Source organism: Tolumonas osonensis, from assembly GCF_014202415.1.
GTDB lineage: Bacteria > Pseudomonadota > Gammaproteobacteria > Enterobacterales > Aeromonadaceae > Tolumonas > Tolumonas osonensis.
In genome coordinates this window covers 57,672-267,938 of record NZ_JACHGR010000006.1, presented here as the reverse complement: position 1 = coordinate 267,938, position 210,267 = coordinate 57,672, and the positions used below count along the sequence as shown (strand labels likewise).

General features: G+C 49.5%; 187 protein-coding genes, 2 tRNA genes, 2 pseudogenes and 1 riboswitch (1 of these 192 cut by a window edge). Of the genes and pseudogenes, 69 read left to right on the top strand and 122 right to left on the bottom strand.

The window, feature by feature from the left end:
- Positions 1–136 precede the first annotated feature (136 nt).
- The 3 genes and pseudogenes from HNR75_RS10320 to HNR75_RS15620 all read right to left on the bottom strand — a co-directional run.
- Positions 137–1,054: pseudogene (locus tag HNR75_RS10320) on the bottom strand (aldo/keto reductase); the annotation flags it as partial.
- A gap of 47 nt (positions 1,055–1,101) precedes the next feature.
- Positions 1,102–1,524, bottom strand: a complete 423-nt coding sequence (locus tag HNR75_RS10315) for a carboxymuconolactone decarboxylase family protein (protein ID WP_281364941.1) — start codon at positions 1,522–1,524, stop codon at positions 1,102–1,104.
- Positions 1,525–1,539: 15 nt separating this feature from the next.
- Positions 1,540–1,695, bottom strand: a pseudogene (locus tag HNR75_RS15620) (carboxymuconolactone decarboxylase family protein); the annotation flags it as partial.
- Positions 1,696–1,932: 237 nt separating this feature from the next.
- On the opposite strand from HNR75_RS15620, the gene HNR75_RS10310 reads away from it, so the two are divergent.
- The 8 genes from HNR75_RS10310 (at position 1,933) to HNR75_RS10275 (ending at position 7,371) form a co-directional block, all read left to right on the top strand.
- On the top strand, positions 1,933–2,541 hold the full coding sequence (locus HNR75_RS10310; protein ID WP_166479944.1) for a LysE family translocator: 609 nt from the start codon (positions 1,933–1,935) through the stop codon (positions 2,539–2,541).
- Between the two features lie 40 nt (positions 2,542–2,581).
- Positions 2,582–3,403, top strand: a complete 822-nt coding sequence (locus tag HNR75_RS10305; RefSeq protein WP_188026882.1) for an AraC family transcriptional regulator — start codon at positions 2,582–2,584, stop codon at positions 3,401–3,403.
- 34 nt (positions 3,404–3,437) lie between these two features.
- Positions 3,438–3,839 carry an NUDIX hydrolase gene (locus HNR75_RS10300; protein WP_188026881.1) on the top strand — a complete coding sequence of 134 codons (402 nt, stop codon included), beginning with the start codon at positions 3,438–3,440 and terminating at the stop codon, positions 3,837–3,839.
- Between the two features lie 65 nt (positions 3,840–3,904).
- Positions 3,905–4,585: a pyrimidine 5'-nucleotidase gene (gene yjjG / locus HNR75_RS10295; protein ID WP_188026880.1), complete on the top strand. Its 681-nt coding sequence runs from the start codon at positions 3,905–3,907 to the stop codon at positions 4,583–4,585.
- Positions 4,586–4,728: 143 nt separating this feature from the next.
- Positions 4,729–5,235 (top strand): PAAR domain-containing protein, encoded by a 507-nt coding sequence (locus HNR75_RS10290; RefSeq protein WP_188026879.1) that lies wholly within the window; start codon positions 4,729–4,731, stop codon positions 5,233–5,235.
- Positions 5,232–6,086, top strand: coding sequence for a DUF6402 family protein (locus HNR75_RS10285; protein ID WP_188026878.1), 855 nt, complete (start codon positions 5,232–5,234; stop codon positions 6,084–6,086). Before HNR75_RS10290 ends, HNR75_RS10285 begins: the two co-directional genes overlap by 4 nt.
- The gene (locus tag HNR75_RS10280) at positions 6,083–6,430 is read left to right on the top strand and encodes a hypothetical protein (protein ID WP_188026877.1); all 348 of its coding nucleotides are present in this window, start codon (positions 6,083–6,085) and stop codon (positions 6,428–6,430) included. Before HNR75_RS10285 ends, HNR75_RS10280 begins: the two co-directional genes overlap by 4 nt.
- Before the next feature lie 134 nt (positions 6,431–6,564).
- Entirely contained in the window at positions 6,565–7,371 is an 807-nt protein-coding gene (locus HNR75_RS10275) for a Cof-type HAD-IIB family hydrolase (protein ID WP_223157859.1), read from the top strand.
- Positions 7,372–7,487: 116 nt separating this feature from the next.
- On the opposite strand, the gene HNR75_RS10270 is transcribed toward HNR75_RS10275, so the two are convergent.
- Together HNR75_RS10270 and HNR75_RS10265 are read right to left on the bottom strand one after the other, a co-directional pair.
- Positions 7,488–7,811 carry a cupredoxin domain-containing protein gene (locus HNR75_RS10270; protein ID WP_188026876.1) on the bottom strand — a complete coding sequence of 108 codons (324 nt, stop codon included), beginning with the start codon at positions 7,809–7,811 and terminating at the stop codon, positions 7,488–7,490.
- Between the two features lie 357 nt (positions 7,812–8,168).
- The gene (locus HNR75_RS10265) at positions 8,169–8,477 is read right to left on the bottom strand and encodes a copper-binding protein (protein ID WP_166479943.1); all 309 of its coding nucleotides are present in this window, start codon (positions 8,475–8,477) and stop codon (positions 8,169–8,171) included.
- Between the two features lie 230 nt (positions 8,478–8,707).
- On the opposite strand from HNR75_RS10265, the gene HNR75_RS10260 reads away from it, so the two are divergent.
- Both HNR75_RS10260 and HNR75_RS10255 read left to right on the top strand, forming a co-directional pair.
- Complete coding sequence (locus tag HNR75_RS10260) at positions 8,708–9,076, top strand: hypothetical protein (RefSeq protein WP_188026875.1); 369 nt, start codon at positions 8,708–8,710, stop codon at positions 9,074–9,076.
- A 151-nt stretch (positions 9,077–9,227) separates the two neighbouring features.
- A complete protein-coding gene (locus tag HNR75_RS10255; protein ID WP_188026874.1) occupies positions 9,228–11,348 on the top strand; it encodes an alpha-galactosidase in 2,121 nt (706 codons plus the stop codon).
- 38 nt (positions 11,349–11,386) lie between these two features.
- Here the strand turns inward: HNR75_RS10255 and HNR75_RS10250 are convergent, their stop codons facing one another.
- The 6 genes from HNR75_RS10250 to HNR75_RS10225 all read right to left on the bottom strand — a co-directional run bounded on the left by HNR75_RS10250 (position 11,387) and on the right by HNR75_RS10225 (position 19,341).
- Complete coding sequence (locus HNR75_RS10250; RefSeq protein ID WP_188026873.1) at positions 11,387–12,502, bottom strand: ABC transporter ATP-binding protein; 1,116 nt, start codon at positions 12,500–12,502, stop codon at positions 11,387–11,389.
- A 57-nt stretch (positions 12,503–12,559) separates the two neighbouring features.
- Positions 12,560–14,800, bottom strand: coding sequence for a glycoside hydrolase family 2 protein (locus HNR75_RS10245; RefSeq protein ID WP_223157858.1), 2,241 nt, complete (start codon positions 14,798–14,800; stop codon positions 12,560–12,562).
- Positions 14,797–15,624 (bottom strand): carbohydrate ABC transporter permease, encoded by an 828-nt coding sequence (locus HNR75_RS10240; protein WP_166479922.1) that lies wholly within the window; start codon positions 15,622–15,624, stop codon positions 14,797–14,799. Before HNR75_RS10240 ends, HNR75_RS10245 begins: the two co-directional genes overlap by 4 nt.
- Complete coding sequence (locus HNR75_RS10235) at positions 15,624–16,514, bottom strand: carbohydrate ABC transporter permease (protein WP_188026872.1); 891 nt, start codon at positions 16,512–16,514, stop codon at positions 15,624–15,626. Before HNR75_RS10235 ends, HNR75_RS10240 begins: the two co-directional genes overlap by 1 nt.
- Before the next feature lie 81 nt (positions 16,515–16,595).
- Positions 16,596–17,867, bottom strand: coding sequence for an ABC transporter substrate-binding protein (locus tag HNR75_RS10230; protein WP_188026871.1), 1,272 nt, complete (start codon positions 17,865–17,867; stop codon positions 16,596–16,598).
- 469 nt (positions 17,868–18,336) lie between these two features.
- Positions 18,337–19,341, bottom strand: coding sequence for a substrate-binding domain-containing protein (locus tag HNR75_RS10225; protein WP_166479919.1), 1,005 nt, complete (start codon positions 19,339–19,341; stop codon positions 18,337–18,339).
- A gap of 359 nt (positions 19,342–19,700) precedes the next feature.
- Between HNR75_RS10225 and HNR75_RS10220 the strand changes: the two genes are divergently transcribed.
- From HNR75_RS10220 to HNR75_RS10205, 4 genes are all read left to right on the top strand, one after another.
- Positions 19,701–19,913, top strand: coding sequence for an RNA-binding S4 domain-containing protein (locus HNR75_RS10220; protein ID WP_188026870.1), 213 nt, complete (start codon positions 19,701–19,703; stop codon positions 19,911–19,913).
- 71 nt (positions 19,914–19,984) lie between these two features.
- Complete coding sequence (locus HNR75_RS10215; RefSeq protein ID WP_188026869.1) at positions 19,985–20,821, top strand: AraC family transcriptional regulator; 837 nt, start codon at positions 19,985–19,987, stop codon at positions 20,819–20,821.
- A gap of 66 nt (positions 20,822–20,887) precedes the next feature.
- Positions 20,888–21,844, top strand: coding sequence for a DMT family transporter (locus tag HNR75_RS10210; protein WP_188026868.1), 957 nt, complete (start codon positions 20,888–20,890; stop codon positions 21,842–21,844).
- A gap of 123 nt (positions 21,845–21,967) precedes the next feature.
- Positions 21,968–22,594, top strand: coding sequence for a LysE family translocator (locus HNR75_RS10205; protein WP_188026867.1), 627 nt, complete (start codon positions 21,968–21,970; stop codon positions 22,592–22,594).
- Positions 22,595–22,627: 33 nt separating this feature from the next.
- Here the strand turns inward: HNR75_RS10205 and HNR75_RS10200 are convergent, their stop codons facing one another.
- Entirely contained in the window at positions 22,628–23,047 is a 420-nt protein-coding gene (locus HNR75_RS10200; RefSeq protein WP_188026866.1) for a GFA family protein, read from the bottom strand.
- Between the two features lie 37 nt (positions 23,048–23,084).
- On the bottom strand, positions 23,085–24,509 hold the full coding sequence (locus tag HNR75_RS10195; RefSeq protein WP_166479941.1) for an aminotransferase-like domain-containing protein: 1,425 nt from the start codon (positions 24,507–24,509) through the stop codon (positions 23,085–23,087).
- A gap of 181 nt (positions 24,510–24,690) precedes the next feature.
- Between HNR75_RS10195 and HNR75_RS10190 the strand changes: the two genes are divergently transcribed.
- Positions 24,691–25,566 carry a PhzF family phenazine biosynthesis protein gene (locus tag HNR75_RS10190; protein WP_188026865.1) on the top strand — a complete coding sequence of 292 codons (876 nt, stop codon included), beginning with the start codon at positions 24,691–24,693 and terminating at the stop codon, positions 25,564–25,566.
- A 103-nt stretch (positions 25,567–25,669) separates the two neighbouring features.
- On the opposite strand, the gene panB is transcribed toward HNR75_RS10190, so the two are convergent.
- Both panB and HNR75_RS10180 read right to left on the bottom strand, forming a co-directional pair.
- Positions 25,670–26,515, bottom strand: a complete 846-nt coding sequence (panB, locus tag HNR75_RS10185; RefSeq protein ID WP_188026864.1) for a 3-methyl-2-oxobutanoate hydroxymethyltransferase — start codon at positions 26,513–26,515, stop codon at positions 25,670–25,672.
- A 24-nt stretch (positions 26,516–26,539) separates the two neighbouring features.
- Positions 26,540–27,157 (bottom strand): LysE family translocator, encoded by a 618-nt coding sequence (locus HNR75_RS10180; protein WP_188026863.1) that lies wholly within the window; start codon positions 27,155–27,157, stop codon positions 26,540–26,542.
- 137 nt (positions 27,158–27,294) lie between these two features.
- Here HNR75_RS10180 and HNR75_RS10175 point away from each other — a divergent pair, with 137 nt between their 5' ends.
- From HNR75_RS10175 to HNR75_RS10150, 6 genes are all read left to right on the top strand, one after another.
- A complete protein-coding gene (locus HNR75_RS10175) occupies positions 27,295–27,747 on the top strand; it encodes an Lrp/AsnC family transcriptional regulator (protein WP_188026862.1) in 453 nt (150 codons plus the stop codon).
- Positions 27,748–27,927: 180 nt separating this feature from the next.
- Positions 27,928–28,965 (top strand): ABC transporter substrate-binding protein, encoded by a 1,038-nt coding sequence (locus HNR75_RS10170; protein ID WP_188026861.1) that lies wholly within the window; start codon positions 27,928–27,930, stop codon positions 28,963–28,965.
- A 149-nt stretch (positions 28,966–29,114) separates the two neighbouring features.
- Complete coding sequence (locus HNR75_RS10165) at positions 29,115–29,915, top strand: LuxR C-terminal-related transcriptional regulator (protein ID WP_188026860.1); 801 nt, start codon at positions 29,115–29,117, stop codon at positions 29,913–29,915.
- Positions 29,916–30,004: 89 nt separating this feature from the next.
- On the top strand, positions 30,005–31,261 hold the full coding sequence (locus tag HNR75_RS10160) for a Zn-dependent hydrolase (protein ID WP_223157857.1): 1,257 nt from the start codon (positions 30,005–30,007) through the stop codon (positions 31,259–31,261).
- Positions 31,258–32,160 carry a dimethylarginine dimethylaminohydrolase family protein gene (locus HNR75_RS10155; protein WP_188026859.1) on the top strand — a complete coding sequence of 301 codons (903 nt, stop codon included), beginning with the start codon at positions 31,258–31,260 and terminating at the stop codon, positions 32,158–32,160. The genes HNR75_RS10160 and HNR75_RS10155 overlap by 4 nt, the downstream gene beginning before the upstream one ends.
- A gap of 155 nt (positions 32,161–32,315) precedes the next feature.
- On the top strand, positions 32,316–32,816 hold the full coding sequence (locus tag HNR75_RS10150; protein WP_188026858.1) for a GNAT family N-acetyltransferase: 501 nt from the start codon (positions 32,316–32,318) through the stop codon (positions 32,814–32,816).
- 49 nt (positions 32,817–32,865) lie between these two features.
- Here HNR75_RS10150 and HNR75_RS10145 read toward each other — a convergent pair whose 3' ends face one another.
- From HNR75_RS10145 to arfA, 7 genes are all read right to left on the bottom strand, one after another.
- The gene (locus HNR75_RS10145; protein WP_188026857.1) at positions 32,866–33,825 is read right to left on the bottom strand and encodes a glycoside hydrolase family 43 protein; all 960 of its coding nucleotides are present in this window, start codon (positions 33,823–33,825) and stop codon (positions 32,866–32,868) included.
- Between the two features lie 127 nt (positions 33,826–33,952).
- Complete coding sequence (locus HNR75_RS10140; RefSeq protein WP_188026856.1) at positions 33,953–34,951, bottom strand: substrate-binding domain-containing protein; 999 nt, start codon at positions 34,949–34,951, stop codon at positions 33,953–33,955.
- 74 nt (positions 34,952–35,025) lie between these two features.
- Positions 35,026–36,339 (bottom strand): extracellular solute-binding protein, encoded by a 1,314-nt coding sequence (locus tag HNR75_RS10135; RefSeq protein WP_188026855.1) that lies wholly within the window; start codon positions 36,337–36,339, stop codon positions 35,026–35,028.
- A gap of 97 nt (positions 36,340–36,436) precedes the next feature.
- The gene (locus tag HNR75_RS10130) at positions 36,437–37,342 is read right to left on the bottom strand and encodes a carbohydrate ABC transporter permease (protein ID WP_188026854.1); all 906 of its coding nucleotides are present in this window, start codon (positions 37,340–37,342) and stop codon (positions 36,437–36,439) included.
- Complete coding sequence (locus HNR75_RS10125) at positions 37,342–38,223, bottom strand: carbohydrate ABC transporter permease (RefSeq protein WP_246358865.1); 882 nt, start codon at positions 38,221–38,223, stop codon at positions 37,342–37,344. Before HNR75_RS10125 ends, HNR75_RS10130 begins: the two co-directional genes overlap by 1 nt.
- Entirely contained in the window at positions 38,220–39,317 is a 1,098-nt protein-coding gene (locus HNR75_RS10120) for an ABC transporter ATP-binding protein (RefSeq protein WP_188026853.1), read from the bottom strand. The genes HNR75_RS10125 and HNR75_RS10120 overlap by 4 nt, the downstream gene beginning before the upstream one ends.
- Before the next feature lie 5 nt (positions 39,318–39,322).
- Positions 39,323–40,834, bottom strand: a complete 1,512-nt coding sequence (gene arfA / locus HNR75_RS15615; protein WP_188026852.1) for an arabinosylfuranosidase ArfA — start codon at positions 40,832–40,834, stop codon at positions 39,323–39,325.
- A 410-nt stretch (positions 40,835–41,244) separates the two neighbouring features.
- On the opposite strand from arfA, the gene trxC reads away from it, so the two are divergent.
- Positions 41,245–41,700, top strand: coding sequence for a thioredoxin TrxC (trxC, locus tag HNR75_RS10110; protein WP_188026851.1), 456 nt, complete (start codon positions 41,245–41,247; stop codon positions 41,698–41,700).
- Positions 41,701–41,754: 54 nt separating this feature from the next.
- Here the strand turns inward: trxC and HNR75_RS10105 are convergent, their stop codons facing one another.
- The 3 genes from HNR75_RS10105 to HNR75_RS10095 form a co-directional block, all read right to left on the bottom strand.
- A complete protein-coding gene (locus HNR75_RS10105; protein WP_188026850.1) occupies positions 41,755–44,271 on the bottom strand; it encodes a beta-glucosidase in 2,517 nt (838 codons plus the stop codon).
- Between the two features lie 305 nt (positions 44,272–44,576).
- On the bottom strand, positions 44,577–45,578 hold the full coding sequence (locus HNR75_RS10100; RefSeq protein WP_188026849.1) for a helix-turn-helix domain-containing protein: 1,002 nt from the start codon (positions 45,576–45,578) through the stop codon (positions 44,577–44,579).
- On the bottom strand, positions 45,575–46,816 hold the full coding sequence (locus HNR75_RS10095) for a Bcr/CflA family multidrug efflux MFS transporter (protein ID WP_188026848.1): 1,242 nt from the start codon (positions 46,814–46,816) through the stop codon (positions 45,575–45,577). The genes HNR75_RS10100 and HNR75_RS10095 overlap by 4 nt, the downstream gene beginning before the upstream one ends.
- Positions 46,817–47,151: 335 nt before the next feature.
- Between HNR75_RS10095 and HNR75_RS10090 the strand changes: the two genes are divergently transcribed.
- Positions 47,152–48,243, top strand: coding sequence for an MBL fold metallo-hydrolase (locus HNR75_RS10090; protein WP_246358863.1), 1,092 nt, complete (start codon positions 47,152–47,154; stop codon positions 48,241–48,243).
- A gap of 43 nt (positions 48,244–48,286) precedes the next feature.
- Here the strand turns inward: HNR75_RS10090 and HNR75_RS10085 are convergent, their stop codons facing one another.
- Both HNR75_RS10085 and HNR75_RS10080 read right to left on the bottom strand, forming a co-directional pair.
- The gene (locus tag HNR75_RS10085) at positions 48,287–49,180 is read right to left on the bottom strand and encodes a LysR substrate-binding domain-containing protein (RefSeq protein ID WP_188026846.1); all 894 of its coding nucleotides are present in this window, start codon (positions 49,178–49,180) and stop codon (positions 48,287–48,289) included.
- A gap of 50 nt (positions 49,181–49,230) precedes the next feature.
- Entirely contained in the window at positions 49,231–50,145 is a 915-nt protein-coding gene (locus tag HNR75_RS10080) for a LysR family transcriptional regulator (protein WP_188026845.1), read from the bottom strand.
- A 130-nt stretch (positions 50,146–50,275) separates the two neighbouring features.
- Here HNR75_RS10080 and HNR75_RS10075 point away from each other — a divergent pair, with 130 nt between their 5' ends.
- Positions 50,276–51,112: an SDR family oxidoreductase gene (locus tag HNR75_RS10075; RefSeq protein WP_188026844.1), complete on the top strand. Its 837-nt coding sequence runs from the start codon at positions 50,276–50,278 to the stop codon at positions 51,110–51,112.
- A gap of 141 nt (positions 51,113–51,253) precedes the next feature.
- Here the strand turns inward: HNR75_RS10075 and HNR75_RS15610 are convergent, their stop codons facing one another.
- Positions 51,254–51,418: a PfkB family carbohydrate kinase gene (locus tag HNR75_RS15610; RefSeq protein WP_281364940.1), complete on the bottom strand. Its 165-nt coding sequence runs from the start codon at positions 51,416–51,418 to the stop codon at positions 51,254–51,256.
- Between the two features lie 47 nt (positions 51,419–51,465).
- Here HNR75_RS15610 and HNR75_RS10065 point away from each other — a divergent pair, with 47 nt between their 5' ends.
- The gene (locus HNR75_RS10065; protein WP_188026843.1) at positions 51,466–51,657 is read left to right on the top strand and encodes a hypothetical protein; all 192 of its coding nucleotides are present in this window, start codon (positions 51,466–51,468) and stop codon (positions 51,655–51,657) included.
- A gap of 19 nt (positions 51,658–51,676) precedes the next feature.
- On the opposite strand, the gene HNR75_RS10060 is transcribed toward HNR75_RS10065, so the two are convergent.
- From HNR75_RS10060 to HNR75_RS09990, 15 genes are all read right to left on the bottom strand, one after another.
- The gene (locus tag HNR75_RS10060) at positions 51,677–52,294 is read right to left on the bottom strand and encodes a tetratricopeptide repeat protein (RefSeq protein WP_188026842.1); all 618 of its coding nucleotides are present in this window, start codon (positions 52,292–52,294) and stop codon (positions 51,677–51,679) included.
- Positions 52,294–53,100, bottom strand: a complete 807-nt coding sequence (locus HNR75_RS10055; RefSeq protein ID WP_188026841.1) for an SDR family oxidoreductase — start codon at positions 53,098–53,100, stop codon at positions 52,294–52,296. The genes HNR75_RS10060 and HNR75_RS10055 overlap by 1 nt, the downstream gene beginning before the upstream one ends.
- Positions 53,097–53,753, bottom strand: a complete 657-nt coding sequence (locus HNR75_RS10050) for an iron-containing redox enzyme family protein (RefSeq protein WP_188026840.1) — start codon at positions 53,751–53,753, stop codon at positions 53,097–53,099. The genes HNR75_RS10055 and HNR75_RS10050 overlap by 4 nt, the downstream gene beginning before the upstream one ends.
- The gene (locus HNR75_RS10045; protein ID WP_188026839.1) at positions 53,750–55,189 is read right to left on the bottom strand and encodes an AMP-binding protein; all 1,440 of its coding nucleotides are present in this window, start codon (positions 55,187–55,189) and stop codon (positions 53,750–53,752) included. Before HNR75_RS10045 ends, HNR75_RS10050 begins: the two co-directional genes overlap by 4 nt.
- The gene (locus HNR75_RS10040) at positions 55,186–55,827 is read right to left on the bottom strand and encodes a thermostable hemolysin (protein WP_246358861.1); all 642 of its coding nucleotides are present in this window, start codon (positions 55,825–55,827) and stop codon (positions 55,186–55,188) included. The genes HNR75_RS10045 and HNR75_RS10040 overlap by 4 nt, the downstream gene beginning before the upstream one ends.
- A gap of 176 nt (positions 55,828–56,003) precedes the next feature.
- The gene (locus HNR75_RS10035; protein ID WP_188026837.1) at positions 56,004–57,359 is read right to left on the bottom strand and encodes a diguanylate cyclase domain-containing protein; all 1,356 of its coding nucleotides are present in this window, start codon (positions 57,357–57,359) and stop codon (positions 56,004–56,006) included.
- A 113-nt stretch (positions 57,360–57,472) separates the two neighbouring features.
- A complete protein-coding gene (gene xylB, locus HNR75_RS10030; protein WP_188026836.1) occupies positions 57,473–58,969 on the bottom strand; it encodes a xylulokinase in 1,497 nt (498 codons plus the stop codon).
- A gap of 37 nt (positions 58,970–59,006) precedes the next feature.
- Positions 59,007–59,789, bottom strand: a complete 783-nt coding sequence (locus tag HNR75_RS10025) for a DeoR/GlpR family DNA-binding transcription regulator (protein WP_188026835.1) — start codon at positions 59,787–59,789, stop codon at positions 59,007–59,009.
- A gap of 160 nt (positions 59,790–59,949) precedes the next feature.
- A complete protein-coding gene (gene gatY / locus HNR75_RS10020) occupies positions 59,950–60,807 on the bottom strand; it encodes a tagatose-bisphosphate aldolase subunit GatY (RefSeq protein ID WP_188026834.1) in 858 nt (285 codons plus the stop codon).
- Between the two features lies 1 nt (position 60,808).
- Positions 60,809–61,861 carry an alcohol dehydrogenase catalytic domain-containing protein gene (locus HNR75_RS10015; RefSeq protein ID WP_223157856.1) on the bottom strand — a complete coding sequence of 351 codons (1,053 nt, stop codon included), beginning with the start codon at positions 61,859–61,861 and terminating at the stop codon, positions 60,809–60,811.
- 48 nt (positions 61,862–61,909) lie between these two features.
- A complete protein-coding gene (locus tag HNR75_RS10010; RefSeq protein WP_188026833.1) occupies positions 61,910–63,274 on the bottom strand; it encodes a galactitol-specific PTS transporter subunit IIC in 1,365 nt (454 codons plus the stop codon).
- Between the two features lie 5 nt (positions 63,275–63,279).
- Positions 63,280–63,561 carry a PTS galactitol transporter subunit IIB gene (gene gatB / locus HNR75_RS10005; protein ID WP_188026832.1) on the bottom strand — a complete coding sequence of 94 codons (282 nt, stop codon included), beginning with the start codon at positions 63,559–63,561 and terminating at the stop codon, positions 63,280–63,282.
- Complete coding sequence (gatA, locus tag HNR75_RS10000; RefSeq protein WP_188026831.1) at positions 63,551–64,027, bottom strand: PTS galactitol transporter subunit IIA; 477 nt, start codon at positions 64,025–64,027, stop codon at positions 63,551–63,553. Before gatA ends, gatB begins: the two co-directional genes overlap by 11 nt.
- Positions 64,028–64,029: 2 nt before the next feature.
- Positions 64,030–65,295 carry a tagatose-bisphosphate aldolase subunit GatZ gene (gene gatZ, locus HNR75_RS09995; RefSeq protein WP_188026830.1) on the bottom strand — a complete coding sequence of 422 codons (1,266 nt, stop codon included), beginning with the start codon at positions 65,293–65,295 and terminating at the stop codon, positions 64,030–64,032.
- Positions 65,296–65,491: 196 nt separating this feature from the next.
- On the bottom strand, positions 65,492–66,430 hold the full coding sequence (locus tag HNR75_RS09990) for a LysR family transcriptional regulator (RefSeq protein WP_188026829.1): 939 nt from the start codon (positions 66,428–66,430) through the stop codon (positions 65,492–65,494).
- A 14-nt stretch (positions 66,431–66,444) separates the two neighbouring features.
- Between HNR75_RS09990 and HNR75_RS09985 the strand changes: the two genes are divergently transcribed.
- The 3 genes from HNR75_RS09985 to HNR75_RS09975 all read left to right on the top strand — a co-directional run bounded on the left by HNR75_RS09985 (position 66,445) and on the right by HNR75_RS09975 (position 69,368).
- A complete protein-coding gene (locus tag HNR75_RS09985) occupies positions 66,445–67,398 on the top strand; it encodes an SDR family NAD(P)-dependent oxidoreductase (protein ID WP_223157855.1) in 954 nt (317 codons plus the stop codon).
- A 31-nt stretch (positions 67,399–67,429) separates the two neighbouring features.
- Positions 67,430–68,257 carry an aldo/keto reductase gene (locus tag HNR75_RS09980; protein WP_188026828.1) on the top strand — a complete coding sequence of 276 codons (828 nt, stop codon included), beginning with the start codon at positions 67,430–67,432 and terminating at the stop codon, positions 68,255–68,257.
- Between the two features lie 79 nt (positions 68,258–68,336).
- Positions 68,337–69,368, top strand: a complete 1,032-nt coding sequence (locus HNR75_RS09975; protein WP_188026827.1) for a sterol desaturase family protein — start codon at positions 68,337–68,339, stop codon at positions 69,366–69,368.
- A 7-nt stretch (positions 69,369–69,375) separates the two neighbouring features.
- Here HNR75_RS09975 and HNR75_RS09970 read toward each other — a convergent pair whose 3' ends face one another.
- Positions 69,376–70,317 carry a DMT family transporter gene (locus tag HNR75_RS09970; protein ID WP_188026826.1) on the bottom strand — a complete coding sequence of 314 codons (942 nt, stop codon included), beginning with the start codon at positions 70,315–70,317 and terminating at the stop codon, positions 69,376–69,378.
- Positions 70,318–70,385: 68 nt separating this feature from the next.
- Positions 70,386–71,855, bottom strand: coding sequence for a multicopper oxidase family protein (locus HNR75_RS09965; RefSeq protein WP_188026825.1), 1,470 nt, complete (start codon positions 71,853–71,855; stop codon positions 70,386–70,388).
- A 207-nt stretch (positions 71,856–72,062) separates the two neighbouring features.
- On the opposite strand from HNR75_RS09965, the gene HNR75_RS09960 reads away from it, so the two are divergent.
- The 4 genes from HNR75_RS09960 (at position 72,063) to HNR75_RS09945 (ending at position 79,973) form a co-directional block, all read left to right on the top strand.
- Entirely contained in the window at positions 72,063–73,697 is a 1,635-nt protein-coding gene (locus HNR75_RS09960) for an NAD(P)-binding protein (RefSeq protein ID WP_188026824.1), read from the top strand.
- Entirely contained in the window at positions 73,694–77,284 is a 3,591-nt protein-coding gene (gene nifJ / locus HNR75_RS09955) for a pyruvate:ferredoxin (flavodoxin) oxidoreductase (RefSeq protein ID WP_188026823.1), read from the top strand. Before HNR75_RS09960 ends, nifJ begins: the two co-directional genes overlap by 4 nt.
- 107 nt (positions 77,285–77,391) lie before the next feature.
- Positions 77,392–78,297 carry a DUF2934 domain-containing protein gene (locus HNR75_RS15475; protein ID WP_223157854.1) on the top strand — a complete coding sequence of 302 codons (906 nt, stop codon included), beginning with the start codon at positions 77,392–77,394 and terminating at the stop codon, positions 78,295–78,297.
- Entirely contained in the window at positions 78,297–79,973 is a 1,677-nt protein-coding gene (locus HNR75_RS09945) for an ABC1 kinase family protein (protein WP_223157853.1), read from the top strand. The genes HNR75_RS15475 and HNR75_RS09945 overlap by 1 nt, the downstream gene beginning before the upstream one ends.
- 60 nt (positions 79,974–80,033) lie before the next feature.
- Here HNR75_RS09945 and mgrA read toward each other — a convergent pair whose 3' ends face one another.
- Positions 80,034–81,077 carry an L-glyceraldehyde 3-phosphate reductase gene (gene mgrA / locus HNR75_RS09940; RefSeq protein WP_188026822.1) on the bottom strand — a complete coding sequence of 348 codons (1,044 nt, stop codon included), beginning with the start codon at positions 81,075–81,077 and terminating at the stop codon, positions 80,034–80,036.
- 330 nt (positions 81,078–81,407) lie between these two features.
- Here mgrA and fabF point away from each other — a divergent pair, with 330 nt between their 5' ends.
- The 9 genes from fabF (at position 81,408) to HNR75_RS09895 (ending at position 91,932) form a co-directional block, all read left to right on the top strand.
- Entirely contained in the window at positions 81,408–82,685 is a 1,278-nt protein-coding gene (fabF, locus tag HNR75_RS09935) for a beta-ketoacyl-ACP synthase II (protein WP_188026821.1), read from the top strand.
- A gap of 168 nt (positions 82,686–82,853) precedes the next feature.
- Entirely contained in the window at positions 82,854–84,047 is a 1,194-nt protein-coding gene (locus HNR75_RS09930; protein ID WP_188026820.1) for a class I SAM-dependent methyltransferase, read from the top strand.
- An 84-nt stretch (positions 84,048–84,131) separates the two neighbouring features.
- Positions 84,132–85,163 (top strand): nicotinate-nucleotide--dimethylbenzimidazole phosphoribosyltransferase, encoded by a 1,032-nt coding sequence (gene cobT, locus HNR75_RS09925; protein ID WP_188026819.1) that lies wholly within the window; start codon positions 84,132–84,134, stop codon positions 85,161–85,163.
- A 362-nt stretch (positions 85,164–85,525) separates the two neighbouring features.
- Positions 85,526–87,157 (top strand): sodium/sugar symporter, encoded by a 1,632-nt coding sequence (locus tag HNR75_RS09920; RefSeq protein ID WP_188026818.1) that lies wholly within the window; start codon positions 85,526–85,528, stop codon positions 87,155–87,157.
- A gap of 67 nt (positions 87,158–87,224) precedes the next feature.
- Positions 87,225–89,087: a putative nucleotidyltransferase substrate binding domain-containing protein gene (locus HNR75_RS09915; protein ID WP_188026817.1), complete on the top strand. Its 1,863-nt coding sequence runs from the start codon at positions 87,225–87,227 to the stop codon at positions 89,085–89,087.
- 98 nt (positions 89,088–89,185) lie between these two features.
- Entirely contained in the window at positions 89,186–89,833 is a 648-nt protein-coding gene (locus HNR75_RS09910; protein WP_188026816.1) for a 3'-5' exonuclease, read from the top strand.
- Positions 89,834–89,980: 147 nt separating this feature from the next.
- Entirely contained in the window at positions 89,981–90,610 is a 630-nt protein-coding gene (cobC, locus tag HNR75_RS09905) for an alpha-ribazole phosphatase (RefSeq protein ID WP_188026815.1), read from the top strand.
- Between the two features lie 12 nt (positions 90,611–90,622).
- Positions 90,623–91,228: a cob(I)yrinic acid a,c-diamide adenosyltransferase gene (gene cobO / locus HNR75_RS09900; RefSeq protein ID WP_188026814.1), complete on the top strand. Its 606-nt coding sequence runs from the start codon at positions 90,623–90,625 to the stop codon at positions 91,226–91,228.
- A gap of 59 nt (positions 91,229–91,287) precedes the next feature.
- The gene (locus tag HNR75_RS09895; protein WP_281364939.1) at positions 91,288–91,932 is read left to right on the top strand and encodes an MBL fold metallo-hydrolase; all 645 of its coding nucleotides are present in this window, start codon (positions 91,288–91,290) and stop codon (positions 91,930–91,932) included.
- Positions 91,933–91,975: 43 nt separating this feature from the next.
- On the opposite strand, the gene HNR75_RS09890 is transcribed toward HNR75_RS09895, so the two are convergent.
- Positions 91,976–92,896, bottom strand: coding sequence for a LysR family transcriptional regulator (locus HNR75_RS09890; protein WP_188026813.1), 921 nt, complete (start codon positions 92,894–92,896; stop codon positions 91,976–91,978).
- Positions 92,897–93,082: 186 nt separating this feature from the next.
- Here HNR75_RS09890 and HNR75_RS09885 point away from each other — a divergent pair, with 186 nt between their 5' ends.
- A complete protein-coding gene (locus tag HNR75_RS09885; protein WP_188026812.1) occupies positions 93,083–94,444 on the top strand; it encodes a family 4 glycosyl hydrolase in 1,362 nt (453 codons plus the stop codon).
- Between the two features lie 70 nt (positions 94,445–94,514).
- Here the strand turns inward: HNR75_RS09885 and HNR75_RS09880 are convergent, their stop codons facing one another.
- The 12 genes from HNR75_RS09880 to ubiT all read right to left on the bottom strand — a co-directional run bounded on the left by HNR75_RS09880 (position 94,515) and on the right by ubiT (position 104,231).
- Complete coding sequence (locus HNR75_RS09880; RefSeq protein ID WP_188026811.1) at positions 94,515–95,342, bottom strand: MlaA family lipoprotein; 828 nt, start codon at positions 95,340–95,342, stop codon at positions 94,515–94,517.
- 162 nt (positions 95,343–95,504) lie between these two features.
- The gene (ndk, locus tag HNR75_RS09875) at positions 95,505–95,936 is read right to left on the bottom strand and encodes a nucleoside-diphosphate kinase (RefSeq protein WP_188026893.1); all 432 of its coding nucleotides are present in this window, start codon (positions 95,934–95,936) and stop codon (positions 95,505–95,507) included.
- Positions 95,937–96,138: 202 nt separating this feature from the next.
- The gene (pepB, locus tag HNR75_RS09870) at positions 96,139–97,434 is read right to left on the bottom strand and encodes an aminopeptidase PepB (RefSeq protein WP_188026810.1); all 1,296 of its coding nucleotides are present in this window, start codon (positions 97,432–97,434) and stop codon (positions 96,139–96,141) included.
- Between the two features lie 87 nt (positions 97,435–97,521).
- Complete coding sequence (gene fdx, locus HNR75_RS09865; RefSeq protein WP_188026809.1) at positions 97,522–97,860, bottom strand: ISC system 2Fe-2S type ferredoxin; 339 nt, start codon at positions 97,858–97,860, stop codon at positions 97,522–97,524.
- Positions 97,860–99,710 carry a Fe-S protein assembly chaperone HscA gene (gene hscA / locus HNR75_RS09860; RefSeq protein ID WP_188026808.1) on the bottom strand — a complete coding sequence of 617 codons (1,851 nt, stop codon included), beginning with the start codon at positions 99,708–99,710 and terminating at the stop codon, positions 97,860–97,862. Before hscA ends, fdx begins: the two co-directional genes overlap by 1 nt.
- Before the next feature lie 48 nt (positions 99,711–99,758).
- Positions 99,759–100,274 carry a co-chaperone HscB gene (hscB, locus tag HNR75_RS09855; RefSeq protein WP_188026807.1) on the bottom strand — a complete coding sequence of 172 codons (516 nt, stop codon included), beginning with the start codon at positions 100,272–100,274 and terminating at the stop codon, positions 99,759–99,761.
- Positions 100,275–100,381: 107 nt separating this feature from the next.
- Positions 100,382–100,705, bottom strand: coding sequence for an iron-sulfur cluster assembly protein IscA (gene iscA, locus HNR75_RS09850; protein ID WP_188026806.1), 324 nt, complete (start codon positions 100,703–100,705; stop codon positions 100,382–100,384).
- 20 nt (positions 100,706–100,725) lie between these two features.
- Positions 100,726–101,112 carry a Fe-S cluster assembly scaffold IscU gene (gene iscU, locus HNR75_RS09845; protein ID WP_188026805.1) on the bottom strand — a complete coding sequence of 129 codons (387 nt, stop codon included), beginning with the start codon at positions 101,110–101,112 and terminating at the stop codon, positions 100,726–100,728.
- A gap of 18 nt (positions 101,113–101,130) precedes the next feature.
- Positions 101,131–102,345 (bottom strand): IscS subfamily cysteine desulfurase, encoded by a 1,215-nt coding sequence (locus HNR75_RS09840; protein ID WP_188026804.1) that lies wholly within the window; start codon positions 102,343–102,345, stop codon positions 101,131–101,133.
- A 3-nt stretch (positions 102,346–102,348) separates the two neighbouring features.
- Positions 102,349–102,855 carry a Fe-S cluster assembly transcriptional regulator IscR gene (iscR, locus tag HNR75_RS09835; RefSeq protein ID WP_223157851.1) on the bottom strand — a complete coding sequence of 169 codons (507 nt, stop codon included), beginning with the start codon at positions 102,853–102,855 and terminating at the stop codon, positions 102,349–102,351.
- An 82-nt stretch (positions 102,856–102,937) separates the two neighbouring features.
- On the bottom strand, positions 102,938–103,666 hold the full coding sequence (gene trmJ, locus HNR75_RS09830; protein WP_188026802.1) for a tRNA (cytosine(32)/uridine(32)-2'-O)-methyltransferase TrmJ: 729 nt from the start codon (positions 103,664–103,666) through the stop codon (positions 102,938–102,940).
- Positions 103,667–103,709: 43 nt separating this feature from the next.
- Complete coding sequence (gene ubiT, locus HNR75_RS09825; RefSeq protein WP_425506782.1) at positions 103,710–104,231, bottom strand: ubiquinone anaerobic biosynthesis accessory factor UbiT; 522 nt, start codon at positions 104,229–104,231, stop codon at positions 103,710–103,712.
- Between the two features lie 180 nt (positions 104,232–104,411).
- Between ubiT and ubiU the strand changes: the two genes are divergently transcribed.
- Positions 104,412–105,407, top strand: a complete 996-nt coding sequence (gene ubiU / locus HNR75_RS09820) for a ubiquinone anaerobic biosynthesis protein UbiU (protein ID WP_188026800.1) — start codon at positions 104,412–104,414, stop codon at positions 105,405–105,407.
- Positions 105,408–105,416: 9 nt separating this feature from the next.
- The gene (locus tag HNR75_RS09815; RefSeq protein ID WP_188026799.1) at positions 105,417–106,286 is read left to right on the top strand and encodes a U32 family peptidase; all 870 of its coding nucleotides are present in this window, start codon (positions 105,417–105,419) and stop codon (positions 106,284–106,286) included.
- 94 nt (positions 106,287–106,380) lie between these two features.
- Here HNR75_RS09815 and nlpI read toward each other — a convergent pair whose 3' ends face one another.
- The 7 genes from nlpI to queA all read right to left on the bottom strand — a co-directional run bounded on the left by nlpI (position 106,381) and on the right by queA (position 113,504).
- Entirely contained in the window at positions 106,381–107,304 is a 924-nt protein-coding gene (nlpI, locus tag HNR75_RS09810) for a lipoprotein NlpI (RefSeq protein WP_188026798.1), read from the bottom strand.
- An 88-nt stretch (positions 107,305–107,392) separates the two neighbouring features.
- Positions 107,393–107,767 (bottom strand): rhodanese-like domain-containing protein, encoded by a 375-nt coding sequence (locus HNR75_RS09805; protein WP_188026797.1) that lies wholly within the window; start codon positions 107,765–107,767, stop codon positions 107,393–107,395.
- Between the two features lie 54 nt (positions 107,768–107,821).
- Positions 107,822–108,766 carry a protein translocase subunit SecF gene (secF, locus tag HNR75_RS09800; RefSeq protein WP_188026796.1) on the bottom strand — a complete coding sequence of 315 codons (945 nt, stop codon included), beginning with the start codon at positions 108,764–108,766 and terminating at the stop codon, positions 107,822–107,824.
- A 10-nt stretch (positions 108,767–108,776) separates the two neighbouring features.
- Positions 108,777–110,630 carry a protein translocase subunit SecD gene (gene secD / locus HNR75_RS09795; protein ID WP_188026795.1) on the bottom strand — a complete coding sequence of 618 codons (1,854 nt, stop codon included), beginning with the start codon at positions 110,628–110,630 and terminating at the stop codon, positions 108,777–108,779.
- Positions 110,631–110,659: 29 nt separating this feature from the next.
- Positions 110,660–110,998, bottom strand: a complete 339-nt coding sequence (yajC, locus tag HNR75_RS09790) for a preprotein translocase subunit YajC (protein ID WP_188026794.1) — start codon at positions 110,996–110,998, stop codon at positions 110,660–110,662.
- A 32-nt stretch (positions 110,999–111,030) separates the two neighbouring features.
- The gene (tgt, locus tag HNR75_RS09785) at positions 111,031–112,152 is read right to left on the bottom strand and encodes a tRNA guanosine(34) transglycosylase Tgt (RefSeq protein ID WP_188026793.1); all 1,122 of its coding nucleotides are present in this window, start codon (positions 112,150–112,152) and stop codon (positions 111,031–111,033) included.
- 308 nt (positions 112,153–112,460) lie between these two features.
- Positions 112,461–113,504: a tRNA preQ1(34) S-adenosylmethionine ribosyltransferase-isomerase QueA gene (gene queA / locus HNR75_RS09780; RefSeq protein ID WP_188026792.1), complete on the bottom strand. Its 1,044-nt coding sequence runs from the start codon at positions 113,502–113,504 to the stop codon at positions 112,461–112,463.
- 135 nt (positions 113,505–113,639) lie between these two features.
- Here queA and HNR75_RS09775 point away from each other — a divergent pair, with 135 nt between their 5' ends.
- Positions 113,640–114,521: a S1 family peptidase gene (locus HNR75_RS09775; protein WP_188026791.1), complete on the top strand. Its 882-nt coding sequence runs from the start codon at positions 113,640–113,642 to the stop codon at positions 114,519–114,521.
- 36 nt (positions 114,522–114,557) lie between these two features.
- Positions 114,558–115,217, top strand: coding sequence for a ribose-5-phosphate isomerase RpiA (gene rpiA / locus HNR75_RS09770; protein ID WP_188026790.1), 660 nt, complete (start codon positions 114,558–114,560; stop codon positions 115,215–115,217).
- 87 nt (positions 115,218–115,304) lie between these two features.
- Here rpiA and HNR75_RS09765 read toward each other — a convergent pair whose 3' ends face one another.
- The 19 genes from HNR75_RS09765 to HNR75_RS09675 all read right to left on the bottom strand — a co-directional run bounded on the left by HNR75_RS09765 (position 115,305) and on the right by HNR75_RS09675 (position 137,679).
- Positions 115,305–116,333, bottom strand: coding sequence for a glycosyltransferase family 4 protein (locus tag HNR75_RS09765; protein WP_188026789.1), 1,029 nt, complete (start codon positions 116,331–116,333; stop codon positions 115,305–115,307).
- A 275-nt stretch (positions 116,334–116,608) separates the two neighbouring features.
- Entirely contained in the window at positions 116,609–117,169 is a 561-nt protein-coding gene (locus HNR75_RS09760) for a hypothetical protein (protein WP_188026788.1), read from the bottom strand.
- A 135-nt stretch (positions 117,170–117,304) separates the two neighbouring features.
- Complete coding sequence (rfbB, locus tag HNR75_RS09755) at positions 117,305–118,369, bottom strand: dTDP-glucose 4,6-dehydratase (protein WP_188026787.1); 1,065 nt, start codon at positions 118,367–118,369, stop codon at positions 117,305–117,307.
- Positions 118,370–118,383: 14 nt separating this feature from the next.
- The gene (rfbC, locus tag HNR75_RS09750) at positions 118,384–118,932 is read right to left on the bottom strand and encodes a dTDP-4-dehydrorhamnose 3,5-epimerase (RefSeq protein ID WP_188026786.1); all 549 of its coding nucleotides are present in this window, start codon (positions 118,930–118,932) and stop codon (positions 118,384–118,386) included.
- Between the two features lie 8 nt (positions 118,933–118,940).
- Positions 118,941–119,822: a glucose-1-phosphate thymidylyltransferase RfbA gene (gene rfbA, locus HNR75_RS09745; RefSeq protein WP_188026785.1), complete on the bottom strand. Its 882-nt coding sequence runs from the start codon at positions 119,820–119,822 to the stop codon at positions 118,941–118,943.
- Positions 119,823–119,845: 23 nt separating this feature from the next.
- Complete coding sequence (gene rfbD / locus HNR75_RS09740) at positions 119,846–120,742, bottom strand: dTDP-4-dehydrorhamnose reductase (RefSeq protein ID WP_343043272.1); 897 nt, start codon at positions 120,740–120,742, stop codon at positions 119,846–119,848.
- Between the two features lie 11 nt (positions 120,743–120,753).
- Entirely contained in the window at positions 120,754–122,082 is a 1,329-nt protein-coding gene (locus HNR75_RS09735) for a PglL family O-oligosaccharyltransferase (protein WP_188026783.1), read from the bottom strand.
- 435 nt (positions 122,083–122,517) lie between these two features.
- The gene (locus HNR75_RS09730; protein ID WP_188026782.1) at positions 122,518–123,906 is read right to left on the bottom strand and encodes an undecaprenyl-phosphate glucose phosphotransferase; all 1,389 of its coding nucleotides are present in this window, start codon (positions 123,904–123,906) and stop codon (positions 122,518–122,520) included.
- A gap of 76 nt (positions 123,907–123,982) precedes the next feature.
- Entirely contained in the window at positions 123,983–125,089 is a 1,107-nt protein-coding gene (locus HNR75_RS09725) for a DUF1972 domain-containing protein (RefSeq protein WP_188026781.1), read from the bottom strand.
- A gap of 10 nt (positions 125,090–125,099) precedes the next feature.
- Positions 125,100–126,173: a glycosyltransferase family 4 protein gene (locus HNR75_RS09720; RefSeq protein WP_223157850.1), complete on the bottom strand. Its 1,074-nt coding sequence runs from the start codon at positions 126,171–126,173 to the stop codon at positions 125,100–125,102.
- Positions 126,166–127,416 (bottom strand): O-antigen ligase family protein, encoded by a 1,251-nt coding sequence (locus tag HNR75_RS09715; protein WP_188026780.1) that lies wholly within the window; start codon positions 127,414–127,416, stop codon positions 126,166–126,168. Before HNR75_RS09715 ends, HNR75_RS09720 begins: the two co-directional genes overlap by 8 nt.
- Entirely contained in the window at positions 127,413–128,636 is a 1,224-nt protein-coding gene (locus HNR75_RS09710) for an oligosaccharide flippase family protein (RefSeq protein ID WP_188026779.1), read from the bottom strand. The genes HNR75_RS09715 and HNR75_RS09710 overlap by 4 nt, the downstream gene beginning before the upstream one ends.
- A 2-nt stretch (positions 128,637–128,638) precedes the next feature.
- A complete protein-coding gene (locus HNR75_RS09705) occupies positions 128,639–129,637 on the bottom strand; it encodes a Stealth CR1 domain-containing protein (RefSeq protein ID WP_188026778.1) in 999 nt (332 codons plus the stop codon).
- 59 nt (positions 129,638–129,696) lie between these two features.
- Positions 129,697–130,827 carry an LPS O-antigen chain length determinant protein WzzB gene (locus tag HNR75_RS09700; protein WP_188026777.1) on the bottom strand — a complete coding sequence of 377 codons (1,131 nt, stop codon included), beginning with the start codon at positions 130,825–130,827 and terminating at the stop codon, positions 129,697–129,699.
- Between the two features lie 174 nt (positions 130,828–131,001).
- Entirely contained in the window at positions 131,002–132,015 is a 1,014-nt protein-coding gene (gene galE, locus HNR75_RS09695; RefSeq protein ID WP_188026776.1) for a UDP-glucose 4-epimerase GalE, read from the bottom strand.
- A 204-nt stretch (positions 132,016–132,219) separates the two neighbouring features.
- Positions 132,220–132,912, bottom strand: a complete 693-nt coding sequence (gene phoU, locus HNR75_RS09690) for a phosphate signaling complex protein PhoU (protein WP_188026775.1) — start codon at positions 132,910–132,912, stop codon at positions 132,220–132,222.
- A gap of 18 nt (positions 132,913–132,930) precedes the next feature.
- Positions 132,931–133,749 (bottom strand): phosphate ABC transporter ATP-binding protein PstB, encoded by an 819-nt coding sequence (pstB, locus tag HNR75_RS09685; RefSeq protein ID WP_188026774.1) that lies wholly within the window; start codon positions 133,747–133,749, stop codon positions 132,931–132,933.
- A 22-nt stretch (positions 133,750–133,771) separates the two neighbouring features.
- Positions 133,772–135,418 carry a phosphate ABC transporter permease PstA gene (gene pstA, locus HNR75_RS09680; protein WP_188026773.1) on the bottom strand — a complete coding sequence of 549 codons (1,647 nt, stop codon included), beginning with the start codon at positions 135,416–135,418 and terminating at the stop codon, positions 133,772–133,774.
- A gap of 23 nt (positions 135,419–135,441) precedes the next feature.
- Positions 135,442–137,679, bottom strand: coding sequence for an ABC transporter permease subunit (locus HNR75_RS09675; protein ID WP_188026772.1), 2,238 nt, complete (start codon positions 137,677–137,679; stop codon positions 135,442–135,444).
- 240 nt (positions 137,680–137,919) lie between these two features.
- Between HNR75_RS09675 and ppk1 the strand changes: the two genes are divergently transcribed.
- Both ppk1 and ppx read left to right on the top strand, forming a co-directional pair.
- Positions 137,920–139,992, top strand: coding sequence for a polyphosphate kinase 1 (ppk1, locus tag HNR75_RS09670; protein ID WP_188026771.1), 2,073 nt, complete (start codon positions 137,920–137,922; stop codon positions 139,990–139,992).
- Complete coding sequence (gene ppx, locus HNR75_RS09665; RefSeq protein ID WP_188026770.1) at positions 139,982–141,472, top strand: exopolyphosphatase; 1,491 nt, start codon at positions 139,982–139,984, stop codon at positions 141,470–141,472. Before ppk1 ends, ppx begins: the two co-directional genes overlap by 11 nt.
- 15 nt (positions 141,473–141,487) lie before the next feature.
- On the opposite strand, the gene tadA is transcribed toward ppx, so the two are convergent.
- The 7 genes from tadA to HNR75_RS09630 form a co-directional block, all read right to left on the bottom strand.
- Entirely contained in the window at positions 141,488–141,982 is a 495-nt protein-coding gene (tadA, locus tag HNR75_RS09660) for a tRNA adenosine(34) deaminase TadA (RefSeq protein WP_188026769.1), read from the bottom strand.
- 125 nt (positions 141,983–142,107) lie between these two features.
- Positions 142,108–143,082 (bottom strand): PstS family phosphate ABC transporter substrate-binding protein, encoded by a 975-nt coding sequence (locus tag HNR75_RS09655; RefSeq protein ID WP_188026768.1) that lies wholly within the window; start codon positions 143,080–143,082, stop codon positions 142,108–142,110.
- A gap of 132 nt (positions 143,083–143,214) precedes the next feature.
- On the bottom strand, positions 143,215–144,513 hold the full coding sequence (gene phoR / locus HNR75_RS09650; protein WP_188026767.1) for a phosphate regulon sensor histidine kinase PhoR: 1,299 nt from the start codon (positions 144,511–144,513) through the stop codon (positions 143,215–143,217).
- A gap of 8 nt (positions 144,514–144,521) precedes the next feature.
- The gene (gene phoB, locus HNR75_RS09645) at positions 144,522–145,211 is read right to left on the bottom strand and encodes a phosphate regulon transcriptional regulator PhoB (RefSeq protein WP_188026766.1); all 690 of its coding nucleotides are present in this window, start codon (positions 145,209–145,211) and stop codon (positions 144,522–144,524) included.
- An 83-nt stretch (positions 145,212–145,294) separates the two neighbouring features.
- A complete protein-coding gene (locus HNR75_RS09640) occupies positions 145,295–149,056 on the bottom strand; it encodes an AAA family ATPase (RefSeq protein WP_188026765.1) in 3,762 nt (1,253 codons plus the stop codon).
- On the bottom strand, positions 149,053–150,291 hold the full coding sequence (locus HNR75_RS09635) for an exonuclease SbcCD subunit D C-terminal domain-containing protein (RefSeq protein ID WP_188026891.1): 1,239 nt from the start codon (positions 150,289–150,291) through the stop codon (positions 149,053–149,055). Before HNR75_RS09635 ends, HNR75_RS09640 begins: the two co-directional genes overlap by 4 nt.
- Before the next feature lie 60 nt (positions 150,292–150,351).
- Complete coding sequence (locus tag HNR75_RS09630) at positions 150,352–150,783, bottom strand: GNAT family N-acetyltransferase (protein ID WP_188026764.1); 432 nt, start codon at positions 150,781–150,783, stop codon at positions 150,352–150,354.
- A 163-nt stretch (positions 150,784–150,946) separates the two neighbouring features.
- On the opposite strand from HNR75_RS09630, the gene rdgC reads away from it, so the two are divergent.
- The 5 genes from rdgC to suhB all read left to right on the top strand — a co-directional run bounded on the left by rdgC (position 150,947) and on the right by suhB (position 154,857).
- Positions 150,947–151,855, top strand: a complete 909-nt coding sequence (gene rdgC / locus HNR75_RS09625; protein ID WP_188026763.1) for a recombination-associated protein RdgC — start codon at positions 150,947–150,949, stop codon at positions 151,853–151,855.
- A 175-nt stretch (positions 151,856–152,030) separates the two neighbouring features.
- Positions 152,031–153,395 carry a prephenate-dependent tRNA uridine(34) hydroxylase TrhP gene (gene trhP, locus HNR75_RS09620; protein WP_188026762.1) on the top strand — a complete coding sequence of 455 codons (1,365 nt, stop codon included), beginning with the start codon at positions 152,031–152,033 and terminating at the stop codon, positions 153,393–153,395.
- Positions 153,396–153,397: 2 nt separating this feature from the next.
- Positions 153,398–153,652 (top strand): YfhL family 4Fe-4S dicluster ferredoxin, encoded by a 255-nt coding sequence (locus HNR75_RS09615; protein WP_015879141.1) that lies wholly within the window; start codon positions 153,398–153,400, stop codon positions 153,650–153,652.
- Entirely contained in the window at positions 153,653–153,895 is a 243-nt protein-coding gene (locus HNR75_RS09610; protein ID WP_188026761.1) for a GrxA family glutaredoxin, read from the top strand. It begins immediately after the preceding gene.
- 158 nt (positions 153,896–154,053) lie between these two features.
- Complete coding sequence (suhB, locus tag HNR75_RS09605) at positions 154,054–154,857, top strand: inositol-1-monophosphatase (RefSeq protein WP_188026760.1); 804 nt, start codon at positions 154,054–154,056, stop codon at positions 154,855–154,857.
- A gap of 14 nt (positions 154,858–154,871) precedes the next feature.
- Here the strand turns inward: suhB and HNR75_RS09600 are convergent, their stop codons facing one another.
- Positions 154,872–156,074 (bottom strand): benzoate/H(+) symporter BenE family transporter, encoded by a 1,203-nt coding sequence (locus HNR75_RS09600; protein ID WP_281364938.1) that lies wholly within the window; start codon positions 156,072–156,074, stop codon positions 154,872–154,874.
- Positions 156,075–156,167: 93 nt separating this feature from the next.
- Here HNR75_RS09600 and HNR75_RS09595 point away from each other — a divergent pair, with 93 nt between their 5' ends.
- Positions 156,168–156,728: a helix-turn-helix domain-containing protein gene (locus tag HNR75_RS09595; RefSeq protein ID WP_188026759.1), complete on the top strand. Its 561-nt coding sequence runs from the start codon at positions 156,168–156,170 to the stop codon at positions 156,726–156,728.
- A gap of 129 nt (positions 156,729–156,857) precedes the next feature.
- Positions 156,858–159,176, top strand: a complete 2,319-nt coding sequence (locus tag HNR75_RS09590) for a sensor domain-containing diguanylate cyclase (RefSeq protein WP_188026758.1) — start codon at positions 156,858–156,860, stop codon at positions 159,174–159,176.
- A gap of 28 nt (positions 159,177–159,204) precedes the next feature.
- On the opposite strand, the gene HNR75_RS09585 is transcribed toward HNR75_RS09590, so the two are convergent.
- From HNR75_RS09585 to HNR75_RS09550, 8 genes are all read right to left on the bottom strand, one after another.
- Positions 159,205–160,023 carry a shikimate 5-dehydrogenase gene (locus HNR75_RS09585; protein ID WP_188026757.1) on the bottom strand — a complete coding sequence of 273 codons (819 nt, stop codon included), beginning with the start codon at positions 160,021–160,023 and terminating at the stop codon, positions 159,205–159,207.
- 78 nt (positions 160,024–160,101) lie between these two features.
- On the bottom strand, positions 160,102–161,472 hold the full coding sequence (locus HNR75_RS09580) for an MFS transporter (RefSeq protein ID WP_188026756.1): 1,371 nt from the start codon (positions 161,470–161,472) through the stop codon (positions 160,102–160,104).
- 37 nt (positions 161,473–161,509) lie between these two features.
- Positions 161,510–162,400 (bottom strand): heme o synthase, encoded by an 891-nt coding sequence (cyoE, locus tag HNR75_RS09575; protein ID WP_188026755.1) that lies wholly within the window; start codon positions 162,398–162,400, stop codon positions 161,510–161,512.
- A 12-nt stretch (positions 162,401–162,412) separates the two neighbouring features.
- On the bottom strand, positions 162,413–162,742 hold the full coding sequence (locus HNR75_RS09570) for a cytochrome o ubiquinol oxidase subunit IV (RefSeq protein WP_188026754.1): 330 nt from the start codon (positions 162,740–162,742) through the stop codon (positions 162,413–162,415).
- A complete protein-coding gene (locus HNR75_RS09565) occupies positions 162,742–163,356 on the bottom strand; it encodes a cytochrome o ubiquinol oxidase subunit III (protein WP_188026753.1) in 615 nt (204 codons plus the stop codon). The genes HNR75_RS09570 and HNR75_RS09565 overlap by 1 nt, the downstream gene beginning before the upstream one ends.
- Positions 163,346–165,337 (bottom strand): cytochrome o ubiquinol oxidase subunit I, encoded by a 1,992-nt coding sequence (cyoB, locus tag HNR75_RS09560; protein ID WP_188026752.1) that lies wholly within the window; start codon positions 165,335–165,337, stop codon positions 163,346–163,348. Before cyoB ends, HNR75_RS09565 begins: the two co-directional genes overlap by 11 nt.
- A gap of 3 nt (positions 165,338–165,340) precedes the next feature.
- On the bottom strand, positions 165,341–166,279 hold the full coding sequence (cyoA, locus tag HNR75_RS09555; protein ID WP_188026751.1) for a ubiquinol oxidase subunit II: 939 nt from the start codon (positions 166,277–166,279) through the stop codon (positions 165,341–165,343).
- Positions 166,280–166,474: 195 nt separating this feature from the next.
- Complete coding sequence (locus HNR75_RS09550) at positions 166,475–168,583, bottom strand: TonB-dependent siderophore receptor (protein WP_188026750.1); 2,109 nt, start codon at positions 168,581–168,583, stop codon at positions 166,475–166,477.
- 203 nt (positions 168,584–168,786) lie between these two features.
- Between HNR75_RS09550 and HNR75_RS09545 the strand changes: the two genes are divergently transcribed.
- A complete protein-coding gene (locus HNR75_RS09545) occupies positions 168,787–169,923 on the top strand; it encodes an HD domain-containing phosphohydrolase (protein WP_188026749.1) in 1,137 nt (378 codons plus the stop codon).
- Positions 169,924–169,945: 22 nt separating this feature from the next.
- Here the strand turns inward: HNR75_RS09545 and HNR75_RS09540 are convergent, their stop codons facing one another.
- Complete coding sequence (locus tag HNR75_RS09540; protein ID WP_188026748.1) at positions 169,946–171,262, bottom strand: hemolysin family protein; 1,317 nt, start codon at positions 171,260–171,262, stop codon at positions 169,946–169,948.
- A 192-nt stretch (positions 171,263–171,454) separates the two neighbouring features.
- Between HNR75_RS09540 and HNR75_RS09535 the strand changes: the two genes are divergently transcribed.
- Positions 171,455–171,530, top strand: a tRNA-Thr gene (locus HNR75_RS09535).
- Positions 171,531–171,540: 10 nt separating this feature from the next.
- Positions 171,541–171,616, top strand: a tRNA-Phe gene (locus HNR75_RS09530).
- A gap of 108 nt (positions 171,617–171,724) precedes the next feature.
- Here the strand turns inward: HNR75_RS09530 and HNR75_RS09525 are convergent.
- Positions 171,725–173,959 (bottom strand): glycoside hydrolase family 3 protein, encoded by a 2,235-nt coding sequence (locus HNR75_RS09525; protein WP_223157848.1) that lies wholly within the window; start codon positions 173,957–173,959, stop codon positions 171,725–171,727.
- Between the two features lie 335 nt (positions 173,960–174,294).
- A riboswitch (yybP-ykoY riboswitch) is annotated at positions 174,295–174,478 on the top strand.
- Positions 174,479–174,483: 5 nt separating this feature from the next.
- Here HNR75_RS09525 and HNR75_RS09520 point away from each other — a divergent pair.
- Positions 174,484–175,083 carry a TMEM165/GDT1 family protein gene (locus HNR75_RS09520; RefSeq protein WP_188026747.1) on the top strand — a complete coding sequence of 200 codons (600 nt, stop codon included), beginning with the start codon at positions 174,484–174,486 and terminating at the stop codon, positions 175,081–175,083.
- Here the strand turns inward: HNR75_RS09520 and HNR75_RS09515 are convergent, their stop codons facing one another.
- Positions 175,084–175,923 (bottom strand): CHAD domain-containing protein, encoded by an 840-nt coding sequence (locus HNR75_RS09515; protein WP_188026746.1) that lies wholly within the window; start codon positions 175,921–175,923, stop codon positions 175,084–175,086.
- A gap of 284 nt (positions 175,924–176,207) precedes the next feature.
- On the opposite strand from HNR75_RS09515, the gene HNR75_RS09510 reads away from it, so the two are divergent.
- Positions 176,208–178,109 (top strand): PTS fructose transporter subunit IIABC, encoded by a 1,902-nt coding sequence (locus HNR75_RS09510; RefSeq protein WP_188026745.1) that lies wholly within the window; start codon positions 176,208–176,210, stop codon positions 178,107–178,109.
- Between the two features lie 67 nt (positions 178,110–178,176).
- Here HNR75_RS09510 and amrS read toward each other — a convergent pair whose 3' ends face one another.
- A complete protein-coding gene (amrS, locus tag HNR75_RS09505) occupies positions 178,177–179,253 on the bottom strand; it encodes an AmmeMemoRadiSam system radical SAM enzyme (protein WP_188026744.1) in 1,077 nt (358 codons plus the stop codon).
- Between the two features lie 56 nt (positions 179,254–179,309).
- Here amrS and amrB point away from each other — a divergent pair, with 56 nt between their 5' ends.
- Positions 179,310–180,086, top strand: a complete 777-nt coding sequence (gene amrB / locus HNR75_RS09500; protein WP_188026743.1) for an AmmeMemoRadiSam system protein B — start codon at positions 179,310–179,312, stop codon at positions 180,084–180,086.
- The gene (gene amrA / locus HNR75_RS09495) at positions 180,064–180,651 is read left to right on the top strand and encodes an AmmeMemoRadiSam system protein A (RefSeq protein WP_188026742.1); all 588 of its coding nucleotides are present in this window, start codon (positions 180,064–180,066) and stop codon (positions 180,649–180,651) included. Before amrB ends, amrA begins: the two co-directional genes overlap by 23 nt.
- A 50-nt stretch (positions 180,652–180,701) precedes the next feature.
- Here amrA and accA read toward each other — a convergent pair whose 3' ends face one another.
- From accA to rpsB, 17 genes are all read right to left on the bottom strand, one after another.
- Positions 180,702–181,658, bottom strand: a complete 957-nt coding sequence (gene accA, locus HNR75_RS09490) for an acetyl-CoA carboxylase carboxyl transferase subunit alpha (RefSeq protein ID WP_188026741.1) — start codon at positions 181,656–181,658, stop codon at positions 180,702–180,704.
- 17 nt (positions 181,659–181,675) lie between these two features.
- The gene (gene dnaE / locus HNR75_RS09485) at positions 181,676–185,158 is read right to left on the bottom strand and encodes a DNA polymerase III subunit alpha (protein WP_188026740.1); all 3,483 of its coding nucleotides are present in this window, start codon (positions 185,156–185,158) and stop codon (positions 181,676–181,678) included.
- Positions 185,159–185,171: 13 nt separating this feature from the next.
- On the bottom strand, positions 185,172–185,765 hold the full coding sequence (rnhB, locus tag HNR75_RS09480) for a ribonuclease HII (RefSeq protein ID WP_188026739.1): 594 nt from the start codon (positions 185,763–185,765) through the stop codon (positions 185,172–185,174).
- A complete protein-coding gene (gene lpxB, locus HNR75_RS09475; protein WP_188026738.1) occupies positions 185,762–186,943 on the bottom strand; it encodes a lipid-A-disaccharide synthase in 1,182 nt (393 codons plus the stop codon). The genes rnhB and lpxB overlap by 4 nt, the downstream gene beginning before the upstream one ends.
- Positions 186,918–187,709 carry an acyl-ACP--UDP-N-acetylglucosamine O-acyltransferase gene (lpxA, locus tag HNR75_RS09470; protein WP_188026737.1) on the bottom strand — a complete coding sequence of 264 codons (792 nt, stop codon included), beginning with the start codon at positions 187,707–187,709 and terminating at the stop codon, positions 186,918–186,920. Before lpxA ends, lpxB begins: the two co-directional genes overlap by 26 nt.
- Before the next feature lie 10 nt (positions 187,710–187,719).
- Entirely contained in the window at positions 187,720–188,175 is a 456-nt protein-coding gene (fabZ, locus tag HNR75_RS09465) for a 3-hydroxyacyl-ACP dehydratase FabZ (protein ID WP_188026736.1), read from the bottom strand.
- A gap of 12 nt (positions 188,176–188,187) precedes the next feature.
- The gene (gene lpxD / locus HNR75_RS09460; RefSeq protein WP_188026735.1) at positions 188,188–189,216 is read right to left on the bottom strand and encodes a UDP-3-O-(3-hydroxymyristoyl)glucosamine N-acyltransferase; all 1,029 of its coding nucleotides are present in this window, start codon (positions 189,214–189,216) and stop codon (positions 188,188–188,190) included.
- A 3-nt stretch (positions 189,217–189,219) separates the two neighbouring features.
- A complete protein-coding gene (locus HNR75_RS09455) occupies positions 189,220–189,723 on the bottom strand; it encodes an OmpH/Skp family outer membrane protein (protein ID WP_223157864.1) in 504 nt (167 codons plus the stop codon).
- A 34-nt stretch (positions 189,724–189,757) separates the two neighbouring features.
- Positions 189,758–192,181, bottom strand: coding sequence for an outer membrane protein assembly factor BamA (bamA, locus tag HNR75_RS09450; RefSeq protein ID WP_188026733.1), 2,424 nt, complete (start codon positions 192,179–192,181; stop codon positions 189,758–189,760).
- Between the two features lie 26 nt (positions 192,182–192,207).
- Complete coding sequence (gene rseP, locus HNR75_RS09445) at positions 192,208–193,557, bottom strand: sigma E protease regulator RseP (RefSeq protein ID WP_188026732.1); 1,350 nt, start codon at positions 193,555–193,557, stop codon at positions 192,208–192,210.
- Entirely contained in the window at positions 193,554–194,750 is a 1,197-nt protein-coding gene (gene ispC / locus HNR75_RS09440) for a 1-deoxy-D-xylulose-5-phosphate reductoisomerase (protein WP_188026731.1), read from the bottom strand. The genes rseP and ispC overlap by 4 nt, the downstream gene beginning before the upstream one ends.
- A 10-nt stretch (positions 194,751–194,760) precedes the next feature.
- Positions 194,761–195,606 (bottom strand): phosphatidate cytidylyltransferase, encoded by an 846-nt coding sequence (locus HNR75_RS09435; protein ID WP_188026730.1) that lies wholly within the window; start codon positions 195,604–195,606, stop codon positions 194,761–194,763.
- A 16-nt stretch (positions 195,607–195,622) separates the two neighbouring features.
- The gene (gene uppS / locus HNR75_RS09430; RefSeq protein WP_188026729.1) at positions 195,623–196,402 is read right to left on the bottom strand and encodes a polyprenyl diphosphate synthase; all 780 of its coding nucleotides are present in this window, start codon (positions 196,400–196,402) and stop codon (positions 195,623–195,625) included.
- Positions 196,403–196,472: 70 nt separating this feature from the next.
- Positions 196,473–197,030, bottom strand: coding sequence for a ribosome recycling factor (gene frr / locus HNR75_RS09425; protein ID WP_188026728.1), 558 nt, complete (start codon positions 197,028–197,030; stop codon positions 196,473–196,475).
- A 76-nt stretch (positions 197,031–197,106) separates the two neighbouring features.
- Positions 197,107–197,841: a UMP kinase gene (gene pyrH, locus HNR75_RS09420; protein ID WP_024870990.1), complete on the bottom strand. Its 735-nt coding sequence runs from the start codon at positions 197,839–197,841 to the stop codon at positions 197,107–197,109.
- A gap of 67 nt (positions 197,842–197,908) precedes the next feature.
- Positions 197,909–198,787, bottom strand: a complete 879-nt coding sequence (tsf, locus tag HNR75_RS09415) for a translation elongation factor Ts (protein ID WP_188026727.1) — start codon at positions 198,785–198,787, stop codon at positions 197,909–197,911.
- 99 nt (positions 198,788–198,886) lie between these two features.
- The gene (gene rpsB, locus HNR75_RS09410; protein ID WP_188026726.1) at positions 198,887–199,615 is read right to left on the bottom strand and encodes a 30S ribosomal protein S2; all 729 of its coding nucleotides are present in this window, start codon (positions 199,613–199,615) and stop codon (positions 198,887–198,889) included.
- A gap of 310 nt (positions 199,616–199,925) precedes the next feature.
- On the opposite strand from rpsB, the gene map reads away from it, so the two are divergent.
- From map to HNR75_RS09375, 7 genes are all read left to right on the top strand, one after another.
- Complete coding sequence (gene map / locus HNR75_RS09405) at positions 199,926–200,717, top strand: type I methionyl aminopeptidase (RefSeq protein ID WP_188026725.1); 792 nt, start codon at positions 199,926–199,928, stop codon at positions 200,715–200,717.
- Between the two features lie 50 nt (positions 200,718–200,767).
- Complete coding sequence (gene glnD, locus HNR75_RS09400; protein ID WP_188026724.1) at positions 200,768–203,404, top strand: bifunctional uridylyltransferase/uridylyl-removing protein GlnD; 2,637 nt, start codon at positions 200,768–200,770, stop codon at positions 203,402–203,404.
- Positions 203,405–203,435: 31 nt separating this feature from the next.
- Positions 203,436–204,263 (top strand): 2,3,4,5-tetrahydropyridine-2,6-dicarboxylate N-succinyltransferase, encoded by an 828-nt coding sequence (gene dapD / locus HNR75_RS09395; RefSeq protein WP_188026723.1) that lies wholly within the window; start codon positions 203,436–203,438, stop codon positions 204,261–204,263.
- A 180-nt stretch (positions 204,264–204,443) separates the two neighbouring features.
- Positions 204,444–205,463: a LacI family DNA-binding transcriptional regulator gene (locus tag HNR75_RS09390; RefSeq protein WP_188026722.1), complete on the top strand. Its 1,020-nt coding sequence runs from the start codon at positions 204,444–204,446 to the stop codon at positions 205,461–205,463.
- 179 nt (positions 205,464–205,642) lie between these two features.
- Positions 205,643–207,760 carry an alpha-galactosidase gene (locus HNR75_RS09385; protein WP_188026721.1) on the top strand — a complete coding sequence of 706 codons (2,118 nt, stop codon included), beginning with the start codon at positions 205,643–205,645 and terminating at the stop codon, positions 207,758–207,760.
- 114 nt (positions 207,761–207,874) lie between these two features.
- Entirely contained in the window at positions 207,875–209,926 is a 2,052-nt protein-coding gene (locus HNR75_RS09380) for an ABC transporter substrate-binding protein (RefSeq protein ID WP_188026720.1), read from the top strand.
- Between the two features lie 203 nt (positions 209,927–210,129).
- On the top strand, positions 210,130–210,267 hold the 5' end (the start) of the coding sequence (locus HNR75_RS09375; protein ID WP_188026719.1) for an ABC transporter permease. 861 nt of this gene lie beyond the right edge of the window; 138 of the gene's 999 nt are visible here — the first part of the coding sequence; the start codon lies at positions 210,130–210,132; its stop codon lies beyond the right edge, outside the window.

Here is a 210,267-nt window from a genome sequence, read left to right as displayed (position 1 = left end):
AGCATAGTTCCAATAATGGGCTGTCGCCGCTAGAGTATGAGCGTCAGTATTTTAAAGAGGCTAAAAGTCGTCTAGTGAAGTAGTGGCGATTCAATCCCGGTGTTGAGTTATGACCCGGCACAACCAGCGAATCGACGAAGGCTTCATCTTCTGCGGTCAGCCGATACGATAAAGCATCCATGTAACTATCCCATTGTGCCTCAGTTCGGGGGCCTGCAATCACCGATGTAATGAGCCGGTTATTCAGCACCCACGCCAATGCAAAAGCAATTGAATTCGACCCTTTTTCTTGTGCATAGTCAGCAATCTTTTCGGCAATAACGATGGACTCGTCTCTCAGTTCAGTCTGCAAAATACGAGCATCTCCACGCCCTGCCCGGCTATCTGTTGGCAATGGCTGACTGAGTGCATATTTTCCACTTAAAACGCCACGCGCTAGCGGACTGTAAGGGGCAATACCTAAACCATAATGAGCAGCCGCAGGTAATTGCTCTACTTCTGCGGTACGGCTCACCATATTATATAACGGCTCACTAACAACAGGACGTTCAATGCCAAGCTGATCGGCAACACGACATATCTCAGCAATACGCCAGCCTGTAAAATTCGATACCCCGTAGTAACGCACTTTACCCTGACCGATCAACTCACCTACAGCTCTCACACTCTCGTCCAGAGGCAGACCAGGGATAGCCCGGTGAAGATAGAGGATATCAATGTAGTCGGTTCCGAGACTTTTCAGACTCGTTTCAACTGTTTGACGGATCCATTTACGTGATTGCCCTTGTGAATTCGGATTTCGGCTACCGCCATAACCAAATTTGGTAGCGACCACCCATTCATCTCGTTGGGCCGCAATAGCACGTCCGACAATGATTTCTGACTGGCGACCGTTATAAACATCTGCTGTATCAATAAAATTGATCCTTTGATCATAGGCTTTATCAATGATCCGTTTGGAGGTGGTTTCATCTGTTGCACCACCAAACATCATCGCACCCAGACAAATTGGTGATACTTTCAATGAACTTTTACCAAGGTATTTATATTCCACGGATAGCTCCTATTTTTATTTGTAGCTGCGATATTGTCTTTATGTATTCAGCAGATTGTTTTCAAAATGGTTCGTATATTTTTGGCAGCGGATGCTTCATTTATCTCATTTAGCACTTCAGCGATTGAATTTATTTGTGAGACAACTAAACCTGTATTCATGCCAATCCGAATATGGCTTGTCAGCTGAGAAATAACACCAATACAGGCAAGCGTGGCAATAGTGATAATTTCGCGTTCCTGATAACTGAGAACACCGCGCAAGAAAATATCAGCAAAGAGGTGTTCCTTCAGAAATGCATCGATAGCCGGAGCAAAATCAAATAATGGACCTTTTACCGGCCCTCCGGTCAATTCCCGCTGCACCTCATCACCTAATTCAAAGCGGGATTTATCCACTGGAATAGGCTTTGGCGTTTGTCCGACATCATCATTGGTCCCCGATTTTTGTCTCTCAGTAATGACAACCATCAGCGCTGACAATCCATTCAGGCTACGAGGGAAGCCACAATACGCATAGAGCTGGATCATTAACTCCTTCAACTCGTTAATAGACACACCATCTTGCAAAGCGGTATTTAAATAAGATTGTAATTCTTCGATATGACCCATTGCTGTTGCTGCAGCCACCCTGACAAGATGTTGTTCTTTTTTTAAGTGTCATTGCCATTCCTTAACTATTAATATTTTTTTAATCTAACATGGGATGGATTTTCAATTAATGAATGTTAGTTATTGCACTTATGCAATTGATTAATAAATATGGCGTTCTAGTTTTTCCATATTCATGAAATTACCCAACACATCCGCACAAATCTTCCAGACTTCTGCCGTCAAAATTCACATCATGACCGCATCTCGTCAGATGGAGTTTTCAAGATGGAAAATCTGTTTTCATTTATCTGCTTTGCGTTTGTGGCTTCAATCACGCCGGGGCCAACCAATTTTCTGATTCTGAGTCAGAGTTCCCGGCTTGGTCTGGGGAAGACGTTTCCCATTGTAGTCAGTGCCAGTATCGGCGCTGCGGCGTTGGTCTGTCTGACAGGGATTGGTGTCGGGAAGGCGTTACTTGCTTACCCATTCGTAAAAGAAATGATGGGTTGGCTCGGTGTTTTATGGCTCACGAAATTGGCCTGGCAGATCGCATCACAGCCAGTGAAGGAAACGGATAATTCATCTTCTGATCTGCCGACACTCGGTGTTGTCGGCGGTTTTTTGATGCAGGCGGTGAACCCCAAGGCGTGGTTAATGGCGGTTGCCGTGATCAGTGTTTATGCCACATCAGATACGCATTATTTCTGGAATGTTTCGTATTTGTCCGCCGTTTTTCTGGTGATCGCGATTCCTTGTCTGACAGTCTGGGCATTGGCTGGCCGCTTGGCGGGATCATTGATCCGCAAGCCGATGCATGTGATCTGGCTGAACCGCGTCATGGGCTGGATCTTGCTGGTCTCTGCATGGTCTGCGACACTGAATCTGTCGGTGTAAAATGAGAGTGAGCGATGTTGAAATCAGGACGTAATGACTGATGGCGAATTGGGTCGATTTGGCCAAAGATGCCGAAAGCGGGATTGAAACGATACGCGCCCACTTTTCCGGGCATGCGTATGATCCCCATTGGCATCCGCAATATCTCATCGGGGTGACTGAACAGGGACATCAGCAGTTTCATTGCCGTCGGCGGCAGGTAAACAGCCATCAGGGTCATGTGTTCATGCTGGAACCCGAAGAACTGCATGATGGTCATGCGCCGGAGAGTGCCGGGTTCACGTATCAGATGCTCTATTTCGATCCGGCCTGGCTGCATACCCGTATGGCCGGGTTATATGAAAAAATGCCGGATGGGTTCGAATTTTCTGTCGCCTCCACTTTAACACAGGATCCCCAGCTGGCACTTCGGGTTTCACAGGCCTTCCAAGCTTATCATTTTCAGGAATTCCGGCTTATTAAAGAAACGAGTATCGATTTATTACTGAGCAGTCTGATCAAGACAAATTGGGTTCAGGTAGTCGGACAAACATCAGATCATCATCCGCTGATCGCAAGTAAAATCCGCGATATGCTGTATGAGCATGTGTGCGATGAAATCGGTCTGGACGAGCTTGCAGCTGAAGCAGGAATGGACCGTTTCAGAATGAACCGGATTTTTAAGTCGGCTTACCAAATCGCGCCTTATCAATATTTGCTGCAATTACGACTTTCAAAAGCCCGGATGATGATTGCGGCCGGTTCACCCCTTGCGGATGTTGCATCGACGTTTTGTTTTTCCGATCAGAGTCATTTAGGCCGCTGGTTTCGCCGTTGTTATGGCATGACACCCGCGACCTATCAGAAGATATGCAGTGGTTAATAAATTCGATAACCAATACAAAGGATGAATCACCATGACAACCTACATTGATAAACTTGCCCTGTTTACTATCTCGGATAAAAAACTATTAGTTGTTCGCTCCAGGGGCAAATCGCTGTTTTATCTGCCCGGCGGTAAACGCGAATTCAACGAGACTGACCATGAGGCGCTGATACGTGAAATATCAGAAGAGTTAACCATTGATTTGGTGCCATCCACGATAACCTATGCCACCACACTTGAAGCGCAGGCGGATGGGAAACCAGAAGGGACGTTAGTTAAACTGACATGCTATTTCGCGGATTATGATGGCGAACCAATGCCTGCTGCCGAGATTGAAGAATTACGTTACATAGACAGCCATGATATTGAAATTTGCTCAAAAGCAGCGCTCCTGTGCGTTGATTGGCTCAAAGAACATGGCTACATCAATTAGGGCTGGTTATATCCCTCGTGTAGAATGAGCGGCATAGTCACAAGGCATGATAGAGATATGCGCACATGAAATCCTATGAATGGATCTTGTTCGATGCAGATGAAACATTGTTTGAATTTGATGCCCTCCGCGGTTTAAAACTGATGTTTTCACGCTTTGGCGTCGACTTTTCCGATGCTGATTTTTCAGAATATCAGTCCGTGAATAAGCCGCTCTGGGTTCAATACCAGAATGGTGAAATATCTGCGGCGCAGCTCCAGCATCAACGTTTTGAATCCTGGGCGCAACGGCTTGATGAAACGCCAAAAACATTAAACAGTGCATTTCTGTCTGCGATGGCGGATATCTGTCAGCCACTGAATGGGGCCGCTGATTTGCTGAATACCCTACGGGGCAAAGTGAAGCTCGGTATTATCACTAATGGCTTTACCGAGCTGCAGCAAATCCGTCTGGAGCGCACCGGATTTCGGGAGCATTTTGATGTGCTGATCATTTCCGAACAGGTTGGTGTGGCTAAGCCCCATCCGGATATTTTTGAGCATGCCCTTTCCACGATGGGGAATCCGCCCCGTGAGCGTGTTCTCATGGTCGGCGATAATCCTGACTCGGATATTTTGGGTGGCCTCAATGCGGGCTTGCATACATGCTGGGTTAATACAGATAACAAGCCTGTGCCGGTAGGCATCACACCTCACTATCAGGTTTCATCATTACCGGAGCTTGAATCGCTTCTGACACAGTCTTGATTTATCCCCCGTAAGCGGTGCAGACACAAAACAGCTTGTTGTTCTGCACTGTTATCGCAATGAACCAACAAATCTGACAGCTTGAATGACAAACTAAACTGCATAAATTTCTGAACTCTTTTTCAAACATGTTCGGAGAATATATGCCTTTAGCCGCTAGAGTTGGTGATGCACATGCTTGTCCTCAGAAAGGACATTCTGTAAATAATATCGTTTCCGGCTCTGATAATGTATTTATTAACGGCCTGCCGGCTTCCCGTCTCGGTGATACTACTAGTTGTGGCGCTACAATTGTTGCGGGTAGCTCAACCGTTTTTATTAATGGCAAACCTGCTGCATTAATGGGATCAGCGACTTCACATGGCGGTGTGATCATCGGTGGCTCTGATAATGTCTTAATTGGCGACATCTATACTCCAGCATCAACCATATCTGATTCACTCGTTGAAAAAGCATTTAATCAACACTTTCAGCTTATCGATCAATCAGGTAATCCCGTGAAAGGATTCACTTATCTGCTCCAAACACCCGACGGAGAGATCACGGGAGAAACGTGTGAGCAGGGAAAAACCGATCTGTGTCATAGCCACACCATGCAAAGCATTACATTAGCTCACGCTTTTCAATCAGAGATCGGAGTTAAAAAATGACATTAGCAACAGCAACCACAACGCCTCGCAGCGATACAAATCCAATTCGGGTTATTGTTGATCCTCTTCATTTAGATGAAATACCCGACATCATGGACGCAATGAACTGGCATACTGCTGCAAAACTGATGCGTCACTGGTTTAACCAAGAGGAAGCTTATGTGATGACTGCAGATATCAGATCAGGAAAAGTGAGCTCTCTATCTTTACCGCCAAACCGATATAATGATGATATCGTTAAGATAGACTGGTTATTATCTCATCCAATGTGGCATGCCGCAGCAATCAATATTCATAATTCATGGGTATCACCTAAAGGTATAGACAGGCTTAAAATTTTATTAAAAAAAGAGGGATGGATCAGAGGAAAAACAACCCCAACAGTATTGGGCTCTATAATTCACTCCGCCAGAGAATGTGATACATATTCACAGGTAAACAAAGTTGATGTCGGAAATAAACTGAACCGTGTCGATGGCTTGTATGGTGCCATTGGTAATGGAACATTGAAAATAGCCGTTGTAGGTACAGCTTTTAATCGCCACGGACGTGATTTTTTCCGGGTTGAAAAAACAGGTTTATACCTTCGGGATAGTTATGATTTTGAGGGTGACAATGAACCGCTCGGCATCTGGAGTAAAAAACGGAATAAATGTTTAGGTAAATTAGATACCGTAGCTTATCTTTCATCTCCATTGTATTTCGCATTGCAAGGATATGTTCCTGTTTTCAATCGTGATTTCAGGTGCTGGCAAGAAGTACATAAGAACGACAAAAAGAAAGGTGGTGATTTTATCGTTTACTCGGATGTGCAATGGCGGAATGAATCAGGATGGGAAATCCCTCTATGAAACGTAAATACGTCTTGTACACCATGGTAGTGATAATTCTTTGCTTCTCATTTCTATTTTTTTCCCCTTTTCTGGCAAAAAAATATGGAAAACAACTTTTTTGGGATGAGAGTCCAGATAATAAATACCATATTGAAACACTGAAAGTTGCCAGCTTTTATCTGGGAGAGCTTAGAATGGACACACCAGGATTCGTTAGAGCATATGATAAAAATGGTAAACTATTTTATGAAAGTGAAATTGTTGACTTATATGATAATTGTCAGGTTTCTTGGCCAGCCCCCGAAGTTGGATTACCCAATATAATGGTAGGAATGGATGTATCAATACCTATTTCGCCTTAAAATCCTATAACAAACTTGGTGTGTGCCGTTTTTTCAAACTACCCCACACGTCAAAGTCAGGTAATTCTGATAGCATTACGAAAATCTCAGCCACATTAATCCCCTAGTCAGATTCTTGATGGAGTGCTCCATACGTGAAGAAGATTGCTTTTTTTGATATTGACGGAACGATGGTGAATGTTCCAAACGGTATGTTGCACCCATCTGATGAGACTCAACAGGTGATTAAAAAATTCCAGGAACAAGGGAATTATATCGTTGTTGCCACTGCCAGAACGCAGATCCCTGAGAGTGTTCGTAACATCAATTTTGATGGTTATATTTGCAGTGACGGCCACTATATCGAATTCCACGGTGAAACCTTGATCAATAATGTGTTCACTGATGACGAGATCGATATGCAATTGCAGGTCTATGAAGCACACAATGGCAGTTGTGCGTTAGGTGGCTATTCAGGCAATTGGGTGAGTTCGCATTCCGATCCTTATCTGAAGCAACATCACGCCATTTATAGTGGCAGCGATGACCTCTCTCATATTCCTCTGGTCTCACATTGCGCTGGCGAAATTAAGGCAAACTCGATTGCTGCCGTTTTTTCTTCTGCCGAAGATTTATTCGCAGCCAAAGCTAAATTACCTGAAAAATGGGCTATCAATGCCTATGGGGATGATGTTGATATTCGTATGGATGTGCATCTAGAGGGGTTCTCTAAAGGAACCGCTTGTGAATATTTATATAATCATCTAAATATTGATAAGCACAATACCTACGCATTTGGCGATGGGCACAATGATATCGAGATGTTGCAGCTGGTTGGTACCGGTATTGCGATGGGAAACGCGTCTGATGTTGTCAAAGCCAGTGCTGATGCGATTACTGATACCGTCGATAATAACGGGATAGCCAAAGCCTTTAAAAAATATCTGGCCATTGATTACTGATCAAAATTACCTGACGAAATTCAAATTCGATCACTTTGCTCACTGGACGGCACTGTGTGCCGCCAGTGATTTAAATCAGATGTCATCAAGCAAGCCTCAACTGTAAATCATCCAATCTAAGGAGAAACAATCACGGACCCGTTCATTGATGAATGATAACTGCAGTGATATTCAAACGTACCCGCCTTATCAAACTTGTGGCTGTAGGCCCCATTCGCTTTGACCCTACCGGAATCCCAGGTCCCATCATTGCCGGTGACCGTGTGTGCCGTGTTATCCGCGTTTATCCAATTGATGGTCGTACCTGTTTTGACTTTAATCACTTCGGGGCTAAAGGCGAAATTCGAAATTTGCACACTGGCATTTTCTTCACCAAAACTTTGACCTGTCATAGCTATGGCGGCCATGCCTATGACAAAAACAGAAATATAGCGATTCATTTAAACCTCCACCAACATATTGCTCATCGAAAAACAATGGCAATCGCTTAAGTATAGTTGTAAATGAATTACCCCCCCCCTGTGCAGATAATCCCGCATTGATATAGCAACATGAGAGAAACATGGCATCGCTATCCTTGAAGATGTTGGCTCACCAATTGCGCTTAAAAAGCCCCCATCGCTGGGGGAAAGTGGAGTTCAAAATCAGTGTTATTGAACGCTCGCCAAGCAAGGGATACCTGGCGAGACAAAATAGAAACACACACTCATTTTCAACTCTAAGGATGCAGGGATTTAGAAAAACAAAGGGGTTATGTCAGGACAACATAACCCCTTGCGCTGCGTGTCAGCAGTGAATTATTGTGATACAGGTGTTACGAAATGGGCGTTCGCATTGAATGTATTTGATGAGGTAAATTTCACATCAACAGTCTGACCGGCTTCGATACCGTTCAGTACATTACTGCCATTCGCCTTGTAAGTGAAAGTACGAGCTGGCCAGCCCAGTTCAGAGACGGCATCTTGCTTCACGGTGATCGTCTGGTCTGCCGCATTAACAGCAACAACAGAACCATGTGCCTGATAAGTGTTGACGGTAGCCTGGGCAGTGATAGCAGCCAGAGATAACGCAGCAACAGCGGCAAAACGTACGAATGTATTTTTCATGTTTTTTACTCCACAGATAGTCATTTGGTGAACCGGCATCAGGCCGTGTTCTTTTTTGTTTTTTGTGAAACGCATCACGTTTCGTTGGAGCAAGAATACGACTGTAATGCGTTCAGATAAACCTCGCATTCGTGAATTGACTGTATCAAAAAATGGAACAATCGCAGACAAGCTGTTTTGTTATCCGGACGAAACCTGATTGACCACATGTGAAAAAAAGGAGCCATGCTATGCATAAAACCGAGATTCAATGGCTAAACAATGTTGAAGAAAAAGACTACCCGGCAGCACTCTCCTATCTCGGGCTTATATACCCTCCGGAACAAGCCGCATCATTCGTCGACAGGTTAAAAACTGCCGATATCACCGAATTCAAAGCTAAGGATGTTTTCCGTGCTTCTGCGCTGTCATTGCTGGGTATTAGTAATCTGCATGTAGAAAAAGACCGTGAAAAAATTCGCACGGGCAAACTGTTGTCTCCTTTACTGCTTGTCCGTGATACGGCCAATGGCAAAGTCGTCATTGCTGATGGTTATCATAGAATGTGTGCGATATACGAGTTCGATGAAGATGCATGGCTTAAATGCAAGATTGTTTGAATGACGCACTACATTCTATATTTTCATGTAATCGATTACGCAACCTGAATGCGATCACAGTCATAGAAATTAATTCTCAATATACTGCTTACAAATACAACAAGACGTCCATCTCCTGTCGTAAAAAAGCCAGTAAAGGAGTTTATTTTCAATGAATTATGATGCAATAACGTTGCATGGGCAGAATTCGACGCTGATTCTGAAAACCGGGCCGGCCCCTGAGATTGTTTATTGGGGCGAACGAGTAAATGCTCAGCTTCATGTAAACGATATCTCACCAATCACACGTGCGGTTCCGCATGGCCGCCTCGATCTTGATGTACCGCTTACACTGAGCCCGGAGCATGGCCGTGGTATGTTCAGCAGTCCGGGATTAGAAGGTCATCGGAATGGTTATGACTGGTCTCCGGTATTCGCCTTCCATTCCCTTGAACAGAATGGCAATTCCCTGAAAATTATCACTGAAGACACTATCGCCGGCCTGAAGCTGGTCATTGATTTGATTCTGGATCCTGCCACCGATGTGCTTCAGATCCGGCATACGCTGACCAACATGAAGCCCGATCCCTATCAGGTGGATCGGTTCGCGGTAACTCTTCCCCTCCCCGAACGTGCCGATGAATTATTGGCCTTTCATGGTCGCTGGGTACGAGAATTCCAGCCTCACCAGATTAATCTTAAACACGGCAGCTATCAGCAGGAAAACCGCCGTGGGCGCACCTCGCATGAACATTTTCCGGCATTCATTCAGGGCTCGACAGGTTTTAATGAACAACAGGGCGAACTCTGGGGGTTCCACTTTGGCTGGAGCGGAAATCACCGCCTGCGTTCCGATGTCAAAACAGATGGCCGCCGTTTCATGCAGGCGGAAGCGCTCTATTTTGCCGGCGAAATTCAGCTGGCTGAAAACGAAAGTGTCAGCACGCCCTTGATCTACGCAACTTACAGCCAGCACGGTCTGAATGCGATGAGCCACGCCTTCCACCAGTTTGTCCGTCAGCAGATCCTGCATTTCCCGGTAAACAAACCCCGCCCGGTACATCTGAACACCTGGGAAGGGATCTATTTTCAGCACGATCCTGCTTACATCATGCAGATGGCGACACAGGCGGCCAGGCTGGGCGTTGAACGTTTTATTATTGATGACGGCTGGTTTAAAGGCCGCGATCATGACAGAGCAGCACTGGGTGACTGGTATCTGGACGAGAAAAAATATCCTGACGGGCTGGAACCGGTCGTGAATCATGTCCGCGCACTGGGGATGGAATTTGGTATCTGGGTCGAGCCGGAAATGATCAATCCTGATTCCGATCTGTTCCGTGCTCATCCAGACTGGCTGCTGGCCGTACCGGGTTATCACCAGCCCACCGGCCGCAATCAGTACGCGTTGGATCTGCAGAATCCGGCTGTTTTTGCCTATCTGCTGGAGCGACTGGATGACCTGCTGAGCCGGTATGATATCAGCTATCTCAAATGGGATATGAACCGGGAAATTGTTCAGCCCGGCCATGACAGTAAAGCGGCCATCACCGGACAAACGCAGGCGGTTTATCGCTTGTTTGATGAAATCAGGACACGTCATCCACTGGTTGAAATTGAATCCTGTGCTTCCGGCGGCGGACGCATCGATTTTGAGGTACTGAAACGGACTCACCGTTTCTGGACATCGGACAATAATGACGCTCTGGAACGCCAGCAAATACAACGTGGCATGAGTTACTTCTTCCCGCCAGAAGTGATGGGCTCACATATCGGCAGCGCTCACTGCCACAGTACTGCCCGCTCCCACAGCATTGCATTCCGCGGTCTGACAGCCTTATTCGGGCATATGGGTGTTGAGCTGGATCCGGTAAAAGAAAACGCTGAAGAGCAGGCCGGGTTTGCGCATTTTATTGCATTGCATAAACAACTGCGTCCACTATTACACAGCGGCAAGGTTGTCCGTATCGACCATCATGACCCCGCCATGATGATTAATGGCGTGATTGCGGCCGATCAGACCGAAGCGGTATTCCTGATCAGCCAGCTGACCATGCCGACTTATTCACTGTCAGGTTCATTACGTTTGCCCGGATTACAGGCTGACAAAAATTACTGTCTGACTGTGCTGGAAAAACCGGCCCGCTTTGATGGTGGCGTCATGAAAACTCAACCGCAGTGGCTGACGCAGGATGAAACCATTCTCTCGGGTGAATGGTTAGCCAAGATAGGTATTGCGCTGCCTGTGATGGATCCGGAAAGTGCGGTGTTACTGCAGTTTAAACTGGTTTAGATAAAGAAGATGGCCTGAATATTCAGGCCATCACGTGCTTAATGTTTACTCTCTGAAGGGATCTCACGCTGACCGATAGCGACACCATCCTGGTTGAACAGATGGCAATCGCTCAGATGAATGCCCAGCTTGATGTCTTCATAAAGCGCTACGGCTTTATCTCCCTGCACATGCACTTTAAACCCTTCTTTACCGCAGTAATTGCCAAACAGATAAGTCGAATTGCCTAAACGTTCCACCACTTCACTCTGGAACGTCAGCGAAAAATCGCCCTGCTCGACCTGCATATGAATATGTTCCGGACGAATACCTAAGCGTACCTTTTCCCCCACGGCAATGGCATCGGTAGTCACATGCAGCATGATGCATTGTCCATCCGGCAGACGAACTGACGCCTTGCCATTGGTGATCGCGTCGATAGTGGCATCAATAAAATTCATTTTTGGCGAACCGATAAAACCGGCGACAAATTCATTGGCTGGCGCATGATAAAGCTGCAATGGCGAGCCGACCTGTTCGACGTTCCCGCTGCGCAGCACCACTATCTTATCGGCCAAGGTCATGGCTTCCACCTGATCATGGGTAACATAAATCATGGTGTTGCCCAGTTCATGATGCAGTTTGGCGATCTGCAGGCGCATTTCCACGCGTAATTCGGCATCCAGATTCGATAACGGTTCATCAAACAGGAAGACTTTCGGATCGCGGACAATCGCCCGGCCAATCGCCACACGCTGGCGCTGGCCACCGGACATGTCTTTCGGTTTGCGATCCAGCAGTTGTTCCATCTTCAATGTTTTGGCGGCAATGTTAACGCGCTTGGCAATCTCTTCTTTGTCCACACCGTTCATTTTCAGACCAAAACCCATGTTCTCCGCGACTGTCATATGCGGATAGAGCGCGTATGACTGGAACACCATCGCCACACCCCGGTCAGCCGGATCAACATCATTCACTTTGCGGCCATCGATATAGAGTTCACCTTCCGAGATCTCTTCCAGCCCGGCGACCATGCGCAGCAAGGTTGATTTGCCACAGCCGGACGGCCCGACAAACACCACAAATTCCCCACTGTCGATTTGCAGATCCACCCCATGGATGGTCTGGTTTTTTTCATAACGTTTAACAACTTTACGCAGCGTAATATCAGCCATTGTTTTATCTCCACTGACTATCCGGTGCTGTTTCACCGGATAGCGAACTAATTCGATTCACTCACCGATGATGTTTAACTCAAGCGTCTGACTACCCAGCCGGGCGCTGGTAAATGTGGCTGTCACCAGCCCGCCATGATCGCCCGCTTCAAGCCAGAGTCCGACCGCGCCGCCTTTCAGCACCAGCTGATCCGGGCCGATAATTTTTGCCGGGCCGTCAACGGAAACCGAAATGATGTCATCCAGAAATGGCAGCAAATTGCCGCATTGATCCAGAGCTTCGATGGTGACGCGTGTAGCCGCTTTTTCGTTGGCCGGTAATTCACTGTAATCCGATTTAACCCGTAACGAAGTCGCCACCGGATTAGCAGGCATCTGCATCTCGCACACTACCTGGCCGTTGTGTAAGCCTCGCAGCGAGACGGTCTCCCATTTCATGCCCCATTCACCAAATTCCTGCGGTGAAATGACCTCGTCATCAATGATCACCGGCGCATGCGGCAGATGCGGAAATTGTTTCACCGCCGGTTTCAGCCGTTTCACCGGATAATCACCAACTTTGAATTCGATCTCATCGCAGTTGGTCAGGATGATCAGCGGCAGAATCAGGCACTCGCAGCGTTCACCCCGCGCCCAGAAGGTTACGGGTTGCATCACCGGCTCATCGCTGACTTCACACTGACTCTTATAGGCGTAAGCAGCAAATTTGGGGATGCGGAACATGTCACTGATGCCGTGATAACAGATGCGATCACCGCTGCCGAAATCTTTATGCGTGTTGTAATCAAACAGGCACCAGGCAATACAGCCGGAAATATGCGGATCGGCATAACAGGCATCCAGCACCCGTAAATGACGGATCACGTGTTCATGCTGGCGTTCTTCCGGATCAAACCGTTTGGTCGGGAACATATGTCCGTTATATTCCGTAACCATATACGGTACTTTATGATCAAGCCCGGTCACCTGTTGCTGATCACGGAGCGCAACTTCGCCGCCGTTCAGCACAAAGTCATTCATGGTGTAGACATCTTCCAGCAGCGAACTGCTGGTATGACAACGGACACCGCCGGTCTGACGGCTTGGATCCAGTGCATGGGCCAGCCGGTTGGTGCGTTCATAGAAATGATCATCGTCACGCGATTCATTGATCCTGACGCCCCACAGCACAATCGATGGATGGTTCCAGTCACGCTGGATCATGGCGCCGACATTCGCGATCGCCCCCTGTTTCCAGGCTTCATCACCAATGTGCTGCCAGCCGGGGATCTCTTCAAACACCAGCAGCCCGAGCTCATCACAGCGATCTAAAAATGCTGGTGACTGCGGATAATGCGAGGTTCTGACCAGATTGAATTTGAGTGTGTTTTTGATGAAATCCGCATCCGCCCTCTGGGCATGAGCCCCCATCGCATAACCCATATACGGATATGACTGATGACGATTGATGCCGCGGATCTTCAGACTGCGGCCGTTCAGCAGAAAGCCATCGGGCGTAAATTCTGCCTGACGAAAACCCACTCTCGTCGTGAACTGGTGACTGAAGTTATTTCCGCTGATACTGATCGCAAGATGATAAAGAACCGGCTCATCAATATCCCATAACCGGATACCGGTTAAGCCTGTCATCCGGAAAGCATCCTGCGCCCGGGAACCGGAAATGCCATGACGATGTTCCGCCACCAACTTGCCATCGGCTGTCGTTAAACGGGCAACCAGCTCACCGTCATCATTACCCGCGACGATCTGATCCAGATAAACACGCACAGCCAGTGTTTTCTCGTCAGTTAAAACATCTTCCGCGATGGCCTGTACGTTTTTAATGCGTAACGCATCGGTCGTTTTCAACCAGACATTGCGATAAATACCGGCATAAGTCAGGTAATCGATCTGACCGCCAAACGGGGAAATTTCAGGATTTTCGCTGCCATCGATCACCACGGTGATCTGGTTTTCGCCCTGTAACAGATGCGGCGTCAGCAATACTTCAAACGGCGTGTAGCCATCACGATGTCCGGTCAGCAGCTTGCCATTGAGGTACACTTTGGCATCCGCCATCGCGCCATCAAATTGTAACCAGACCTGTTTCTCTGCAAACTCAGACCGCCAAAGCAGCGTTTTCTGATAACTGAATTTGCGCTGATACGTGGTCTCATCGAAGTAGTTATAAGGCAGCTCGACCGCGGTATGCGGTAAATCAACCTGTTCAGCGACCGCCAGTTCAGCGCCGGTGAATAACGTAAATTCACCCGGAATGAAACGCCACTGCTTATCAAAACTCTCGCATAAATTCATCATTTCACTGACCCCACCATTCCCTGAACAAATTGCTTTTGCATTGCGAAAAACACGGCGATCGTTGGCAATGTCGCCGCAACCGTACCGATCATGACAACCCCGAAATCAGGGACATAAGCCGACGACAGTGACGACAATACCAGATTGATGGTTTTCATATCGGGGGTCTGCAACACGATCAGAGGCCAGAGGAAGTTATTCCAGTTCGCCATGAAGGTAATGATGAACGCCGCCGCATAGGTGGAACGCATCACCGGAAAGAACACATAGACAAAGATCTGCCACTCTTTCACGCCATCAACGCGGGCGGCATCGAGCAGTTCTTTCGGGAAGGCTTTGGTGCACTGGCGGAAGTAGAAAATGATGTAAACCGAGGCGACGGAAGGCAACACCACCGCCCAGTGCGTATCCAGCAGATTCGCTTTCGCCATCATGCTGAACAGCGGGATCATCAGTGCCGCGAATGGGATCATCATCGTCAGCAGCAACAGGTTATAAACCTTGTCGCGCAGTTTTGACTGATAAATCTCAAACCCATACCCCGCGAGTGAAGCGATGACTAGGGTCAGAAACGTCCCCAGCAATGAAACCTTCGTGGTGTTCCAGAAAATCTGCGGCAGATCGACCACCTGACTCAGCTTGGTGAAGTTATCAATCAGTGCAGTACCGAAAGACATCTTCCCCTGGTTGATATCTGCCGTGGTGTTGGTGCTACTGACCACCATCCAGAAAAACGGAAACAGAGAAACAAAGGCGATCACCACCAGAAACAGGTACATCACACCCTGATAGATTTTTTGTCTGGAGAAATTAGAGGTCGTCATTATTTTTTGTCCTGTACAAATTTAAACTGCACCAAGGCCAGCACCGCAGCAAAGAACACAATCACGTAAGAGACTGTGGCGGCATAACCGAAATTCGGCACAAATTTGAATGACAAGTTGTAGATATACATCGACAGCGTCAGCGTGGAGTTCGCCGGACCACCATTGGTGATGTTCATCGCTTCATCGAACAGCTGCAGCGTACCAATCGTCGACATGACGGACGTAAACAGGATCACCGGCTTGAGTAACGGTACCGTAATATGGAAGAACGTCTGAACCGGTGACACGCCTTCCAGCTTGGCCGCCTCATAGATCGACTTGTCGATGTTTTGCATTGCTGCCAGATAAAAGATCATGTTGTAACCAGTCCAGCGCCAGGTGATCGCCAGAATGATGGTCACTTTTGCCCAGAACGGATCGGTCAGCCAGGGAATCGGATTATCGATCACGCCAATCGTCATCAGCGCGGAATTCACGATGCCGTCATAACCAAACATGCTTTTAAACAGAATGGAATAAGCAACCAGCGACGTGACACAAGGCAGGAAAATGGCCATGCGGAAGAAACTGCGGAACCGGACATTCGGCGAGTTCAAACAGGAAGCCGTTGCCAGTGAAAGCAGGATCATCAGCGGAACCTGCACAATCAGAAAAATCAGCGTATTGGTTAACGCAGTAATAAACACCTGATCATGCATCAGACGAGTAATATTACCAAAGCCAACAAACTGAACGATGGTGCCCTTTCCGGAATGCATGGATAACCAAAGCGAATTCAGGATCGGATAAATCATGAACAGCGTTACCAGCGTGAGTGAGGCCAGGACAAAACCCCATCCGTTGATATCGTAAAAACGGTGAAAATTGCGACTACGAATCTGAGTCATGGGCATAACACCTGAATGAGACATAATAGGAACCTCAGCAGGAGAGCCGGCGAACCCGGTTTACCGGCTCTCTGTATTTTGCTATTGAATTTGTAAAGCTAACTGACTGTCGACCTGTTCCAGAACCTGTTCCAGTGGCATACCCTGATAGTAAGCCGGTAACTGCGAAGCTAACGCGGCATCCGCTTCATAGGTGTAATAGCCGTAATTCACTTTAGGTATTTTGCCCAGCCAGTTTGCAAAATCGCTGTAGATCGCCTGACCACCAAAGAAGGCATCTGGCTGCTGATAGGCCGCACCGGTACGTGCTGGCAGATAAGAACCTACCGCACCACGTTCTGTCAGGATTTGCTGATAAAACGCACTGTCTTTACCATAGACACTGTTGAGGAAATCAATCGCCTGTTCGGTGTTGTCAGACGTGGCGATCACATACCAGCTGGAACCGCCCAGGTTAGACTGGTTAGTACCGTCTTTAATGTTCAGACGCGGCGTCGGCGCAACCGCCCACTTACCCGCCTGATCAGCGGCCGATTTCACGGATGCCGTGATCCAGACACCGGTTGTGATGGTCGCTACATCACCGTGGTTAACGGCACCAACCCATTCAGACCAGCCCATGGTTGGCCGCACAATGCCCGCATCTGCCATGTCTTTATAGATACGTAACGCCTCTTTCAGCGCTTCGTTGTTCTTGATGTTCAGCGCGCCTTTTTCATCAAAATACCAGCTGCCGGCAGACTGCAGCATGACGCGCATCAGACTCAAATCGTTCGGGTCATTACCTAACATCGCTTTGCCAGTTTTGGCTTTCACGACTTTCCCGATTTCAATGAAACGATCCCAGGTAATGTTTTGCATGTCTTCGGATTTGAAGCCTGCCTGTGCCAGCAAATCCTTACGGTAATACATACCAGTAACGCCGGAATCAAACGGCATACCGTAGGTTTTACCATTCATGGTCATCAGGTCTACTTTGTAAGGTGCAAACTGGCTGTAATCCACTTTGCCGGTCATGTCAGCAAACGCGCCAGGATAAGAACTCAGGAATTTCGGTGCGTTGTAATCTTCCACCAGCACAATATCCGGCAGGGATTTCGTCATCCCGGAAGCCAGCATGGTGTGCATCTTCTGCTCGAGATCGGTTTTCGCAAAATCGGTCACTTTGATAGTCACGTCAGGATGCGTTTTCTGATAAGCCGCCTTGGCCTGTTCCATAATGGCAATATTGAAATTCGGATCCCATGCCCAGATCGTTAGTTCATTCTTTTTAGCCAGCGCCGACATACTACAGGTTGCCACAACGACACCCAGTGTCAGGTTACGAACGAGATTGTTTTTTTCAAAACTCATAGTGATGTTCTCCATGAACGCTTCTGAAGTGAAGCAAACTCAGCAGATACTCAAAGTCACTCAGCGACACCGCGCCAGCAAATATTTTCACAGGGATGATCGCCGAACCCGTTTACAAACTTCCATGTAAACGATTACGCAATCCTATATAAACAGGACGCCGAATAGATATGTGTCTTGCCTTTAAATGTGATAATCATCAAATTCAAACGCAAAAGATGTCAGCAAACGTGACATACATCAAAATCGGCAAGAAAGTAAAAACAGGAAGGTGCAAACAGCGCAAAAAACCAATAACTTTATGAAATTTAAGGATTTTAAAACAAAAACACTGAGGGCAAATATAAGATTACGCTAACAAAGGCGGAGAGTGATTATGAGTTCATGCTAACCATGCCATAGAGCCGCCGAAAAGCGCGCTCACATGGCATCGTTTCCATACAACCCTGTCACAAGGGTAAGATAAAAACTAGGATGATACGGCGGGTGCAACCGAATAACGACGCACCAGAGTCGGAGTAAACAGATTGGTGACATCCGGTGCTGGCTCACCATGCGCTAATGCGATTGCCAGTCTGGCTGCCTGTCTAGCCATCTCCACGACCGGATAGCGGATTGTGGTTAAGCGGGGTTGCAGATAATTGATCAGAACGTCGTCAAAACCGATGACCGATATCTGATTCGGTACTTTAATATCGTTATCTATCAACGTGGATAATGCGCCTACAGCTATCGGATCGTTATAACAGACAATGCCTGTCATCTTTCTTCCCTGATTCAATAACTCAATGACCGCCCGTTCCCCGCCCAGCTCATCCGGCGAACTTTGAATGATCAGTCGCTCATCAACCGGAATACCATTCTGGATTAACGCATCCGTGTAGCCTTGCTGCCGCTCAATCGCATCAGCAATCTGCTGCATGGAACCAATGTAAGCAATTGACCTATGTCCTTGTTGTATCAGGTGATTCGTTGCCAGCGCAGCACCAAACCGGTTGTCCAGATTTACGCAGCGGGACTCATAGCCCGGCACAGTACGGCTGATAATCACCATGCCTGGCACATGGTCCATAAAATGCGCCAGCTCTTCATCGGACAGCTTCATCGCATGCACCACAATGCCGGCACATTGGTGACGTAACAGTTGTTCGATGGCTTTACGTTCCCGTTTGGCATCATGATAACCATTACCGACCAGCAAAAAATTACCGGTATCGTAAGCAACCTGATCGACCGCTTTGACCATAATGCCGAAAAACGGTGATGACACATCCGCTACCACAATACCCAGCGTTTCATTGCCCTGATGTGAAAGTGCCCGTGCATTGGCATTCGGATGATATTTCAGTTCATCCATGGCTTTTTTCACCGCTTCCCGCGATTCGGGACTGGTTTGCGATGAGTTATTCAACACACGGGAAACAGTTGCCACCGATACGCCCGCCAGACGGGCTACATCCTTGATGGTCGCCATAAAAAATGTGTCTCCACTTATAATTCAACGTTTACTGTTTAATTCAATGCAGAAAGAGGTCTTCCGCTAATAGTGAGGCCATTGTCCTGTTTCATGACGACAAAGTCATAATTTTTACTGACTTTTCTAACACAAAACACAAATTCCGGATCAAAGCGCATCACGCCTCGCAGGCTGTTATCCCTTAAATTTACACGTATTCTGTGGATTAACCACGCATAATATGTAATCGATTACATAAGAGGGACAGGCAAAGCCTGTGAAACTCACCGGCAGAAGCTCCGGAATGTGGCGCTAATGTGGTATAAACTGCGTTCGCACTGACAGTGATTATTTTCTGCAAACAGGAAAACGCATTAATGAAAGAAATCGTGATTACCCGTGAGCCGGTTGAATTGTTCAAAATCCTGAAATTTGAAAACCTTGCCGCTAGTGGTGGCGAAGCAAAAGCCATGATCGAAGATGGTCTGGTTTTGGTGAACGGACTGGTGGAAACCCAAAAACGCAAGAAAATCGTCTCTGGCGATATTATTGAAGTCATGAGCACCGAATACAAAATCGTGGCAGCCTGATTTCATGTGACGCCCGGTAGTCGCTGACTCGACGCCTATCACCACGTCCTTATTTTGTGCAGGGATTCGTCATGCAGGGTGTACCAGAGACATTTGAATCGAAAAAAGATCAGGCACAGTTTCGTATTCTTGCTGACCACCCGGCCATTGAGCTTTACCGCGCACATATAGAACAGCACACTTTCGAGCCTCATACCCATGAAGCGTTTGGGATAGGTACCGTGATCCACGGGGCCGAACGTTTCCGCTACCGGGGCTCGGAATATGTCGCGTCAACCGGGAGTGTTGTTTTGATGAACCCGGATGAACTGCACACCGGCCATGCCGAAACGGAAAATGGCTGGCGCTATCAGATGATCTATATCGACCCGGCAACGCTGGAAAGCATGACGGGGATGCGCAGCTTGTGGTTTAAGGACGTTCTCCGGCATGATCCGGCCTGCGCCCGTACGCTTTCCTCGCTTCTGAGCCAAATCTGGCAATCCTCTGATTCATTGGCCTCGGAGTGCCTGTTAGCGTCGCTCGGTTCACTCATCCGCCAATACACTTGTGCCGGCCACACCGCGCAACCCGGGCCCAGACACCGGCTGGATTGCGTGAAAGACTATCTGCGTGAACATCTTGCGCAGCGCATTACGCTGCCGGAACTGGCTTCCCTGGTGAATTTGAGCCCGTACCATTTTTTACGGCAGTTTCAGATGCAATATCATGTCACCCCACAACAAATGCTGATGGCTTACCGTCTGTTCAAGGCCAAACAATTGCTGTCTCTCGGTGTGTCGTCTGCTACCGTTGCGGCAGAAACCGGCCTGACCGATCAATCCCATCTGATCCGGGCTTTTACGCGCCGGTATGGCACCACGCCTGCCAGATATCAGAAATCGGTTTGTCGCCAGACCGCAATCTGATACAAGAATTTTGGCCATGATTCCCCTATGCTACCCGGCATTTATGAATAGAAGCAGGTTGGATTAATGTTTACTGGCGTGTTGTTTGCTCTGGCGGCAGGAGCAATGTGGGGTCTGATTTTTATTGGTCCGGTACTCATTCCCGAATACCCTGCGGCTTTGCAGTCTGTTGGCCGTTATCTGGCGTTTGGCCTGATCTGTTTACCTCTGGCGTGGCAGGACAGAAGGCGGTTGTCTGCGCTGAATCGCGCTGACTGGCTTGAGGCACTGAAACTTGCCGCGATCGGAAATCTGCTTTATTACTTCTTTTTATCCAGCGCGATACAACAGATCGGCGTGCCGATCTCATCCATGATCATCGGGGTGTTACCCGTTGTGGTGACGATCTGTTCAAATATCAGCTATAGCCACCGGGATGGCAAATTTGCCTGGCGCGATCTGCTGCCTTCGCTGGCACTGGTCCTGGCAGGATTAGTCTGTGTCAATCTGGCCGAGCTTCAGGGAAAGACCCACGGCTATGACGTGCCGACGTATCTTTCCGGTATCGCGTTTGCGTTCATGGCGGTTGCGTGCTGGACATGGTATCCCATGCGCAATGCCAACTGGTTGCGCGTCAACACCACTAAAAGCCCTGTCACGTGGGCTACGGCACAAGGCATCGCCACCCTCCCCCTGGCAATCCTGGGTTATGGCTTAGTCTGGTATCAGTTACAACTGGTCCAGCCCTCGTTCGATATGCCCCTGGGGCCAAGACCCTGGGTATTCATCGCGCTGATGTCCACGATCGGATTATTGTGCTCATGGTTAGGAACATTGTGCTGGAACCAGGCCAGCCAGCGATTACCAACGGCGCTGGCCGGGCAATTGATCGTATTTGAAACACTGGCCGGGCTAACCTACGCCTTCTTGTTACGACAGGAATTCCCGTCACTCCTGACGATGATCGGCGTGATGATACTGATGCTGGGGGTGCTGAAATCATTCCGGATAAAACGGATCATGCCCCTGCAAAGTACGAGCTGACGACGAAAACTCTTATACCACTGACCACAGCGATGCGTTATTCTCTGCTTGTCCCCATGGCTAATTTCTGCAGTCAATGGGGAGTCCTGCTTTATATATCCCTGCGTGTTCATGAGGTAAATCATGCAAAGCTCAATGTCGTTATTAGCCATTACCGGCGCGTTAATGGCCGGTGCAATGAGTCCTGGTCCGAGCTTTTTATTCGTTGCGCGTAACTCGATTGCGTTGTCACGAAATCATGGCCTTGCGACCGCGCTCGGTATGGGATTGGGTTCGCTGATTTTTACTGTGCTGGCGCTGATGGGCTTGCAGGCCATCTTTATTGCAGTGCCTTTTGCGTTCTGGGCATTGAAAGTGCTGGGCGGGTTATATCTGATTTATCTGGCGGTGAAAACATTACGTTCCGCCCGTCTGCCGATGAGTCATGAACTCAATGCTGAAATCACCAGCATGTCTTTGCGTAAAACCGTCTCGTTTGGTTTGCTGACGCAGTTAAGTAACCCGAAAACAGCCATTGTGTTTGCGAGTGTTTATTCGGCCTTATTGCCGCAAACCATTCCGGCGGCCTTTTATTTTATTATCCCGGCCCTCGCCTTCTGCATTGATGCCGGCTGGTATGTGATTGTCGCTTTTGTTCTGTCGTCGGAAGCGCCAAGAAAAACCTATCTGAAATTCAAAACCTTCTTCGACACCACCGCGGGCTCCGTGATGGCGTTACTGGGTTTGAAACTGATCTTCAGCAACAAATAGCTCCCGCAAGGGCTGCCTTCGCAGCCCTTCCGTTCACTCATGTTCTGTTATTTTCAACGAGCTCCACAACATCAACCATCTCGCTACTTTTTCTTCTGCCGTCAGCTGTTTTGGCGAGGCGGATATCGCTGGTTGCAATGCTGCTTTATCGACCAGGCAGGTCGCATTGACCGCCCCGACACTGACCTTATCGGTGATATAGGCAACACCCAGTATCGTTGCGCATGTGGGGCAACTCAGAAACGTCGCCTGATTCGAGCCCTGTTTTAGACGCTGCAAGGGCAGCACACTCCTGATTTCGATCCTTCCGGCCGAATCGGACAAATATTCCACCTTCCGGCTTGTACAGAAATCACAGTCACAGGCTCGCGGTGTATAACAACTCAAATCCTGTGGCAGCGTAATAGAATATTCCGCATTGCCACAGGCACATTTCCCATAATAAGACTTCATGGTTATTCCTGATGAAAAGTTACGGTGAGTATTACATTCACAATGATTGGATCTGCTGAGTTGCAAGCGAGCCAAGTCTTGCAATCCCCTGCACGACCGCTGGCGTGAGATCAAAACAAACAGCCATACGCAGACAGTTTTGATATCGTTTGCCCCCGGAACAGAGAACGCCGGGCATGCAGATGATTTTTTCTTCCAACGCCTGATGAAACAACACCAGCGTATCGACCGACGCCGGCAGTTCCAGCCATAAAACAAACCCCGCCTGCGGTCGACTAACCAATGTTCCCTTGGGAAAATACCTCATAATCAAGGCTCTCATTCGATCAATTTGAGCCGCATAAAACTGACAAATCTTTCGGAGATGATGATCATATCCGCCATTCTCCAAGAACTTACCGAGTGATTCCGTCAATAAGACGGACTCCCCCACACTGGACGTAAATTTGAGTTGCATGGCGATATCCCGGAATCTTCCCGCTTCCAGCCAGCCGACCCGGTAGTCTGGCGCGATTGTTTTCGTATAGCTGGCACAAGCAAGCACCCAGCCATCGAAATCAAACGCCTTTATATTTGGAACCATTCCAGATGTATATTGAAGCTCGGCATACATCGCATCTTCGATGACCGGGACTGAGTGATATGCCGCCATTGCAGCCAGCCGCTTCCGATTTTCTACCGGCATCGTAAAACCTAGCGGATTATGTCCCGTCGGTATCGTGATCACGGCTGAAACCTTTTTCTGTTCAAGATACTGCTGCAGTGTGTCCAGACACAGGCCTGTATGAGTCGACGTTTCAATTTCCAGAATTTCACGCCCGAGATCCCGGATTGCCGGATACAAATTGTAAAAGGTGGGTGTTTCCACCGCGATGATGTCGCCAGGTTTGGTGACAGCCCGGATTGCCAGACTGAGCGCTTCCGTCGTACCGTGTGTCAGCAGAATATCTTCTGCTTTTAACGCCATTCCCAACCGGTATCCCCGCCGGGCAATTTGTTGGCGTAATCGCTCAGAACCGGGAGGTAAAACATAAGTTGTCATCAGTTGTGATTCTGAACGCAGAACTGCAGCCGTCAGTTTTCTGAGTTTATCGGCAGGATAATATTTTTCCCCGGAAGGACAGGCCAAAGCCAAATCAATACAATCGCCCTGTTGTTGATGTGACAAGATGATTGAAAGCAATCGGCTGACGCCACTGAGAGAGATTTTTTCACCTGCCACTGATGAAAACCCCGAATCACTCAGTACAGGCGCCTGTTCACAAACGAAATAGCCGGATTGAGGCCGGGCAATAATCAGCCCCCGATCTTCAAGTAACCGGTATGCACTTTTAACGGTATTGATACCAACATGAAAACGGGAAGCGCTCGCCCGTATGGAAGGAAATCGTGTCCCGGGTAACCATAAGCCACGGGCAATTTCATCTGCCATTGTGTCAGCAAGCTCAGCGTATCTGTACATCATTATTTAAATTTTATGAATTTTTCAGACACAGATAGCTTAGTGCATCAAGTGATATAAGTTAATCAGAAAACATCCACCGATGAACTGTGTCCTGTCAAAATCAGAAAACTGATTCTGTTACAACGTTTCCGCTATTTGTAATATCAGACGATTCAGCCTGTCGGAAAAGGAGACATTCATGGCCGTACCATTCAAACAAGTTGATGTTTTTACAACAACCCCATTTAAAGGTAATCCTGTTGCGGTGGTAATGGATGCACGCGGATTATCCACAGAACAAATGCAAGCCATCGCCAGATGGACCAATCTGTCAGAAACAACCTTTGTTCTGCCTGCCACCAATCCGGCGGCTGACTATCAGGTTCGTATTTTTACCCCAGGCAGCGAACTGCCTTTTGCCGGTCATCCAACAATCGGGACGGCATATGCGCTGATTGAAGCTGGAGTGATCGCCCCCAAGAATGGTTGTTTGACTCAGGAATGTGGAGCCGGACTGGTCGCCTTAACGGTTGAACCAACTGCTGATGGCAATCTCTCGATCTCCTTTGAGCTGCCGGAACCGGCTATTACGCCGCTGATCGAAGCACAAACGCAGGCTCTGGAATCCATCCTCGGTTGCGCTATAGATAAAGATTTCACACCGGCATTGGTCGATGTGGGAGCCCGCTGGATTGTGGCTCAGGTAAAAGACGCCCAGTCTGTACTTTCAACCATGCCAGATTATGAAGCCTTACGGGAACATGATAGAAACCTGGGGATCACCGGTGTTTGTATCTATGGCCGGTACACTCCGGATTCTGATGCGCACATTGAAGTGCGTTCATTTGCGCCGGCTTGTGGTGTCAACGAAGATCCTGTCTGTGGCAGTGGTAACGGCAGCGTTGCCGCGTTTATGCACCATCACTCAATTTGCGTCACAGAAGAGCCGCTTATCCGTTCTTCACAGGGGAAAATACTGGGTAGAAAGGGGGAATTAACGCTGAAGTTAGCCGGCGGAAAAATCTATGTGGGCGGTTGTGCCGTGACCTGTATCTCCGGCACACTCAATTATTAGTTGTCTAATGGCATCATCAACGGATGCAGCGCCATCTGGACAAGAAATTGGGGATATGCCGACTGCGTATATCCCCCCGTTATCGTAACCTGACGCTGTGTGACTAGAACGTATGTTCTGGCCCCGGAAAGATGCTAGTTTCTACTTCAGACGCATATTCCTTTGCCGCATTTAAAAGCAAAGTCCGCATATCGGCGTATTGTTTTACAAATCTAGGTAACTTGCCGCTGCGCAGTCCGGCCATGTCCTGCCAGACTAAAACCTGCGCATCGCATTGATTACCGGCACCAATACCCACGGTTGGAATGGAAACCGAACGGGTGATTTCAGCCGCAATCTCACCCGGAACCATTTCAATCAGAAGTGCAAATGCACCTGCTGCTTCAAACGCTTTTGCCGCCTCAATCAACGTCCGGGCATTATCGCCACGTCCCTGAACTCTGTAGCCGCCCAGCTGATGCTCAGCCTGTGGGGTAAAACCGATATGCGCCATTACAGGAATGCCTGACCGGGCCAGCATCTCTGCCTGAGGAACCATCCCGATGCCACCTTCAAGCTTCACCGCATGCGCACCACCTTCTTTCATAAAACGAACCGCAGTGTGAAAACATTGCTCCGGTGATGCCTGGTAAGAACCAAATGGTAAATCGGCAATAATCAATGGTCTACGTGTTGATGTTGATACAGCCCGAACCAGAGGAAGAAGCTCATCCACGGTAATAGGGAGCGATGAGTCATTACCAAGTACGTTATTTGAAGCAGAATCTCCGATTAAAAGTACGGGGATCCCCGCTTCCTCGAAAATAGCGGCCGTGTACATGTCATAAGCGGTCAGCATCGCCCATTTCTTTCCCGCCTCTTTCATCTGTTGGAGATGAGGGATTCTCACTCTGCTAACCGTTGACATAGATACCGGATTATTTCCATAAGGTGATAATTGTTCAGCCATTGCCGTTCCTTTGATAAACCACTTTCAGAAGATGAACTTTTCAGCCACCAGACCGGAGGCAATGAAGATCATCGCGACGCCCGAGATCTGGGACACAAGTTTACTGGCGCCGGGACGGGTTCGCAGAATTGCCTGTGAAAAGTATCCGACCAATAAATAAACACACGCGCAACTGATGATGTGGACCAAGCCCAGCGCCATGATCTGAACCGAGACGGGCCATACCCCTTTCGGATCGGTAAATTGGGGTAAAAGCGCCAGAAACAGCAGAAACACTTTGGGATTAAGTCCGCTCACACAGGCCCCTTTGAGAAACCAGTTTTTACCCGTTCTGCTTTCCTGTATTTCCTGAGCAGCTGGCGTCGCCGGATGCCGCAACATATCAATACCAACCCAAAAGAGATAAGCGGCACCGAGCAGGGTTAATCCGGTCAGAATGATTGGATTACTGGCCACAATCACACCCACGCCACCAGCCACAATCACAGTGGCCAGGAAATGGCCCAGCAATAAACCGGTGACCGCCGGAATAACGACGCGTCCCTGGATACCCGCCGCAATCGTATATGCCCAATCAATGCCGGGCGTGATGATAAAAAGGATTGAAACCATCCAAAATGCAGCAAACAGACTTGATTCCATATAGCCTACCGTCAAAAAACACTGATGAAGGAAATTCTTCCAACTACAAACCGATACGTGGAATAATATCGTTCACACAGCAGAATGTGCTTTCAAATAATTGCTGAAACAATCATCAGAATGGAAGATTTTCCTCAATGGACAAGATTGACCGCAAGATCCTTGCTGAGCTTCAAATGGATGGGCGCCTGTCTATCACCGATTTAGCCGAGCGGGTCGGTTTAAGCCTTTCGCCCTGCCATCGCAGGGTAAAAGCACTGGAAGAATCCGGCACCATTACCGGCTACAAAGCACGACTTGATCCCCGGCATCTTGGCTTTAATTTCTCGGCGATCGTTTTTGTCACTTTACGGGAAGGCGATCACAAGGCCGTCGAAGCCTTCGAAAATTCAGTCGTACAAATACCGGAAGTCATTCAGGCTCAGCGCCTTTTTGGTGATCCGGACTACTTTCTGTATGTGGTCACCCACGACCTGATTGCCTTTCAGAAACTCTACGACGAGCAGTTATCTTCATTACCGAGCGTGCTGCGCTTAACGTCGACATTGGTGATGAAAGATGTCGTGCAGGATAGGATTTTTCCGCTGTGAGGGAGAAATGATCTATGGACGTCACAATTCATAATCAATAAAAAAGATTTCCAATCAAATCCAGATACCACAATTGGGGTATATATAAATCCTGTCTGCTGATGTTATCTTCACATCGTGCTTCAATAAAAGACGATGAATCAACCAGTTAGAGAACACATCAAAGGCAAGGACACCAAGATGAATACTTCTTTGAAATTATTGACGTTAATGACGGGCTTCGCCTTATCTCATGCCGTGCTGGCGGATGATTTATCCGTTATCTCCTTTGGTGGCGCCAACAAGGACGCACAGACGAAAGCCTATTATGAACCATTTACCAAAGAAACCGGCATCAAGGTCATCGCTGGTGAATACAACGGCGAAATGGCAAAAATCAAAGCCATGGTTGAATCAAAGAGTGTTTCATGGGATGCCGTCGAAGTTGAACTGTCCGAAGTTCAGCGCGGATGTGATGAAGGCCTGTTTGAAAAAATCGACTACAAAGTCGTTGGTGCGAAAACCGATTTTCTGCCCGGTTCAGCTGTAAAATGTGGTGTCGGGATGTTTGTCTGGTCTACGGTTGTCGCCTATGACAGCAACAAACTAAAGACCGCTCCCACCTCTTGGGCTGACTTCTGGGACACCAAAAAATACCCGGGCAAACGCGGACTACGCAAAACAGCCAAATATGCACTGGAAGCCGCATTACAGGCTGATGGCGTCAAGCCGGCCGATGTTTACAAGGTGTTAGCTACTTCCGAAGGTGTTGAACGTGCGTTTAAGAAATTGGACGAGCTGAAACCGAATATCCAGTGGTGGGAAGCCGGTGCTCAGGCTCCACAATATCTGGTATCCGGCGATGTCATTATGACAACCGCTTATAATGGCCGGATAACCAATGCGATCAAGGAAGGCAATCCTTCGCTGAAAATGGCTTGGGACACCAACACTTACGAGCAGGATTACTGGGCTATACCGAAAGGTTCACCGAAAAAAGATCTGGCCCTGAAATTTATAGCAAGTGCAGTGCAGCCGGAAAAACAGGTGGAATACGCCAAGATCGTTCCCTATGGCCCTACCAACAAAAAAGCAGCAACCATGCTGACCCCGGAACTGGCAGCGCAATTGCCAACGTCTGTCGACAATATGAAAAACGCAGTAGCCATTGATGCCACCTTCTGGCTGGATCACGGTGAAGAACTGGAGCGTCGCTTTAACGCCTGGGCCGCGAAATAATCCCTTTTCGATATCATCCTTTGATGACCGGAATCACTGCTTTCGGTCATCTTTTTTCCTGTTCATCAATTTGTTATTGATTGCCGTATCGCGTTGCTATCCGCTATATACTATCTCTCCCGGAGTCATCAGTGGTTTCTTTATCGCAAATGAGCACGCGTAATTCATTAAATGATCATTCGTTAATCCATGGTGTGGCTGATGTCATTCTTGCTGTCGGGCAGGATAGTTTTATCGACAAGCTGACCTATTTGCTGCGCAGTGCCACCAGTTTTGATGACTATGTCATGCTGATGTATCACCCCAGCGCCGCCCCTGTTGTCTTAAGTTCTTCGTTTGCCAATACCGATCTCAGCGTCTGGGAGCGCTATATTCAGGGCGCCTATTTGCTCAGTCCCTTCTACGACTACTGCATGCAGGGAAAAAACGGATTCGTCACATTGAGCGAAATCGCACCGGAAGACTTCTATGACAGTGCCTATTACGATGATTATTTCCGGCCGTCACGACTGATCGATGAGGTCTGTTTTGTGGTACAAGGACAAGAGCAATACAGTTACCTGTTATCACTGGGCCGCACCCGGTCACTCTCCAGCTTTAATCAGCGGGTATTGGATAAATTAAAAGCGTTATCCCCGATTTTGCAGGCAACCATACAACTTGACGATCAGCGGCGGCATACCGAGCGTCATCCGCAGCAAACTTCACACGCAGCATTAAAACAACGGCTGCTGAATTATGGTAACGACAAACTCACTGCACGCGAACAGGACGTCATGCAACTGCTTATTCGCGGTTATTCCAGCAAAGAAGCTGCTCAAGTGCTTTCCATCTCTCCGGAAACAGAGCGGGTTCACCGCAAAAATATCTACGCCAAACTGAATGTGGAATCGCAGAAGGAATTACTGTCACAGTTATTTGAAGAAATTTTAAACGATATTCCTGCCTGATTTCTTGGTTTCTTATACCTCAACAGGGTGATACCCACCACTCACCCTGTTAGCTAGCATGACAGCATGATTCTTAAGATGAGTGCATCATGAATTTATCCCAACTTGCTATCAATCAGACCCGTTTGCTGGAACATCTTAATGCTATGGCGGATATCGGTATGACCCCGAAAGGAGGCTCTAATCGTCAGGCGCTGACCGATGAAGATAAACGAGGCCGGCAGTTGTTCCTGGACTGGAGTTCCCAGATTGGCGGGAAGGTTCGCCGGGATCAGATGGGAAACCTGTTTGTGCGCTGGCCGGGACAAGATAATACTTGTCCAGCGATTCTGATGAGTTCACATCTTGATACTCAGCCTACCGGCGGTCATTACGATGGTGTCTATGGTGTGTTAGCTGCGCTGGAAGTGATGACCACGCTGCGCGAAGCTGGCATCACAACACGACATCCACTGGAAATTGCTGTCTGGACCAATGAAGAAGGCGCTCGTTTTGCACCAGCCATGATGGGCTCCGGTGTATTCAGTGGTGCGCTTGATCAGGCCAGCATGCATCAATCTGCAGATAAATCCGGTATCACCGTCTACGATGCCCTGATGGAAACAGCACAATGGGGTGACATACCATGCCGCCCTTTTCCAATCGCTGCCGCACTGGAATTACACATTGAGCAAGGGCCGATCCTGGAGAATCAGTACCGCGACATCGGTATTGTCACCGGTGTGCAGGGAATGAACTGGTTTGACGTCACACTGACTGGTGAAACTACTCACGCCGGGCCAACGCCAATGACAATGCGACGCGATCCAGTGGCGGCTCTCGCGCCGTTACTCAGCAGTCTTTATGCGCTCGCCGCACGTCATGGCGAACAGTCTCGCTTAACCATCGGCGATATTAAAACCCTGCCTGGAGCCCGCAATACCGTACCGGCACAGGTGATTTTTTCTGTGGATTTGCGTCATCCCGAGCAGTCCGCACTGGAAACCATGACAGCAGAATTTCAATCAATTTGTGCAGAATGCCATGGTGCTGTTGCTGTGTCAGTCACCCCGGTCTGGCACTCTCCGGCGGTTCAGTTTAATCCGCAGTGTATTGATGCCATCACCCGCGCCAGCCAGCAACTGGGTTATACCGCCCAGCCAATTGTCTCCGGCGCCGGGCACGACTCGGTATATCTGTCGCGGGTTGCACCGGTCGGCATGATCTTCATTCCTTGTAAAGACGGCATTTCTCATAACGAACTGGAATATGCCTCACCAGAACAGCTAACCAAGGGCGCCAACGTATTGCTTCACGCTGTACTCCGGCTGGCAGCCCCTGACATCCATCAGAAGGAAGTTATATGAAAGGATTTTTACAATCCCGCTCACTTAATGGCGGTACTCCCGTGCTGAAAGAATGGGGCATCACCTCTGAGACGGGTACATTACGCGAAGTCTTGGTCGGCTCTATTGAGCATTTTTCATGGCGGGACGGCAATGCAACATCACGCCGCCACATGCGGGATGGTGTGCAGTTTGATGCTGCTATTGCCAAAGCACAATATCAGGAAATGCTGGATGTTTATCGTCAGGCCGATGTGAATGTGCACATTCTTCCACCGCAGGCTGACCAGCCCTACTCTATCTACGCGCGCGACTCATCGGTAATGACACCGTGGGGTCCGATTGTGTGCCAGATGTATAGCCCATGGCGACGTGCAGAATGGGTGTCTGTACTTAACTTTTATCGGGAAAAAGAGATCCCCATTTTTGACGTTGTCAGCGCCGGTACATTTGAAGGCGGTGATTTTATGCTGATTGAACCCGGCGCCGTGCTGTGCGGCTGTTCGGGAGAACGCACCAGTTTGGCCGGGGCGGAACAGGTAAAAGGCTGGTTTGAAAAAGAAGGCTGGGAATTCAAAATCGGACGATTTGATCCACATTTCCTGCATATGGACGTTCAGTGTGTCATGGTGGCAGATAAGCTGGCAGCGGTATGCCGGGAAGTGTTACCCGATGATGTGCTCATTTGGCTGAAACAGAAGAACATCGAGTTTATCGATGTGCCTTATAAAGATGCGATGGAACTTGGCTGCAATATTGTGTCATTAGGTAATGAACGTGTGCTGTTACCCGCAGAAAGCAAGAAACTGAAAGCGCAGTGTCTGGCGCATGGTCTGACGGTATTCGACCCGGATATCAGCATGATCACCAAAGGTGGTGGTGGCATACATTGCATGTGCCAGCCGTTACGTCGCGATTAGTATCTATTCCGACAGAGCAAGGACGACCCAAGCGTCGTCCTTTTGATTTATGTAACCCGGAAACAGTAATTGAATTAGAGGGTACTTATCCCATCCAGGAATACAAAATCAGCCATACTCATAAGATTACGTGTTCCCATTTACCGGGGGGCAACATGATCATACGAAAAGAAACACCGGCGGATTTTGATGCCATTTCTGAAGTCTCGATCGCGGCGTTCAAAGATCATCCGTTCAGTTTTCATACGGAACAATTCATCATCAACGCATTGCGGAACGCCGGGGCGCTGACCCTCTCGCTTGTGGCGGAACTGGATGGACGGGTTGTCGGTCATGCGGCCTTCTCGCCAGTCACGATGTCTGATGGCACGACAGGCTGGTATGGTCTGGGGCCGATTTCCGTATTACCTGACTATCAGCAGCAAGGCATTGGCAAAGCGCTGCTGAACGAAGGCTTATCTCAGTTGAAAGCACTGGGCGGACAAGGCTGTGCACTGGTTGGCGAGCCGGCCTATTACCAGCGTTTCGGTTTCAAAAATTATCCGGAACTGGTGCATGAAGGCATCCCGCAAGAATATTTCATGATCCTGCCCTTCAGTGAAAAAATTCCCCAAGGCTTCATTGCCTTTCATGAAGGGTTCAAGGCAACCAGTTAGCAGCCAGGCGGCACGCCTGTTATATCAGTGCCGCCGGTTGCATGCGCAATCACTCTATCGAGAACTCCGTTTGCGGCGATCCAAACACCGGAAACCCGTCCTTATTCCAGCTTAAAGTCTGAATACAGGTATGACGATTCGGATCCCATAATGGGTCGCCTTCGATTTCGGTATAATTCCGGGCGTGATAGACCAGTAAATCCTGTTTTCCGTCTTTCGTTTGGGTGAAACTATTATGCCCCGGCCCGAAAATACGTTTTTCCCATGATGTCTGAAATACCGGCTCCGAGTGCTTGTGCCAACTTGCCGGATTCAGCAGATCGGCATTCTGATCCGCGTATAACAGCCCCATACAATAGTTTTCATCGGTGGCACTGGCGGAATAACTGATAAAGATCCGGCCATGACGTTTAAGCACTGATGGACCTTCATTAACCCAAAAACCGCGGGTTTCCCAGTCAAATTCCGGTTTGCTCAACAAGACCGGTTCAGACAGTAGTTCTGTCGGGCTCTTCATCTGAGCAATATAAAGACTTGAATTACCCCGGATATCCGGATGTTTCTGTGCCCACACATAATAAAGCTTTTCGTCATGGGTGAAGGTGGTGGCATCCAGACAAAATGCGTCAATCCCTGAGTCGACCTGACCTAAAAAGCACCATTTCCCTTCCAGCGGGTTTTCACTTTCATTGCCAATTACATACATCCGATGCTGAAACGCAGCGTCCTTGATTTCCCGGTTTGGCGCGGCGGCAAAATAGATATACCAGTGGTGATTAATATAATGAATTTCCGGCGCCCAGATCAGATCACTGTACGGACCTTGCTCCGGTTTTTGCCATGCCGTAATAATCTCGTTCGTCGTGCTTAATTCCGCCAATTCCTTTGAGCGTCTTAATTCAATACGATCGTATTCCGGAACGGAGGCAGTGAAATAATAATAACCATCCGTATGCAGATAAATATGCGGATCAGCCCTTTGTTCAATAACCGGGTTCATAATTTTCATGTTGATAACTCCGTTGCCTGAAACAAAAATAAAAAACAGATGAAATTCAGCGCGCACCAATCCCTCGTCAGATAAAGACGCAAAAAATGGAACTAAAACCTGATTTAAAAGTGAGTTGATCTACCGTTTATGTCGATTCACGGATATATAACTCACCTTCAATCTTTATCAGCGGTAATGCCTCTTCCGGCGACACCTTGCAAATCAGCTCGACCGCTTTCCGGCCCATCTCGTCATAAGGCAGATCAATCGAGCTTAATCCCGGGGTCAGTTCACTGGCTAAAAGCTGGTTGTCATATCCCATCACCGCAATATCGTCCGGGATAGTCAGACCTTTTTTCGCGATAGCCTGATAACAACCCACCGCCATTAAGTCACTGGCGCAAAATATTGCCTCCGGTCTGGGGGTTAACTCCAGAAGACGGAGCGTTTCCAGATAACTTTGCTTGACCGACCAGTTGCCTTCGACAATCCAGTCCAGATTGGCCGGAATATCGGCATTCACCAGCGCCTGCTGATAGCCCTTTTGTCGCTGGATAGATGACTCAGACCAGCTCTCCCCGGTGATCATGGCGATATAGCGGTAATTCCGGGAAATCAGATGACTGGTCGCCCGGTAACCTCCCAAAAAATCGGCGGCGACAACCGCCGTAATCGTGCTGGGAACATCGCAAAAACAGTTCAGCATGACCGTCGGGATCGGCGGTGCATCGTCCAGAGGCGGTATCGACTTCGGTGTATTCGAAGCAAAGATCATCCCCTGATAGTCGTCTTCTTTTATCTCGGAAAAGATGGCCTGTCTTAGCTCTTCGTCCTCTTCGTAATCGAAGACCACCAGCAGGTAATCGAGCTCCCAGGCTCTGGTTTTAGCGGCAGAGACAGCGTTGATGAACGGGTCATGCATGTTCAGACTATTCACCACCAGCGCAATACGCGGATGCATATTGCTGTGGCGGATATTCTGTTTCAGTGCATAGCCCAGTTCCCTGGCTTTATTCAGCACTTTTATGCGTGTGGCTTCCGACACTTTAATGCTGTCAGAGCCATTCAGGATAGCGGACACCGTCGGCTGAGATACCCCAACTTCGGTGGCAATATCGCTCATTGTTACTTTCTTCTTACGCATATTCTGCCTATCACTCTACCGCTAAAATCCGATTCAGAACCCGAAACAAACCGGGTCAGACCATCCTTCGTTGACTACAAGTTGGCCAGCATTTCGTTGACCCGGGACTCGGCGTCCGCCAGCGCAGCATCGACTTCTTTGGCGCCGGTAATGGCGGCCGCCAGCTCTTCGCCAATGATGTCCTGAATGGCGAACTGCCGTTCAACCTGGCTTGGTAAACCAGTACCGATTTTGGTCACTTCCATCAGGTTGGTACGCTGCGGCAGTGCCTGAAACTCCGGTTTTTCCAGCACGGCTTTGACGCTTGGCAAATGGCCGGTACGCGACCACTGGAAGTCATTTTCAGCCATGAATTTATAGAAGGCCCCGATAGCGGCCAGTTCATCCGGGCTGTGTTCCTTGTTTGGCATGACCCAGGAGTGACCATCTACATAAGTGGCTGCTTTTGCCTTATACAACTGAGGGTAAGGCATTGCGGCATAGCTCTCATACAGTGCACTTTTCGCCTTATGCGATTCTGCATCGTAGGTACCGAGCAACCAGTTACCATTCAGCAATATACCGCCTTCCCCGTTGGAAAACGCTGACACAGTCGCCGGATAATCCATGTTTTTAGTGGTCAGACCTTCGTCATAGATTTGTTTGAACAAGCTTACAATATTTTTTGCTTCCGGCGTGCGGAGTTGTATGTGCGTCGGATCTTTAAATATTTCAGCGCCTTGCTGGAACAGATAAGTATAGAAAAGACGCGCGTAGGCGGCGGTTTCATTCGACAAAATCTGCACGAAATACGGTTTGCCGGTCGCCTGTTTGAACTGTCTTGCCTGTTTCAGCAATTCATCCGGCGTGGTGGGCAGGATCGGTTTCCCGGAAGCATCCATCAGCCCGGCTTGCTTCATTAACTTGGTATTGATGTGATACAGCATGGTCCAGGTATCAATCGGCAGACCATACATCTTGTCAGCGCGCACTACGCCGTTCTGCGCCGTTGACGTAAAGATCGATTTGTCGACTTGCGCCTTTGCCAGAATATCGTCGATTGGCAGGATCAACTCACGCGACTGGTAATCGGCAATTACGGAATTGTGCATTGTCACCAGATCAGGCGGCGTTCTTGATGCCATCTGCGCGGTCAGCTGATCGTAACCCGGCCATTCCACCGTGGAGACTTTGACTTCAATATCCGGATGCTCGGCACTGAATTTATTGATCAGCGTGGTCATGATGCCGCATTCGCCTTCCGCGGCACTGACGTCGGTGCTTTTGCCGTATTCGGCATCACAGGCGCCAAAGAAACGCTGCAGGTGTAACTGGGTTGCGGCAAATGCACTGGATGCATTCAGTAACGAAGCCAGGGTCATGCAAACAAAAACGCGTGAATGTTTCATTATTCATTCCTTTCCTGAACGAGATCATCTCTCATATTCGTTGTTGTGTTGTTCTGTTACTGCATTCTTTAGTTACGGCATTGATTCATCATGTCTGTCACTGTTTCACAGCACCTCCCGACACAGCGGTCACTATGTGTTTCTGGAAAAAGATGTAGACAAGAATGATCGGGATCGCCGAGAAAATGGCCTGCGAAGAGAGGAAGCCCAGCCCTTCACTCTGTGCGAAATTGGATTGTGATGACGCGATACCCACCGTCAGCGTGAACATCTCTTTCTGCGTCGCGGAAATCAGCGGCCAGAAATAGTCGTTCCAGGAAGTCAGAAACGTCAGGATGCCCAGCGTCGCCTGTGCCGGCAGCGTCAACGGGAGCAACACCTTCCAGAAGATTTTGAAACGGGAGGCATTGTCCAGTAAGGCGGCTTCATCAATCTCTTTCGGGATCGCTTTGAAAAACTGCGTCATCAGGAACACGCCAAATGGTGCCGATAAACCCGGTAAAATCAGCCCCAGATAGGTGTTATGCAGACCTAACTGACTGAACAGCTGATGACGGGCAATGATCACCGCCTGTTCCGGCACGGCCAGCCCCATCAGGATCACCACAAACAGCACCCGTTTGAACGGAAACTCCAGACGGGCAAACGCATAGCCAGTCAGAGAGGACAGAGCCAGCACGCCCAGCGTCATACAACCGGAGACAATCAGACTGTTCTTCAGCCAGCCGAATACCGCAGAACTCTCCATAATGTTCAGATAGTTCTTCAGCGTGTAAGGGAAACGGAACACCGTTTCCGTCCCCATCATCAGTTCCTGGTTCGATTTGAATGACAGCCCCAGCGTCCACAGGAACGGCGCCAGCATCACCAGCGACAGCAGCACGGTAAAGATCAGCACGGCTCTGCTGGTTTTGGTCACCCCCGGGTTATGGGTCACTAATTGTTTGTCGGTATCAGAAGCACGCATCTGAAGACCTGAATTCATAACTTTGGCTTGTGACATCAGGCATTCCTCTTTGAACGGCTGGAGACAAAAAACTGTGCCATCGCGGCCACCAGAATGACGGCGAACAGGATCTGAGACGCGGCAGCAGCAAGGCCGATATCCCAGCGGCGGAAACCAACGTCATAAATGAACATCACCATCGACCGTGACGAGTTGTTCGGGCCGCCGTTGGTCATGAGCAGTGCCTGTCCGAACAATTGAAACTGCATGACGATTTCAATAATGACGACCAGGACAATGGTGCGCATGATGGATGGGATCGTGATCCGGAAGAACACAGTCCAGCGGCTGGCGTTATCCAGCGCGGCTGCTTCGTAAATCTCTTTCGGGATCTGCTGTAACGCAGCGATAAACAGCATCATCGGCAGACCCAGACACCACCAGACCGTGGCGACCGCGACCGCAATCAGTGACCAGTTGGGGTCGGACAAGAAGGCGATCGGCTCCAGTCCCAATTTCGTAAAGATGTTCGCCATCAGCCCGTCATTCGGGATAAAGACGATGCGCCAGATCAGCGTGACCACCGTGACCGACAGGATGGTCGAGGAGAAAAAGATCCCACGCAGACTGGCGGCAACCCAGGTCTGTTTATTCAGCGCAATCGCCAGAAACAGACCCAGTACGACCAGAGCCGGCACCGTCAGCAGCACAAAATAGAGCGTATTCGTGACGGTCTGCAGAAAAATCTTGTCGCTGAGTAACCGCTGATAATTGGCCAGACCGACAAAACGGCCCGAACCAAACAGATCCACTTTTTCAAAGCTCAGGCTGATCCCCCATACCAGCGGGATCAGGATCATCGCGATAAACACCAGCAGATACGGCAGGATGAAGGCCAGATTCAGCCACTCACCCCTACGGACTTGATCTCTCATCATGCTTCTCCGTGGTAAGCGACACCGTTGGCGTCAAACAGATGAACCGCAACTTTGTTCATTTTCAGATGCACTGTTTCACCGGAACTGATCTGCGATTTGCCATCGGTATCGGCAATCAGCATCCGACCGTCAGCCAGGCGGACATACAGCAGCGTACGTTCCCCTAACCGTTCCACAAACGAAACGATGCCACTGACTTCGGCCTGCGATTCATCAACCAGATCAATATCTTCTGCCCGTACTCCCAGTTCAAAACAGGCATGCGGGTCCGGCAGTTTTGCGTAATCAATGCGGGTTGCGATCGGCTTCATGCCGTCGATATGCACCGTGGTGGCGCCACCGTCATTGCTTAGTGCCGTCACATTGACGAAGTTCATGGCAGGCGTACCAACAAAACCGGCCACAAACTTCGAGGCAGGTCGCTGGTAGATTTCGATCGGGGTACCGATCTGTTCAATCCGGGTGTTATTCAGCACCACGATACGATCCGCCAGCGTCATCGCTTCCACCTGATCGTGGGTAACGAAAATCATGGTGGCTTTGACGCGCTGATGCAGTTGCGCCAGCTCAATACGGGTGCGGCCACGCAGTGCGGCATCCAGGTTGGAAAGAGGTTCGTCAAACAGGAACGCCTTCGGCTCTCTGACAATGGCCCGCCCGATCGCGACACGCTGCCGCTGACCGCCGGAAAGCTCTGCGGGTTTACGCTTCAGCAGGTGCGTCATTTCCAGCATTTCGGCGGCGGATTTGATCCGGGTACGGATCACATCCGGGTCAGTGCCAATGTTTTTCAGCCCAAACGCCATGTTGTCTTCCACCGTCATATGCGGATATAACGCATAGTTCTGGAACACCATCGACACATTGCGCTTACCGGGCGGCAGTACATCAAGGCGGTTCTGATCCATCCAGATCTCGCCGTCACTGATGCTTTCCAGACCGGCGATCATGCGCAGCAACGTGGATTTGCCGCAGCCTGACGGGCCTAAAAAGACAATGAACTCGCTCGGTTCGATCGAGAAAGATATGTCATTCAAAATCGTCAGATCATTGTAACGCTTGGTTAAATTTCTAATTTCGATAGCCGATGACATAACGGTCATTCCTTTAACTGGATGAAATGATAGGAAAGAGGCGCAACTGAGATCTCAATCTGATGATTGTCGATAACCAGAGCCTCGCCTTTATCGGGTCGGATACGATCTGGAAACTGGCTGGAGTTGCAGCTTTGCAGATCGTGACCACTAAGAATCTGATGCGCACTGACGTGCAAATTCTGAAATTGCTGAAATTCGGTACGAAGAGCGATGTGTTCACTCTCGTGGCGGTTAACAATGAACAGGCTGAGTGTCTTCTCTTCCTCATTGTAAACCGCAGACATATCGATATAAGGCACGTTACTTGCCCATTCCACCGCATAGCCAGGGCTGTGAATGTCTAACTGCAGCGCGTTGCCGCGTGCATGCCGTGATGCCAGCATGAACGGATGAAAAATGGTCTGTCGCCAGGCCGCGCCGTTCTTTTCTGTCATGATCGGTGCAATGACGTTCACCAGCTGCGCCAGACAGGCAATTTTGACGATGTCGCTTTTACGGATAAAACTGTTGATCAGACAAGCGACCAGCAACGCATCTTCAAAGTTATAAATATCTTCCAGAATTGCGGGTGCATGCGGCCAGCCTTCCTGCCCTGACAATATTTTTTTGTCATGTTCCTCGGAGTGATACCAGACGTTCCACTCATCAAAACTGATATAGATCTGTTTGTCGGAATGCTTCTTCGCTTTCACATAATTGATGGTTGAAGCGACGGTATCGATGTAGCGTTCCATACGCAGCGATTGCGCCAGAAATTTGGCGGTATTGCGTTCGTGATTTTTGAAATACATATGCAGCGAGATGTAATCGACCGCGTCATAGGTGTGTTCCAGCACAGTCTTTTCCCACTCCGGGAATGTCGGCATATCGGGATTGGAAGAACCGCACACCACCAGTTCCAGATTCCGGTCAAACGCCCGCATGGCTTTCGCGGTTTCATAAGCAATCCGGCCATATTCATCTGCCGTTTTCTGACCGATCTGCCATGGGCCATCCATTTCATTGCCCAGACACCAGGTTTTGACACCCCAAGGTTGTTCACGGCCATTCTGACGACGGAGATCAGACCAGTACGATCCTTTCGGATGATTTACATATTCCAGAAAATTGCGGGCATCACTGAGCCCCCGTGATCCCAGATTCACCGCCAGCATCATGTCGCTGCCGACGGTTTCAGCCCAGCCAGCAAATTCATGAATACCGATCTGATTCGATTCACTGGAGTGCCACGCCAGATCCAGGCGGGTTGGTCGCTGTTCTTTCGGTCCGATACCGTCTTCCCAGTTATAGGCAGAAACAAAATTCCCGCCCGGATAACGGACGATCGGAACCTGCAACTCCTTCACCAGTTCAATCACATCACCCCGGAATCCGTCCTGATTGGCAGACGCATGTTCAGGCTCGTAAATACCAGAATATATCGCACGCCCCATGTGTTCGATAAACGAACCGAAGATTCGTTTATCAACTTCGGATATGACAGAGTTTTTGTTTACTGTAACCAAGACTTCCATGACCTGCTCCAATCGTAAACTTGCAGTCGGAATTGCCCGAAACCAGCAACTAATAATTATTAGTAATAATGTTAATTAACTTGTTTTCTCAGCAATCCTGTGTTTTCAGAAACAGGAGACAAATCACAATTACTGGTGAAAAAACACACGCTACGGAGGATATGCCGAATAAAAATGCGGGCAAAAGAAGCTGGGGGAAATTGTGCTCAGTCGAAAAATCCATATTTCCGGGAAAACCCAAAAAAGGGATTCAAAGGGAATTATGTGACGTACCAGATTACCGGAAAGGCCACAAAAAACAGGGATTAAACCAGCAAGGCGGAATGTTTTACGAACATTATGACTTTCACTTGAAACGTCATACGTTCGCACTTATATATTAATCATCGCTATCGCATCAGGAGGTTATGATGACCAACTCATCGCCGGTGCAACTCGTTTGCCCACATTGCGGGGTCATTAATCGTGTACCGTCAAACCGGCTGGGTGATCAGCCCGTCTGCGGCAAATGCCGGGAACCGCTGCTTACCGGAAAACCCATCAATGCCAATGACAAGAATTTCCAACGCTTCATCGAGAACACCGGTTTACCGGTAGTGGTTGATTTCTGGGCGCCCTGGTGCGGCCCCTGTCAGTCATTTGCCCCGGCGTTCAGTCAGGTCGCCGCTGAAATGGCAACGCAGGTCTGTTTTATCAAACTGGATACGCAGGAACATCAGCAGACCGCAGCCCGTTACCAGATCCGTTCCATTCCTACCCTGATGTTGTTTTATGAGGGACGGGAAATCACGCGCTTATCCGGTGCGTTACCAAAGAACCAGTTTCAGCAGTGGTTGCAGCAGCAACTGGCGGGGATCAGGACGTAAAGAATAAAAAAGGTGAACCCATGTTGTGGGTTCACCAAGGGCTAAAGAGTTATCTTATTCACTGACAGTAACAAAAGACTTATTCGCAAAGTTAGGTTGTAGCTGCAACGCACCCGGGGTTGTATTTTCTACCACGATCTCTTTATCAACCGAGAAAGTGATTGGTTCAACCGCAGACACATCCGACGATGAGGCTACGTAAACCTTATAAACGCCCGGTTCGACAATCCACTGATTATGGGCCTCATCAAAACTGGCCAGTGTTTCAGCTGAAATATTGAATGTCAGTTGCTGCGCAGAGCCAGATTCCAGCTTGTCAGTTTTAGCAAAGGCCTTCAGCTCAATCTCTGGTTTTTTCAGCTTCACTTCCGGCGCGTTGACATAAACCTGAGCAACCTCTTTCCCTGCTACCGCACCCGTATTCGTCACGTTGGTCGTGATGGTCACACTGCCAGTTTTACCCTGACTCAAGGTATTCGCTGATACAGCAGAGTTGCCAAAGCTAAATGTAGTGTAGGACAGACCGAAACCGAACGGATACGCGACTCCCTTATTAAAGGTATGGTAATAACGGTAACCGACATAAATGTCTTCGTTATAGTACTGGTTATAATCCGCCACTTTCGGTGTGATTGAGGTATCCACATTAGGATCAACAGGACCGGCGTTGTCATAGGTACTTTCCGTCACACCCGGGAAGGTCGCCGATGAAGGCACATCCTCATAGCTGGCAGGGAACGTCTGCGCCAGCTTACCGCTCGGGCTGACGACACCAGCGATAATATCGGCAATCGCATTACCCGCCTCCTGACCCAGCTGATAAGCCAGCAGAATACCGTCGACTTTGTCTTTCCATGCCGTAGTATCAATAACACCGCCGATATTCAGAATCACGACCACTTTCTTGCTTTGAGCATGGAATGCCGTTGATACATTATCGATTAACGCTGTTTCAGTCGCAGTTAACAGGTAGTCGCCTTCTGCTGCAGTGCGATCAGTGCCTTCGCCGGCATTACGTGAAATCGTAATCACCGCAACGTCACTGGATAAAGCAGCTGCATTGATTTGCTCAACCGAAACGTCAGGTTCCGGACAGCTAATAACTTCCGAAACACCAAACACATCGGTTGAGGCTGTTTTATTCGCGTTAAAGAATTCCTGATAGAACGAGCCTATTTCTGAATCAATGGCATATTTTTCTGCCAGACCATCATAAATGTTGCGGATATAGGGTGAATGTACATCACCACTCCCCGTACCGCCCTTGAAGGTATTAATCTGTCCAATACCGAACGAAGCCAGTTTCTGTGACGTTGCAACAGGCAATACTGAACCGTCATTTTTCAGCAAGACCATGCCTTCTTCCGCCGCCTGTTTGGCAATCTGAGCATGAGCATTCAAATCCGGGTTATTGGAATATGGGTAATTCTGTCCTGATGGCGCTTTGAGAACCTGCGTTAAGGTGCGCACGACATCCCGGTTGATGATGTCCTCACTCAACTGGTTATTCTTGTAAGCATCCTGCAAGACGGTCAGCCAGTCAGCACCCCGGAAGATACGATAGGCACCACCGGGCTGAATGACATCAGTACCCGCTTTTACCAGCGCCACCGGATCCCAGCCTGACCACCAATCGCTCATCGCAAAACCTTTGAAACCCCATTCATCGCGCAAGATATTCGTAATCAGATCTGTTCGTTCGCCTGCGTTGACGCCGTTAATCGAGTTATAGGAGGTCATTAATGCCCACGGATGCGATTTCTCCACGGCATATTCAAAACCACGCAGGTAAATTTCACGCAATGCACGTGGTGTGACAACCGCATTGACAGTTCTGCGGTTGGTTTCCGAGTTATTGGCAGCGAAATGTTTAATCGTTGCGCCAATACCCTCGCTCTGAGCACCTTCGACCACAGCAGCGGCGATGACACCCGAAATAAGCGGATCTTCGGAATAATATTCAAAGTTACGTCCGTTTAGCGGGTTCCGCTGAATATTCAGGCCAGGTGCGAGCCAGAAATCAACGCCATATTCTTTTGCTTCATTACCAGCCGCTTCACCCACCTCTTTCGCCAATTCCGCGTTCCAGGTTGATGCTAATAATGTTCCGGTCGGGAAAGCAGTCGCATAATAAGTACCGGATTCAGGTTCTAACCCTTCCTGACCCTCACGTGTCGGGTAAATACGAATCCCTGCCGGACCATCAACCAGCTTGGCCGCTGGAATATCAAGGCCGCTCGTTTCATTGTAAACACCGTTAATATATCCGGCAGCACCCGGAACTATCTTTTTAACATTGGCTATCTTGGAATAATCAGTGCCGAATGTTCTTGTACCATTGCTGGCAGGGGTGGTGGTATAGCCAGGGCCGATCAGCATATTAATCTTTTCGTCGGCCGTCATTTTGGCCACCATGCCTTCGGCCAGTGATTTGTAATAAGCATCGTCTTTCACTGTTGATTGAGATGCATCCTTTTTATCGTTTGAATCATTATTACAGCCAGCGACACCCCCTAATAGCGTCGAAATCACGATAGCCAATGTAGTCAGCTTTGTTTTTTGCATCGTCATCGTCAGTATTCCTTTATATTTTAATATTCAGATAATTGCATATCCGTATATAAAATGTTTTATAGCGATAGCCTGTTGAATAACCGGCCTGAAACAATTTCAAGGCCATATTAATTCATCATCAGGGGGCGATTCTTTTCATGGCGGAGCAGTTTTTATCATTTTGGAGCAACAATTAAAAACAAGATCAGGATCACAGTGCAGATACAGATCAAAATTTTCATTAATCGTTAATATAAAAAAGGCCATCCGGACTTATTCCGGATGACCAAGATATGGAAAATCATATACAGGGAAATAAAAAGCTATTTTCTGTTTCTGTATTTTACTGGTGACATATTCGCATGCAGACTGAAAAATCTGGAAAATATAGCCGGAGACGAGAAAAACATGGAGTCACTTATCTCCTGAATACTTTTATCGGTTTCAGCCAACAGCCTGCATGCCACGTTAAAGCGGACTCTTTTTAAAAGATCGGTAAAGCAGGTGTTTTCTTCTCGTAACCGCCGGTTAATCGTCCACCGGCTTTGTTTTAACGTATTACAGACATCATCAAAAATAGTCTTATCACCCTCTGCGGTATTCGAGTTAATAATAGATTCAATGAGTTCGGTGATAGTATGAGAAAATGATTTCGATTGTTTCAATTCTGAACAGACACTTTCGGCGGTGTCCTTTTGCAGCCGATGCAGCCTTTCATTAAAAAATACATTTCGCTCGTGCAAACTTTGACTGCCGATCAATAAAAAATTTGTACTCTGATTAAACAGACACTTTGATTGGAAGCAATCACTGACCACTTTTTCTGATGTGACAGGATTACCCACAAAACCAGCTTGAACAGACATGTCCGGCAGATATTCTCTTAATATATTGCGAAATAAAATAAAATTTCCTACAGCCGAGCCATTGCCAAGTTGTGGCGGCCCTTCATTTCGATATTCAATCATGATTTCATCATGATTGCTTTTCATTTCACAAATATCGCAATCGCCCATGATGGCACGATATTTTATGAAACTAGCAATCGCTTTATATGCAGAGGATTCATTCAGGCACAAACCAAACAAATCCGGAAAAAGCTGATAAAACCGGTCAATTGAAATCTGCCTGGAAAGAAAAGCATCATTATATTTTAATGTTTCCAGCATCAGGCTGTAATGCTGAACCTGCGGAATTCGGCCATTGGCTCTATTTAACTCGTAATTACTGATATTGCATTTGTGCAGCATGGCAGCGACATCAATGCCGCCATTTGCCAGCGCTTTAAATTTCCACTGAGTTAAAATATTGGCGACTGTTTTCATGCTGTTTTCCGGATAAAACGACGCAGCAGCGTGGCAGAAACCAGACTCCCCACCCCGGCTATGCCCACGAGCAATCCCATGGTCCAGGGTGTTCCGTCTGTTAACAGCCCCAGGATCGCGGCACTGATCACGCCGGAACCGTAATGCAGGGCTCCAATCAGGGATGAGGTTGTGCCCGCCTTGTGCGGCGCGGTATCCAGTGCACCCGCCACCGAATTGGCCACAATCAGCCCGTTCATCGACGTGAATACAAAGATCGGCACGGCCAGCCCGGCGACGCCACCCCAGCCAGACCAGGCATTGACCGCCAGCGCCACGCCGGCAACGGCGGAAAACCAGGTTCCGATATAGAACAGACGATCCACCCCTAATTTCATGACCAGGCGTGAATTGACCAGGTTCACGCCCATGATGCCAATAATATTGGCGCCAAACAGCAGCCCATAGGCTTGCGCATCCAGATGGTAGTAATCGATATAGGCAAACGGGCTGCCGGCGACAAAAGCATAGATCCCGACGTAAAAGAACGCACCGGATGCCACATAACCCAGCAGCACCGGGTTACGCAGTTGTATGAAATAATCCCTGAATGCGGCAGACAGCGGCTCTTGCGTCCGTTTCTCGCCGGTGAGCGTTTCCGGTACAGTGAATAAGGCAATAATGGAGATGCAACCGACCAACACCAGTGTCCAGAAAATGGCATGCCATGAAGAGACCGCCAGGATCTGCCCGCCCACCAGCGGCCCGATCAATGGCGCGATCCCCATAATCAGTACCAGCGTGGATAACATCTGCGCGGATTTTTCCCGGCCATACAAATCCCGGATCATGGCTCTGGCCAGCACCGGCCCGGCACAGGCTCCCAGCGCCTGCACAATACGCCAGCCAATCATCTGATAGATGGTTTCCGACATAGCACAACCGGCAGCCCCCAGCACAAACAGGATTAAGCCGGCAAAGATCGGCATCTTCCGCCCATAACGATCTCCCAACGGTCCCCACAGCAATTGTCCTGAACTAAATCCGATCAGAAACGCGGAAATCGTCAATTCGACACCACCGGAAAAGGCCTGCAGATCCTGGCTGATCACCGGCATCGCGGGTAAATAAAGATCGGTTGATACAGAAGAAAAGGACATCAGCAGACTTAACACGACCAGAACCCAGAGATCCTGCGTTGCCGGTGCTTCAGTCTTGATGACGCCGGAAGTTGTAAATTCAGCCTGAATTTCTGACATTGGATACCTCGCCGTTTTTCTCTTTTTAATTGTCACACGGCAAAACACCACAATTAATAGCGATAAATAGCATTAATCTTATGAGGATGATTCATATATCTATCCGCACTAACTTGAAGGACGGAGGGCATGAAGGGCGGAAGAGATGCAGGACGGGAAAGAAGCTAACGATGTCAGTTATGAATCTAATTCATAAGGGCTATCAGTATTAAAAGGATAATCATCCTTCCAATCCGGTGCTAAATTTACTCTTTTACAAGACGTTTTATCTCATCATGTCAGATCCCCGCATTCCAATCGCAATCAGTAAATCAGCTAACAGGACCCGGAACAAAATGTTCATCGTATTACTGACAACGCTGTTCATGCTTATTCCTGCGGCTTATCTTTATACAAGACAGCCCCAGTTCGGTCAGGTGCCTGATGAGGCAGAATTCCGGAACCGGAAACTGACCTCCCCGTTTGCCGATGGTGAATTCAGCAACCAGGTGTATACCCCGACTCTGACCGGGGAACAGAACCGTTTTGTCGCGCTGGCTCAGTTTCTGTTCGGTAAAGATGAAAACGCGATCCCGGCGATAGCGTTACCATCGAAGAAGACCGACCTGCATGCGCTGGATAAAGCGCAGAATGTCGTGGTCTGGATGGGACATTCCTCTTACTTCCTGCAAGTGAATGGAAAACGTTTTCTGGTTGATCCGGTTTTCAGTGATAACGCCTCCCCGGTTCCGGCCACCAACCGGACGTTCAAAGGCAGTAACATTTACACCACGGGTGATATCCCGGAGATTGATTATCTTCTGATTACGCACGATCACTGGGATCATCTCGATTATCCGACCGTCACCGGCCTCAAGTCGAAAATCAGACAGATCATTACGCCGCTGGGCGTGGGTAACTATTTTGAGCAGTGGGGGTTTAACAAAGCCATCATTCACGAGGGCGACTGGAACAGCGTTATCCAGCCGGAAAAAGATATCAGTATCCATATCCTGCCGACCCGGCATTTCTCCGGGCGTTTACTGGCAAAAAACAAAACGCTCTGGGGTTCTTTTGCGATTATTACTCCCGGTCATAATATTTATGTTGGTGGCGATAGTGGTTATGGCCCCCACTTCAAGGCGATTGGTGAACGGTTTGGCCATTTTGATCTGGCCATTCTGGAATGCGGACAATACAACGAAAACTGGCGCTTCATCCATATGATGCCCGAAGAGACGGCTCAGGCGGCGGAAGATCTGAATGCCCGCGCCATGCTGCCTTCACATAACAGTAAATTCAAACTGGCACATCACCCGTGGAATGACCCGCTCAACCGGGTCTCAAAAGCCAGTCAGGGGAAATCCTACCGTCTGCTGACGCCGATGATCGGCGAATTAGTGGAACAGGATAATCCGGCCCAGCGGTTTAGTCAGTGGTGGCAATAAGCCGCCACTCCACGGAAAATGCCGATGCCGTTGCGGCGCAACCTCACCGGTTGTACCGCAGCGCGTCTATCAGCAACGCAAACGCCTTCTTATGCTGTCTGCGACTCGGGTAATAAATATGAAACCCGTCAAAAACCGGACACCATGATTCCAACACCCGGACCAGCTCGCCCCGTTCAACATACTCCTGAACCAGATCATCTGGCAGATAGGCCAGACCCAAACCGGCCAGTGCCGCTCTGAGTGACTGCAAAGACGTATTAAAGGTTAACTGGCCTTCTACTTTGACATTGATTTCCCGGTCATCTTTTTTGAACTCCCAGGCATAGGCACCACGCGCCGCAGACGGTTTGATGTTGATACATTTATGCTGGCGTAAATCTTCCGGGATCTCGGGAACGGCCGCCTGCTTAAAATATTCCGGTGAAGCGACCACGGCCATTTTCATTTCCGGCGAAATTTTTACCGCAATCATATCCTTGGCGATTTGCTCGCCTAAACGAATACCGGCGTCATAGCGTTCGCTGACAATATCCGTAAAACTGTTTTCAATAATCACTTCGACATGAATATCCGGATATTGCGGCAGAAATTTTTCCAGCACAGGCCACAACACATAATGTGCGGCATATTCCGGAGAGGAAATTCTGATTTTTCCGGATGGCCCGTTTTGTTCGTCATTCAGTACGACTAATTCTTCTTCGATTTCTTCCAGGCGGGGCGCTAACGTCTGCACCAGTCGCTCTCCAGCTTCGGTCAGCGCAACACTACGCGTTGTCCGGTTCAGCAACCGCAAATTGAGCCGCTCTTCCAATGCCTTGATGGTGTGACTGAGTGCAGACTGGGAAATACCGAGTTTGGCCGCAGCCTTGGTGAAACTCCGCTCCTGCGCAACCACCAGGAACGATAACAGATCATTTATATTTTCTTTCAGCACCGCAGTCACCGGACATTAATTTTGAATAATATACGATTGTTTATCCGGTATTAACATAAGAAGCTGTCTCTATCCCAATGAGAATTCTCACCAAAACGAGCTACCAGAAAATCAATCATCGTGCGCACGGCTTGCGACATCTGTTTGCGTGATGCATAAACGGCATAGATACCCATATCCGCCATTTTATACTCCGGTAACACAGGAACTAATTTCCCCTGTTTAATCAAGCTACTGGCAGCAAAGGTAGGCAGCATCGTGATCCCGCATCCGGTTACTGCTGCCTGCTGCAATACTAACGCTTCATTCGCACTGAAATTACCTTGTACCGGCACGGAAACAGGTAGTCCGTCATGTTCAAATTGCCATAGACTCTGGCCGAAATACGCATAGGTTAAACAGTTGTGCTGGGTTAAATCTTGCGCGGAAGCGGGTGTGCCTCGTTTATGTAAGTAATCAGGCGAAGCGCATAAAACAGAACGACACATGCCAATTTTGCGGGCAATTAAATTGGGATCAAGATTGTTGGTAATACGAATCGCCAAATCGATTCGTTCTTCAATCAGATTAACGGTGCGATCCACCACTTGCAAATCAATGCTCGTCGCCGGATATTGCGCAAGATAAGCCACAACAGCATCCGTCATGTGAGGATGCGCAAATACCGCACTGGTGGTGATCCGTAATTGTCCCCGAGGCTCCCCTTCCCGCTCAGCAACTGTGGCTTCCATATTTTCAGCCAATTTCAGCATTTCGCGACAAAGCGGCAGCATCTGCGTACCCGCTGTTGTGAGAGTAAGTTTACGGGTAGTACGGTGCAATAACCGGGCTCCTGCCCATTCCTCCATGTACGCAACATAACGCGATGCCATCGCCCGCGACATATCCAGATGCTCTGCTGCGGCAGACACGCTGCCACGCTCTACGGTTTCAAGAAACACCTTAATGGCAGTGAACTTATCCATATATGCTTAATTTATGCAACAAACTGTCAACTATATACTTCTATTTGCTCATTTCAATATCCAATAGACTTCATCCCATCAGGTTAATTCTCAAAATAGTTAATCACTTATTAAATAAACGGAGTTCATCATGACAAATAAAATTCTGGTTCTGGGCGCAACCGGCAATATTGGCAAACCATTGATCGAAGCATTAGTAGCAAAAGGGGAAAAAGTAAAAGCCGCTTCCCGTACTGGCAAGGCCGTTGCTGGTGCCGAAAGTGTAGTCTTTGATTTCACCGACCTGTCGACGATTGATAAGGCATTTGAGGGGGTGAATCGTGTTTATGTCATGGTGCCAACCGGTTATATCGATGTGGTTTCTTTAGTCACCCCCGTGTTAGATGTCGCCATTAAAAAAGGCGTAAAAATTGTGCTGCAATCGGTACTGGGTGTCGATGCTGATGACAGTATTCCCTACCGCCAGCTGGAGTTAAAAGTTGAACGTTCTGGTGTACCGTTTGTGATCCTGCGTCCTAACTGGTTCTCTGACAATTTCCATACCTTCTGGCTGGCAGGAATCAAGCAAGGCGTTATCGCCGTGCCTGCTGCGCAAGGTCAATCCAGCTTTATTGATGTGCGTGATATTGCTGAATCTGCCGCTGCAGCATTAACAACCGCAAAGTTTGATGGCAATGCATTCAATCTGACCGGCCCGGAAGCATTGAGTTATGCGGATGCGGCTGAACAATTGTCCAGAGCCTCTGGCCACGCTATTCAATATCAGGCCATTGATGATGAAACTTTCGTGGGTATTCTGACGAGTGTTGGCGTACCAAAAGATTACGCCAGTTTCCTGGCGTCGATCTTCTATCCCGTCCGTGAAGGCTGGACTGCATTAACCACCGATGCGGTTGAAACATTGACGGGGCACGCACCACGCACTCTGCAAACGTATATTGAGGACCATATCGCGTTGTTCAAATAAGCTGGAATAACGGACCAAGAAGCCATCTCATTTGCAGATGGCTTTTTAATTGTCCCGTTCTTTTTTGGCCTGATACATTAATTAAAACTATCAAATATAATTTAATAAATGTTTTATTCAGATATTACTTAATAAACATTATTAATGTGACTTGCGGGATACGTGTATTGCCGCAGCCTTATTTGCCCTAGAAACAGATTCTTCGAGTGAGCATCCATTTATCATAGACGCACAAAACATACCCATGAAGCAGTCGCCTGCACCATGCGTACTCACGAGTTCAACTTTTTCTGCTTGAGATGCCATTCACGTATTTAATCTGGACTGCTAACGTTTGACGCCAGGCTAAATGAATGACTATCGCCAAAAGAGATTCAGACGAGGAGTTTTGGGGTTGTGTGGCGGTCGGACAAAGCAGGACAAGGCACGGCGATCCGGAAGCCGCCCGTGCTGTTGATGTCGGAGAAGTGAGTAAGCAGTGTCTGGTGAGCGAGTGGAGATTCAAAAAAGCCCTGAAATCAGGGCTTTTAGTTAAAGATTTATAATCTATCGTTTAACTGCTGATTACAATTCAGACAACCTGTCCTGAATTTCCTGTTTCCGGCCTTTATCCGCAAGCTCACGGCCGATACGTTCCGGGGCATTAAGGGCTTTTGTCAGGTAAATTTTTGCTTCTTTTTTACGGCCTTGTTCCAGCAAGAAATCGCCGTAAAAGAAATTAGGATCAATACCGTCAGGATTAATTGCCAGCGCCTGTTTTAATAACTGCTCGGCTTGTTTGTTGTCACCAAAACCGATCGGCCATCCCGGAACCTGATAATAAAGTGTACCGAGACTGGTATAAGCCGAACCATTTAACGATTTGGGATCCCGGGCCAAAGCCTGTTCAAGTTCACCTTTAGCTTCTTTCACCAAAGAGAGTGCGTCTAAGCCACCTTTAGCGCCAGCCCAGCTACTTTTTACGATGGCAGACCAGATCAGTAAATCGACACGTGATTTATTCTGCAGACTCTGCTGGCTTGCCTCTTTACTCAATGTTTCCAGACAACCTTCTTTTGCGTCTTTTTCTACCTGATACTGGCAAACACTCCACTGGTCCTGTATCCGAATCAGTGCATCAGCCGCATGGACTTGTGGTGCTGCAACACTCACTAATCCCATTAAAAATAAGTATTTTTTCATCAGTGAGTTCCTTTTTGAAAGCCAACACGGGCAAATTTAGCAATAACAGGCAATTGTTTGATAATGGCGTTATCAACCAGTTGCGGTATGAGCCCATTGATGCGGACAAACAAGCCTTCCGGCCAGCCCAGCCAACGACGTTTTATCTCTTTTTGCAAAGCCGTCACGACTTCACGGGCAACTGACTCGGCGGTGTCGCTTTTAGTGCCCAGTTCTTTGTTCATTTCATTAACGGCATCGGAATTGATCGAGGTTTGCGTCGCCCGGGGAGCAAAGTAGAGCACTTTAATTCCGCTACCGGCTAATTCTCTGTTCAGCGCCTCGCTAAAACCGCGGATAGCAAACTTGGTCGCACAGTAAACGCTGTAACCCGGATAACCAATACTGCCCAGACTTGAGCCTATATTCATGATCAGGGCCGGTTTGTTTAAATGCGGCAACATGGCTTTGGTCAGTAAAACCGGAGCCTGAACGTTCACATATAACTGGCGCTCAATCTGGGTTTCTGTCTGATCTTCCAGCCAGGCGAATTCATTTGTGCCCGCATTGTTAATCAGTACATCGATCCCTGCATTCAGCGCCGGATGTTGCAGCAACGCGGCCCGGTCCGCTGTCTGAGTAAGATCAGCGACGATGATTTGATGACGCTCCGGATAAGGTAATGATCCCTTCAGTTGTTCAAGCTGGCTTTCATTACGACCATGCAGCACCAGAAAAGCATTTTGCTCTGCCAACGCATGAGAGAGCGCTTTTCCGATGCCACCACTGGCGCCGGTTATCAATATTTTTGCATTTTCCAGTTTCATGCGAGATGCCCTGTTATTTCACGTAACATGTTGCCATAGAGCCGGTAGACGACTTTTGCGGAATGGATGATCGCTTGCTGATCTTCCGGTTTTTCCACTTTATTCATCAATGACTCAAAAAAGCGCAGATGTTCCTGATCAAGTGCACCATGAGAGCTGAGATAACTCATTGCATTGGACGGTAAGCTAAGACCCTTTTTCAGTTGTTCGGCGACGTTGAGTGCAATAGCGACGCTGGTCCCCTCCAGCACCTGCACCATGCCAAAAAATCCCATGGGATTTAAGCGGGTTATCTGGTCATAAAGAAATGCTACCATCAGTTCAATTGATAATCCCGGCTGACCTGTTCTGACAGATTCCGCATCGCTACCACATGCCCGGATATCGTTTAATATCCATTCCTGATGACCATATTCTTCAGCAATGTATTCTGCAATTGCGCCACGTACCCACTCATAATCCTGAGGTAACTTTCCTCCGGTTGCCATCAGTAACGGAACGGTATGACGCACGTGGTAATAGGCCTGTTTCAGGAAAGCAATGTACATTTCCTTGTTGATATCGCCGGTGCGGCAAGCTTCGATGATCGGTGCACTTAATAAATAATCGCGTTCACGCGCGGTGCTATCCTGAAGTTGCTGGTAAAAGGTCATATTGGATCTCCTGCGAAAATCTGAGCAATCTGTGTCTGATATATATCCAGAATCTTTTGCCGTTTCGGCCGGCCATTACTGGTTATTAAACCGGACGCAGCGGTCAGTTCGGCTTCGATATAATGATGAATCCGTGCATAGTCTGGTAAATGGGTATTGAGATGAGCTATATGCGCGGGCAGCTGTTTTTCCTGTCCGGGTGTTGTTTGTACGATGGCAATGTTGGCTGGTAAGGCATCTCCGAATACGACGATGCGAGTTATTGACGGGTAAATCTGCGCCTCTGCTTCTATCCATTCCGGCGAAAAATTGCGTCCAAAAGCCGTGATCTGCACATTTTTCCTGCGGCCGGTTATATGCAAAAAGCCCTGCTCGTCTATATGGCCTAAATCACCGGTGGCTATCTGCTCATGAGAGGATGAGTCGCCGAGATAGCCGAGCATAGGCGCACCATTAACCAAGACTTCACCATCGTCACTGATGACAGCATGACAATGACGAAGCGGTAATCCCACTGCGCCGGGGAGATCATGATCAGGCGAATTTAATGCCACTACAGATCCACATTCCGAAAGGCCATAACCTTCATAAACAGGTAAGCCCGACTGACGTGCTTTATGAATTAAATCCGCCGCGACTTTCCCGCCACCCACGGCAACAAAACGCAGGCTGGATGCCAGTGAACTGTCAGCACTGCACATAGCAACCAGCATTCTGAGTAATTCGGGTACCAGCACCAGACTATGCGGCTGCCATCTCTTTAGTGCCTGAGCGAAAACCGGCGGTGAAAACTGGCTGGAACCGGTCAGCCCTACCTCGGTCAGAGAAGGAATACAACTGCTGGCTCCGGTCAGTAAAGGCACATACAGTCCGGTTATATTCTCCAGCAACGTAGATAACGGTAGTAAAGTGAGATGCTGTCTGATATCAGCAGACCGGATGCGTTCTGTGATTGACTGACAGACATTCATCAGATGACTGAAACTCAGACAAACCCCTTTGGGGTGCCCGGTTGTCCCTGAGGTATAGGTGATTTTTGCTGTACCTTCAGGAATGGAAGGCACTGCTTCCGGCTGGCAGCGTTGCAATGGTAAAGAGGCCAATTGTGATGATACCCAGCCTGCTTTTGACGGACCAGCCAGCGCATCAGCTCCGCTCGTTTCCAATAGCCAGTTTTGTTGTTCCTCACTGAAAAACAAGGGAACAGGAATCACGACGATACCGGAGAACATACAGGCGAGATCAACTAATGCCCAGTCAATACCGTTATCTGTTTGCAGCGCCAGGCGGGATATTTTCAGCGCTTTCAGTTGATCAGATAATTGATGAATTTCATGCTCAAGCACGGCATAAGTGAGCGTCCGGTGGCTATCATATAATGCCGGACGATGTGGATCTTCGGCGGCAATCTGACTGATTTGCTCAAACAGGTTCATGCCGATGTCCTCACTGTTTCAGAAAACAAAGAAGGCACAGCACCAAACAAGGAAAATAACAGACTGTTTTCACACAGAGTCTGATAACCAGCGTTCACATCACCAATCATGACCAGTGGATGATTACGGTAATATTCCCCCCAGGCATTGGCATCCTCCCCCAGTCGTTCAGGTAAAGCCGGAGACAGTTCCACCGGATTAATATGCAGACGCTGAAAGATATTGCGGATCTTGTTCGTGCCGGTAAACGCCACATAGTCCAGATGACTCTTTCTGAGTAACAGGCACAGTGCTGCAAACATGATCCGCGAGGCACCCGCTTCAACCGCGGCAAAATTACCAATTTCGATTATTTGAGACCGATCCATATCGATGCCGTGCTGGTTCGCCACTACTTGCTCAATTGGCGCATCCAGGTAGTGCTCTAAATAAAGATTGTTCAGATGTGCCGGATTTAATCCGCAAGCGCTGACTAACTGACCGTCAGCCCGGTAAAGTCCAAGCAATACAGGCAAAAAATGAGGTATCGTCGCATTAAATTCGTGGAGATATTGGTCCTGTATAAATTGTTGCAAGTGTGAATATTGGTGACTGCTTTTAGCCAACGATAACTGGTAAGGCGCATTGACAGGCTTCATAACTGCTCCGGCTAACATCTAACGTCTGATTGAATGCTAGACCTGAACTATTAATTGAATCTTAAAAAGCTAATAAAGATATATTTAATATACATATTGATGATACTGGTCACGATTCCCTTTCAGAAATACCAACCAGAAATGAGCACCATTTCATGCAACATGACGGAACGCGGTTAGGGTTTTGACGTTAAGGACAATGCCATTTGTTCTTTTTTGGCCTGATACATTGCGCAATCAGCATAATGAATCAGTTCACTTTCGTTCTCGCCATGTTCCGGATAAATGGCACAGCCAATACTGGGAAGGATCTGCAATTGAGCCTTATCCAGCTCATACGGGTGAGATAATGCGGCTCTGATTTTGTTTTTGATGACGTCAACATCGCTCGCGTGCTTGATATGATTGGCCAGAATGACAAATTCATCGCCGCCGATGCGCCCGACCGTATCCGATTCACGTACACACAGAGTCAGGCGGCGTGATACCTCAGACAACAACTGATCCCCTGTTGCATGACCAAATGTGTCATTGACCTGCTTGAATTTATCCAGATCCAGATAGAACACCGCCAGCATTTTTTGTTCTCTGCGGGCGATGATTAACGCGTTTTGCAGGCGATCCAGAAAAAGTATCCGGTTTGGAAGATGTGTCAACTGATCGAATTGCGCCATATATTCCAACCGGGTGAGCATTCGCTTGCGTTCAATAGCAGCAGCTACCTGGATGGATACAAACTGGAGCAATTCCCGATCCTGTTCCGTAAAACGCATGTTGTTATCAGAGCTCATCACGAGCAACGCCCCCATCATTCCATTCGATGATTTGATAGGTGCGATCAGCCAGTTTGATGTCTTAGGTCCAGTATCAAAGACTAATGACGGTAAAATTGCAGCGATAGTTTCAGGTGTTAATAGCAAGGACCGCCCGGTATGAATAACCTGCTTTACGATAATCTCGAGCACCCGGGTTGATAGCGATAAATCGCTGTCTGGATGCGCGCAATAAGGAAAGCTTAACTCGTTTTTTTCTGCATCATAAAGGCCGACCATAAAATCAGTCGCCAGCAGCAGTTCGTCCACAACTTCGTGAATACGCTGAAATAAGGAATTCAGATTACCGGGTGAATTGGCAGCTTCTGAGATGGCATAAACGGCGGCCTGCATTGATTCGGCGCGTTTCCGTTCGGTGACATCACGGGCAACAGCCACCCTCACCTGTTCCGATTCAGACCAGCGGGCAGACCACATGATATGAACTATTTTGCCATCTTTCCGCACATAACGATTTTCAAAATGCGGCTTATGTTCACCATTAAGAATTTCAGTCACGGCATTCAGGGTTCTTTCCCGATCACCCGGATATACAAAATCAATCATGGGCTTGCCAATCATTTCATCCGGTTTATAGCCAAAAATCCTTTCACTGGCGGCACTGACAAACAGGAAATAGCCGTCACGATCAACGACACATACCGCATCCAGCAATAAGTCGGTGAAATTGTAGGGTGGGACATGAGGAGTTGCTTTCATAGCATGACATCGCACCTTATGCGTCACTGAAACTCGTGATTTCCTGCTGTCGCTAATTAAAGCAACCGGTGATGATTTAGCCAAGCATGTTTTTGTATTTTGGAGGATAAGCGTCATTTTGACAGTTCATGATTGCCAAAATGATTGTTCACCAAATACATATATTCCTGGAACAGTTGCCGGTAGACCTGTTGGTGGGCGGGCACGGAAACGGTATGGCGCTCAGGATTAAACCGGATCGAATCGTCGCATAAATCCTGTATTCCGTAATATTGGCCGGAACTGCATAAGTAACACCATTGCGCCTGTAATGCGGCCCCCAGTGCGGCAGCTTCGGTTTCTTGCGGTACCCTGATTTCCAGACCGGTGATATCGGCCATCATTTGTCGCCAGCAAGGACTGTTTGCCCCGCCGCCAACCAGGGTCGCCGACTGGAAACGCATTCCGTTTTTTCTGAATAGCCGGATGCCCGATACCAGATTGTAGGTAATGCCTTCCACCAGCGCTCGCAGGATATTTTCTCTGCTCATGTTCATCATGCTTAATCCATGAATGGAGGCTTTTGCATGCGGCTGATTGGGCAAACGAGCACCATTCAGATAAGGCAGAACACGGATCCCTGCTGAACCTATCGGTGCTGAACTGATGGCGCCTTCGAACGTTGCCAGATCGATCTGAAATAAAGCACGGAACTTTTCTGTCGCACTGGTAACGTTCATGGTACTGATCAGAGGGAGATAGCCATTGGTCGATGAACAGAACGCATTGATATCCGGGTATTTTTCGGTATCAATCTGATTGAAGGTATGACTGTAGGCAGTCCCGGAAGTCCCCAGGCTGATGGTTAACTTGTTTTCCGAGGTATTACCTGTTCCGATAGCGGCCATCATGTTATCACCCCCGCCGCTGGAGATGATGACCTGACGGTTAAAACCAAACAGATCCGCAATTTCCGGTCTGATGACGCCGTAGGGTTCGTGGGATTGAATCAACTCCGGCAGAACAAAGTCATGATGAAAGTTCAGCTGATAAAGAACCGACTGGCTCCATCTCCGGGTATGCGTATTGAAATAGCCCGTCCCGGAAGCATCCCCGGCTTCAGCCCGGTAGTTTCCGGTGAACCAGAAATTGATATATTCGTGCGGGAGCAATACTTTTCTGATGCGGGCAAACTCGTGGGGTTCTGTCTGTTTCAGCCAGAGTAGTTTGGCAATCGTGAAAGCGACCGGCACATGAATGCCGAGTTCCTTGTGCAAAGGATAAACCTGTTTCGATTCAAACTTCTCAAGGGCCTGTGTCCCTTCGGTGTCACACCATAACTTAACATCCCGGATAACCTGATCATGCGGGTCCAGGGCAACCAGGCCATGCTGCTGGCCGGATACGCCTATCGCTTTGACCACTTTGGGATTGATATTTGCCGCGGAGATGGCTTCCCTGACGGCCTTGATGAGCGCGTCAATCCACCAGTCCGCCTTTTGTTCCTGACAGCCGGGCCGATACATCAGAACCGGGTATTTTGCCGCCCCCGTTCCGATGATTTTTTTTGTATGGCTATTCCAGACAATGGCTTTTGTACTTTGCGTACCGCAATCAATACCAATAAACACAATGAATAACCAAAGAAACAGACCGTTAAACCAAATTTTAGACGAGAATGACGCTTAACCCTGCTTTTTGCAGCGCGACACGGGCGTTGTCATCAAGGCCATCATCTGTGATCAGGCAGTCGATCTGATCAATCCGCAGCACCTGATTAAAACCGCTGCGGCCATATTTGGTGGAGTCGACCACTGCGATCACTTTTTTCGCTGCTTTCGCCATCACGGCACTAATTGCGTAACCTTCATTGAAGGTGGTGATCCCGTTCACCGGATCAATGCCATCCGCGCCGACAAACAGGAAATCAGCGGTTACGCCAGTTAAAGCGGCCTCAGCAATAGCGCCGTGCAGCGAGCGGGTTTTATGACGCAGCGTGCCACCGCACAAAACCAGGGTGATATCCTTGTTGGCAGACAGGACATCTGCCGCCGGAAGACTATTGGTGATCACGGTGATATTGCCGGTTTTCACCAGTTCTTCGGCGATAAGCAGCGTGGTGCTACCGCTATCCAGAATGACGGACGCCCCCGGAAATACCAGTGAACTGGCCTGCTTCGCGATTCTTGATTTGGGTGTCTGCGCTAATGAATACCGATCTTCCAGCACTGTTTCTGTATCCGGTTTGCTTTCAGCCCGGAAGGTCAGCATCGACGTCAGATTGGCGCCACCGTGAAAACGAATCAGAAAGCCCTGCTCTTCCAGAATGCGGAGATCCGTCCGGATGGTGACTTCCGAGATCTGAAACTGTTCTGCCAGCTCGGTAACCTGTACGGTTCCTTTCTCATTCAGCTGTTCTAAAATTCGTTGTCTGCGTTCGTTAGCGTTCATAGCGACAATCACCTGTTATTTTCATTTTTCCAGTTTATTCGAAATCAAATGAAAGGCAAAAGTAAATATCCGGAAAATACGGGTTTGAGAGTTATCTCACTTTCTGAAAAAAAACACCGGTTTCCCGGTGTTAAAGCCCCCATGGGCGGACACACTTTTATCAGAGACTCTTGCCTGCGCTTCCACAAACGTTGATTTTACTCAGCACAATCTCCCGCATCGCCTGTTTGGCCACTGCCATGTAATCGCGCGGGTCATTCCCTTCCGGATGGACTTCAAAGTAATGTTTCAGCGCACCGGCAAAACCTATTTTCAGTTCGGTCGCCACGTTCACTTTGGCAATGCCCATGGAAATGCACTTTCTGATGTCTTCGTCAGGAATACCGGAAGCCCCATGCAGCACCAGCGGAATAGATACTTTCGCCGCAATTTTTTCCAGGATCGGATAGGCCAGTTTCGGTACCGATTTATACATACCATGCGCCGTACCAATGGCCACCGCCAGTGAATCAATCCCGGTGCGACTGACAAATTCGACCGCCGCATCCGGGTCGGTCAGACAGGCAGAAGCGGCATCAATGATCAGATCGTCTTCCTGACCACCGAGCATCCCCAGTTCCGCTTCCAGGCTAGCCCCCATCTCATGACATAACTGAGCAACCTTGAGCGTGTTGGCAACGTTCTCTTCAAACGGGAAGTGCGAACCGTCATACATGACAGAACGGATACCTGCATTGAGCTTGGCAGCAATATCCGGAATGTCCTGATGATGATCCAGATGAAGGATGGCCCGCATATTACGGCTGGCGCACGCCGACTCCATCATGCTCACCAGCTCACTGACCCCGGTATGCTTGTAGGTACCGGGAGTGCCGGCAATGATCACCGGTGACTGCATCTCTTTGGCGGTATCCAGAACCACCTGCAATGTTTCAAGGTTATGAATATTAAACGCCGGAACCGCAAACCCTTCTTTACGGGCACGTTCGAGTAAATATTTACTGTTCATTAAAGGCATTTTATTTCTCCTCAAAACTCAGCAGAATTTTTCCGTTCATCGGTTTGCCATTCAGCGAACTGACTTCTTCCGAATAAGAGTGAACGTTTCCGCAATGTTGAATAAGTGGTTCAATTTCAATCTGACCTTTGCCAAAGAATTCAGCCGCCAGATCCCATTCTTTGCCAGGATAAGGCGCGGAATAATTCATCCAGCTGCCTTTGATTTCCAATTCTTTGCGCAGGATCTGGCCAAATTCGCCATAAGTTAATGACAGGTCTTTATGCAGCGTGCCAATCAGTGAGATTTGCGCACGTGGGCCGGCAATTTTAATTGCCAGTTTTACCGTTTGCGGGACACCTGCAGTCTCCAGAATTAACTGACCAAAACGATATTCGTTCAAGACGTTAAAAATTTCTTCCGGGCTCATTTCACCAGAGTTGATAACAATATTGGCCCCTAACTCTTTTGCCAATTTCAAACGTTCATTATTTAAATCAATCGCAATGACATTTCTGGCACCCATTGCTTTTGCAGCTTGCAGCGCCAATAAACCGATTGTACCCACACCCAGAATAATAACATTTTTATCCTGGCAACCACCGCACAACAACATGCCATGCAGACTAACAGTAATTGGCTCGAAAAAGGCACCCTGCTTTAAATTAACATATTCAGGCAGTTTATATACGGTTGACTCAGGTATTGCGACATATTCTGCATTACCCCCCTGACGACGTGAACCAATAAATGTGTAGTTTTTGCAGAGTGAATAAAGACCTTGCTGACATTCAGGGCAGTCAAAACATGGCTTTAATGGTACACAGCAAACTTTATCCCCTGCTTTATATTTCGCAACATTACTGCCAACCGATTCAACAACCCCGCTGAATTCATGACCTAAAACAATCGGATAAAAATGAGCGCCTTCTTCAAAGACACGTGGAATATCTGAACCACATAATCCGGAATAATTTACTTTTACCAGAACATTATTTATTTCATCTAATGATGGTTTTTCAATATCGCCGACAGTTAATGTGCTGTCTTTATTGACTAATACAGCTTTCATCATAAATCTCCAACCAGAAGTACCGGAGGGATAACCCCCCCGGTTTATCAATTAGGCAGCAGAGCTAGCAGCCTGTAGTGCTTGTTCTTTTTCGTATTTTTTGGCACGCATGTAGGTCAGCAGAACGCCCAGTCCATAGATGGAACCAATCACAATCAGGCCCATCACGTTCTTGAAGGTCAGCAACTCAATCAGCAGATAGGTGATTGGTGAGCCGCCCTGGTCCATTGATGCAACTTGTCCACCGGCTTTCAGGGTTCCTGCATTCTGAGCCAGAATGGTGTGGAAACCGATGGTTTGGGTCGCAATCCACAGGGTGATAGACATAATGATCACGCCTGAAATGATGGTTCTGAAAAGGTTACCGTTATGCACCGCAACTGCCATCGCAACGAAGAAACCTACCGTCGCCAGGTCACCGAATGGCAGTACCTGGTTACCCGGCACTAAAATCGCAACCAGAATTGTCAGCGGGATGAACAGCAGGCTTGCTGATATAACCGAGTTGTGACCCAGTAATAACGCAGGATCCAGACCGATCAGGAAACCTTCACCACCGAATTTAGCCTGTAAGCGTTTACGGGCGTGTTTAGCGATTGGTGTTAAACCGTCCATGATTGGTTTGATTACGCGTGGCATCAGTAACATGACTGCCGCAGTTTTCACCGCTAATTGAGCCACTGCTTTCGGGTCATAACCAGCCAACAGACCAATCACGATACCCATCACGAAACCCACTGTCACAGGCTCACCGAACGGTCCGAATTTCTTCTGAATATCATCCGCACTGAAGTGGATTTTGTTCAGACCCGGAATTTTTTCGATGATGGTGTCCACCAGCACAGCAATCGGGCCAAGGTAGGCAGATGAGCCGTGCGGAATGGCAATGCCGTCCAGATCAAAGAAGTTTTTGGTATCTTTCGAGAACCAGTCACCCAGTTTGTAAACAAACGCCGCGTGAACAACCACCCCACCAATACCGATCCAGTAGTTACCAGTTGCAATGTGCAGCAAGGCTCCAGTAAACGTCATATGCCAGATGTTCCAGATATCAACGTTTACAACACGGGTCATGCGGGTAACCAGCATGAAAATGTTCACTGCGATCGCAATCGGGATAGAAATCAGTGCCGTCTGTGATGCCCAGGTCATTGGGGATGAACCAGGCCAGCCCACATCAACCACATTCAGGTTAATGTGGAAGGTTTCCGTCATCGCTTTCGCTGCCGGGCCGATGGAATCGAGCATCAGCCCGATGACCAACCCGATACCGACGAAACCGATCCCGATATGAAGACCTGATTTGAACGCATCCCCAACCTTCATGCCTAATAAGGTTGAGAAAATCATGATCACGATTGGCAACATAACCGTTGGACCGAGATCAAGAATATATTTCATAATTTCTGCAAACATGGCTATCACCCCAAAATAGTCAGGATTTTCTGTTTCAGCGCATCAATTCCAACACCAGATACGAATGGCATGCCATGTACCAATGGAATTTCACCAAAAGTGCGATCTACTTTTGCAGTCGTGCAAATTAAATCCACACCATCCAGATAAGTTTCAATTTCATTTACACGACATTGAACCACTTCCAATTCAATATTGTTTTCTTTACATAAGTCCTTTATTTCCTCTGCTGCCAGAGTTGATGTTGCAACAGCGCCACCACAAGCTACGATTACTTTACGCTTCATGGCAAACTCCTTCCTGATTGAATATTTTATTTTTAAAGGTGGAAACCAGAGTCTCTTCATCTTCCGCATTTAATAATGCATAGAAGAAGTCCGAATCCTGGATATTTGTAAACAGGTTTCTTAATAAAACCAGTTGGTCTTTTGGATCAGTCACAATTAATGCAATGATTAGTTGTGCATTTACTTTTCCTGTATCATCTGCCTGATCAAATGGCACCGGCGCATTTGGTCTAATCAGATAAATGGCAGGACTAATTGCATTATCCGCAGAGCAATGAGGAATAGCGATGCTATAACCTTCAAGTGCAATACCAGTTGGATAATCTTTTTCTCTATCCAGCAGTGCCTGAGGATAGGTATTCTTTACCACGCCGGCATTTAACATCGCGGCGCCGATATGTTTCAATGCATCGAAATGATCTTCAAAGAAGATATTATCGCGGACAAATAACTGCATATTCTTCATGATTAATATCCACCACAACCAAATGCGTAAGCACGTAATACATCCTGGATTTTATCGAGAATAATATTTTTTGCCGACAGTGTTAATTCTCCTTCAACCACTCGTTGATATTGCATCGGGAAATACTGACTCAGCATACCCAGCGGAATATCTTTTTCATTCAGGTTCACAATCAGTTTTTCTACCGCTTTATTAATACGCTCATGCGGCCAGTAATAGCGGATACGGTCAGACAAGCTGAAGTGAATATCGATCAGCGCCTTGGAATGAACCGGGTTGTAGTATTTTTTCCAGTAGCCAGGCTCATCCTGCATCACTGCGTCGATCACCTGCACAACTTGTGACTGCGCTTCGGCGGGGACCAGTTCTTTTTCAATCAATGACAGACCGAAAATGGCTTCACGCAGTGCGAAGGTCAGCGCCGGGCCCACTTTCAGAATCGCAAAGTGATCTTCAACCAGCTGTTTGAACGCGGCAGGCGTTTGATAGTCGGTTGAGTGCGCTTCATACACCAGTGGCGTACCTTCAATGAATTTTGAAAGTTGCTGCGCTTCTTCACGTTGGTAATGAATGATGTTGGAATGGTCAAATTCCACCCCCGGCTGAACCACAATCGCGATGATGCGGTCAATCGCGTCGGTCAGACCGTATTTTTTAAATGACTCATAATGGCTGGTGATGGTTCTTTCCGCATCCGGTACGGTTGTCACATGAACCGTGTTAATTGCATGCGCTTCACCACCCGGTACCGGCACTTCAGTACCGACTACATAAGAGATTTTCTCTTTTTGTTCTGCGGTCGCTGCATTTTCCGCGGCCTGACACAGAATAGCTGCGCGTTCGGCTACCACCAGCGGATCCAGCGGAACCGGGTCATCACCGCAGGACATAGAGGCATCCAGGTGAATTTTGGTGAAGCCCGCCTTCACGTATTCAGCCACCAGAATCTTTGATTTTTCCATGGCTTCCTGAGCAGGTTCACTCTGCCAGCAGTTCGGGCCTAAATGGTCGCCGCCCAGAATGATGCGTTCTTTCGGGAAGCCGACTTTCTCTGCGATCCCGTAGACAAAATCACGGAAATCGACTGGTTTCATGCCGGTGTAACCACCGAACTGATTCACCTGGTTGGATGTCGCTTCGATCAACACTTTGCGGTTGGTGTTCAGATCAAACGTCAGACCCGCTTCAATAACCAAGGGATGAGCAGAACAGATAGAACAAATCCCGACGTTACTGCCTGATTTGTGGGATTGGATTAGACTTTTCATTTTCACTCCATTCGAAACGTTTTGTCTTTTGGTTGCGAAAATAATTGACCATTCGATATCGAAAGCAAAATGAAAACATTTGAAAGTGTGATGGAGGGCGAAATTTTATCAGAAAATGTCTTTTTGCCCGTTCAAATCAATAAACGGGCCGTTAAAGCGGCTTTAGTGGCATGACCTAAGCTAACAGGCAAATCAATCAATTACCGGATTCTTTCGAGTTCGAAAGCTCATTCCGAATCACATCAATCAGTTCATGCAAGCCGGGCGGAATGCTCCGGTGCCCCGGATAATACAGATACATGGGCGGTTCGGTCGGTGCCCAGTCCGGTAACACCCGCCGTAGCTCTCCGATCTGAAGATACGGCATTGCCCGGGCTTCGAGACAATAACCGATCCCTACCCCGGCACGGGCAAAATCAAGCACCAGATTGGTGTCATTCACACAGACCTGGCCCGGAACATCAATGACCCGGTGATCACCGTCTTTTTCAAAATCCCAGCGATAAATGATCCCCTGCCCTGTCCGCATTTGTATACAGTTATGATGCATAAGATCTTCCGGAATCACAGGGGCGGTTCTCCGGTATAAATAGCCGGGTGAAGCAACCGCCACCCATTTCAGGGGAGAACTGATTTTGACAGCGACCAGATCAGCCGGAATGGTTCCCCCGAAACGGATGCCGGCATCAAAACCTGCGGCAACGATATCCACCATTTTGTCTTCTACCGCTACTTCGACGGACATGTCCGGATATTTTTTCAGATAAACCGGCAAGTACTTTGCCAGAACCAAATGAGCGCCATCATGGAGTACATTCAGACGCAGGCGTCCAGCCGGGCTTTCCCTGTGGCGATTGACCTCTGCCAACGCGTCGCCGATTTCTGAAAATCCAATCTCCAATCGCTTTGCCAGACTGCTGCCGGCTTCGGTGGGCGATACCGTCCGGCTGGTCCGGTTTAACAGCCTGACGCCAAGACGGGATTCAAGATTCCGGATGGAATGACTGAGTGCGGATGTTGTCACACCCAGTTCCTTTGCTGCCTGAGTGAAGTTGCACAGACGGTGAACGACGAGGAAAGAATTCAGATCCGCCAAATCCGCACGGGAGATTTTAGAAACAGGACGCTGCGCCATAAGCCCTCTGATTGTTGAATAAAACTAAACGAAACATGCTTATCCCCTCAATTATAAGCCCGCTATTTCTCGGTATCATTAGAATAATTCAACAATTGCAGACATCTTTAGGAAAATTTATGCACTCAGCCATCAGAAAAGATGCTGTCGCCGTGATCACCGGTGCCGCCGTCGGAATTGGCTATGCCCTTGCAGAGCGAATGGCACAGGAGAACATGAAACTGGTGCTCTCAGATAAAAATGCGTCTGCGTTAATGGATGCCATTCATCGGTTACGCTCCAAATTTCCGGAATTGACTATCCACCCTGTTGCAGGGGATGTCACATCAGAAACCGTGCTGGATCAACTGCATCAAGTGGCCGTGTCAACCGGTGAAATCGGTATTCTCATAAACAATGCGGCAATCCTTTCCAGAGCAGGTCCATGGGAAAATCTGGCGCAATGGCGCTCACTCATGGAAGTCAATTTCTGGGCTCTTTTGATGTTGCAAACGCGATTTATCAAAACGTTACAGCAACAACCAAGTCACAGTGCCATCGTGAATCTGGGTTCTAAAGAAGGGATCACGACACCACCCGGCAATGCAGCTTATGCTGTATCAAAAGCGGCGGTACGGGTGCTGACCGAACAACTGGCACATGAATTACGGGTAACAGTTGCTGACAAGATCACGGCTCATCTGTTGATTCCGGGGTATACCTTTACACCAATGAATTTTCCCGGAATCGCCTTTGACTCACTCAAACCCGCAGCCCCCTGGAGTGCAACCCAGGTTGCAGAGCGATTAGTCCAGGGAATTAATGCCGGTGACTTTTATATCTTTTGTGAAGACAACGAAGTCACCCGAGAATTAGATCAGCGCCGAATGCAATGGTCTGCTGACGATTTAATCCATAATCGTCCGGCTTTATCCCGCTGGCATCCGGATTGGAAACCAAAGTTTGCAGAATTCATCAAGGGTGCTTGATGAACCCACAATGACAAGCAAGGATAAAACAATGACTACCACCGCGCCTTTTATCTCGTTAAACGACGGAAACCAGATTCCTCAACTCGGATTGGGTGTCTGGCAAGCCAGTCCGGAACAAACAACAATGGCGGTACGCGAAGCGCTGCTGGCCGGTTACCGACATATTGATACTGCTGCGATCTACGGGAATGAAGCTGGCGTCGGTGCTGGTTTCCGGGAAAGCGCTCTGCCGCGAGAAGCGGTCTTCATTACCACCAAAGTATGGAATGATGCGCAGGGCAAGATGCTCACCCGTCAGGCATTGCAGCAGAGTCTGGAGCGACTCGGCCTGGATTATGTCGATTTACTGTTGATCCACTGGCCGGTGCCACACCGTGATCTGTTTGTTGAAACCTGGCAAACCATGGTCGAACTGCGTAAGGAAGGTCTGATCCGTTCAATTGGCGTTTCAAATTTCACCGAATCGAACCTTCAGTGCCTGATTGATGAAACGGGTGTGGTTCCTGTTTTAAACCAAATTGAACTCCACCCCTATCTGCAGCAATCGCACTTAAGACAAGTGCACTCAAAACTCGGCATGCTGACTGAATCCTGGAGTCCGTTGGCCCAGAATCAGGCAATCAGTGATCAAACCATTGCCCGGATTGCGGCAAAGCACGGTAAAACACCTGCTCAGGTTATCATCCGCTGGCATCTGGATAATGGCCTGATCGTGATTCCAAAGTCCGTCACGCCGGGCCGGATTAAAGAAAACGTCAATGTGTTCAATTTTGCGCTGGATGCCGAGGATATGACCACAATGTCAACGCTGAATCGCAATCAGCGACTGGGGCCTGATCCAGAGACATTTGGTTAACGGCTGGCATTGTACTGATAATTATTATCGTTTAAAATTCAGACATGCATGTGCCCACTGATGAAGTTACCGCCAAAGTATGTCGCCAGATTTGACCAATGCCCTCACCCACTATGTCTGGAATCCGGTCTGGAATACGTTTTGCGGACTTTTTGACTGGAACGGCCGTCTGGGTTTGCCGTTTCTTGTGGTGTCTTTGTCTGTGGCTTACTTTGTCTACCGCTGGCAACGGCAACGAGGTTACAGCCAGGCGGATCATTTCCCGGGCTTTCTGGGCGGCCGGAAAGTCTGGCTGCATCGCTCTGCACTGAACGATTACGTCTATTATTTTATCCGTCCCCTGCTGCATCTCTTGTTTATTGTACCGGTGATGGCGCTGCTGGATCCCCAGCTACTCAAAAGTGGCGATGTCACCCAGTTCCTTTCTCAGGTCTGGGGCGCGCGTCCCCGCCTCGGTGAAAATATGGCATTGATGCTGCTGTATGGCTTCGGCGCGTTTCTGGTCAGTGATTTTGCGCATTACTGGTTACACCGGGCGTTCCATTGCCGCTGGCTCTGGGAGTTCCACAAAGTCCATCACAGTGCGGTAGTGATGGTTCCGGCGACCGCGAGCCGTATTCATTTTTTTGAAAAGCTCAGTGAAATGGTGCTGAAAGGTGTTTGTCTGGCCCTGTTCGGCGGCACTTTTTTCTGGCTATGTGGTGGGAAAGTCAGTGCATACACGCTGTTTGGTGTCAGCTACCTGACCTTCATTTTTAATGCGCTTGCGGCCAATCTTCGTCATAGCCATATCTGGCTTTCCTTCGGTCCGAAGATCGAACATATCATTAACAGCCCGGCGCAGCACCAGATCCATCACAGCCGTGATCCGCGTCATTTCAACCGGAATTTCGGGACCAATCTGTCACTCTGGGACTGGATGTTCGGCACGTTATACGTGACCACGCCGCAGCCCGAGCATCTGGAGTTCGGTGTTGCGCCTCAGGATAACGAGCGTTACCTGAAGCTGCACAATCTGATCGTGCGTCCGTTCTGGGTCACTGCCCTCAAGCTCTGGCGCCTGGTGCGACCAGTAGGTACAACCACTCAGCCGCAGCAGCTAAAAGAATAACCGGGTATCAACGGCTGGCTGTTTTTCTGCCCCGGGCCCCGGCAAAAATGATCCCCAGGAAAATGGAGGCGGCACCGATGAAGTGATAATGACGCAGCACTTCACCCAGGAATGCGACCGACAGTATGGTGCCGAAAACTGGCATTAAGTGGATAAACAACCCGGCTCTGACAGGCCCGACCCGGGCTACCCCGATGTTATACAGCAGATAGGCAACCACCGACGGGAATATGCCCACATAGGCCAAGGCCAGAACGGCATTTGATGTCCACACAAAGCCCGCACTGCCAGACTGCTCCCACAGATAAAACGGAAACAGGGCGATCAGCGCCAGCACGATCTGCATACCCATCAAGCCGATCCGGTTTATTTCAGCCGGCAATCCCCGCAGCCACAAGGTGTATAACGCCCAGCACACCATGGCAGAAAAGACGATCAGATCACCCCGTGAGAATGTCAGCGACAGCAACCGTTGCCACTCCCCGTGCAGAATGATCGTCAGAACACCCGCAAAGGAAAAAATCAGACCGGCGAGCTGTATCCGGGCCAGCCGCTGGGCATAGAACATCACCCCAAAGAGCACAATGAGGATCGGAATAGTCGAGTTCAGCAAAATGCCGTTGGTCACGGTTGTAGTATGCAGTCCGGTATAAACCAGCGAGTTGAACGCCGCGACACCGGCCAGCGAGACGCCCAGTACCCGCCAGCGGTGCTGCCAGTATAAAGCCAGATCCCGCCACATTGGCTTCCAGGCAAACGGCAGGATACAGACCAGAGCAATGAGCCAGCGTCCGAAGGATAATATCATCGGCGCAATATCATTCCTCACTGCGCGTCCTACCACAAAATTACCGGCCCAGAATAACGGCGGTAATGTCAGTATCAGCAAGCCGGGCCAATCAATTTTTGCCAGGAATCGGGTCTTTTCCGTAGACGATGAGGTGTTCATATCAATCCTTTACTGCAACGGAAAATTATCTCAACCTGAATATCCTTGAAAATCAAGGATAGTTTTACTTATTTGACTTGCTGAATGGCCATCATCCCCAGCATTTCATGTTCCAGAATATGGCAGTGCAGCATCCTTAACCCCGGAAAATCCTGCCGGATTTTTATGCGGACCGTTTCCCCGCGCCGCACATTCACCGTGTCTTTCCACGCCCGGTACGGCGCCGGTGTCCGGACGCCATTTCGTTCTGTTTCCACGACCTGGAATTGTGTGCCATGGACATGGAACGGATGATCCATATCCGCGTTATTGATGATCTCCCACAGTTCCGTTTCGTGCAGACGACTGATGAAATCAATGCGGTGCATATCGAAGGATTTACCATTGATGAGAAACAGCATCATATGCCGGCCATTCGCCATGCTCATGGCTTCGCTAAAGACCATTTTCTTCATGGCTTTGGCTTCACCCAGATCATCGATTTTCCTTAATACCTCCGGTATCGCGATAGATGGACCTGCGAGCAAATTAACTGCAGCGATATCAATACGTTTTTCAGCCGCGACATGCCCCATTTTGCCCCGGTTATAGGGTTCTGCGAACAGACTGACCTTGCCTTCCTGCCCCGCGGCATCCACGATAATTTCAATGCGTTCCGCCGGGCTCAGCAACAGCGTTTGCAGGTCACGAACTGGCTTTTCCAGTAATCCGCCATCGGTGCCCACCAGCGTGAATTTACGTCCGCCAAGCGACAGATTGAGATACCGGGCGCTGGTCGCATTCCAGATCCGCCAGCGCTCTGTCCCTTTGACCTCGACCACCGGATGATACTGACCATTCACCAGCACAAACTGGCCTTCGCGGCCGTTCATCCAGTCGTTCATGTCATTTCCCGCAATCGCGCCATCCGGGGTTAACTTGAGATCCGAAATCATCAGATTGCGTTCAGGAATATCTTTCAGCGGATCATTTTTTGCCCGGACAATAAACGGCGCCGCCAATCCCCGGAAAACCTGCTCTGCGGTATATTCATGCGGATGCGGGTGATACCAATACGTGCCGGCACTGCCTTCCGGAAGCGTAAACCGGTATATCAGTTCTTTACCGGGCAAGACAGGATCCATAGGGTTACCATCCTGTTCCGGCGGGATAGGCAGACCATGCCAGTGAATGGTCGTCGGCTGCGGTAATTTATTAATGAGCCGGATCTCAACCGTATCGCCTTCCTGTACCTCAATCAGCGGGCCGGGAACACGCCCGTTATATGCCCAGACCGTGGTCTTTTTACCGGTGACAAATTCGGTTTCGGCAGGTGCCGCAGTTACATCCGCCTTAAAGAGATTGGGTTGCTGACTCTGGTTCGCTAATTTGGCTACTTCCTGTAAAGCCGCGCCATGAGGCAGCACCGGTGCCTTGATTTCCTCCGCACGCATCATTGGCATCATCATGCCGTGCATTGATTCTTGCGCAGAGAGAAACGAACTCCAGAAGGTTGAACCCGCTCCCAGGAGCAGGATCCCAAGATAACGAGATAACATACATTCACCTTATTTGTTTATCGGCGGCTGAATAAAGCATAGTTAAAGCTGCTCAAATAACCACCGATCCATTACTTGTGCTTTCATGCTAATACATGAGTAATCCCTTATATATGCAATGAAGATTAACGATCCATGAACTACAGTTTCTTAAGAAACTGATATTGCTGATCGGCCATCTTAAAAATTGCATCAACAGGGGCTTATATGAAAAAACACAGCCGGGACATGACGTTGCCACCTGATTTAAGCAGTAAAACAGGCACCGGACCTATCCGCCATATTCGTCCCATTTACCAGAATTCGCTGCCACCTTGTAACCAGGCCTGTCCGGCGGGTGAAAATATTCAGGCGTGGCTCGCCCTGGCACAAGCAGAGCGCTATGAAGAAGCCTGGCAGCACCTGATTGCCAACAACCCGATGCCAGCTGTTCATGGCCGGGTCTGCTATCACCCTTGCGAAACATCCTGTAACCGGACGCATGTTGACCAGTCTGTCAGTATTCATGCCGTTGAACGGTTTCTCGGGGATCAGGCACTGCTCCATGGCTGGAAACCGAAATTTGATGCGCCCCCGAGTGGTAAAAAGGTGCTGGTTATTGGTGCCGGACCTTCCGGATTATCGTGTGCATGGCAACTTCGTCGTCTCGGTCATGAGGTGGAAATTCATGAAGCAGGCCCGATGGCCGGTGGCATGATGCGCTTCGGCATACCCGCTTACCGGATGCCCCGGGATGTACTGGATCGGGAGATCCAACAAATACTGGATACCGGCATTACGTTGAAACTGAATCAGAAAGTGGACGATGTACTGAAGGTTAAAACAGAGAATGGCTTTGATGCCGTTTTTCTGGCTATCGGCGCGCATTTAGCCAAACGTATCGATATTCCGGCGCGCGAAGCCGGAAAAATTCTGGACGCCGTTAGTTACCTCTCCGCGGTTGAACGGGGCGAAGTGCCCAAGCTAGGCCGCCGTGTCGCCATCTATGGCGGCGGAAATACCGCGATGGATGCAGCCCGTACCGCCCGTCGTCTGGGCGCAGAAGAGACCGTGATTATCTATCGCCGGGATCGTGAGCATATGCCGGCGCATCAGTTCGAAGCCGATGAAGCCATAGAAGAAGGCGTGATCATTAACTGGCTGCGCACCATCCGGAATATCGATGGTACGACCTTAACCATTGAGGAAATGACGGTCGATGACAAAGGACAGCCTCAGCCGACAGGTAAGTATGAAACGCTGGAAGCGGATAGTGTGATCCTGGCACTTGGGCAGAACGTGGATCTTTCCGTCATCGAACGTATACCCGGTATCCAATTGCATGAAGATGGTGTGGTTACCGTTGACGAACACATGATGACCAGTGTCCCGGGCATTTTTGCCGGCGGGGATATGGTGCCATCCGAACGGACTGTCACTGTCGCAACAGGGCATGGCAAAAAGGCCGCACGGCATATCGATGGCTGGCTTAGGAACCAGCCTTACCAGAAACCAGCCGTACACCCCGTCATGCCCTATTCCAAACTGCATCTCTGGTATGACACCGATGCAGAAGCAAGCAGCCAGCCGGTGGTCACCCCTGAAGAACGCGAAGGATTCGATGAAATTATTGGTGGCTTGACGCCGGCGCAGGCCCGTTATGAAGCTGCACGCTGTTATTCCTGTGGCAACTGTTTCGAGTGCGACGGTTGCTACGGCGCCTGCCCGGAAGAAGCCATTATCAAACTGGGTAAAGGGGCGGGATACCGGATTGATTACGACAAATGTACCGGCTGCAGTGCTTGCTATAACCAGTGTCCCTGTCATGCCATGGAAATGATCAGCGAGGAGGTGCAGAAATGAACAAGCATCATGAAATACCCGTTTCTGACATGGTGATGATTGACGGCAATGAGGCGGCAGCCTGGGTGGCGTATAAAGTCAGTGAAATCTGTGCGATTTATCCGATCACCCCCTCCTCGACCATGGCGGAATTGGCGGACGAATGGTCAACACAACTGATACCTAATATCTGGGGAAATGTTCCCACAATCATCGAGATGCAACATGAAGGCGGCGCTGCTGGTGCTGTCCACGGCGCATTACAGGCCGGCGCGCTGAGTACCACCTTTACAGCGTCACAGGGTCTCATGCTGATGATCCCTAATATGTACAAAATTGCCGGTGAACTGACATCGACCGTCTTTCATGTGGCCGCGCGCTCACTCGCGGCGCAGGGACTTTCCATCTTTGGTGATCATCAGGATGTCATGGCGACCAGAGCGACAGGGTTTGCCCTGCTTTCATCCGCCACAGTCCAGCAGGCGCAGGATATGGCGATGATTGCGCACTCGGTCACACTGAGTACCCGGATCCCGTTCCTGCATTTTTTTGATGGTTTCCGTACGTCGCACGAAATAAACAAAATCGCCCGGCTGTCTGATGATCAGATAAAACAGATGATCTGTGATCAGCAGGTCAGAGAGCATCGGGCCCGGGCGCTGAATCCGGATCAACCGTTCATGAGAGGCACGGCACAGAATCCTGATACCTATTTCCAGAGCAGAGAAACCGTTAATGCGTTTTACGACCATGTCTCTGACATTGCTGAACAAACAATGAAACGTTTCGCTGAACTGACCGGACGGCAATATCACCTGGTTGAATATCATGGCGCGGAGGATGCGGAACACGTCATCGTCATCATGGGATCCGGCGCATCAACAGTAAAACAAACCGTTGACGTGCTGAATGCCAGTGGCAGCAAATTCGGTGTCGTGACGGTGCACTTATATCGCCCTTTCCCCGTCAAACACTTCATTAACGCCTTTCCGGAAACAACAAAATTTGTCACTGTGCTGGACAGAACCAAGGAACCCGGCTCAAACGGCGAACCGCTGTATCAGGATACGGTCGCCGCGTTCGTCTCCGCGGTGCAGCATAAACAATTCGGACAACTGCCAAAAATCAGCGGAGGCCGCTACGGGCTTTCGTCAAAAGAATTCACACCAGCGATGGTCAAAGCGGTTTTTGAAGAGCAGCAAAAAGTCACCGCCAATGACTTCTTTACGATAGGGATTACCGACGACGTCACACATCTGAGTTTACCCTGGAATGAATCGTGGCAGACAGAACCAGCAAATCAGGTACGCGCCCTGTTCTTTGGACTGGGAGCCGATGGTACGGTCGGAGCAAACAAAAACAGCATAAAGATTATCGGTGAATTGCCCGGATATTTTGCCCAAGGTTACTTTGTCTATGACTCGAAAAAATCAGGCTCAAGAACCGTTTCCCATTTGCGCTTTGGCCCGGAACCGATAGACGCGCCTTATCTCATCACATCCGCAAATTTCATCGGCTGCCATCAGTTCAATTTCGTCGAGTCGCTGGATTTATTACGTTATGCCGAACCCGGTGCCACGTTTCTTCTCAACAGTCCCTACCCTGCGGATGAAACCTGGGCTCGTCTGCCAAAGCATGTGCAAAAACAGATATGGCAGAAGCAAATAAAGTTCTATGTGATTAATGCCGCGGAGGTTGCACGCAGCACCGGCATGGGTACGCGCATTAATACCATCATGCAGACCTGTTTTTTTGCACTGTCTAATGTGATGCCAAAAGAACAGGCCATAAAACTGATTAAGAAAAGCATCGAAAAGACGTACCGCAAAAAAGGACGGTCCGTCATTGAGAAAAACTTTGAAGCGGTCGATGTCACCCTGGCACACCTGTATCAGATACCCATTTCTGAGCAATTCACCGGTATCGCTGCCGCGGCATGGAAAATACCCGATAACACGTCGTCCTTTGTCCACGAAGTCACCGCAGAGATGCTGCAGGAACGCGGTGACCGGATACCAGTTTCACTGTTACCGGCCGACGGCACTTATCCGACAGCAACCAGCCAGTGGGAAAAACGCAATATCGCGCTGGAAATTCCGGATTGGCGTGAAGATCTGTGCATTCAGTGCGGCAACTGCTCTTTCGTCTGCCCACACGCAGCCATCCGAGCCAAGTTTTATCATAAGGATTTGGTGGAAAATGCCCCGGAAGGTGCAAAATGGGCTCCTATCAGCGCCCGTGGATTCCCGGATACGCTGTATACCCTGCAGGTTTATCCGGAAGATTGCACCGGCTGTGGTCTCTGTGTTGAAGCCTGTCCGGTCCGGGCTGACGATGCCAACCACCGTGCCATTAACATGGCCGACAAACTGCCAATTCTGGAACGGGAAAAACGCGCCCTTGGCTGGTTCAATTCATTACCCTGGCCAAAACGCGCGGCCATTGATTTTTCAACCATACGCGGAGTGCAGTTTTTAGAACCGCTTTTCGAGTTTTCCGGTGCCTGCGCCGGTTGCGGCGAAACGCCCTATCTGAAAGCGCTCACACAGTTATTTGGTGACCGGATGATGGTAGCCAACGCCACAGGCTGCTCATCCATCTATGGCGGGAATCTGCCCACTACACCGTGGGCAAAAAACAGCGAAGGCAAAGGCCCGGCCTGGTCAAATTCACTGTTCGAAGATAACGCCGAGTTTGGTCTGGGTTTTCGTCTGACCGCCGATCATCACCGGACTCAGGCATCAACCGCACTGAGAACCATGACGCAGCAACTTGGCACTGAACTGATAGAACAGATCATCAACGCCCCGCAACAGGTCGAATCGCAGATCCAGCAGCAACGTGAACGTTTACTGCGGGTCCGTGAGCTATTAGCCAATGACCATTCGGAAGCCGTACTTAATCTGCAAAGTCTGCTCGATCATCTGATCAGACGTTCAGTCTGGATCATTGGCGGCGATGGCTGGGCCTATGATATTGGCTCCTCAGGCTTAGACCATGTGATCGCTTCCGGCAAAGACATCAATATCCTGGTGATGGATACCGAGGTCTATTCCAATACCGGCGGCCAGATGTCGAAATCGACGCCGCTGGGTGCCGTCGCCAAATTTGCGGCAGGCGGCAAAACCATGGCGAAAAAGGATATGGCATTACAGGCGATCGCCTACGGGAATGTGTATGTCGCCCGGATAGCCTTTGGCGCCAATCCGCAACAGGCTCTTCAGGCGATGCGGGAAGCGGAAGCCTATCCGGGGCCATCACTCATCATTGCGTACAGCCACTGCATTGCCCACGGTATCGATATGCGAACCGGCTTGATTCAGCAAAAACGTGCGATCGCTTCCGGCCATTGGCCATTAATCCGCTATAACCCCATATTGCGGGAACAGGGCCGGAACCCCTTCACGCTGGATAGCCTGCGGCCGACGATACCGCTCTATGAGTATCGCAAATATGAAAGCCGCTACCAGACACTGCTGCAACTGCATCCTGAGGAAGCACAACGGCTGATGGAGATCGCACAAAAAGTGGTGGATCAAAAATGGACGACGTATGAAGGCATGGCGCTCTATTCAGCGGAAGCCTTCCATCCGGATGCAAGGCGATAACCTGCAGACAATATTCGGCTGAAGTTTGATGTAGAGGTTTGCAACATCTAGACTTTTTATTAGACATTCATTGAGTTGCGACTGATAGATATTCAGGAGATGTGATCATGCGTAAACCTAAATCCAGTCCGGCAAAGCCGGTGAAGCGCAGCATACCAGAACCGATCGTCGAACCCGCACCGTCGGTGACAGAAGAAGAACGTTGCCGGATGATCGCCGAAGCAGCCTATTTCCGGGCCGAGAAACGCGGTTTTACCGATGGTAATACTGAAGAAGACTGGCTGGAGGCCGAGGCTGAAGTCGACCAGGCCCTGCAGCAACAGGAAACTGCACAGAAAATCGCAGCCACCGCGAAGGAGGTCGAACACCTGATTCAGTCCGTGCTGGAAAATGATACTGCCTCTATTTCCGACCGGGTCCGGGCCATCACACTGAATGCCTTCGCCGGCGCCAAGTTGGAGCCTGAAGCTCTCAAACAGATCATCAACACTGTGATAAAAGGCGCACAGCAAGGTGCTTCCGGCCGTGGTGAACATGAGGCCAAACTGCTGAAAGACGCCATGCAGGGGCTGGATGATGCCCTGGCTGCAGCGGCCGAAGCCACTCAGCTGGCACTGCAGGAAGCGGCAAACCGGAGCAGTGAATTTTCTCGGCAAGGCCTGAAGAAAACGATTGATGATCTCGCAACGCTCGAATCCCTGTTTATTGAAACCATCAGTACCGCCGCCCGGAACGCCACCGGCACCGCACAGGCCACGCTGCATGATCTGGTACAACACGCCCAAAACAGCGGTACCGCCGTCGGGCAGAAGGTCGAATCGGCGGTATCCCGGCTGGCGCATGTTCTTGTCGATACCTCCCGGGAGCAGATGTCGGCCGGCGCGCAAACACTGCGGAAAGAAGGCGCCCTGTTCGCCGGTATTGTGTCCGGGGTACTAAAAGGTGTCGCGGCTCAGTTGCAGGCAAAACCTGACAAGAAACCCGCTCCGCGTTCCTCTGGCAGAGGCAAGTAATGCTGTGGCAGGCGATCAGCGCAGTCCGCGATCTCGGACGGTTACATGATATCGCGTCCGTCCTGATCCGGTTCGGTTTCGGCGATCTGGTACGCCGGACCGGACTCGCCGGTGTGCTGGAGCGGGCCGGCCGGGCCCTGCACTGGCATGTGCCCGACGATCTTGCCCATCTGGAATCCCCTGCCCGTGTCCGGCAGGCCCTCGAAGAACTCGGCCCCACCTTCGTGAAACTGGGACAGATCCTGTCTACCCGTGTCGACCTGTTTCCGCCGGAATGGATCGCCGAGTTCAGCAAACTGCAGGATGCCGCGGTCGCCGTACCCTTCTCCGAGCTCCACGCTCAGCTGACCGAAGATCTGGGCGAACCGCCGGAGAATATTTTTCCCCGGCTGGAAACCGACGCACTGGCCGCCGCGTCACTGGCGCAGGTTCACCGGGCCTGGCTGACCGACGGCACACCGGTCATTCTCAAAATACGGCGCCCGGAGATCCGCCCGCTCGTGGAAGCCGATTTGCGCCTTATCAAGCGACTCGCCGAGATCGTGGAATCGGAAGTGCCCGATCTGCGCCGTTATCATCCCCGGGAGGTGGTACGCCAATTCACGCTGTCACTACGCCGCGAGCTGGATTTTTCTGCCGAGGGACGCAGCGCCGAGCGCATCGCCACCAGCTTTGAGGACCATCCTGAAATTGTCATTCCCCGGATCTATTGGGAGTGGACCTGCGAGCGGCTCAATGTCCAGGATTATATTGACGGTATTCCCGGCCGCGATCTAGCCGCACTCGATGCCGCCGGGCTGGATCGGGTTTTGCTGGCGCAACGCGGTACCGATGCCATCCTGAAAATGATTCTGGAAGACGGTTTTTACCATGCCGATCTGCATCAGGGAAACATCTACTACCTGACCGACAACCGGCTGGCCTTTATTGATTTCGGCATGGTGGGACGAATCTCCGAGGATCGCCGCTATCAGCTGGCCATCCTGCTGCACGCTCTGGTGAACCAGAATGCCGCCGTGGTGACCGATATTCTGCTCGACTGGAGCGAAAATACGGATGCCGATGCCGAAACACTGCAGGCAGAAATTGATGCGTTCGTCGATCAATATCACGGGGTACAACTGCGGAAGCTGGATCTGGGACGCATGCTCTCGGAACTGGTTACCATCATGCGTGATCACGCGCTTATGCTCCCGGCTGATCTGGCCATGTTGATCAAGGCCTTTATCACACTGGAGGGTGTCGGCCGGCAACTGAACCCTGCCTTTGACATGACCAGTGCGGCAGCCCCCATCCTTGATCAGATACTTGCCGCCCATTCCACTCCCGAAGCCTTGGCCAGACGGGGCTGGCGCGGACTCAGCGATGCCCTGGCCCTGATCGCCAGTCTGCCGAAAGATCTAAGCCGCCTGTTGCGTTCAGCCCGGCGGGGCAAATTGCAGATCCAGGTGGAAGTGCTCCCGCTCAAACAATTTGGTGAAAAAGTTGATCGGGCCATCAGCCGTCTTGCCCTCAGCATTATCACGGCAGCCCTGATTATCGGCTCGGCCATTGTCTCCGACATTGGAAGCGATCCAGACGGCGGAGTGTCCACCCTAGGGCTACTGGGCTTTATCGCAGCGGCCAGTGGCGGAATCTGGGTGCTGATTTCCATCTGGCGCAGCGGTAAGAATTAACTGCGGGCAGATAAAAACAAAAAAGCCGGAATAAACTTCCGGCTTCGTTTTTCCTGATAACTACTTCCGGGGTGGCCCCTGCCGCTCCGCCGATGCCGCCCAGAGATTGATGTTAGCATCCAGCGCATACAGGTCTATTTCGGCCAGCTCTGCTTCGGTGAAATCGCGGTTCGCCAAGGCACCGACGCAATCCTCCACCTGCTCCGGTCGGCTGGCGCCAATCAAAGCTGATGTTACCCGGCCACCGCGCAATACCCAGGCCAACGCCATCTGCGCCAGTGTCTGACCACGACGTTCGGCAATGTCATTGAGTTTGCGGATATGGCTCAGCGTTTCCGCGCTCAGGAAGCTTTCTCTCAGCGATTTGTGCTGCGTTGCACGGCTGCCTTCCGGAATACCGTTCAGGTATTTCCCGGTCAGCATCCCCTGCGCCAGCGGCGAAAACACGATCGAACCGACACCCAGCTCATCCAGAGTATCCAGCAGACCATCCTCCTCCACCCAGCGGTTCAGCATGGAATAACTGGGTTGATGAATCAGACACGGCGTTCCCAGATCTTTCAGAATGGCGACGGCTTCGCGGGTGCGCTGCGAGTTATAGGACGAGATCCCGACATACTGCGCTCTGCCGGAACGAACAATATGATCCAGCGCCATCATGGTTTCTTCCAGCGGCGTCAACGGATCAAACCGATGCGAATAGAAAATATCGACGTAATCCAGCCCCAGCCGTTTCAGACTCTGGTCACAGCTGGCAATCAGATACTTGCGGCTGCCCCACTGACCATAGGGCCCCGGCCACATGTCATAGCCGGCTTTGGAAGAGATGATCAGCTCATCCCGGTAAGCGGCAAAATCGGTTTTCAGAATCTTGCCAAAGGCAATTTCGGCAGACCCCGGTGGCGGACCGTAGTTATTCGCCAGATCGAAATGCGTGATCCCCAGATCAAATGCCTTACGACAAATCGCCCGCTTGGTGTGATCCGGCGTGTCTTCACCAAAGTTGTGCCACAGACCAAGTGAAATTGCCGGCAGTAACAGCCCCGAGAGGCCACAACGCTGATATGTCATTGAGTTATATCTGTTTTCTGAAGCTTGCCACATAAAAGGTCTTACTCCTTAATACAGCGAATGAAACATCACTGAACAAAAATTAGTCCATACTTATCTACTGACTGCTATTCCAGATGGCTGAGCTCACAGCCCTATCCACCGTCATACTGAAAATTTATCGCCATCCGCGATAGCAAATGCATCTGGTGTCATAAAGAGATACCACAATAATTTTGGTAAGCGGTTATTGCGATAACAAAAACGCAACAAGGTACGCAAATTAAACATGTTTCACACTAACTTGCATAATGAAAGTGATCAGCGTCAACGTGATAGTCATGAAGCTACCCCTGACGCGCATTACCATGAGGAATCATTATCATGACATTACGTCGCATTGTCGTCACTGGCATGGGCGCTGTAACTCCGCTGGGTTGCGGTACTGAAACAGTCTGGCAACGTTTGCTGGCCGGACAATCCGGTTTACGCCGGCTGGCCGAATCAGTCACTGCCGACCTGCCGGCTAAAGTGGGCGGTGTTGTTCCGTCTCAGGAAGAAGATGCGGAAGCCGGCTTTAATCCTGATGACGTGATCCCGGTAAAAGAACAGAAGAAGATGGATCGTTTCATCATGTTCGCTATTGCCGCCGCCAAAGAAGCATTAGCGCAAGCGGGCTGGGTCGCCAATACGCCGGAAGAACAGGAACGTACTGCGACCATCATCGCTTCCGGGATCGGCGGTTTTCCTGCCATCGTCGATGCGGTCCGTACGACCGATACCAAAGGCCCTCGCCGTTTGTCGCCGTTCACTATTCCTTCATTTCTGGTGAATATGGCTGCGGGCCATGTCTCGATTAATTTCGGTTTTAAAGGTCCGCTGGGCGCTCCGGTAACAGCTTGCGCCGCCGGTGTTCAGGCCATTGGCGATGTGGCCCGAATGATCCGCAATGGTGAAGCCGATATTGCTGTTTGTGGCGGAGCTGAAGCATGCATAGATCGGGTGAGCCTTGCCGGCTTTGCTGCCGCCCGTGCCTTGTCGTCGTCATTTAACGATACCCCGGAATCCGCGTCACGCCCGTTCGATGTCAATCGTGACGGCTTTGTCATGGGCGAAGGGGCCGGATTGCTGGTGATTGAATCGCTGGAACATGCTCTGGCACGTGGCGCAACCCCGATTGCAGAATTAGTCGGTTATGGCACCAGTGCCGATGCCTATCACCTGACGGCCGGACCGGAAAACGGTGACGGCGCACGTCGCGCCATGGCGGCCGCCATTCATCAGGCAGGTATTGCACCTTCCCAAATCCAGCATCTGAATGCGCATGCCACCTCAACCCCTGTTGGTGATAAGGGTGAACTGGCCGCTATCAAGGCCATTTTCGGTACGGATAACAAGATTGCCGTAACGTCAACCAAATCGGCAACCGGACATCTGCTGGGTGCTGCTGGCGGCATTGAAGCCATCTTCACGGTACTGGCACTCCGCGATCAGATTGCGCCTGCCACCCGCAATCTGGAACAAGCCGATCCGTTTGCCGAGGGTGTCGATATTGTCCACGGCGCCGCCCGTAAAATGCCGATTGAATATGCCATTTCTAACGGCTTTGGTTTCGGCGGAGTTAACGCCAGCGTGTTATTCAAACGCTGGACTGGCGCTTAATTTTCCTCCTGCCCGGCTGCTGTGTTCTTCGTGAGCACAGCAGCTCACTCGTCTTTCCCTTCAGTGCTGTGTGGGTTACTGCTTTAAGCCTTAATCCCGATGTGAGCATTGGAGTTTCAAAACAGGGACGGCTACAATATTAACCCTGTTTTTTTACCAGAGCCTCCTATGAGCACTACCGTTTTTCTGCAAAAAGATCGGGAAAAATCCCTGCTTCGACGTCATCCGTGGATTTTTTCCAAAGCTATCGACAAAGTAAAAGGCAAACCGCACGCCGGTGAGCCGGTAGAAATCGTCGATCATCGCGGTAAGTGGCTGGCACGCGGAGCCTGGTCTCCGGATTCTCAAATCCGGCTTCGTGTCTGGACATTCAAACAAGACGAACAGATTGATACCGACTTCTTCGTGCGTCGTCTGCAGCAGGCGCAACGCGGCCGTGACGCCCTGATCGCCCGCCAGCAACTTTCGGCCTATCGTCTGGTAGCGGCAGAATCCGATCTGCTGCCGGGTATCACCATCGATCGTTATAACGACTACCTGGTCTGTCAGCTGCTTTCCAGCGGCGCGGAATACCACCGTCATGAACTGATCAATGCGCTGCAACAGCTTTATCCAACCTGTTCTATTTACGAACGTTCTGACGTTGCAGTACGTAAAAAAGAGGGTCTGGCTGAACGTACCGGTCTGCTGTACGGCGAAGTACCGCCGGATGAAGTGGTCATTGAAGAAAACAACGGCATTAAAATCAGCGTGGACATCAAAGGCGGCCATAAAACCGGCTTCTACCTGGATCAACGCGATAACCGTGCCATTGCCGGCCGCTATGCCAAAGATCGCCGGGTGCTGAACTGCTTCTGCTATACCGGCGGTTTCGGTGTATATGCGCTGCATGGTGGTGCCAGTGAAGTCATCAACGTCGACGTGTCCGAACCGGCACTGGCGCTGGCTAAACACAACGCAACCCTGAATCAGCTGGATCTGAGCAAAGCCCATTTCGAGAAACAGGATGTGTTCAAGCTGCTGCGCGAATACCGCGAACGCGGCGAAAAATTCGACATGATCGTGCTGGATCCGCCGAAATTTGCCGAAAGCAAAGCCCAGCTGGACGGTGCCTGCCGCGGTTATAAAGATATCAACCTGCTGGCTTTTCAGTTGCTGAACCCGGAAGGCATTCTGCTGACCTTCTCCTGCTCCGGTCTGATGACATCTGAGCTGTTCCAGAAAATTGTCGCTGATGCCGCACTGGACGCAGGCCGTGAAGCGCAGATCCTGGAACGCATGACTCAGGCAGCCGATCACCCGATTGCCACCCCTTATCCGGAAGGTTACTACCTGAAAGGACTGGTTGTTCGCGCAATATAATAACGAACTGAACCAATGCAGTTATCACGCTGCATTGGTTTTATTTTTTACTGGTTTACACAAAAAATAAATAAAGGGAAAAAAATGAGCACGTCATGGAATATCAAACCGGTCTCACAAAAAGACAGTGACGCCATCCAGCACAAAATCAATATGAAAACCAAACCGCTGGGTGCCCTAGGTGCGTTGGAACAAACCGCCCACCAGCTGGCACTGATTCAACAGAAAAACCAGATCGTGATCCAGAACCCGACCATGCTGGTGTTCGCCGGTGATCATGGTGTGGCAGAAGAAAATGTCAGTCTGACCAGCAGCGATGTCACCCGTCAGATGGTACTTAATTTTCTGGCCGGTGGTGCCGCCATCAACTGTTTCTGCCGTGCCAATGACATGGCGCTGAAAGTGGTTGATGCCGGGATCAAGACACCGGTAGAAGACGAGCGGCTGATCCTGCAACGCGTTGGCGCCGGTACCCGCAATCTGGCCAAAGAACCGGCCATGACCGAAGAAGAAGTGCTGCAGTCGCTGCACTATGGCCGTCAACTGGCCAGCCAGCTCGTATCTGAAGGCTGTAACCTGCTGGCCTTCGGTGAAATGGGCATTGGCAACACGACACCGGCATCCTGCATTATGGCCGCGCTGCTGAATAAATCCGCCGCTGACTGTGTCGGCCGTGGCACTGGCATCAGTGACGCGCAGTTGGATCGCAAGATTAACATCTCCGCGACCGCGTTAAACCGCATCGGAAATAACAAAACCCCGCTGAATGTGCTCCGTGAAGTCGGTGGCTTCGAAATTGCCCAAATCACCGGCGCGATTCTGGGCGCCGCAGAGGCAGGGATCAGCGTTCTGATCGATGGTTTCATCATTACGGCGGCGGCCCTGCTGGCAACCAGAATTGCCCCTGCCAGCCGGGATTATATGCTGTTTGCCCACTGTTCCGGCGAACAGGGACACCAGACCATGCTGGAAGCACTGGACGCCGCTCCGCTGCTGCAACTTGGCCTGCGTCTGGGTGAAGGCACCGGTGCCGCGATAGCGTTACCCCTGATCCGTTCAGCCGCCGAGTTCTATAACAATATGGCCAGCTTCGAGAGTGCCGGTGTAACGCTCTGATGCAGAGCCGGAAACGGCGGAGACCACTCCGCCGGACCGTTCTCAGAACCTATCCCTTTCCAGTCACAAACTCCTGCCTTTACCTTCTTTTTCGGTGAAACATCGTTTTCACTTTAAGTGAAAACGATACCAAAATATCATCATTCCATGCCCGTGACGGGCATATACCATACTACACATTGTTTCATAACTCGTTTCACAAACAGAAAAATCTATAAACAACAATAATATACAATTTAAATGCAAGTACTGTCTTACACAGCTCTTCATCAGGGGGAGCAAATAATGTGACGAATGTTGCATTCGCAATTAGTGGAAACGTTTACAATCACAGCAGATTTAATCACATGGAAAATTAAAAGATGTCTACTACAGATGTTGGCTTAAGCTTCTTGGATATACTGGTCTTTGCCCTGTATGTGGCAATTATCATAGGTGTTGGTCTCTGGGTATCCCGGGATAAAAAAGGGGTACAGAAAAGCACGGAAGATTATTTTCTGGCAGGCAAGTCATTACCTTGGTGGGCGGTAGGCTCGTCACTGATTGCAGCCAATATTTCAGCTGAACAATTTATTGGTATGTCAGGCTCCGGCTACTCGATTGGTCTGGCGATTGCCTCTTACGAGTGGATGTCGGCAATTACGCTTATCATTGTCGGTAAATACTTCTTGCCGATCTTTATTGATAAAGGCATTTACACTATTCCGGAATTCGTCGAGAAACGATTCAACAAAAACCTGAAAACCATTCTGGCTGTTTTCTGGATTGGGCTCTATATCTTCGTTAACCTGACCTCCGTGCTTTATCTGGGTGGTCTAGCGCTACAGACCATTCTTGGCATTCCGCTCATCTATTCGGTTATCGGCCTGGCTGCTTTCGCTCTGGTTTATTCCATTTATGGCGGCTTGTCTGCCGTCGTCTGGACAGATGTTATTCAGGTGTTCTTCCTGGTTCTGGGCGGCTTACTGACCACCTTCATTGCTCTCAGCTACATTGGTGGTGCTGACGGTATGATGAGCGGTCTGACCAAAATGGTCGAAGCTGCACCGGAGCACTTTGAAATGATTCTGGATCAGAGCAATCCTCAATACATGAATCTGCCGGGTATTGCTGTTCTGATTGGTGGTCTATGGGTTGCCAACCTGTATTACTGGGGATTCAACCAATATATTATCCAACGTACATTGGCGGCGAAATCCGTTCAGGAAGCACAAAAAGGTATTGTTTTCGCAGCTTTCCTGAAACTGATTATTCCTTTCCTGGTCGTGGTACCCGGGATCGCAGCATACGTCATCACCACTGATCCACAACTGATGTCTGCCTTAGGCGAGATCGCACACAACAACATGCCAAGTGCAGCACAGGCAGACAAAGCTTATCCATGGCTGACACAGTTCCTGCCTGTTGGCTTCAAAGGCATCGTATTCGCCGCTCTCGCCGCCGCAATTGTTTCCTCTCTGGCCTCCATGTTGAACTCTACCGCAACCATCTTCACCATGGACATTTACAAGGTCTACATTGCTCCTGAGACCGGTGACCATAAACTGGTAAACGTGGGTCGTACTTCTGCTGTTGTTGCACTGGTCATTGCCTGTTTTGTTGCACCAATGCTGGGTGGTATCGGTCAGGCATTCCAGTACATTCAGGAATATACCGGTCTGGTTAGCCCGGGGATCCTCGCCGTCTTCCTGCTCGGTCTGTTCTGGAAAAAGACAACCAGTAAAGGCGCAATCACCGGTGTGGTTCTGTCCATTCCATTTGCCCTGTTCCTGAAGATCATGCCACTGTCTATGCCATTCCTGGATCAGATGCTCTATACCCTGCTCTTCACCATCGTAGTAATCGCATTTACCAGTCTGAGCACTTCCGTAAATGACGATGATCCAAAAGGTATTTCACTAGAATCATCCATGTTCGCTACCGATCGCAGTTTTAATATTGCCTCTTACGCCATCATGCTGATCCTTGCTGTCCTGTATACAGTATTCTGGTAATCAGACTGCATACCACGGCCCCGTCAATACATTTGGCGGGGTTTCCTTTTTTCCGGCGGAACCCGCAATGAACCAGACATTACTACCCAATATTGTGGAATTTATCGAAAAAATTGATCCCTTCGATAAATTCCCCGAGCCATTGCTGAATAATGTTGCAGCAGCAATAGAGATTATCTATCTGGCCAGAGGTGAGCACATGACACCGCCGGATGATAAAAATAATGGGTATCTTTATATTATCCGCACGGGCTCTATCGAGCAGCGAAAACCGAATGGGGTACTCCGCGCCAAACTGGGCCCGGAAGATATGTTTGGATTTACGTTACTTTCCGAACAGAAAGATCCAGCATCCGCCTACAGCGTTACCGCCATCGAAAACACACTGATTTACCGGATCTCTCATCCCGCACTGCTCTCGCTGCTGGCTGGGACCCCCTCCTTGCTATCTCATTTTGCAGCTAATGCACAAACCCGTATTCAGTCCGCACTGGAAGTCGTCTGGTCTGCAGATGAAAAAGGGCTGTTTTTTAAAAAAGTTGCAGAAATTGCCAGCAGCAATATTGTTGTTACCAAACCGGATACCAGTATTCAGCAAGTGGCGCGTGAAATGCGGGATATTGCCCGGACCTCCTGTGCCGCCATCGTGGATAACGGGAAACTGGTTGGTTTAATCACTGACAAGGACATGACGAAACGCGTTGTCGCTCAGGGTGTCGATATTACAAAACCCGTCTCCACTGTCATGACCCGACATCCACATACTATCCGGGCCGATGACTTAGTGCTGAAAGCAACCTCTGTCATGATGCAATACAATATCCGGAACCTGCCGGTTCTTGATGATAAGAACCAGGTTACAGGATTGCTTACGCCATCCGAGCTGGTTCAGCGTCACAGTGTGCAGGCTATATTCATTATCGACAAAATCAATCATTGCAAAACACTGGATGAGCTCGCCCAGCTGACAGCGGAACGACAGGCAATCTTTGAAGCGCTGGCAGAAGGCAAGGTAAAACCAGACATTATCGGCCAAGTTATGGCCATGATCATGGATACGTATAACCGTAAACTGATTGAAATGGCCGAAGCCTATTTAGGCAAAGCACCCTGTGAATATACCTGGATCGCTGCCGGCTCTCATGCCCGTAACGAAATTCACATGTTGTCCGATCAAGACAGCGCTATTGTTTTCTCTGATTCTGCCAGTGAGAAAGATCGTCTTTATTTCAATCATTTGGCCATTTATGTATGTAAAGGCCTGGCGCAGTGCGGCTATCCTTTATGCTCGGGCCGGTTCATGGCCGCTACCGGTAAATGGTGCCAACGTCTGGAAGTTTGGAAAACGTATTACCGTAAATGGGCAACAAACCCGGAATATGACATGCTGCTGAACCTCAGTGTTTTCCTTGATATTCGCCCGGTGGCTGGTAGTCATACCCTGTTTCTTGAGCTGAACAACTATCTGCACACCCAGATTAAAGACAATACAAAATTTATGGCCGCACTGGTCAGAAATGCGATTTCGTTCAAACCGCCACTCGGAATATTCAATAACCTGGTTCTCATCAAAGAGGGGGCGCATGAACATACCCTCAACATTAAGAAAGCAGCAATCAACCTGCTGGTTGACCTCGCCCGGATTTATTGTTTGTACGCCGACGGTACCGAAACTGGCACCGAAGAGCGCTTCCGTTATGCTTTCACTCACGGAGCTATCAACGAAGAGTCATTAAAAGATCTGCTTGGGACGTATCAGTTTGTTAATCAGATACGCTACACCCATCAGCTGCATGCGCTTCAGCAGGGAAAAGAACTTAACAACAATATTATCCCGGATGAATTCGGTAATTTTGAACGTAAACACCTCAAGGATGCATTTCGTATTATTGCGAATATTCAGGAGGTCACCCGGATGCGATTCTGCTGACGGCTATGTTTAGTCATCGCTTTCACCCGTTAACCCGGCTGGACAAAACCAGAAGAGAATATCTGATAAGGAAAGAATTACCCTCCTTCATCCGGTCATTGCTGGCTAATGCCTATCCGAAAATTGATCAGCAGCTTGATACGCTTGATGTGCTGTCGATTGATTTTGAAACAACGGGCATGGACGCATCACGAGACCATATTTTGAGCATGGGATACGTGACAATAACCAGCGGCGTTATTCAGTTGAACACAGCAACCCATCATTATCTGAACGGGAATACTAGTGTCAGCCCGGATACTGCGGTTATAAATCATATCGTACCGGAAATGCTGACTACCGGAATTTCACCGGAGGCCGCATTCAATGCTCTGTTCCATGCCATGCATAATAAGATACTGCTGGCGCACGGTAGTATTATGGAAAAGCGGTTTACAGAACAATACCTGCTGAAAACATTCGGTCTCAAGGGATTACCCCTATTATGGATCGACACCCTATCCCTGGAACAATACCGGACTAATAGCAGAAACCCGGTTCGGGACTATCGTTTATCCTCCATCAGGAAGCGCTATCAACTGCCCGATTATAACGCTCACAACGCATTAACCGACGCAATATCAACGGCCGAATTATATCTGGCACAGCTAAAAAGCATCTTCGGTAATGAACCGGCAACATTGGGACATTTATACAAGTGTTCACAGCAAACATCTGGAATATTTAACATCCGAAGCCCTTACTGACCATTCCCACCTTTTCAGACTCATAATTATCCTTTTTTCATACCCCTCTGATGGCACAAAGATCCTTTGAGGGTTAAAATCCAATTTATTACGCCTTGTTTTCAACATTATTATTGTTCAGCGACCATGGTCTCTGAAAGGACAACCATGAACTCCTCTTATCAGAGCGCGATTATTGATTTACTGCGTCACGGCGCGATTGCCGGTGATGCCGGTTTATATGGCCACACCGATGTTGCCCTGAGTGAATCCGGCTGGCGACAGATGCAACAGTCGGTGAATATTGATCTGCAATATCAGCAGGTGATCAGTTCACCGCTGCAACGTTGCCATCGTTTTGCCAAAGATTACAGCCGCCGGCATGCTCTGCAACTGAATACCGACCCGCAGTTGCGGGAAATGAATTTCGGCGACTGGGATGGCCATACGTTCGATCATCTCCAGACCCGCTGGCCGGAACTGGAGAAGTTCTGGCAAGCACCGGCGGAAGTCACACCGCCGGAAGGCGAATCGTTGCTGGCGTTTAAAAACCGGATCACACAGGTATGGCAATCGTTATTACAGCAGTGTCGCGGTACGCAGGCATTGGTGGTAACGCATGCCGGTGTTATCCGGATGATCCTTGCGCAGCTCCTGTGCGTAAACTGGCAATCCGCTGATTATTATCAGCACCTGCGGATTGATTATGGCTCGATAACACGGATACAGGTTCTGTATACCGAGGATGGCGTTTATCCTCAGATCCGTTTTATTGGCCGGCCATCCCCTGCTATCTGACCGGAGAATCAAATGGAAGAAAACAGTGAACGCCAGCAACGCTACCAGGCCCGTCAGCAACGGCTGAAAGAAAAAGTCGATGCCCGCATTGCAGCCGCACAGGATGAACGAGGCATTCTGATCATCATCACCGGTGACGGCAAAGGTAAAAGCACCTCCGGTTTCGGTACCGTGACCCGTGCTGTGGGTCATGGTCTGCATGCCGGCGTCGTGCAGTTCATCAAGGGCACCTGGGAATGTGGTGAACGGGTATTGTTACAAAAAGCCGGTGTCGAGTTTCATATCATGGCGACCGGCTTTACCTGGGAAACACAGAACAAGGAAAAAGATCAGCAGGCCGCGCAGCTGGTGTGGCAGGAAGCCAAACGGATGCTGGCCTCGGATCAATATGACGTCGTGCTGCTGGATGAGCTGACATATATGGTTGCCTATCACTATCTGGATGTAGATGAAGTGATTACCGCGCTGACGAACCGCCCGCTACACCAGCACGTCATCATTACCGGTCGTGGCTGTCACCGGGCGCTGCTGGAACTGGCGGATACCGTCAGCGAGATAAAAAATGTCAAACATGCCTTCAACAATGGCATAAAAGCCCAGAAAGGCATCGACTGGTAATAGTGGTATTCCGGCGTGTGCATGGTTACCATTTGGAAAAATGAATTACAGGACACATCATGTTGCAGTATCAGATCATTCCGGTAACCGCTTTTCAGCAAAATTGCACGCTGCTCTGGTGCGATGAAACCAATGAAGCCGCCCTTGTCGATCCAGGCGGTGATATCGAAAAACTGTTGCAGGCCGTTGAGAAAAAACAGCTGAAGCTGACCAAGCTGTTACTGACGCATGGCCATCTGGATCATGTTGGTGGTGCCGATAAACTTCGTCAGCGTACCGGCTGTCCGATCGTTGGCCCGCATCAGGCGGATGCTTTCTGGCTGAACGCGCTGCCAGCACAATCCGAGATGTTCGGTTTTGCGCATACCGATGTCTTCACGCCGGATCAGTGGTTAACCGAGAATGACACTGTCGCTGTCGGCAACCTGCAGTTGCAGATCCTGCACTGCCCCGGTCATACCCCGGGTCACGTGGTCTTTTATCACCCGGAAAGCCACCTGGCGATTGTCGGTGATGTGCTGTTTAACGGCTCTGTCGGCCGGACCGATTTCCCGCAGGGTAACCACACCGATCTGATCAGTGCCATTACCAAAAAACTGCTGCCGCTGGGCGATGACGTGAAATTCATCCCGGGTCATGGTCCTATGTCGACACTGGGTCACGAGCGCGTCAGCAACCCTTACCTCTGCCAGCCAATCTGGTAAAACACGACCATTGCCCTTCAATTTCGCCAGACATTGAAGGGCATTACACCAGATGCCGTTTCTCCTGCAGATTCTGCTGCATCAGTTGCAGCATATCGTTCAGTTGCGGATCCTGATGCCGCTCCCGCAACATATAGATCCCGATTGAATTGGTTTTCTGATTTTCGGTCAGCTGCAGGCTGACAATGTTGAACTGGCTGAAGTAACTCTCCATGCTGCCCGGAAAAAACAAGATCGCATTGGTTCCTTCCAGCGTTTCAATACAGGCTTCCATCGTATTACTGGAATAAACGATTTTTTCTGCCATATGCACCGAACTGCCGTGTTCCTTAAGGTATAACTCATCCATGACGTGATAATAACGGCTTTCATTCGGTGTCAGATGGATTGCCGGATAATCCTTCAAATCATCCGCGGTACATGACCGTAATGCCAGCGGATGTGCCGACCGGACGAATGCCTTGTTGGTTGCCTGATACAACGGAATAAACAGTACACCCGCATTGCGGTTGAGACCGTAAATCTCATTCCCTACAGAAAGATCCAGATCGCCACTCAAGAGCTGATCCATAAGCCGCAGATTATTTCCGATCTCGGTATGGATATTGGCCGAAGGATGTCGCTGCCGGTATGTTCTGACGCTGTCGCGGACAAACAGATGCCACTCCGCATGGCCTGAGCCTACTTTCAACTCACGCTCCAGACGCTCTTTCAAAAAGCCGATTTTGGTGAGCGTATTGTCATGCAGCCGCTGCATGATACGCGCCTCTTCCAGTACCACGTGCCCGAATTCAGTCAGCTCCACACCGCTGGAGGAACGGACGAGCAACGGTACACCGAGCGATTCTTCCAGCCGTTTAATATTGATGCTCAGCGTGGATTGATTCATGCATAGTTTATTTGCAGCATGCGTCACATTTTTGAGCGTTGCCACTTCGAGGAATTGCCGTAAAACCTTGTCCATGATCACAGCTCCCGGTTATGAAATTGATTTAATCAATGGCCAGGCTCAAAACTACCATTTCCTATATGTCTGCGCACTCTCTAATATCATTTTCAACCCGACCTTTTCACCCGGGACACAGGTATAAAAACCTTATCTAATCAAATTGTTACACAAGAACAGACAGATATTTCAGGAGAGAATTTCATGACAACCAAGATCGTCCTTATCGGTGCAGGCAGTGCTCAGTTCGGTTATGGCACACTCGGTGATATTTTCCAGAGTCAAACGCTGGCAGGCAGTGAAATCGTATTACATGACATCAACCCGAAATCACTGGCCTTAACCGAAGAGACCGCCCGGAAATTTATCGCAGAAAAAGATCTGCCTTTCACCATCAGTGCCACCACCAACCGGAAAGAAGCCCTGAAAGGCGCGAACTTCATCATGATCTCGATTGAAGTCGGCGATCGCTTTGCTCTGTGGGACATGGACTGGCAGATTCCGCTGCAATACGGCATCAGACAGGTTTATGGCGAAAACGGCGGCCCCGGTGGTCTGTTCCACTCCCTGCGCATCATTCCGCCAATTCTGGCGATCTGTGAAGATATCGCAGCTATTTGTCCGGATGCCTGGATTTTCAATTACTCCAACCCGATGAGCCGCATCTGCACTACCGTCCACCGCAAGTTCCCGGAACTGAACTTTGTCGGTATGTGCCATGAAATTGCATCGCTGGAACGCTATCTGCCTGAAATTCTGGATACCCCGTTCAGCAATCTGGCCTTACGTGCCGGCGGTCTGAACCATTTCAGTGTGCTGCTGAATGCCAATTACCGTGATTCCGGCAAAGACGCTTACGCCGATATCCGCGCCAAAGCGCCGGCCTATTTTGAGAAATTGCCCGGGTTTGCCGATATCCTGAATTACACCCGCAAGCACGGAAAACTGATTGAGACCGAAGGCGCCACCGAGCGGGATGCCATGGGTGGTATCGACAGCGCTTATCCGTGGGCTGACCGAACCCTGTTTAAAGAAATACTGGAGAAATTCAATTATCTGCCGATCACCGGTGACAGCCACTTCGGCGAATATATCCGCTGGGCTTATGACGTCAGTGACCATCGCGGTATCCTCGATTTTTATGCCTTCTACCGCGATTATCTGGGACATGTTGAACCAAAAATCGAGCTGAAACTCAAAGAGCGCGTTGTCCCTATCATGGAAGGCATTCTGACGAACGCCGGTTATGAAGAAGCCGCGGTCAACATTCCGAACAAAGGTTATATCAGACAATTACCGGAATTCATTTCCGTCGAGGTGCCGGCCATCATTGACAATAAAGGTGTGCACGGTATTCAGCTGGAAATGCCGGCTGGCATCGGCGGATTGCTGGCCAACCAGGTTGCGGTACATGATCTGACAGCAGAGGCTGTCCTGAATCAGTCAAAAGAGCTGGTCATCCAGGCGCTGCTGGTCGATTCGGTAAACGATAAATGCCGCTGCATTCCGGAAATGGTCGACCTGATGATTGCCCGTCAGTCACCTTATCTCGACTATCTGAAATAATCGGCGACATACACAGCACATATAAACAAGGGCGTAACCTGAGTTACGCCCTTGTTCGTTGCAATTAATTCTATTCGCTGTCGATTTCATCCAGGTATTTTTCAACTTCAGCATCGGTTTCAGCGTCGCTCTTGCTGCCCATTTTAGCGGCTTTTTTACCCTGCACTTTCGCTTCCTGATACTGCAGGTAAAAATCCCGGGTCGTGATATATGGATCAAGCGCATTGTCGATAATGGCTTCCTGGTCGATCACTTTGGAACGGGCATCCAGACCGGACAGCGCGAATTTCGCAATCGTGACCGGTGTCGTCATGTAGCTGTATGGCCAGTACAGATTATCCACAACCTGTCCGATCCCGCTGCGTAAAGTCATCGGGCCCGCAACCGGGATCATGAAATACGGCCCCTGTGTCATTTTCGCCCGGCCCAGCACGGTCGACATGCTCATCTCACGCCGTTCAATACCCATATCCGTGGCGATATCAAACAACCCCAGCAGGCCGACCGTCGAGTTCAGCGAGAAACGGGCCAGACTGGCACCGGAATGTCCGAACTCACCCAGCAACAGGTTATTTACCGTATTGTTAGGCTCATCCAGGTTAGCAACAAAATTGCTGACACCGGTACGAAACGGCGCCGGTACCCATTCCACGTAGCCGTGTACCACCGGTCTGAACACATTCTTGTCCAGAATGTCATAGTTGAGCCACCACATTGCCCGGTTGAATGTCGGGAACGAATCGGTCGATCCACCCGGCCCGGATGGGTAATCCGCCGAGATATGCGTAGCCAGAATATCGGTTTGTGCCGGCGCATCTTCTGCCGTCGCCGCGGCATACGTTACAGAAGAGAAAAATCCACACACGAGCACTGAGAGCAGTTTTCGGATTGGTATCATGATAATGATTCAGTAATGTCATTGAGGCAGACGTAAAACGGCTGCATTTTTTGATCGCCTGACGAAATAATCATTATATCAGGCGATCACAAGGGATGCGGAAGAATACGATCAATGATCTGATTGCAGATGTCAATATCAACTATCCGTACCTGCCAGCATTCAGCGGGTACGTGGGCAGATTTCATCTTCCGTGAAGAAAAATTCGATTTCCCGCGCAGCCGATTCGGCCGAATCAGAGCCATGCACCGCATTTTGTGTGACGGAGATGGCATGGTCTGCGCGAATGGTTCCCGCCTGTGCTTTTTCCGGATCAGTACTACCCAGTAATTCACGATGACGACGGATGGCATCCTGACCTTCCAGCACCTGAACCACAATCGGCCCTGATGTCATGAATTTCAGCAGGTTATCGTAGAATGGCTTGCCTTTATGCTCGGCATAGAAACCCGCAGCCTGTTCCTGAGACAAATGCAGCATTTTCGCAGCAATGATATGCAGGCCTGCACACTCAAAACGGTGGTAAATCTCGCCAATAATGTTCTTTGCCACTGCATCTGGCTTGATGATGGAGAAAGTGCGTTCAATCGTCATGCTATGTCCTTGTATCATCATAACTATTTTTCCTTATGTACTACGTTATGATGAAACAGGATGTGCTGCAATTGAAAAAATTGTGTTAATGATAAGTTGATCGAATTTTAGAATATTTGTATCAGCAGGCGTGGGGGTCAGAAGCAGACAGCGCCGTAATTCTCTCTGGTATAAGCCAAGAATGACGACGCTGAAAGAAGATTTAGCCGAGGGAACGTAACCAGCGGGCGATCGTTCTGACCCCATGGCCTTTACCGCCCGGCGCCCACAGATCGTTCGCATTTTTCTGGAACGAGGCCGACAAATCCATGTGTACCCAGCCTTTCACATCTTCGCGGACGAATTTTGAAAGGAATGCCGCAGCAGTCGTCGCGCCTGCCGTTCCTTCAGCCGAAGAAACATTACCGATATCCGCATAGGAAGAGGTCAGTTGCGCCGCGTGCCACGGCTCCAGCGGTAATGGCCACGCTTTCTCATTTTCTGCTTTGGCACAGGCAACAACAGCAGCTGACTGTTCATCCTGCAGACTGAACACAGCATGATAATCACGACCTAACGCCACTTTGGCTGCACCGGTCAGCGTCGCCGCATCCAGGATATACGGCGCACCGGTCGCGCTGGCGTCCAGCAAGCCATCAGCCAGCACCAGACGACCTTCGGCATCGGTGTTCAGCACTTCCACGCTGACACCATTACGATAGGTCAGAATATCCCCCAGTTTGAATGCATTACCACTGACCAGGTTTTCTGCACAGCAGAGCATCAGCTGGACACGCTGATTCAACCCCTGACGGATTGCCAGCGCCAGAGCCCCTGCCAGCATGGCGGCACCCCCCATATCCGATTTCATCGGCAGCATCATGTCTGATTCTTTCAGACTGTAGCCGCCCGAATCGAAGGTAATACCCTTCCCAACCAGACATGCCGTGATTGGCGCATCCAGATCGCCGGTCGGGTTGAAATCCAGCTTCAGGAATGCCGGCTCATTGGCACTGCCACGGCCCACATTATAGATGCCGGTATAACCCAGCTCTTTCAGCGCTTCGCCGGACAAAATATGATAATTCACCTGTTCAGGTGCCTGACTCGCGACAAATTTCGCGGCTTCAGTGGCCAGCGCGACCGGATACAGCTCTTCCGGCGAGGCATTGGTTATTTCACGGATCCAGCGGGTCGTTTCCAGCAGATCATCCAGTTGTTGCTGTTCTTCCGCACTCATGCTGCCAGGATCGAGTTGCTGACCGCCGCGCGGGTTATAGAACCCCTGGCAAAACGCGTAGCGACGTTCCAGATCCCATTCATCACCAATCAGAGACAGTTGTTTGATACCCTGACCATCCAGCCGGCGGGCGGCCCGCTGAATAAGACGTAACCAATCAGATGACGACCCTGTGAGATGAATAAATGCAGAACCCTGATTAAAACTCAGTAAGGCGTTCTCACCCCAGCAGGCATCAGCAGGCGCTTCAACCAGAATAACAGCCATGGATGTTGTCATGATTCTTTCCGATATCCTGAAAATAGAAATGGAGCAACAGGTTACCACTTCAGGTCCCACTGTTGCTCCATTTTCATGTAACAAAGATTAATGCTGCTCAGAAGCCAGATTGATCGTGTACTTCGGAATTTCCACCGTCAAATCTTCATCGTCCACATGCGCCTGACAGCTCAGCCGCGATTCCGGCTCCAGCCCCCAGGCCTTGTCCAGCATGTCATCTTCCAGTTCATCACTCGGCTCAAGCGAATCAAAACCTTCCCGGATAATGCAATGGCACGTCGTGCAGGCACAGGATTTTTCACAGGCGTGTTCGATATTAATGCCGTTCGCCAGCGCCACATCCAGAATGGTTTCCCCTTTTTTGGCCTCAACTACCATGCCTTCCGGACACAGTTTTTCATGGGGTAAAAATACGATTTTCGGCATCAGTTCACCTCGTCAATCTTATGTCCCTGCAAAGCAACACGGATCGATGCATCCATGCGTCTTGCAGCAAATTCACTCGTGGCTTCATCCAGTGCAGTAATGGCGGCCTTGATCGCGTCGGCATCGTCACCCTGCTGAACCATCACCAAATGTTGTATCGCCGCATCAATGGCAGCCCGCTCATCGGCAGACAACAGCGCATCACCATCTTTAGCCAAAGCCTGTCGCAGACTTTCCAGCACCCGATCCGCTTCAACCTTTTGTTCCACCAGCATACGGGCCTGAATGTCCTTTTCTGCGAACTCGACCGATTCACGCAACATTCTGAGCATATCGTCTTCATGCAGACCGTAAGACGGTTTCACCTCAATCGCCGCCTGAATACCGGTACTTTTTTCCATCGCACTAACGGACAACAACCCGTCGGCATCGACCTGGAAGGTGACGCGAATATGGGCTGCTCCCGCTGCCATCGGCGGAATACCACGCAGGACAAAGCGGGCCAGCGAACGGCAATCACTCACCAGTTCACGTTCACCCTGCAGCACATGGATCATCATGGCTGTCTGACCATCCTTAAAGGTGGTGAAATCCTGTGCGCGGGCCGCCGGAATGGTGGTATTGCGCGGAATGATCTTCTCGACCAGACCGCCCATGGTTTCCAGCCCCAGCGACAGCGGGATCACATCCAGCAGCAGCATTTCCGATTCAGGCTTGTTACCAACCAGAATATCCGCCTGAATGGCAGCACCGATAGCCACTACCTTGTCCGGATCGATGCTGGTTAACGGCGTACGGCCAAAGAAATCGCCAACCATCTGACGCACCAGCGGCACGCGGGTCGAGCCACCAACCATGACCACCTGCAGTACCTCGTCAGTCTCTACCCCGGCATCCTTGATGGCGCGACGGCATGACATCAGTGTACGTTTCACCAGCGGCGTGATCAGCGCTTCAAACTGAACGCGATCAATACTGCCGGACCATTGGGCAAACGAAACCGCCACCGTATCCTGAGCACTCAGTTGCTGTTTGACATCACAAGCCAGATCCAGCAACTGACGTTGCACCTGCGGGGTGAATGGCGCAACCAGACCCGCCTGTTCGGCGATCCAGTCGGCCAGCAGATGATCAAAGTCATCCCCGCCCAGCGCGGAATCCCCGCCAGTCGCCATGACTTCAAAGACACCCTGATGCAGACGCAGAATAGAAATATCGAACGTACCACCGCCCAGATCATAAACGGCGATCACGCCTTCCTGACCGGAATCGAGACCATAAGCCACCGCAGCAGCCGTCGGCTCATTCAGCAAACGCAGAACATGCATACCGGCCAGACGGGCGGCATCTTTGGTCGCCTGACGCTGCGCATCATTGAAATAGGCAGGAACGGTAATGACTACGCCATCCAGATCAGCGCCCAGCGCCTCTGTTGCGCGAAGCTGCAATGCCTTCAGGATCTCGGCAGAAACCTGAACCGGATTGACATCCCCCTGACAGGTGGTGATATGTACCAGGCCTTTGTCTTCACCGGTAAACTGATACGGCAGATTACTCTGCGCCACATCCGCAAAGGCCTTGCCCATGAAACGTTTTACAGACTGGATTGTATTCAGCGGATCTTCCGCTGCCGCATGCTTGGCCTCTGCGCCGACTTGCAGCCCCTCGGGAAGATAACGAACAACTGAAGGCAGAATATCTCTTCCCTGTTCATCTTTCAGTGTTTCAGCGACACCACTACGAACAACAGCAACCAGTGAGTTCGTTGTTCCCAGATCAATGCCTACCGCCCACTTTTGCTGATGCGGAGCGGCGCTCAGTCCGGGTTCCGCGATATGCAATAACGCCATAACGTATCTCTAGACCTCATCGGTATGCACAGAAACATACCTTATTCATTATAAATCAAAGAGCGACTCTTCCAGTTTATTCAGTTCATCCTTCATCTTCTGAACAAACTTCAGTTTACGTAATGTATCGGCCGCTTCCGTGTATTGTTCATCCGCCAGTTGCTGCTCCAGTGACTGAAAATAGCGCTGATAGTGCTGTTTCACTCTGCTCTGGAAGCGACTGATTGCCGTTTCATCCGGCTTTTTCTGTAAATCATCCAGCTCTTCCCGCCATTCCAGCTGTTCCATCAGAAACGCCGTGTCTTTTACGGTGTGCTGCTCGTGACGCAGATCGATACCTTGTAACAGCAGCAAATATTCCGCACAGGAGAGCGGGTTCTTCAGTGTGTTGTAGGCACTGTTGATCTCAACCGTTTTCTGCATGGACTCCAGCTTGATCGCGTCAGATTGCGCGGCCACGTTGTCCGGATGATATTGTTTCTGCAAATCACGGTAACGCACTGCCAGCGCTGCAGTATCAACGTTCAGCGAGACCGGAATCCGGAATAATTCAAAATAATTCACAAGCGGTTCCCTCTGGGGATATAAATGAAAAAGGCGCTTTAGTGCGCCTTTTATCATGTAACAGTGCAGTAAGCGAGTCGAATTCGCATTACGCTTCTGACGGATGATTAAACGGTGAAACTTTCACCGCACCCGCAGGCGTCTTTGACATTCGGGTTGTTGAACTTGAAGCCTTCGTTCAGACCTTCTTTGACAAAATCCAGCTCTGTACCGTCCAGATAGGCCAGACTTTTCGCGTCAATAATCACTTTAACGCCTTTGTCTTCGTAGACCTGATCTTCTTCATTCAGATCATCAACGAACTCGAGGACATAGGCCATACCGGAACAGCCGGAAGTTTTCACGCCCAGGCGCAAACCCACACCTTTACCACGATTCGTGAGAAAGCGTTTTACGCGTTCTGCCGCTGCATCCGATAATGTAATCGCCATATGTCCCTACCTTACTAACCTTAATTCAAACCTTTCTTGTGCTTGTAATCCGCAATGGCTGCCTTGATAGCGTCTTCAGCCAGAATAGAACAGTGGATTTTTACCGGTGGCAATGCCAGTTCTTCGGCAATATCCGTGTTCTTGATGGCGGCCGCTTCGTCCAGCGTCTTGCCTTTTACCCATTCGGTCACCAGCGAGCTGGATGCGATAGCTGAACCACAACCATACGTTTTAAATTTGGCATCTTCAATAACGCCATCTTCATTTACTTTTAACTGCAGTTTCATTACGTCACCGCAAGCTGGCGCACCCACCATGCCGGTCGCAACGTTTGGATCATCCTTGTCGAAGGAACCAACATTGCGCGGGTGTTCGTAATGATCAATAACCTTTTCACTGTAAGCCATACTATATTCCTCTAACTATCAGTGACTAACCCACTCGACCTTGCTGAGGTCAATCCCTTCTTTATACATGTCCCACAATGGTGACAGATCACGTAACTTGCCAATGGAGTTACGAATCAGACCAATTGCGTAATCAATCTCTTCTGCCGTGGTAAAGCGGCCGATACTGAAACGAATGGAACTGTGTGCCAGTTCATCGTTCAGACCCAGTGCGCGCAGCACATAGGAAGGCTCCAGGCTGGCAGAAGTACAGGCCGAACCGGAAGATACCGCCAGATCTTTCAGCGCCATCATCAGTGACTCGCCTTCCACATAAGCGAAGCTGATGTTCAGGTTACCCGCCACACGGTGTTCCATAGAACCGTTAACGAATACCTGTTCAATATCTTTCAGACCATCATACAGACGATCACGCAGCGCCTGAATGCGTACGGATTCATCCGCCATCTCTTCTTTGGCGATACGGAATGCTTCGCCCATACCCACGATCTGATGCGTTGCCAGGGTACCGGAACGCATACCGCGTTCGTGACCACCACCGTGCATCTGCGCTTCCAGACGAACACGTGGCTTGCGGCGAACATACAGTGCACCGATCCCTTTCGGACCATAAACCTTGTGTGCTGACAGTGACAGCAGGTCAATCTTCATCGCGTCAACATCGATCTCGACTTTACCGGCGCTCTGCGCAGCATCAACGTGGAACAGAATTTTACGGGCACGGCACAATTCACCGATCGCTGCCACGTCCTGAACCACACCGATTTCATTGTTGACGTGCATGATGCTGACCAGAATGGTATCCGGACGCATGGCCGCTTCAATCTGTTGCAGCGTCAGCAAACCGTCAGACTGCGGTTCAAGGTAAGTAACTTCATAACCTTCGGATTCCAGATGACGGCAGGTATCCAGCACTGCTTTGTGTTCGGTCTTGCAGGTAATGATGTGTTTACCCTGCTTTACATAGAAATGCGCAGCGCCTTTGATAGCCAGGTTATTGGATTCGGTCGCACCAGAGGTGAAAACGATTTCACGAGGATCGGCACCAATCAGATCGGCAACATGATTACGCGCTTCATCCACCGCCTCTTCGGCCTGCCAGCCGAAACGGTGTGAGCGGGACGCCGGATTACCAAAATTGCCATCCAGAGTTAAACATTGCATCATTTTTTCAGCAACACGGGGATCTGCGGGGCAAGTTGCTGAATAATCAAGGTAAATCGGGAGTTTCATCATTTACTCCATTAAACTTTCGATAATTGACTCTGCACTCATCATCGGTTTACGCGCTGAATGAGCAGAGCTCTGATGTTTGTTCTGTTGTTCGGCGACGCGTTTGATTTCTGCCTGACGCACTAATTCGCCCAGTGTAATTTCATTCAGGAAATCACTGATACGGGCACTCAAATCTCGCCATAATGAATGGGTCAGACACTGAACACCACCCTGACAACCACTTTCGCCGTGACAGCGGGTAGCATCTACCGATTCGTTCACGGCTGCAATGATTTTGCCGATGGCAATCTTATCGGCATCATCACCTAAACGATATCCGCCGCCAGGACCACGCACACTGGAGACCAGTCCCTGCTTGCGTAAACGGGCAAAAAGCTGTTCCAGATAAGAAAGAGAGATGCCCTGCCGTTCGGAAATATCAGCCAACGGTACCGGCCCGGATTCAGCATGTAAGGCAACATCCAGCATTGCTGTTACCGCATAGCGTCCTTTAGAAGTCAGTCTCATGGCTTGCATACCTGTCCGTTTATGATAGGCTCATGCTGTCATAACCTACTTTTTCAGTCAAGTATTATTCCTACCAAAACACTCAACTATTCCGTAACGTTTTCTGAACAGATGTTAATATACCGCGCAGGATATTTAACTCGTTATGATCAGGCCGCAGCCGCGTAAACATGCGCCGCAGACGCATCATCACATGTCCAGGATGATCGGAATGCAGAAATTGGGTCTGGCGCAGAGTTTCTTCCAGGTGCGTATAAAACAGCTCCATCGACGCCTGTGGTGGGTATTCTCCGTCGTCCGCGACAGGAACCGCCGACTCCTGCTGTGCCAGCCAGGACATACGGATTTCGTAGCAGAGCGTCTGCACCGCCATCGCCACATTCAGCGAGCTATATTCAGGATTCGCCGGAATATTGACGTGGTAGTGACATTGCTGCAGCTCTTCGTTGGTCAGCCCGGTACGTTCGCGGCCAAACACCAGCGCCACGGTTCCTTTCACCGCACCGTCGGCCAGCTTTTGGCCGGCCTGACGCGGGTCCAGCATAGGCCAGCTCAACGTTCTCGGGCGGGCACTGGTACCAATCACCAGCGAACAGTCCGATATCGCCTCCGCCAGCGTCGGTACAATGCGCAAGTTCGCCAAAATATCATTGGCGCCCGCTGCCAGTGCGGTCGATTTCTCATCGGGCGGCTGCACCGGATCCACCAGCACCAGCTGTGACAACCCCATGGTCTTCATCGCCCGGGCCGCGGAGCCGATATTACCGGTATGTGAAGTGTTAACCAGAATAATGCGAATATTTTCCAGCATCATGACTACCTGTTATGCCTTTTCTGCGCGCATGCTAACACAATCAGATGGTTGCAGCGCGCTCTAAGGTCATTTCAGGCGTTTGTATGCCTTTTTGTACAAACAGAGCCAGATCATTCAGTGCCAGACGGACGATTTTCGGCAACTCATCCAGATCCAGACTATCAATCAGGTTTTTCACTTCCAGGCCCAGTTCAGTATCCCCTTCAATCCGCAGACGACGCTGGAAAAAGAGACTATCCGGATCTTCTTTCCGGCCTGCGATCAGGATCAGATCATTTAAACCGGCCGCAAAACTCACATCAAACGAATCGCTCTGCTCTTGCACCAGTAACTGCCCCTGTTGCAGCGTGATAAAACAGCTCAGTTGCAGATCATCCACCGATACCTTCAGCAAGCGATCTTCCAGAAATTCAAAGTCGCCGTCTTCCAGCGCCTCTTTGAAAACACGCTGTAGGATAAAGACCATGGCGGCTTTCTTGGCAGCGAACGGGATCAACGACACTGGCAGACGCAGTAACTGCGGCGCCTGCAGCACCAGCTTGTGATGTAAATTTTTCAGCAACATAAACACTCCTCACGCGAATGTCAGGCATCTAATCACAGCAAACAGCTAAACATCCTGCCCCATATCAAACTTAGGCGAAATTGTCGTATCCGAGACCGGCGGAATATGGGGTCAGGTCAAAAAGTCATATTGTCTGAATGTTTACAATGAGGCGATTCTCATAATAAGAGTAAAGATATGGAGCTATTGTGTCCGGCAGGAAATCTACCTGCTCTCAAGACCGCCATTGATAATGGCGCAGATGCGGTTTATATCGGCTTTAAAGATGATACCAACGCCCGCCATTTTGCCGGGCTGAATTTCGATGATAAAAAACTGCAGCGTGCGGTGGAATATGTTCATCAGCACCAGCGGAAATTACATATCGCCATTAATACCTTTGCCCATCCCGGCAGTGCGCTCCGCTGGCAGAGTGCTGTCGATAAAGCGGTTGACCTGGGTGCTGACGCATTGATCATTGCCGATATTGCGGTGCTGGATTACACCCGACAACGCTACCCGCAGCAGGAAATCCACCTGTCTGTGCAGGCATCCGCCACCAACGGTGCCGCAGTCCGTTTTTATAAAGAAAACTTCAATATCCAGCGTGTGGTGCTGCCCCGCGTCCTCTCCATGCATCAGGTCAGACAGTTATCACGGGAAACCGATGTCCCGCTGGAAGTGTTTGCTTTCGGCAGCCTCTGCATCATGGCGGAAGGTCGTTGCTACCTCTCGTCCTATCTGACCGGTGAAAGTCCGAATACAGTGGGCGCCTGCTCTCCGGCCAAGTATGTGCGCTGGGAAGAAACCCCCAACGGGCTGGAATCACGTCTGAACGGCGTACTGATTGATCGCTATAAACAAGGCGAAAATGCCGGCTACCCAACCCTCTGTAAAGGCCGCTATGCCGTCGAAGGACACACTTACCATACGCTGGAAGAGCCAACCAGTCTGAACACCTTGTCACTCCTGCCTGAACTGTTTGAAACCGGCGTTACCTCGGTGAAAATCGAAGGCCGTCAACGCAGTCCGGCCTATGTGGAACAGGTGACCAAAGTCTGGCGGGCCGCGATTGATGCCTATAAAAAGAACCCGCAGCAGTATCAGGTTAACAGCGAGTGGGATAAACAGCTGGCAGCCGTATCCGAAGGTAGCCAGACTACACTCGGTGCCTATCACCGCCAGTGGCAATAAGGAGTCATCATGCATTTTTCTCTTGGCCCACTGCTTTATTACTGGCCAAAACAGGACGTTGAAACGTTCTACCGCCAAGCCATCCAGAGTACGGCAACCGATATCTATTTAGGTGAGACGGTCTGCAGCAAGCGCCGGGAAATGAAACTGGGCGACTGGATGACATTGGCGCAGGAGCTGCAGAATGCCGGAAAACGCGTCATTCTTTCCACGTTAGCGCTGATCCAGAGTCCGTCAGAGCTGAAAGAGATGCAGCGCTGGATCGATAACGGCAGCTGTATCGTTGAGGCAAATGATCTGGGCACAGTCCAACTCGCTTATGAACAGAAAGTGCCGTTTGTCTGTGGTCCGGCGATCAACTGTTACAACGCCGATGTCATTGCCCTGTTACTGAAGAAAGGCATGCAACGCTGGGTCATGCCCGTCGAGCTTTCCCGGGACTGGCTTGCCGAATTATTACAAGAATGCTCAGCTCGCGGCCTGCGCGACCAGTTTGAGGTTGAAGTGTTTGCCTACGGACATCTGCCGCTGGCCTATTCCGCCCGCTGCTTTACCGCCCGCGCACTGAACCGGGCCAAAGATGATTGCCAGCTGGCCTGTCTGCAATATCCGCAGGGACTGACCGCTGACAGTCAGGAAAGTGAAACGGTTTTTGTTCTGAATGGCATTCAGACCCAGTCCGGCCACTGCTACAACCTGATCAATCAGCTGACGGAAATGGCCGGTCTGGTGGATGTGATCCGGCTCAGTCCAGAAAAAGAGACACTGACATGGTTGGATAAATTCCAGACGCAACTGCAGACGCCATCCCATCATCCGTTACCCGCCAGAGAATGTAACGGCTACTGGCAGCAAGTGGCCGGCATGCAGCTTTGCTGATCGTCGCTATCTGCATCAAAAAGAAAGCCACAGAAACAAGAAAGGCATCCTCAGGATGCCTTTCTTCTATCTGATCTATCTGAACGTTGAACCGTTATTCTGCCTCAAAATCCAGCTCATCCGGATAACTGTTCGGCGCCTGATTGGCCAGTTGCAGTTCAAGCAACGCATACCGGTGTTCAATAAAATCAAACACATTATTTGCCAACGACAATTTAAAGTAGGCGTCAGCCGCATCCGTATTGCCCTGCAGCTGAGATAACTTGGCCAGATAGAAATAGGCCTCGCACAGCCGCTCAGCCAGCTGACGGTTGCTATTGGTACTGTCTGCGATCCGGCGAATAAACTCTGCCGCATCCTGCTTGCCGGTGTAGACCTTGACGATATTCCAGCCCCACTCGTCATTACGATGGTCGTCGTACTGCCGGACAAGTGTTTCCATCGCCTTATTACGATCGAGCTGAGCTGACGTCAGGAACAGCCATAAGGCACGGTACGGATCGTCCGGCTTGTGCTGCTGAAAAACCTCCATATCCTTCACGGCCAGTTCCGGACGATGCGCATAATACAACGCGATGCCTCTGTTCAGGTAGACGTAGTCATAACCGGGAGCCAGTTCCAGCGCAGAATCAAACGCGTCATAGGCATTATCGAAATCCTGCTGTTGTGTCAGATAGACGCCGATAAAATTATACGCTTCAGCAAAGTCCGGTTTTTCCCGTAAAGCACGGGAAAAATCAATCCGCGCCATGGTGCGCAAGCCGACTTTATCAAACATCATACCGCGCTCATAAAATAACGCGGCTCGCTGGTCACTGTTCAGATCATTTGTGGCCAGTAACTGTCCCAGACGGGCAAGTGCCAGCTCATTCTGATAAGTAACCTGCAATGGTGTAGCCAGAACAACAGAAGGTGGTTGCATATTTTTTGATAAGACATCGCTGTGGCTGCTGCATCCTGCCAGCGTACATGCAATGAGGACGCAACTCAGGCGTCCTAGCTGATTCCATAATTCCAACGACAACTCCAACCTGCCCGGCTTCGTATTTTAATGTTATGCCTGTAACGCTACTTTGTCATGCGATCTTATTGATAATTCCGGACTTTCAGAAGTCTTCCTCAACAGGATATCCGGCCTCTACCCAGCCGCGATAACCACCGTCCATGCTGATCACATCGCGATACCCCATCTGCTGTAGATTATCCGCAGCCAGAACAGAACGGAACCCACCGCCGCAATAAAGAACAAAAGGGGTATCCAGCTCCGGAAAGCGTGTTTCAATGTCCCGTTCCAGTATTCCCCGCCCCAGATACTGGGCTGCCGGAATATGGCCTTTTTCCCACTCGCTCTCTTCCCGTACATCCAGTAATACAAACGGACGGCTTTGTTCCATCCAGCGTTTTACCTGATGGACATCAACTTCGTTCACGCGCTGACGGACTTCATTAACCAGCGCCAGAAAACGTGGATTATGTTGCATATTCTTTCCTGCAAGAAAAAAGAGCGCTTAACGCGCTCTTTATAAATTAATGAATTATGGTTCGTAACGCTCTTCAGCGCCCTCTTTCTCCACCATCTTCGGCAGCAGATCTTCCCGGCTCATTTTCAGATACATTGCCCAGGCACTGGCAACATAAATGGAAGAATAAGTACCGAAACCGACACCAATCAGCAATGCGGTTGAGAAACCATGGATCATCGGGCCGCCTTTCCAGAACAGAGCAATGACCGTGATCAGAGTAGTACCGGAAGTAATCAGTGTACGGCTCAGCGTTTCTGTCATTGAAATATCAATGATGTTACGCATGGTATCATTGCGGATACGGCGAGCGTTTTCACGGACACGGTCAAATACCACGATGGTATCATTCAGCGAGTAGCCAACGACCGTCAGGACGGCAGCCAGCACGTTCAGATCAAACTCCATCTGTGTCCATGAGAACACCGCCAGCGTGATCAGCACGTCATGCCCCAGCGACATCACAGCACCAGTCGCCATACGCCACTCAAACCGTATTGCGATATAGATCAGAATACAGCCCAACGCCGCCATGATCGCCAGGAAGCCCTGATTCGCCAGTTCTTCACCCACAGAAGGCCCCACATACTCGATACGGCTCAGGTTAACCGCGCTGTCGAGCTCTGAGGCGCCCTTCTGCACACCATCAGAAATTTTCTGTTGTGTCAGTTCGCCTTTCGGGGCAATACGAATCACCACATCTTTGGTAGAACCGTAATACTGAACAACTGCGCCTTCAAGTCCCTGCTTGGTCAGTGCGCTACGAACGGCATCCAGATCTGCAGGTTTGCTGAATTTAAGTTCAGCAATCGTACCGCCGGTAAAATCCAGCCCCCAGTTAAACCCTTTGGTTGCAATCGTAAAAACGGACAACACAATCAGAATGCAGGAGAAAATGGTGGCTGGCATTGCCAGTTTCATAAAGGGAATCGTACGTCCCGGTTTTAACAGCTGAAACATGACCTTCCCCTTAAATCGACAGATCTTTGACTTTACGTCCACCCCAGATGAGGTTGACGATCGCCCGGCTGCCGGTGATTGCTGTAAACATTGAGCACAAAATACCGATCATCAGTACCAGTGCGAAACCACGTACCGGACCTGTGCCTACCGCGAACAGAATCAGCGCGGTAATCAGAGTCGTAATGTTCGAGTCAGCAATAGTGCCAAAGGCTCGTTCATAGCCAAGATGGATCGCCTGCTGCACACCGCGACCAGCCCGCAGCTCTTCACGGATACGCTCGTAAATCAGCACGTTGGCATCGACCGCCATACCCAGTGTCAGTACGATACCGGCAATTCCAGGCAGTGTCATGGTAGCGCCGGGAATCATCGACATCACGCCCACCAGCAAGACCACGTTAAACATCAGGGCAATGTTGGCAACCACACCAAACAACTTGTAATAGATTGCCATGAAGATAACCAGGATCAGCGTCCCCATGCCCAGCGCAGACAGACCACTGTCGATATTTGCCTGGCCCATGCTCGGACCGATGGTCCGTTCTTCCACGATCTGGATCGGCGCTGTCAGCGCACCGGAACGCAGTAACAGCGAGAGGTTATGCGCTTCCTGAGTGGTATCAATACCGGTGATACGGAAATCACTGCCCAGACGGGACTGGATAGTCGCAACGTTAATGACTTCTTCGTGTTTTTCAATACGGCGTTTGCCATCAGGCCCCGGTTCGCCAACCGGTTTGTACTCGATAAACACGGATGCCATTGCCTTGCCAATGCTGTCTTTGGTGGCTGCAGACATGCGGTTACCACCGACCCCATCCAGCTTGATGCTGACCTGTGGACGGCTGTATTCATCAACGCCGGATTGTGAACCAGTAATATGATCCCCGGTCAGAATAATACGTTTTTGCAATACCACCGGACGACCGTCACGATCGTAAAACAGTTCAGAGTTTGGCGGAACCTGACCGTTCATCGCAGCGGCAGCATCCGCATTTTCATCAACCAGACGGAATTCGAGAGTCGCTGTCGCGCCCAGAATTTCCTTGGCCCGCGCGGTATCCTGAATACCAGGCAGCTCAACAACAATACGTGCCGCACCCTGACGTTGAACCAGTGGCTCTGCCACACCCAGTTCGTTCACACGGTTACGAATAATGGTGATGTTCTGTTCCAGCGCATCTTCCGTTACGGCTTTCTGTTTGGCCTCAGACATGGACGCCTTAACCCAGAACTGACCTTTATCTTCATAATCAGTGAAAGTCAGATCAATATGGCGTTTACGCAAATGCGCCAGCCCTTTTTGCTGAGTATCGCTGTCACGGAAAGCAACAACAACATCACTACCGGCACGACGAACACCAGCATAACGAATGCTGTCTTCACGCAAAGAGGTACGGAAGTCCTGAACCAGTTGTTCCTGCGCCTTGCTGAGCGCTTCGTCCATATCCACTTCCATCAGGAAGTGCACACCACCGCGCAGGTCAAGACCCAGTTTCAATGGGCTTGCGCCAATGGATGTCAGCCATTCCGGTGTGGCGGGAGCCAGGTTCAGCGCCGTAATAAATTTGTCGCCCAGTGCTTGTGTAACCAGCTCTCTGGCTTGCAGCTGATCATCGGTATTATTGAAGCGGACCAGTATCTGGTTGTTTTCCAGTACTGCGCTTTTGATGGAAATTTTTGCGCTATCCAGCGATGTTTTTACCGCATCCAGAGTTTCGGCCTGTATATCATGGCCACGAATTGCTGAAACCTGTAATGCTGGATCTTCGCCATAGAGATTGGGTGCGGAATAAAGTGTACCGATGATGACCACGAAGGCCACCATCAGATACTTCCACAGAGGATACCGATTTAACACGGCTTAACTCCCAGGAAAGTGAATTATGATTACAGAGACTGAATAGTGCCTTTTGGCAGAACAGCGGTAATGTAATCTTTCTTGATTGTGATGCTGTTGTTATCGTTCAGTGTCAGCACAATGTAATCACTATCAGCGCTGATTTTTGCGATTTTACCAACCAGACCACCGGAGGTCAGAACTTCATCACCCTTACTCAGCGAGCTCATCAGGTTTTTCTGTTCTTTCGCACGTTTGGACTGAGGACGGAAAATAAAGAAATAGAAAAACAGCAGAAAAATACCGACGATAGCGATCTGCTCGATACCACCGGTCACAGAAGCAGCAGCATCACCTTCAGCCGCATAGGCTTTAGCCAAAAGACTCATATTATTTCCTCGTTATTAGTTCAAATCGTACATTAATCAAGCGATGGAACGGGTTTGCCCTGTCGCTGATAAAAGTCCGCTACAAAGTCATCTAATGTACCTGCATCGATGGCATCCCGCAAACCCTGCATGAGACGTTGATAGTAACGCAGGTTATGAATGGTATTCAGACGGGCACCCAACATCTCGTTACAGCGATCCAGATGATGCAGGTAAGATTTCGTGTAATTTTTGCAGGTATAACAATCACATTCCGCATCCAGTGAGGTAATGTCATCCTTATACTTTGCGTTGCGGATTTTGACGACACCGTCGGTAGTAAACAAGTGACCATTACGCGCATTGCGGGTTGGCATCACACAATCAAACATATCAATGCCGCGACGCACGCCTTCCACCAGGTCTTCCGGCTTGCCGACACCCATCAGGTAACGGGGTTTGTCTTCCGGGATCTGTGGGCAGACATGCTTCAGAATACGGTGCATGTCTTCTTTCGGCTCACCCACGGCCAGACCACCTACGGCATAACCGTCAAAACCGATTTCCAGCAGCCCTTTCAGTGACACATCACGCAGATCTTCATAGACGCTGCCCTGAATGATGCCGAACAATGCATTCTTGTTTTCCAGCTCATTGAAGCGCTGGCGGGAACGGGCGGCCCAACGCAGCGACATTTCCATGGATTTCTTCGCCACGTCATGTGTCGCCGGATACGGGGTGCATTCATCAAAGATCATGACGACGTCAGAACCCAGATCATGCTGGATCTCCATGGATTTTTCCGGGGAGAGGAAAATCTTCTCGCCGTTGATCGGGTTACGGAAGTGGACGCCTTCTTCTTTGATCTTGCGGATATCGCCCAGGCTGAATACCTGGAATCCGCCGGAATCGGTCAGGATCGGGCCGTGCCAGTTCATGAAATCGTGCAGATCACCATGTTTGCGCATGATGTCCTGCCCCGGGCGCAGCCACAGGTGGAAGGTGTTTCCCAGCAGGATTTGCGCGCCGGTGTCTTTTACTTCTTCCGGGGTCATGCCTTTGACTGTGCCGTAGGTACCCACGGGCATAAACGCCGGCGTTTCTACTACACCACGATCGAAGACCAGGCGACCACGACGGGCACGACCTTCTGTTTTTTTCAGTTCAAATTTCATGTTTTTCCTTTTTGTCAGAGAAACAGTCTGACTCTTCTTTTTTGTGAACATCAAAGTACAGGTTCACAAGATCTCTTCTGCTGATTCGTCGTAAATCCATCCATGGGGACTCTGCTGCGCCATCCTTGGCACGGAGGGTCATCCGAGGAGACCCTGTGAACCTGTCTGATTTCCTGTCGGGGGCAGGAGCTAAAGACTCCACTCCGCCGACGCGTCGTGAATCCATCCATGGAGACTCCACCGCGCCATCCTTGCCGCGGAGGGTCGGCAAAGCAGAGTCTTCAGCCCCTGCTGCCGATTAAAATTGTCTATTTCTGCCGGGTAATAAACATGGCATCGCCATAGCTGAAGAAGCGGTAACCGGATGTTACAGCTTCCTGATAGGCCTGCATGACATTTTCATATCCCGCGAAGGCGGATACCAGCATGATCAGCGTGGAGCCGGGTAAATGGAAGTTAGTGATCAGGGCATCCACCAACTGATACTGGTAGCCCGGATAGATAAAGATGCTGGTATCACCAAAGAACGGGGACAACGGTTTACCTGCTTTCAAGGAAGCCTGCGCGGCGGTTTCCAGAGAGCGGACCGAGGTTGTGCCTACCGCGACAACGCGTCCGCCCCGCTCGCGGGTGGCATTGATTTTGGCAATGACGTCGGCAGATACTTCCGCGTATTCGCTGTGCATCTGGTGATCTTCCAGTCGCTCCACCCGGACCGGTTGGAAGGTGCCGGCACCTACGTGCAATGTCACATACGCAAAATCGACACCTTTTTCACGCAGAGCAGCCAGTAATGGCTCGTCAAAATGCAGACCAGCGGTCGGTGCGGCAACCGCACCGGGACGTTCGTTATAGACCGTCTGATAACGCTCTTTATCCGAGTTTTCATCCGGCCGGTCGATATAAGGCGGCAGCGGCATGTGGCCGATCTGGTTCAGGATGTCCAGTACCGGCAGATCACCGGCAAAATGCAGTTCAAATAAAGCATCGTGGCGGGCTACCATTTCTGCGGAGTAGCCTTTATCCAGCAGGATCTGTGTACCTGGTTTCGGCGCCTTGGAGGCACGTACGTGCGCCAGAACGGAATGATCGTCCAGAATACGTTCCACCAGAATTTCCAGCTTACCGCCACTGGCTTTCTGGCCGAACATACGCGCCGGAATCACCCGGGTATTATTGAAGACCAGCAAATCACCGGGTTGCAACAAGTCCAGGATGTCACGAAACTGCCCCTGCTTGGTGTCACCCGTGTTACCATCCAGCATCAGCAGGCGGCTGGCACTGCGCTCCGGCATCGGATAACGGGCAATGAGTTCATCAGGCAGGTCAAACTGAAAATCGGATACAAGCATGGGAGAAATCTCTTGAAAAAACGCGGCTAGTCTATTGGTTAGAAATATGTGAATCAAGCGCTTCCGTGCTGTGGCGGAAAAAGCGTTTTCAGGCTAGCTTAACTAGTAAGCCCACCGCCCAATAAAGAATAAAAAATGAATATACGACAACGGTTTTTCTCTATTTGCCTCGCAGGCTTAAGTTTTATCGCGCCGGCACATGCCGAAACCATTACCCCCAAAATCGTCGGTGGTACAACCGTAACCACGGCTCCATCATGGATGGCAGCACTATGGGTTGATACTGACGGCGAGATAGGTTTTTGCAGCGGTACGCTGATTGATACCCAGTGGATCATGACGGCGGCACACTGCGTTGAGACTATTGGCACACCGGTTATCACTGCACAAATCGGTCAGGCTGACATAACCGAGCCGCTAAATCTGGCTGTTGTTGATAAAATCATTATTTCGCCAAATTATAATAGTTCGACCATGTATGGTGATATCGCCTTGTTGCATATCACTACACCGCAATATGTCACCACGGTGACATTGCCCTACAGTTACGCTTCATCCTCCGAGCTTTATGAAGGCATGCAGATGCGTGTTTACGGCTGGGGCGAAACCTCTGCCGGTGTCACCGCAGAATATGCGGAAGCTACCCCCTATTTGCAGACGGCAACGCTGACACTCCAAGAATATAATTCCTCGTTCCCGGATCATATTTTTGCCGGCGACTACGGCAAGGATACCTGCTTCGGCGACAGCGGCAGTCCCCTGCTCTTTGATGGCATTCAATACGGTATTACCAGCTTTGGCGTTGCTGACTCCTATGACGATTATACCTGCGGCACCGGCATCCCGGGGGGTTATACCGATGTCAGCCATTACAGCAACTGGATCGACGATACCATCGCCTGGGTGGACGGCACCGATGATAATCATCATTCTGGTGGTGGCGGCAGCGGCGCAGAGCTGGCGTTGATGGGATTGGCGCTATTACTGCTTCGGCTCGGCTTTCGTTTTCGGCTATAATACTCCGGCCTTGAACGACAAGAGAGAATAATCAGGATGACCCAGGACGAAATGAAGAAAGCAGTGGGACAAGCTGCTTTGGCTTATGTTCAGCCGAATACTATTATCGGTGTTGGTACCGGCTCGACCGTAAACTGTTTTATCGATGCACTGGCCAGTATCAAAGATCAAATCAAAGCGGCAGTATCCAGTTCCGAAGCTTCTACAGCTCGCCTGAAAGCGCTGGGTATTCCGGTGGTGGATCTGAATGATGTGACCGAATTTGACATTTATGTTGACGGTGCTGACGAGATCAATCCGCATATGGAAATGATCAAAGGCGGTGGTGCTGCGCTGACCCGTGAAAAAATCGTGGCAGCAGTTGCCAAACGGTTTATCTGTATCGCTGACGCGACCAAACAGGTCGACGTACTGGGTAAATTCCCGTTGCCGGTTGAAGTGATCCCGCTGGCACGTGAGTATGTGGCCCGTGAACTGAGAAAGCTCGGCGGTAACCCGGTCTACCGTGAAGGCGTTATCACCGATAACCATTGCCAGATCCTGGATGTGCATGATCTGCAGATCACGAATGCGAAAGCATTTGAGCTGGTTGTAAATCAGATCCCGGGTGTAGTGACCGTGGGTCTGTTTGCTAGCCGCGGTGCGGATGTCGCCCTGATTGGCTCACCGGAAGGTGTCGCGACCATTACTAAATAACTATCAGAACAATCACTACCGACACCGGCAGTGATTTTCAGATGAAAATAAAAAAGCGCTTTTTACAGCGCTTTTTTGTTTTTCCGTTTAAACCGGTTCGCCTGGGTCGTTATTGACCGATTCCCCGGCTTTCAGCTTCCAGCACATAATACACAGTGGTGTATAGGCCAGCAGGATCAGCGGGACACCCCAGCTTTCATTATTCATCGCTAGCCAAGCCAGCGGGAACAGCCACAGCCAGTTCACCAGCCAGAGTGTCAGCGTCACATAGAAGTGATTTTCCCAGCGACGCGCCAGGATCTGATACGCGTGCATGCGGTGGCTGCGATGCCAGTCGTTACCGTGCATGATCCGGACAACCAGTGACCAGCCGCTATCGACGATAAACCAGCCCATCATGATCAGCCAGCACCAGAGGTTGACCGAGGTATCGGTTGCCAGCAATAACCCCAGGGTCGCAATAAATACCCCAAGGAAACTGCTGCCGGCATCGCCCATGAAAATCTTGGCCGGCGGCCAGTTCCAGGCCAGGAACCCCAATAACGGTGCGCACATCAGAATGAGCGGCAGACTCCACTGCGATTCATCCGTGAACGCCAGCAATACCGACGAAGCGAAAATCATAATGAAAGCCTGACTACCGGCAAAACCGTCAACGCCATCCATAAAATTGAAGATATTGATGAACGCCATGATGCCAAACACAATCACGGGCAGCCAGAATCCGGAGAAATAGAGGTAACTCTCCCAGAACAGCACCACCAGATCGCGGTGATACCAAGTCAGAACGGCTATCGCCGACAGCACCTGCACGCCCAGCCGGACTTTGACCGACAGCGGGAACAAGTCATGCACCAGATTACCAATGACCAGCACCAGACCAGAGAAACAGAGTGCCCGGGTCGCGCCGAGGTCAATCAGCCGGTATTGGTACAGCATCAGAAATACCGCCAGCATGGCAAAAAACAGGGCATAACCGCCTCCCCTTGGTACAGGAAGCAACGGACCATGTTTGAAATGAGGCATTGCCAGCGCATGACGCCACAGGGCGATACGCCGGACTATCGCGGTAAGCAAGAAGCTTCCTACGAAGATGGAAAGGAAATGTGTCATCATAATCGGGTGACCACTACTGCGCACTACAACTATTATTTTATATGAGAGTTATACAAAAACTAACTCTGTTCTTGTCCGGTTATTATATACATTTCCCCGCAAACGGCTGCTTTAACTCACTTTCATTATTAAGATTTTTTAGTTCTGGCGACAAAGCCGACAAAACAGACATTTTTGTCATGCCAGAAATCAGATTTGTGACGTTAGACTATTAAAAAACCCCGTCATGTCTGACATGCCGGGGTTCCGGGTGATTCTCTCTGCAACTTTGTGCATCACAGTGCGCCGCGGGTTTCCCGTTTTGCGGCTGTCACGGCCTGTACCGCATCAGACCAGGTCACTTCACTATAACCGGATTTGAATTCTTTCAACGCCTCACCGACAGTCGCGATTTTTTCGCCGGCGGACTGCCCTTTGAAATCGCCTTTTTCCAGACCGAGCAGGTCACAGAGTTCTGTCCAGACCAGGCCGGCTGGCAGCGGAATAATATCGGCTGTCACCCCATTCATGGTCACTTTCATCTCTTTGGCCGCATTCACCACAAAGAACAGCGGCGTCACGCCTGTATCCACATCTGCGGCGTAGCCAGAGAAGAAATGTTCCAGCTCGGCCAGTTCGTGCACCAGACCACTCATCATCTGAATCTTGTCACTACCTGCGAGCATCACCGTCTGTTCTATCACCGCAACCGGCGGTTTACGACGGCCAGCCGCATCCGCTACCTCACCCTCCACTAACACCAACTCGCCACGATAACCGGCCAAACCTGCACCGGCTTCTTCGATAAAGTTCATGTTAAACAAACGTCCATTCTGCTCGTAAGTATTCAACAGCATAAGCAACAACCTCCAGGTCCATAAATAAAACTCCCGGAAGGTGTGCATCAAAAAGTGTGCCATAGTCGAAAAACAAAAAAGCCCCGGGAGAGCAAATCATCCCGAGGCTTTTCAAAAATCAGAATGTATTTCCGATTATTTCTTCAGCGGACGCCACCAGCTTTCATTGGCCAGATACCATTTGATGGTTTTGGCGATACCGGTCTGGAAGGTTTCCTGTGGCTGATAACCCAGTTCGCTCTGGATTTTCTCGGTACCCACAGCGTAACGGCGGTCGTGGCCGGCACGATCGGTGACATAGGTGATCAGTGATTTGGCCGATTCGCCTTTGGCGCAAGGTGATGCCGGATAACGGGCTGCCAGCGCGCTGTCGGTAGCGAATTCGCCATCAACCAGTTCGCAGATCAGGTGCACAATATCAATGTTCTGCCACTCGTTCACGCCACCGATATTGTAGGTTTCCCCCACCACACCTTTATTCAACACCAACTCGATGCCACGGCAGTGATCTTCCACAAACAGCCAGTCACGGATCTGTTTGCCATCGCCATAAATCGGCAACGCTTTGTTATCCAGAATATTGGTCAGGCACAGCGGGATCAGTTTTTCCGGGAAATGGTAATAACCGTAGTTGTTGGAGCAGTTACTGGTCGTCACCTGCAGACCATAAGTATGGTGATAGGCACGGACCAGATGATCGGAGGCTGCTTTAGACGCAGAATACGGCGAGTTCGGCGCATACGCGGTGGATTCGGTGAAAGCCGGATCGGTCAGCTCCAGTGTGCCGTACACTTCATCGGTCGATACATGATGGAAACGATGCGGCAACGGGTTCGCCGGATCAGCCAGCCACACCGCACGGGCTGCTTTCAGCAGACTGTGGGTGCCGATGATGTTGGTTTCGATAAACGCATCCGGGCCGGTAATAGAACGGTCTACATGAGATTCAGCGGCAAAATGCACCAGCGTGTCGATCTGCTCATCACGCAGCAGCATTTCAACCAGTTCAGAATTACAGATATTCCCTTTCACAAAACGGAAATTCGGGTTGTCCATCAGCGGACGCAGGGTTTCGATATTGCCGGCATAGGTCAGCGCATCCAGCACCACGACGCGATCGGCCGGGTGGGTTTTCAGCCAGTAGTGTACAAAGTTAGCGCCGATAAAACCGGCACCGCCGGTAACAAGTAATTTTTTCATGAAAAGTGTCTCAATCAGTCGAAATAAACCGCATCTTTGAATAACTTGCCTTCCGCATCTTTGGCAGAAAGAGAAGGTTGCTGACCATCAACCAGTGGCCACTGGATATTCAGATCCGGGTCATTCCAGCGAATAGAATGCTCCGCTGACGGGTTATAATAATCAGTGCATTTATAAACGAATTCAGCCGATTCAGTGGTGACATAGAAACCGTGCGCAAACCCTTCCGGCACCCAGAGCTGACGCTTGTTTTCAGCAGACAACAGCACGCCGACCCACTGACCAAAGGTTGGTGAGGAACGGCGAATATCCACCGCGACATCAAATACTTCACCGGCGACAACCCGCACCAGTTTGCCCTGCGTCTGTTCTGTCTGGTAATGCAAACCACGCAGAATGCCCTGACGGGACTTGGAGTGGTTATCCTGTACAAACCGGCGTTCACACACCAGTTCATTAAATTTCTGCTCCTGCCAGGTTTCCATAAAGAAACCACGCTCATCGCCGAATACGGCAGGTTCAATGATTTTGACGTCAGGAATAGCAGTATCAATAATTTTCATGGACAACCCTATTTCACCCAGTTTTCTTCATCGGCAATACGTTGCAGATAAGCACCATAACCACTTTTCACCAGCGGTTTCGCCAGTTCATGCAGCTGCTCGGCAGTAATGAAGCCCATGCGATAAGCGGTTTCTTCCGGACAGGCGACTTTCTGACCCTGACGTTTTTCCAGAACACGCATAAAGATAGAGGCATCCAGCAGCGAATCATGGGTACCGGTATCCAGCCAGGCACAACCACGGCCCATACGTTCTACGCGCAGCTGCTGACGCTGCAGATAAACATTGTTCACATCGGTGATTTCCAGCTCGCCACGCGCCGAAGGTTTCACATTTTTGGCGATTTCAACCACCTGATTGTCATAGAAATACAATCCGGTGACGGCATAGTTAGAACGCGGCTTAAGCGGCTTTTCTTCAATAGAAATGGCCTGCCCTTCGGCATTGAACTCCACCACGCCATAACGTTCCGGATCCTGCACGTAGTAACCGAAAACGGTCGCACCTTCCGTGCGAGCAGCCGCCTGTTGCAATGTCTCCGCCAGACCATGGCCATGGAAAATGTTGTCACCCAGCACCAGACAAACTGAATCATTACCGATAAATTGTTCACCAATGATAAATGCCTGCGCTAAGCCATCCGGACTTGGCTGAATAGCGTACTCAATATGAATACCCCACTGATGACCATCACCCAGCAGACGCTGGTAACTCTCCTGATCACGCGGCGTACTGATCAGTAAAATCTCTTTGATCCCGGCCAGCATCAGGGTGCTTAACGGGTAATAAATCATCGGCTTATCGTAAACAGGCAACAGTTGTTTATTGATCGCCATGGTTGCCGGGTGCAGACGGGTGCCACTGCCACCTGCCAGAATAATACCTTTCATTACTTATTCTATCCTTTTACTATTTATTGCGGCGCGTAAGCGGTTATATTTTCCAGTGCTTTGTGCCAGTCACTTGGTTGAATACCAAACTCAGTGAAAATTTTACGACAATCCAGACGCGAGTTCGCCGGACGTTTTGCCGGTGTCGGGTAATCAGCTGTGGTTAAGGCATTCAGTTGCGGCGATTTTACCAATAACTGCTGTTCCACTGCTTTATCAAAAATAGCCTGTGCAAACTGATGCCAGTTCACATGTGGCTCACCGGCAAAGTGATACACACCCCAGCTAACCGTTTGTGGTGCAGTCACGGCTTTTTCAGCTATCAGTAATAAAGCCGCAGCAATATCACCAGCATAGGTTGGACCGCCAAACTGATCAGCGACAATACCCAGCTGATCACGTTGTGATCCTAAACGCAGCATGGTTTTGACAAAATTATTGCCATGCTCACCAAATACCCAGGCAGTGCGTAAAATGATATGTTTAGGATTAGCCGCAATAACAGCTTCTTCGCCGGCTAATTTGCTGGCACCGTAAACACCTTGCGGTGCTATAGGATCAGCTTCGCTGTAGATACCGTTTTTATCACCGGCAAACACATAGTCCGTAGATATATGCAGTATCGCCGCATCGATTGAAGCAGCCGCTTCCGCCAGATATTTGGGGCCATCACGATTAATTGCATAAGAAACATCAATTTCTGTTTCTGCCTTATCGACAGCAGTATGGGCAGCCGCGTTAATGATGACATTCGGCTGAAACTCGTTGACCAGCGCTCTGACTGCCTGCGGAGCGGTGATATCCAGTTTATCTCTGTCTATCGCCAGCACATCCCAGCCATTTGCCTGAGCCTGCTGCGTCAGACAAAAACCGACCTGACCATAGGCACCGGTTATCATTATTTTTTTCAATTTAATCACCACAATATGTTTTATTTTGTACCAGATGCCGCTGATCCGGCAGAAAGTGACATTTTCTGCAAAAACTCAGCCCGGGGGAAAACCCGCTTGCCTTCATCCAGCCAGAACTGTGCCTGCTCTTTGTCATTTAACAACTGCAAGGCATAAACCAGCCGGCTGTAAACTACTGCCCGTGGCGTGTTATGCAGGAACGCTTTCGCCCACTCAACATAACTTTCCAATCCAGCTTTATCGTGCATGGCCGCAGAGAAGGTCAATTGCACACTACGCATCTGGAATTCATACATCATCATCCAAGGTAGCGGATTAATGATCTGCTCCAGCATCTGCGGATTTTTGTCTTTCGTACGGTCATATTGTGTCAGCACATAAGCTGTCTGCAGCCCTGTTAGCATAAAAGGCACCACAATCAGCGGAATGAGAATGGCAACTACACGGGCAAGAAACCAGTATGAACAGGCATACGCTTTCTGCAGACCACTTTCGGCATCGGCCAGCCAGAGAAAGACAATAAACAGGAAGAAATGCGCAACAGAGTGGTAAAACGGATACTCCACCATAGAATGGAACAGCAGCGGCAACACCAGTGCCAGCAACGAAAGGCGTTTAGCCCAACCAGCACATTTAAATAATGAACGGATATAGCCGGCAGCAAAAACCAGCAACCCGATCACTGCAACCAGTCCACCTTCCAGAAGCCAGAACATCACTTCATTATGCGGATGATCCAGCGCATTTCCTATAGGGTCATAATCAACAGGTGGTACACCTGGCGCACGATAAGCGTGTAAAAAATTATATTCAAATCCACCGTAGCCATACCCCAAAAACGGGGCATCTGAAAACATTTTTAACACTTGTTTCCAATATACGATGCGATAAAACGCGTTCATATAATAACTTTCTGTTTCTCCTCTTGCTGAATGAAAAAACATCAGAGCAAAAAATAAACCGAAAGCAACAAGCAGGAATGAATTCCAGAAAAAACGCTTATTGAACATCCAAAGAATAGGGAAAAAAACTAAAGCGACCAGAATACCGCCATATGCCCCAGCTCTAGACTGAACCTGAACCAATAAAAATGTAGCCGAAAACAGAACAAAGGCAATTAACAATTTTTTCCATTTAGAAGAATAGAACGAATTATCCCAGCGCTGTAAATAAAGAGATAACGCAATACCAACAGCTAAAAAACTGGAAAAAACAGTATCCTTCTGAAAAATACCATAAGGGCGATTCACTTTAATATTATAGCCAAACCAATTACCATCTTTCAGAATGAAGAATTGAACCAGTCCGTATACCGCTTCGATTGCTACGGCACCCAGTAACAGATACAACAGATTATGGCGCTGTTTTTCTGAAAACTGAAACTGCGACAGTGCAAAAAACAGTAGCAGACCAGCCGCAATAGCCAGAAAACGCGGCTGAGCAGACGCATTCCATTCTGCCTGTGGGTTCAGAAACGGCAGCAATAAAATCGCAAACCCGACCAGAAACCAGAGCTGGGTTCGCGAAAAAGTCAGCTGTTTTATCAGCGTCAGATGCCAGATACCGATACCAATCAATACCGAGACAAACGCCCAGCCCACCATATTAAATGGCAGATACAAACTATGACCACCCTGATTATGCATAAAAAAGTGCATACCAAACAGAGAATAGAGACCAAGCGTTATCCAGAAGATTCGCTGTGTATAATGTGTTACTGGCATATAATCCCTTACAGTAAACTATTACCGTGCTAAAAAATCACATCACCATCAGCGATATGACTAATAGGCGTTCTTATTAATAAAGCCTTTAAAAATAGTCAGAAAAATAATCTTCAGGTCAAGCCACAATGACCAGTTGTCGATATACCAGAGGTCATAACGAACACGTTTTTCCATTTTATCCAGCGTATCCGTTTCTCCCCGGAAACCATTCACCTGCGCCCAGCCGGTGATTCCAGGTTTGACTTTATGGCGCTTCATGTAGGATTCAACAAGATCTTTATAATATTCATTATGTGCCAAGGCGTGCGGACGGGGTCCGACAATCGACATTCTGCCCTGTATCACATTAAAGAACTGGGGTAATTCATCCAGCGAAGTTTGGCGCAGAAAATTGCCAATTGGTGTAATCCGCGAGTCTCCTTTGGTTGCCTGAGTAACGGAGCCTGCCGTTTCCTGGTGCACTTTCATGGAACGGAATTTGTAGACTTTAAAACTCTTGCCGTTTACCCCCGTACGGTATTGTTTAAACAGCACCGGTCCTGGTGATGTCAGCTTAATAGCCAAAGCAATGGCCAAACACACCGGAGAAATCAGCAGACAGATTATTGATCCAATAATCAGGTCTTCCAGTCGTTTCACAAACCGGGCAACACCACTGATCGGAGAAACACTCAAGTCGATAGAATAAAGCCCGGCAACCTCACTGATCCGATGATTAAGCAGTTGCATGTTAATGCCACCAAAATCAGGAATAAAACGGACTTCAGCAGTGTGATTCCGCAATGCATACATAAAATCGCGGATATCATTGGCACACGCGATTGACATGCATAGCCAGACTTCCTGTGCACCAGATTCAGTGATCCTTTCGGCTAATCTGTCTAGCTCATCGGCAGTCAGTCTGTTTTTAATACGCCGAATTCCAGCCAGAACATACCCTTCGGCTGGACTTCCACGCATACTTTTCCCGACAGAAGTAATATTTTCCCCAGGACCAATCAGGAATACCGATCGTGTTGCGAATCCCTTAATACGAATATGTCGGAGAAATAACTGAACAAGTACTCTGACACCCGCTGCCATAAAAAACGAAATAAGTAGCGATAACCCCACCCATAAACGGGAATAGCGGTACGATGTATGAGTAAAATAGATAATTGACGTCGCCAGCATGGCAACTATCACCCACACTATTAATAGCCGGAATGTCAGTGTTGTTACTCTCTTTACTCGCCAGCGCTGATAAGCTCCAAACGCACTATTTAAAACTACAATTAGCAATGACAACAATGCCATCGCCAATACAAATCGCTCCGGCAAATTGAAATGGCCAAAACGCCACCAGTGGGCAAAAATACAGCCGCTAATCACAGCTAAAATATCAACCACAGGCATGATTAGCTGTGCCGGGTAACGTTCGGTGAGTCCTTTAAATTTCTGAGACATAGACTTTCTTTAATCCAAGAAAAAACGCCTGATACACTTTGTAATCAGCTGATCTAACACCGGAAGTCAGTAATAATTAACGATTATCCCAATCAGACAGCAATGTTTCATATTGCTGAAGGATCTGTTGCCATGTAAAGCGGGATGAAAATATTTTCTGAGCAGATGATTGCAAATTCTCAACTAAATCCGATTCAGCACATAATCGCTCAATCGCCGTCGCACAACTGTTAACATCAGAAAAATAAATGCCCGCATCACCAGCAACCCAGCGGTTAAAATGATTGTCATGTGCCAGAATGGCGTTACCTGCACCAAGCGCCTCAACCAATGAAGGATTAGTTCCCCCTACCCGATGGCCATGTATATAAGCTAATGCATAAAAACGCAACGCAGCGACCTTATCAGCATCATAAATTGCACCAGGAAAGATCACTTCAGCGCTGGCTGCTGCCATTACTTTCTTATGATATTCATTTGATTCAGGTTTATAATTACCTAACACAACCAGTTTCTTCCCTCTTGGGAAACGGGAAAAAGCCTCTATTACTTCTAAAATAGAATTTTCCGGTTCCGCACGGGCAATGAGAATCAAATATTGGCTTGGTTGCAAATGATAATCAGCCAATATAGCTTCATTTGCTTCGGTGATATGACGGGCGCCATAAGGAATCATCGTGATCTTGTCTCGCCGCACACGGGTTGCCAGATGATCTTCAATACGTGGATGATCAGCAATTAAATGACTGCCAAACCAACAACCTAAACGCTCATTGATCCAGAACCATGCTTTAGCAACTTTTCCCCATTTTTCACGTTTCCATTCAATACCATCCATATTGATGATATTTTTCCGGCGAAGTGCCCAATGCAGAAAATTAAAAATTGCTGTGTTATACCCCAGAGTCAGAAGTAAATCTTTATTTTTTAAAGAGTGCAATACTGTTTTTAAATCAAAAATAATAGTACCTAGTGCACCTTGAGTTTTAACCGGCACATGTATAAGACGGATACCATTCCAGGTTGTTTCATGCCACTCGCCTTCATCTTCCTGACAATAAACACTAACTTGCCAATTACGGTCTTTCAGATAGAGAGCAAGATATTCAGCAAAAGTTTCAAAACCACCATGAGCAGCAGGAATACCTCGAATGCCAAGTATAGATAGTTTTTTTTTCGACATTGACAACACCTTACAAATCAATAATATCAATTATATTTTTTTCAAACTCACTGAGACTAAAAAAATTAGCCTTAGCTATAGCGTTATTAGAAAAGTAATTATACAACTCAGAATCAGCCGCCATTTTTTTAATCGAGTCGACAACTCTTTGAGTTTCATAGCATGAAATTAAATATCCTTCGCGTTCATTCTCCACTATTTCTACTGGTCCACCAACAGGAGGAACAATAACAGGAAGCCCAAAAGACATACCTTCTAAAATAGTTAATCCAAATGTTTCAATCCATTCATCAGGACGCGAGAGATTTAATAAAAGATGACTCTTGGCATAAAAAGAAGTCATATCTGTCTGTCTAGAAAAAAGTTTAACATTCGGAGGAACAGAAACATCATTAAACCATACATTAATTTCTTTTGAATCTGCATTCAAAACCAAATAGAAATCAAATTCTTTATTTTCAACAAAGTGTTTCGCAATAGAAATATATTCTAAAACACCTTTATATGTTTTTAATGAGCAAGCCATTAGAACATTAAATTTATCATCTTTTTTTTCTGGTGAAATTAACACACTATCAACATTAATAGCATTATATACAACAAATTGCTCTTTATTGAAAAAAGACTCTTCGTTCTTTAAGAAGTCTGATACAAAAATAATTTTTGTTGCTGTTAAATTAACAATAAATCGCAGAAAGCTTTTCAATATTTTTGGTTTTATTGATGTTTCGTGAATATGATAAATCACCGGTTTCCGCATGATCCATGCAGCCACAGCGGCACCAAACGGCATAAGTGTATTCACATAAAAAACAACATCTTGTCTAAAATACCTCAAACAGTTTAAAAACAATAAAAGCTGGGAAATTATATAATATATAAGTGTAATTATTTTATTTTCTGAGCGCCTATAAAATATATTTTTCTGACTAATGGGCAAACCATTGAGGACACCATCTGGATTATAGCTCGTTAATAATTCGGCCGAATACCCTCGGCGACAAGTAGCATTAATTACTTGAGATAGGACCTTAGGACTGCCGCTACGATCATTATATAAATGAACAAAGACTAATTTAGACATTATTATCCACCTGGAGCTTTTTCTTATTTATTCGGGATTTAACACCAATAAAAAAACAATAAAAATAAACATAAAGAAGATGACCAAAAACAAAAAAACGAGATTCAAAACTATTGTTAACAATAAAAACCAAACACATTAAAACAGAAACATTAAAGCATCCACTAGTTCTATTTAAATAAGGAGTGATAAATAAAAAAATGAGAGACAGGGAAAAACCTATCATACCCAAGTTAAGCAATGAATCTAAAAAACCATTATGTGTATTATTTACAACCTCACCCACATACAACCTAATTATTTCATGTTCCTGCTTAGCAAGCTCTTGAAATGTTGCCAAACCATATCCTAATATAGGGCGCTCAAGAAATCGATTTATTACAAATCCCCATATAAGATTTCGACTAGAAAAGTCCGTACCTTTACCAAAAATATTAAAACCCAAGCCAGATTGAGATATAAATACAGCAAAAAACCCAAAAAACAAAATGGAAAACACTGCAAACATAATTATATTCTTGCTTAACTTTATTTTCATTGCAGCAAAAAAGAACAAAATTAAAAATGCTGTAAATATAGCCGTATAGGATCCACTCATTATTAATAAAAAGAATACAAGAACCAATTTAGACCAATACAATATAGAACACACATTTTTATTGATAAGAAAAAATACCAAAGCCATATTACACGTAACACCTAAATTATTCTTATGAGAAAACACTCCTTGCCAAAAGCCCTCGTGACGACCAACAGCCAATCCATAAGTTGGCATAAAAAAAACCATAAAATAAGATAAAAGAACTACAAAAAACAAAAAATGCTCAATGTCCATTATAGCTCTACGTGTACCAGAAACCCATACATGCATAAATGAAAACAAAGCAAAACATAATATTAGCACGGCATTATTTAATGATGTTTTTGGGTAAATAGACCAAGAAACCGATAAAAAAAGATAGAAAACCAACAAAGCTAAAAACAAGAAAAACTTATTTAACCTATAAACACTAAACTTTAAATTGCATATAAATAAAATAAATAAAACAATCCCCAGCATAACCCACAACGGTGTCATGTAATTTAAAACGCCTTCATAAGGCTCAATAGAATACTCTATATTCTCGGGCCTCGCTCCTCCAGCTTTAAATACTTCAAAACCACTAGAGGACAAAAACAACCCAAGAAACGAAAATAACGTTAAAAGTAATTTAAAAAGTTTACTTCTTGATTTGCAAATCATTTTAATAAAACCTTTTTAACAAAAAAATATCCTCTGAACATGAAAACAAATAATTCACAAATCAATATAGACAAAGCAACTATCACAGCAGTTTTTTCTTCAATTGAAAAAGTTATCACACCAAGCATAATCAATTGAATTAAACCACCACCAACAACACTTATATTAACCTTGCTACCCAAACCTAGAGGTGATAATGCAGGATATCCAATAATCAGAGAGATACTACTTATAATAATAATTATCATAAATACATTTAACACTTGAAACGCTTTTTCAAACTCTAAACCAAATATAATATTTAGAATTTCTTTTCCTGCAAAAAAGCCGAATAACGCACCAGAGCAAGCAATGCACAAACAAATCATTATAACCTTATATAAAACCATATAATTTTTTGTTCTTACCATATATGGATATAAAGCTTGACTAAAGGGGAAAAAAACTTGTTGTCCCGCTTTATACAATTGTTCTGCCGCTCCATAGAAAGCAATTTGCTGAGCAGAACCATAAACGCCAAGATACACAGAACCACATACTGTATATAAAGAAACAAAAACTCTAGATACAAAATAGCCCGCACTAATTCGGATTAAATCTTTAAGATATAAAAAATCTGGTCGAATAATACTCAGGTTATACCGACGGAATGCTATTAAGTGGGATATTATTGCAATAAAAAAAAATTGTAATGAAAAAACAAAAGCTAACACCTCAATATCCAAAGGTGATTTGACAAATAAAAAAACCGCCCCCATACCTAAAAACTTAACAATCAAGTTGAGATAAGCATAATATTTTAAATCCTCACATCCCTGAAACAACCACGCGAGTGAAAAAATATTACCACATAAACCTAAAATCATTAACAAGAAAAATAGACCTGACACCTCACTCCCATTATATAAACTGGATATATACATATATATACCAATTGCAGGAAAACAGAGAACAAACTTAATGCATGATGTTCCACAGAAAATCTTACTTAATTCATCTTTGTTATTTTGATTTAATGCAACCTTCTGGGGGAGATATACACCTAAACCAAAATCTCCAATTATTGTAGCTGCATATAATAACGATACAGCAAACATATATAGACCAAATGAATCAATGCCAACAACCCTAGATAAATAAGGTAATTGAAATAGTGGAATAACAAATTGGACAATTTGTATCAGACCTAAAAGTGAAATATTTTTCTTTAAATTAGACAATTTTATTTCTCAAATGATGATTTATTTGGCGCTTTTTTTTCTAATACGGAACTTAAAATAACCTTGAACTCTTCAAAATTCTCAACATCAGCATCATTAAAACAAGCCATGAAAAATCTATCATTTTTTATGATATCAATAATATCATTATTTTTATTTGATAGTTCAGCGTATACACCTAATCTTTGTTTAGCAACTGGAGAAAACTTTCCAGAAACCAACTGCCAATATCTAAAAATATATTGATTAATATCATCAGAACATCTAAATTTAGACGCACTGGTTTTCTCCATTTTCTCATTAAACTTATCCCAAACATCTATATATGTTTGTTTAAGATAAGCATTTGGCAAATGGAAATCCAAAAAACCGGTGAACTGTGGCCAAGGCATAAGAAGAATATTTCTAATGTTTTCTTTTCCATACTTACAATTAAACCACTTGAATAAATTACGTTTAATTACACTATGTTTAGAGAATACAGAATTGATAAGTTCTATATTATTCATTGCGATATGGGTTAACTTATCCCCAGAAATAGCATTCATGACCGCAGCATCACGAGGCAATCCCTTCTTATCAAAAAATAGATCTTTATCGACACTTTTCAATAAAAACATATCGTCATTAAAATAAACAAAGCGTTCTGATAAACCTTCTATTCTATGAAAATTTATTTCTATAGGATGAGAGCTAAAGACAGGCAAATATTCACCTGGTATGTAATCTTTATGTTTTACATGGACTAATTTTGGATTATCTAGATTCAACCATTCCGGGACATGCCCTTCCGTAACAAAGAAAACCTTTCTTACCCAAGGTGCATACATTTCGACAAATCTAAACCAGTACTTTAAAATACCCATATCGCGATATCTTAAATCAAGCGTGGAGTAATCATCTGCACCATATTTATTTTTAGTCAACTCTTTTTGCCATTTTTTATCATTACCATCAACCCATGTAATAATAAAATCAACATCAAAATCACGTAGAGACATAGTTAAACCCTTCAAGATAAAAAGCAATGAATAGACTAAATATAAACCATCTATAATCTCTAATTTCTTTGCTGACTATTTTTATCAAACAATGTTGAAAAAAACGCATAGGTCAAACCAAACAATAATCCCACAAACAATCCGACGACAATAATGATGATTTTTTTTGGTTTGTCTTTAATAACAGGCTCACTCGGCTCATCTATATAAGTAAACGTTTTACCCCCTGTAGAAACCATTTTAATCGCATTCAAAGATTTTAATTGTTGCTGAACTTCAAAATAGCGACTCGGAAAAACAGGTTCAGAAGCCTGCAAAAGAGCCAATTTCGCTGATAATGCCTTACTACCCAAAAGATACATAGTGGCATTATTGATTTCTGCCGGTAAGTTTGCAGAAGGTTCCGTCTGATTCATTCCTTTTGCCTGTGCTAATGCAGAGGCAACAGTATTAATCTCTATCTTTAATTGATCTTCAGCATTATTTGCCAGGGTTTTCGCTTCTACGCTGAGATCCTGTCGGAATTTATTCAACAATATATTTAACTCTGCTTCATTATTTTTAATTACCTTTTTATTTAATGAAACCATATATTGCTGTAGCAGAGATTGCGCTTTTTCTGCGGTATTAGCAGAGAAAGTAATCGTATCGAATTTTATTTTTTTGCCATCTGCGGCTGTATAGCTGATATTTTCTTCTATTATATCTTGCAACACTAATTTCTGATCGCGCTCTGACTTGTCTTTGATTTTTTCCCGATAATAATCGGTTGACGCTACAAAACTTCTTCTTTCATTTTCTGATTCCAGTTCTCTCCTGAAATCATTAAATAAGCTACTGCGCAAGTTATTGAGCTGTAGTGGTTTAGTATCTTCCGTTTTAATCTGTACACCATCAGGTGTCGTAATCATTGGCGCATTACGTTCCAGATTCTGTGCCAGTTGATAGAATTCCCCTATATCGGAAGCTTTCGGCGCTGCAATCACAGCTTTCGACGTCCACACCTCTTCCGCCGTAAACGCATAAATCCCGGCGGCCACTGTGGTTGCAGCTGTAATCAGTGCAATTTTCGCCTTTTGTTTCCAGAGTGTACGGAACAATTCAATCAGATCAATTTCATCATTGTCCTGATAAGGCATTGGGTATGGATAAGGCATGTTGGCTTGTTGCGGGAATTCTTTGTTATTCATGATTCACTCAAAATTAACTGTGGGTGATAATAATTCGTATTAATAAAGGGGGGATGCTGAATTTTTCACACGCTACCGCCCCTGGCTTACCACTGCCACAGTGCGGATAGGTATTTGAATTGTGGGAAAGGCCACTCAACAAACGAGTAGCCTTTCTGGTCTATAACTCAATGATTACTCTTTATATCCGTTAGGATTTTTTGATTGCCAGCGCCAGGTGTCCTGCATCATATCCTGTAAGGTACGCTCGGCTTTCCAGCCTAAATCATTTGCAGCGTAGCTCGGATCGGCCCAGCATTCGGCGATATCGCCCGGGCGTCGGTCGACGATCTGATAGGCGATCTTTTTACCGGCAGCCTGTTCAAATGCCGTGATCATTTCCAGTACGGAATACCCCTGCCCGGTGCCGAGGTTGTAAGTCAGCACGCCGCGTTCACGTTTGATGCGTTCGATGGCTTTGATATGACCAATCGCCAGATCCACCACGTGGATGTAATCACGTACGCCGGTGCCATCCGGGGTTGCGTAGTCGTTACCAAATACGGAGAGTTGTGGTAAGCGGCCAATGGCCACCTGGCTGATAAACGGCAGCAGATTGTTGGGAATACCGTTCGGATCCTCCCCCATCGTGCCTGATGGATGAGCACCAACGGGGTTGAAGTAACGCAGCAATACGATACCCCAGCGAGGCTCGGCTTTTGTCACGTCACGCAGAATTTCTTCCACCATCAATTTGGAGCGGCCATACGGGTTGGTCGCTGACAGTGGGAAGCTTTCGTTGATCGGTACCGCGTGCGGATCACCGTAGACGGTCGCGGAAGAACTGAATACCAGATCGAATACGTTGTGCTGCTGCATCACCTCGCATAGGGTCAGCGTGGCCGCAATGTTGTTCTGATAATACTTGAGAGGGAGACGGGTCGACTCACCGACTGCTTTCAGGCCGGCAAAGTGGATCACTGATTCGATTTTATGCTGGCTGAAGATATTGCTCAGTGCTGCGGCATCGCGGACATCCGCTTCATAAAACACCGGCTGTTTACCGGTCAATGCCGCAATACGGTTCAGGACTTCGGGATGTGAATTGCAGAAGTTATCGACGATAACCACATCATAGCCGGCATTTAACAGTTCAACTGTGGTGTGACTGCCGATGTAACCCGCACCACCTGTGACTAAAATACTCATAAGCTTCCCTGTAACTCAGTTTTGCCGATTGCTGTAATTTAATGATCGGTCTTTTGTGCGGCTGATATTGTATACAGGTCAATATCCATAGACCATTAGTTTTATCTTTGCGGCAGCGGGTTGATGGAGAGTTAAGCAATGTAAACGGTTGCAAGACATAAAAAACAAAGGGCGCTTACAGCGCCCTTCGGAGAACCGGGTCTATCAACCCAGTGAGTTTACGTCTTCAATTTTGGTATGACGCACATCTTTGCCTTTGACGCAGTAGATGATGTAGTCACTGATATGCTGGCAGCGATCGCCGATACGTTCGATAGAACGGGCGGCCCAGAGCACGTCCAGCACCTGCGGGATGGTGCGGGGATCTTCCATCATGTAGGTCATCAGCTCACGGATGATGGACTCGTACTGACGGTCGATGTTGTCATCTTCGTGATACAGGCGCACCGCGGCTTCCACGTCCATACGGGCGAAGGCATCCAGGGCGTCGTGCAGCATTTTGATCGCCAGGCGACCCATGCTGTCAAGTGACACCAGCGGTGGCTGGGTACGGCCGGCGTTTTTCACTACCATCCGCGCCAGTTTGTCGGCCACATCGCCCATCCGCTCCAGGTCGGTAACGGTTTTGGAGATCATCAGGATCAGACGCAGGTCGCTGGCGGCCGGCTGACGCTTGGCGATGATACGGGTACACTCTTCGTCAATCGCGATCTCCATCGCGTTCACTTTGAGATCGGTTTCCACGATGTTACGCGCCAGTTCGATATCCTGCGAATGGATCGCTTCCAGCGCATTGCTCAGCTGCTGTTCGACCATGCCGCCCATGGCTAACACACTACTGCGAATAGTTTCCAGTTCGGTATTGAACTGACCGGAAATATGTTTGTTGACTTCCACGTTAACCTCCCGGGCTTATTAACCGTAACGACCAGTGATGTAGTCTTCGGTTTTCTTCATCTTCGGCTTGGTGAAGATAGTGTTGGTGTCGCAATATTCGATCAGTTCACCCATATACATGAAGGCGGTCTGATCTGATACACGTGCTGCCTGCTGCATATTATGCGTTACGATCACCACGGTGTATTTGCTCTTCAGCTCATTAATCAATTCTTCAATGGTTAACGTTGAAATTGGATCCAGTGCTGAGGTTGGTTCGTCCAGCAGCAGGACTTCCGGCTCAATCGCGATAGCGCGGGCGATCACCAGACGTTGTTGCTGACCACCAGACAGGCCAAAGGCATTTTCATTCAGACGATCTTTTACTTCTTCCCACAACGCGGCGCCACGCAGACTGCGTTCTACCGCTTCATCCAGCTGGCGGCGATCGTTAATGCCCTGCAGACGCAGACCATACACTACGTTCTCGTAGATGGATTTCGGGAACGGGTTCGGACGCTGGAACACCATACCGACACGGCGGCGCAGTGCGGCAACATCCACGCTGCGGTCGTAAATATTCTGGCCGTGCAGCAGGATTTCACCGTCGATGCGGCAGATTTCCACCAGATCGTTCATACGGTTGATGCAACGCAGCAGGGTTGATTTACCACAGCCTGACGGGCCGATAAAGGCAGTCACCTGCCCTTTCGGGATCTTCATGCTGACATCAAACAGAGCCTGTTTATTGCCGTAATACAGATCCAGGCCTTTCACTTCCAGCGCAGTTTTATCTTCCGCCAGGTTGACCAGATCAATAGATTCGCTGTTACTGATAGTCGGAGTTACGTTAATCATAGTTTCTATCCAGGGCGGTAAATTAGTTATCCAGCGCGCGATATTTTTCACGCAGATGGTTACGGATACTGATGGCGGTCAGGTTCAGACCAACAATCACGGTGACCAGCAGGAACGAGGTGGCATACACCAGCGGACGCGCCGCTTCTACGTTCGGGCTCTGGAAACCGACGTCAAAAATATGGAAACCCAGATGCATGAACTTGCGTTCCACATGCACGAACGGGAAGTTACCGTCTACCGGCAGTGTCGGCGCCAGTTTCACGGCACCAACCAGCATCAGCGGCGCCACTTCACCAGCGGCACGGGCAATCGCCAGGATCAGACCGGTCATAATCGCCGGACTCGCCATCGGCAATACGATGCGCCACAAGGTTTCCGCCTTGGTTGCGCCCAGTGCCAGTGAACCATGACGAACAGCACTCGGTATACGGGATAACCCTTCCTCGGTAGACACAATCACGACTGGCAGGGTCAGGATCGCCAGCGTTAATGCTGACCAGATCACGCCCGGTGTACCGAATACCGGGTTCGGCGACGCTTCCGGATAGAAGATACGATCCAGGGAACCACCGACCATGTAAACGAAGAAGCCTAAACCAAATACCCCGTATACGATAGACGGTACACCCGCCAGGTTGATCACCGCAATACGGATCAGTTTGGTCATCGCGTTTTTACCGGCGTACTCGTGCAGGTAAACAGCCGCAACCACGCCCAGCGGTGTCACAATCACGGTCATCAGCAGCACCATGAAGACAGTACCGAAGATCGCCGGGAATACCCCGCCTTCTGTATTCGCTTCACGCGGTTCATCGCTGACAAACTTGCCAATCTGGTGGAACCAGTGGCCGATTTTCTGGAACAGGTTCATCTGGTTCGGCAGTGCATAGTCGAGCACCTGGGCCAGCGGGATGCTGACTTCCATGCCACGCATGTCTTTGACGATCAAGGTGTCATGGCTGGCCTGGCCACGCAGATCAAACAGGCGTTTTTCCAGTTCCTGATATTCTTTGTCTAATTCAGCACGCTGTTCAGCAAATGCTTTTTCGGTTTCAGCGTTCCACTCGTTATTCAGCTGTAATTTACGCTCTTTCATGCGCAGTTTTTCCAGCTGATAGTTGATGGCACCGATGTCCCCTTTTTGCAGATCATCTGCTTCTTCGTTCAGGGCACGAACGCGGGCCAGATGCTCCGGCAATACTTTGTGTACATCTTCTGCCAACGGTTTGCCATCGACCACCAGACGCTGGATATAGCCGTAGAAATTACCGTTGGTTGAACGCTCCAGTATGGCCAGGTCTGCCGGTTCGGAACGTTGCTTGATGTCCGTTTCCAGGATCCAGCGGAAATCGAGCGGTACGAATTCACGGTTACCGGTTTTCACCAGGTAACGATTCATGACTTCGCCGACGTCATCCGGTAACGCTACCCCGGTGGCCCGGATACGGGCACTCGGTACCAGTTCTTCATCGTAGAGTTCGCCGATAATGACTTCCTGTTGCCCGTTCTGGCTGATCTGCCATTCATAGATGGTGTGCGGCCAGAAATAGACCAGACCACGCCAGCCAATCAGCATCAGCAGGCCAATAACGGCAACCAGACTGAGACTCACCGCACCGCCTGTCATCCAGATCCAGGGAGAGCCTGATTTAAACCACTTTTTCATGCTGCTTTCGTCCTTTGATCCGATTACATGGAGCTGTATTTGTCACGCAGACGCTGACGGATGTATTCGGCAACACTGTTGAAAATAAAGGTGAATACAAACAGTACAAATGCGGCCAGGAACAGAACACGATAGTGTGAACTACCCACTTCCGATTCCGGCATTTCCACTGCGATATTCGCCGCCAGCGTACGTAAGCCTTCAAAAATACTCATGTTCATGATCGGGGTGTTACCGGTCGCCATCAGTACGATCATGGTTTCACCGACCGCACGACCCAGACCCATCATGACAGCCGAGAAGATACCCGGACTGGCAGTCAGGATCACAACACGGCTTAAGGTCTGCCATGGGGTTGCACCCAGTGCCAGCGAGCCCTGTGTCAGATGCTTCGGTACAGAGAACACCGCGTCTTCTGCAATGGAGAAGATAGTCGGGATCACGGCAAAGCCCATGGCGATACCCACCACCAGGGAGTTACGCTGGTCGAAACGGATACCGATATCATTGGTAATAAAACCGCGCACGTTACCGTCAAAGAAATGGTTTTCGATGATCGGGCTCAGTTCCACGCAACCCCAGCCAATCAGCACCACTACCGGTACCAGGATCAGCGCGTGCCAGCCTTCCGGCAAACGTTCCTTGATGCGGCGCGGTAAGGCATTCCAGCCCATCCCGGCCAGCAGGATACCCAGTGGCAAGGAGACCAGCATCAGCACGATACCCGGCAGATTTTCTTCAATCGCCGGTGCCAGCCACAGACCCGCCAGGAAACCGAGAATAACGGTCGGCAGTGCCGCCATGATTTCAACGGTTGGTTTGACGAAGGTACGCATCCCGGCAGACATGAAGTAGCCTGCATAGATAGCGCCGGCCAGCGCAATAGGCACCGCAAACAGCATGGCATAGAACGCCGCTTTCAGCGTACCGAATGCCAGTGGCACCAGACTCAGCTTCGGTTCGAAATCGTCAGACGCAGAGGTGGACTGCCACACGAACTGAGGTTCCGGATAGCCTTCGTACCAGACTTTGCTCCACAGCGCGGTCCAACCCACTTCCGGGTGTTCGTTGTGCACACGGTATACGTGGAATTTATCTTCCTGCTGGATCAGTAATGCCGAGTTACGCGGCGACAGCGCAATCGCGTCCATCTTCCCGCTACCCAGATTTTCTGCATACAGACGGGCATGATTGGTGGTGTAGAACAGCTCGATATGGTTATCACCTGATAACGTCGCGAAACCTTTACGGCTGTGTTCCGGTGCCAGCGCGCGAACAGACTGATCAGCCTGGAACTCACGGATCGACATGAAACTGCGTGTGCCGTCTTTCAGCACTTCAAACCACTGGGAGATCACCCCATTGTCATTCGCCACCAGCAGCGAAGACGCACCGCTCAACAGTGAAATATTGGTCACATTGGCATGCTGCGCATTCACCTGCAATGAGGCTTTCAGCGTGATATTGTCCGGCATGGCAATGTTATAGATCGACAGCAGGTTGCCTACGCGAACCAGCAGGACATCCAGACCCGGGGTCAGGATCAGCTGATCAATGTTGCCGGTGATTTCTGGCAGACGGTAGTAATTACTACCCCACTCGACTTCACCAGACAAAAAGTTTTCTTCACCAGCCTGAACCAGCAACTGCACGCCAGTTTCAGTAGCAAAAGCAAATACACGTTTGTCTGATTTGGCTTCATAGGCCAGATGTGTGATGGCATGACCGTCCTGATCCAGTACGATCGGCGCTTCACCCAGCGGATATTTGAGCGTAGCCTGAGTAACCCGTTTCTGCCCTTCCGGATAGGTAGCGACAAATTCAGGCTGGATCGCATTTGCCTGACCATTTGCCAGCCCATAAATCACCAGCGGCTTACCCATGGAAGTATGAGCAACGGCGGTAGCGTTATCCGCCAAGGTCTGATGCAGTAACACACTGCCCGCCTGATGGCCGGAAGCCGGATCCAGAGAGAAGAAATCAACATCCCCCTGCTGGCTGAAACGATAACCCAGTTGATTCTGCTCATCGGTACCCAGCATCGCGGTCGTTCCTTGTACCGGAACCTGCAACGAAGCAGCCGGCTCCAGTGACGCACCGGAGAAAATAGGTTTAACGACGTAGAGCAGATAGAAAAAAATCAGCAGCAGCGCTACCAGCACCAGAATACCCCCGGTGGTAACGCCGACACTGGCAAGACGATCTTTGGCGCGCCGCTTACGGCTACCGGCCATCGTCAGATTAATCGATTCTGTTGACATGAAGACCTCAACTCCATTTTAGAGTGTCGCTATTCTAAAGAGCCTAGATGACAGTTTTGTTACAGCGCTGTCATTTATTGTTTATCCAGCATTTATTGTAGTCCCTGCCTGAAATCTGCGAGCTTTATTACGGGGATTGACACCGGTTTGTCATATAGTTGACATATAATATGAATGCAATGCTTTGTTATCTAACGATCTAAAGCGATGCTGCAATAATAAAGAGCGGTGAGGACAGGAATGAGTAGTGACAAATTGTGGATTGAAAAAGAACTAAGCTGGCTCTCTTTCAACAGTCGGGTATTGCAGGAAGCAATGGACAAGTCTGTCCCGCTGATCGAGCGGGTTCGTTTTCTCGGCATCTTCTCCAATAACCAGGACGAATTTTTTAAAGTACGCGTCGCCGATGTAAAACGGCGAGTACTGATTCATAAAGAACATGGCGGCGATCCCAAGGCTGAAGAGCTATTGCATACAATTCAGGATCGCGTCATGGAGCTTGGGGCAATTTTTGATAATACCTATCATGAACTGATGATGGCATTGGCCCGGCACAACATATTCCTTATCAATGAAGAACAGACCACTCCGGAACAGCAGGCCTGGCTGCGCCGTTTTTTTAAAGAAAAAGTATTGCGTCATATCAGCCCGATATTGCTGACCAGCGACAGTGATCCCGTCAGCTTTCTGAAAGACCAGTACACCTATCTCGCGGTTAAGATGAAAAAAGAGGGCGAACGCGGGAAATACGCCCTGATTGAGGTGCCGACCGAGCATGTTCCCCGCTTTGTTCCGGTACCCAGTGATGGCAACCGCGGCAAGAAGGTGTTGATCATTCTGGATAACGTGATCCGTCTGTGCCTGGATGATATTTTCCGCGGCTTCATTGAATACGACACCATAGCCGCCTATTCCGTGAAAATGACCCGGGATGCCGAATTTGACCTGTCATCCCAAATGGATCTGACATTGCTGGAAAAAACCAGTGAAGGTCTGAAGCAACGTCTGAAGGCGCTGCCAGTTCGTTTTGCCTATGACCGTGACATGCCGCAGGCAATGGTGCAATTCCTGACCAGCAAACTGGAAATGAGTCATTACGATTCGATTATGCCCGGTAGCCGTTATCACAATTTCAAGGATTTCATCGGCTTCCCGAATGTCGGCCGTCCGTATCTGGAAAACTACAAGCTGCCGGCGCTCGACTGCAACGACTTCGAACGGCATCAGACGGTTTTTCAGGCGATTACCGAGCAGGATATCCTGCTGTATTACCCATACCACAAGTTCAAATACATGACCGAGATGCTGCGGCAGGCTTCGTTTGATCCGGCGGTCAGCTCCATCAAGATGAACATCTACCGTGTTGCCAGCCAGTCACGGGTGATCGATTCCCTGATCGATGCGGCGAACAACGGCAAACGGGTGACAGTGGTCGTTGAACTGCAGGCCCGGTTTGATGAGGCCGCCAATATCAAATGGGCAAATCGTCTGAAAGATGCCGGCGTGAAAGTGCTGTTTGGTCTGGATACGCTGAAGGTGCACTCCAAGCTGTGTCTCATCACCCGTCGGGAAGGTACTGAACATGTTCGCTATGCGCATATCGGCACCGGTAACTTTAACGAGAAGACCGCAAAGATCTATACCGACTTCTCGCTGTTTACCCGTAATCAGGAGATCGCGGCCGAAGTGGATAACGTGTTCGAATTTATCGAACATCCTTACCGCCGCATCAAGTTCAATCATCTGCTGGTATCACCGATCAATTCCCGTCGCAGTATTTACCGCCTGATTGATAATGAGCTGACCAATGCCAAAGCAGGTTTACCGGCCGAGATCATTATCAAGGTCAATAACCTGGTCGATCAGGGTATCGTGCAGCGACTGTATGCCGCCAGCCAGGCCGGTGTCACCATCCGTATGATTGTGCGCGGTATGTGCTCCCTGGTGCCGGGCATTAAAGACATCAGTGATAATATCCGGATTATCAGTATCGTTGACCGTTTTCTGGAGCATCCCCGTGTTATGGTGTTCCATAATAATGGTAACCCGAAAGTCTTTATCTCTTCTGCCGACTGGATGACCCGGAACCTGGATCACCGGGTGGAAGTCGGCACACCGATATATGATGAACGGCTGAAACAGCGGATCATAGACCTGCTGGAAATTCAGTTCAGCGATACCACGAAAGCGCGTGTAATTGATGCGGATCAACGCAACAACTATGTTCCGCGTGGAAATCGTCGTAAAATCCGTTCACAAGTATCTATTTACGAATATCTGCAACGACTGGAGCTACCGACTTATGCCGAATAACATGCTTGCTGCGATCGATCTGGGTTCCAATAGTTTCCATATGATGGTTGCCCGGGTAGTTGACGGTCGTTTGCAGGTGGTTGATCGGTTAAAGGAACGGGTTCGTCTGGCCGAAGGCATGGACGATTTCAAGAATCTGTCGGAAGAAGCCATGAAGCGCGGGCTGGATTGTCTCGCGCTGTTTGCCGAAAGAATGCAGAGTATTCATCCGGATGATATCCGTATCACCGGCACTTATACCCTGCGCGTTGCCCGTAACGCGCAGCAGTTCGTTGAGCGGGCGAAGCAACTGCTCGGTCATCCGATAGAAATCATTTCTGGTCTGGAAGAGGCGCGCCTGATTTATCAGGGAGTGTCTCATACTCAGCATACGCAGGGCCGGATGCTGGTGATTGATATTGGTGGCGGCAGCACCGAGGTAATCATCGGTGAAAAATACCTGCCGATGGCGCTGACCAGCCGGAAAATGGGCTGTGTCACGTTCAGCAAGGAGTTTTTCAGCAACGGCAAGTCCTCGGAGAAAAACTTCAATGCCGCCATTCTTGAAGCGCTGCACCAGCTTGAACCTATTCTCACCCAATTTACCTCGCTGAGCTGGCATCAATGTCTAGGCAGCTCCGGCACGATTAAAACCGTGAAGGAACTGCTGCTGGCTGCCGGCGGGGATGGTCTGATTACGCTGGCGGGTCTGGAACATCTGAAACAGCAGATGATCCAGCAAAAATACATCGCAGAGCTGGATTTACCTGGCCTGACAGACGACCGACGCCCCGTGATCGCTGCCGGCGTGGCTATTATGATTGCATTATTTCAGGGACTGGGAATCGAACACATGGAATATTCTGACGGTGCGTTACGTGAAGGGATCCTTTATGAATTTGCCTCGCGTCAGGAACAACATGATATTCGTGAACAGACCGCGAAAGGGCTGGCCGATATGTATCATCTGGATACACTGCAGGCCAACCGGGTTAAAAATACCGCCCTTTCCTTGTTTGACTCTGTGGCAACCAGCTGGCAACTGCCACCGGATCAGATGCGACCGCTGCTGAGCTGGGCCGGTGCACTGCATGAGGTCGGGCTGGTTATCAACTTTTCTGCTATTCAGCGCCACTCTTCCTACATTTTGCAGAACTCTGATCTGCCCGGATTTAACCAGGAAGAACAACAGGCATTGGCGGCGCTGGTACGTTTTCACCGGAAAGCCATTAAGGCTTATGAATTCACTCCGATCCCCAACTATGAAGATCAGGCGGTCTGGCGCACGATTCGTTTATTACGTATCGCAGTCGCATTGCACCACCGCCGTATGGATAACATTCTGCCGCACATTGCTATCCGCGTATCCGACGATATCATGACGCTGATCCTGCCCCGCAACTGGACAGAGAGTAATAAACTGCTGATGCAGAATCTCGAGCGCGAACAGAAATACCTGAAAGCGATGTTGTGGGAGCTGCAACTGGAAGTGGTGGATTAAAACCACCTCCGCCAATCACACCTTCGGCTGCAGTTTGGCGGCTTTCTTTTCTGCCCGGCGACGACGGAAAAAATCACTCAGTTGCCGGCTGCAGGCTTCGGCCTCTACCCCACCGGTGACACTGACAACGTGGTTATGCCGGGGATCACTCAGCACATCAAACACCGAACCGGCCGCACCGGTCTTCAGATCACTGGCGCCATAAACCAGCCGTTCAATCCGGCTGTGGATCATCGCACCGGCACACATGACACAAGGCTCCAGCGTGACATAGAGTGTTGCCCCCAGCAGACGATAATTGCCTATCTTTCTGCCGGCCTGACGAATGGCCATGATCTCGGCATGCGCACAGGGATCATGCTGGCAGATAGAAAGATTCCAGCCTTCTCCGATGACTTCATTATTCAGCACTAATACGGCGCCAACCGGTACCTCGCCCGCCTCTTCGGCACGGCAAGCCAGTTGCATGGCGTATTGCATCCAGTAAATATCGTGTTCTGTTTGTGACATTGTCCATCCTCGTTGAGGGAGCCTATTATGCCCGAGAGGAGAGAAAAATCAGAGAAAGGAAACAAGTTTGAAATGCAGAAAACAAAACGGAGCTCAGAGAGCTCCGTCTATATCTGACAAGATGATTACTTGGTCAGGACTTCCAGTTGTTTTTCAACAACTTTAGCTGGCAGCGGAACGTAACCGTCTTTTTCTACGATCGTCTGACCTGATTTGGACAGAATCATCTTCAGGAATTCGATCTGCATCGGATCCAGTGGTTTGTTCGGTGCCTTGTTCACGTAAACGAACAGGTAACGAGACAGCGGGTAAGTGCCGTTGATCGCGTTATCTTCGGTTGCTTCAACGAAAGTTTTACCACCGTCTTTTGACAACGGAATGGCTTTCACGCCAGAAGTCTTGTAACCGATACCTGAGTAACCCAGACCGTTCAGAGAAGCAGCAACAGACTGAACTACAGAAGCAGAACCTGGCTGTTCGTTAACGGTGTTCTTGAAGTCACCTTTACACAGCGCATGCTCTTTGAAGTAACCGTAAGTACCGGATACTGAGTTACGGCCGAACAGCTGAATATCTTTCGCAGCCCACTCACCGGTCAGACCCAGATCACCCCATTTGGTAGTAGTCTGTGTACCGCCACATTTCAGCGTAGAAGAGAAAGTCTCATCCAGCTGCAGCATGGTCATCCCTTTGATTGGGTTGTCTTTGTGCGCGAATACAGCCAGCGCATCGATCGCTACTGGTACTGCTGTTGGTTTGTAACCGTAACGTTTTTCGAAGGCTTCGATTTCGCCATCTTTCATTTTACGGCTCATCGGACCAAACTGAGAAGTACCTTCGGTCAGCGCTGGTGGTGCAGTAGAGGAACCGGCCGCCTGGATCTGGATGTTAACGTTCGGATAAACACGTTTGAACTCTTCCGCCCACAGGGTCATCATGTTAGCCAGTGTGTCTGAACCAACAGAAGACAGGTTACCGGAAACACCGCTGACCTTCTGGTATTCAGGCAACGCTTGATCTACACCGGAAGCCCAGCTTTGCGTTGCCATGAAGGTGGCCGCAGCAAAACCAACAACGCTAACTACTTTATTCAGTTTCATCACTTTCTCCAGTTGAGAATGTTCTCTAAGTTGACGCAGACAAGTATCCACGACCAATGTGATCAATTTAATAAAGATAGATGACAGTTGTATGACAGCAAAATAAGTTTATGAAAAAGGCTGACCACGGGGTCAGCCTTTGACAACCAGACTTTCCGGAATACGGAAGCTGAAACAGCTGCCTTTTCCTGCGGTGCTCTCGATATTCAGCAAAGAGTCATGATGACTCAATGCATGCTTGACGATAGCCAGCCCCAGGCCAGAGCCGCCAGTTTGCCGCGAGCGGGCTTTATCCACACGATAGAAGCGATCAGTCAGCCGTCCCAGATGTTCCAGCGCAATTCCCTCACCTTCGTCGGTTACCGCAAACCGGGCCTGAGCACCATCACGATACCATTCGACAGTAATTTTGCGGCCAGCCGGTGTGTACTTGATTGCGTTGTTGACCAGATTGGTCATGGCACTGCGCAGTTGATCCTCATCGCCGTAAATCTTGAGGTCGGGATCAGTCTGAAAAATGATGTCATGCCGCATTGAGCCACTAAGCGCTTTCGCCTCATGTTGCAGCATAAGCAGCATTTTCGGTACATCGACAATCCGGGTCCGATCGATATCGGTAGCCACTTCAATACGGGAAAGCGTCAGTAACTGGTCGACCAGATTATCCATCCGCATGGTCTGCTCCAGCATCACCTGCTGCATTTTTTTCCAGCGGACGGGCGGCGGCAGTTCATCCTCCAGCATTTCCAGATAACCTTTCAATACGGTTAGCGGTGTGCGTAATTCATGCGAAACGTTGGCGACAAAGTTTTTGCGCATATTTTCGATACTCTTGATATGAGTAACATCGCGCACTACCAGCATGAATTGATCTTCCGCATACGGCATCACCCGGGCTTCCAGGATTTTGTCATCATTTACCGGCGATGGCATCACCAGCGGTTCCGTAAACTCGCGCAATTGCAGAAAACTGACAAAAGCCGGCGTACGGATCAGGTTACTGATATTTTGCCCGGAATCTTCCGGCCAGCGAAAACCCAGACATTGCGAAGCCAGACGGTTACACCAGATGATAGACCCATCATTACGACAAACAACCGCTGCATCCGGCAGTGCTTCAGCCCCTTCCCGGAAACGGCGAATCACCGCAGCCAATTCACGCCGGCGGGCCCGGTGGCGTTGCTGTAACCGGTAGATACCATTGAAAATCAGTTCCCAGGTTCCCGGACCCTGTGGCGGAATCAGGCTGCGATCGTTCCACAACCAGTCCTGCAGCCGTTTCTGATAACGGTAAAACCAGAATATATGATAGATACAGGCAATGATCAGGGCTTCCTGCCAGTAACCAAGTAATGCGCCAACCACCAAAAAAGGTGTGTATAACACAACCACTTTTTTGATGATTGATGCCCAGTAATCAGGTCGTTGCATAAGATCCCTTAAATTCGGGAGGAAAAACGATAACCGGATCCACGTACCGTCTGAATTAACACGTCATGACCGGTAACAGCCATTGCTTTACGTAAACGGCGAATATGCACATCAACCGTACGATCTTCCACGTAAACGTTGGTACCCCATACGTTGTTCAGTAACTGCTCGCGGCTATATACTCGTTCAGGATGTGTCATAAAAAAGTGTAACAGACGAAATTCTGTCGGCCCCATCTCCAGCGGTATATCATTCGCAGTTACCCGATGTGACACCGGATCAAGACGCAGTCCCTGAACATCAATGATTTCTTCTGTGGCTGTCGGCACGACGCGACGCATAACCGCCTTGATACGTGCCGTCAGTTCTTTCGGTGAAAAGGGTTTGGTGATGTAGTCGTCTGCACCGACTTCCAGCCCCCGGACTTTGTCCTCCTCTTCCCCGCGGGCAGTCAGCATGACAACCGGGATATTCCGTGTCAGCTCTTCCTGTTTCATCAGTTTGATAAACTGAATACCGCTTCCGCCCGGAATCATCCAGTCCAGCAGAATCAGATCAGGATAGGGTTCTCTTACCAGTGCGACCGCTTCCGAAAAGTCGGCAGCCTCAACCGGATGAAATCCTTTTTGTTCAAGCATGAAGCACAACATCTCGCGGATGGGTGCTTCATCCTCAACCACCAATACACGCATTGACATATTACAAACCCTTTTATGACAAATATTATGTCATTATCAGAAGGTTTTGTGACAGTTTTATGATAGGCAAACGGCCTGTCATATCAAGGCAATATAATTCTGCTTTCACCACCGCCCAGACTTTGTACTTTGATTTGGACACCAATCCGCTCCACCAGCGTCTGCACATGCGAAATCACACCGACCTGACGCCCCGCCGCCTGCAGCGCATCCAGACTGGCGATCGCTGTGTCCAGACTTTCCGGATCCAGTGTGCCAAAACCTTCGTCAATGAAGAGTGACTCAATACGGGTATCGTGTGATGACAATGATGACAAACCCAGTGCCAAAGCCAATGACACCAGAAAGCTTTCACCACCGGATAACGATTCGACGGCACGGATATCATCGCCCATATCCCGGTCAATGACCTGCAGGGCCAGATCGGTACCGGGCACCCGCTGTAGCTGATAACGCGGCGCCAGTTCTTCCAGATGACGGTTTGCCAGCCCCAGTAGCTGCTCCAGCGTCAGGCTCTGTGCGAAGGTCCGAAATTTCGCACCGTTAGCAGAACCAATCAGATCACTGAGTTGCTGCCAGCGATCACTGATTTTTTGCTGTGCCTGATAAGCCTGTTGTAGGTCGGCCAGGGTGACTGCCGCTTCTTCCGCCTGTAATAGCAGACGCTTCACCTCAAACAGTTGCTGATCCAGTTCCTGTAACTGTAATTTCAGTTCCTGCTGCAAAGCAGTTAGCAGACCGGACTCCAGACCTTTCCATTGCGGTTGAGCCTCCTGCAACATTTCGCAACGTCTGCGTTGCAATTCTGCCTGTTGTTCTCTCTCCTGCAGGCGGGTTCTTACCTGTGTCAGCTGGTCATCCAGCAAGGCCAGTTGTTCCCGCTGCAACCGGACCTGTTCTATCGGCACCAGCAATAACTGCCGAATGTCATATTCACTCATACCCAGTTTCTGCTGATGCTGCATGGTGCTGTGCAGCAGCGTTCGTTGCTGGGCCTGCAACTGTTCCAGATGATGTTGCTGGCTGGTGACCTGTGACTGCAATGCAATACGCTGTTCCTGCCAGCGTTGCAACTTCTGCTGCTGCAGTTCCACCGTTTGCCGGTTCTGCTGTAAACGCAGCGCCCATTGTTCTTCCAGCGGTTCTGCCGGTTGACCCTCCAGACATGCCTGGCGTTGCTGTAACAGTTGCTGGTAATCCGAGTGGATTCGGGCCTGTTCCTGTTGCCGCAAATCCAGCTGTTCCTGCAAAATCTGCAACCGGCTGGTCTGTGCCGACATCTCGGCCTGTAACTGCTGATACTGCTGTTCGGTTTCCATCCAGCGTTGTTCTGCACGCAGATATTCCTGGCAACATTTTTGCCAGCTTGTCAGCCATACAGGCCCCTGCTGTATCGTCAGATAATCACGCCATTCCAGTGGTGATAGCTGCTCATCCAGCGCGAGTTCAGTCTGCTGCAGACGCAGTTGCAAGGCGGATTGCTGTTGTTGCAGCAAGTCACAGGCACTTTGCAGCTTGTCGGCGCGACTGCGTAATGTCATCAGTTCACGTTCGTAATCCTGCGCCTGCTGCGTCAGTTCCTTCTGCCGGTTCAGTAATTGTTGCTGACGCTCAAACTGGCTGCGGCCGCGCTCATACTGCTGATGCAATTCACCGGCCTGTAATGTGTGCTGATGTTGTACCTGTGCCAGCGTGGTGACCAGCGGCAACCACTGCGATTCATCGCCGGGCCAGGCCGGAAGCAACGCGATATAATCCTGACGCAGGTTCTGCCATTGGAGCTCCAGCACATGCAAGGCCTCATCCAGATGAGTCAACTGCTGAACCAGCTCTTTTTCGGCCCGGATCGTCTGCGATTCCGCTTCCTGTAACTGCGCACTTTCTATCTGTATCCGGTCTGTCTGTTGCTGCAGGAAAAGCTGCTGCCGTTCCAGTTGCAGCAGCAGACTGTCGGAAACCGTCTCAATCCGGTGCGGATGATGGGTCGAGCCACATAACGGACAGGGCTCGTTTTCTACAAGATAGGCCCGGAAATCCTGCAGCCGACTGCGTAGGCGGGTTTCCTTCAGCGTCTGATTAACGTCCTGCCACTGTTGCTGCAGCGCCTCAAGCTCCGGCTGCAATGCTTGCCGGCGATCCGCGATGTGCTGCAGGCTTTGTCTGCACTGTTGCTGACGCTGCAATAGCCCGCTTCGTTGCCGGTATCCCTGAACAGCCTGCTCTGCCACCCCTTTCAGGTGATAACAGCGCTCCGCTATCCCCTGCACTTCCAGCCAACGGTTATGCAGTTGCTGTAACGCCTGCCATTCCTGAACCTCACCTTCCTGCTGCAGACGCAACTTAATATTCTGCAGCGCATCCTGCTGATGCTGGAAATGATGCTGTAATGCAACCCGGGCCTGCTCCAGCTCTTTCAGTTGCTGCTGATCTGCGGAGATCTGCTGATGTTGCTGCTGCCAGCGTTGTTTCTCGCCGAGATAATCCTGCATGGCCTTGAGCAGCGGTTGCTGTTGCTGTGCCTGTCGCTGCCAGTGATGATTGTCTTCCAGCCATCGCTGTAATCCGTCACGCTGTTGCTGCAGTTGATCCAGAGTATGGTGCTGTTGTTGCCGGATGTGATGCTGCTGTGTCGTTTCTGTCTGCAACACCAGCAACTGTTCTGTGGCGAGCTGCATCTGCTGCCGGCGCTCTTTCAGCGAGTTATCCAGTTCTCTGGCCTGACGGATTTCCCGCTGTAACACGGCAAAGCTGGCTTCATCGCCCTCCCGTTGCTGTAATGCCTGCTGAACCTGCAGTTGCAGCGGTTGTTCCTGTTCCTGATGCCGGCACAACTGCAACTGGGATTGCTGCAATGTTTCAGTGACCCGCTGCAATTCCAGCAACGTCCGATCAGACTGTTCGTGAGCAGGCCGCGCGACCTGAACCCGTTCCAGCGAAATCAGACGCTGCCGGGCCGGCTCCTGTGTATGCCACTCTTCGGTGACGGTCTGCAGCTCCTTACGGGATTCATCAGTTGCCAGCTGTAATTCCTGCAACCGCTGCTGCATATCCTGCCATTCCTGTAACAGGGTCAGCTGTTGCGCAGTTTGTTTTTGCTGCAACGACACCGTCTGCAGTCGGGATTGCAGATTTTCACGTTCTTCCGGACTGAACTGGGGCTGATCGCCGAGCTTCTCTTCCAGCGCTGTCAGTTTCTGCCGTTCTGCCTTTGCCCGTTCATAGGCTGCGACCGAAAGCGCCGAGTAATGCTCGGTCCCGGTCATGCGCTCCAGTAATGCGGAACGCTCATCCATGCCGGCTTTCAGAAACGCGGCAAAATCGCCCTGCGGCAGGATCACCGCGCGGCGGAACTGCTCCCAGCTCAGACCAATTTTTTCATCAATTTGGCTTTGCACATCGCGCTGACCACCGGCATAAGTAACCCCCCCTTCCGTCAGTTGCCGCAGCGAGCGTTCCTGTTTCTGACATTTACCGTCCGGGCGGTTCCGGGCCCGGCGCACCGACCAGCGGGCACAATATGACTGACCATCACGGCCGGTAAAATCCACTTCGGCATAACCAGACACCGCACCACGGCTCAGGATCAGCCGTACATCATTGGCTTTCAGCCGGTCCGGATCATCCGCCCGGCCAATTTCCGCCATATTCTTTTTATTGGCAGGAAAGCGCGCGATTTGATCGTATAAGGCCAGACAGATTGCATCGAGAATCGTGCTTTTACCGGCACCGGTATTGCCGGTAATGGCAAACAGACCGCTGTCACCCAGCCGGCCATGGGTAAAATCAATACTGAACGGATGTGTCAGGCTGGCCAGGTTCTCTCCGCGAACCGCTAAAATTTTCATGATGCGACATTCTCCAGCGCGGTTTCCAATTCCTCAAAGCAGCCGAGCAGATCCTCATCCGGCGATGAGGCATACTGCCGCTGGTAACAAAGCGCAAAGACTTCTTTCGCTGATAGCGAGTCAAGCGGTACGCTGGTCATCTGATCGGCCATGCCCAGGCCGTGGCCGCTGTATTCGATATGGATCCGGGCCAGACGCACCGGTTTGTCTGCCAATACGGCCAGGATCCGCTCCCGCAACCGGGCCTCCGGTTTTTCCAGTCTGACCCGGACTTCCAGAAACGGCTGCTGATTATGGGGTAATTCATTCAGTGACAGCGCATTCAGCTCCGCCAGCACGTCATCCAGTGGCGCGGGCGTGGCCGGAATACGCAGAATATCAACGACGGTTGGAATCCGGATTTTATCGCTGACCGAGATCTGATTATCCGTCACCGTCAGTTCAATCAGCTGATGCGGATAATGCTGCTCCGCCAGGGATAAGGGTAACGGCGAGCCGGCGTAGTGCACCTGTTCACTGAGTGACTGCGCCAGATGCAGATGCCCCAGCGCCACATAATCCGCGCCATTGAATACCGATAACGGTAAGGCATGCTGATTGCCGCCAAGAACCTTACGCTCGGATAATTCGGAGAGTTCGCCACGTTGCAGATAAGCGTGTCCCATCGCCAGTACAGGCTGTCCGGCGGTGCGCTGCGCATTGATACAGGCAAAAACCTGCTGATAGACCTCGGCTACACCGGCAACCAGCCGGTCTTCGTCGCTATTTTGCAGTTCCTCACTTAGCCGCAAATCCGCACTGCGCAGAAACGGCACCGCCGCACACCAGGCCCGGATCGCACCGGTTCGATCTTTCAGCGGAATCACCAGTTTTTCGCTGTTCAGCTTGCCGTCGGCATCACGTTCAATGGCTCCGATCAGATGCAGATCAAACGAGCGGAGCAACTCATGCGGGGCATCCAGCTTGGAAGGTGAATCGTGATTACCGGCGATGATAATGACATTCAGATGAGGTCGCTGCTGGCGCAATGTTGCCAGAAACTGATAAAAGAGCTGCCAGCTGGTCGCGGAAGGATTCGCGGTATCAAAGATATCACCGGCTACCAGCAGCCCATCGATATCCCGTTCAGAAATCTCATGCAGCAGCCAGTCAAGGAACGAACGGTGTTCAAAATAGCGTTCATGACCATGCAGACGATGACCCAGATGCCAGTCGGCGGTATGCAGTAATTTCACGATGCTCAACAACAGATCAGGAAGTGATTACCCGTAACATGATGGCTGAGACGTTTATTTTCAAGCGCTACGACATTCCATCCAGTACTCTTCCAGTTGCCAGACCGGATGTTTATGCGCTTCTTTTATCCTGAATCCCTGTTTCTGATAAAACTCGATTTCGTCAGCATGTTCCGCACAGGCCCGGTGATATAACACCGGATGATGCTGTTTAGCGAAGTTCAGTAGTTCTTCGGCCAAATGCTGATTGTAATTTGCCGGTTCTACATAGAGTTCCAGCAGTTCATTTGCATTTAATGCCACAAAGCCGACGACATGATTTTCATCATCGGCGACCCAGACTTCCGTGCCACATTCCAGTTGCTTACGCATCGACTCCTGTCTGTGCCACCAGGTCGCCGCAGGCAGAAATTCGTCGGCATGCAGAGAAGCCTGCAACCAGATTGCGGTCAGTTGTGGCATATCTTGTGGTTCGCTGCGTCGAATCACCATAGCTTACTCCAGATTAAACCTAACCTTAGTTTATCCAGCTCATCGGAAGAGGTTGATGGGGGGTTATCAGGTTGTGAAACAGCTCCGTTTTTTCTCCGGGGAATGCAGAAGAGATCACAATGCTGCTAGAATGCGTTTTCTTTGGAACATGACAGAGGTCGCCATGTGGTTTAAAAACCTGCAACTGTATCGCTTTACCCGTCCGTTTGAACATGATGCTGACAGCCTGGAAAAAATGCTGCAGAGCCATCTGTTTTCTCCCTGCGGCAATCAGGACATGAGCAAATTCGGTTGGGTTTCTCCGCTGGGCAGACATGCAGAAGTGCTGGTGCATGAAGCGCAGGGACAACTGTTGTTGTGCGCCAGAAAAGAAGAAAAAATGCTGCCGGCATCCGTCATCAAGGACACGCTGCAGGAAAAAATCGATGAAATGGAAGCCGCGCAAGGTCGCGCGCTGAAGAAGAAAGAGAAAGAGGCACTGAAGGAAGAGATCCTGCATAGCCTGCTGCCCCGCGCCTTTACCCGCTCCAGCCAGACCTTCCTGTGGATCAATCCGGCAGAAAACTATCTGGTTGTGGACGCCGGTTCGGCCAAAAAAGCCGATGACGTGCTGTCACTGCTGCGTAAATGTACCGGTAGCCTGCCGGTCGTGCCGTTTGCCCTGCTGAATCCGCCGGAAATCACCATGACCGAGTGGCTGAATGAAGGTACTGCACCGGGTGGTTTTGTGCTGGAAGACGAAGCGGAATTGCGCTCTGCGCTGGAACACGGTGGCATCATCCGTTGTAAAGAGCAGGATCTGGTATCTGAAGAGATCAAAGGTCATCTGCTGGCCGATAAAATGGTGACCAAACTGGCACTGAACTGGTCTGATACCGTCAGCTTCGTTCTGGCGGATGATTTATCCATCAAACGGCTGAAATTCAGTGAAGAACTGCGCGAACAGAACGATGATGTGGTCTCGGAAGATCATGTTGCCCGCATGGATGCCGACTTCGCACTGATGACCGGTGAACTCGCCAAATTCGTCCCGGAACTGATCAAAGCGTTGGGCGGAGAAAAAGCGGAATAACCGCATCCATTCCGATCCAAACCAGTTAAAAGCAATGCCAAAACAGCGGGAATGAGAATTTCATCCCGCTGTTTTCACAGATATATCTTTAATACCCCTTTCCAGAGTACAATCGCGCGCCCGATGCCATCAGGTGGCATCTTACTGACCTGTGATCAGACCAAGAGAGAATAAAATGTTTAAACCAGAATTACTGTCTCCGGCGGGAACGCTGAAGAACATGCGTTACGCTTATGCCTACGGTGCCGATGCAGTTTATGCCGGCCAGCCACGCTATAGTCTGCGGGTGCGCAACAACGAATTCGATCATGCCAACCTGCAACTCGGTATCAACGAAGCGCATGCCCTGGGCAAAAAACTGTATGTTGTTGCCAATATCCAGCCGCATAACTCCAAACTGAAAACCTTCGTTCGCGACATGAAACCGGTCGTGGATATGGGACCGGATGCCTTAATCATGTCTGATCCGGGCCTGATCATGATGGTGCGCGAGCACTTCCCGGAAATGCCGGTGCATCTGTCTGTACAGGCCAACGCCGTTAACTGGGCAACCGTAAAATTCTGGGAAAAGATGGGGCTGGAACGCGTCATTCTGTCGCGTGAACTGTCTATCGAAGAAATCGAAGAAATCCGCCAGCAATGCCCGGATATCGAATTGGAAGTCTTTGTGCATGGCGCACTGTGCATGGCCTATTCCGGTCGTTGCCTGCTGTCCGGCTATCTGAACAAGCGTGACCCGAACCAGGGTACCTGCACCAACGCCTGCCGCTGGGAATACAACGTGCATGAAGGCAAGCAGGACGATGTTGGTCAGATCGTGCACAAGCAAGAGCCTATCCCGGTCAAAGTTGAGCCAACCTTAGGTATCGGTGCGCCTAGCGATGCCGTCGTGCTGCTGGAAGAGAAAAACCGTCCGGGTGAATTCATGACCGCGTTCGAGGATGAACACGGCACCTATATCATGAACTCCCGTGACCTGCGCGCGATCCAGCACGTCGAGCGTCTGACTAAGCTGGGCGTGCATTCGCTGAAAATTGAAGGCCGGACGAAATCTTTTTACTACTGTGCACGTACTGCACAGGTATACCGTCAGGCCATTGATGATGCCGTCGCCGGTAAACCGTTTAATCCGGATCTGATGAAGACACTGGAAAACCTGGCGCACCGCGGTTACACCGAAGGTTTCCTGCGTCGTCATGTGCATTCTGATTATCAGAATTACGACTATGGCTATTCCGTTTCCGATAGCCAGCAATTTGTCGGTGAAGTGCTGGAACGCACCGCCAACGGTATGGCGAAAATCGCCGTGAAAAACAAGTTCCTGGTGGGTAACAATCTGGAACTGATGACGCCACAGGGCAATTTAAGCTTCCAGCTTGCCCACATGGAAAACAAGAAAGGTGAGCAGATCGAAGTTGCGCCGGGTGATGGCCATATTGTCGAAATTCCGGTACCGGATAACATCGATCTGAACTACGCCATTTTGCTGCGTAACCTGAACGAGACCGAAACCACCCGTCAGCCACACGCGGCGGTTTAATAATGGCGCTGTTGATTACTGAGGCTTGTACCAATTGTGATATGTGCGAGCCAGAATGTCCGAATCAGGCCATTTATATGGGCGACAAGGTGTATGAAATCATGCCTGATCGCTGTACCGAATGTGTGGGCTTCTATGAGGAGCCCACCTGTGTGCGGGTGTGTCCGATCAACTGCATTATCAGTGATCCGGCCCATCCGGAATCAGAACTGGAATTGTTAAACAAATTTATATCACTTTACGAAAAAGGAGATTAAATGGAACTCGTCACCATTTATGGCAAACCTGATTGCCCTTACTGTGAAATGGCGGTGAAGCTGTGCGAGGAGAAAGACTTCGCCTTTACCTACATTGATCTGTTTGCCACCGGGATGACCGTTGCCGATCTGCAGAAAAAAGTAGGCCAGCCGGTTCGTACCGTGCCACAAATCTTTGTCGGTAAAAAACATGTTGGCGGCTATACCGACTTCTACAAAGCGGTTACCGAAAATCTGTTGTGATCCAGCTAATTAATAGCTGAATTCAGTGGCACGGATGCCGCTGCGCCCTTCTGGTATTGCATTTTCCTCTAAAAGAACGTTGCCTGTTTACTCCCCTCGCCCTATAATCGCGCCGTTTTCTAAACCCCCGTTCTTTAACATCCAGTGGTGAATCCATTATGCATCCCATGCTGAATATTGCTGTTCGCGCAGCCCGTAGTGCAGGTCAGGTTATTGTCAAGAATTTTGCTGATCCAAGCAAAGTTGAAACCATGCAAAAGGCGATGAACGATTTTGTTACCAACGTTGATCGTGAAGCGGAAAACGTGATCATTCAGACCATCAAAAAATCCTATCCTGACCACAGCATTGTGGCTGAGGAAAGCGGTCTGACCAGCGGTAAAGATGCCGACTACCAATGGATCATCGACCCACTGGATGGCACCACCAACTTCGTAAAAGGCATTCCTCACTTCGCTATTTCTATCGCGCTGCGCATCAAAGGTCGCACCGAAGTCGGCGTGGTTTATGATCCAATCCGTGATGAACTGTTCACTGCTTCCCGCGGTGCCGGTGCTCAGCTGAACGGCTACCGTATCCGTTGTGGCAATGCCAAAGATTTGGGTGGCTGTGTACTGGCGACTGCGTTCCCGCATCGTCACCGTCACCACTACCAGTCTTTCCTGACCATGTTCAATAACATTTTCCAGGAATGCGCTGATATCCGTCGTGCTGGTACTGCCAGTCTGGATCTGGCCTACGTGGCCGCAGGCCGTATGGACGGTTACTGGGAAATCGGTCTGAAACCATGGGATCTGGCTGCTGGCGAACTGATCGCCCGTGAAGCCGGTGCCATCGTGACGGATTTTGCCGGTGGTCATAACTATGACAACAGCGGCAACATCGTTTGCGGTAACCCGCGCGTAGTGAAATCACTGCTGGCTAAAATCCGCGAAGAGCTGCCTGAATCACTGTCCAAATAAGTGATTCCGATGTGCTACCGGCTGCGGTAGCACATCATCACCACAATTCCCGCCACCAGCCCCCAGAACGCAGAACCGATCCCCCACAACGTCAGACCACTGGCTGTAACCAGAAAAGTCAGTAACGCCGCTTCCCGCTGATGGGCATCATGCAATGCCGCATGCAGGCTGGCACCAATCGTCCCGAACAGAGCAATCCCCGCCACGCCCATGATCAGTGCCGCAGGCAACATCCCGAATAAGGCGACAATACTGGCGCCGAATATCCCGGCGATCAGATAAAAAATCCCGGCAAACACGGCCGATTTATACCGCTGCGCCGGATCTTCATGCGCTTCCGGCCCCATACAGATGGCCGCGGTAATGGCCGCCAGATTAATCGCAAAGCACCCCAGCGGCGCCAGAATCAGGTTGATCACACCAGTTACTGTCAGTGATGCAGAAACCGGCGCCGGATAACCATTCGCCCGGATCACGGCAATGCCCGGCAGATTCTGTGATGCCATCGTCACGATAAACAACGGTAAACCTATCCCGAGCAGCGTCGCCATATCGAAGACAGGCCATGTCAGGACCGGAGCCACCAGAGTAAGCTGCGGCATATCGCTTTGCAGTAAATTCTGCTGCCAGGCAACCACACCACCGGCGATCAGAACCAGCAGGATCGCATATCGCGGATACAGCCGTTTCGCCAGCAGATAAACCAGCAGCATGCTGGTAATCAGCCACGGCTGCAGCGGTAACTGTTCAAACACTTTCATACCGAACCGGACCAGCACACCCGCCAGCATCGCCGAGGCCAGTGCAGTCGGGATTTTATGCATCAGCCGGGCAAAGATACCGGTCACACCACTCAGCATGATCAGCAGCGCCGAAAACAGAAACGCCCCTGTCGCCAGCGAAGGTGTAACCCCTTGCAGACTGCTGATCAGTAATGCCGCGCCCGGCGTCGACCAGGCAGTCAGCACCGGCTGCCGGTACCACAAGGAGAGAATCAGGGTACTCAACCCCGAGCCGAGACAAAGCGCAAACAGCCATGAGCCGGTTAGCAGCATATTCGCGCCGTTCATGCTGTTCGCCGCCTGAAAGATCAGGGCCACGGAGCTGCTGAAGGCCACCAGATTCGCCACCAGGCCTGCGACCGGTAAACTTAATGCAAAACGCATGGTTACATCCTTTTTACTGAGATCCCACAGAACAAAACGTTGCTGACGCATTCGCCAGCACCTATCCTTGAACGTTATAACGCTCAAAGTACCATGCTCGCACCTTGTGCGCTATAACGCACAAACAAAAAGACAGGATCGGATATGCAAGACTTAACCCGCCACATCGCAGCGACGCTTCAGCAATTACGTAAACAACGGGGCTGGAGCCTGGATAAAACCGCGGCGGCCACCGGTGTCAGTAAAGCTATGCTCGGGCAGATTGAACGCGGCGAATCCAGTCCGACCGTCGCCACGCTCTGGAAAATTGCGACCGGATTTGAAACCTCTTTCTCGACATTTCTGGAACCCTCAGCCCAGACCGAGGATATTTGGCGCAGCCATGCTTCAGCCGGGATACAGCACCAGCATCAGAACGACATCACCGCGAAAGCCATCATTCCGTTTGATCCACAATCCGGATTTGAATTACTCCAGATCACGCTGCCAGCCGGTATTGAATATCTTTCAGCCGCTCATGCCCGCGGGGTCACTGAATATGTGATCCCGCTGGACGGTACACTGGAGATCATGAGTGACGACCAATGGCATCAGCTGGCCGCCGGTGATGCCATCCGCTTTGATGCTTCCGGGGCTCATGGCTACCGCAACAGAACGGAACAACCGGTCAGTTTTCACAATCTGATTTGTTATCCTTCTGCCTGAGATCAGACCCGGTGCTTACATTATCAACGCTATACTTTTAATCAGGGAGATCGCAGGTACACACGAGCAAGGTAGGTAGCTTAATTGCCTTATCAGGGACTGAATCTAGTCAGCAGACGCCGGATTTATATGCTTGCCCCCGGTCTGGTTTTGATACTGGGATTACTTCTGACATGGATTGAAGTTGCCGATATCCGTCAGCAGGAAACCGGTAAGGCACTTGCTGAGCTCAATATCAGAAGCGATGAACTGATCACCGATCTGGAACGACGTCTTTCCTATAACGGCGGTATCCTGCAAGGCGTTACCGGTCTGTTTGCCAGCAGTGATCAGGTCTCCCGCGACGAATTTATGCGTTATATCCAGCAGTTGAACCTCCCTGTCTATAATCCGGGAATTCAGATGATCGGTTATAGCGACTATATCCCGGACGCCGGAAAACAATCCCATATTGCCGCGGTCAGAGCGGAGGGCTTTCCGGATTATGACATTACCCCTACCGGTATGCGGGAACACTATTCGCCGATGGTCTATATCGCATCACCCGATGCACAGTATGTGCAACTGATGGGAGATGACATACTGGCCGAACCATTGAAGATGCAGGCCGCCAGCCAGGCCCGCGATTCAGCCAGCGTCGTAATGACCGGTAAGCTCCCCGCCCGGGAGGAAACAACACATCACCCTGTGCCGGATGTGTTTCTGTTCAGCCCGGTTTATCAAAACAATCTGCCTGTCTCGACGGTTGAACAACGCCGGGCCGCATTAAAAGGCTGGGTTTCTGCCGCAATCCGGTTTGACGCGCTGCTGATACACCATCTGCAGCAGGCTGATTCCGATTTTTCACACCAGATCGCACTCCGTCTGTATTCGGGCAAACACCCTGATTTACAACAAATGGTGATGGATACCTACCCGTCAGGTCTCTTTGATGCCGACGGAAATGAAATGCTCAGAACTGCGGAAATTCTGAGGGCAGACTGGACATTGCAGATCAAGCCGTTGCCGGCTTACCTGGCTGGTAGCATGGAAGAAAAGAGCAGCACGATTGTTCTGATCGCCGGTATCATTCTAAGTCTGTTTTCCGCCTTTCTCAGCTATGTCATGGTCAGTTCGCACCTTCGGGTGGCCCGGGCATTACTGGACGCAGAGCAAGCCAATCTTGCTCTGGCCAAACAGGAGGCGTTATTGCGGGCCGTCTATGACAGCTCCTCCGTCGCGGTATTACTCATGAGTAATACCGGGAAGATTATCTATACCAACCAGCGGGTAGCCGAACTGTACCGGCAGCCTTATGACGGTTTACCGGGATGCTATGTTTATCAGCTACTCACCGAACAGCAGCAGACGGAACTGAAGCAGGCAGTAGCAAAATTACTGCATAAAGAAACAGATTCGTTTGTTCTGGAACAACGCTGCCGACGCAGTGATGGTTCCGATTTACTCATTCTTGTCAGCGGGCAGCCATTCCGGGGTAAAAACGGTGATATCAGCGGCATTGTGATCGTACTGGAAGACATCACCGAACGCAGAAAAAATGAAGCCGCCATGCAACTGGCCAGCACAGTGCTGGATGCCAGTCCCGGCGGGATCCTGGTGACCGATGCGGACAAACGCATTATTGCCGTCAATCCGGCCTTTACCCGGCTCACCGGTTATTCGCTGGAAGACATTCTGTATCAGAATCCACACATATTATCTTCCGGTCAGCAGGATGAGACTTTTTATCAGTCCATGTGGGCATCCATACAACAACATGGCCGTTGGGAAGGTGAACTGGTGAACCGGCGCAAAGACGGCCAGTTGCTGCCGGAATTGCTTTCTATCAGCCAGGTATCCGATAAAAAAGGTAATGTGGTCAATTATGTCGGGATGTTTCTTGATATCACCGAACGCTGGCAAGCAGCAAGCCGTATCCAGTATCTGGCGCATCATGATTATCTGACGGGTCTACCCAACCGGTTAGCATTAGTTGAACATGCCACCCATGCACTGACTCTTGCCCGGCGTTATAAACGGCGCCTGGCCATTTTCTATATCGATCTGGATCGGTTCAAACCGATCAATGATCTATACGGACATAATGTGGGCGATATCATCTTGAAGATGGTGGCACAACGGCTGCTCAGCATGGTTCGTGAGTCTGATACCGTCTGTCGTCAGGGTGGCGATGAGTTCGTGATCCTGTTGCCGGAATTCACTGATGTCGCTCACCTGGAGAGGCTGGCAATCAAAATCCGAGAGGAAATACAGGCTCCCTGTCAGATCAGCGATATTGAAACGCCGCTGACGGTTTCGGCCAGTATTGGCATTGCGACCTATCCGGATAATGGAGAAACTGTTGAGACCATTATTCAGAGTGCCGACAGCGCCATGTATAGTGCCAAAGCAGATAAAGAAAAACATATCTGCTTTGCCCCTTCATTATCGACCGCCAGAGAAGACTGAACATCAAATGATAAGGTAGCCTTCCTGATTATCCCCGGGCGTATTTCGCCGCCTGCTGAAACAGTTCATCATCCGGGCGAATGCCGGTATAAAGCACGAACTGTTCTACCGCCTGAATGGCAAATACTTCCGCACCGGTGATCACCTTTTTCCCCTGCGCTCTGGCATAACGAATCAAAGGTGTTTCCGGCGGCAGTGCGACCACATCAAAAACAACCTGAGCAGCATTAATAGCCTCTTCGGCAAAAGCCAGTGTTTCAGCCTCTGCACCACCCGCCATGCCAATCGGGGTAACGTTGATCAGCAGATCGACCTGAATGCCATCCATCTCCGCCGCCCACTCAAAACCGTACAATCCGGCCAGATGCTTTCCGGCTTCCTCATTCCGGGCCACAATAACACCCTTTTTAAAACCGGCATCTTTCAGGGCACAGGCCACCGCTTTGGCCATGCCACCACTACCGCGCAGGGCGAAGGTCAGCTGATTGGAAACCTGATGTTCCGCCAGCAATTTGGCAATCGCAATATAATCCGTGTTATAGGCTTTCAGATAACCATTGGTGTTCACGATGGTATTCACCGAATCAATGGCTTTGGCGGAAGGGTCCATCTCATCCACCATCGGGATACAAGCTTCCTTGAAAGGCATCGAGATCGCGCAACCACGGATACCTAAGGCACGGATACCGCCAATCGCCCCTGCCAGATCTGTAGTCGTAAATGCTTTATAGAGATAATCGAGATCTAACGCGTCATATAAGAAATTATGAAAACGGGTGCCAAAGTTGCTCGGGCGCGCCGCCAGTGACATACAAACGACGGTGTCTTTATTTAAATGCCGGGTCATACTGCAAACTCCTGATAAGATATGAAGGCGGAATAAGTGAATGCAGCGGATTAAACTACCAGCAAGGGATAAAAATACCTAGCTGCCGGCCGCCACAATCTGTTCCAGATCACGCCGGGACGTTTGTTTGGTATCCACCTTCACGTAAGCAGCCATCTCTTCCCAGACCAGCACCACATCGGCCACACCAGGCTGGGCTTTGATATTCTCAGCGAGCAAGGAATATTGCTGTTTTGCTGAATCCGGTAATACGATCCGCAGACTGCTGACATAGGGCGGCTGCCGCATGGTCAGGCTGACCAGCAACCACAACGTAACGATGACTATGCCGGCAAAGAACACCAGAGCGGTGCCGTTCAGCTGTAATAACCAGCCGCCCAATGAGCCACCGACGGCAACGCCCAGGAACTGACTGGTGGAATAAAGCCCCATCGCGGTGCCTTTATAACCCGCCGGCGCTACTTTACTCACCAGCGATGGCAATAAGGCTTCCAGCACATTAAAGCCGATAAAGAACAGCTGAATGCCAATGAAAACCATCCACAGCTTCAGATTTGCGAAAAACAGCACTGCTTCCGCAAGCAGAAAAAGGACCACACAGCTGATAAACACGCGTTTAATGCGGCGGTATTTCTCGGCATAAATAATAAAAGGAATCACCGCGACAAATGACACCAGCATGGTGACCAGATACACCTGCCACTGCTGTTGACGCGGAAAACCTGCTTGTTCCATGGCGACCGGTAGCGCCACAAAACTGGCCATCAGCAATGCATGCAGCGCAAAAATACTGAAATTCAGTTTCAGTAATTCCCGTTCCATGATGACAGTTTTTAAATTACCGCTGACAAAAGCCGATTCACGATTCAGCACATGCTGCTGTGGTTTAGGAATGAAAAACAGCGTCGTGATAATCGCCAACCCGGACAACACTGCAGTTCCCCAGAATAATGCTGACAACCCCAAAGCATGCGTGATCACCGGCCCCAGTACCATCGCAACCGCGAAGGTAATACCGATACTGACCCCGATAAAGGCCATCGCTTTGGTGCGATGCTGCTCGCGGGTCAGATCAGACAACAGCGCCATCACTGCGGCTGAGATCGCCCCTGCTCCCTGTAAGGCACGACCGATAATGATGCCCCAGATGGAATCGGCACAGGCCGCCACTACACTTCCCAGCAGGAAAAGCAGCAGACCACCAATAATCAGCGGGAAACGACCAAACTTATCCGACAATAAGCCAACCGGGATCTGAAATAGTGCCTGCATCAGGCCGTAGATGCCGATAGCCAGACCAATCAGCGACTCGCTGGCTCCGTGCAGCGCCATGCCATAGGTCGTCAGCACCGGCAGCACCATAAACATGCCAAACATGCGCAATGCGAACACAGCGCCCAAACCAAAGGTGGCACGGCGTTCTGTCGCCGTCATCCGGTTATCATGCATGTCAGCTTATTCCCATTACGTCAAAGACCAAGAGCCGTCAGAAACCAAGAGAGGTCAGAAATTGAGTGGGATCCGGCGAGGCAAAATCAACCGACATCATGACACTCAGTGACGTAATGGCAATGATGGAGAAGATGAACAGCTTTTTCGCCCACACGCGATCATCCACCGCCTTAAATCCGGCCAAAGCCATCGCCGACCAGCCGATACCAATCAGCATCGCCACCGCAAAATAGCTGTAACCCGCATAACCGCTCAGCGTTAACATCAGGGTTGCCACCGCAAACGCCAGCACATACCACAGGATATGGCTTTTAGTCACAGAGATACCGTGTTTCACCGGCAACACCGGAATGGATGCCGACTGGTAATCCTTGAAGCGGAATATCGCAATCGCATAGGAGTGCGGCATCTGCCAGAGACTGAAAATCAGCAGCAGCAGAAATGCAGCAATATCAAACTGATTGCTGACCGCGCAATAGCCAATGACCGGCGGTGCCGCCCCGGAAAGGCTGCCCACCAGCGTGCCATACACGGAGGTGCGCTTCAGCCACAGGCTATACAGACCGACGTAAACGACAAAGCCCATCACTGCGAGCGCTGTCGCCAGCGGGTTAGTCATGATCCATAACAACCCAAACCCGGCGATACCAAGCAACGTCGCATACACCAGCGTCGTCACCGGTGAAATCAACCCTTTCACCAGCACCCGGTTTTTAGTGCGCTCCATGATGCAGTCGATATCACGATCGATGTAATTGTTAAAAGCGCAGCCGGAAGCGATCACCAGCGAGACGCCGGTGACCGTAGCCAGAAATAACGGTAAATCCAGGCTTCCTTTGGAAGCCAGGAAAAAACCACCAATGACGGAAATCAGATTACCAAAAATGATCCCCGGTTTTGTGACGAGCAGGTACTGCTTGATCATGCTATCCGCTCTTTATTGAACCATCATATTATGGTTCAGGTGGAACATGATCCACAGTGAACCTACGACAATGATAGCGATGATCAGCACCGTGAAAACAAATGCGATCATATTCCAGCCGCCATCCGATTTGGTGTTCATATGCAGGAAATAACCCAACTGCACCAGGATCTGCGCAACCGCGAAGACTGCAATCACCAGAATAATCGTTGATTGCGGTAACGCGCCCTCCATCACTATCCAGAACGGAATCACGGTCAGTATGACTGACAGAATAAATCCGGTAGTGTACGACTTCACGCTACCGTGGCTGGCGCCGCCATGACTGGTGTTATGACTCATTACAGCACCCCCATCAGATAAACCACAGTGAATACACAGATCCAGACAACATCCAGGAAGTGCCAGAACAGGCTCAGACACATCAGGCGGGTATTATTCGTCGCAGTCAGGCCATTCTGTGTAATCTGTATCATCAGAACAATCATCCAGACCAGACCGGAGAACACATGCAGACCATGCGTTCCGACCAGCGCAAAGAAGGCGGACAGGAAGGCACTGCGATCCGGACCAAACCCTTCTGAAATCAGATGATAAAACTCATTGATTTCCATCCCGATAAAAGCCGCACCAAAGAGGAAGGTCACGGCAAGCCATTTGATCACCCCGCTCTGATTGCCTTTATGCATGGCCAGCATGGCAAAGCCATACGTGACACTACTGATCAGCAGGCAGAAGGTTTCCGTCAGAACATACGGCAGTTCAAAGATATCCTTGCCTGTCGGACCGCCGGCGAAACTGGTTGAAAGCACTGCATAGGTTGCAAAAATCGTTGCAAACAGAATGCAGTCACTCATCAGGTAAATCCAGAATCCGAATACGGAATTGCTGCCTGCCTCATGATGTTCATGTTCAGCCGCATGTGCAGGCTGGTTATGTAAAATTTCAGCCGACATGCTTCACCTCTGCCTGTTTCATTTTTGCAAAATGCTCATCTTCTGTTTTTTTCACGACATCGATTGGTACGTAGTAGTCGACATCCTTGTTAAACGAATACGCAATCCAGGTCGCAATCACGCCGACAAAACCCACTGCCGCCAGCCACCAGATATACCAGATCAACGCAAAACCCATGATCAGGCTGAACAGGCTGATAATCACCCCGGCGCCGGTATTCTTCGGCATATGGATCTCTTTGTATTTGGCCGGACGCTGGTAGGCGGTCCCTTTTTCCTTCATATCCCAGAATGCGTCGCGTTCAGAGACAACCGGAATTTCCGCAAAGTTATAGAATGGCGGCGGCGATGACGTTGCCCATTCCAGAGTACGTCCGCCCCATGGGTCACCGGTCAAATCACGGTTTTTGTTACGGTCTTTGATACTGACCACCAACTGCAGCAACTGGCAGCCAATACCGATCAGGATCAGCACCGCGCCACCTACCGCGATCATCAGCATAGTGTGGTATTCCGGGTTGATGTCCTGACTCAGACGACGGGTCATGCCCATGAAACCCAGTGCGTACAGCGGCAGGAAGGCACCAAAGAACCCGGTGATCCAGAACCAGAACGCAGCCTTGCCCAGCGTCTCGTTCAGCTTGAAACCCATCGCTTTCGGGAACCAGTAGTTGAATCCGGCCAGATAACCGAACACAACACCACCGATGATCACGTTATGGAAATGCGCGATCAGGAACAGACTGTTATGCAGCACGAAGTTGGCGCCCGGTACCGCCAGCAACACCCCGGTCATACCCCCTACCGTGAATGTCACCAGGAAACCCAGCGTCCAGAGGATCGGCGTTGTGAACTGGACTCGTCCCTGATACATGGTGAACAGCCAGTTGAATATTTTCACCCCGGTCGGGATCGAGATAATCATGGTCGCAATCCCAAAGAACGCATTGACGTTGGCGCCGGCGCCCATCGTAAAGAAGTGATGCAACCAGACGATAAACGACAGGATCGTGATCGCGGCGGTAGCCCATACCAGCGAGGTATAACCAAACAGACGCTTCTTACAGAAAGTCGCCACCACTTCGGAGAAGATACCGAATGCCGGCAGGATCAGGATATAAACCTCAGGATGTCCCCAGGCCCAGATGAGGTTCACATACATCATCTGGTTACCGCCCATATCATTGGTGAAGAAATGGGTACCGAGATAGCGATCCAGTGTCAGCAGCGCAATCGTCACCGTCAGGATCGGGAACGCCGCGATAATCAGCACGTTTGAACACAGCGCCGTCCAGGTAAACACCGGCATTTTCATCAGTGTCATGCCCGGAGCCCGCATTTTCAGGATGGTTACAAAGAAGTTCACCCCGGTCAGCAAGGTACCGATGCCCGATATCTGCAAGCTCCAGATCCAGTAATCGACCCCGACCCCGGGACTATACTGATGCCCGGATAATGGCGGATAGGCCAGCCAGCCAGTCTGCGCAAACTCACCCACCCCCAGCGAAATATTCATCAGCGCAACGCCGACAATAAACAGCCAGAAGCTCAGCGAGTTCAGGAATGGGAATGCCACATCACGCGCACCAATCTGCAATGGCACCACAATATTCATCAGGCCCACCATAAATGGCATGGCCATGAAGAAAATCATGATCACACCGTGTGCGGTGAAAATCTGATCGTAATGATGTGCATTCAGGAAGCCTTCAGAACCTCCGGAAGCCAGCATCAGTTGCAGACGCATCATGATCGCATCCGCAAAGCCACGCAGTAACATCACCATGGCGACGATGATGTACATGATGCCAATCTTCTTGTGGTCAACCGAGGTCAGCCATTCAGTCCACAGCCAGCCCCATTTTTTGTAATAAGTCATGGCGGCCACAATCATGATCCCCATCAGGGCGACAACACTCAGTGTCCCCATGATGATCGGTTCATGATACGGAATTGCTTCAAGCGTTAACTTTCCAAACATCGTTTATTCCCCGGCGCCGGAATGTGAAGACATGTGCATACCCTGCTCCATGTCGTGATCCATTTCTTTATTCATTTCTTCAGAGTGCATTGGCGCATGCTTCATGTCTGAACCCATGAATTGATTAATGATGTCCTGATACAAATCCGGCTTCACGGAGGCGTAATACGCCACCGGATTCTGTTCGCTCGGTTTCGCCAGTGCTTCATAATCCGCCCACTGCAGACTGTTTGGCGACTGTTTCACCTTAGCGACCCACTCGGCAAACTTGTCCTGCGAAGTGGCATAAGCCATAAACTTCATGCCCGAGAAGCCAGCACCACTGTAGTTGGCCGACATGCCTTTAAACGCGCCCTCTTCACTGGCCATCAGGTGCACCTGATTCTGCATACCCGCCATGGCGTAAATCTGGCTGCCCAGCTGAGGGATAAAGAACGAGTTCATGACCGAACCGGATGTCACCTTGAACTGAACCGGGACATTCGCCGGGAAATAGATTTCATTCACGGTCGCGATGCCCTGTTCCGGATAAACGAACAGCCATTTCCAGTCGAGAGAAATCGCTTCGATGACCAGCGGCCGGTTCTCGGAAGGGATCGGATTGCGCGGATCCAGAGAATGCGTCGTCCGCCAGGTAATCGTGCCCAATATCAGAATGATAATCAGCGGAATTGTCCAGACTACGAATTCAATCTTATTGGAATGCGACCAGTTTGGGCGGTAGGTGGCATGTTTGTTGGAAGCCCGGTATTTCCAGGCAAAAAGGAAAGTCATAATAATGACCGGGATCACTACAATCAGCATCAGCCAGGTTGCAGTCAGAATCAGCGATTTCTGCTCCATCCCGATAATTCCTTTAGGATCGAGCAACGCCATATTACAACCACTTAACAATAAAGGCATTGAGGATGGCAGCAGCCACCAGAACCTGTTTTTTATCATCTAACAACTCCGTCGAACGGGAATATCACATATCCTATGTGGATCTGCCTATTGTAGAAACCGACTGAAAGCGTTGTTAATAAAATGTTGTATTTGGTTTATATTTTTATGATCTATGTATAAAAAAAATGATCTAAAGCAAAGTATTGTTCAAACATCGTCAGCAGGCAAACTGACGATGTCCGAACAACTCAATTAAAGCTTCCAGCTTACCGACAGCATGGCATTACGCGGTGCGCCGTAATATCCCTGAGACCAGTATAGACTGTTAATGTATTTCTCATTGGCGACATTATAGACATTCAGCGTTGCACTCAGATTACGGGTGAAATCATACCCGGCCATCAGATTCAGCAAGGCATAACTGTCCTGTGTTACCTTCACGCCATTATCAATCCGGTAAATATCACTCTGCCAGGAAACACCGGCGCCGGCTTTCCACTGGTTCATCCGGTACGTTGCCGCCAACTTGAAGATGTCACGTGGGGTATAGGTTTTGGCGGCGCTACCATCGCTGTTGTCGATATCCACATGGGTAAAGCCACCGGAGAGCTCCAGGTCATCCCAGACTTGTCCTGCAATATCAAATTCATATCCCTGACTGCGGATACCATCTGCCGTGGTGTAATAAGCCTGACCACCGCTGATACCGGCCTGTTCCGCTACGTTATCCTGTCTGGTTTTGAACAGCGCCAGCGTTGTGTTGAGCTTCTTATCAAAGAACTCGCCTTTCACCCCGGTCTCGTAGCTATCGCCTGTGACTGATTTCAGACGATCGCCGTTGATATCCGATTTGTTCTGCGGCACGAAAATACCGGAATAGCTGGCATAAACGGCGTAGTTCTCATTGATATCGTATACCACCCCGGTATACGGCGTGACCTCGCCATGCTCCGCTTCCGTCTTGTCCACACCGTAGGAGACACCTTCGCTCTCCCAAGAGGTAATACGAGCCCCCGCGATCCAGGCCAGATCATCGGTAAGACTGAAACGCGCGCCGCTATAGCCGGTTAATTGTTTATTATCATAATTCCCGGTCGCACTGGACGCCGAGTAATCAGGTTCGGCAAACGAACCATCCCACTGAGAAAAATCGCCGATAGCCTGACCAATGGCCGAACTATAGTCCGAACGTTGTCTTACCCGGGCATGCGAAATATTGGCGCCAACAACCAGCTCATGCTCCCGGCCGGCCAAACGGAAAGGTCCGCTGGCATTCACATCGACCAGATTTTGCTGTACGTCTGATACATAAGCACTCGGATAGGCATACAACCCGGTTTCGGTTGTCTTGTCCGGTGTGCCGTACATGTAGAATAGTCTGGAGTCCTGACTGGTCGTGATATGCGTCAGCGATGCTTTCGCTTTCCAATCATTCGCCAGTTTCTGTGAAAGCTCGATGAAAGAACGTTCTTCTTTGGTATCCCAGTAAGCCCAGTCGGTTGAGGTCGAGGTCGATACGTCATAGCTGGTCGGCGTTCCGTCCGAATAGGTCAGCGGTAATGCGCCCCACAGCGGACTATCCGCATCGTTTTTCTGGTAATGCAGACCCAGGGTCAGCAGCGTCGTATCGGTCAGATCGGCTTCCATAATGCCGTAAAACACATTACGGTCAGTGCTATAACGATCCAGATAGGAATCCTTATTCTGATTCACCACAACCAGACGTCCCCGCAATTTGCCATTTTCCGACATGGCGCCGGAGACATCGCCTTCAACACGCTGATTGCTCCAGGAACCGGCCGAACCGGTAACTGTCGACTGAAACTCGGTAGTCGGACGCTTGCGCACCATATTCACTGTCGCGGAAGGTTCACCGGTGCCATTCAGTAACGCGTTTGCCCCTTTGATAACATCAACATGATCATAGACGGCGGTATCCATATCACCCTGTGACAGACCAAACGTCAGCGGCAAGCCAGTACCGTCGACCTGAATGTTGGTAATATCAAAACCACGGGCGGTGTAATAGGTCCGGTCCGTTTCCACTTTTTCAACATTCACCCCACTGGTTCCTGCCAGCACATCGTTCATCGTGTTCTGGCTGAAATCATCCATTCTGGTCCGGGTCGTCGTGCTCACTGTTTGCGGGGTCTGTTTGGGTGACAATGTCAGCTTGGTTGCCGAATCAGAGCTGCGAACCGTGTAGGAACCGCTGCCTTCAGTTACGGAATCATCCTGCGTTTCAGTGACATAGACTGTTTCCAGCTCGGTTGTGCCCGTCTGTTGTGCGGTTGCAACAGCGGTGTATCCGGATGAGACAACAAGACCGACAAATAAGGCGAGTTTTTTCTGCGGGAACATCATCATTCCTTGAGTTTATTATTAAAGAGCGCAGAATCTAAATGATTATGATTATCATTACAATCCTTAATCCAACAATCCTAATGATATGAATTCAAATGGAGATGGAGATGTATACCGAGATTTAACGGCTGGTTCACAGTCAAAAAGCGAGCCATCAACTAATCTGTAAACAAAGCAGAGGCATAAAAAGGAAAGAAAAAATGCAGACACAGACGGTTCAGACGACAAATTCACTCTCAATGACAAAAATGGATTTATCAGCACGTCTGGCCAAACTGCACGAAATCATTCGCGGGCGTTATGATTTTATTGATCGTGTCTCTATCGCGCTTTACGACGCCAAAACCGACCTGCTTAAGACTTTTGTCAGCAGTGATTCAACCCAGACCGCATTGCACAGTTACGAAGCCCGGATATCGGATGTCCCCTCCTTACAAAAACTGATCCATTCGCGTCAAAGCCGTATTGTGCAGGATATGGACATCACGTTTCAGGGCAACAACAGCAGCACACATACCGACTGGCTGCACCACCAGCGCTTCCTCAGCAGCTATACCATTCCGATTTTCAACGGCAATACTTTTGTCGCGTTCCTGTTTTTTGACTCCCGGAAACCCAATGTCTTTCAGCCGGAAATATTAGCTTTTCTGGATGTGTTTGCCGATTTAGCGGCACATCTGTATCTGCTGGAAATGGCGGCGGTGAAATCGCTGATTAACACAGTTCATCTGGCCACCGATTTTGCCCGCATCCGAGATCTGGAAACCGGCAATCATCTGGACCGGATGGCGAAGTATTCACGCCTGATTGCCCGGGGGGTGGCGGAGCGTTACAACCTGAGCGACGAATTTATTGAACACGTCCATCTTTTTGCCCCGCTGCACGATATCGGCAAAGTGGGTATTCCGGACCGGGTTTTGCTCAAATCAGGAAAACTGGATGTGAATGAATGGGACACCATGCATAAGCACGTGGAGCTCGGGGTAAAAATGATCGATCAAATGGTGGATGATCTGGGGCTGAACCTCGACAGTGCGTCCGCCATTATGCGTAATATCGTCGCCGGCCATCATGAACGGGGCGATGGTTCCGGTTATCCGCTGGGGCTTACTCTGGAACAAATTCCGCTTGAGGCCCGGATTGTTGCCATCGCGGATGTCTATGATGCACTTTCCACTGCCCGGCCATATAAAACAGCTTGGACAGAGGAAGATGTGATCACTGAATTGCAGAAAGAAGTCGCCGCCGGGCGACTGGATGCGCACTGTGTCGAGGCACTACTGAATGCCGCTGAAGAGCGGCTGGAGATCCAGGCCCGTTTTGCTGATCCAGTCTGACGGGCGCGCTGAACATCTAACCTCAGGCGCCGGTATCAGGGTTATCATCATTGTCATTGGTGATAACCCGCGATGCCAGTACCTTGTCGATACGCATACCATCCATATCGACCACTTCCAGTTTCCAGCCATCCACTTCCAGAATATCACCGGTAGCCGGAACACGGCCCAGTAACAGCATGACCAGTCCGCTCAAAGTATGGTAACGGTTGCGTTCTTCCTCTGGTAAACGTTCCAGTTGCAGGCAATCTTTTAACTCCATCACCGGGATCAGACCATCCAGTAACCAGGAGCCATCCTCGCGCTGTATCGCCCAGGCATCCTCATTATCTTCCTGATAAAACTCGCCGGTCAGCGACTCGAGGACATCCTGTACCGTGACAATCCCCTGCAACTCACTGTACTCATCTACCACAAACACCATATGCGATCCGGACGAGCGAAAATGCTCCAGCAACTCCATACCGCTTAACGTCTCTGGAACAAAACTGCCTGGCTGACACAACGCTTCAAAATCAAGCGCTAACCCCTGTACTGACTGCGTCATGATCTGACGGGCACTGATCACCCCGATCAGTTCCTTTAAGCCGCCACGGCAAACCGGGAATGTCGAGTGACCTGACTTCGATATCCTTTCCAGATTCCCTTCCAGAGAATCCTGCAAATCAATAAATACAATATCAGCCCGTGGCACCATCAGCGAGGCAACCGTGCGATCATCCAGACGGAATACATTACGCACCATCGTATGTTCGCTATGTTCAATGACACCGGATTCCGAGCCTTCAGCCAGCATGGCGTGGATCTCTTCTTCTGTCACACTCGCACCGGCATGTTGCCTGATCCCCATTATCCGAATCAGGCCGTGCGTCGAGGCAGACAACAAGAGGACAAACGGACGGGAAACGAGCGCCAGCAACTGCATCGGACGGGAAACCAGACAAGCGATATTTTCCGCACTTAATTGCCCCAGTCGCTTGGGTACCAGTTCACCAACCACAATGGAGATATACGTCACCACGACAACCACAATGACCGTTGCCGCCGCACTACTGGTCGCAGCAGATAAGCCGAAATGTTGCAGCCAGACCGATAATGGCTGGGCCAGAATGGCTTCCCCGAAAATACCGTTCAGAATGCCAATAGAAGTTATACCGATTTGTACAGTCGACAAGAAATTGGTGGGATCTTCTGCCAGTTTAAGTGCTGTTTTAGCCCCTTTATCACCCTCAGCAGCCAGTTTGGCTAAACGCGCCTTGCGGGCGGTGACAATGGCAATCTCTGACATCGCAAAGACACCGTTCAATACAATCAGACCAATCAGTATAAAAAATTCCATAACCACTAAATCAATAACATATGTAAATATGATGTTAGCTGATCTCTCCCCAACCTGCTATCACCGGTTAAATGTTGAAAAATGCATTTCGTCGAAAATATCGGCAAACAAACCATAAAACGCTAAAATTTTGCATTCAGATATAGACTCGGCAGCCGATTTCATTATAATCCCGCCTCGTTGAATACACGTGCCGGCTTAGCTCAGTTGGTAGAGCAACTGACTTGTAATCAGTAGGTCATCAGTTCGATTCCGATAGCCGGCACCATTCAACCCAAGCCCAGATAGCTCAGTCGGTAGAGCAGCGGATTGAAAATCCGCGTGTCCGTGGTTCGATTCCGCGTCTGGGCACCATCATTCAAAAGCCTCGCAGCAATGCGGGGCTTTGTCGTTTCTGGCTTCCGGCTATACAAAAAAGATGCCGGCGTTAAACCGGCATCCTGTTCTTCTGTCATTACACTGTTATTTATAGCTCAATCCAAAACCATACGGATAAAGTGTATCTTTAGCCGGATAACCCGGCATATCCGGCTGATTGTCAATCACTGCCTGCAGGTTATTCGCCAGTGCAAATGGCATTTTGCCCTGAGGATTAAACTTGCCGCTCAATACATCCAGCAGCGCGGTGTTACTGACACCAAAGCCTGCCACAATGGCGCCGGCATCCTTCAGACCGCTTTGTTCATCCAGAACATAAGGCTGACGGAAGTAAACGCTCAGCACCGTTTTTTCCGCGCCCACTTCTTTCATAATCGCCTGAATTGTTTCCAGTGATGGCGAGATCTTCCATGATTTTGAAGCCGCCATCGTGGTAAATGACAGATTATTGGCTTCCCATGGCAATGCGCCACCAAACTTCAGTTTATCGTCCAGACATTTCTGTTTTGAATCAAGAACACAGCGATCCTGCGAGCCCCAGGTTTTGCCAGTCAGCGGATTGATATGTTTCTTGTCCAGTCCGGACGCCGGATTATTGCTTTCGAAAGCCCCGGTGACCGTTTTATCTGTCGTGACTTCAACCCGGATCACCGCATAATCATGACCAGCCGCACTTGGACGTGAAGCCTTGTCTGCTGCGCCATCCGTCACCACATAGCCATATTTCTCGACATCGGATTTGGCGATCCCCATGGCGTAAACGCTAGCGCCCGCTTTCAATGGCAATACATTATCCTTGTTCTGCAGCAGCACTACCGACTTTCTCTGTATGTCCATCCCAATGGCGCGATGCGCATCATTCCCTATCGTGGCAGCCGCTTTGCTGGCATCGACGTAAGGATTTTCAAACAAACCGAGTTCGAATTGTGCCTGCAGCAGACGTTTGGCTGCCAGAGTAACCCGTTCTTCTGTCACTAGACCGGCTTTTACCAGATCAATGATGGTTTGCTTGTCATGGAATCCGGACAACGTATCGGTACCACCATTGATCGCGGCAGCAACCCGTTCCGGAACCGTTTTATTTTCCAGCCCCCAGCCACGATCATTGATAATCCCGGTATCCGAGTTGACATAGCCTTTGAAGCCCAGTTTTCCACGCAGCAGATCTGTCACAATCTGTTTGGAGAAAGCCATGCCGACCTGTTCGTATTTAACGCCTTCATACGTCACATTGATCGGTACGCCGTAGTAAGGCATGACAGAAGAGACACCAGCATCAATCGCAGCCATAAACGGCTTCAGGTGATAGGCAAAATTACCGGCCGGATAAACCTGATTCTTACCATGAGAGTAATGTGGATCTAACCCCATCTCCTGCGGACCACCACCGGGAAAATGCTTCATGGTCAATGCCACGGCAGAATCCGGATTCAATGAGCCACCCTGCAGGGTTTTCACCAGCGTTTTCATAATGTCCGCATTAAGATCCGCGTCTTCCGTGAATGTTTCATGCACCCGATACCAACGGGGTTCCGTGGAAAGATCTGCCATATAGCCATACATTCCGCGCAGACCGATCGCCTTCCACTCGTCGCCCATCACTTTGGCGAAGTCTTCAATGACCGACATGTTGTTTTCACCCAGCGCAGCGGCAGCCAGCCCCGCTTCTTTCGGAAACTCAGTGAAGGCGCCTGCCGCTTCATTAATGCCAACACGGGCATCTTTCTCATAATGGTTGCGAGCATTGGATTTGAACAGAGCCGGAATCCCCAGGCGCGTTGCTTCACTCAGTTCCTGAATCGTATTGGTAAAAGTCGCCATTTGCTGTGGTGTGACCGGATCACCACCCCAGCCAATTTCACCGCCGCATACCGGATCGGCCTTCACCACATTACGCAATATAAACCGGTTCATCCGTTGCTGGTTGATATAATCCACTGCGGTCTGTGAAGCAGTCCCTCCGCAATCGGCATTCAGGGTATCGATTAACATCAGGCCGGCTTTTTCTTCCAGCGTCATTTTTGACACCAGATCATCCACCCGCTGACTCACTGGACGCTGCCAATCCTCATATGTATCCAGCAGGCCATTATTATTCAAGTCCTTGAACTGTTGACCATCGAGCGACAGAATATTTTTGACTCGCGCACTTAACACCGGCTGCTTGGCAATCAGGACATCCTGTTTTACTTCAGCCGCATCAGCAGCCAGCATGAGCGAACCGCCCATTAACGAGCTGCTGATCAGCCAGGAAAGCAATTTTAGGGGCAGATTAACAGCCTGGCGATTGGCAGCAGATTCAGTTTTGCAGAATTTCATCTGAGATCCTCATTGTTGTTTATTATTTTCATCACCTTCGGTGAACTTTGTTTGAACAAAAAAATTCATTAAAAACAAAGTGTTGTAATGTTTTTATTGTGTGTGCTGATAATCATTTTTAATCTCCAATGCGTCGTCCGGGCCAATACCTTTTATATGCAGAGTCATACCTTTAAGGTATATCTCTTAAAAATCATGCAGTTATAAAAAATCAGATAATGGGTATGTTTCGCATAGTATTACCTCTGTCACAAAGTGAATCCTCATAGACAGCGCTTGCTACGTTTTACCAGCTGATCATTCATTTTGAACAAAAGAAAGAAACCCTTTATAATTCGCGGGTCATTGGGGAGTAGCCTCCTGATCCTCGTAAAAGGGCTTGCATCAACAAACTTGACCCTCATGGTCATGGTGCAAGCAGCGTTCGTTCTCGTAACTGATACGCCTGGCAAGACCTTTGACCATACCCTGTGCGGCCGGACAGGTGTGTGGTCATTGGAAGTTTTCCGGCCAGGGAGTAACAAGTGTCTGCTTTTTCCATTTCTACCGGTATTGTGGCTCTGGCCGAGATCGGTGATAAAACTCAGCTATTGGCTTTCATTCTGGCGGCAAAATTCAAGAAACCTGTCCCAATCATCCTGGGGATTCTGGTGGCCACACTGGTCAATCACGGTTTTGCGGGAGCGATAGGCGCATGGCTAACGTCCTTGGTTGACCCACAGACGATGGCCTATATTCTTGGCGTCTCGTTTATTGCCATGGCACTCTGGACATTAATTCCGGACAAGTTTGATGAGAATGACGCCAAGCTGGCGCATTTCGGCGTCTTTTGTACCACGCTGATTGCATTTTTCCTGGCGGAAATGGGTGATAAAACACAGGTGGCAACGGTGGCGCTGGCGGCCAAATATCAATCCCTGGCCCTTGTAGTCGCTGGCACGACGTTCGGCATGATGCTGGCTAACGTACCTGCGGTATTGTTCGGCAATAAAGCCGCACAGAAAATACCGGTCAAATGGGTGCATGGTATTGCGGCTGCCATCTTCGCCATTCTCGGCGTCGTCACGCTGATCGGTGCGATGAAACCGGAACTGTTCGGTACATTCACAACATACACCGGTTAATCACCACCGCATTTTCAGATGCTGCAGCATACCGGCAGCATCTGCCAGTGCGTTTTGCTGCCATTTCTCCAGCCTTTGTTGCCATGGTTCCGGCAGAATAAGCTCCTGCTGAAACTGGCTTTCAAACAGGCAAAAATCATGAAGCAATCCCAACCGCTGCTGTAACGCAATCAGTGCCGGTATACGGCGGCACTGATTTTCGGTAAGCACCGATGCAAACCCCTCCCCCCAGTAGCGCAGGCGTTTTACCTGCAATCGTAATAAATGCCAGTCCGCGACAGGTGATGTCATCTGTAAATCAGCCGCCGTGATCAGAACACGTTTTTCAAATTTACGGTTTTGTGCCCGCGCGGCCGATTGCAGAACACTTTTACGCTTGTTACTGAGTTTTTTACTCCAGTCGCGATCGACCTGTGACAAAACGAGCGGCAACCGAACATCCTGCAGCCCGGTCAGCAATTTTTTCCGGGAAACAGACAGTTTATCGGTTAAAAAAGAAAGTTGTTGTTCACCGGTTTTAGTCTCATTAACCAGTGATTCCGCCAGTCCAATCGCCACTTCCAGGTCACGATCCAAACCGGTCAGCCTTGCCGCCATGCCTAAGTGATCCCGCTGTTTTCTCAGGGTACGACAACGCGGAAACAGACCCAGTAACACCCGCTGACTGCGTAAACTGATCCGCAAATCGTGTAATGCCTCCGGATCATCAGAATCGGCCAGACGTTCCAGCGCCCGGGAGGCATTGTCAGATAATTCGGAAAAATGAGCAGAAAGCTCCTGGCTAAACGATTTGGATCCGGCTGTTCCGGATGATTTCCTACTTTTACTTTTCTTTGCCACCAGCCAGACCTTAGTGAGCATTTTCCTATTATTCAAGTATCGTCCAAACCCGTAATTCAGTGTTGAAAATTACTGGTTTCCCATAGTGAGACAAATATCACACTGTGAATTTAATGGTACAAAAATTCAGTTTATGTGTTTTCTTTCCGATTTTTTCCCTTTCCGGTTCTCCCGATAATGACACTGCTTAATGGGGAACAGCGATATCAGTACATGGACGTTACTGAGTCGTATCATTCAGAACATCGGTGACAAATCACCACCGGGAACTTTTGGGAATCACTATGATTACTAACCTCATCAATGAAAAACTGATATGCCTCGATTTGCAGGCAACCACCAAGGATGCCGTATTTCGTGAAATGATCGATCTGCTGGCAGCCCAAGGAAAAATCAAAGATAAGCAGCTGTTTTTACAAGATATTCAGGCTCGCGAAGCCCTCGGAAATACCGGTTTTGAAGAAGGTGTGGCCTTACCGCATGCCAAGAGCGCCGCAGTCATTGAGCCGGCCGTTGTCATCGGCATCAGCCGCAAAGGCATTGAATACGGTGCTGAAGATGGCAAACCGTCAAAACTGTTTTTCATGATTGCCTCACCCGCTGGCGGTGCTGACCATCACATCACGGTATTAGCGGAACTCTCTTCCAAACTGATCGAACCGGGCTTTTTTGATGCCATCATGGCTACCAAATCCAGCCGTGACGCCCTGACTCTGCTGACCGCGAAAGCAGAACCCGTTGCAGCCGTAACAGGCGAAAGCAAAGGTTTCCTGATTGGTGTTACTGGCTGTCCAACCGGCATTGCGCATACCTATCTGGCGGCGGAAGCCCTGGAAAAAGCCGCGAAAGAATTAGGGTACAAAATTAAAGTTGAAACCAACGGCTCTATCGGTGTTAAAAACGCCCCGACAGCAGAAGAAATCGCACGGGCTGATGCCATTATTGTCGGCAGTGACAAACAGGTCGATATGCATCGTTTTGCCGGCAAAAAAGTCATCAAAACTGGTGTTAAAGCCCCGATAAAAGATGCCAAAGGCTTAATCAGCCAGGCATTGAGTGCAGCGCCTTATAAGCCGGAAGGAAATGCGGCATCTGCCGAAGGCTCCAAATCCGGACAGACTCGTTCTGATCTCTATCGTTTCCTGATGAACGGCGTGTCACACATGATCCCGTTCGTCGTCACCGGGGGTCTGTTAATTGCATTGTCACTGGCCATCGGCGGTGACCCGACACCAGGCGGCATGGCAATTCCTGAAGGCAGTATGTGGAACTCCGTACTGAACGTCGGTGTAGTTGCGTTCAAACTGATGATCCCGATTCTGGCTGGTTATATCGCTTATGCCATCGGCGACCGCCCTGCCCTTGCTCCTGGTTTTATCGGTGGCTGGATTGCCAATGATGGCTCGTTCTATGGTGCCAGCGCTGGTACCGGCTTTATCGGTGCCATCGTGGCCGGCTTGTTAGTGGGTTATTTCGTCCGTTGGGTAGCAACGCGAGACTACAACAAATTGTTGCGTCCGCTGGTGCCTATCCTGATCGCACCACTGTCCGGCACCTTGTTTATCGCCGCAATCTTTATCTTCATCATCGGCGCTCCGATTGCTGGCCTGATGACCGGAATGACCAACATGCTGGTATCCATGAGTGGCGGCAGCCTGGTGTTGCTGGGCATCGTGATCGGCGGTATGGCTGGCTTTGATATGGGCGGCCCGGTCAACAAAGTCGCCTTCCTGTTCTCTGTGGGCATGATCGCCTCTGGTCAGACTCAGTTCATGGGCGCAATGGCCTGTGCCATTCCGGTGGCACCACTGGGCATGGGCCTGGCTACTTTCCTCGGTCGTAAAATGGACCTGTTTGACGAAGACGAAATCGAAGCGGGTAAAGCTGCCGGTGCCATGGGTCTGGTGGGAATTTCTGAAGGCGCTATTCCGTTCGCCGCGCAGGATCCACTAGCCGTGATTCCTGCCAACATGCTGGGCAGTATCGTTGCCGCCGTCATGGCGTTCGTATTCGGAGTAACGAACTCCGTCGCGCACGGTGGTCCTATCGTAGCCCTGCTGGGTGCGATGAATAAACCACTGCTGGCACTGGCTGCCATGGCCGCTGGTGCAATCACGACAGCCGTAGTTGCTATCACACTGAAAAAAATCAAAGCCGCAAAAGCACCAGTCGCAAATGCAGCCTGATAACAGAAAATAGATAAGCAATTGGTCTGACAGCCCCCCTGTCAGGCCAATTTTTTCATAACCGATTTTACCTGATCTCTACCGGTAACCGCCTTGGCCCCCACGTTCCGGGCTGATGTTCAAAAACACCCGCGATTGCCGCTCCGCAATGTTTGCAGTGCCCGTCATGCAATGCCCAGGTTCCCAGACGATAATAATCCCGCTCAATCAGTATTTTCCCACAGGAAGGACACCAGGTACTGCCATCGGCCACATCATGCACATTCCCGACATAGACATAATGCAGACCATGCGCCTTGGCGATATCCCGCGCCTGCAGCAGGGATGCCATCGATGTCGCCGGTTTATCCAGCATATGAAAATCCGGATGGAAGGCCGTAAAATGCAGAGGAACATCCGGCCCCAGCTCATCGGCAATCCAGCGACACATGGCCTCTAACTCTTCTGCCGAATCATTTTCACCGGGGATCAATAAGGTGGTCAGCTCAAACCAGACTTTGGTTTCCTGTTTCAGATAACGCAGCGTGTCCAGTACCGGCGCCAGATGTCCGCCACAAATCCGATGATAAAACGATTCGGTGAATCCTTTCAGATCCACATTGGCGGCATCCATGGCGGCAAAAAACTCCCGGCGTGGCTCGGGATTGATGTAGCCCGCCGTGACCGCGACGGTTTTGATATCCCGCGCATGACAGGCGGCAGCGACATCCACTGCATACTCCATGAAGATGACCGGATCATTATAGGTAAAGGCGACGGAACGACACCCTGTCTGCTCCGCCATTTTCGCCAGCTGTTCCGGTGTTGCTGAAGCACTGAGTGTTTCCATGTCGTGGGATTTACTGATATCCCAGTTCTGACAGAAGGCACAGGTCAGATTACAGCCGGCGGTGCCGAATGAAAGCACCGGCGTACCCGGTAGAAAGTGGTGTAATGGTTTTTTCTCTATGGGATCGATACAGAAACCACTGGAACGACCATAACTGGTCAGCACGATCTCCCCGCCCTGCGCCATACGGATGTAACAAACACCCCGCTTGCCTTCCCGCAGTTCACAAAACCGCGGACAGAGCGTACAAAGCGTATGACCATTATCCATATGACGCCAGTATTTAGTTGAAACTGTATAGTCTGAATTATCCATACAACCTCCGCAGCAACACTATAATTGTAGATGACATCTATCCATCAGGAGGTGGTATGCAGGTTATCCATCAGCCCGCTGTAGCGGATATGTTTTATCCGGCAGATCCGGGCAGACTTCGGGACTGGATGCAACATCATGTCACAACAGCGTCCGAAAACAGACAGAAACCCCGGATGCTGATTCTGCCTCATGCCGGATACCGTTTTTCCGGCGCTATTGCCGCGCAGGGGTACAGTTTATTGCGGAAAGGAGACTTTAAGCGGGTGGTTGTGCTCTGCCCGGCACACCGGGTTTATCTGCAGGGTATCGCCGTTCCCGAGCACTGGGATGGTGAAGCCACCCCTTTCGGAACTATCCCGCTCGATAAGCAGGCGATAGCGTCATTACTGTCGTTACCCGGCGTCATTGCCGCTAACGAAGCTCACCGCCAAGAACATGCAATAGAAGTCCAGCTACCGTTTCTGCAGTATCAACTGGGCGATTTCAGTCTGGTACCGCTGGTTGTCGGCGACTGTCCTGCCGAATATGTATCCGGGGCGCTGGAGCAACTGATGACGGAAGACACTCTGGCCGTGATCAGCAGTGACCTCAGCCACTATCTCAGCAAGGATATCGCCGAACTACAGGATGACTATACCATCCGGCAAATTCTGCAATTCAGTGAAACATTGACAGGTGACCAGGCCTGCGGCTGCTACGCCATTAATGGTGCGCTGCATTGGGCTCATCAGCATCAGCTGGATATCAAATTACTGGCGAAATGTAATTCAGGCGATACATCACACGACACAGAACGGGTGGTCGGATATGCAGCTTTTGCCCTCTATTGAACTGAATGAGCGCCGGTTGATGCTGAGCCTGGCACGGCAGGCAATTCAGAGTCACTGGACACCGGATGCCTCGGCGCCTGTAACATTAATGAACGGCGATCTTCGACTGGGATGCTTCGTTACGCTGCATAAAAATGGCGATCTGCGTGGCTGCATCGGTACCCTTGAACAGGATATGCCATTACAACAGGCCATTCCCTATTTTGCCCGTGCAGCCGCCTTTCAGGATCCCCGTTTCCCGCCGCTCTCTGCCAGGGAGTTACCCGATTGTATTCTCAGTATTTCACTACTCAGTGAACGGGAGCCATTACCTGCCGCAACCCGCGAGGAATTGCTGGCTGCACTGATCCCTTTCACGGATGGGTTATGGCTGAGCGATGGTTATCACCGGTCCACTTTTTTACCCGCAGTCTGGCGGCAGTTACCGGATAAGAATGACTTTTTGCATCATCTGCTGCTCAAAGGTGGCTGGTCATCCTCAGGCTGGCCGTCACAGATGAAGGCCTGGCGTTACCACAGCCTTGAGTTTTCTGAACCCGATGGGGAGCTGGCGCCGGAGGAATAAACATAAAAAAACAGCGCCGGAAGGCGCTGCTTTTATGGGGACGACGTGGCTCAGCAATAGCCGTGAGACATCAGTCGCTGATAACGCTGTCTCAATAATTCGTCCGTATGCAGTGCATGCAATTCGGTCAGATCAGCCTTGATGCGCTGTTTCAGCAGACCAGCCATCTCTTCCACATTACGATGCGCACCACCCAGTGGTTCCTGCACGATACCATCAATCAGCTTCAGCTCCTTCAGACGCGCAGCAGTGATACCCATTGCTTCAGCAGCAACGCTCGCTTTTTCTGCACTCTTCCACAGAATAGATGCACAACCTTCCGGTGAAATAACCGAATAGGTGGAATACTGCAGCATATTCACGCGATCACCAACACCGATTGCCAGTGCACCGCCTGAACCGCCTTCACCAATAACCGTACAAATGACCGGTACTTTCAGGCTGGACATCACTTTCAGGTTGCGGGCAATCGCTTCTGACTGACCACGCTCTTCCGCACCCACACCCGGATAGGCACCCGGTGTATCGATGAACGTAATAATTGGCATCTTGAAACGTTCAGCCATCTGCATCAGTCGCAGCGCCTTGCGATAACCTTCCGGTCTCGGCATACCGAAGTTACGTTTGATTTTTTCCTGAGTATCACGGCCTTTTTGATGACCAATCACCATAACCGGCTGACCATCCAGACGCGCCGTACCACCGACAATCGCTTTATCATCAGCAAAAGCACGATCACCGGCCAATTCATCAAACTCAGTGAAAATATGGGAAATGTAATCCGCAGTATAAGGACGCTGCGGATGACGCGCCAATTGGGAAATCTGCCATGCACCCAGATCAGAGAACAGCTTTCTGGTCAGCTCTTCATTCTTTTTTTCCAGATGTTTGATTTCATCTGACAGATCCACGCTACTGCCAACATTCTCACTGACATGTTTCAGTTCTTCGATTTGTGCCAGCAGTTCGGCAATAGGTTGTTCAAATTCCAGAAAGTTCATATTCATAGTTGTATCCGAAATCGCTACTCAAATATCAGTTCAACGCCTTGCTTACCCAAATGGGATCGCAGCTCGTTCAGTAGTTGATCGGTTGGCGTTACCCGCCATTCGGTCCCCAACGTCAGCTGCCCCTGCACACCCGTTCTGCGATAGCAGACATGCACCGGGCAAATCCCTGCACGATGAGGCGTTAATATGTCGGCAAGATTCTGCATAAAGCGATCTGCCATATCAGACTGCGTTACTTTTACCCGCAGTCCCCGTGCGTGACGACCACGCGCATCTTCAATATCCAATACTTCGCGGGCCGACATTTTAATGCCACCCGCATACTCGTCAAAGCTGATTTGACCGGTTACGACTAAAATCCGGTCTTTTTGCAGCAATGATTCGTATCTTTCCAGTGCCTCGCTGAACAAAGTGATGTCTAAACGACCAGAACGATCATCTAACGTCAGAATACCCATTTTGGTACCACGCTTGGTGATCATCACCCGGGCATTCAGAACAAGGCCTGCCGCTACCGCAGGTTTATCACGTTCTGTAGGCTGTAAATCGCATAAACGCCCGGAAGTATAATGCTTTAATTCCGCCAGGTATTGATTTATCGGATGACCGGTTAAATATAAACCGAGAGTTTCCCGTTCGCCATCCAGCCACTTCTGATCCGACCACTCGGGAACATCGGCAAACGTCGGCGTGGGTAATACGCCGTCATCAGCGAATAGATCACCAAAAAGATCATTTTGCCCGAGCGCCGCATCTTTCGCTTTCTGTTCCGCAGCCTTCATCGCCTCTTCAAGCGACGCCATGATAGCAGCCCGGTGCGGACCTAACCGATCCAGCGCACCAGCATACACCAGCTTTTCCATCACCCGTTTATTCAGGCGTTTGATATCCACCCGGTTACAGAAATCGAACAGATCACGGAATGGACCACCCTCGTTACGGGCGGCAATAATAGCTTCAACCGGCCCTTCACCTACTCCTTTGACCGCACCGATGCCATACACCACTTCGCCCCGTTCATTCACGGTAAAGCGGTATTGCCCAGTATTCACATCCGGCGGGATCAGTTTCAAGCCCATGCGCTGACACTCATCGACCAGCGTCACGATCTTGTCGGTGTTGTCCATATCCGCGGTCATCACCGCAGCCATGAATTCTGCCGGGAAATGTGTTTTCAACCAGAGCGTCTGATACGAAACCAGCGCATAGGCAGCAGAATGCGATTTGTTGAATCCGTATCCAGCGAATTTTTCCACCAGATCGAAAATCTTCATCGCCAGTTCGCCATCGACGCCATTTTTTACCGAACCGGCTTCAAAACCGGAGCGCTGTTTGGCCATCTCTTCCGGTTTTTTCTTACCCATCGCACGACGCAACATGTCTGCGCCACCCAGCGTATAACCCGCAAGGGTTTGTGCGATCTGCATAACCTGTTCCTGATACAGGATAATGCCGTAGGTAGGCTCCAGAATCGGCTTCAGTGACTCATGCTGCCACTGAATATCCGGGTAGGAAATTTCTTCACGTCCATGCTTACGGTCGATGAAGTTATCCACCATGCCTGATTGCAGCGGCCCTGGACGGAACAATGCCACTAGCGCGATCATGTCCTCAAAACAGTCCGGCTGCAGACGTTTGATCAGGTCTTTCATGCCGCGCGATTCCAGCTGGAATACCGCGGTGGTTTCTGAATTTTTCAGGATTTTGAACGATGTCGGATCATCAAGAGGAATGGCCGCAATATCAACCGGCTCTTTACCCTCTTTGGCAAGACGTGGATTGATCATATCCAGCGCCCATTTGATGATGGTCAGTGTCCGCAACCCCAGGAAGTCGAACTTCACCAGGCCGGCATATTCCACATCGTTTTTATCAAACTGGGTAACCGGCTGCAGCCCCTGGTCGTCACAATACAGCGGCGCAAAATCAGTGATCTTTGTTGGCGCTATTACCACACCACCAGCATGTTTACCCGCGTTACGCGTGACACCTTCGAGCTTGCGCGCCATATCGATCAGCGCTTTGACTTCTTCATCCTGCTCGTACAGTTCAACCAGCTTCGGCTCGGCATCAAACGCTTTCGCCAGTGTCATGCCCGGATCAGGCGGGATCAGTTTGGAAATACGATCGACGAAACCATAAGGATGGCCCAGCACACGACCCACGTCGCGCACAACCGCTTTCGCCGCCATCGTACCGAAGGTAATGATCTGAGACACGGCTTCACGGCCATACATCTGCGCGACGTGATCGATCACCTCATCCCGTCGATCCATGCAGAAGTCGACGTCAAAGTCTGGCATGGAGACACGTTCCGGGTTCAGGAAACGTTCGAACAGCAGGTCCAGCGCCAGCGGATCCAGATCGGTAATTTTCAGCGCATAAGCCACCAGACTACCCGCACCGGAACCACGACCCGGACCGACCGGAATATCGTTATCCTTCGACCATTGGATAAACTCCATCACGATCAGGAAGTAGCCGGGAAAGCCCATCTGGTTGATCACTTTCAGTTCAATATCCAGACGTTCGTCATACGCGGGACGTTTTTCGGCTCTCTCAGCCGGATCCGGGAACAGGAACTCCAGACGTTCTTCCAGACCTTCTTTGGATTTCATGACCAGGAAATCTTCCGTGCTCATGTCACCGGTCGGGAACTGAGGCAGGAAATACTCGCCTAACCGAACCGTCACGTTACAGCGTTTGGCAATTTCGACGCTGTTAACCAGCGCTTCCGGAATATCCTTGAACAGTTCACACATTTCATCCTGTGTGCGCAGATACTGCTGATTGCTGTAACGCTTGGGCCGGCGGGCATCATCCAGTGTGTAACCATCATGGATAGCTACGCGGATTTCATGGGCATCAAAATCGTCTTTATTGAGGAACACCACATCATTGGTGGCCACCACCGGCAGATCCTGCTGAACAGCCAGCTCGACGGCCATATGCAGGTAGGTTTCTTCATCCAGACGACCAGTGCGGATCAGCTCAAGATAAAACCGGTCGGCGAAATGTTGCTGATAAAACGCTGTACAGCGCTCGACCATCGCCTGATTACCCTTGAGCAGGAATTTACCAATATCGCCTTCCCGGCCACCGGACAACAGGATCACACCCTGCGCATGTTCCGCCAGCCACGCCTTGTCAATGACCGCCCGCCCCTGAATATGACCACGCTCATAGCCGCGGGAGATCAGCTGGATCAGATTTTGCTGGCCTTCGTTGTTCATCGCCAGACCGACCAGACGGAACAATTCATCGCCCAGTTCTTCGCTCTGAACCCAGAAATCAACGCCGATAACCGGTTTTATCCCTTTGCCGTGCGCATCGCCGTAAAAGCGTACCAGTCCGCATTGGTTCATCTGATCGGTGATCGCCATAGCGACCATTTTGTCTTCGGCAGCACGGGCTACCAGTGGCTTGATCTTTTGCAGACCATCCACCATAGAAAAATCAGAATGAATATGAAGATGAACGAAACGCGGTTCGGCCATGATGTATCCTGTTTTAGTCGAGACCCAGAGCCAGTTTCACTGGCTTGAAACTGCGGCGGTGTACAGCCAGTGCACCATGTTCCGCTAACGCAGCCAGATGTTGCGCCGTCGGGTAGCCTTTATGCTGCGCAAAACCATACTGCGGGTATTGCAGATCCAGTTCCGCCATTTCACGATCGCGGGTTACTTTAGCCAGTATTGATGCCGCACTGATTTCAGCGACCAGACTATCCCCTTTCACGACCGCTTGAGATGGCATTGCCAATACAGGACAGCGGTTACCGTCAACCAGCACGAATTCGGGCTGAATGGTTAACCCGGCCACAGCACGCTGCATCGCTTTCATGGTCGCCTGCAATATATTGAATTGATCAATTTCGGCAGGTGAACAACGACCAATAGCATAAGCCAGTGCATTTTCGCGGATAACATCAAACAGCGCTTCGCGCTTTTTCTCCGAGAGTTTTTTGGAATCATTCAGACCAGTGATTGGGCGCGCCGGATCCAGAATGACTGCAGCGGTAACAACATCGCCCACCAGCGGGCCACGACCAACCTCATCCACACCGGCGATTAACTGGTATGGCGGATAGATAAACGAACTCATATATGGCCCTGTAATACGTCAATAACAGCCTGTGCAGCCTGTTTATCTGCATCACAGCGGATCAACTGATGCAGGCGGGTAAATTCATCAAGCAATGCCTGATTATCCTGCTGCAGATAAGTGCCAACTGCAGCAGCCAGTTTTTCCGGTACACACTCATCCTGGATAAGTTCCGGAACCAGAGTACGCCCGGCAAGCAGATTGGGTAATGAAAAAGTGCGGATTTTAACCAGCTTCTGGCCTAGCCAGAATGTAAATGGCTTCACTTTATAAGCGACAACCATAGGCCGTTTTACCAGCATCGCCTCCAGCGTTGCAGTCCCGGAAGCCAGCAGGATAACATCCGCTGATGTCATCACAGCCCGGGCCTGCCCATCAACCAGCGTCATGGATAGTTCAGGCGCAACCTGCTGTTTAATCAGCTCAAACTGTGCTCTGCGGCGCGGATTAACCAGAGGCACCACAAACTGTAAATCAGGATATTTCTGCTGTAATAACTGGCATGCCTGTAAAAAAGACGGCGTCAGCATTTCAACTTCCGCACCACGGCTACCGGGTAAGACAGCAACAACAGGCGCAGCATTTTTCAGTTGCAACAGCTCACGGGCCGGTGCTTTGGGCGATTGCAGCGGGATTGCGTCCGCCATGGTATGACCGACAAACCGGCACGGTGCATTATGTTGATCATAAAACGCTTTTTCGAATGGCAAAAAAGCCAGCACCATGTTGGTTGCTCTTTTGATTTTATGAATCCGGCTCTGCCGCCACGCCCAGACCGACGGGCTAACATAATGGATCGTCTTGATACCTGCTTGTTTGAGCTGAAGCTCGACACCAATATTAAAATCGGGCGCATCCACACCGATAAAGATATCGGGCGGGTTTTCCTTGAAGTAACGGATCACCTGACGACGCACATGCAGCAGACGAGGTAAACGGCCAAGAACTTCAACCAGTCCCATGACGGAAAGTTCTTCCATTTCAAACAACGTCTCTATCCCCAGTTCCTGCATTCGCGGACCGGCAATACCTACAAACTCACAATCAGGATGAAGTTGTCTGAGATGACTCATCAGACCCGCAGCAAGAATATCGCCGGAGACTTCTCCGGCAATAATTCCTATACGCAGCGGCCGCCGGGCGGCGGATAAATCAGGGACGAATGATGCCACGCTCATTCTTTTTCAGGAAATCAACAAACAGTGCAACGGCCGGTTCATCCTGAGCCATTGTTTCCAGCACAGGCATCACTTCATCAATCGTTTTACCGCTACGATAAAGTTCTTTATAAGCCCGTTTCACCGCTGAAATCGCTTCTGGTGTGAAACCACGACGGCGCAGACCTTCGCTGTTAATACCAAAAGGTGTTGCATAGTGACCTGCAGCCATCACATATGGCGGCACATCCTTATTCAGCGCAGCCATGCCAGCGATGAAGGCGTGTGAACCCACCCGGCCAAACTGATGAATAGCAGCCAAGCCGCCAAAGATTACCCAGTCTCCGATGTGCACATGACCCGCCAGCGTGGCGTTATTAGCGAAAATACAGTCATCACCAATCATACAATCGTGCGCAACATGCACATTCACCATAAACAGGTTACGGCTGCCGACCTTGGTCAGGCTCTGATCCTGTACCGTACCACGGTGGAAAGTACAGTGCTCACGGATCACGTTTGCATCACCAATTTCCAGGAAAGTACGCTCGCCGGCGTATTTCTTGTCCTGGCAATCTTCACCGATAGATGCGAACTGGAAAATTTTATTATTCCGGCCAATTTTGGTTGGCCCTTTAACCACTACATGAGAACTAACCCATGTACCTTCCCCGATTTCCACTTCATCTTCGATACAGGTAAAAGCACCAATTTCCACATTGGCACCAATCACTGCATTCGGATGAACAATCGCAGAAGGATGAATTTTAGCGCTAGGATCGATCACAGGCATTCTCTCAACGTTTTGCGCACATGAGTTCTGCAGAACAAACGAGTTCACCATCGACAGTAGCGACACCCGTAAATTTAGCGATACCACGACGTTCTTTCAAATATTCGACATCCAGTACCAGTTGATCTCCCGGTACGACAGGGCGTTTAAAACGCGCATTATCAATAGAAGCGAAATAGTACAATTCACCCGGGTTCGGCTTACCAACCATACGGAACGCCAGAATACCGGTAGCCTGCGCCATCGCTTCCAGAATCAGAACGCCTGGGAACACTGGTCTTTCCGGAAAATGTCCCTGGAAGAAAGGCTCATTGAAAGAGACATTCTTGATTGCGCGCAGCACTTTACGTTCTTCTGACATTTCATAATGAACGACACGATCTACCAACAAAAAGGGATAACGGTGAGGCAGCAGCTGTAAAATCTCTTGAATATCAAGCTGATTGAGTTCGTTATTCAAACCAGGATCCTTTTACTTTTCTTCTTGCTTATCGAGCAATTTCTCAATATTAGACAGACGCTTATACATATCATCGATATGTAAGGTACGCGCTGCGGTTTTTCGCCATTCTTTATTGGTTTGTGCCGGTATGCCGGAAGAGTATATTCCCGGCTCCGAAATGGAACGCATGACCATAGCCATACCCGTGATCGTAACCTGATCACAAACTTCAATATGACCATTAAAGACGGAAGCTCCGCCTATAATACAATATTTGCCTATCTTGGTACTACCCGCAAATGTAGTCGCACCGGCAATAGCTGTGCCATAGCCAATTTCAACGTTATGTGCAATCTGGCAAAGGTTATCAATAATGACATTATCCGCAATGCGGGTGTCATCGATTGCACCACGATCAATACAGGTATTAGCACCGATTTCGACCCGGTTACCGATCACAACCCCACCTAATTGCGGGATTTTTATCCATTCACCGCGTGCATTGGCATAACCAAAACCATCAGCGCCAATCACTGTACTGGACTGAACCAGACAGTCATCACCGATCTGGACATTATGATAGATCGTTACATTAGCCCATAATTTAGTTCTGGCACCTAATTTGCTGTTTTTACCAATAAAACAACCGGCACCAATCATTGCACCATCACCCAGAACAACACCGGATTCAATTACTGCGTTCGCACCAACTGCAACACCCTGCCCCATAACTACGTCATCTGCAATAACTGCCGACGGGTGGATATTGACTGCCGGCGCCGGAGTGGTATCAAGCAACTGAGCTACCCGGGCAAATCCGATGTACGGATCCTTTACTACCAGCGCATTTGTCTGGCAGGCCGCCAAATCGGCAGCCTTGAGCAGAACAGCGCTGGCCTGAGTAGTGGCCAGATATTGTTGATATTTACTATCAGATAAAAAACTGATTTCCCCAGCCTGTGCTGTTTCCAGGTTTGCTATGCGCCCGATAACCACACTGGCATCGCCGTGCAACTCAGCATTTAACTGCTGAGCAAGTTGTCCCAGGGTGATGGTCATTACTTAGTTGCCTTTACTAACTTGTTGAATCACTTCTTTCGAAATATCGTATTTATCTTCGGTATACAACACTGCCTGACGATTCAGCACCATTTCATAACCTTCTGATTTGGCAATGCTATCAACGGCAGTCTTGATTTTTTCAATGACTTTTTTCTGTTCTTCGCCATAGCGACGGCGTTGATCTTCCTGCAGAGCCTGCGCCTTCACATTGAACTCTGCCTGAAGCTCAGACAGACGGCGTTGTGATTTAGTCCGCTCAGCTGCACTCATGAAGGATTCGTCTTTTTTGAGCTTGTCAGCCAGAGTCTGACCTTCGGTTTCCATGCGTTGCATCTCACGAATACGAGAATCAAATTCTGTATTCAATTTGCTTTTAATTGCTTTGGATTGCGGAATTTCACTCATCACTTTTGCCAGATCAACAGTGGCAATGTCCACCGCATGAGCAGAAACAGATACACCCAAAGACAACAGTGCAACAGATAAAGTAGCCGCGCGCATCATGGTTTTCACTTATATAACTCCTTTTTTGACGCTATCAGAATGTGCGTCCGATATTAAAGTTAAACACTTCCGTTTGATCACCCGACATTTTTTTGATCGGCTTAGCAAACGAGAACACCAGTGGACCCATCGGAGATAACCACTGTAACGACATCCCCACCGACATACGAATATTGGATGGACTTGCATAGTCGTAATACCGGTCGCAAGCATAACCACAGGTATACAGACTGTCATCAAACGTTGTATCCCAAACTGTACCAACATCGTAGAAGAACGTGGTTCGTAACTGTTCACGATAGGTATCACTGACAAACGGCGTCGGTACAATCAGCTCAACAGATGCAACGGCCAGCGCATTACCACCAACTGATTTGCTTTCCGGGTATACAGCCGGTCCGCTGATATCACTGCGATCAAGCTGCAGGGCTCTCGGACCAACCGCATTAGAACGGAAACCACGCATCCACTGACTGCCACCGGCATAGTAGTTTTCAAAAAATGGCAACACCTGGTCATTACCATCCTTTTGTCCATAGCCGTTGCCGTAGGCTGTTTTAAACCGTCCGGAAACCACCCAGAAATGGTCACGATCAAATGGATAATAATGTGCGTCTTCAAAACTGATTTTATAGAACTGCAGATCAGAACCCGGAATTGTGATTTTACCGGATGCCTGCTGACGGTTACCCTGTGTCGGGAATACCCCTTTGTTCAGGTTATTGCGTGTCCAGGTCAAAGAGACATCGTAGTCATCAAAAACGGCATGACCATCTTCCGTCATATCAATTGCATTGATATACCAGAATTTATTAATCTGCGCATAGTTGGTTGTTTTTGACAACTTGTTATGCTCGTAACCCAGGCCATATTCCAAACTATTCAACTCATCCAGCGGGTATCCCAGCGAGAGTCGCGCACCGATGGTTTCATTATCGTAATCCACCAGGTTGGCATCGCCCGCGGTGAATTTGTTGTAATAGACCTTACCACCCAGGCTTACGCCATCTACCGTGAAATACGGATCAGTAAAACTTAACTCAACATTTTTACTGTATTTATTGGTTTCAAAGTTAATGGCGCCCTTATTACCGGAACCAAAGAAGTTATCCTGCTGAATACCAGCCTGGAAACTCATCCCGGTTTCTGTACCGTACCCGATACCGCCATTGATGGAGCCAACAGAACGTTCTTTAACATCAACATCCAGATCTGCCTGGTCTTCGCGGCCAGGAACACGATGCGGCTGAACATCCACTTTCTCGAAATAACCAAGTTTATCCAGACGGGCTTTCGAATTTTCGATCTTGTCACCGGACAGCCAGGTTCCTTCCATCTGACGCATTTCCCGGCGCAAGACTTCATCTTTGGTGATCTGGTTACCCGTAAAGTTAATACGACGAACATAAACACGCGGACCTGGCTCAATATTGATATTCAGATCAACCTGTTTTGTTTCATCATTCATTGATGGATAGGTAGTCACTTTAGGATAGGCGTACCCAAACCGGCCCAGATATTTCGACAATACCTCTTCGGTATGGGTTATATCTGCCGCGGAATACATTGCGCCTTTTTCCAGAGGAATCAGGTTACGCATCTCCGCACTATGCCCCTCAAGATTCCCTTTCAGATCCACATTATTGAGCGTGTATTGCTCACCTTCATGGATATTGATCGTGACATACAGACCTTTACGATCCGGTGTCATGGATACCTGCGTGGAGTCCACTTTGAAACGGGCATAACCCCGGTTCATATAATAAGAGCGCAGCGTTTCAATATCCGCTTCCAGCTTTTGTTTCTGGTATTTCTGGTCGGCCATGAAATTCCACCATGGCACATCGTCACGCAAAGACAACTGAGCAATCAGTTTTTCTTCCGGGAATTTAGTATTGCCGACAATATTGATTTGCTGAATCTTGGCTGATACACCTTCGACAAACTTGAATTTCAGATTGACGCGGTTACGAGGCAGTGGTGTAACAACGGCCTGAACCTTGGCGGAGTACTTACCCACACCGTAATAGAAATCTTCCAGCGATTTCTCCAGGCTACGCAGCATGGTCCGGTCTAATGCCTCACCGACACGGACGCCACTGGATTCCAGAGTCTGTTTCAGCTGTTCTTCTTTGATGTCTTTATTGCCTTCAAATTCAATCTGACTGACGGTCGGACGTTCTTTTACCTGCACAACCAGTGCGTCACCATCCCGCACTAATTTGACATCATCAAAGTTGCCAGAGGAGTAGAGACGTTTAACTGCGTTCGCACTGGCATTACTATCCAGTGTATCTCCCACCCGAACAGGTAAACTTAACAATGCGGCCCCCAACGTGACGCGTTGTAAACCTTCAATACGAATGTCTTTTACGATGAAGGCGTCAGCTGCCTGCGCCTGTCCAATCACGCTGCATGCCAGCAGGCACGATGCAGCCAAAACTTTTTTTAACGCCATGTTGTATTGAGATCCTTGTCTATCCGTTAAAAACGGGTGAAATCATTGAACAACGCAATAGCCATCAAGCACATTAATAAGGCCGCACCGATCCGGTAAGCTATATCCTGTACCTTTTCGGGAACCGGACGACCCAGCAGTGCCTCGATTCCGAAAAACAGCAAATGTCCGCCATCAAGCACCGGTAAAGGTAATAAATTCATAATACCAAGGTTAACACTGATTAGTCCCAGGAAACCCAGGAAATAAACGAGACCAAACCCTGCACTATCACCCGCGCCTTTCGCTATTGAGATGGGGCCGCTCAAATTATCAACAGAAATAGTCCCGGTCAGTAATTTACCTACCACATCCAGTGTCAGCTTTGTTACTTCAGCCGTACGCTTCAACGCATGGGAAACCGCATCCACAGGCCCATAACGGGTTTCTGTCAGATATTTTTCCGGTAATGGTTTAACAACGGGCATTAAACCGGCAAATCCGATAATCCGGTCTTTGGTTTCTCTGCGTTCCGGTATTAATGTAACAGATATCGTCTGGTTATCACGTGACACCTGTAACTGTAATGGAATATCCGGGGATTGCTGGATAGTTTTGGCAAACTGCTGCCAGTCGTTCACGGAGATCTGATTTACAGAAAGAATTTTATCGCCAACCTGCAGCCCGGCTTTCTCACCCGCCCCACCAGGCGTTAACTGCGCCAACTCGGGCAAAATTTCCGGTGCAAGCGGACTAAAACCGAGTTTACGGAATGGCAACGGCTCATCCGGGCTGATATTCCAGTCAGTCAGCGGCAGCATGATCCGTTGCTGAACACCAGATTCGGATTCTACGGTCAGGTTGATTTCTGATTGTCCGGCCGCCCCGACAAAACCATAACTGACGCCTTCCCAATCAGTGACGGCTTGCTGGTTAACCTTGAGGATCTGCATTCCGCTGCGTAATCCGGCCTGATAAGCAACGGACGATGGTGTAATTTCACCGATCACCGGTTTAACACCCGGAACACCAAGCAGAAACACCAGCCAGAAAGCCACCACCGCAAAGACAAAATTCGCTAGCGGTCCTGCAGCCACGATAGCCGTACGTTTGGCAACCGACTGATTATTGAATGCCTGTGATTTAAGCTCAGCCGGAACAGTCTCGATCCGTTCATCAAGCATCTTGACATAGCCACCCAGCGGGATCAGTGACAACGAGTATTCCGTGCCATCCTTACCTTTCCGGTTCCAGAGAATTTTTCCAAAACCTAATGAAAAGCGAAGTACTTTCACGCCACAACGGCGGGCAACCCAGAAATGTCCCCATTCATGTACTGCGATCAGAATAATCAGTGCAATCAGGAATGAGGCTAAATTCCATAATCCGGCGCTCATACGCTTAACCCCGCAATTTTCTGATGAGCCAGTTGTCTTGCTTCAGCATCAATCGCCAGAATAGATTCCAGATCGTCAATATTACCCGGGTTTAATTCCGAGAGTACATCCGCGACCACATGGTGTATTTGAGTAAAACCAATCGAGGTATTTAAAAATGCGTCGACAGCGATTTCATTAGCCGCATTAAGCGCCGTTGTCGCGCCCTGACCGGCCCAGCAGGCATCAATAGCCAGTTTAAGACAAGGATAACGCTCGAAATCAACCGGCAAAAATGAAAGCTCACCGACTCGCGAGAAGTCCAGGGGATTTACACCTGAGACCACCCGCTCCGGGAACCCCATCGCATGCGCGATAGGTGTCCGCATATCCGGTTGTCCCATTTGTGCGAGCACAGAACCATCGCGGTACTGAACCATGGAGTGAATCACGGACTGCGGGTGAATAATGACCTGAATTTGTTCCTCAGACGCATTAAACAGCCATTTTGCTTCAATAAACTCCAAGCCTTTGTTCATCATAGTCGCAGAATCGACCGATATTTTTCGTCCCATCGACCAGTTCGGGTGGGCCACTGCCTGTTCCGGTGTGACTGAAATCAGATCTGCCACCGGTGTATAGCGGAATGGTCCTCCAGATCCGGTCAGCAGAATTTTATCCACGCCGGCGGCACTGAGATCACAGCGACCCAACTTTGCCTGCGCCTCTGCGGGCAAGCACTGAAAAATGGCGTTATGTTCACTGTCTACAGGCAGAATCCGGGCATCATTCTGGTGAGCTGCGTCCATAAACAGACGGCCTGACATCACCAGCGCTTCCTTGTTGGCCAGCAGAACTGTCTTGCCGGTTTTAATGGCCGCCATCGCCGGTAATAACCCAGCCGCGCCCACTATTGCTGCCATGACAATATCGACAGATGAATGCGATGCGACCTGGCATAACGCATCTGCACCAGCCAGCACTTCTGTATTCAGCTTGTACGATTGCAGCGCCTGCTGCAATGCAGCGGCTGAAACATCGTCAGCCATAACCGCAAATGCCGGACGAAACTCCAGACAATCAGATACCATCTGCGTTACATCCTGATTTGCGGTCAGCGCCGTTACAACAAATCGATCGGGATGACGCCGCACGATATCCAATGTACTGCGACCTATCGAACCTGTAGATCCGAGAATGGTCAGATACTGCATGCTATAACCCTTAACTTAATAACAGATAACTTACTACAAACACAGGCAAAGCCGCTGTCAGGCTATCAATTCGATCTAAAATACCGCCATGTCCAGGCAACAACGAGCCTGAATCCTTGATACCTGCAACCCGCTTGAACAAACTTTCAGTCAGATCGCCAAGAACAGAAGCCAGCACCGCAAGTACAGAACTGACAATAATAGCAACACTTTGTTGAGCAGAGCTGTGAACCTTAACCGTAACCACAACGGCCAGCAATGTGGCTGCTCCCACCCCGCCCATTAACCCTTCAATAGTTTTATTCGGACTGACTGCGGGCAATAGCTTGCGGGAACCGAAAGCACGGCCGGTAAAATACGCACCGGTATCGGCAACCCAGACCAGTGACATGACAAATAACAACGCCCAGCTACCTGCGCCGGGATCGTCCCGGAAGAGATAACCGCGCAGCACCAGCAACGACCAGAAAAACGGCAACAAGGTACATAACCCGAACAGCCATTGCAGCCATTTCCGCTGCTGCCACCAGGATTCGAAGCCGGGATAACGCATAATCATCACCAGCGCCAGAATCCACCAAATGATGGCTGACAGCAGGATGCCCCGCACCAATGGCTGAATCGTACCGTCCAGAATCAATTGCAAAGGTGAAAAATAGTAGGTTACTACTAAAATAGCGGTATAGCTGAGACCAAAAGCAGTGGCTGATGACGGTGAAGAAAAACGCCCCCACTCCCTGCCGGCCAGGAAAAACAAGACGGCCGCCACTAATGAAAAATATTCAACCGGAAGATAAAACAACCAGCCAATAGCCAGCGGGATTAAAATTGAAGCTGTTATAATTCTTTGTTTCAACGAAGAATATCCCTTGTTATGAGTGTTTGACTGATGACACCAGCCATTCTTTTATTTGATCGCCGGTACAACCGAAACGACGCTCACGGGAAACAAACGAAGCAATTGCTTCCATAAATTGGTCTTCACCAAAATCCGGCCACAGCACGGGAGTGAAAAAAAGTTCGGCATAAGCAATTTGCCAAAGTAAAAAATTGCTGACCCTGTGATCGCCACCGGTTCTGATCAACAGATCAACTTCTGGTATATCCGCACAGGAAAGGTGTTGCGACAGCAACGACTCGCTAATTTGTTCCGGTAATAAATCGCCCTGAGCAACTTTTGCCGCAACCTGCTGACAAGCATGCACGATATCCCACCGTCCACCATAATTGGCCGCAATATTGAGAATCATGCCGTCGTTATTGGCTGTCAGCACTTCTGCATCATGGATTTTCTTTTGCAGGCGCTCACTGAATCCCCGGATATCCCCGATAATACGCAGGCGTATATTACCATCATGTAATTTACGAACTTCGCGTCCCAGCATAATCATAAACAGTTCCATCAAAGCAGAAACTTCAGATTCGGGACGACGCCAGTTTTCGCTGGAAAAAGCAAACAGGGTCAGTGCTTTTATACCCATACGGGAGGCAACAGAGACAACCTGACGAACGGAGGTGACACCGGCTTTATGACCTGCGACGCGAATTTTACCCCGCTGTTGTGCCCAACGCCCATTACCATCCATGATAATTGCAACATGTTTTGGCATAGATTGATTGGCAATGCCCGAGATGGCATCAGGTAAAGTCATTGATTCCTCCATATAAAAAAGGCGCCATGCAGCATACTGCACGGCGCCCGTACTATACCTGATTAACAGCCTAGATTTCCATTAGCTCTTTTTCTTTAGCGGCTAACAAGTCATCAACCTGTTTTACATAACCATCAGTCAGCTTCTGGATTTCTTCCTGAGCACGACGATCATCATCTTCGGTAATTTCTTTATCTTTCAGTAATGCCTTCAGATCAGCGTTACAATCACGGCGAATATTACGTACGGAAACGCGTGATTGTTCAGCTTCTGAACGCACCAGCTTGATCAGGTCTTTACGACGTTCTTCGGTCAATGGTGGCAGCGGCACGCGAATTGTAGTGCCGGCAGAAGATGGGTTTAAGCCCAGATCCGAAGTCATAATCGCCTTTTCAACAGCCTGAATCATACTGCGATCAAACACGGTAACCGCCAGTGTACGGGCATCTTCAGCAACCACGTTGGCCACCTGACGCAGCGGAGTCGCGGAGCCATAATATTCAACACTGATCCCGTCCAGCAACGCTGGCTGTGCACGACCAGTACGGATTTTAGACATCTGAGACTTCAGTGATTCAACACTTTTGGTCATGCGATCTTTTGCATCAGTTTTAATTTCATTGATCACAATCTGTATCCTTTTTTCGCTAGATTTGGCAGACGCTTCATATTAAAGACTTTATATAGCCAAAACGAAAGTCTGATTATTTATTTTTGTGATAAATCAAAGTGCCTTCGCGTTCGCCCATAATAACGCGGCGTAATGAACCAGGTTTATTCATGTTAAATACACGAATAGGCAAGTTATGGTCACGAGCCAGGGTAAATGCGGCCAGATCCATCACTTTTAATTCTTTGTCCAGAACTTCGCTGTAATCCAGTTCTGAATAGAGTTCAGCATCGGGATATTTCACCGGATCAGCTGAGAATACGCCATCCACTTTAGTTGCTTTCAATACAACTTCAGCTTCAATCTCGATACCACGCAGACAGGCAGCAGAATCAGTAGTAAAGAACGGATTACCAGTACCCGCAGCAAAAATTACAACACGTCCGTTACGCAACAGACTGATAGCTTCTGCCCAGTTGTAATCGTTACAGATACCTTGCAGATTAATCGCTGACATCAGACGGGCATTAACATACGCGCGGTGCAGAGCATCACGCATTGCCAGACCATTCATCACGGTCGCCAGCATACCCATGTGATCACCTACTACGCGGTTCATGCCGGCTTTTGCCAGACCAGCGCCACGGAACAGGTTACCGCCACCAATGACAAGACCAACTTCAACGCCCAGTTCGATCAATTCCTTGATCTCTTGCGCCATACGATCCAATACAGTAGGGTCGATACCAAAACCTTCGGCGCCTTGCAGGGCTTCGCCACTCAGTTTCAGCAGAACACGTTTATATGCAGTTTTCGGATGAGTGCTCATTGCTCTATTTCCCGCTCATAGAAAGACCGCGACATATGTCGCGGTCTGTATTTAGCCGATGGTTCGATTAACCTTTCATGGCAGCGATTTGTGCCTGAACTTCAGCAGCGAAATCAGTTTCCTGTTTTTCGATACCTTCACCTACTTCGAAACGGATAAAGTCCTGAACGTCAGCACCTTTCTGTTTCAGCAGATCAGCAACAGTGATTGAAGGATCTTTAACGAACTGCTGACCGGTCAGAGAAATTTCACCAGTGAATTTCTTCATGCGGCCTTCAACCATTTTCTCTGCGATTTCTTTTGGTTTGCCAGAGTTAATCGCGATTTCAACCTGGATTTCGCGCTCTTTGGCAACAACTTCTGCAGATACGTCTTCTGGCTTAACGAATTGTGGACTGTTTGCAGCAACGTGCATTGCCAGATCTTTCGCCAGCTCTTCGTCGCCGCCAACCAGTTTGGTAACAACACCGATACGTGCGCCGTGTACATAAGTACCCAGGTTTTCACCTTCGATGATCATTACGCGACGCAGGTTCATGTTTTCGCCGATTTTTGCGATCAGGTTGTTCAGAGTAACCTGAACAGATTCACCTGCGCCGAAATCAGCTTCTTTTAATGCTTCTACGTCAGCAATTTTGCCAGCCAGTGCGATTTCAGCAACTTTGTCGCCGAAAGCACGGAAGCTTGCGTCTTTTGCTACGAAGTCAGTTTCGCAGTTCAGCTCTACCATCACAGCTACGCTGCCAGCAGATTTAGCAATGATGATACCTTCAGCAGCGATACGGCCTGCTTTTTTCGCAGCTTTAGCCTGACCTGATTTACGCATGTTTTCGATGGCCAGTTCGATGTCGCCATTCGCTTCGGTCAGTGCTTTTTTACAATCCATCATGCCTGCGCCAGTACGTTCACGCAGTTCTTTCACCATTGCAGCAGTAATATCTGCCATGTCATCCGTCCTCAAATTAGATAAATGCCATTTACAGCAAAAAGGGGCCACAGGGGCCCCTTCAAACCTGTACGATTCGTGTCAGGGCCTAACTAAAAATTAGTTAGCTTCAACAAAACCGTCTTCTTCAGCCTGAGCAACGATGTCCAGCTCACGAGCTGTTTTGATTGCATCAGCAGCAGCAGTCAGGTACAGCTGTACAGCACGGATCGCGTCATCGTTACCTGGGATGATGTAATCAACGCCATCCGGGTTAGAGTTGGTATCAACGATAGATACAACCGGGATACCCAGGTTGTTAGCTTCTTTGATTGCGATATGTTCGTGATCAGCGTCGATTACGAACAGAACATCAGGCAGACCGCCCATGTCTTTGATACCGCCCAGGCTCTTCTCCAGCTTTTCCATTTCACGAGAACGCATCAGCGCTTCTTTCTTGGTCAGCTTTTCGAAGGTACCGTCTTGTGACTGAGTTTCCAGATCTTTCAGACGTTTGATTGACTGACGAACAGTTTTCCAGTTAGTCAGCATACCACCTAACCAGCGGTGGTTCACATAGAACTGGTCGCAGTTTACTGCAGCTTCTTTAACAGCTTCAGTAGCAGCACGTTTGGTACCAACGAACAGTACTTTGCCTTTTTTAGAAGCAACACTAGACAGGTAGTTCAGCGCGTCATCAAACATTGGAACAGTTTTTTCCAGGTTGATGATATGAACATTGTTACGGGCACCGAAAATGAACGGCTTCATTTTTGGGTTCCAGAAACGGGTCTGGTGACCGAAATGAACACCTGCCTGCAGCATGTCGCGCATAGAAACTTTAGCCATTTTATTCCTCTTTGGGGTTGGGCCTCCACACATCCCTCACTCCGACCATTCAGGCACCCCGGAGCGGGTTATAGATGTGTGTGTGGTATTTAAGTTAATTGATGAAACCGGAGAGACTCTCCGTTCGGGCGGCTTTATACCATAAAGGCGCTTCTTACGCCACTTCAAATAGGTAAAACCGTGCGGTTTTAATACATGGAAGAGCGGTTAATACTGTTGTTGAGACTAGCACTCATTTTCTATTGTCTATAAAATTGGTGAAACATCATACCTGTCGTTCGGTTACAGGTTTTCAGTTCAGAGAAATATTATGTCCATCATTATTAAAACCGCGGAAGAAATCGAAAAAATGCGTGTGGCCTGTCGGCTGGCGGCAGAAGTACTGGAAATGATCGCTCCGTACATGAAGGCCGGTATCACCACCGAAGAGCTGGATAACATCTGCCACGATTATATCGTTAATGTGCAAAAAGCGATTCCGGCACCGCTGAATTACCACGGTTTTCCTAAATCTACCTGCATATCCATCAACCATGTCGTCTGTCATGGCATCCCCTCTCCGGATAAGAAACTGAAAGAGGGCGACATTGTAAATATGGACATTACAGTGATCAAAGATGGTTACCATGGTGATACATCGCAGATGTTTATCATTGGTAAAGGCAGCATCATGGCAGAACGTCTGTGCCGTGTTGCTCAGGAATGTCTCTATCTCGCCATCAAAATGGTCAAACCTGGTGCACGCCTGGGTGATTTTGGTGCAGCCATTCAGAAACATGCCGAAGGTCATGGCTATTCAGTGGTGCGTGAATATTGCGGACACGGCATCGGAAAAGGTTTCCATGAAGAGCCTCAGGTTCTGCACTATGGTAAAGCCGGTACCGGTGAAATCCTGCGTCCGGGCATGTGTTTTACGATCGAGCCGATGATCAATGCCGGTAAACCACAATGCAGCGTTCTGAAAGATGAATGGACTGTCGTCACCAAGGATCGCAGTCTGTCTGCACAATGGGAACATACTTTGCTTGTTACTGAGGATGGATGTGAAGTCCTGACCTTACGTAAAGATGAAGCACTGGAGCGTGTTATTCATCACAGCTGATTTATCCCCGGCTCCACAGTGACGTGGGGCCTAACTCTTTGGAATTGCTTATGCTTCCGGAACATCTGAACCCACACGCCATACCCGGCGATCAACTGACTCTCCCCTACTGCAAAGAATTACTTTCGCATCTTCAAGGCTGGTTACAGAAACAATTTGAAGCACAGGAAGATGTTCTGACACTGGTCATGGCCCGTTCTGATTTTACAGACCAGTTACTGACCCGGTTGTGGCAAAAATTCGGATTGGATAAACATCCTTCTCTGGCTTTAATTGCCGTCGGAGGTTATGGACGCCATGAGCTTCATCCTCACTCAGATATTGACATTCTAGTATTAAGCCAAAAAAACATCTCTCCCCAGCAAGGTGAAACAATCAGTCAGTTTCTGACGTTGTTGTGGGATTTGCGCCTCGATATCGGGCATGCCGTCCGTACCCTGAAAGAGTGTATCCAGCAAGGCAAAGAAGACATTACCGTTGCCACCAATCTGCTGGAAAGCCGGTTGATCTGTGGTTCAGCTCAGACGTTTGATGCATTACAGGACGCAATTCAGCCTTCCAAATTTTGGCCAAGTGATGCCTTTTTCCGGGCAAAACGGGAAGAGCAGATGCTGCGCCATCAGCAATATCAGGACACCGCCTTTCTGCTGGAACCGGATGTAAAAAGCAATCCGGGAGGATTACGAGATATTCAGATCATTACCTGGATCGCACGCCGGCAGTATGGCGCCATGTCACTGCAGGAAATGACCAGTTTTGGCTTTCTGAATAAAGCCGAATATCAGGAGTTACAGGAATGTCAGAACTTTCTGTGGCGGGTACGCTTTGCCTTGCATCTGGCCATTCAGAAGAACGATAACCGGTTGCTGTTCGACCGGCAACGAATCGTGGCCCGCATGCTGGGCTACCCGGGTGAAGGCAATGAACCGGTTGAACAGATGATGAAGCGCTTCTTTCAGACAGTGCGTCATATCACTGAACTGAACGAAATGCTGTTACAGCTGTTTGATGAAGCAATTCTGGGTAATGAGTCGGCCAAGACACGACTGCTGAACGAAAATTTTATTTTACGTGATACGCATATTGATGTTCTGGAACCTGCGGTTTTCGAAAAGACACCGCATACCATGCTCGACCTGTTTTATCAGATCGCAGAAAACCCGGAAATAACCGGAATATACTCCTCCTGCCTGCGGGCGTTACGCAATGCCCGCCGGAGCCTGATCATTCCCCTGCAGGACCTGCCGGAATGCCGCGAACGCTTTATGGCTATTTTGCGTCATCCGCGCGGTATTTCACTCCCGTTCACGTTAATGCATGAGCACGGCATTCTCGCGGCATATCTGCCACAGTGGAGTCAGATTGTCGGTCAGATGCAGTTCGATATGTTTCATGCCTACACCGTGGATGAACATACCCACCGGTTGCTGAAAAATATTTACCGGTTCCAGCAGACAGAACGAGCCAAGCTGCATCCATTGTTTTTCGAAACATACAACCGGCTGAATAAACCCGAATTACTGTTCATTGCGGCACTATTCCACGATATCGCCAAAGGGCGTGGCGGCGACCATTCCGATCTGGGTGCGAAAGATGCCCGTTCGTTCTGTAACCTGCACGGACTGGATCGCTATGAAGGGCGTCTGGTGGCCTGGCTGGTCAAAAACCATCTGCTGTTCTCTGTTACAGCGCAGCGTCGTGACATTTACGATCCGGATGTTATCACCGAATTCGCGCATACCGTCCGGGATGAGGAGCATCTGGGCTATCTTTACTGCCTGACCGTTGCTGATATCTGTGCCACCAATGACTCCTTGTGGAACGACTGGAAAGGGACATTGCTGAAAGAACTGTTTTTTGCGACCCAGCGGGCGCTGCGACAAGGTCTGGAAAATCCGCCGGACATGCGCCTGCGTATTCGTGAGAATCAGCGTCAGGCCATGCTGATTCTGAAAATTCAGGGTTATAACGAACAGGAAGTGAATCAGCTCTGGCAACAATTCAAAGCTGATTATTTCATGCGTCACGGCCCGGAACAGATCGCGTGGCATACGCGTCACATACAGGATCATATCAGGGACGGGAAAAATACGCCGCTGGTGGTATTTGGTAATCACAAAACCCGGGGTGGCAGTGAAATCTTCCTTTACTGCCATGACATGCCGAACCTGTTTGCGACAGTGGCCGCCATTCTGGATCATAAAAATCTGAACATTCATGATGCGCAAATCATGAACTCCAAAGCGGGCTACGCGATGGACACGTTTGTCGTCACCGAGCCGAATGGTGAACCTGTGGTCGTCGACCGTGTACCGATGATTGTCCAGTCACTGGAACAGGCGCTGAGCCGGCCGGGTTATCCTCTGCCGCCATCACGGCCATTGTCACGCCGCCACCGTCAGTTCCAGGTGCCTACCCGGATTACCTATCTGCCGGTCAAAGGCGAGCATAAACATTGCCTGATTGAGCTGGTCGCACTGGATAGCCCCGGCGTGCTAGCCCGCATAGGCTCGGTCTTCCAGGAATGCGAACTGGAAGTTCATGCCGCCAAAATCACGACCATCGGGGAGCGTGTTGAAGACTTCTTCAGTCTGTCACGCCATGATAATTTGCCATTAGCGGATGAAGACAAGAAAAAGCTGGAAGAAAAACTGATAGAAAAACTAAATCCATCCGACGAAATGTGATAAAAAGAAGCGTTTTTTTAGGGAGAGAAACATGTCTGACTTACAACGCATCATTGATGACGCATTTGAGCGTCGCGATACCATTACTCCAAACAGCGTCGATCCGATTGTTCGTGAAGCGGTGCTGCAAACTATCGACATGCTGGACGCCGGTCAGATCCGCGTAGCAGAAAAAATCGCCGGAGAATGGGTGGTGCATCAATGGGTGAAGAAAGCAGTTCTGCTGTACTTCCGCATCAATGATAATGCGCCACTGCAGGGTGCCGGTACTCAGTATTATGACAAAGTACCACTGAAATTTGCTGACTACACTCCTGAACAGTTCAAGCAGGAAGCTATCCGTGTTGTTCCGCCAGCAACCGTCCGTAAAGGTTCTTTCATTGCCCGTAATGCGGTACTGATGCCATCTTACGTCAACATCGGCGCTTACGTTGGTGAAGGCACCATGGTTGACACTTGGGCAACCGTAGGTTCTTGCGCTCAGATCGGTGCCAACGTGCATTTGTCTGGTGGTGTAGGTATCGGTGGTGTTCTGGAGCCGTTGCAGGCTGGTCCTACCATCATCGAAGACAACTGCTTCATCGGTGCCCGTTCTGAAGTGGTTGAAGGCGTGATCGTAGGTGAAGGCTCTGTGATTTCCATGGGCGTATTCATTGGTCAGTCTACCCGTATTTACGACCGTGAAACCGGCGAAATCCACTACGGTAAAGTACCACCAGGATCAGTGGTTGTTTCAGGTTCTCTGCCATCCAAATGTGGCAAATACAGCCTGTACGCTGCCGTGATCGTGAAGAAAGTAGATGCGAAAACCCGTTCTAAAGTAGGTATCAACGGCCTGCTGCGCAGCATCGACGAATAATTTCGTCTGTTTTCGCAAGTCACACTCAATAACGTCCCTTTCATGGGACGTTATTTTTTGGCGCCAGCTCACAGAGTTAAGCAGAGATTTATGCTGTTTGCCCCGGATAGATGGAAAAGAATATTTTTATCCCATAAAGTCGTTGGTTCGGGTTGTATCCTCTTTTTGCTGTAGAGAATTATGTCGCTGAAAGCTATTGCTCAGGAATTAGGTATTTCGATCACCACCGTCAGCCGTGGCCTTAATGGCTACAGTGATGTGGCGGAACATACCCGCCAGCTGATCATGGCGGCTGCAGAAGCTCGCGGCTATCTGCCCAATGCCTCGGCTCGACGTTTGAAAACCGGCAGAACGGATGCGGTCGGCCTGGTTTATCCGATGGTGACCGCCGCGTTGTATGACCCGAATCTGCTGGATATTGTCGCGAATATCACCAGTGCGTTTGCCGATTTTAATATTGATATCGTCATGGTATCGGATCAGGAACACCACGGACATTCTCCCTATGTCAGTTTGATAGAAAGTGGCCGGGTTGACGCGCTGATCGTCATGGACGTCATGAACGAAGATCCCCGTATCAATTATCTGCAATCCCGCGGCCACAAATTCCTCTCTTTCGGGCGTTGCAATACCAGCAAGCCGTATGCCTGGATTGACTTTGACTGTGAAATTGGCAGCCGGCGCGCTGTGCGTTATCTACTGGACAAGGGCCACCGACAGATCGCCTATCTGGGGGGCAACGATGAACGAGCTTTTATCAGCCAGCGTAAAGATGGTTTTATCCAGGAAATGAACGCAGCAGGCATTGCAGTACCTGAACATTATATTCTGCAGTGCGCCCGCAATCGCCGCAGCGGAATGACGGCAATGAAGCAGATCCTCACCTACCCAGATCGTCCTACCGCTATTCTGGTCGACAGCAGCATGTTGGCAGATGGTGCCATCATGGTCGCGGAACAGGCAGGACTGATTCCCGGCGAGGATATCTCTTTTATTGCCTATGATGGTTTACCGCCGGATACCTATTCTGACAAGCACATGACCAGCGTACAGCTGTCTACCTCCGAAAAGAAAAGCAAACAGATTGCCGACATGACGCTGGCGCTCATTCGCGGCGAGAAACCGGAAAATCTGCATGTACTTTGGGAACCCGAGATTGTCGAAGGAAACACGGTAAAAGACCTGCGTACTGCTTCCTGACCTCTCATAATTTCCGTTCCAAAACGTTAACCAGCTCCCATTTATATTCCCAGAATTGATGCCATTTTGCGTTTAATCACAAATCCAAAACGTTTCGGTATTGATCCGAAACGTTTTGGAATACCTTCTCGCCATCAGAGTTACCGTTTAAACCGATTCCCTGACGGAGTATGCGAACAATGAAGGACAACGTAGTTCATCTGCAAGGCAAGACGTCAGATCTGATTCTTCAGATCTCGCCTGTCGTTGAGATTTTATATTGGGGCGACAAAATTTCCGGTGTCGATGCCGCTGCGATTCAGGCAGTAAAGCGTGCAGTGCCGAATGGTCGCCTGGACGTGGATACACCGGTGACATTGAGCCCGGAACAGGGCCGTGGCGTATTCAGCAGTCCGGGTATGGAAGGCCATCGTCAGGGACTGGACTGGTCTCCAGTATTCAATTTCAAATCACTGCAGCAGGACAACAATAATCTGCTGATCACCACGGAAGATCCGGTTGCCGGCCTGCGTCTGGTTTGTGAACTGAATCTGGATCCGAAAACCGATGTGCTGCAGGTTCGCCACACGCTGACCAACCTGAAGTCTGAAGATTATCAGGTGGATCGCCTGGCCGTAACCTTGCCATTGCCAGAGCGTGCTGATGAGCTGATGGCCTTCCATGGTCGCTGGGTGCGTGAATTCCAGCCACATCGCGTAGAAGTGAAACATGGTGGCTATCAGCAGGAAAACCGCCGTGGCCGTACGTCGCATGAATATTTCCCGGGTTTTATGCAAGGCGCTGCCGGTTTTAGCGAACAGCAAGGCGAAGTCTGGGGTGTCCATCTGGCATGGAGTGGTAACCACCGTCTGCGGTCTGATGTGAAAACCGATGGCCGTCGTTTTGTACAGGCAGAAGCGCTCTATTTCGCCGGCGAAATTGTGTTGGCGGAAGGTGAAAGCATCAGTACACCGTGGGTTTATGCGACCTACAGTGCGCAGGGCCTGAACGGCATGAGTCATTCATTCCATCAGTTTGTCCGTGATCAGATCGTTCACTTCCCGGAAAACAAGCCGCGTCCGGTACATCTGAATACCTGGGAAGGGATCTATTTTGATCACGATCCGGAATACATCATGCAGATGGCCAGCCGCGCCGCCGAGCTGGGTGTGGAACGTTTCATCATTGATGATGGCTGGTTTAAAGGTCGTAACAATGATCTGGCCGCGTTAGGCGACTGGTATCTGGATACCAAAAAATACCCAAATGGGCTGGAACCGGTGGTCAATCATGTTCGTGGTTTAGGCATGGAATTCGGTATCTGGGTTGAACCGGAAATGATCAACCCGGACTCCGATCTGTTCCGCGCACATCCAGAATGGTTACTGGCTGTCGCCGGTTATCAGCAACCGACTGGACGCTATCAGTACGTGCTGGATCTGCAAAAACCGGAAGTTTTCGATTATCTGCTGGAACGTCTGGATGATCTGCTGAGCCGCTATGACATCGCCTATGTGAAATGGGATATGAACCGCGAAGTCGTTCAGCCTGGTCATGACGGTTACGCGGCGCTGGATGGTCAGACTAAAGCGCTGTATGACCTGTTTGATGAGCTGGGTCAGCGTCATCCGAAAGTGGAATTTGAGTCTTGCGCGTCCGGTGGTGGTCGTATCGATTATGAAATCCTGAAACGCACTCACCGTTTCTGGACTTCCGACAATAACGATGCGCTGGAACGGCAGCATATCCAGCGTGGCATGAGCTATTTCTTCCCGCCAGAGGTCATGGGCGCACATATTGGTGGCCGTCATTGTCACTGTACCCGCCGCACACACAGCATCGGCTTCCGCGGTCTGACTGCCCTGTTTGGTCATATGGGCGTCGAACTGGATCCGGTCAAGGAGAGTGCCGAAGAACAAGCCGGTTTCACTCATTACATTGCGCTGCATAAACAGCTGCGTCCGCTGCTGCACAGTGGCAACGTGGTTCGCATCGATCACCACGACCCGGCCTTGCAGATCAACGGCGTGATTGCCCAGGATAAAACCAGTGCCGTCTTCCTGTTCAGCCAGCTGGCGATGCCAACTTATACCCTCTCCGGTACTGCGCGTCTGGCTGGTCTGGACCCGGCGAAACAGTATCGTCTGCAAGTGTTGGATCAACCGGCCACACTGCGTACCGGTGGCGTGATGAAAAAACTGCCGCTGTGGCTGGAAGAAGAAACTACGCTGAGTGGAGCCTGGCTGGCCAAGGCAGGTATTGCCCTGCCGGTAATGGACCCGGAAAGTGCGCTGCTAGTCAAATTGGAAGCTGTGTAAGCGCCTCGGCGCTTACCTGAAATGAATCAGGATCTGAATACGGAATACTGTGCCGTAGCCGCTTCAGATTTAGAAAGAGAGAAATCTCGCTAAGTAAATAACAAGGATAAGCGAATGAAACAACACACATTCAAAGTCAGCTTATTGTCACTTTGCGTTGCAGGTGTTCTCGGCATGGTACCTCATGCCTTTGCCGCAGACGCTGAACCAGCTGCGTTACCGAAAGGACAGCCCTTCCCCGGACAAGGGAAAGCGATGTTACTGTCACAGAAAGATCTGATGGAATTCAAAGCATTACCTTCTTATTCAGAACCGGAATGGATAAACAAGCTGGTTAAAGAAGGCAAGCTGCCGCCGGTAAAGGATCGTCTGCCGAAAGAGCCGATGGTATTTAACAGCAAAGGTATGCCGGATGGTCCGGGTGTTTATGGTGGCGTATTCCGCATGGTGAGCGGTGGTCGTCCGGAAGGCTGGAACTATAACGCCGGTAAAAATTCAGGCTGGGGTGGCACTGAATATACCGTGGCAGAATGTCTGACCCGTACCGGTCCGCTGACCACCATCAAAAAAGAAGAACAGACGCCGCTGCCGAACCTGGCGAAAAGCTGGGAATGGTCTGATGACGGTAAACAGCTGACGATGCATCTGATTGAAGATGCCAAATGGTCGGATGGTAAGCCGTTCTCATCCGATGACGTGATGTTCCTGTGGAATGACAATATTCTGGATCCGCATGTTACTGCCTGGGCGAATGCCGATACCTATGGCAAAGGCACGACGCTGGAAGCCGTGGATAAAAACACGATCCGCTGGACCTTCCAAGAACCGCGTCCGACCCAGTATCTGTACAGCATGGCCTTCTTCCGCATGTGTCCGGGCCCGGCACACGTGCTGAAACAGTTCCATCCTAAGTACAATAAAGACGCCACTTACAGCAGTTATGCCAATGCCCTGCCTGCCGACAAGATGCCGGTAGTCACCATGGGTGCCTGGGTGCCGGTTTACCACAAAGCTGACCAGATGATCGTGCTGCGCCGTAATCCTTACTACTGGAAAGTCGACGAAAAAGGCCAGCAACTGCCTTACATGGATGAACTGCGCTTCAAACTCTCCACCTGGACCGACCGTGAAGTACAGACCGTCGCAGGTAACGCTGATTACGCCAACATGGAAAACACGACCAACTACGTTGAGTCGATCAAAAAATCGAAACAAGCGGATTCACCTGCCCGTCTGGATTTCAGTCCACGCTTCTTAGGCTGGTCGCTGTTTATGAACCTGTCGGAAGATCTGGGTGCCGGTGACGATCGTGAAAAAGCGATCCGTCTGCTGAATCGTCAGCTGAAATTCCGTCAGGCCATCAGTCACGCCATCGATCGTAATGCACTGGGTCAGACCATGGTTCGAGGTCCATTTTCACGTCCGTATGCCGGTGGTCTTTATCCGGAAGGGGTGGTGAATGATGGTTCCGTTGTTTACTACGGTTACAACCCGAAACTGGCCAAAGAATTACTGGCGGATCTCGGCTTAAAAGACACCGATGGTAACGGCATTGTGAACTGGACTGACGGCCCGACCAAAGGTCAGGATCTGGAAATCACCATGATCACACCGGATGGCCCGGGTGAAACTTCTCTGTCCGAAGGTCTGGTTTCCATGCTGCGCGAAGTCGGTATCAAGCTGATCCCGCGGCCAATGCAGGGAGCTCAGGTTGATGCCGCACTGGGTGCCAGTTCTTATGATTTCTTTATCCGCCGGAACGACAATGAATACATTCAGCCAGTTCAGCTGGCTGAAGCGCTGGCTCCGGTACACGATCAGACGCCGTACTGGCATAAAGGCACCAAAGCCAAACCGCAGAATCTGCTGCCATTTGAAAAAGAACTGGTCAGCCTGATCAACCAGTTCCAGCACGAGCCAGACCTGAGCAAACAGCTGGAAATTCTCAATAAATACAACAAGGTATTTACCGATAATGTGTACCACGTTGGTCTGGTATCTGTGCCAGGGGCACTGATTTTGAACAAACGCCTGAAAAACGTGCCACCAGGAACGCCAATCATGAGCTTCCAGTGGGCAGAAGATTCTATTATGCGTGAGCGTATCTGGATCGATCCGAAATCTGCTCCGGTTGAAGAACTGATGCCAGGCAAACTCCCTGAATAAGCAGTTGATCAATAAGTTGGATACCCAAAGTAATTGGAGTTACAGCAAGACGACAAGTGAGCGAATCCCCATGAGCATAGAGATACTATGTGATTGGGGTGAGTAAACGCCGTCAACGATGCTGCAACTTCAAGTACGAAGGGTAGAGTTAACAAACCGGTCACAGAATGTTGTCGTGACCGGCCGTCAACAAGGAATGCACTATGTTCGGTTTTATCATCAAGCGCTTGCTGGCTGCGATCCCTTTGCTGCTCATCCTCAGTATGATTTCGTTCTTTTTGATCCAGATCCCGCCGGGAGATTATGCCGACCGGGTGAAGAGTCAGGCCATTACCATGTCT

What these genes read in the sequence shown, in the direction of transcription:
- HNR75_RS10315 (WP_281364941.1), bottom strand. Translation starts at nt 1,524, where the DNA reads ATGGTTGTCATTACTGAGAGACAAAAATCGGGGACCAATGATGATGTC.
- HNR75_RS10310 (WP_166479944.1), top strand. Translation starts at nt 1,933, where the DNA reads ATGGAAAATCTGTTTTCATTTATCTGCTTTGCGTTTGTGGCTTCAATC.
- HNR75_RS10305 (WP_188026882.1), top strand. Translation starts at nt 2,582, where the DNA reads ATGGCGAATTGGGTCGATTTGGCCAAAGATGCCGAAAGCGGGATTGAA.
- HNR75_RS10300 (WP_188026881.1), top strand. Translation starts at nt 3,438, where the DNA reads ATGACAACCTACATTGATAAACTTGCCCTGTTTACTATCTCGGATAAA.
- yjjG (WP_188026880.1), top strand. Translation starts at nt 3,905, where the DNA reads ATGAAATCCTATGAATGGATCTTGTTCGATGCAGATGAAACATTGTTT.
- HNR75_RS10290 (WP_188026879.1), top strand. Translation starts at nt 4,729, where the DNA reads ATGCCTTTAGCCGCTAGAGTTGGTGATGCACATGCTTGTCCTCAGAAA.
- HNR75_RS10285 (WP_188026878.1), top strand. Translation starts at nt 5,232, where the DNA reads ATGACATTAGCAACAGCAACCACAACGCCTCGCAGCGATACAAATCCA.
- HNR75_RS10280 (WP_188026877.1), top strand. Translation starts at nt 6,083, where the DNA reads ATGAAACGTAAATACGTCTTGTACACCATGGTAGTGATAATTCTTTGC.
- HNR75_RS10270 (WP_188026876.1), bottom strand. Translation starts at nt 7,811, where the DNA reads ATGAATCGCTATATTTCTGTTTTTGTCATAGGCATGGCCGCCATAGCT.
- HNR75_RS10265 (WP_166479943.1), bottom strand. Translation starts at nt 8,477, where the DNA reads ATGAAAAATACATTCGTACGTTTTGCCGCTGTTGCTGCGTTATCTCTG.
- HNR75_RS10260 (WP_188026875.1), top strand. Translation starts at nt 8,708, where the DNA reads ATGCATAAAACCGAGATTCAATGGCTAAACAATGTTGAAGAAAAAGAC.
- HNR75_RS10255 (WP_188026874.1), top strand. Translation starts at nt 9,228, where the DNA reads ATGAATTATGATGCAATAACGTTGCATGGGCAGAATTCGACGCTGATT.
- HNR75_RS10250 (WP_188026873.1), bottom strand. Translation starts at nt 12,502, where the DNA reads ATGGCTGATATTACGCTGCGTAAAGTTGTTAAACGTTATGAAAAAAAC.
- HNR75_RS10245 (WP_223157858.1), bottom strand. Translation starts at nt 14,800, where the DNA reads ATGATGAATTTATGCGAGAGTTTTGATAAGCAGTGGCGTTTCATTCCG.
- HNR75_RS10240 (WP_166479922.1), bottom strand. Translation starts at nt 15,624, where the DNA reads ATGACGACCTCTAATTTCTCCAGACAAAAAATCTATCAGGGTGTGATG.
- HNR75_RS10235 (WP_188026872.1), bottom strand. Translation starts at nt 16,514, where the DNA reads ATGACTCAGATTCGTAGTCGCAATTTTCACCGTTTTTACGATATCAAC.
- HNR75_RS10230 (WP_188026871.1), bottom strand. Translation starts at nt 17,867, where the DNA reads ATGAGTTTTGAAAAAAACAATCTCGTTCGTAACCTGACACTGGGTGTC.
- HNR75_RS10225 (WP_166479919.1), bottom strand. Translation starts at nt 19,341, where the DNA reads ATGGCGACCATCAAGGATGTAGCCCGTCTGGCGGGCGTATCGGTGGCA.
- HNR75_RS10220 (WP_188026870.1), top strand. Translation starts at nt 19,701, where the DNA reads ATGAAAGAAATCGTGATTACCCGTGAGCCGGTTGAATTGTTCAAAATC.
- HNR75_RS10215 (WP_188026869.1), top strand. Translation starts at nt 19,985, where the DNA reads ATGCAGGGTGTACCAGAGACATTTGAATCGAAAAAAGATCAGGCACAG.
- HNR75_RS10210 (WP_188026868.1), top strand. Translation starts at nt 20,888, where the DNA reads ATGTTTACTGGCGTGTTGTTTGCTCTGGCGGCAGGAGCAATGTGGGGT.
- HNR75_RS10205 (WP_188026867.1), top strand. Translation starts at nt 21,968, where the DNA reads ATGCAAAGCTCAATGTCGTTATTAGCCATTACCGGCGCGTTAATGGCC.
- HNR75_RS10200 (WP_188026866.1), bottom strand. Translation starts at nt 23,047, where the DNA reads ATGAAGTCTTATTATGGGAAATGTGCCTGTGGCAATGCGGAATATTCT.
- HNR75_RS10195 (WP_166479941.1), bottom strand. Translation starts at nt 24,509, where the DNA reads ATGTACAGATACGCTGAGCTTGCTGACACAATGGCAGATGAAATTGCC.
- HNR75_RS10190 (WP_188026865.1), top strand. Translation starts at nt 24,691, where the DNA reads ATGGCCGTACCATTCAAACAAGTTGATGTTTTTACAACAACCCCATTT.
- panB (WP_188026864.1), bottom strand. Translation starts at nt 26,515, where the DNA reads ATGGCTGAACAATTATCACCTTATGGAAATAATCCGGTATCTATGTCA.
- HNR75_RS10180 (WP_188026863.1), bottom strand. Translation starts at nt 27,157, where the DNA reads ATGGAATCAAGTCTGTTTGCTGCATTTTGGATGGTTTCAATCCTTTTT.
- HNR75_RS10175 (WP_188026862.1), top strand. Translation starts at nt 27,295, where the DNA reads ATGGACAAGATTGACCGCAAGATCCTTGCTGAGCTTCAAATGGATGGG.
- HNR75_RS10170 (WP_188026861.1), top strand. Translation starts at nt 27,928, where the DNA reads ATGAATACTTCTTTGAAATTATTGACGTTAATGACGGGCTTCGCCTTA.
- HNR75_RS10165 (WP_188026860.1), top strand. Translation starts at nt 29,115, where the DNA reads ATGAGCACGCGTAATTCATTAAATGATCATTCGTTAATCCATGGTGTG.
- HNR75_RS10160 (WP_223157857.1), top strand. Translation starts at nt 30,005, where the DNA reads ATGAATTTATCCCAACTTGCTATCAATCAGACCCGTTTGCTGGAACAT.
- HNR75_RS10155 (WP_188026859.1), top strand. Translation starts at nt 31,258, where the DNA reads ATGAAAGGATTTTTACAATCCCGCTCACTTAATGGCGGTACTCCCGTG.
- HNR75_RS10150 (WP_188026858.1), top strand. Translation starts at nt 32,316, where the DNA reads ATGATCATACGAAAAGAAACACCGGCGGATTTTGATGCCATTTCTGAA.
- HNR75_RS10145 (WP_188026857.1), bottom strand. Translation starts at nt 33,825, where the DNA reads ATGAAAATTATGAACCCGGTTATTGAACAAAGGGCTGATCCGCATATT.
- HNR75_RS10140 (WP_188026856.1), bottom strand. Translation starts at nt 34,951, where the DNA reads ATGCGTAAGAAGAAAGTAACAATGAGCGATATTGCCACCGAAGTTGGG.
- HNR75_RS10135 (WP_188026855.1), bottom strand. Translation starts at nt 36,339, where the DNA reads ATGAAACATTCACGCGTTTTTGTTTGCATGACCCTGGCTTCGTTACTG.
- HNR75_RS10130 (WP_188026854.1), bottom strand. Translation starts at nt 37,342, where the DNA reads ATGTCACAAGCCAAAGTTATGAATTCAGGTCTTCAGATGCGTGCTTCT.
- HNR75_RS10125 (WP_246358865.1), bottom strand. Translation starts at nt 38,223, where the DNA reads ATGATGAGAGATCAAGTCCGTAGGGGTGAGTGGCTGAATCTGGCCTTC.
- HNR75_RS10120 (WP_188026853.1), bottom strand. Translation starts at nt 39,317, where the DNA reads ATGTCATCGGCTATCGAAATTAGAAATTTAACCAAGCGTTACAATGAT.
- arfA (WP_188026852.1), bottom strand. Translation starts at nt 40,834, where the DNA reads ATGGAAGTCTTGGTTACAGTAAACAAAAACTCTGTCATATCCGAAGTT.
- trxC (WP_188026851.1), top strand. Translation starts at nt 41,245, where the DNA reads ATGACCAACTCATCGCCGGTGCAACTCGTTTGCCCACATTGCGGGGTC.
- HNR75_RS10105 (WP_188026850.1), bottom strand. Translation starts at nt 44,271, where the DNA reads ATGACGATGCAAAAAACAAAGCTGACTACATTGGCTATCGTGATTTCG.
- HNR75_RS10100 (WP_188026849.1), bottom strand. Translation starts at nt 45,578, where the DNA reads ATGAAAACAGTCGCCAATATTTTAACTCAGTGGAAATTTAAAGCGCTG.
- HNR75_RS10095 (WP_188026848.1), bottom strand. Translation starts at nt 46,816, where the DNA reads ATGTCAGAAATTCAGGCTGAATTTACAACTTCCGGCGTCATCAAGACT.
- HNR75_RS10090 (WP_246358863.1), top strand. Translation starts at nt 47,152, where the DNA reads ATGTTCATCGTATTACTGACAACGCTGTTCATGCTTATTCCTGCGGCT.
- HNR75_RS10080 (WP_188026845.1), bottom strand. Translation starts at nt 50,145, where the DNA reads ATGGATAAGTTCACTGCCATTAAGGTGTTTCTTGAAACCGTAGAGCGT.
- HNR75_RS10075 (WP_188026844.1), top strand. Translation starts at nt 50,276, where the DNA reads ATGACAAATAAAATTCTGGTTCTGGGCGCAACCGGCAATATTGGCAAA.
- HNR75_RS15610 (WP_281364940.1), bottom strand. Translation starts at nt 51,418, where the DNA reads ATGGCATCTCAAGCAGAAAAAGTTGAACTCGTGAGTACGCATGGTGCA.
- HNR75_RS10065 (WP_188026843.1), top strand. Translation starts at nt 51,466, where the DNA reads ATGACTATCGCCAAAAGAGATTCAGACGAGGAGTTTTGGGGTTGTGTG.
- HNR75_RS10060 (WP_188026842.1), bottom strand. Translation starts at nt 52,294, where the DNA reads ATGAAAAAATACTTATTTTTAATGGGATTAGTGAGTGTTGCAGCACCA.
- HNR75_RS10055 (WP_188026841.1), bottom strand. Translation starts at nt 53,100, where the DNA reads ATGAAACTGGAAAATGCAAAAATATTGATAACCGGCGCCAGTGGTGGC.
- HNR75_RS10050 (WP_188026840.1), bottom strand. Translation starts at nt 53,753, where the DNA reads ATGACCTTTTACCAGCAACTTCAGGATAGCACCGCGCGTGAACGCGAT.
- HNR75_RS10045 (WP_188026839.1), bottom strand. Translation starts at nt 55,189, where the DNA reads ATGAACCTGTTTGAGCAAATCAGTCAGATTGCCGCCGAAGATCCACAT.
- HNR75_RS10040 (WP_246358861.1), bottom strand. Translation starts at nt 55,827, where the DNA reads ATGAAGCCTGTCAATGCGCCTTACCAGTTATCGTTGGCTAAAAGCAGT.
- HNR75_RS10035 (WP_188026837.1), bottom strand. Translation starts at nt 57,359, where the DNA reads ATGAAAGCAACTCCTCATGTCCCACCCTACAATTTCACCGACTTATTG.
- HNR75_RS10025 (WP_188026835.1), bottom strand. Translation starts at nt 59,789, where the DNA reads ATGAACGCTAACGAACGCAGACAACGAATTTTAGAACAGCTGAATGAG.
- gatY (WP_188026834.1), bottom strand. Translation starts at nt 60,807, where the DNA reads ATGCCTTTAATGAACAGTAAATATTTACTCGAACGTGCCCGTAAAGAA.
- HNR75_RS10015 (WP_223157856.1), bottom strand. Translation starts at nt 61,861, where the DNA reads ATGATGAAAGCTGTATTAGTCAATAAAGACAGCACATTAACTGTCGGC.
- HNR75_RS10010 (WP_188026833.1), bottom strand. Translation starts at nt 63,274, where the DNA reads ATGTTTGCAGAAATTATGAAATATATTCTTGATCTCGGTCCAACGGTT.
- gatB (WP_188026832.1), bottom strand. Translation starts at nt 63,561, where the DNA reads ATGAAGCGTAAAGTAATCGTAGCTTGTGGTGGCGCTGTTGCAACATCA.
- gatA (WP_188026831.1), bottom strand. Translation starts at nt 64,027, where the DNA reads ATGAAGAATATGCAGTTATTTGTCCGCGATAATATCTTCTTTGAAGAT.
- gatZ (WP_188026830.1), bottom strand. Translation starts at nt 65,295, where the DNA reads ATGAAAAGTCTAATCCAATCCCACAAATCAGGCAGTAACGTCGGGATT.
- HNR75_RS09990 (WP_188026829.1), bottom strand. Translation starts at nt 66,430, where the DNA reads ATGGCGCAGCGTCCTGTTTCTAAAATCTCCCGTGCGGATTTGGCGGAT.
- HNR75_RS09980 (WP_188026828.1), top strand. Translation starts at nt 67,430, where the DNA reads ATGACTACCACCGCGCCTTTTATCTCGTTAAACGACGGAAACCAGATT.
- HNR75_RS09975 (WP_188026827.1), top strand. Translation starts at nt 68,337, where the DNA reads ATGTCGCCAGATTTGACCAATGCCCTCACCCACTATGTCTGGAATCCG.
- HNR75_RS09970 (WP_188026826.1), bottom strand. Translation starts at nt 70,317, where the DNA reads ATGAACACCTCATCGTCTACGGAAAAGACCCGATTCCTGGCAAAAATT.
- HNR75_RS09965 (WP_188026825.1), bottom strand. Translation starts at nt 71,855, where the DNA reads ATGTTATCTCGTTATCTTGGGATCCTGCTCCTGGGAGCGGGTTCAACC.
- HNR75_RS09960 (WP_188026824.1), top strand. Translation starts at nt 72,063, where the DNA reads ATGAAAAAACACAGCCGGGACATGACGTTGCCACCTGATTTAAGCAGT.
- nifJ (WP_188026823.1), top strand. Translation starts at nt 73,694, where the DNA reads ATGAACAAGCATCATGAAATACCCGTTTCTGACATGGTGATGATTGAC.
- HNR75_RS15475 (WP_223157854.1), top strand. Translation starts at nt 77,392, where the DNA reads ATGCGTAAACCTAAATCCAGTCCGGCAAAGCCGGTGAAGCGCAGCATA.
- HNR75_RS09945 (WP_223157853.1), top strand. Translation starts at nt 78,297, where the DNA reads ATGCTGTGGCAGGCGATCAGCGCAGTCCGCGATCTCGGACGGTTACAT.
- mgrA (WP_188026822.1), bottom strand. Translation starts at nt 81,077, where the DNA reads ATGTGGCAAGCTTCAGAAAACAGATATAACTCAATGACATATCAGCGT.
- fabF (WP_188026821.1), top strand. Translation starts at nt 81,408, where the DNA reads ATGACATTACGTCGCATTGTCGTCACTGGCATGGGCGCTGTAACTCCG.
- HNR75_RS09930 (WP_188026820.1), top strand. Translation starts at nt 82,854, where the DNA reads ATGAGCACTACCGTTTTTCTGCAAAAAGATCGGGAAAAATCCCTGCTT.
- cobT (WP_188026819.1), top strand. Translation starts at nt 84,132, where the DNA reads ATGAGCACGTCATGGAATATCAAACCGGTCTCACAAAAAGACAGTGAC.
- HNR75_RS09920 (WP_188026818.1), top strand. Translation starts at nt 85,526, where the DNA reads ATGTCTACTACAGATGTTGGCTTAAGCTTCTTGGATATACTGGTCTTT.
- HNR75_RS09915 (WP_188026817.1), top strand. Translation starts at nt 87,225, where the DNA reads ATGAACCAGACATTACTACCCAATATTGTGGAATTTATCGAAAAAATT.
- cobC (WP_188026815.1), top strand. Translation starts at nt 89,981, where the DNA reads ATGAACTCCTCTTATCAGAGCGCGATTATTGATTTACTGCGTCACGGC.
- cobO (WP_188026814.1), top strand. Translation starts at nt 90,623, where the DNA reads ATGGAAGAAAACAGTGAACGCCAGCAACGCTACCAGGCCCGTCAGCAA.
- HNR75_RS09895 (WP_281364939.1), top strand. Translation starts at nt 91,288, where the DNA reads ATGTTGCAGTATCAGATCATTCCGGTAACCGCTTTTCAGCAAAATTGC.
- HNR75_RS09890 (WP_188026813.1), bottom strand. Translation starts at nt 92,896, where the DNA reads ATGGACAAGGTTTTACGGCAATTCCTCGAAGTGGCAACGCTCAAAAAT.
- HNR75_RS09885 (WP_188026812.1), top strand. Translation starts at nt 93,083, where the DNA reads ATGACAACCAAGATCGTCCTTATCGGTGCAGGCAGTGCTCAGTTCGGT.
- HNR75_RS09880 (WP_188026811.1), bottom strand. Translation starts at nt 95,342, where the DNA reads ATGATACCAATCCGAAAACTGCTCTCAGTGCTCGTGTGTGGATTTTTC.
- ndk (WP_188026893.1), bottom strand. Translation starts at nt 95,936, where the DNA reads ATGACGATTGAACGCACTTTCTCCATCATCAAGCCAGATGCAGTGGCA.
- pepB (WP_188026810.1), bottom strand. Translation starts at nt 97,434, where the DNA reads ATGACAACATCCATGGCTGTTATTCTGGTTGAAGCGCCTGCTGATGCC.
- fdx (WP_188026809.1), bottom strand. Translation starts at nt 97,860, where the DNA reads ATGCCGAAAATCGTATTTTTACCCCATGAAAAACTGTGTCCGGAAGGC.
- hscA (WP_188026808.1), bottom strand. Translation starts at nt 99,710, where the DNA reads ATGGCGTTATTGCATATCGCGGAACCCGGACTGAGCGCCGCTCCGCAT.
- iscA (WP_188026806.1), bottom strand. Translation starts at nt 100,705, where the DNA reads ATGGCGATTACATTATCGGATGCAGCGGCAGAACGCGTAAAACGCTTT.
- iscU (WP_188026805.1), bottom strand. Translation starts at nt 101,112, where the DNA reads ATGGCTTACAGTGAAAAGGTTATTGATCATTACGAACACCCGCGCAAT.
- HNR75_RS09840 (WP_188026804.1), bottom strand. Translation starts at nt 102,345, where the DNA reads ATGAAACTCCCGATTTACCTTGATTATTCAGCAACTTGCCCCGCAGAT.
- iscR (WP_223157851.1), bottom strand. Translation starts at nt 102,855, where the DNA reads ATGAGACTGACTTCTAAAGGACGCTATGCGGTAACAGCAATGCTGGAT.
- trmJ (WP_188026802.1), bottom strand. Translation starts at nt 103,666, where the DNA reads ATGCTGGAAAATATTCGCATTATTCTGGTTAACACTTCACATACCGGT.
- ubiU (WP_188026800.1), top strand. Translation starts at nt 104,412, where the DNA reads ATGGAGCTATTGTGTCCGGCAGGAAATCTACCTGCTCTCAAGACCGCC.
- HNR75_RS09815 (WP_188026799.1), top strand. Translation starts at nt 105,417, where the DNA reads ATGCATTTTTCTCTTGGCCCACTGCTTTATTACTGGCCAAAACAGGAC.
- HNR75_RS09805 (WP_188026797.1), bottom strand. Translation starts at nt 107,767, where the DNA reads ATGCAACATAATCCACGTTTTCTGGCGCTGGTTAATGAAGTCCGTCAG.
- secF (WP_188026796.1), bottom strand. Translation starts at nt 108,766, where the DNA reads ATGTTTCAGCTGTTAAAACCGGGACGTACGATTCCCTTTATGAAACTG.
- yajC (WP_188026794.1), bottom strand. Translation starts at nt 110,998, where the DNA reads ATGAGTCTTTTGGCTAAAGCCTATGCGGCTGAAGGTGATGCTGCTGCT.
- tgt (WP_188026793.1), bottom strand. Translation starts at nt 112,152, where the DNA reads ATGAAATTTGAACTGAAAAAAACAGAAGGTCGTGCCCGTCGTGGTCGC.
- queA (WP_188026792.1), bottom strand. Translation starts at nt 113,504, where the DNA reads ATGCTTGTATCCGATTTTCAGTTTGACCTGCCTGATGAACTCATTGCC.
- HNR75_RS09775 (WP_188026791.1), top strand. Translation starts at nt 113,640, where the DNA reads ATGAATATACGACAACGGTTTTTCTCTATTTGCCTCGCAGGCTTAAGT.
- rpiA (WP_188026790.1), top strand. Translation starts at nt 114,558, where the DNA reads ATGACCCAGGACGAAATGAAGAAAGCAGTGGGACAAGCTGCTTTGGCT.
- HNR75_RS09765 (WP_188026789.1), bottom strand. Translation starts at nt 116,333, where the DNA reads ATGATGACACATTTCCTTTCCATCTTCGTAGGAAGCTTCTTGCTTACC.
- HNR75_RS09760 (WP_188026788.1), bottom strand. Translation starts at nt 117,169, where the DNA reads ATGCTGTTGAATACTTACGAGCAGAATGGACGTTTGTTTAACATGAAC.
- rfbB (WP_188026787.1), bottom strand. Translation starts at nt 118,369, where the DNA reads ATGAAAAAATTACTTGTTACCGGCGGTGCCGGTTTTATCGGCGCTAAC.
- rfbC (WP_188026786.1), bottom strand. Translation starts at nt 118,932, where the DNA reads ATGAAAATTATTGATACTGCTATTCCTGACGTCAAAATCATTGAACCT.
- rfbA (WP_188026785.1), bottom strand. Translation starts at nt 119,822, where the DNA reads ATGAAAGGTATTATTCTGGCAGGTGGCAGTGGCACCCGTCTGCACCCG.
- HNR75_RS09730 (WP_188026782.1), bottom strand. Translation starts at nt 123,906, where the DNA reads ATGTCTCAGAAATTTAAAGGACTCACCGAACGTTACCCGGCACAGCTA.
- HNR75_RS09725 (WP_188026781.1), bottom strand. Translation starts at nt 125,089, where the DNA reads ATGTCGAAAAAAAAACTATCTATACTTGGCATTCGAGGTATTCCTGCT.
- HNR75_RS09720 (WP_223157850.1), bottom strand. Translation starts at nt 126,173, where the DNA reads ATGTCTAAATTAGTCTTTGTTCATTTATATAATGATCGTAGCGGCAGT.
- HNR75_RS09715 (WP_188026780.1), bottom strand. Translation starts at nt 127,416, where the DNA reads ATGATTTGCAAATCAAGAAGTAAACTTTTTAAATTACTTTTAACGTTA.
- HNR75_RS09705 (WP_188026778.1), bottom strand. Translation starts at nt 129,637, where the DNA reads ATGTCTCTACGTGATTTTGATGTTGATTTTATTATTACATGGGTTGAT.
- HNR75_RS09700 (WP_188026777.1), bottom strand. Translation starts at nt 130,827, where the DNA reads ATGAATAACAAAGAATTCCCGCAACAAGCCAACATGCCTTATCCATAC.
- galE (WP_188026776.1), bottom strand. Translation starts at nt 132,015, where the DNA reads ATGAGTATTTTAGTCACAGGTGGTGCGGGTTACATCGGCAGTCACACC.
- pstB (WP_188026774.1), bottom strand. Translation starts at nt 133,749, where the DNA reads ATGATTAACGTAACTCCGACTATCAGTAACAGCGAATCTATTGATCTG.
- pstA (WP_188026773.1), bottom strand. Translation starts at nt 135,418, where the DNA reads ATGAAAAAGTGGTTTAAATCAGGCTCTCCCTGGATCTGGATGACAGGC.
- HNR75_RS09675 (WP_188026772.1), bottom strand. Translation starts at nt 137,679, where the DNA reads ATGTCAACAGAATCGATTAATCTGACGATGGCCGGTAGCCGTAAGCGG.
- ppk1 (WP_188026771.1), top strand. Translation starts at nt 137,920, where the DNA reads ATGAGTAGTGACAAATTGTGGATTGAAAAAGAACTAAGCTGGCTCTCT.
- ppx (WP_188026770.1), top strand. Translation starts at nt 139,982, where the DNA reads ATGCCGAATAACATGCTTGCTGCGATCGATCTGGGTTCCAATAGTTTC.
- tadA (WP_188026769.1), bottom strand. Translation starts at nt 141,982, where the DNA reads ATGTCACAAACAGAACACGATATTTACTGGATGCAATACGCCATGCAA.
- HNR75_RS09655 (WP_188026768.1), bottom strand. Translation starts at nt 143,082, where the DNA reads ATGAAACTGAATAAAGTAGTTAGCGTTGTTGGTTTTGCTGCGGCCACC.
- phoR (WP_188026767.1), bottom strand. Translation starts at nt 144,513, where the DNA reads ATGCAACGACCTGATTACTGGGCATCAATCATCAAAAAAGTGGTTGTG.
- phoB (WP_188026766.1), bottom strand. Translation starts at nt 145,211, where the DNA reads ATGTCAATGCGTGTATTGGTGGTTGAGGATGAAGCACCCATCCGCGAG.
- HNR75_RS09640 (WP_188026765.1), bottom strand. Translation starts at nt 149,056, where the DNA reads ATGAAAATTTTAGCGGTTCGCGGAGAGAACCTGGCCAGCCTGACACAT.
- HNR75_RS09630 (WP_188026764.1), bottom strand. Translation starts at nt 150,783, where the DNA reads ATGGTGATTCGACGCAGCGAACCACAAGATATGCCACAACTGACCGCA.
- rdgC (WP_188026763.1), top strand. Translation starts at nt 150,947, where the DNA reads ATGTGGTTTAAAAACCTGCAACTGTATCGCTTTACCCGTCCGTTTGAA.
- trhP (WP_188026762.1), top strand. Translation starts at nt 152,031, where the DNA reads ATGTTTAAACCAGAATTACTGTCTCCGGCGGGAACGCTGAAGAACATG.
- HNR75_RS09615 (WP_015879141.1), top strand. Translation starts at nt 153,398, where the DNA reads ATGGCGCTGTTGATTACTGAGGCTTGTACCAATTGTGATATGTGCGAG.
- HNR75_RS09610 (WP_188026761.1), top strand. Translation starts at nt 153,653, where the DNA reads ATGGAACTCGTCACCATTTATGGCAAACCTGATTGCCCTTACTGTGAA.
- suhB (WP_188026760.1), top strand. Translation starts at nt 154,054, where the DNA reads ATGCATCCCATGCTGAATATTGCTGTTCGCGCAGCCCGTAGTGCAGGT.
- HNR75_RS09600 (WP_281364938.1), bottom strand. Translation starts at nt 156,074, where the DNA reads ATGCGTCAGCAACGTTTTGTTCTGTGGGATCTCAGTAAAAAGGATGTA.
- HNR75_RS09595 (WP_188026759.1), top strand. Translation starts at nt 156,168, where the DNA reads ATGCAAGACTTAACCCGCCACATCGCAGCGACGCTTCAGCAATTACGT.
- HNR75_RS09590 (WP_188026758.1), top strand. Translation starts at nt 156,858, where the DNA reads ATGCTTGCCCCCGGTCTGGTTTTGATACTGGGATTACTTCTGACATGG.
- HNR75_RS09585 (WP_188026757.1), bottom strand. Translation starts at nt 160,023, where the DNA reads ATGACCCGGCATTTAAATAAAGACACCGTCGTTTGTATGTCACTGGCG.
- HNR75_RS09580 (WP_188026756.1), bottom strand. Translation starts at nt 161,472, where the DNA reads ATGCATGATAACCGGATGACGGCGACAGAACGCCGTGCCACCTTTGGT.
- cyoE (WP_188026755.1), bottom strand. Translation starts at nt 162,400, where the DNA reads ATGATCAAGCAGTACCTGCTCGTCACAAAACCGGGGATCATTTTTGGT.
- HNR75_RS09570 (WP_188026754.1), bottom strand. Translation starts at nt 162,742, where the DNA reads ATGAGTCATAACACCAGTCATGGCGGCGCCAGCCACGGTAGCGTGAAG.
- HNR75_RS09565 (WP_188026753.1), bottom strand. Translation starts at nt 163,356, where the DNA reads ATGTCGGCTGAAATTTTACATAACCAGCCTGCACATGCGGCTGAACAT.
- cyoB (WP_188026752.1), bottom strand. Translation starts at nt 165,337, where the DNA reads ATGTTTGGAAAGTTAACGCTTGAAGCAATTCCGTATCATGAACCGATC.
- cyoA (WP_188026751.1), bottom strand. Translation starts at nt 166,279, where the DNA reads ATGATAAAAAACAGGTTCTGGTGGCTGCTGCCATCCTCAATGCCTTTA.
- HNR75_RS09550 (WP_188026750.1), bottom strand. Translation starts at nt 168,583, where the DNA reads ATGTTCCCGCAGAAAAAACTCGCCTTATTTGTCGGTCTTGTTGTCTCA.
- HNR75_RS09545 (WP_188026749.1), top strand. Translation starts at nt 168,787, where the DNA reads ATGCAGACACAGACGGTTCAGACGACAAATTCACTCTCAATGACAAAA.
- HNR75_RS09540 (WP_188026748.1), bottom strand. Translation starts at nt 171,262, where the DNA reads ATGGAATTTTTTATACTGATTGGTCTGATTGTATTGAACGGTGTCTTT.
- HNR75_RS09525 (WP_223157848.1), bottom strand. Translation starts at nt 173,959, where the DNA reads ATGAAATTCTGCAAAACTGAATCTGCTGCCAATCGCCAGGCTGTTAAT.
- HNR75_RS09510 (WP_188026745.1), top strand. Translation starts at nt 176,208, where the DNA reads ATGATTACTAACCTCATCAATGAAAAACTGATATGCCTCGATTTGCAG.
- amrS (WP_188026744.1), bottom strand. Translation starts at nt 179,253, where the DNA reads ATGGATAATTCAGACTATACAGTTTCAACTAAATACTGGCGTCATATG.
- amrB (WP_188026743.1), top strand. Translation starts at nt 179,310, where the DNA reads ATGCAGGTTATCCATCAGCCCGCTGTAGCGGATATGTTTTATCCGGCA.
- amrA (WP_188026742.1), top strand. Translation starts at nt 180,064, where the DNA reads ATGCAGCTTTTGCCCTCTATTGAACTGAATGAGCGCCGGTTGATGCTG.
- accA (WP_188026741.1), bottom strand. Translation starts at nt 181,658, where the DNA reads ATGAATATGAACTTTCTGGAATTTGAACAACCTATTGCCGAACTGCTG.
- dnaE (WP_188026740.1), bottom strand. Translation starts at nt 185,158, where the DNA reads ATGGCCGAACCGCGTTTCGTTCATCTTCATATTCATTCTGATTTTTCT.
- rnhB (WP_188026739.1), bottom strand. Translation starts at nt 185,765, where the DNA reads ATGAGTTCGTTTATCTATCCGCCATACCAGTTAATCGCCGGTGTGGAT.
- lpxB (WP_188026738.1), bottom strand. Translation starts at nt 186,943, where the DNA reads ATGAGCGTGGCATCATTCGTCCCTGATTTATCCGCCGCCCGGCGGCCG.
- lpxD (WP_188026735.1), bottom strand. Translation starts at nt 189,216, where the DNA reads ATGACCATCACCCTGGGACAACTTGCTCAGCAGTTAAATGCTGAGTTG.
- HNR75_RS09455 (WP_223157864.1), bottom strand. Translation starts at nt 189,723, where the DNA reads ATGATGCGCGCGGCTACTTTATCTGTTGCACTGTTGTCTTTGGGTGTA.
- bamA (WP_188026733.1), bottom strand. Translation starts at nt 192,181, where the DNA reads ATGGCGTTAAAAAAAGTTTTGGCTGCATCGTGCCTGCTGGCATGCAGC.
- rseP (WP_188026732.1), bottom strand. Translation starts at nt 193,557, where the DNA reads ATGAGCGCCGGATTATGGAATTTAGCCTCATTCCTGATTGCACTGATT.
- ispC (WP_188026731.1), bottom strand. Translation starts at nt 194,750, where the DNA reads ATGCAGTATCTGACCATTCTCGGATCTACAGGTTCGATAGGTCGCAGT.
- uppS (WP_188026729.1), bottom strand. Translation starts at nt 196,402, where the DNA reads ATGACTTTACCTGATGCCATCTCGGGCATTGCCAATCAATCTATGCCA.
- pyrH (WP_024870990.1), bottom strand. Translation starts at nt 197,841, where the DNA reads ATGAGCACTCATCCGAAAACTGCATATAAACGTGTTCTGCTGAAACTG.
- tsf (WP_188026727.1), bottom strand. Translation starts at nt 198,787, where the DNA reads ATGGCAGATATTACTGCTGCAATGGTGAAAGAACTGCGTGAACGTACT.
- rpsB (WP_188026726.1), bottom strand. Translation starts at nt 199,615, where the DNA reads ATGGCTAAAGTTTCTATGCGCGACATGCTGCAGGCAGGTGTTCATTTC.
- map (WP_188026725.1), top strand. Translation starts at nt 199,926, where the DNA reads ATGTCCATCATTATTAAAACCGCGGAAGAAATCGAAAAAATGCGTGTG.
- glnD (WP_188026724.1), top strand. Translation starts at nt 200,768, where the DNA reads ATGCTTCCGGAACATCTGAACCCACACGCCATACCCGGCGATCAACTG.
- dapD (WP_188026723.1), top strand. Translation starts at nt 203,436, where the DNA reads ATGTCTGACTTACAACGCATCATTGATGACGCATTTGAGCGTCGCGAT.
- HNR75_RS09390 (WP_188026722.1), top strand. Translation starts at nt 204,444, where the DNA reads ATGTCGCTGAAAGCTATTGCTCAGGAATTAGGTATTTCGATCACCACC.
- HNR75_RS09385 (WP_188026721.1), top strand. Translation starts at nt 205,643, where the DNA reads ATGAAGGACAACGTAGTTCATCTGCAAGGCAAGACGTCAGATCTGATT.
- HNR75_RS09380 (WP_188026720.1), top strand. Translation starts at nt 207,875, where the DNA reads ATGAAACAACACACATTCAAAGTCAGCTTATTGTCACTTTGCGTTGCA.